Below are 219,901 nucleotides of genomic sequence, written 5' to 3'. Positions count from 1 at the left end.
ATCGGCGATTGGGTGCTGCGCGCCGCTTGCCGTCAATGCAAAGCCTGGCATGACGACGGGCTGCCGTTGCTGATCGTCAGCGTCAACGTTTCCGCACGGCAGTTCCGCGAGCGAAACTGGGCGGCACATGTCGCCGCCGTTCTCGCCGAGGTCGGCCTCGATCCGCGGTTCCTGGAATTGGAACTGACGGAGAGCCTGATCATGCAGGATGTTCCGGGTGCATTGGCGACCATGCACGAGCTTGAGGCAATCGGCGTGCATCTGGCGATCGACGATTTCGGCACAGGATATTCAAGCCTCAGTGCGTTGAAGCGGTTTCCCGTGCGTCGTCTGAAGATCGATCGTTCCTTCGTCGAGGACATCCCCGCCGATGTCGATGACAAGGCCATTACTGCGGCGATCATATCGCTGGCGCAAAATCTCGGCCTCAGGGTGATTGCCGAAGGGGTCGAGACCCAGGCGCAGGTAGACTTCTTGCGCCACAGCGGTTGCGACGAGATCCAGGGCTATTTCTTCAGCCGCCCACTGGCATCGGCGGAGTTTGAGGCATTGCTTCGCCAGCCCGCCATGACGGCCGACGCTCTCTGATCCGCGCCGTTGCACATGCCGTGACGCCATCGGAAACGTGATCCGATGTTTGCTGACACAAGCCTCGTTCCAGCCGTAGATGCCAGCATTCTTAAATTGGGCAGGTCTGCGCGAATCGTTTCGTTAATCAATTTCGTGCAGCACTCCAGTTCGTCGCCGCACTCAAGCCTTTCAGAGTTCGATGTCCTCTTCAGTCATTTTTTCCCGCCGCCAGTTCCTCCGTACATCCGGTATCGCGCTTGCCTCGGCAGGTCTTGCAAGCTGTACGTCCTCGATGAACACCGACCGCTTCCGTCAGGAAACCGCACCGGTGTTCCGCAATCCTGCTCTCGAGGGGCGTTGGGTCGATCCGCGTGCCGAGGGCATTCTGGAAGGCCCGCAGCCGACCGGCCTGCCGCCACAGAGCGCCTATTATGGTGACATCTACGCCGCGGTCGACGATGGCGGCTACCAGATCCCGGCCGTGCCCTACCGCCAGATCGACGCACGTTTCTATCGGCAGGAAGTCAGCGACCCCTTCGGCGAACGCCCGGGCACCATCGTCGTCGATACCGGCGACCGGTTCCTTTATCTCATCCAGCCGGGTGGCAGCGCGCTGCGCTATGGCGTCGGTCTCGGTCGGGAGGGCTTTGCCTGGAACGGTCGCGGCGTCATCCAGTGGAAGGCCAAGTGGCCGCGCTGGACGCCGCCCGATTCGATGATCGCCCGTCAGCCGCAACTGGCGAAATTCTCCGCCAGCAACGGCGGCATGGCGCCGGGCGTCAACAACCCGCTGGGTGCCCGCGCGCTGTACATCTTCCAGAACGGGCAGGACACGCTTTATCGCGTGCATGGCTCGCCTGAATGGCAGTCGATCGGCAAGGCCGTGTCGTCCGGCTGCGTGCGCATGCTCAACCAGGATGTCATGGATCTCTACGATCGCGTGCGCGGCAAGGCGCCGATCCTCGTCGTCTGATCCACGTTTGCGGCGATGGGCTTCAAGTATTCCGGGTGCCCCACTTGCGGCACCCGGGTTTTGTGCCGCACACCCAGACTGGGCCCCACGATCTGCAAGCTTCTCAAGGCTTGAGTTTAGACGTTGCGCCGATCCGCGACGGCGACGATTAGTTTTCGCTCTCGCCGGATGACAGACGCCGCGTCAACTGATGCAGAGTTTCCCTGATTTCACCGGCTTCCTCCAGGCTACAACCCGATACCTTGCCGATATCCGCCAGGATACCGAAGGCCTCCGTCTTGAGGTCTCGGCCCTTGTCCGTCAGGCTGACGATCACCTGCCGTTCGTCGCCAGGATCCCGTTGGCGACCGACATACCCTGCCGCCTCCAGCCGTTTGAGGAGAGGGGACAGTGTTCCCGAATCCAGCCCGATCTCCTCGCCGATCCGCTTGACCGTCATCCCGTCCTGTTGCCAGAGCGCCAGCAGCACGAGATATTGCGGGTAGGTGAGGCCGAAACGATCCAGCAGCGGCTTGTACGCGCGCGTGAAGGCGTGGGCGGCAGAATAGACGGCGAAACAGAGCTGTTTGCCGAGCGTCAGCGCTTCGTCGGGGATCGCTTCGAATTGTGCCGCTTTCGTCGTCATAGCCGTATTGTCGCAAATTTGGTCCGAAAATGCAATTTGCAAAATTAATTTGCGTACAATTTAATTTTGCAATATGTAATTCGCATCGACATCGAAAACGCAAAGGAGACCCTGCCAATGCCCATTCTCTATCGTACCACTGCATCCGCAACCGGTGGCCGCGCCGGCCAGGCCAAGAGCGCCGATGGCGTTCTCGACGTCACGCTGACCGTGCCGAAGGAATTGGGCGGCGACGGAGCCCGCGGCACCAATCCTGAGCAACTCTTTGCTGCCGGCTATTCCGCCTGCTTCCTCGGCGCGCTCAAGTTCGTTGCCGGCAAGGAGAAGGTAAAGCTTCCCGAAGACACCACGGTGACGGGCACTGTCGGCATCGGCCCGCGAGAAGACGGCACCGGCTTCGGCATCGACGCTGCGCTGGAAATTTCTTCGCCGGGCGTCGACAAGGCCGTGCTCGAAGACCTCGTCCAGAAGGCACATATCGTTTGCCCCTACAGCCACGCCACCAAGGGCAATATCGACGTCAAGCTGACGGTCGCCTGAAGCCCTCGTTTCGCTGAGAAAACAACAAAGCCCGGCGGGTTGGTTCCCGCCGGGCTTTGTTGTTTTGAGTGACGTGCAGGGAGCGCGCGCCGTTTCCCGAACATGCCTGCGGCAGTGTCAGGCCTTCTTCAGGAATTCGGTGCGCAGCACCAGGCCCTTGATCTTTTCGACCCGGCACTCGACTTCGTCGGGATTGTCGGTCAGGCGGATGCCCTTGACCACCGTGCCGCGCTTCAGTGTGGTTGACGTGCCCTTGACCTTCAGGTCCTTGATCAGGGTGACGTTGTCGCCGTCGTTGAGGATGGCGCCGTTCGAATCTTTCACGTCCATGGACTGTTCCTTTCAAGATGCGGGCACGCCCTGGTCCGGGCGGATCAGGGCGTGCCAATATGGTAATTCGTGTCGTCTTGGCCGACGATGTTGGCCGTTAGCGCCTGCTGAGGCTGCCGAGGATGCCGCGGACGAGGGCGCGACCGACCTGGGTCGCCACGGTGCGGGCAACCGATTTCATCGCCGCTTCCACCACGGTCTCACGCTGATATCCGGACGAGCGCGGACGTGCCTGCTTTCCGGCAGGTGCCGCCGGCTCGTCGTCGCCGAAGCCCGGAAGCGTCCAGCGGCTGCCGCCGGCATTGGCCTCCACCGGCGCCTGCTCGGCTTGCTGCTGCGCTTCTGCCGCCTTCTTGGCGCGTGCCGTCAGCATTTCGTAGGCCGATTCGCGGTCGAAATCTTCGTCGTACTGGCCGCGAACCGGGCTGACTTCCAAGACCTTCTGTCGCTCTTCCGCCGTCAGCGGGCCAACGCGGGATTGCGGCGGGCGCACCAGGGTGCGTTCCACAATCGACGGCGCGCCCTTGCCTTCGAGCGTGGAGACCAGCGCCTCGCCGGTGCCGAGGTTGGTAATGACCGTGGCGCAGTCGAATTCCGGGTTCGGGCGGAAGGTGTCGGCGGCGGTCTTGACCGCTTTCTGATCGCGTGGCGTGTAGGCGCGCAGCGCATGCTGGACGCGGTTGCCGAGCTGGCCGAGGATCGTTTCCGGCACGTCGAGTGGGTTCTGCGTGACGAAGTAGACGCCGACGCCCTTGGAGCGGATGAGGCGCACGACCTGTTCGACGCGCTCCGTCAGCACTTTCGGCGCATCGTTGAACAAAAGATGTGCCTCGTCGAAGAAGAAGACGAGCTTCGGCTTCTCCGGGTCGCCGACTTCGGGCAACTCCTCGAACAGCTCGGACAGGAGCCAGAGCAGGAAGGTCGCGTAGAGACGCGGGTTCATCATCAGCTTGTCGGCGGCAAGCACCGAGATCGCGCCGCGTCCGTCATTGGTCGTGCGCATGATGTCGGTGATCTTCAGCGCCGGTTCGCCGAAGAAATGTTCGGCGCCCTGCTGTTCCAGGATCAGAAGTTCGCGCTGGATCGAGCCGACCGAGGCCTTGGAGATGAAGCCGTACTGGTTGGAAAGCTGGGTGGCGTTCTCGCCCATGTAGTTGAGCAGCGCCTGCAGGTCTTTGAGGTCGAGCAGCGGCAGGCCGCCCTGGTCGGCAATCTTGAAGGCGATGTTGAGCACGCCTTCCTGCGCGTCCGTTGCGTTCATCAGCCGCGACAGGAGGAGAGGGCCCATTTCCGACATGGTGGTGCGGACGCGGTGGCCCTTTTCCCCATAGAGATCCCAGAAGATCACGGGGAATTCCTGGAATTCGTAGGGATTGGTCGACAGGCCGATCTGTTCGGCGCGCTTGAGGATGAAGTCCTTGGTCTCGCCGATCGCGCCGATGCCCGAGAGGTCGCCCTTGACGTCGGCGCAGAACACCGGAACGCCGGCGTTAGAAAACCCTTCGGCAAGGACCTGCAGGGTGATGGTCTTGCCGGTGCCGGTGGCGCCGGTGATGAGCCCGTGGCGGTTGCCGAATTTCAGCTCGAGATATTCGCCTTTGTTGATCGTATCGTCCGGCTTGCGGCTGGCGCCGATAAAGAGCTTGCCTTCTTCCACCATGTGGGCTTCATCTCCGTTTCATCAATGAAAGCGGGCGGTTCGCGGCTTGTCTGCCGGGCCCGTCATCGAAATGTGGCTCGCTTCTGTTATAGGCGGTGCTGCTCCACCCGGCAACAAGGCGATTGTAACGCTCAACCCTGAAACGGTGCTGTTCAAGCAGGGGTAGATCGGTCGCATTGCCAAGCGGTCGCGGCCGTGAAACGATCGGCCCGAGCCATGGGATCGCACTGCGAGGCGTGCGCGAGGGAGCGTTTGAAAGCCGGTGAATTGCCCGGTATTCCATCCATCGTCGCTTGTTATTCCCAAAGCGATCATTTACCTTGACGTCAACGTCAAAATTCAACGAGGGAGTTATCCATGAATGAACTGGTCACGCGCGTAGCGGAGAATGTCGGCCTCGAGCCTGCGACGGCTGAAAAGGCTGTCGGCATGATCCTCGGCTTTCTGCAGCGCGAAGCGGCTGACGGCCCGGTTGCCCAGATGATCGAATCGATCCCGGGCGCAACCGACCTGATCGCACAGTACAACGGCGAAGGCACGGGCGGTGGCGGTCTGCTCGGCGGCCTGATGTCGGCGATCGGCGGCGGCGGTGTCATGGCGCTCGGCCAGCAGCTGATGAGCCAGGGCCTCGGCATGGGCGAGATCACCTCGCTTGCCAAGGAAACCATTGCATTTGCCAAGGAAAAGGCTGGCGCAGACGTCGTCGACGAAGTCGTCGCCTCGGTCCCGGGTCTCAGCCAGTTCGTCTGATCCCTTTCGGGCGCATCTGAAGAAGCCCACCGGTGCTCGCGCCGGTGGGTTTTTTGTTGCCGTGTTCTATTCTCGATCGACGATCAACCGTCTGCGCCGCGTTCCAGTCGCCGCATCATCGCATCGATCTGGCGTTCCGTTTCCCTCTTATCGGTCAGGTGAAACGGCGCGCCCTTTGCCAGGCTCGGCACCAGAACGTCGAAGGAGAGCGTCTTGATCAGCGCCAGCGAGGCGAGATAGGCGGCCCTGTCGCTGCTGCTCAAAACAGCGCCGATCCATCGTTCGTCTTTCAGGAAGATCGTATCGCCGGTGAAGAGGTAGCGACGCTGGCCGTCGTCCCAGAGGAAGCAGGCCGAGCCTACCGTGTGCCCGGGCGTGGGGATCACTTCGAAGTCCGGGAACGACAATTCGCGATCGGCAAAGCTGCCACCCATGCGGCAATGGGCCAGGATCTGTCGGCGTTCCAGTTCGGGGCCGAACAACGGCGCGCCGAGGTGTTCTGAAGCCCAATCGCATGACGGCATCGCCTGGTGATGGTGGTTGATGTATTGCCGTATTGTCATGCCCGCCGAAACGAGGCTTTCGGCCTCCTCGGCCAATCGCCGCGAGGCGTAGACGATGAGGTTGCCACTATTGCGACGAAGCACGAAGGCGCGACCGGTAAAATCGGGCGCGAAGCTGAGATGCTCCGCTCCGGCGCCATAGAGGGTATCGAACAGATGCTCCATCATGCTTTCTCCTCGGCCTTGGCGCGCAGGGCGCGATCAAGGGTGTTGGCAAGGAGGATGCAGGCGAGCGCGCCGGCGCCGATGAAGGCGGCGCCCGATGTCCAGCCGTAGACTTCGATTGCGGTTCCGACTGCAACGGGGCCGACAAGCTGCCCGAGATTGCTTCCCTGCATCAACAGGCCCATCGCCATAGGCACGAGCGACGGGCGTGGCGACAGCATCGGCACCGTCGAGATCAAGGTCGCGGGGATCAGCCCACCGATCGCCGAAAACAGCACGCACAATGCAAAGGTCAGCGTATCGCCCGATTGCGAGAGAAAGATCCAGAGGCCGGAGGTCCCCATCAGCGTGGCGGCAGCGATGACCAGACGGCTGCGGCCGACGCCACGAGACAGCATAGTGCCGGCGACAAGATTGCCGATGACGTTGGCTAGCGTGATGAGGGCGCTGAGCAGGCCTGCAGTTCCGAGCGAAATGTTCATGCGCGCGACGAGCAGGATCGGCAGGAAGCTGAACAGCGTGAAGGTCATCAGGCTGTAGAGGGCGAACAGGGCAAAGAGCAGTAGCGGCCCACGGCTTGTCAGCGTCGTTGCAATATCTGCCCGCAGACCGCCGGCAGTTGCGCGACCCGTAGCCTGCGACGGGGATACAACCGCGATGACGGTCAGCAGGCTGAGGAGCGCGATGAGACCGTTGTTCCACCAGATCGCCTGCCAGCTGGCAAACAGCGGGCCTGAGAGCATGGCGATCGCCATGCCGGCCGGCATAAAGCAACTCCAGAGCGCAAAGACCAGGTCGCGCCGCGTGGGCGCGACAATGCGCATGAGGATCGCTGGACCGGCGACGACGACGAGCAGGAAGCCAAAGCCCTCGAAGATGCGCGACAGGATGAGCAACGTGAAGTTCGGGCTCGCTGCACCGATCAGGATGCCGATGAGGAGGATGCCCATGCCGACGCAGACCATGCGGCGGTCGCCGATGGCCGCGACCATGGCGCCGACCGGCATGCCGCCGACGACGCCGACGATCGCAAAGACGGACGTGATCCAGCCGAGCGCCGCAAGGTCGAGGCCGAGATCAGCCTGGAGCAGGGGGCCGGCGATCAGCCCTTTGCCGACCTGCATCGCGGCAACCATGCCGGCCGTTACGACGGCAGTGACGGCGATCCAGTCGGTTTTTTCCGGGGTATAAGCGACGACCGCAGACATCATGCGAACTCCGCTACGCGTTCCCTGCCGGCGACCAGTGCCTGCGCCAGTTCGGCGACGTGGCGGCCCTGGAAACGTGCCCCATCGAGTTCGTTGGCGCTTGGCTGCCGGTCGCCGCCATTGCCGTCGTCGGCGAGCGTCGAGGCGCCATAGGGCGAGCCGCCGGTGATCTCGTCCATGCGCATCTGGCCCTTGAAGCTGTAAGGCAAGCCGGCGATCACCATGCCGAGATGCAGCAGCACCGTATGCGTCGCAAGAATGGTTGATTCTTGACCGCCATGCTGGCTGCCGGTCGAGGTGAAGACGCTGCCGATTTTCCCGACCAGGCCATCCTTGGCCCAGACGCCGCCCGCCTGATCGAGAAAGTTCTTCATCTGCGCGGCCATGTTGCCGAAGCGGGTCGGCGTGCCCAGGATGATCGCGTCGTAATCTGGTAATTCCGCAACGCTTGCGACCGGTGCTGCCTGCTCGCGTTTGTAGCCGGATTTGATTGCGACAGCCTCGGGCACGATCTCGGGCACGCGCTTCAACGAAACGCTCGCGCCTGCGGCCCGTGCGCCCTCGGCGACGGCCGCAGCCATCGTCTCGATGTGGCCGTAGGAAGAGTAGTAAAGCACGAGGATCTTTGTCATTTCGGTTTCCCTTGTTCCGCTTGCGGTCGATTTGCTGCCGCCGATGTCAGGGAGGATGGAGGTTTTGGATGATCTGAAAAAGTGATATAAACTTCATCAAACTGATCTATGGAATCGATCATGCTGGATGCGTTGACCCTCGACCAAATGCGGACGTTCGTGGTGGTTGCAGAGAGCGGCAGTTTCCGCTCCGGTGCTACCCGGTTGTCCCGCGTCCAATCTGCCGTCAGCCACGCCATCGCCAATCTCGAGGCCGGGCTCGGGGTCTCCTTGTTCGACCGCTCCGGGCACCGGCCGGTGCTGACGGCGGAAGGTCGGGCGTTGCTTGCCAATGCACGCGATATCCTCTTGCGCGTCGATGCCATGAGGGCCCGGGCGCGTGGCCTCGGCGAGGGCATCGAGCTGGAACTGTCCCTGATCGTCGACACGCTGTTCCCGATCGCGACCGTCGGCACCGCGTTGAAGGAAATGCGGGTCGCCTATCCGTCCGTTGCCATCAGGCTTGCGGTCGCACCGCTCGGTGGCCCGCTCGATGGCCTGATCGATCGGCGCTTCACGCTGGGCATCATGGTCGGCGAGGATTTTCGCGATCCGGCGATCGGCCGGCAGGCGCTGACGGATGTGCATCTGATCGCAGTCGTTGCCGCGCAGCATCCCCTCGGCCTCAGCGCCGTCGACGGCGCGCTCGGCAGCCCCGAACTTGCTGATCATCTGCAGATCGTCCTCTCGGACCCCACGCAGCGCTCCGAGGGGCGCGACTTCGGCGTGCTTTCACCACAGACCTGCCGCGTCAGCAACCAGGACACCAAGCATGCATTGATCCTGGCAGGGCTCGGATGGGGGAGATTGCCGCTCTGGCAGGTGGAGCGGGATCTGGCCGAGGGTCGGCTCGTCCGCTTGCCGACAGCGTCGCTCGGTCGCAACAGCCAGGTCGCGGCCGAGGCCTATCTCGTCCACCGGATCGACGAACCGCTCGGACCGGCCGCGCGTATTTTTGGTGAGGCGCTCGCGCGGCTTTGCGAACGCTGACGGCAGCCCCTATCGCCTGCCGGCGGCGGCGAAGATCAGCGTGGAAACGACCAGCACCAGGCCGACGCCGAGCGGGCCGGCGGCCGGATTGATCAGCGTCATGAGAAAACCGGTCGCGCCCGATCCGGCTGCGCTGCCGGCGGCATAGGCAAGCGCGAAGGCCGCACTTCCAGCCACCAGCATGCTGCCGCGATACTGTTCGCCGAGCATGGTCAAAGCGGCCGTATAGAGCGCGAAGCTGGCAGCGCCGATCAGCGCGAACAGCGCCAGCAACAAAGGTGCGGACGTCACCAGCGGAATGGCGAGATAGCCGGTTGCCGCCACCGCCGCCGCGGTAATCGCCACGCGCCGACGGGGCAATTTGTCGAGCAGCACCCCAACGAAGGGCTGCGCCAGCGCTGTCGGCACGGCAAGCACGGTGACGCTCAGCGCCGCGAAGGCCTGGCTGTGGCCCGTCTTGACGAAATAGACCGGCATCGCCGAGATTGCCGCAATATCGGCAAAGCCGAACATCAGCACCATCAGGATCAGGATCGGTGCATGCCGGAAGAACGCGAAGAGATCGCGTGTCGATGAAGGCTCCGGCCGTGTGCGTGCCCCCATCGTCAGGAGGCCGGTGAGGAAGGCAACCAGCGCGATGTAGATCGCCAGCAGCGCAAAGCCGAGGCCGCCGCTGGTGCCGAGAAGCGGGATCGCCAGCGGCCCGGCGGCAAAGCCGCCGCACATGCCTGCGCCATAGAGACCAGAAACCCGGCCACGCAACCGGTCCGGACAGGCGGTGTTGAGCCAGGCTTCACCCAGCATGAAGACCATGCTGACGAAAAAGCCGAGCGCGAAGCGGGCGACGAACCAGACAGGAAGCGAGGAGGTGGACGCAAGGGTTGCGAGGCACAAGGAGCAGCCGCAGAGGCTGGCGATAATCAGCTTGTCGGCGGAGGCAAGCCGCGTCAGATGGCCGAGCAACAGGGTCGCCGCCGCAAGCCCGGCGGCAAAGCCCATGGCGTTGAGCCCGATCGTGGCGGCAGACACACCGCGGCCTTCGAGCGACAACGAGATCAGCGGATAGGTCAGGCCTTGAGCGACGGAGAAGGCGGTGACGCCCAGCACGACGGCGATGATGGCCGGCCAGTCCGGAGCGAAGTCGCCCACCTCAACGGTTTTCGACGTCATCGGCCCCTCCCACAGACAGTGCGTCTCCTCGGGAGATCGGCATCGATGTCCCAGGGGATCGGTATCGATCCCGTTGGAGATCTGCATAGATCATCCGCCGCCGGTTGGGAACTTAACCGGCGGCGGATCGGCAAACAATTGTCAGGCGGCCTTGTCCCAGATCGGCGACAGGCCTTCCGGGCTGACAATACGGCCATCCGCACGGGCGAGGCCGTGGATCGCCGCCATTTCGCCATCGCCGAGTGCGAAGTCGAAGATGTCGAAGTTTTCCTTCAGCCGCTCGATCGTTGCCGTTTTCGACAGGGTGATCACGTCCTTCTGCTGCACCAGCCAGCGCAAGGTCACCTGTGCCGCGGTCTTGCCGTGGCGCGCGCCGATCTCCTTCAGCAGCGGATCGTTGGGGATCTTGCCGTTGGCCATGGCGTAATAGGCGGTGATCGACATGCCGTGCTTGCGGGCCGTGTCGAGCACTTTTGTCTGGTCGAGATAGGGGTGGTATTCGACCTGGTTGGTGGCGATAGGCGTGTCGCTCAGCTTCACCGCCTCTTCCATCTGGGCGGTGTTGAAGTTGCTGATGCCGATATGGCGGACCTTGCCGGCCTTCTTCACCTCGTTCAGTGCGCCGATGCGCTCCGCCATCGGCACGTCGCTGCCACCCGGCCAATGCAGGAGAAGCAGATCGACGTGATCGGTCTTGAGCTTGGCCAGGCTTTCGTCAACCGAGGCGAGAAAATCGCGATGGGCGTATTTGTCGACCCAGACCTTGGTGGTGAGGAAGATGTCGGCCCGCGCGACGCCCGATTTGTGTATGGCTTCGCCGACCTCGGCCTCGTTGCCGTAGATCTGGGCGGTATCGACGTGGTGGAAGCCGAGCTTCAGCGCTTCCGGCAGCACGCGCAGCACATCGGCACCGGGCATGCGGAAGGTGCCGAAGCCGAGCGCAGGAATGTTGGCGCCGTTGGAATTGACCGAATGCATGGGGGAACTCCTTGTTTTCGAAAGAACGCCCGGCCATCGGCCGGGCGGGAAAGAGGCGAGGTTATAGGTGGGCCAGATGGCCGCCTGGTCAAGCCGGCTGGGCGACGGTTTCTGCCTTGCGGTCCAGTGCACCGCTCAAGAGCGTCAAGAGCAGAGCGCCGACCACCAGGACTGAACCGACCATCGGTGTCATACCGAGACCGAGCGACGAGGCGACGATGACGCCGCCGAGCCAGGCGCCGATGGCAATGCCGAGGTTGAAGGCGGCGATGTTGAGCGCCGAGGCGACATCGACAGCACCCGGGCGGTGCTGCTTGGCAAGCTGCACCACATAGAGCTGCAGGCCGGGCACGGTCGCAAACGACAGGAAGCCGAGGCTTGCAAGCGTCGCAAGCGTCAGGATCTGCGACGTAGCCGTGAAGGTGAAGAGCACGAGCACGATGGCTTGTGCCAGGAACAGCCCGACCAGGGCCTTGACGGGGTCGCGGTTGGCGATCTTGCCGCCGGCGATGTTGCCGATCGCGATCGCGACGCCGTAGAGCACCAGGATCAGGCTGATGACGCCTGCGGAAAAGCCGGTGATTTCCTGCAGGATCGGCGCCAGGAAAGTGAAGGCGACGAAGGTGCCGCCGTAGCCGAGGGCAGTCATGGCAAAGACGATCAGCAACCGCCCGGAGCCGAGAACGCGCACCTGATCGATCAGCCGGGCCGGCGGCGCCTTGGTCAGCGTGTTCGGCAGCAGCGTTGCGATGGCCGCAAGGGCGATGACTCCAAGCCCGGTGACCGCCAAGAAGGTAGCGCGCCAGCCAAAAGTCTGGCCGATCCAGGTGCCGAGCGGCACGCCAGTGACGATTGCGACCGTCAGGCCCATGAACATCATGGCGATGGCCGAGGCGCGACGGTCCTCGGGCACGAGGTCGGCGGCAATGGTCGAACCGACGGAGAAGAAGACACCGTGGGCGAAGGCGGAGATGACGCGGGCAATCAGCAGGGGCTCGTAGCTTGGCGACAACGCGGCTGCGGCATTGCCGACGATGAATAGCGCCATCAGGCCGACGAGTAGCGGCTTGCGCTCGATCCGGCCGGTCAACGCCGTCAGGACAGGCGCGCCGAAGGTGACGCCGAGCGCGTAGACGCTGACGATGAGGCCGGCAAGCGGCAGGGTGATATTGAGATCGTCGGCAACCGTCGGCAACAGGCCGACGATGACGAATTCTGTGGTTCCGATCGCATAGGCCGCGACCGTCAATGCAAAGAGCGCAATGGGCATGACAGGACCTTTTCCCGTCCGGCTGGGAGGGACCGGGCGTTTTGGCGTTGATGTGTTCGAGGGGAATATGAGGGCGGAGAGCTTGCGCGATAATCCGTATAATCGGATAAATGACTGTGAACTGAATTCAAAGGTGACCGATGGACAACCGTGCCGGCGAGATGGAGGTCTTTGTGGCCGTCTGCGAGACGCGCAGCTTTTCTGCTGCTGGCCGCCGGCTGAGGTTATCGCCGTCTGCCGTGAGCAAGCTGGTGACTCGGATCGAGGATCGGCTGGGCACTCGCCTGCTGGTGCGCTCGACCCGCACCCTGCAATTGACGCCGGAGGGTGAAGTCTACCTGCAGCGCGCCCAGCGCATCCTCACCGAGATCGCCGACACCGAACAACTGGTGGCAGCCGGAGGTCGGCTCTCGCCCCGCGGTCTTTTGCGCGTCAACGCCTCGGTCGGCTTTGGCGAGCGTTACATTCTGCCGCTCGCGCCTGAATTTCTCGAACGCTATCCGGACGTCAGCCTTGATCTGACTCTCACGGACAGCCTGATCGACGTGGTGGGCGAACGGGCCGACGTGGCGATCCGGACCGGCCCCTTGCGTGATTCCTCGCTGAAGGCGCGCAAGCTGATGGAGCGCCGGCCTGTGGTGATCGCGTCGCCTGCCTATCTCGCCAAACACGGCGTGCCGCAGACGCCGGCGGACTTGGAAAATCACAATTGCATTCGTTTCAACTTCCGCCGCAGCGTCGACGAGTGGGCCTTTCGCGTCCCCGGTCAGAGCTCTATGGAGCTTCTGTCCGTTTTCGGAAACCTGCAGGTATCGAGCGGTGCGATCGTCCAGCAGCTCTGCCTTGCCGGTGTCGGCATTGGCCGGATCGGCCGCTTCCACGCCGAGCCGGATCTGGTCGCCGGCCGGCTGGTCGCGCTTCTGGAGGAATATCAGCCCGACGAGATAGAGACGGTCTACGCGGTCTATGCCGGCCACGAACATCTGGCCGCCCGCATCCGCGCCTTCATCGACTTCCTGGTCGAACGGATTTGATGCAGGGGCTGCGGTGTGGTCTGGCTTAGTCGCTCTTGACCGCGACGACGAAGAACCGGGGAAAGCGCAGCAGCACCCGGGCGTCACTGAGGGTCGGGTAGGCGTCACGGATCCGGTCGGTATAAGCCGCGGCAAAATCGTCGCGCCGCTCCGGCGGTAGCGCATCGAGATAGGGGCGTAGCCCCGTCCCCTTCACCCATTCGACGATCGCTTCGGCGTTGGCCAGCCGGTGATAGTAGATCGTATGCCAGACCTCGATATGGGCTGCGTGCCGCGACAGGCGCTCGACATAGGCTGACGGCGCCGGCAGCGGATTGCGGCGGATCGTCCGGCCATCGAAGGCGTCGGTGAATTCAGCGCTGCGGGCCGTTTCTTCCATCAGCACATGGGTTGGCTGGTCGATATTGTCGGGCATCTGCACCGCGAGCGTGCCGCCGGGCGCAAGGGAAGCGGTCAGCCTCTCGAGAATGTCGAGATGGTTTGGCAGCCACTGGAACACGGCATTGCCATAAAACAGGGAGGCGCCCTTGGGTGGCACCCAGGTGGCCAGGTCGGCCTTCTCGAAGGTCAGGCCTGGCAGCCGCTTGGCAGCGGCGAGCAGCATGTTCTCGTCGCTGTCGAGACCGGAAACGGAGGCGTCGGGAAACCGCTGCTGGATTAGTTCGGTCGAATTCCCGGGACCGCAGCCAAGGTCGAAGGCGGGGCCCGGCGGCAACTCCGGAACCTGAGCCAGCAGGTCGCGCGCCGGCCGCGTGCGCTCGTCTTCGAATTTCAGATATTGCGACGCCGACCAGGCCATGGAGACAAGTCCTCAGATGCCGAATTGCAGACTTTCCAGCGAAGGCAGGATCAGCGCCGGCCCCTGGTCACGGTATTCGTCGGGCATGTCCGCCCGGTTGATCCAGACCGTTCGGAAGCCGAACTTCGTCGCGCCTGCAATGTCCCAGCGGTTCGACGACTGGAAGGAAACCGCATGCGGATAAAGCCGGTAGCGGGTGGTGACGAGATCGTAAACCGCCGGTGCCGCCTTGTAGGTCTTCACCGTATCGACCGAGAAGACGTCGTCGATGACAATCTCGAGGGCGGCATTACGCACGGCTGCGGCCAGCATGTCGGGAGAACCGTTGGAAAGGATGGCAAGCCGCGCTCCGCGCTCCTTCAGGCCCTTTAAGACGGCAGGAACCTCCGGGTAGCAATCGAGCGTCCAGTAGGCATCGAGCAGTGGCTTCCTCAGCTTGCGATCAGCGGACGGAAACCGGGAAAAGGCGTAGTCGAGCGACTGTTCGGTCAACTGCCAGAAGTCCTGATAGGCGCCCATCAACGAACGCACCCAGGAATATTCGAGCTGCTTGGCGCGCCAGAGTTCAGAAAAGGCCTGCCCGTCCGGGCCGATTTCGGCCGCATGGCGCCGAACCGCTGCATGCACGTCGAAAAGCGTGCCATAGGCATCGAAGACATAGGCCGCGTGGGACATTCTTTCCTCCCGTCCATCGTCTCCGGCTGCGCGGCGGACGGGATCATCGGTCCCATCAAAGCGTGTCCGAAAACAAAGACTTACCGCATTGTGCCGGTGGAGGCACGCTGCGAAATCCGTTCTTTTGCGCGATCATGGCAAAGATTTGTGCATTGCACAACGAGATTGCGCCGTCAGCATCAGCCTTTGCCGGGTTTCCAGACTTTCGCGGGGAAACGCAGGGCCTGTTTCGCAAGCTTGCCCTTGAGCGCGAGCGCCGCGTCGCAAAGCCCGACAACATGCCGGTTCGGCTTCGCCTCCGGACGTAACGCATGCAACGCCGCGGCCGCCTCCTCGGGCGACATGTAACGCGCAAGAATGCCAAGGCTCAGCGCCGTCGCACGGCCGATGCCACGCAGACAGTGGACCAGCAGATGCGCATCCTCGGGCAGGCCGTCGATGAATTTGAAGGTCGCCTCGACCGCCTCCGGCCGCGCGGCATCGGGCGCATCGGGATCGGTGGCGTCGCCGAAATAAAGCTCGAGATGCCTTTCCGGCGGCAACTCGATCATCGACAAAAGCCGGCTCGCCGGCGCCCGCATTGAGATCAGGTGCGTCGGCGCCCAGAGTCCCCGATTGTGCCGGGCTTCCGTCTGCGAACTGATGATTATCCGGACGGGCCATCCGTTCGGATGGGCCGGATTGGTTTTGAGAACAGGGCTGTAGAGTTCTTCCCCGGTGGCAGCTGCCGCTAGCGCCATGACAGGACCTCGTCTTGATTCTTCCTGCGATGATTTTGCCCTGAAACCGTTTGCGACTTAAGGGCAAAATCATATCCGCCACCGAAAGCGAACAACCTTTACATGAGAAGCTGTCAGAACGTGGTAATTACGCTGATGCCGAGATCGGTGGCGCGGTCCATCGACACGAGGGCGGGGATCGCCTCCTCGAGCGAAATCTCGCGGCCGATCAACTGCTGCGGCTTCAGCTTGCCGTCGGCGATCATCGACAGCATGGCGTCGTAGCGCCATGCCTGCATGCCGTGGCTACCATAGATCTCGAGCTCGTGGCCGATCACCTGTGCCATCGGGATTTCGGGCGTCGCATGATCGCCGAGCATCAGGCCGACCTGTACGTGGCGGCCGCGCCGCCGCAGGTTCTTGATGGAGTTGAAGCAGGTGACGGGATGGCCGAGCGCGTCGATCGAGACATGGGCGCCACCGCCGGTGATTTCCTTCACAGCACCTGCAACATCGTCCGTGTTGAGGCCGTTGACCGTGGCAACCGCCCCGAGCTTCTTGGCGAAGGCGAGCTTCTCTTCGGAAATGTCGATCGCGATCGGATGTGCGCCGAGCGCTGCAGCGATCATGATGGCCGAGAGGCCGACCCCGCCGCAGCCGTGAACCGCCACCCACTCGCCGCCCTTGACGCGTGCCTGGTCGGCGACGGCGCGAAACGACGTGGCAAACCGGCAGCCGAGGCTGGCGGCGGTCTTGAAGTCCATGCTCTCAGGCAGATGGACAAGGTTCTGGTCGGCGAAATCGAGCGCTACATATTCGGCAAAGGAACCCCAATGGGTGAAGCCCGGCTGGAACTGCGCCTCGCAGACCTGCTGGTTGCCCGAGCGGCACTCGCCGCAGCGGCCGCAGCCGGAAACGAACGGCACCGTCACCCGGTCGCCGACCCTGTATCGCATGACGCCGCGTCCGGTGGCGGTCACGATGCCGGCGAGTTCATGGCCCGGCACATGCGGCAGGCGAATGTCGGCGTCGTGCCCCATCCAGCCATGCCAGTCGGAGCGGCAGAGCCCTGTCGCCTCGACCTTGACGACAACGCCGTTTTCGCTCGGAGTCGGATCGGCAAGCGTGCGGATCTCGGGCGTCTTCTCGAAGGCGTCGTAGTACATGGCTTTCATCGGGGCAGGCTCCTTGGCTGTCGGCCGGCATTCTGGCATGCGGCTTCCGGTCGTTCCAGAATGGACGCCATGACATTTTTTGATGTACCCATTCACCCCCATGCTGTTTTTTCGAGCTATGGCGGAAGATACGGAAGACAAAACGTGAAGGAGACGCCGCGATGGCCGTCGATACATCCCCCCGCTCAGTAACCTGGACCTATGTCGACGGCGAATGGCTGTCGGGCAATCCGCCGCTGATCGGCCCGACCTCCCACGCCATGTGGCTGGGTTCGACCGTGTTTGACGGCGCCCGCGTCTTCGATGGCATCGCGCCGGACCTCGACCTGCATTGCCAGCGCGTCAACCGCTCGGCAACGGCGCTCGGGCTGAAACCGACCATGAATTCGGAAGAGATCGAGGCGCTCACCTGGGAAGGTGCCAAGAAATTCGACGGCCAGACGGCACTCTACGTCAAACCGATGTACTGGGCCGAGCACGGCGCGGCCGGGGTGGTTGCCATCGATCCGGAGTCTACCCGTTTTGCGCTTTGCCTGTTCGAGGCGCCGATGGGCAATGGTCATGGCGGCTCGTCGCTGACGCTCTCGCCGTTCCGCCGGCCGACGCTCGAATCCATGCCGACCGATGCCAAGGCCGGCTGCCTCTATCCCAACAATGCCCGCATTCTGACAGAGGCCCGCTCGCGCGGCTTCGACAATGCGCTGGTGCGCGACATGCTTGGCAACATCGCCGAGACCGGCTCGTCCAACGTCTTCCTGGTCAAGGATGGTGTGGTGTTCACGCCGGCCGCAAACCGTACCTTCCTTGCCGGCATCACCCGCTTCCGCGTCATGAAGCTGTTGCGCGAGGCCGGGTTCGAGGTCGTCGAGACGACCTTGTCGATGGCTGATTTCGAGGCCGCCGACGAGATTTTCACCTCGGGCAACTATTCCAAGGTCTTGCCGGTGACCCGCCTTGACGACCGCGACCTGCAGGCAGGTCCGGTTGCTGCCAAGGCACGCGATCTCTACATGGATTGGGCGCATTCCAGCCAGGACGGCTGAGGACTGGTCGGCCTCCGCAAAAAGGCTGATCAAGATAGGCGGTCGTCGACGCTCGGCACGGGCCACATTGCCCGTGCCGTGGTCGCGGTTTAGAGGCTGTGCAACATCGTCTGCACGCTTCGGCCTCTCGACTGAAACCGGTTCTGCACGCACCGCCGCCCGAAGGTGTCTGAGCTATTTGTCCGCCGGTGGCGCCACCACCGTGACGGTGTCACCTGCCAGTTCGCCACCGATTTCCACCGTCTTCTTCTGCTTGTCGTAGACGCAGATCTGGGTCACGGCATTTTCAGCGCCCTTCGGCTTGCCGGAGACAAGCGCAAGACCGAAGCTTTCCGAGCCGAACGGATCGACGACGACGACCGGCTTATCGAGCGAGGGGGCGGCCGCGATGCACTTCTCCGAAACGTCGGCCCGGAATTCCTCCCAGGCATCGCCGGAGGATGCGTGGGCGAAGGTTGCGAAAAGTCCGGTTGCGGCGGCAAGTGCGAGGGCGAGGATCGTGCGATGCGGCATGTTCAGTCCTTAATCTCGAAGGGTTGCAGTGCGCGCACGCTGCCCGTCAAACGTGGCGCCAATGTGCTCGGGCTTTGGCCGCTTTCAAAATGATCTTGAAAGTATATTCCGTGGGTTGAGGAAAATTTGGCATTGCATCGGTTGCCTCCGACAAGGCCGGTGCCTATGTTCCCGCTCACAGATTTCTCTGACGAAATCCCATGCCAAGAGGAGATGCCCACATGGCTTTCGAATTGCCGAACCTTCCCTATGACTACGATGCGCTGGCGCCCTACATGTCGCGCGAGACGCTCGAGTACCACCACGACAAGCATCACCTCGCTTACGTGACCAACGGCAACAAGCTTGCCGAGGAAGCCGGTCTCTCCGACCTGTCGCTCGAGGAAGTCGTCAAGAAGTCCTATGGCACCAACCAGCCGCTGTTCAACAATGCCGGCCAGCACTACAATCACATCCACTTCTGGAAGTGGATGAAGAAGGGCGGCGGCGGCACCAGCCTGCCGGGCAAGCTCGACGCGGCCATCAAGTCGGACCTCGGCGGCTACGACAAGTTCCGTGCCGATTTCATCGCTGCCGGCACCGGCCAGTTCGGTTCGGGTTGGGCATGGCTGTCGGTCAAGAACGGCAAGCTCGAAATCTCCAAGACCCCGAACGGCGAAAACCCGCTCGTTCACGGCGCTTCGCCGATCCTCGGCGTCGACGTCTGGGAACACTCCTATTACATCGACTATCGCAACGCCCGTCCGAAGTACCTCGAAGCCTTCGTCGACAGCCTGATCAACTGGGACTACGTGCTGGAAATGTACGAAGCGGTTTCCAAGTAAGCTCTTCCAGAGTTCGATTTCGGGACCCGGCGCTTGCGCCGGGTCTCAGACTGCTGACAAACCCGTCGATTTTTCGGCGGGTTTTGTTTTTGATCTTGTGCTTGCGCTGAGGTTTCCTGGTTGATTGGCCGGATATCCCAGTGAATCACAAACCCCCAGCTCTCGCCAGGGGTTTGTCAGCAGTCTGGGACCCGGCGCTTGCGCCGGGTCTTTTCGTTTGCGGTCGCCTTGTTGAGGGATGGTTCGGCGTCACCAAAGTGTCATCGCATGGCGCTAGGGAGAGGCGCCATGCACGCAGATACACAGCCTCTCCTCCGCTTCGGCGTCATCGCCGACCCGCAATATGCCGCCGTGGAACCGAACCTCGTCCTCGGCCGCTATTATGCCAACAGCCTGACGAAGCTCGCCGAAGCGATCGAGACCTTCAACGCCGAAGACCTCGCCTTCGTGGTGACGCTCGGCGATATCATCGATCGCGACTGGCAGAGCTTCGATGCCATCCTGCCGCTCTATGAAAGGCTTCGCCATGTCAGGCATTTTCTGCTTGGCAATCATGATTTCCGCGTCGAGCCGGAGCGGCTCGTCGAGGTTTTCGCCCGTGTCGGCATGCCCGGTGCATATCAGACATTTGCAGCGACAGGCTGGCGGTTCATCCTGATTGACGGCAACGAGGTCAGCCTCTTCGCCCCACCACCGGGCGACCCGCGTCTTGCAGTCGCCGAGAGGTGGATCGAGACGCTGAAAGCGCTAGGGGCTGATAACGCCCAGCCTTGGAACGCTGCGCTCGGCGATCGGCAGTTCGCCTGGCTGGAAGCGGAATTGCACAAGGCGGAAACTGCCGGCGAAAGGGTCGTTGTGATGGGCCACTATCCGGTCTATCCGCCGAATGCCCATAACATGTGGGACAGTGAGCGTATCGTCGATCTCTTCGGCCGCTACGAAAACGTCGCCGCCTATTTCTGCGGCCACAATCATGACGGCAATTACGGCCTCGTCGACGGCACCCACTTCGTCAACATCAAGGGCATGGTCGAGACACCGGATACGACCGCCTATGCGATCGTCGAGATCCATACGGACAGAATGGAAATTCGCGGCTATGGGCGCGAAACGGATCGAACCCTGGCATTGACGACTGTCACGCCGCGCCTGGCCGCGTCCGCCAACCGCTGATCCAGAGATCCCGCAAACCTTCGCCTTCGCCGGGAAAGAAGTCGTAGGTCGCCTCGCAATGCTCGACGCGATCGGCACGGAAGTTGCGGATCGCCTGGCGCAGCTCGCACCAGGCGACGATATTGGCGGTTTCCGAGTAATAGATCAGCGCGATCGGCCGGATCGTCCGTTCAGTGACGCGGCCGAGTTCGTCGCGATAGTCGACGCCAAGCTTGCGCTCGTCCCGGATCGCCCGGCGCACCAGCGCCAGATCGATGCCGGTGGGCGAGGGGGCCACCGTTCCCCAGGCGTGCAGCGCTTGGTTGCGAAAGGCGAGCCTAAGCGGTTCGGGCACAGCACCTGTGATCTTCTGGTTGACGCGGCCGGCCGCCGCCTTCAGTTCCTCGTCGCCGGTGCGCGCTAGCAGCGCCAGCGCCAGTACGATCGCTTCGGTTTCCTCGATCGAGAACATCAGCGGCGGCAGATCAAAACCGGGGCGCAGGATGTAACCGATACCGCGCCCGCCTTCGATCGGCACGCGCATGGCCTGAAGGGCTGCGATATCGCGGTAGATCGAGCGCGGCGTCACCTCCAGCGTCTCGGCCATTTCGGCCGCTGTCACCGGTTTGCGGGCGAGCCTCAGGATCTGGATGATCTCGAACAGGCGCGAGGCCTTGCGCATCGAAAAAACTCCGCCGCTTCAAAACGCTCCTGACAAGACCCTGTCAGTTGACGCCGCTTATAACACCCGGCAACGGATTGAAAAATAAGCAATCCGCTCAGGCAACGATTGAACGGATATCGGACAACTGACATGAGCTACACGGAAAATCTCTGGCTTTTCTTCACCCTTCTTTTCGGCATCATCATCGTGCCGGGCATGGATATGATCTTCGTTTTGGCGAATTCGCTGACGGGCGGTCGAGCCTCCGGCCTGTCGGCGACGGCAGGCATCATGGCGGGCGGCGTGCTGCACACGCTCTATGCAGCGCTCGGGGTCAGCGTCATCCTGCATCTGGTGCCGCAGCTCTTCAATGTTCTGCTCGTCGGCGGCGGCGCATACATCGCCTGGATCGGGTACTCCCTTATTCGCAGTTCCATCACCATCGGCGGTATCGACGGCACCGGGCGGCTGTCGCGCTGGGCGAGCTTCCGTCAGGGGGCGCTCACCAGCCTGATGAATCCCAAGGCCTATCTGTTCATGCTGGCAGTCTACCCGCAGTTTCTCAAACCCCAATTCGGACCGGTATGGTCGCAGGCCGCCGTCATGGCGTTGATGATCGCCATCACTCAGCTCGCCGTCTATGGCGGCCTGGCGCTCGCCGCCGGTCGCGGCCGCGATTTTCTCGTCGGCAGCCCCGGTGCCACCGTCCTGATCGGCCGCGTCGCCGGCATCATCCTGGTGTTGGTGGCAGCCCTTACCGTCTGGCAGGGGTGGGCCGGAGGGCGATAGGGTTGGAAAGTATAAACATGATTATTATATTCATGTTATAGGAACAGAGCGGGCGAGGCGATTATCAATCGCCCGTCCGTTTCAAATTATGCTGATGTGACAAGGACATCAAGAAAATGTTACTTCCGTCGAATAGCTAAAATGCCATCATGCCGGCGCATTCAACACGAAGGCCGCAGAAGCGGATTCGAATGACCGGGAGATCACGATGAAGATACGCGCTCTTTTGCTTGCCGCCGCCCTCGCTGGGCTTGGCGTTACAGCCGTGACTGCGGCTGACGAACCGCAGGCGGTTCGTCAGGCTCTGATGAAGAAGGTTGGTCAGGCTGCTGGTGCGCTCGGTGGCATTGCCAAGGGCGAAAAGCCTTATGACGCCGAGATCGTCAAGGCATCGCTGACGACCATCTCCGAGACGGTCAAGATGTTCCCGGACCATTTCCCCGCCGGCTCCGAAACCGGTATGGAGACGGAAGCAAGCCCGAAGATCTGGGAAAACATGGATGATTTCAAAGCCAAGGCTGCCAAGCTTGGTTCTGATACCGACGCCGTGCTCGCCCAGCTTCCCGCTGACCAGGCCGGCGTCGGCGCTGCGATGGGCATACTCGGCAAGGACTGCGGCAGCTGTCATGAGATCTATCGGCTGAAGAAGAACTGACAATAGGTCTTCAGAGAGAACTGATGATGATGCGCCGGCTTTCGCCGGCGCATTGACGCTGTTGTCGTGACGTCCGGGACGTCACACCGGTCGCGGTTTGCCGCGCTATATGGAGTGTGAGCGAAGCTCACGGATGAGGGTTTTGCAGTTGAAAAGGCAGCTTGATGGGCCGACGAATTAGAAAGCTTGTCTCGGGCATCGTGTTTCTGGGCCTTGTCGGCGGTGCTGCGTTCTGGTGGTTGACGAAACCTGCACCCTGGCCAGCGGATCATTGGGAAGCTTTGGGCGAACCGGATCTGACCAATGGCGAGCAGATCTTCTGGGCTGGCGGCTGCGTCAGCTGTCATGCGAAACCGGGCAGTGAGGGCGATGCGAGGCTCGTTCTTGCCGGTGGCGCGCCGCTGAAGAGCCCGTTTGGCACTTTTCACGCGCCCAATATCTCGCCAGATGAAACGGCCGGGATTGGCTCATGGACGCTTGCCGAATTCGGCAATGCGATGACGCGCGGTGTCGGGAGAAACGGTGAACACCTTTATCCGTCGTTCCCCTACGCCTCTTATGCGCGGATGACGCCGAAGGACATCAATGATCTCTGGGGCTACATGAAGACGCTGCCCAAGGCGAGCGATGTCGCGCCTGGCCATGAGTTGCCGTTCCCCTACAATATGCGGCTGGCGCTCGGCGGCTGGAAGCTGCTGTTCCTCACCGACACGCCGCGCGTCGCCATCAATGGCGCCGATCTGAAGCTGGCGCGAGGCCAGTATCTGGTCGAAGGGCCGGGCCATTGCGGCGAGTGCCATACACCGCGAAACGCGCTTGGTGGCCTGGAGCCGGCACAGTGGCTGGCGGGCGCGCCGAACCCGGAAGGCGAGGGACGCATTCCCAACATTACGCCGGGTTCGAAGAGCATTGGCGGATGGAGCGCTTCCGACATCGCCTCCTATCTTGAAACCGGCTTCACGCCGGAATTCGATTCCGTCGGCGGCACCATGGTCGAAGTCCAGAAGAACATGGCGAAGCTGACCGCCGCCGATCGTGAGGCGATTGCCGCCTACCTCAAGGCCGTTCCTGCCCTTTGAAGGGCAGGACGACCCGCTTGATTCCAATCGACCGGCACGCTCTAACTCCTCTTCAAAAGAGGAGGAGACTTATCATGCGTACCCATGAGACCTTGCCCTACGACCAGTGGATCGAGCGCAGCCCGCAGGAGATGGCAGCGCGGGCGGCGCAGTTCTACGAGGATGTCAACCGTCGTCGCACCACGCGCTATTTCAGTGAGCGGCCGGTGCCGCGCGCCGTGATCGAGACCTGTCTTCTTGCTACCGGAACCGCTCCGAGCGGTGCGAACCACCAGCCCTGGCATTTCACGGTCATCGAAAGCCCTGACATCAAGGCGAAGGTGCGCGAGGCGGCCGAAGAGGAGGAGCGCGTCTTCTATCAGCAGAAGGCGCCACAGGAATGGCTCGATGCGCTGGCGCCGCTTGGCACCGATGAGGAAAAGCCGTTTTTGGAGACGGCACCCTATCTCATTGCCATCTTCTCGCAGAAGCGCGGCGGTCCCAATCCGGGCGACATGAAGAAGAACTATTACGTCAACGAAAGCGTCGGTATTGCCACCGGCATCCTGATCACCGCTTTGCACCATGCGGGGCTTGCGACCTTGACGCACACGCCGGCGCCGATGAATTTCCTCAATGAAATCTGCGGACGGCCCGACAGCGAAAAGCCGTTCCTGATCCTGGTGGTGGGTTACCCCGCCCCCGACGCGACCGTACCTGTCGCTGGCAAGGTGAAGAAGCCGCTCGAGCAGATTTCGACCTGGCTTTGAGGGCTAACGCATGTCGCGCAAAAGTGCGTAGCGGTTTTGCGATAACGACATGGGCAAAAACTGAGCTTAAAGCGCAAGCGAATCCTAGAGATCGGGACGCGCTTTAATTTACTCAAGCGGCCGTCGTGACGGCCGCATGTTCGCGGCCGTAGAGTGCCGCATAGCCGTCGAGTTCGGGCGAGCCGAGGCCGAGTGCGCGAAAGATCTCGACTGCGAAGGTGACGGGTGCGGTGCCGGCCGCCGTGACGACGCGGTCGCTGCCGCACGCCTGCGGCTGATCGCGATAATGGCCGTGGCCATGATAGCCACGCAGCGATGCAAGGCTGTCCGCACTGTTGCCCGCGTGATCCGTCGCGTCGAGAATTCCGCTCGAAGCCAATGCATCGACGCCGCCGCAGATTGCCGCAACCACCCGTTTCTCCCGATGAAACGACCGGATCGTCGTAGCGAGATCGGGGGCGTCGGCGGTACCCCAGATCGCGCCGCCGCAGATCACCAGGCCGTCGAAGCCTGCCGGGTCAAGTGCATCGATCGACAGATGCGCCGAGACGTCGAGGCCACCCATTGACGTCACCGGCGCGCCGTCCGGGGTGGCGACTTCGATGTCGACACCGAGGTGCGCGCGCGCCGTCGCCATCAACAGCGCGCATTCCCAATCCGCAAAACCTTCGTGAAGCACGATTGCAAGCCGCATCGTCTCGTCCTCAGCCAAGCTTCTGCATATAGCGCATGCCGGTCACCGGACGAGGTACGAAGCGCTCGGACTCGTAGAAATGGTGTGCCTTGAAATTGCCCGTCGCGGCGCTGACCGACAGGTAATCGCAACCGGCCATCTTCGCCTGCTCGCGAGCCTTGGCGACGAGGTGGCGGCCGATGCCGGTACCGCGATTGTCTGAGCGCACGAAGAGATGATGCAGTTCCATGCCGCGCGCGCCTTCCGCTGCCCGGTAGATGGGCACGAGGATGGCGTAGCCGATCAGCCGGTTGCCGGCTTCGGCGACAAGGGCCGTGATCCAGGGAGTGCGGCCGAAGAGGTCACGCTCGAGCTGCTCCGGTGTGATCGGTGCTGCATCGCCGTGATGAGCGGCAAGCTCGGCAATCATTTCGCGCAGTTCGGGAAGGTCGCGCTGCTTGGCGCAACGGATCGTCACCATCGGCGGGCGCGTCGACGGCAGCGGATGGAGAGAGGGGATGGCGGTCTGTAGCATTATCGGCTCCTCATGGTTCTCTTGCCATCAGGTGCCGTGAAAAACAAAAGCCGCCTGATGGCGGCCTTGTTGAATGTGATCAGCAGGCCGCTCCTATGGGAACAGCCAAAAATACGCGCGGCAGATGGGTGCGTTCTTGATCATGTGCGTAGATTGTCCGTTTCCACGCTTTTGTCAACGGGGATTTTTGCAGCTGGCTGGGGATAGGGGAGGGGTCTATGTTTGCAGTCGCCCCTCATCAGCTGTCTCGTGCCGGCGTTCAATGGTCGGTCCCGCACATCGAATGATCGGCCAGCGCACGGATGACATAGCAGTCGCCAATCGTGTGGTCGCCGTTACAGGCGACGATGCGCTCAAGTTCGCTTTCCAGCTTCTGCAGTTGCGCGATTTTTTCGCGCACGGTGACCAGATGTTCCTTGGCGATGCGGTCGGCTTCGCCGCAGGGGCGCTCCGGGTGCTGGCTCAATGCCAGCAGATCGCGGATCGATTCGATCGAAAGCCCCAGATCGCGCGCATGGCGGATGAAGGCGAGACGTTCGAGTTCTCGCTTCTCGTAGCGCCGCTGGTTGCCTTCCGAGCGTTCCGGCGCAGCAATCAGCCCCATCTGCTCGTAATAGCGGATTGTCGGAATTTTCACGCCGGTGCGGCGGGAGAGATCGCCGATCGAATACATGCCCATGCTCCAAACCTATAGCTTCTGGAGCATTAGATAATCACTTTCCGACGACCGTCAATGCGAGAGGCAGGAGGAAGGGCGCGATCGAGCCTTTCCCTTCATCGGCGCCAGCCGGCGGGCGAGGAAGGCAAGGTGGCACAACGACGCCACAATCACCGCCTAGCGATCTGCACAGCAATCGAATCGGCTCAATGGCGATCCGAATGTATATTTTGCAACAGTCAGTTAGGGTGTCGACTTTTATGCGCGGCGCTCGACGGAGGAACACGTGTCGCTGCTCATCAATCGCCGCCAATTGCTTGTCGGTTCCGCGCTCATCTACCCGGCCATCGCCTTCGGCTCACCCGTCATAGCCGCCTCTGCCGCCGGCAACGATGTCGATGCCCGGCTCGCCGAACTCGAAAAGCGCACCGGCGGCCGGCTCGGCGTTTCCGTCCTCGACATGGACACCAACATATCCTTCGGCTGCCGCGAGGATGAGCGTTTCGCCATGTGCTCGAGCTTCAAGACGCTCGCTGCCGGCTTCATTCTCGCCCGTGCGGATCAGGGCGCCGAAAAGCTCGATCGGCGTCTCGTCGTGGCGCAGAAAGACATCATCGCCCATTCGCCGATCACCGAAAAACACGTCGGCGGTGAGGGCATGACCATCGCAGATCTCTGCGCTTCGACGATGACGACGAGCGATAACGCGGCAGCGAACCTGTTGCTTGAAAGCTTCGGGGGGCCGCAGGCACTGACCGCCTGGTTGCGCACGATCGGCGATGACACCACGCGTCTTGATCGCAACGAACCGACGCTGAACGAGGCAAAAATAGGCGACCCGCGCGATACGACCACGCCGGCCGCGATGCTGGAAACGCTGGGCAATCTCGCCTTCGGCCCGGCGCTCACCGAACCGTCTCGCAAGCTTCTGATCGAATGGATGGTTGCCAACACCACCGGCGACCAGCGCATCCGCGCCGGCCTGCCGAAGGGATGGAAGGTGGGTGACAAGACCGGGACGAATTCCACGGGCTCCGCATCCGATATCGCCATCGTCTGGCCAGAGGGCCGGGGGCCGTTGCTGATCGCGGTCTACATCGCTGAGGCGACGGCGCCGCTTGCCGAGTTGAACACCGTCTTTGCCGATGTCGGCCGGATGGCGGCGGAAATGATCTAACCGGCTGTGACAAGCTCACCTTTGCTCGCGGCGTCTTCCGCCGCGCGCCGTTTCTTCAGCCGGATGACCTGATCTTCGGCGCCGATGACGCTCTTGCGGTGGGTGATGGCGATCACCGTCACCTGGCCGCAGACTTCGCGGATATGCGCCATGATATCGCGCTCGGTTGCCTCGTCGAGCGCCGAACTGGCTTCGTCCAGAAACAGGAATTCGGGTTCGTCGTAGAGTGCGCGGGCGATGGCGATGCGCTGGCGCTCGCCGCCCGAAAGCTTGAGTCCGCGTTCGCCGACCGATGTGTCGAAGCCCGCGGGCAAAGCCTCGATGAAATCGAGGATGGCGGCCTTGCGGGCGGCGGCGACAAGGCGGTCATGGTCCAGCGGCCGGCCGAGCGCAATGTTGGTGGCAAGGCTTTCGTTGAGCATCACGATGTCCTGCGGCACCACGCCGACCTTTGCGAACCAGTCGGCGCGCGAAATGTCAGCCAGGTCCTGGCCGTCCACATCGATCCGACCCTTGATGGGATCGATCGATTTCAGAACCAGCTTGAACGCCGTCGACTTGCCCGCACCGGTCGGGCCGACGAGATAGGTGATGCGTCCGCGTTCCGCCTGGAAGCTGAGGCCTTCGACGCCACGGCTCCCGCCATAAGAAAATCCGACGCCGTCGAACGTCAGCCGCCCTTCGCTTGGCGCAAACTTTGCGGATTGGCCCGCGTCAGCCTCATCTTCCGCATGCCACATGGCTGCAAACGGACCGAAACGCGCCTTGGATTCCATCAGCGTGCTGACGGCCCGTCCGATCATCTCGAAGGGCGAGTTCAGTTGAAGCAGCAGCATGTTGAAAAGAACGAGGTCTCCAGTCGAAAGCTCCCCCGTTTCGAGGCGTGGAACAAGAAGAAGGAAAGTGACGCCAAGCTGCAGCCCCAACGCGGCCGCGGACGCCGCGCCGCCGAGCGCTTCGGTGCCGAAGAATTTGCGCCATCCGTCACGCGAGATTGCTTCCTTTTCGACGAAGCGGGCGTTCATCCAGCGCTCGCTGCGGAAATGCCGCAACGTTTCCATCGCGTTGATGGCGTTGCCGGTAAATTTGGCGTTTTCCTGCGAGGCTTTCATTGCAGTTTCGATGTGGCGTGCGGCGATCTTCGAGGTGTAAAAGCGCAGGCAGATGAAGATGCAGCCATAAAACAGTGCCACCAGGATGAGCTCCTCGCTGATCGTCGCACCGAGCATTGCCAGCGTCACGCCAATTTGCAGCGCTCCAGGAACGAAACCACCCAGTAGCGTCGTCGAGATGTTGTTGAGCGCACGTTCGCCGCCAGTACCTGCCTGCTGGATCTGCGCGGGATTGTGCTCGACGAAGAAAGCGCCGGTCTTCGTCAGCAACCGATCGAAAAAGGCGGTCCGGACGATGAAGCCGAGCGCTTGGCCCTGGCTTGCAGCAAGATACATGACGCTGTTCTGCATCGCGGTCGAAAGCGCCATGACCAGAGCATAGAGCAGGAAGCCGCCGATGATGGAGACAGAAGGGTCACTCAGCCTGTCGATTTGTCTGGAAAAGAGATACGGACCGGCGACAAAGCTCAGCGAGGCCAGCACCGTGATCGCGACGAGCAGCAGGATTGAGAGCCACTCTGTCCGCCAGTAGCGAGCAAAAATAACCGCCATCGGTTCGCCCGCAAGGCGCCAATCGTCACGCATATCTCTGTTCTCCTGTGAATCGGCAGGGCGATATATGTCGCGTGCCGGGGGAGCCGATTCAAGGAAAAGTTGAAGATTGTAGGCAGGTTTATTTTAGGCTGCAGGGCTTCCGTCGGCGATATCGGATGCGCTATCATTGCGCTGCTGGTCGATGCCCATCGCTCGCTCGATCGCCTTGCGGATTTCCTCCTCGATCGCTTCGCGTTGCTCTGGATCCATGGCCTTGAGCTCGTCTTCGCTGATGCCGTGCGCTTCAAGGATCTGGGCGCGGATCTGCTCTGCGAAGCTCATCTTTGCACGTTTCAAAAACTCGTCGCCGACAGTGTCGCCGGAGGCCGTTTGTTCGCCGGTTCCGATCGAAGGCTTGGCTTCCTCTTCCCGGGTGGCGCTGATCCAGAAGGCGTTGGACAGCGAGGTCGAAGTGGACGCCGGTGCGATAGTCGGCGACAGCCGCGGTCGCACATCACTGCTGCCATTTTCTTCGAGTGGCGCGACCGGTCCCGATTGGGCGCGGCGCTGCGAGAAGTAGTAGTTCGAGATGCTGTTGTCGATTTTCATGGGAATCCCGCGGAATCTTTTGTCCGCAGGACGCTGCGTCCGGTGGCTTGCGCGGGGCTTGCCGATGCAACCCAATAGCGAGAATTAGGGATGCCTGCTCGCGTTTTAGGGCAGGGTATAGGCGATGACGTAATCCCCTGGCTTGGTGCCGACCGAACCATGGCCGCCGGCGACGATCAGCACATATTGCTTGTCGCCGACCGTGTAGCTCATCGGCGTCGACTGACCGCCCGCTGGAAGACGTGCTTCCCAGAGCTGCTTGCCCGTCGTCAGGTCATAGGCGCGCAGATAGTCGTCCACCGCCGCGCCGAGGAAGGCGACGCCGCCCTTGGTGATCATCGGACCGCCGATGCCGGGAACGCCGACCTTGAAGGGCAGCGGCAAGGGCGTCATGTCCTCGACGGTGCCGTTCTTGTGCTTGTAGGCGATCTTGCCGGTCCTGAGATCGGCACCGGCAACGTAACCCCATGGCGGCGCCTGGCAGGGGATGCCGAGCGGGCCGAGGAACGGCCCCATGAACACGCCATAGGGCGCGCCATCGTTGCGGTTGAGGCCCTGCTCCGATCCTTTTTCATCCTGGCCCTTCGGCGGGATCTGGTCGCGCGGAACGAGGCGCGATGTGAAGGCGAGGTAGGTCGGCATGCCAAACATCACCTGCCGTTCCGGATCGACCGCGACGGAGCCCCAGTTGAACGTGCCGAAATTGCCGGGATAGACGAGCGTGCCTTCCAGCGATGGCGGCGTATAGCGACCCTCGTATTTCAGCGAACGGAACGAGATGCGGCAGGCGAGCTGGTCGAACATCGTCACGCCCCACATGTTTCGCTCCTGCAGCGGCGCCGGCATGAAGGTGAGGCCGGAGACCGGCTGGGTCGGCGCGGTGAAATCTTCCGGGATCGCGCCCTTGGGTGCCACGACTTCCTCGATCGGAATGATCGGCTCGCCGCTCCTGCGATCGAGCACGTAGATGTCGCCCTGTTTCGTCGGTCCGACGAGAGCCGGCACGACCGTGCCGTCCTCCTTGGTGATGTCGAGCAGCGCCGGTTGCGCTGGCACGTCCATGTCCCAGAGATCGTGGTGCACGGTCTGGCGCACCCAGCGCACCGCGCCGGAATTGATGTCGAGCGCGACGATCGAGGAGGAGTATTTCTCCACGTGCTCGCTGCGCCCCATGCCGAGCTGGTCCGGCACCTGGTTGCCCATGGGGATGTAAACAAGGCCGAGACCCTCGTCGTGGCTGGACACCGACCAGCTGTTGGGCGAGTTGGTGCTGTAGGTCTGGCCCTCTGGCAGCGGCGTCGTCACATCAGGATTGCCGCTGTCCCAATTCCAGATGAGGTCGCCGGTGTTGATGTCGAAGGCACGGATGACGCCGGATTGCTCCTGGGTGGAATAGTTGTCGTTGACGGCGCCGCCGATGATCAGTTTGCCGGCGACGGCGACCGGCGGCGAGGTCGAGTAGTAGTAGCCGGCTGGATTGTACTTCATGCCCTTTTCGAGATGCAGCACGCCGTTGTCGGCAAAGCTGGTGCAGACGGCGCCGGTTGCCGCATCGAGCGCGATCAGCCGCGCATCGGAGGTCGGGAGATAGACCCGCTCGGCGCAGACGCTGCCGGCGGTCGCCGCCGGATCCGCCCAATAGGTGACGCCGCGGCAGGTCTGGTGCTGCCGATCCGGGTTCATGCCGGAGTTGCTGTCATACTTCCATTTCTCCTCGCCGGTCGCAGCGTCGAGCGCGATCGCCCAGTTGTGCGGCGTGCAGGCATAAAGGGTGTCCTTCACCTTGATCGGCGTCACCTGATAGGTGGTCTCGCCCACGTCCTCGGGGCGTTTGATGTCTCCTGTCTGATATTGCCAGGCGACCTTGAGGCTGGCGACATTGTCAGGGGTGATCTGGTCAAGCGGCGCATAGCGCTGGCCGAAGGGCGTGCGCCCGTATTGATGCCATTCGCCTGATGGTACGTCGCCGCCGAGCGGCGGGTCGGCGGCGACGACGTCGCTCGGCAGATCGCCGCGAATGTCGTGCGGGTCCTGGGTCATCGAATAGCCCGCAATGCCGATCGAAACGAGAACGGCCAAGGCCAGCGGCCAAACGCCGGCGGCATACCGTTCGCCCGTCGGGCTCTCGAAGCCGAGCGGGCGCCGGATCGCCGGCAGCATCAGCCACAGGCCGAGCAGCACGATAAGGCCGCCCCGGGGCCCGAGCTGCCACCAGTCGAACCCGACCTCCCAGACGGCCCAGGCGAGCGAACCGAGGATGACCAGGGCATAAAGCCAGATAGCGGCGGCCTTGCGCTTGAAGAGAAGAATGGCCGTCAGCAGGAAGCCGATCCCGGCGATGAGATAATAGGGACTGCCGCCAAGCATCAGGAGTTCGATTCCGCCGCCGCCGAGCGCAAGACCGATGAGGGCGAAGACGATGGCCGTCAGAATGAGCATGGTGGGAACTCCCGAATTGAAGAACGGCGCCGTTGCACGGCTTTTTCATTGAGGCGGCCCGGATGAATGGCCACGCGGGAAAAATCGGTTTCGGGGTCGGCGGTCGCGAGGGAGGCCGCGGCCGTCAGATCGGGCTTGGGCCAGTCTCGCGATGGCCCGCCCTCTAGCACCTAACGCGCCGGACTTGCCTTTCAATAGCCGCAATTTCGCAGCGCAAAAATTCAAGGTGGCCACAATGAAGTTGCGCGCCGGAGAGCGTCGCGGCCTGCGGGGACGGGTCGCCCCGGCAGGTACGCGACATGCCAAGGCCAGGCGCGCAAGCACGACGACTGTCAAGGAAGGTGAGTGTGAACCGCCTAGGCGAGCCGAAGGCGCAGCGGTTTGGTGTTTTCCCGGCGCAATATGCCCTTCGCCTCGAGATCGAGCTGGACGGCCTTCAGCCACCAGCCGGCTTTCTCGCCGCCTGGAAAAAGATCGTCGGGCAGCAACGGCAGCAGCTTCTGTTTTGCTTCGGCAACCGTGAGCGGCGTCTGCTCGCGGGATAGAGCGGTCAGCAGCGCATCCTTCATTGCATCATACTTGATCTTGTCGACACGGGTGACGTGTCCGGGCGAAACGATGTTCTGGATCTCGATCTTTTCACGTTCCGTGGCCATCAAGCGCTCCCTTCACATAGTCGATCCGAGGGGTCCGGAACGCCATTGCCGCCCAGGCACCCATCAGTTTCAGCATGAACTTACCGGAATGTCCGGCGTAGCTCGGCAGGCCGTCCGCGATGGTGACGCCCGCCTGGCGATCCCGTGTCATCACCCGCATCTGCACCGGTGGCCGGTCCCGCGGGTCGAGGCGCTGCCGGTAGAGCGTCAGCCAATGACCACCGGTAAACTCGAGAAACATCGGCGTATTGCAGCAGGTGGCGACAACGCGACGGGTTTTCGATGTTGGCGTCAGGCGATGCTCGCGAAGCTGATCGGCGCCAAGCGTGCAGTCTATCCGATCCTTGCGGAAGAGAACGAAATCCGTGGACCCATCGCTATTGAGCGCCGGTCCAGCACCGGGCAACGCCTCGAACAATTCGCCCGCTTTCCGGCAGCTTTCACAGTAACAGGCCGTTGTCACGATCGGCCTGCCGACAGCGCGCATCTGCACCTGCCCGCAATTGCATCGCGCATTCAAGGTCCGGCTTTCGCTCCTGCCCACCCGCAATCTCCGTCTTTGTGTCCAAATCAAACTGTACCGTCCAGTTTGATTTGTCAATGCGGCCGTGCTAATCGGCAGCTTGTGCTATCGCGTGCTTCTGTGAAAGGTCGTGGTTGAGAATGACGAACCCCGTCGAGACGCGAACGACAAGGAAGCGACAGGCCATCCTTGCTGCCGCCACCGAGCTTTTCCTGCAGCGCGGTTTCCTGGCGACGAACATGGACGAGGTGGCAGCGATGGCCGGCGTGTCGAAGCAGACCGTCTATGCCCATTTCGGAACCAAGGAAGCGCTGTTCCTCGATATCGTCACCGGCATGACAGGCGTGGCCGGCGATGAACTGCAGGAGCAGGTCGCTGATCCCGTCGGTGGACGCCCGATCGGGGATTTTCTCACAGATTTCGCCGAGCAGCAGCTGGCGATCGTCATGACGCCGCGGCTGATGCAACTGCGACGCCTGGTGATCGGCGAAGCCGAACGCTTTCCTGAGCTGGGCAAAAGACTGCACGCGAAAGGGCCGCGTCGTTCGATCGACAGACTGACCAAAGCCCTTGCCCACTACCGCGAGAGCGGCGATGTCGAGGCGGAGGACCTGCGTGCCGCCGCGTCCTACTTCAACTGGTTGGTGATGGGCGAGCCCGTCAACGACGCCATGCTGCTCGGCGACCAGGCAATTCCTGATGCCGCTGCGCTTCGATCGCACGCAAAGGAAAGCGTGCGGATATTCCTTGCGGCCTATGGCCGGAAGCCATAGCCAACGACCATGATCAGCAAGCGCTACGCGCTTGTCGAGTTGTCCTCACGTGCCACAAAAGGTCTGCTGCACTTCCTCTCCCGGCTGCGGCGGATCGGCATAGGCTGCAAAACGCGGCTGGTCTTTGTAGGGTTCTGACGTCACGTCGACGAGCGCTTCGAACAGGGAGAAGTCGGCATCCTCCGTCGCTGCAACAATCGCCTGTTCGATCCGGTGATTGCGCGGGATGTAGGCCGGGTTGACGGCCCTCATTGCCACGGTGCGCTCGTTCGCCGTCCCCGGTTCCTGTTCAAGACGCTTTCGCCAATCGGCGAGCCAGGACGTGATGCCGGACGGCTCGGTGAACAGGCCGGCAAGGGCCGTGTCGGCCGTGGGATCAGCGGCGCTGTCGCAGAGTTTTCGGAAGGTGAGGGTGAAATCGGCTTCACCCTGATGCGTCGTCGTCAGCAGTGCTTGGACAAGGTCGAGATCGCCTTCCTCTTCCCCCACAATCCCGATCTTGCGGCGCATGCCGTCGAGCCAATGGCGCTGGAAGATCGCGCCATATTCACCAAGCGCATCGTTGGCAAGGTCGACCGCGGTTGCCGCCGTCGGGTCGAACAGCGGAACCAGCGTCTCGGCGAGCCTGGTCAGGTTCCACTGGCCGATCGCCGGCTGGCTGGCATAGGCGTAGCGCCCGAACTGATCGATCGAGGAAAACACCTTCTTCGGATCATAGACATCCATGAAGGCGCAAGGGCCGAAGTCGATCGTCTCTCCCGAGATCGTCATGTTGTCGGTGTTCATCACGCCGTGGATGAAGCCGACATGCAGCCATCGGGCAATCAGCGCCGCCTGCCGTGCCACCACTGCCTTGAAGAAGGCGAGATAGGGGCGCTCGTCGTTCTTGATCTCCGGGTAGTGGCGCTCGATCGCATAGTCGGCCAGCGCCTGGACTGAAGCCATATCGCCGCGCGCCGCAAAAAACTGGAAGGTACCGACCCGGATATGGCTGGCAGCCACACGGGTAAAGACCGCACCGGGCAGGATCCGCTCGCGATAAACAGGTTGGCCGGTCACGACAGCGGCAAGCGCCCGGGTCGCCGGGATGCCGAGCGCGAACATCGCTTCACTGACGATGTATTCGCGCAGCACCGGGCCGAGCGCCGCCCGGCCGTCGCCGCGGCGCGAGAAAGGGGTCTGTCCCGGTCCCTTCAACTGGATATCGCGTCGTTGCCCGCTCCGGTCAATGACTTCGCCGAGAAGGATCGCGCGGCCGTCGCCCAACTGCGGCACGAAGGTGCCGAACTGATGGCCCGCATAGGCCATCGCAAGCGGCGCAGCGCCGGCAGGCACGCTGTTGCCGGCAAAGATCTGGGCACCGTCGCGCTCAAGGCTGGCGACGTCGAGGCCGAGGTCTTCGGCAAGTGATCGGTTGAGCTTGATCAGACAGGGCTCGGCAACCGGCGTCGGGTCGACGCGGGCGAAGAACTGCGGCGGCAGCAGTGCAAAGCTGTTGTCGAAACGGAAACCGTCGGTTCCTGGAGTCGTCGAAGGCGGCACGTAGTTCATGGTTCTGCGGTCAGCGGCTCCCGCCGGGACGTTCCGGCCACCGCCCTTTCGCGCCAAGTCTACACGAGCTGTCCTCGTTTCGCGAGGGTTGGCCAGCAAGGCGGCGCCCTCCCGCGAGAGGTCATTCGCGGGAGGGCCGGGAGGGCGAGTGCCGTCTTCGTCTCAGGCGCTCAGCGCCGTCGGCGAAAGGCAGGCCTCGCAAATTGCCGCGATATGGCGGTGGTCGGTGCCGCAGCAGCCGCCGAGAACGCGCAGTCGGGGCAAACGGTCAGCCAGCATCCGATAGCGCTGCCCGAGTTCAACAGGATCGCCGGCATCGAGCGTCTCGCTTTCGTCGAGTTCGCTGTGGCTTTTCGTCGAGGCATTGGCACGGATGCCGCCGATCCTGTGGACCCAGGCGCTGCCGGTATCGAGGCTCGCCTCGAAATGATCAGGATGGGCGCAGTTGATCATGTAGTATTGCGGAAACCGGCCGGTCGCCGCGTCGACGATCTCGATCGCATCTTTGAGAGCGCGGCCGTTCGGCAACCGCCCGTCTGTCTCAACCGTGAACGAGATGGCGCACGGCATGCCGTGGCTCTGCGCCGAGCGGGCGATGCCGATCGCCTCGTCGATATTGGTAATCGTGTAGGCTGAGATCATGTCGGCATCGCTGACGGCAAAGGCAGCGACCTGCGCGGCATGATAGTCCTCGGCCTCGTCAGGGCTCATCCGGCCCGCCCTGTAGCCGTCACCGCGCGGCCCGATCGCGCCGCTGAGCACGATCGGTGCCTGCGGCCGCTCGTATTCGGCGCGCAGTTCTGTCAGCAGATAGACGGCATCCTGGTTCAGTTCGGCGAGCGCTCCGGCATCATAGCCAAGCTTGGAGCCCCAGTCGGCACTCGCCCGCCACGTCGCCGTGTCGAGCACGAAGCCGGTGCCGTGGTGCTGCGCGATGTCGAGATAGCGCGTGTAGTAGTTCAGCAGTCGTCGTCGTCCCTCGGACGTCGACAAGAGGACGAAGGAGGCAAAGTGCGGAAGCGCGACGCCTTCGTGAAAAATCAGCGTCGTTTCCATGCCGCCGTCGCTGAGAAAGGTTCCACCCTTCATGAGCGGCAGGCTGCGTCGGTATTTGGCCATGTCGGTCTCCACCCGTTTTGGTCTCGTTGGATCCCGGCGGAGCGCTCCCATTCCCGCAAGGATGGTTAAATTTCTGCCTTTTTATCATCTTCTAAACTAGGCGACTTGCGGTATACTATTGCTAATATACATAAATATCTCAGTAAAATCATTGGGTTGCTGGTAGAGTTTTGCCGCGGCATTGCTCGCTGGTCGTGGGTTCGTTGGCGAAAACTGTACCGACGGTAGGGAAACGGCTAATGCGAAAGGGTGAGGAAACCCGTGCCAAGATCCTCGACGCAGCCGAAATCTCGGTGTTGGCGAAGGGCTTTGGCGCGACCTCGATCGATGAACTGATCGCTGAAACCGGCATCACCAAGAGTGGCTTCTTCTACCATTTTCGCGACAAGAACGAGCTGGCGAAAGCGCTGCTCGAACGCTACGTCGAGAACGACGAGAGGATTTACGACGAGATCTTCAGCCGGGCGCGCGAGCTTGCGGACGATCCGCTTCAGGCGTTTCTGCTCGGCCTCAAGCTGCTGTCGGAGCTTCTCTCCGATCTTCCAAACGGTCACCCAGGCTGCCTGGTCGCGGTGATCTGCAGCCACGAACGGGCCTTCGACCGCGATATCCAGGAGATCAACCGACAGGCGGCCCTGATGTGGCGTCGGCGCTTCGGCGCGATGTTCCGCGACATCATGCAGGTCTACCGGCCACGCGAGCCGCTGGATGTCGACCAGCTCGCCGACATGGTCTCGACGGTGATCGAGGGCGGCATAATCCTGTCAAAAGCGCTGAAGGAGCCGAAGAACCTGCCCGCTCAGCTGTTGGTCTTTCGCACCTTCATCCGGCTGCTGTTCCAGCCGGCAGCTTCCTGAGCATCAAGCCTCGTCAGCTTCCATCGCTTGCGCCAGTTCGGCGAGCTTGCGAACGGTGTTCAGGTTGCGCGCGGTGCCCAGTTTGAGCGCCGGCAGCTTCAGTTTCGAACGCCCGGAGCCATTTGGGTAGTGAACATAGATCTCGTGTCCTGCGACCCGCACCTCCTCGCCATCGGGCGCAACGAGCTTGTCGAGCGCGTCCGCCGGCGCTGCATTCGGCAGAAAGACCACATGCAGGAGGTTGGTCTTGGCATCGGGGAAGGGGGCATTCTCGGCAATTGCGTGCAACTGCCCGGCATTGCGGACCATCACGCCGGGCGCCTTGCCGAGTTTTTCGCCGAGAGCCGCACCCAGCTTTGCCGCCGCTTCCGGCGGCGGCAAGTCGGAACGGAACAGCACGTTTCCGCTCTGGATATAGGTTTTCACGTCACTGAAGCCGAGCGCTTCGCAGATTGCTCTGAGATCGGCCATCGCCAGCATGCCGGCCCCGCCGACATTGATGGCGCGAAGAAGGGCGACGTGAATGGGCATGGTGCTTACCCCTGGTCCACCATCTTGCCGGCGACCTTGATCGCAAAGGCATATTCGAAGGCGATCTCTTCCAGCCGCTGGAAGCGGCCGGAGGCGCCGCCGTGGCCGGCGTCCATGTTGGTCTTCATCAGGATCGGTGCGGTTCCGGTGGTCTTTTCGCGCAGGCGCGCCACCCATTTCGCCGGTTCCCAATAGGTCACGCGCGGATCGGTGAGCCCGCCGAGCGCCAGGATCGCCGGGTAGGGTTTCGCCTCGACATTGTCATAGGGCGAGTAACGGGCGATGATGTCGTAGAACTCGCGGCTGTCGATCGGGTTGCCCCATTCCGGCCATTCCGGCGGCGTCAGCGGCAGCGTGTCGTCGAGCATGGTGTTGAGCACGTCGACGAAGGGGACGGCGGCGATGACGCCGGTGAACTTTTCCGGCGCCATGTTGGCGATCGCGCCCATCAGCATGCCGCCGGCCGATCCGCCTTCAGCGACGATGTTCGCGTAGGAAGTGAACTTCTCCTGATTCAGATAGTCAGCGGCGGCGATGAAGTCCTTGAAGGTGTTGGTCTTCTTGGCCATCTTGCCGTCTTCATACCACGAGAAGCCCCGGTCCTTGCCGCCGCGGATATGGGCGATGGCATAGACGAAGCCACGGTCCGCGAGCGACAGGCAGTTGGTGTTGAATCCGGCCGGGATGGTGATGCCATAGGCGCCGTAGCCATAGAGCAGGCACGGTGCCGTGCCGTCGAGGGGCGTATCCTTGCGATAAAGCAGCGTGACCGGAACCTTGGTTCCATCCCAGGAGGGCGCAAAGACGCGGCGGGTGACGTAGTCGTCGGGATTGTGCCCCGATGGCACTTCCTGGGTCTTGAGCAGCGTGCGCTCGCGCGTCGCCATGTCGTAGTCGAAGAGCTGCGACGGCGTCGTCATCGAGGAATAGGAAAAGCGGATGACGTCGGTGTCGTATTCGGCAGCACCGGAAAGACCGAGCGAATAGGCCTCCTCGGCAAAGGCGATTGCATGCTCCTCGCCGGTCTTGCGGTCGCGGACGACGATTTCCGGCAGGCCTTCGCGGCGCTGCAGCCAGACGAGATGGCGGGCATAGGCCATGTGGCTGAGGATCAACGTGCCCGGCTTGTGGGCCACGAGCTCGCGCCAGTTCTCCTTGCCAGGAGCATTGACCGGCGCCTCCATGATCTTGAAATCCTTGGCGCCGTCGGCATTGGTCAGGATGTAGAAGACGTCACCGCCTTCGGTCATCTCGTATTCCAGGCCGATGACGCGCTCGGCGACCAGTTTCGGCTCGGCCGTCAGGTCCTTGGTCGAAAGCAACCGGTACTCGCTGGTCTCGTGATCGTGGATATCGATGTAGATGACGTCGTCCAGGAGCGAGCCGCCGACCGACATGAAGAAGCCCGGGTCCTTCTCCTCGTAGACCAGCCGGTCGTCTGCCTGCGGTGTGCCGACCACGTGGTGGAAGATCTTCGACGGGCGGTGGTTGTCGTCGAGCACGGTGTAGAAGAAGCTCTTGCCGTCAGGTGCCCAGGCGCCACCGCCGCCGGTGTTCTCGATCACGTCGGCAAGATCCTCGCCGGTTGCGAGATCGCGCACCTTCAGCGTGAAATACTCCGATCCCTTGTCGTCATAACCCCAAAGGCCGCGGCTGTGATCGCTCGAATGGTCGAGGCCGGCAAGACGGAAATAGGACTTGCCTTCCGCTTCCTTGTCGCCGTCGAGCAGCACCTGCCGGATCGTCTCGTCCTTGCTGTCGGCGTCGCGCGGAATGCGGAAGTAGCGCGGCTGCTCGCCGCCGGTCACATAGAGGCTGCCATAGGCAAACGGGCCGTCCTTGACCGGTATCGAGCTGTCGTCTTCCTTGATGCGGCCGCGCATCTCGGCAAACAGCGTCTTCTGCAGCGCCTTGGTGTCGTCCATCGCCGCGTTCATGTAGGCGTTCTCGGCCTCCAGATGCTTGCGGATTTCAGGGTCGAGGATCGAGGGATCCTTGAACATTGCCTGCCAGTTGTCGTCCCGCAGCCAGGCGTAGTCGTCGGTGCGGGTGATGCCGTGGCGCGTATCGGTCACCGGCTTCTTCGCGGCGACGGGAGCTTCGGGCAGGTTCTTGAAAACGGACAAGGCATGTCTCCGGGATTTATGCGGCGGGAGACAATGAGATAGAGAGCCCGGCTGCGACGATCAAGCGGAAAGGTTTTCGCCGCCGGGCGGTGCCTTCTCCCCATCGGTGGGGAGAAGGCAGAGCAGGGCGCCCGGACAGTGGTCGATCCTTCGTCGGGCAGATGCAGACCGGCCGGAAAGGACTAGCCCTTGGCCTTCACTCGCTTGCGGTACTCCTCCACCGGCAGGCCGCCGACGCCCCAGTCTTCGAAGGCGACCTCGTCGATGACGACGAAGGTGGTGGCCGGGTTCTTGTCGAGCACAGTCACGAGCAGGTCGGTGACGCCCTTGATGAGCGCTGCCTTCTGCTCTGGGGTCGCGCCTTCGCGGGTGATCTTGATGTTCACATAGGGCATTGCTGGCTCCTTAGCCTTGTTGTCGAATTTCGTAGTGGAAGACCTTGGCAATGATCTGCCAACGCCCGTCGACGAAGATCAGCGACAGGAAATCGGTGAACGCCTTCTCGCCGATGGCGCATTGTACCTTGGCGAAGGCCGTCACCGGACCCGCAAATTCGATCGAGACGATCCTGTCGGCGCGCGCTTCGCCGCGGCTCGCCGGCGAGGGACGCTTGTCGACGATCAGGAAATACCTGTTCATATCGAGTTCGAGCAGTTCTCCCTCGGTCGCGGTGGCGTAGTGCGCCTTCGGGTGAAAGACCTCGCGCAGGATCGCCGTGTCGCTCAGGTAAAGCCCATCGAAGTAGCGCCCGAGAACATCGATGACGGCGGCAAAGCCCGGGTCGTTGGGGGTGCCGCTCATGCAGCAATCAGCCCTTCCGCCTTCATGGCTGCCAGCACCGCCGGCCGCTGGGCGACCCGCTGCATATAGGCCGCCAGGTGTGGCCATGGGTCAAGCGAGATTCCCGTGACGCTGGTCCAGTTGACGACGGTGAAGAGATAGGGGTCGGCGACGGAGAAGGTTTCACCGAGCACATGAGCGCGGCCATCAGACAACAGCGTTTCGACGTTGCCGAGCCGTTTGCCGACCTGTGCTGCTGCCGCCTGCTTGGCATCGGCGCTCGCCGTTTTGCTGAACAGCGGCGAGAATGCCTTGTGCAGCTCCGTGGCGATGAAATTCAGTTGTTCCTGCAGGCGGGTACGCTCCAGCGTGCCGTTGGCGGGCGCAAGCCCGGCCTTCGGAAAACGGTCGGCGATGTATTGCACGACGGCCGTACCTTCGGTGACGACATCCCCGGTTTCCAGCACCAGCGCCGGCACATAGCCCTTGGGGTTGATCGCCTTGAAATCGGCGCCACTTTCGGTGAGGTGCGTGGCGGTGTCGACCTTGACGATCTCGAAGTCGACGCCGGCTTCGCGCAGGCTGATATGGGGCGAGAGCGAGCAGGCGCCGGGAGCATGGTAAAGCTTCATGACCAAATTCCTTTTGCAATGGTGGTCTCTGTCGAAGACGGGGGAACCTAGACCGAAGCGATAACTTTTGTATATCAGATAACTTTATGTTACCGACGTTTCCGGTTTCCCCACGGTAACTGGAAAATTTTGCCCATGAGCTTGAAAATTCGAAAGAATAGGGCTGCGGCCTTGCCGCCGACCTGCCCGGTCGGGGAGTGCATGGTGATGCTCGGCGGCGCCTGGGCGCCCAATATCATCTGGTACTTGAGCGGCGGTCCGCGGCGGTTCAGCGAACTCAAGATCGATATACCCGGGATCTCGGCCAAGGTGCTGAGCACGCGCCTGAAGGATATGGAGGAGAAGGGGGCAATCGAACGGCGGATCATGCCGACATCGCCGCCTTCGGTCGAGTACAGGCTGAGCGAGCTCGGCCAGGAATTCGTGCCGGCAATCCACGCGATCGTCGAGGTCGGCTACAAGCTCAAGCTTCGCCGTGAAGCAAAGCTCGCAGAGGAAGCCGCCGCGCAGAAAACGGGTCATGCTGTGCCCGCGTGATGGCCGGATGCGCCGATCGTAGCGGTTACCACCGGCCCTTGAGCGACTGCACCGCATGCTCGATGAAGGCGCGAACCTTGGGTGTCTCCGCCTGTCGGTCGACGAAGCAGGCGTAGAAGTCGAAGGGCTCATGGTCGGTGTTGGCAACGCCTTCTGACGGTGCGCCGCCAAACAGCGGTACAAGCAAGCCGCGCGCGATCAAGTCCGTTGCGATGAAGGCACCGAGCCGGGTGATGCCGGCACCGGCGATCGCCATTTCGGCCAGCGTGTCGATGTCGTTGCTAACGATTGTCGCCTTCAGTTCCGGTTCGAAGCGCAGACCGTCCCTCACGAACCCCCAGCGAAAGATCCGACCGTGCCCCGCGTAACGATAGACGAGGCAATGATGATGGATCAGGTCTTCCGGCCTCTCGGGCCGACCGTGGCGCTCGATGTAGGACGGGGACGCACAGATGACCATCGGCACCGAGGCAAGCTTGCGCGCTATCAGCCCAGGCTCCAGCTGCAGGCCGAAGCGCACGCTGATATCGATGCCTTCGCCGATGTGGTCGATTTCGCGATCGGTGACGACGAGTTCGATCGAGACCTCCGGATGCCGCTCGGCGAAGGATGGCACGAGCGGCGCCACCACATGACGGCCGAAGGCGACGGAGGACGCGATCTTCAGTGATCCCCGCGGCTCCGCATTCAGCGACGCGACCGCAACAGCTGCGAGTTCGAGATCATGAACGACGCTGCGCACCCGGTCGAAATAGACCCGGCCACTCTCCGTCAGGCCCAATTGCCGTGTCGTGCGGCTCAGCAATCGCGTGCCGAGCGCCCGCTCGAGCCGGGCGATATTCTGGCTCGCCGAGGCCGGCGTGATGCCGAGCTTGCGCGCCGCCGCGGCGATGCTGCCTTCCTCGACGCTTCGGACGAAACTTTCGACGCCGCGCAATGTATCCATAATGACATCCATCGAATGCGTTCTTTCATTCGATGGTTTTGCCTAATTCTGAACAAGGCTGCAATGGTCTACCTGCGCGCGTTACCGCCCGTATAGTGCCGGCCATACCGCAGGGATGTTCCTTGCGGACAAGTTACGGAGATCTTCGTCATGGAAGATACGATACCCCCGCTGCGGGTCGCGCGCAGCCGCAAGTTGCCGCCCCGCGCGGTGCCGATCGCCTTTGCCTTCTTCATGTCGGCGATCATGGCGTTTCTGATGTGCTGCGTCATCGTCGGCGCCAACACCGGCATAGACGTGGGCTACCCCGCCCGTGTTCTGAGCGCCTATCTGTTGGCGATGCCGGTGGCATTCCTTTGCGTGCTGGCCGTCCGACCCTTTGTCCTGAAACTCGTCGGTGCCGTCTGCCGCATGCCCGGTTGAGTTTTCGGGCCCGTCCCGGGGAGCCGGGACGGCCGTTGCATTCAAGTCCACATCTCAAGTGAACCGCCTGTTCAGCCACAATTCAGCCTTGTGCCAATATGCTGCGATCATGGTTTTGGGAGGGGTTCGTGATGATCGGCTTTCGCAGCGTCCTGATTTCACTGGCGGTGGTGGCCACCGGACTGGCCTCCAAGGTGGAGGTCGCCTCAGCCGGCACTTTCGTTGCCTGGGAGGTTTCCGGTGTCGCCTGGAACGACGTGCTTAATGCGCGCGCCTGGCCGTCCTCGTCGTCGGCGGTTCGCGCAGGCTACCCGAACGGCACTCTGCTGCAGATGACCGGTCGTTGCATGAACGGCGTCGACCTGCAGCGGATCATCAGCTGGTCGGTACAACGGCAGAGCAATGCGGTGCGCGCCACCTGGTGCCAGATCTGGCACGATCCGCAGCAGAACGGCCGGTGGCAGGAGGGCTGGGTCTACGGCAAATTTATCCGCCCTGCGCGTTTCTGACCGTTCTCTCCCAAATGCCTGCGTCAATGATACGCAGCGCGAAGGCCGTCGCATCATAAAAGCGGTCAGCGTGGCAATCGAACGACACCGCGTCGGAGCATGCTGCTGTATAGCATAGGAGTTTCGCCTTACTCCGCAGCATGGACGAATGTTTGATGAACAATACTTACGGCAAGCTTGCCTCTCATGTTTATAATTTAGACAAATATATTGGAAAGTCATTCGGCGACGTCGAGTATTATCTTGAGCGCTTGAAGGGCTGTTCTGGCCCGATATTGGAACCGGCTGTTGGCAACGGTCGGGCGCTGATCCCGCTGCTTGAAGCCGGCCTTGACGTCAGAGGTTTCGACGCTTCGCAAGACATGCTCGGCTACTGTCAGGCCCATTGTGCTGAACGGTCGATGACACCGGCGCTGTCGCAGCAGACCTTCGAGGCCTTTGCCTATGAGGAGCGCTTCGAGGCGATCGTCATCCCTGCCGGGTCGCTGCAACTGATTGCCGACCATGCCACGGCGACCGTGATCCTCAAGCGCTTCCTCGATCATCTCCAACCGGGTGGCCGCCTGATCTTCGACATCTATCCGCACGATCTTTTCGCCCACGTCCAGCCGAGCATCCGCAACTGGCAGACGGAAGCCGGCGATCTGCTGACGCTGACCAGCCAGCAGGTCAAGGCCGACCTCATCGCCCAGACGACGGTCTCGCATCTGCGCTACGAACTCTGGTGCGAAGGCAAGCTGGCGTCGAGCGAACTCGAATTCTTCACGATGCGCTGGTGGGGGATCGAGGAAATGGCGCTCACCTTGCGTGCAGCCGGATATGTCGATCTCGTCATTTCCGGCAACTACGACTGCGGCCGTGCGCCGAAGGATGGCGACGAGGTTGTTACCTTCGAGTGCCGGCGGACACTGTAGAGGCGGCAGCTTTCAGCAGAGGAAAAAGCCACGCCCCCGACATCGAGGGCGTGGCTGTTATTGTTAGCGGCAACGGCTGGTGGCGTTGCGCTGATCGAGCGGTGAACCGTTGACGGTCAGCACGGAACCAGCGGACTGGGTGATCGTTCCCGGCGCCCAACCGGTGCCGAGCAGGCAATCCTTCGGGGTGTTGGTCACCGTGACGTTGCCCTTGATGTCCTCGGCTGGACCCGAGAAGTAGAGACCTGCCTTGCCGGCCTTGTCGACCGTCATGTTGTTGAGCACGATGTTGCTCACCGGGCCGCCCAGGAATTCGTAGTCGCTGCCGTAGATGTAGGCGCCATAGGTACCGGCGTTGGTGACGGAGACGTCTTGCAGCGAAATGCCGGAGACCGGGTTGAAGAAGATGCCGGCATTGCGTGTGCCGTCGATCTTTAGGCCCTTGACGTTGACGTTGGTGGTCGTCGCATCGAGGTTCGGGCTGGAGATCAGCATCAGGCCGTTGATGCCACCGGCCAGACGCATGTCGTTGATCGACACGTTCGACGTGCCCTGCAGCACCACGAGGTCCATGTCGCGGTCCTGCTTGGAGTTGTCGATCGTCACACGGTCGAGCTTGATGTCCTTGCCGGCCACCAGCAGCACGCCTTCGCGACGGGAGTTGCTGATGGCGACGTTGTCGAGCGTGATATCCGTCGTGCCGGTGATCAATTCGTATTCGGTTCGGTTGAGCTTCTTGAACTCGCCGCCGGCGAAGATGCCATAGGTGACCTTGTCGATCGTCGTGTCGCGCAGGGTCACGTTCTTGCTGCCGATCGCGCTGACGGCGGCATAGGGCGCCTTGTTCGGGTTGTAGACCGAGAACTCGCAGGCCGTGTTGTTTTCGCAGATGAACAGGTCATGGATGCGGCTGTTTTGCACGACCGCGCCGTTGACCCGCGCGAAGCGAATGCCGTCGTGGGTGGTGGCGGAGATATCGACATTGTCGATCGTGACGTTCGCCGCATCGGTTGCTGCGATGCCGGCAAGGCCGCCGCGGATCGACAGCGATGCGATGCTGCTGCCGGACGCCATGGTGACGACGTCCTGTGCCGGGTTGTAGCCGGTCAGCGTCGTTGCCGCGCCCTGGTTGACGAAGGATGTGGTGGCGCCGCTTCTGGCGCCGCGCACGGCGATGGAGCCGCCACCGCCGACAAGCGCCTGGCCGGAGCCGAGCGTCAGCGACTGGTTGAGGCCGAGATTGCCGTCGGCAAGGATGAGCGCGTCGGCACCGGCCGAGCCGATCAGGGCGTTGACCGCGGCCGCGTCGCCGTTCGCGGAGGAGATGTTGACGACCTTGCCGGTGTTGCGGCCGTTGACGACGAACTGTGCCGCTTCGACATCGCCGGTGGCACCGGCATGGGTGCGGATTTTGCTCGAACGCTCGACGCGCTGGACCATCGGGTCGAAGGCATCGCCTGCCTTGGTCGTGGCGCCGAACGGGATGCGCAGGCGCGCCATGACAGCACCCTTGAGCTTGTCCTCATTGTCATAGGTGCCGGTGACGCCGAGCGAGACGGTCGAACCCTCGGAAAGACCGGGCAGGTCGGCGAAGGTCAGCTCGGCACGCAGCTTGGCGCCGAACATGTCGCCGAGGTTCTTGCCGCCGTACCAATAAGTGCCGCCGAAAACCTTCAGCTGCACGTCGGATCCTTCATCGAAGACCGGAAGACGTCCGCCGATCTCGGCGTCGAGCCCGCGTCGAGCGCGCTCCTTGCCTTCCTGGAAGACGAGCACATGGTCACGAACATAGGCGGCATTGAAGGCGCTCAGCGTCTTGGCGCCGGACAGCGGCAAATAGAGATTGCTGCGCATCTCGAGGTCGCCGCTGAGCGCTTCGAGACCGAAGGAGACCTGGTTGAACGATTTGCCGTGCTCGCTCTTCAGATAGTCGTAATAACCATAGGCGCCGATGACCCACTGGTCGTTGGCGCGGAAGCGGTAACCCGCGCCGATGGAGCCCTGCCGAACCTTGTCGTTTCCTATCGTCCCGCGTGTATCGATGAAAATAGCATTGCCGGAGTCGAGCACGAAAGGCAGGAAGAATCCGCCGCTGGCAGCCGAGCCGCCGCTGAAGAACCCGCCTTCGATTTCGGCCTGGGGCCGGAAGTCCACGGCAAGGACCGGGGACGAAAGCATAGTGCCGCTTGCGAGAGCAAGCGCTAAAATAGTATTGTTTTTCATGTTATTAACTCCGCATACACCGGGGCGTTTGCGCGCCCTTGGCGATGCGGTTAAATTATACGACTGTTTTACTCAAGTTTATTGATCGGTTATCCCATGTCTTTCCAGCGGCGTGATGACGCAGGCTGCTGCCTCGCGACCAATGCACAATCCTGACGGTAGTCGGAAGATTCGTGATGTCTGCCGCGTCAGGTCATTTGGCAGGGGCGGCGCCGGCGCCCATCTCTTCATTGACTAGTGCCTCGAAGGCACTCTTCTTCTCTGCGACAAAGCGCCGATACCCTTCCGGATCGACCCACGCCTTGACGCCTTCTGTCGCTGCGCGTTTTCGTTTTTCCTCCATGTCGAAATACTCGGTGTGGTGCCCGGCCCAAATGTTGGGTTTCAGCAGCTCCAGTGCGTGGTGGGTGTTGCGGTAGTCGGTCCCTATCCCAGGATAGGATGGGTCCCTGGCGACGCGGTAGCCGGGGTTGAATCCTGCTCCGTCCGGGAAGACGACCGTATAGACCTTGCCGCTGTCGATGAGCTGGGTGACCCAGGTGGTCGAGCCGCGCGTGTGGCCTGGAGTATTGTAGGCGGTCAGCAGCACGTCACCGAGCCGGACCGTGTCGCCGTCCCTTAGGATGCGATCGACCTTGACCGGCGGAAAGCCCATGATCTTCCAGTCGGTGCCATAGTGGAAATCGCTCTTGCCGCCGTCTTCCATCTGCGCGACGTCGGGCTCCATCACCGCGAGTTCGGCGCCGGAAATGGCCTTGATGTAGGCGAATGCACCAGCGTGATCGGAATGCGCATGGCCATTGATGATGATCTTGATGTCTTCCGGCTTGAAACCGAGCTTGCGGATCGATTCGACGATCAGCTGGCCTGTCTCCGGCATCGCCGTGTTGAGCAGAATATGTCCTTCCTGCGTGACAAACAGGAACGAGCTGAGTCCCTTGGTGCCGACGAAATAGAGCGGTCCGACCATCTTGATCGGTTCCGCCGGCTCGTCCCACTTCAGGGCCTTTCGGGCAAGCGTGATGAAAAGCTTGTTGTTCTTGGCTAGATCTTCTTTTGTCGGAAGGGGGCGAGAGACATCCTGGGCAACGGCAAGGCTCGCGGGGCAAGGAAGCGGCATGACCGAAAACAGCAGGCCGGCCAACGCTACAGTCTTACGCATATTCGCCTCCGCATCAGGAAACGCCGTTGGTGCAATTGGTTGGCAGATGATAGCGGCATCGGCCTTCGGCATCCTATCCCATGTTGCTGGCGGTAGGCAGAGAATTCTAAAAGCCCCGCCCGTCGGTCGAACGGACGGGGCTTGGCTTCATCTCGGATGTGTGGCGATCACGAGGCAAGCGCTGCGGCATTGTCCCGTGCGTAGGTTTCGAAGCTGCGCGGCTCGTGGCCAGTCAGCGTCTTGACGTCGCCGGTCGGGACCGCCGTCCAGCCCTCGCGCACCGGATGGAAGATTGCGGCAAGGAAGCGCGCATAGTTTTCGGGCGCGCCGGCACCGGTCAGGATACCGACAAAGGTCTCGTCGTCGACAGGTGTGTACGTGACGGACTTGCCGATGGCGTTGGATAGGATTGCCGCAGCCTCGCCATAGCTCAGGGCCTCGGGCCCGGTCAGGTTGAAGGCACGGCCGTTGAATGCGTCGCTGGTCAGTGCGGCAGCAGCGCTTTCGGCGATGTCACGGGCATCGATAAAGCTCGTCTTGCCCTCGGCCGCCGGGACCGCGATCGTGCCGTGGCGGATGCCCTCGATCCAGTAGCTCTGGAAATTGTCCGAGAACCAGTTGGGCCTGAGGATCACGAACGGTGCGCCGGTCTTTTCGACCAGCAGTTCGACCTGCCGGTAGGGAATGCTGTCGTCGGCATCGACGCCGATAACGGTCATCAGCACGATCTTGATGCCGCGCGCTGTCGCGGCGGAAATGATCGGCGTCAGCAGGCCGACCGGATCGAGGTGGCCGACCGGGGTCAATACGAACATACGGTCGACCCCGTCGAGCGCGCCGCCATAACTCGTGCTGTCGTGATAGTCGAAGGCGACCGCTTCGGCGCCCGCGATCGGCGTTGCCTTGCGCGTCGCGGCCTTGACGCTCTCACCCTTTGCGACCAATGCGTCGATCACCTTGCGGCCGACCGTGCCATTTGCTGCGAGCACCAGAATCTTGCCTGTCATATCCGCCTCCTTGGTATCATCAAGAAACCATGTTAATAATGGAAACTAGATATAAGTGCCGGAAAATGCTGTAAAGGAGGCACTTTCCGGTGACATGGTTTCCTCCTGGAAACCGCCAGTTGGAGCCTGCGCCCGATGGAATACGACGCCTATATCCAGACTTGCCCGACCCGCATGGTGCTGGATCGCCTTGCCGACAAATGGGCGGTGCTGGTGCTCGGCAGGCTTGACGACAAGCCCGTGCGGTTCAATCAGTTGAAACGCGAGATCGACGGCATTTCGCAAAAAGTGCTGTCGCAGGTGCTGAAGAAGCTGGAACGTGATGGGCTTGTCAGCCGCAAGGTCTTCGCGACGGTGCCGGTGACGGTCGAATACGCGATCACCCCGCTCGGGCGAACGCTGAGCGCCACCGTCGACGCGCTGCGCCGATGGGCGGAGGACAACATCGAGACGGTGCTGGCAGCCCAACAGAAATACGACCGCGCCGCCGAATGAGCGACGCGGCGCCCTGATGTTGGCGGTGGCTGTGGACGAGCCGCTCGACGTGGCCTCAGGCTGCGAGCCTGAGACCGATCCCCCAGGGGTCGATGAGGCTGTGGGTGGTGCCGTTTCGGTTGACCGGAATGCCCATCTCGTCGAGTTTGTCAAGGGCTGCGGCGAGCTCTGCCGGATCCTTGTACTGGATCGTGTAGTCGGAGAGGCCGGTCATGTTGGCCTGGCGTTTCGGCGCACCGCGAGAGTTCCAGATGTTGGCGGCGACATGGTGGTGATACTTGCCCGAGCCGAAGAAGCTTGCGCCCGGATAGCGCGCCATCAGCCCAAGGCCCAGCACGTCCCGGAAAAATGCATCGGCCTCGGGAATATCCGATACCTGCAGATGGATGTGGCCGATGCCGGTGCCATCGGCAAGGCCGTTCCAGTCGTCCTTCCGCGCCTCGTCATAAAGCGCCTGCAGGTTGAGCGGCAGCGTATCCATGCCGACCGTACCGTCGGGCTTGAAGGCCCACTCGGCCCGCGGCCGGTCACGATAGACCTCGATGCCGTTGCCTTCCGGATCGGCGAGGTAGATTGCTTCACTGACGAGGTGGTCGGAAGCGCCTTGCAGGCGGACATTGTTGTGGGCGGCATGGGCGAGCCAACGTCCAAGCTCCTGACGGTTCGGCACGAGGAAGGCGGTGTGAAAGAGGCCCGGTGCGTTGCGCGGCGCCTTTGCGGCATTGCCGGCGGTGGTGAGCGTCAATAGCGGGCGGCTTCCGACACCCAACGTCTCGCCGCTGGCACCAGTTTCAAGCGGCGTCAGCCCCATGATGCGTCGATACCACTGCGACACCATCGGCAGGTCCGCGACCACCAGATGCGAATGATCGACATGTGCCGGCATCGCCAATGCGTGATCGGCAGCAATGTCGATAAGCTGTGCGTTCTGGCTGGACGTCATATCTTGCCTCCTTGGGCGCCGAAACTGGAGGTCCTGCCGGGTCCTCAGCTTCGCTGAAACTGCTGGCTTAATATGGGTCGAACTTGGCGTTCACGAAAGACTGTCAGTCACTTGATGTTGTGTTCGATGAGCGTTGACAGTGGCGGTTGTCGCCCTAGCTCAATTGTATTGGGCAATGCGATCGCGGCGCTTTCGATTTGATTTCAATCAATGCCGGAAGAACCGTCTGGGCTCAGTCTCGAAGGCGAGGGATTTGCCCTCGCGTTTCGGCGCCGGCGATCCGGGTAGGCAACGCAAAGGAGTGCAGCATGTACAAGAAGATCATTGTCCCTATTGCCATGGATCAGCTGGAGCATGGTGAGTCCGTGCTCGGAGTCGCCGAAAAGCTGATCGATGAAGGGGGCGAGATTATTCTGCTCAATGTCGTCGAGGATCTGAACGCCTATGCCCAGGGCTACATGATCGTCGATTTCCCGCTGGAGATGGTCGAGGAATCGCGCAAGCACGCGACGAAGACTCTGGAAGCGTTGAAAGCCAAGCACGGGATCAAGGGACGCATCGAAATCCGCACCGGCGGCGCTGCCGGCACGATCAACGCGCTCGCCAAGGAAGAAAACGCCGATCTCGTGATCATCGCCTCGCACCGGCCGGGCCTCATCGATTATTTCATCGGGTCGACGGCCAGCCGGGTCGTCAGCCATTGCCCATGCGCCGTTCTCGTCGACCGGTGAGCCGCCAACAAACAAGAACAGGAGCGTGGCGCGCCTGAAGCGCTACGACTTCAAGGAGCCTTCCAATGGACAAGCTTGCGCTTGACGACTTTCGTGAACGGTTGACCAGCCGCAAACGGGAACTCTATGGCCGGTTGGTGAAGATCGAGCATGATCTCGATGAGCCGATGAACGCCGACGTCCCGGATCGGGTGACCGAACGGGAGAATGACGAGGTGCTGGAGGGCATTGGTCTTGCCGGCCAGGAAGAGATCCGCGGGATCGATGCTGCGCTCGACCGCATCGCGTCCGGCACCTTCGGGACCTGCGTGCGTTGCGGCCTGCCGATATCTTCTGAACGGCTGGATGCGGTGCCGCACACGCCGCTCTGTCAGGAATGCGCGGCCGAGGTTGCGGCCGGTGCAAAATAAGTTGCCGCCCGGTTGATCGATGGGCTGTTGAACGATTGCCCATGCTTTGCGCCCTGGAACGCAGCATGTTGCTCTGGGCCCCGTGTCGTCTTGTCGTCAGCGCGCCGGGACGTTCGTCAGGTCTAGCTTCAATCTCGGCAGGAACCGCCCGGGTATGACCGTCGAGGCGACCATGCCGTCATCGACCGCACCCAGGCGTCGATAGAAATCGGCGGCGCCGGGATCGGCATCGATCGTCATGACCTTCGCTCCTCTGTTCAGGGCGGTTTCCACGCTCCAGCCAAAGAGCCTCCGGCCGATGCCGCCACCCAACGCGTCCGGATCGACAAACAGCTTGTCGAGTTCGGCAATGTCGCCGTGGTACATCACCTGGGCGACGCCCACGATCTTGCCATCGTCAACGGCGACCTGGATATCCGATTGCTGCCAGTCGGCCACCGCTACCGTCAAGGCGGGCCGGCACACCGCCATGAACGCCTCGTCGTAGCCCCAGACCGCCTTGGAGCGAAGGCAAAGCTGCGTCAGGATTTCGGCCTGGTCCGGCTCCGGCGTGCGCAGCACCGTCATCACTATTCCTCCCCTTGGACGTGCGGTTTTCCGTCTCCCTCGCCAATGTGGTTGCGGCCGGTGCTGCGGACAAGGGATGACCGTCTTCGCAAACACATCATGTCGCTGTTGTAATGCGTTGCAAAAGTTGATGCTTTCGTCATCCTCGAGCCCTTTGCCGCAGCGTTTGGCTATGGCAGGATAAGGCATATCAGCAACGCGACCGCCGCCTGACGGCGAAAGAAGGTCGAAAGGTGGGGTACGTGGAGTTCGCCGGCGTCAAGTGGAACTATGATCGATCGGAACTGATCGCCGATGGTATCGTGCATGGCGTTGGTCTTGCCGCGGCCCTCGTCGGTGTCACCGCTCTGATCTTTTATGCGATGCTCTGGAGTTCGACCGGCCAGCTTGCTGCCGCCGCTATCTATGGCGCCGGGCTGCTGGCGACGCTGTCGATATCGTTCCTCTACAATCTCTATCCGGTTTCGCGCACGAAATGGTTTCTGCGCCGCTTCGACCACTCATCCATCTTCGTGCTGATCGCCGCGACCTATACGCCCTTCCTGCAGCGCGGCTGGGACGATCCGTTTCTGTTTGCCATGCTGATCGGCATATGGGCGATTGCCGCGCTCGGCGTGGGGATCAAGTGCCTCTTTCCCGGTCGTTTCGACCGGTTGGCGATCCTGCTTTATCTCGCCATGGGCTGGAGCGGTGTCCTTGCGGTGGGGCCGCTGTTGTCGGCGCTATCGCCGACGACGCTGGTGCTGATCCTCATCGGCGGCATCATCTATTCGGCCGGCGTGATCTTCCATGTCTGGGAGAAGCTGCGTTTCCAGAACGCCATCTGGCATGCCTTCGTCGTTACCGGCGCCGCCGTGCACTATTCGGCGGTCATCAACTGTCTGACAGGCACGGCGATATCCTGATCCAGCTCAGCGAGAGCGTTTTCAGGAAAAGTGAGGCGCGGTTTTCCGGTCAGGAAATGCGTAAAAACGAAGAGATAGAGCGTCTCCGTTTTGGTCGCAAACGGTCTTGAATGGCGTGGCTCAGTTCGGCGCGGCCACGGGTGCTGCCGCCACCGGCGTCTGCTGACAGCCTTCCGAGGGGCGCAAAGCCTCGGCCATCCGCGAGATGACACCATCGAAGCTGGTCAGCCGGCTCTTGCGGTACTGCAGGCGGAAATAGGCGGCACTGCCGTCGCAGAGCGCAATGGCGCGGGTGTAAAATACCTCTTCGCCGCGCACGCCGGAAAAACTTGCCCAGGCAGAGGTCACGCGCGAGTAGGAAATCCGCCACTGATCTTCCCGTTCGCTGGCCATCCGGTCGTTGACGTCGATCTCGAAATCACCGTCGGCAAGCTCGCTGCCGAAAACGGTGAGCGTGGCGCCGTTGTCGTTGGCATGGAAGCTGACGCCGTCGCCATTGTCCGCTTCACCTTGCGGTTCGAAGCCGGGCGGAATGTCGAGGATGTAGCCGAAGCGCGGATTGGCATAGGCATGCCAGTCATTGTCCGCAGCGGCTGGGAAAGCAGCCGAGAACAGAAGAGCGAATGCAGCCAGAATGCGACGCATGCGGACCTCCTCCCGACTTGCTTCGACGGTCTTACTATCAATAGCACATCCGTGCATGGAGCGCTGTTTCTATCGGAACAGCTGCAAGGCTAAAACCGCAACCTTCCGTTTGCGTCAATCCTCGGTAAACGTCATCGCGTGGCCGTTCAGGCAGTAGCGCAAGCCGGTGGGCGGCGGGCCGTCGGGAAAGACGTGTCCGAGATGGGCGTCGCAGTCCGCACAGCGAATTTCGGTGCGCACCATGAAATGCGAACGGTCCTCGATCTCGCGGATCGCCTCATCGTCGATGGCGGCGAAGTAGCTCGGCCAGCCGCAGCCGGAATCGAACTTGCTGTCTGAACGAAACAGCGCACGGCCGCAGCAGACACATTCATAGGTGCCTGCCTTCTTGTTGGCGAGGAAGGGACCGGTGAAGGCGCGCTCGGTGCCGTGTTCGCGGGTGATGCGGTATTGTTCGGGCGACAGCTGTGCGCGCCACTCCGCATCGGTCTTGATCACTTTCGGCACCCTTGCATCTCTCATCGAAGATCTCCCTGTGATTTTCGACGAATATATAGGATCGCTGACGGCGCGCCGCAAATCACGCTCGCGTGCCGGGAGGCGGCTATCGGACTGGGATGTGTCCGACAGTGGAACTGCAGCTCGATCAGGTGGGATGCAGGTGCGTCTCAATGACGGCCGACGGCCGGTGGCATTGCGTCAAAGTCTCGCCGGATCACTGCCGGGCCAGTACCGTGAACGCGTTTGCTCTCGTTGTAGAATGCGATGAACTCCTGCGCGGGCAAGGCTTTGGAGTAAAGCCAGCCCTGGCCGTAGTGCACGCCGCGTTCGAGCAGATAATCCGCCTGCTCCTGTCGTTCGATGCCCTCGGCGACGATGTAGAGGTTCAGCGATTTGGCGATGTCGATGATATGAGGGGTAACGGCGCTTGTGGCCGAGGCGAGCCCGACGGTATCGATAAACGACTTGTCGATCTTCAATGCGTCGAGCGGCAGGTCCTGGAGATATTGCAGGCTGGAATAGCCGGTGCCGAAATCGTCGATCGCGACGGAATGCCCAAGCCGGCGGGCTTCCTCGATCGTTGCCCGGGCGGATTTCACGTCCATGAAGCCGCGTTCGGTGGCCTCGAGCCAGATCTGCTCGGTGAGGATGCCGGAGCTTGCAAGCGCTGCCTGGATGACGGGCAGGACGCGCCCGGATTTGATGTCGTCGGCCGAAAGATTGATGGCGATGTGCAGCGAACGGTCGGCGACGAGAACCGCGCCAAGATCGCCAATGACCCCGTCGACGACCTGATCGGTAATGGCCTGGATCAGGCCGCTTTCCTCCGCGAGCGGAATGAAGGTGTCGGGCCTGACCAGCGAGCCGTCGGGCCTGCGCCAGCGTACAAGCGCTTCCGCGCCGACGCAGATGCCGGTCTTCATTTCGATCAGTGGCTGGTAATGCACGATGAATTCACGGCGTTGCACGGCGATCGAGAGTTCGCCGAGCGGCGAGAGTCGTCGCCGCGACAGCCAGAGGACGAGGCCGACCATCAATGCGGCAACAATTGCGCCGAGTGGTAGCAGCAGCAGCCGTTCGCGGCCGAGATCGTTCAGCAGCAACGCTCGTGACGATGTTGCCACGGCAATCCACCCGGATCCGGTCGCGGTGGCAAAGAGATTGTCCGCATCGCTGCCGGTCTGCGGATGCTCGACCAGCCGCTTGATCAGCGACTCGTCCGGGGCATTCAAGGCGCTGACGAGGGTGCCCGTGTCGTTGGCGATCGCCAGGCGCGTATCCGGGGATGCGAGCACATCGACAAGCCGTGCCGGATCGGTCAGCACGCTGTAGGATCGATACCGGAACCCCAACATCGCCCGGCCGCTGCTGATCGTCGGATGAACCCGAGCCGTCACGCCGATACCGCTGGCTGTGGTGAAGTCGACTTGCCTGCGTCCGATGGTCGTTTTCAGTTTGCCCCAGGAGGAACATTTGAGCGCATCGCCTTCGAAGTAACCGATGTCCTCGACGGATCGCGTGTTGACGACAAGCGTGCGCATCGCCGCGATATGTGCCTGGGAACAGGGTGCAAAGCTGAACTGGTCGGCAGACTTGAGCGCCGAGCTTGCTTCGCCGAACGCCATATCGGCACGCATGATCGCATACTCGGCGAGGCGGGTGAGGCGTGTCTCCTCCCTGCTGGTGGCGACCGACCAGGAGAGATAGAACGCCGCGGCGATCGGCAGAATGGCGCCCAGCGCCGCCAATACGCTGGTCACCGCCACTATGTAAGACCGTTCCAAGCCAGACCTCGTGGGTTCGAGAGAAGCGCTGCGCAATTCCTTGCATCAGTCAATCCGCGACAGCGAACGATGCAGAGCATGATGTGCTCGCCATGGGCGCGTGTTAGGATCGAAGCGCCCTTGGTGCCGTTGCGTCACGACGAAATACCAGATGCAGCGCATGTCTTGCGACCGATACCGCTGGACGTTGCCAACAACACGTTAATCGTGTTCGGCGGCGATGGACCGTACTGTACGGATGTTCATGCACAGTATCGGATGGTTTCACCCCGGCTTGCGATCATGGCTACAAATCTCACAAGAAAACCGGAGATTTTCCGGGCCTTTGCCGGACTTAACAGCGCATAACGTCGATTTTACCCGAATTAGGCTTGAGGCCCGCGTACCCATCTTTTATGTCGGGTATTCGTTTGATCCGACAATCAAATCGCAAAGGAGCGCGCCCGGACGATGGATGTTGCCGCCCTGACATTGCTGGCCTTATCGCTTCCGTTCGTGGGTGCGCTTGTTGCGCCGCTGTTGACCCGCCTGCTCGGACACAACGCTGCCTGGATTCTCGCGCTTTTTCCTGCAGCGATCGTCCTGCACTTCATGCGCTTTTGGCCTGAAGTCTCTCGTGGCGAGGTCGTTACCGGCGGCTATGAATGGATCCCCTCCTTCAATGTCAGCTTCTCCTGGCTGATCGATGGTCTGTCTCTGACCTTCGTCCTGCTGATCGCCGGGATCGGCACGCTGATCGTGCTCTATTCCGGCGGCTACCTGAAGGGACATCCGCAGCAGGGCCGGTTCTTCTCCTTCATCCTGATGTTCATGGGATCGATGCTCGGACTGGTCGTCTCCGACAGCTTCCTGATGCTCTTCGTTTTCTGGGAACTGACCTCTATTACCTCCTTCCTGCTGATCGGCTTCGACCATTCGCGCGAGGCCGCGCGGCGTGCCGCTCTGCAGGCGCTTGTGGTTACCGGGGGAGGCGGGCTGTTGCTGCTCGCGGGCCTGCTGGTCATCTGGAACGTCACCGGCGTCACCCAGCTTTCGCTGCTGATGTCCTTCGGTCCGGAGATGCGCGCGAGCCCCTTCTATCTCGCGGCACTGCTGCTGGTGCTCGGCGGCGCGTTCACCAAGTCCGCCCAGTTTCCCTTCCATTTCTGGCTGCCCAACGCGATGGAGGCGCCGACGCCCGTCTCGGCCTACCTGCATTCCGCGACAATGGTGAAGGCCGGCGTCTACTTGCTGATGCGCCTCAATCCGGTGCTTGGCGGAACCCCCGAGTGGCAGATGTTGCTGCCACTCTTCGGCGGTGCCACACTCATCATCGGCGCGGTGCTCGCCTGCCGCCAGACCGATCTGAAGTTGATGCTCGCCTATACCACCATGGCATCTCTTGGCCTGCTCGTGATGCTGACCGGGCTCGGATTCCCGCATGCGATAGAGGCTGCGGCACTCTATCTGGTGGCGCATTCCCTGTTCAAGGGCGCGCTGTTCATGGTTGCCGGCATTATCGACCATGAAACCGGCACCCGCGACGTCACGAAGCTCGGCGGCTTGCGCTCCGCCATGCCGCTGACATTCGTGATCGCACTTGCAGCGGCCTTTTCGATGGGCGGTCTGCCGCCGTTTTTCGGATTTCTCGCCAAGGAAGAGATCTACTACGCGCTTCCCAGCCTTGATCGGCGTGCCATGGTTTTTGCCGCACTTGCCATCCTCGGCAATGCGCTGATGTTTGCCGTTGCTTTCGCCGTCGCGCTCAAGCCCTTCATCGGCGCAAAGGTCGAAACGCCGAAGTCCGCGCATGAGGCGCCTCTGCTGTTGTGGCTCGGGCCTGCGCTCCTGGCCGCCAAGGGACTGTCGGCTGCCCTGTTGTCCAACCTTACCCACGAGTTGGTGTCGACACCAATGGCGACGGCAATCGCCGGCGAGCCCAGGAAGATCACGATCTCGGCGATCCCCGATATCGGCATGCCGCTGGTATTGTCCTTTGCGACCATCGCTCTGGGCATTGTCTGCTATCTCAACCTAACCCGCCTGCGGGCCTTTATCGCGACCGTCCTTACCGACATCGGCTGGGGGCCGGATCGCGGTTTCGATCAGTTCATGCGTGGGCTTGTACGCTTTTCCGTCGCGCTGACCCGCCGTCTGCAATCCGGTCGCCTCGATGTCTACATGACGGTGACGTTCGTGCTGGTCGCGGCCGTGCTGTTGGGCGCGCCGCTCTATTATGGCGAACTGCCGCGTGCACCGTTCTTTGCCGGCGATGTGCCGCTGCACGAGCTTGCGATCATGGCGATTGCCGTGATCGGGCTCTTCGCCGTGGTGCTCGCTGCCGACCGGCTGACGGCAATCGTTTCGCTGGGTATTCAGGGCTTTGCAGTCGCCGTCATCTTTTTGCTCTACGGTGCGCCGGATCTCGCCTTCACCCAGTTCATGATCGAGACCTTATCGGTTGTGGTGCTGGCGCTGGTGATGACGCGGCTGAGGCTTTCGCCCTCCGACCACCGGCCGCTCGCCCAGACGGTGCCGGATCTTACGATCGCGCTCGCCTGCGGTATCGGTTTCGGGCTGATGCTGCTGAAAGTCACCGGCGTGCCCTTCGACGCCTCGTTGACCGACTTCTTCAATCTCTATTCGAAGACGATCGCGCATGGCGCCAATGTCGTCAACGTCATCATCGTCGACTTCCGCGGCACGGACACGCTCGGCGAGATCGCCGTCGTCATGGTGACCGGTTTGGCCATCCTGTCCTTGGTTCGCCTCAGGGCCGGCTCGCTGCGGCGCATCGCCGATAATGACCCGGATGCGGAGGACCGCGCATGAGATCGGTGATCTTCCGGGCCGTCGCACCGTTCCTGACCAGCCTGATGGTGTTGTTTTCGATCTTCGTGCTGCTACGCGGCCACAACGAGCCGGGCGGCGGCTTCATCGGCGGACTGATCGCCGTGTCGGCATTGGCGATCTACGGCATCGCCTGCGGTGTCGAGACCGTGCGTCGCGCGATCTATTTCCACCCGATGGCCATTGCCGGTGCTGGCCTCTTTGCCGCCACCATCGCGGGCCTGATCTCGATTGCTGCGCGCGTGCCCTTCATGACCGGGCTTTGGATCTATCCCTCCTTGCTCGGCGTGGAAGTGCCGCTATCGACGGTGACGCTGTTTGATTGCGGCGTCTATCTCGTCGTTGTTGGCGCCATCAGCTCGATCGCGCTGTCGCTCGAAGAGCGGGGAGGTGAATGATGGAAGCTTGGTTTGCTCTGCTGGTCGGCACCTTCTTCACCGTTGCCATCTATCTGCTTCTGTCGAAGTCCATCATTCGGGTTCTGCTCGGCGTGGCGATCCTCGGCAATGGCGTCAACCTTTTGATCTTTACCGGTGGCCGGCTGACGCGCGGCGTGCCGCCCGTCATTCAGGAGGGCGCCGATACGCTCGCCGGACCGGCGGCGAATGCACTGCCACAGGCTCTCATCCTGACGGCAATCGTCATTTCGTTCTCCTTCTTCGCTTTCCTGCTGGTTTTGGCCTGGCGCGCCTACGAGGATCTTTCGACCGACAACACCGACGAAATGCGCGTCGCCGAGCCGGAAGAAGAGCCGGCTCCCCCGCTTGGATACTGACTGACCCATGGCCGTTTCGACTTCACCTCCCGCCGATCTTTCCGCTGCCCTCGTTCTCGAGCCGGTTGCGGCTGCCGACTGGCTGGTGATCCTTCCGGTCGCCTGGTGCCTGGCGATCGGCGCGTTGCTGGTCATGCTGCGCCGCCCGATCGGCCTGCATCCATTCATCTCCGTCGCCGGTCTCGCCGGTCTGGTGGTGATCGACGCACTGCTTCTGCAGCATGTGATCGTCAGCGGCCCGGTGACGATGGTGATGGGGCGCTGGCTGCCGCCTTTCGGTATCGCCTTCACCGTCGATCTCACCGGCGCGCTGTTTGCGCTTGCCGCGTCCGTCGTCGCGCTTGCCGGCGGCGTCTACTCGCTCTCCGACATCAATGATAGCGGCCGTCGATACGGTTTCTATCCTTTCCTGATGCTGCTGATGGCCGGCGTCTCCGGTGCGTTTCTGACCGGCGACATCTTCAATCTCTACGTCTGGTTCGAGGTGCTGCTGATTTCGTCCTTCGGCCTGATTGTGCTCGGCTCCGAGCGCGAGCAGATCGATGGCGCGGTCAAGTATGGTTTCCTCAACCTCGTCGCGACGACGCTGTTCCTGGTGACCACCGGCTATCTCTATGCAAGCTTCGGAACGCTCAACATGGCCGATATCGCCCGCAAGGCGGAAGGCCTGCGCGGTACCGCGCCGTTGATGACGCTGACAGCATTGTTCTTGCTGGCCTTCGGGATGAAGGCGGCCGCGTTTCCCGTCAATTTCTGGCTGCCGGCGTCCTATCACACGCCGCGCGTCGTCGTGTCGGCGCTCTTCGCGGGTTTGTTGACCAAGGTCGGCATCTACGCGCTGATCCGCGTGACGGTGATGCTTTTGCCGGTGGAGCGGGAAGAACTCAGCTTCGTCATCGCGGTGGTCGGGGCGTTGACGATGCTCGTCGGCGTGTTCGGCGCGTTGGCGCAGTCGGATTTCCGTCGCATGCTCGGCTATCTCGTGATCTCCGGCATCGGTTCGATCCTTGCGGGCATCGCCGTTGGCGGGCCGGGGGGCATCGGCGGCGCGATCTTTTACGCGCTGCATTCGATGCTTGTCATGACCGCGCTCTACTTCGCCTCGGGCGTCGCAGCGAAGCTTGGCGGCAGTTTCTCGCTGTCGTCGCTTTCAGGTCTTTACCGTCGCCATGCTGGCTTTGCCGCGATCAGCCTGATGCTCGCCTTTGCCGTGTCCGGCCTGCCGCCGTTCTCCGGCTTCTGGCCGAAGGTCATGCTGGTCAAGGCAGCCCTCGACATTGGCGCCTGGTGGCTCGCAGCCGCACTGCTCGTCACCGGCTTCCTGACGACGATCGCGACTGGCCGCTTCTTCCTGCTGGCCTATTGGCGGGATACGGCAGAAGGGCAGGGCGTAGCGACTAAGGCGCAGATCCCGGCCGCCATTCTTCTGCCGCTTGTGGCGTTGACGGTCATGACCTTGGCGATCGGCCTCTATCCCGAGCCGCTGCTTGCAACCATCCAGAATGCCGCCGCCGGCCTTTCCGAGCCGTCAAGCTATCTGAACTCGGTCTTCCCGGGAGCCGCCCGATGATCAAGTTTCTCTGGCTCAATCTGGTCTTCACCGCGATCTGGGCCGCTATCAGCGGCAGCCTCGGCGTGCCGAACCTGTTGCTTGGCTTTGCCGTCGGCGCACTGTCCCTATGGCTGATCCGGCGTGAATTGCAGCCTGTCGCCTATCCGGTCCGGCCGCTGAAGATCCTGCTGTTGACCGCGTTGTTTTTCAAGGAGCTTGCAGTCTCGGCGACCAAGGTAGCGTTCATGGTCGTCCAGCCGAAAATGCGGCTGAAGCCGGGCATCTTCTCCTACCCGCTGACCGTCAAGAGCGACTTCGAGATAGCGCTTCTGGCCAACCTCATCACGCTGACGCCGGGTACACTTTCCGTCGACGTCTCCGAGGATCGCAAGACCCTCTATGTTCACGCCCTTGATTGTGCGGATCCCGGCGGCCTCAGGCGCGATATTGCCAATGGCTTCGAACGCCGGATCAAGGAGGCCTTCGAATGACGCTGCCGGCCCAGATACTTTCGACCGCCACCGGCTTCGCACTTGTGCTTTTGTCCGTGGCGCTTTTGGTGACCGTCTGGCGCATCATCCGTGGCCCGACGCTCCCCGATCGCGTTCTGGGCCTCGATATGCTCGTGGCCATCGCCATCGGTCTGATTGCAATTGTTGCCATCCGCACCGGGTTCAATCTTTACATCGATATCGCCATCGCCCTCGGACTGGTCGGCTTCCTTGCAACCATCGCCTTTGCCCGCTTTGTTCTGGCACGCGGCCTTTCGCCGGAGAAGGGCAGCCTGGAGCAGGCTGCGCCACATACAGGCAAAGGGGGCCGGTCGCTGAAGGCGAATGGCGCCAGGCGCAAACGCAAGGGGGCACGCTGATGGAGGCGACCTTCGAGACGATCATCACGCTTTCGGTTGCCGTCCTGCTTGTCGGCGGCGCCATCTTTTCCTTGCTGGCAGCGATTGGCATTGTGCGCTTCCCGGACCTTTACACCCGCATGCACGCAGCCTCCAAGGCTGGGACGGTCGGGTCGGGCCTGCTGCTTTTGGCCGCGGGACTGCACTCGCTTGATGTGGCAATACTGTTTCGGGCGTTGGCGGGGTTCTTCTTCTTCGTTCTGACGGCCCCTATTTCCGCCCATCTCTTGGCAAAGGCCGCACATCAGTCGGGTTACAGGCTGACGAAGCAGTCGGTCATAGATCAGCTTCCGCAAAAGGAAGAGCCGCGCCGGCATTGAACGGCAACGTTTCTGGTTTTGTATTTCAGAACATTCCGATAGACCGCCGCCGCGTTAGCAATTTCGAAATAAAGTTGCTAGCGGTGGCCAAATTTATGTTTGGAATTTTCACTGATCAGTGTTAATCGAGTAAATGTAAAGTGTCGTTGTGGAAAATACTTAGAGCTGAAATTCCAGCTTGAGTTGTGAATATTGGCTGTTGCTTTGAGAGGTTGGTTGTTCCAACGACTCGGCAATAGGTTTCGTGATCAAAATTCCAACTCTTGATAATGCGGCAAGAATTTGTCCTTGCTGTGCGATTGATGGTCTATCCCAAGGCAGCGAAGGCTTCCCGGCGGCATTTGCATGCATTCCTCCCCCTGAAATATTTCGGGCTTGTGCTGAATTCCGATAGGAGAAAGAAATGACTGAAACAACGCTTGGCGCGAGCCATGAACTTCTGGTTGAACTGACGGCTGAGATCGTTTCCGCTTATGTCAGCAACCATGTCGTTCCGGCCGCCGAGCTCTCGACGCTGATCGCCGACGTCCATTCGGCTCTCAACAACACGGCGGCACCGGCGCCGGTCGTGGTCCCCGTCGAAAAGCCGAAGCCGGCCGTATCGGTCCGCAAATCCGTTCAGGACGACCAGATCACCTGCCTCGAATGTGGCGGTACGTTCAAGTCTCTGAAGCGCCACCTGATGACGCATCACAGCCTGTCGCCGGAAGAGTATCGCGAGAAGTGGGATCTGCCGACCGACTACCCGATGGTTGCTCCCGCCTATGCCGAAGCACGTTCGCGCCTCGCCAAGGAAATGGGCCTCGGTCAGCGCCGCAAGCGTCGCGGTAAATAAGTCGACCGTCGCCCATTACCGTGACCGCGCTCTGCGCCGGTCTGGTTTGAGGGGCCGATTGTAAATTCACACAAAGGCCGGGTTCGCCCGGCCTTTGTGCTTTTTGGTTTGGGAAAATCTGCCTATTCACAATGTTCGGCTCTCAGAGCGATGCGGCGAGAGCTGCGAAACCAATACGCAGAAGATTTCCTTTTCCCCTTCCTCGTAAATGGGTGTATGAATTAATTCCTATTGAAGGGGTTGTTTCTATGTCCTTTGTCAAAGCCGATGTCCCAAGTGAACTTTGGCCCGGCGTGGTCCATCATCTGAAGACGGCCACGTACCCGGCTGGGCCTGTTGCGGCGATGCCGGTCGGGCAGGGCGGTGCACGTGAGATGTCCACGCGGTTGACCTGCCGCCTCGTGCAAAATCTGACGGCTGAGGCCGTGCTGCTAGCAGCAGACAGACTGCCGCTCCTTCGCGATGCAAGGCGCTCGAGGTGCCACGCGCGCCAGATCGCCATGTATGTATGCCACGTGGTCCTGCAGATACCACAAAGCGATATCGCCAAAGCCTTCGAGCGCGACCGCACCACCGTCCGCCACGCCTGCTCCGTAGTCGAGGATCGGCGGGATCTCGCCGATTTCGATGCATTCCTCGAGACGATCGAGTGCATGGTGGCATCTGCGTTTGCTGTGCAAGCAGAACGAGGTGAATAGCTGACGCCGGGCACCCGCCGGTCGTGACCACAGGGCGTGGTGCACTCTGCAGGCCGGTCATGGCGCTGCGCGTCAGGTCCGGTGCGCAGGGAGCATTGTCAGTGAATGTTCGCCAAAATGGCCGCTTTGCCGACGCCTGTGGTCGGCGGCGGCTCCGCGATTGTGCAAGGCTTGGCACATGCCGGAATGGATGGGAACGACCGTGATCTCAAGCGGCGAGGCGCGTCTCGGCTTCATTCTTGATCCGCTGGATCATCGAGCGCAGGCCGTTCGCGCGCTGCGTCGACAGATGCTCGATCAGGCCGATCTTGCTGAAAGTATCGATCGCATCCAGCCTCGCAATCTCCGAGGCATGCTTGCCGGAATAGATCGTTAGCACGATGGCGACCAATCCGCGCACGATGTGAGCATCGGATTCGCCTTCGAAGATCAATACCGGATCTTCCAGATCGCCGGTCGCCTGGGTGGCGAGCCAGACCTGGCTGGCGCAGCCTTGCACCTTGTTCTCGCTGGTGCGCTTGGCTTCCGGCATCTCGGGCAGAGCTTTGCCAAGTTCGATCACATAGCGGTAGCGATCCTCCCATTCGTCGAGGAAGGCGAAGTCATCGATAATCTGGTCAAGCGTGGTCATGGTCCGGTCCGATTGTCGGCACCATCAGGCGGCGCCCGTCGCCGCTCGAGAGCGATGCCTCTACCGCGCGATCCTCGCCAGCCCTGAAGGCATCGCGATCGGCGTGACGTTCATATAGGCGATGGTAGCACAGATGAGAACCGCGAATCGCCACTCGGATGCATCAATGCGCAATTCGCTCGAAGCTGCTGCGCTAGATCGAAACGCTTGTGGGAATTGTGACGGCACCGGCAGTCGCACCGGCTGTGCCTGCCGCGTCGAGAGATGCCATCGAGGTGGCGAGGGCGTTGCTCGCCTTTCTCGCGTCATCCGCATCGTCGCCGGCGCCCTTGGCGCGCAGATCCTGCTCCGCCTTCCTCAGCACTTGCTTGAGCTGCTCGGCGAGCGCCTTGAACTCCGCCATCGTGCTTGCGTCGGAACGGTCCTGCGAGCCGTCGGAGCTGAATTCGCGGTAGGCGCGCTCGGCAAAGGATGAAGGCTCTGACTTGTCGTGGTCGTTGCCTTCTTCGCCGCCGGCATTTGCCGCCTCGGCCGTACTTGCCTGCAGCGCCGCTGTGGCGGCCGTTGTTGCTGCGGATGCAGCACCTGACGCTGCGTCGCCGCCTCCGCCCATCATGCCGGTAGAGCCGCCACCGGCGAATTGCTGCGCGGCCGCACCAAGCTGCTGCGCCAGCTGTTTTGCAAGCCTTGCGAGCGTCTCCGGGTCCGAAGCCCAAAACCGCAGCATTCGCAGCTGCTCTTTCAGCTCGTCCAGCTTCTTCTTGGCCACGGCCTTGCGGCTGGCAGCGGTTTCCTCATCCGCGCGCAAGAGATTGAGAAGAGGAGATCCGTTTTTTTGCTCCAGCGGCGCCGCATCAATGCCGGCAGGCGATCCGGTTGTGGCCGCACGCATCGTGCCCGCATTTGAAAAGAACCCGTATATCTGCATCGGGGCAGTCTCCGCTGAATGTGCGGGGACCTAAACAGCCATGTCTTGTGCGAGCCTGTCTCTGGACCGCCCTTCGGTTGCATCCAGAAAAAGAAAACGCCGCGAGGGGATGGGTTCCTCGCGGCGGCCGCAAGAAGGCGGCAAGTCAGGCAGTGTCAAAGGATGTCTCGGCGGCGGTCGGGTCGACCCGCTGTCACCGGAAGAAATGTTTACTGGGCGTGTGATGCCTTGGGGTCGAGGCGTTTTTCCGGAACCGGGGTGCGCTTGAAAACTGGAGCTGCATCCGCAGCGGTCTGCTCGATGGGAGCCGCGAGTTGGTCGACGACCTCGGCCGCCTGGCCCACGGTTCCGGTCGTCACCTTGGCGTCGGGCTTGATCGCATCGGTTTCGGCGAACTGCGTATCGAGGAACTCATAGGCGATGCGGGCGCCTTCCCGAGCCCGATGGCCGAGAGCGACGAAGGTTTCGGCACCCTTTTCGCAAACCTCGGGCTTCTGGATGCAGATGGCACTGATGTATTGGAAAGCCTCATTGGCGGCAAAGAAAGTATCGCCGAGCTCGACCTTCGGTCCGTGCTCCAGCTTCTCAGCGCTCGACGGATCGAGGAACGGCAGCAGCACCAGTACCATCGAAAACCAGAATGTCGCCTTGATGAGAAACCACATGTTCTGCCCATCCTGTATTCGGCTGCCGTGCCCGCCGGTCTTCTAGCCGGTTTTTCCGCTTTCGGCATCCTGGAGCGCCGCAGTATCCCCTGATACCCGTTCACGCCCGCCGTTGTTTCCATGAGGACCGCCGTCTTTCGTCGTTCGGCCCTTTGTTGGGACGGACATTAGGCAGGGAATCACAAGACCGCTTTTCAAAAACCCGCAGCATTTGTTTCGAATTTTAATGAAACTCCCGATTTCGAGGATTTGCCCGGCATTTGTGCCGCATCTTAGCGTTTGCCGTTAAGGATCGTGGCGACGGTCCGCCGGCAAAGCCTGCAAGCGTGGGCAACGGCACCGGGGCGCCTTGCCCAAATCCTTAACGAGAGGCGGAAAATGCACGGAAATCCGTTGCTTACGCCCCGTTAACCACAAGAAATGAAGGTCACTCGAATTGCCTCAAAACGGGATTTTTCGAGGGTTTGGCGCCGTTCCGGGACAGTCCCGTTTATTCTTTCATTAAGCCGGGGATGCGAGATTCCGACATGTCACGAGGCAGTTCGAATGGCGGCCCGCATGAAGCGGAAAACGGTCACGCTCAGTCTCGCAAGAACAACAAATGTGGCAGGGTAAGGCGTGAGCGTATTGCGTGACATGGTTGGCAGATGGACGTCCCGCGTGGACGAGGCCGCTGCCCTATGGCTGCCCCGCCGCGAGGCCGGCTCCGCCGTCGGCCGCCGAGACCTCAGGCGTCTGCGCACGGTGGCTGCAGTGTCCCTGACCACGCTTCCGGCAGTCCCGCTTGCACTCGCGCTCGCCATGCCCGTTTCCTCCGCATTGCCGCTCGGCACTGCACTGTGGGCGTCTGCCTCGCTGCTGGCGGCTGCGGCTGCCATTGCGCGTGGGCGTGGCAAGCAAGGTGCCGAAGCGCTTGATCTCGATGCGGCGACATACGAGCTTCCTGATCTTTCAGCCGCCTACGACCTTTTCGCCGGTCTCGTCACCGTGCACGACCTGCGTGGCAATGTTCTCTCCGTGCATGGCCGCGACGCCGCCGAGCATTTGACGCTGATGCGCGACCCGGCTGGCCGCGGCTTCATCGAGCAGATCCATGTCTCCGACCGAATCACGTTCCTGAGCGCGATCGACATTCTGCGTCAGGGCGGCGAGCGGGCGACCGTCAACATTCGCATCGAGCGTCGTTCGCAGCCGACGGAAGGCGAACAATTCGTTCATATGTGCTGCGAGCTCGCACCGCTTCTCGATCGCAACGGCGATCTGAAGGCGATCCTTGCACAGTCGCGCGATGTCTCGCAGGAAGCGCGGCTGCGCGCCGAAGCGGCGGCGAGAACGGCGGAAGCGGAATCGGCCAACGATGCCAAGACCCGTTTCCTTGCCGCCGTCAGCCATGAACTGCGCACGCCGCTCAACGCCATCCTCGGCTTCTCCGACGTCTTGACCGGCGAATACTTCGGCCGTCTGGAGAACGACCGCCAGCGCGAATATGTCAGCCTGATCCACCAGTCGGGCGAACACCTTCTGTCCGTCGTCAACACCATGCTCGACATGAGCAAGATCGAGGCGGGCCGCTACGAACTGGTTCCTGAACCCTTCCGCGTGGTCGAAGCGGTCTCCGCCTGCGAAGCAATGCTGTCGCATCAGGCGCAGGAGAAGGGCGTCAAGTTGGCAAGCCGCGTGACCCGCAGCGTCGGCGAGATCAATGCCGACCAGCGTGCCTTCCAGCAGGTTCTGATCAATCTCGTCGGAAACGCCATCAAGTTCACCGATCAGGGCGGCATGGTGACGATCGACGCCGAGCTTGACGGTCCGTCCCTGAAGCTGACCGTCAGCGACACGGGTATCGGTATCGCCGCCGACAAATTGCAGATGTTGGGGCAACCCTTCGTCCAGATCCAGAACGACTACACCCGCCGCTATGAGGGCACCGGCCTCGGTCTGTCGCTGGTCAAGGGGCTTGTGGCGCTTCACGGCGGCGAGATTGCGATCCGTAGCCGTGAACGCGAAGGCACGGTGATTACCGTTACGCTGCCTTGTGACGGCTCCGGCATCGTCGAGGCCAACCGCGAAGAACAGCGCTCGGCCGTGACTGTCGAATTTCCGCCGCGGCTGAGAGATAACGACACGCAGGCGGTTGCCGATGGCGACCGATTCGAAAGGACGGGTTCGAACGAGGAACGGGGATATGGCGCCGCGCAAGCGAAAACAGCCTGAACGCAAGAAGGCGGCGCGTCCCGCGCCAGGCCTTGCCATGCGTGGGTTGGCTCTCGCCGGCCGAGGTGCTGCGCTTGCCGGCCGGCTGGTCGCCCGCCACCCCTTGAGCGCCGGCGGTACAGCTGCCTTTGCCGTTGTGTTTTCGTTCGTTGCCGCCAACGCCATGTGGTATCAGCAAGGCTCACATCCATCACCTCTGCTTCGCACTCGCGTGCCGCTTGTCAGCCCAGAGACGGCAGAGCGCATCGCCGTCGCCAAGGGCGCCGAGATCGAGCCGCGCAATGTCACCACCTTCGTCATCAAGCGCGAGGGCGACAAAGAAGCGGAGAGCGTCGAAGACGTGATTGCAGGCGCCTCATCCGAAGCGCCGCTCGAAAAGCCGACGCCCGAGCGGGTCGCCTCCGTGCCGGACACATCCGCTTCGCCGCTGGTCGCCGACGTCCAGAAGGAACTGAACCGCATCGGCCTTTACGATGGTGTGCCGGATGGGCGCCCGGGCCCGCGCACGTCGGCCGCGATCCTGCGGTTTGAAAAGCAGGTCGGGCGCACCGAGACGGGGACTGCGAGCGCCGAGCTGCTGCGCGCGCTGCGCGCCACGTCCGGTCAGAAGGTGGCCGCGGCGATGCCCGCAAGCCGGCCCTATGCCGATCCGAAGCGCGCCGTGGCCGATGTCGATCCGGTGGCGGCCGCCATCCGTTCGGCCGAGACCGACAAGATGCTCATCCCTCGCGCGGAGATCCCGGTGTCGAGCGAACTGGTTTTGAATATCCAGAAGGGCTTGAGCAATCTCGCCTATGCCGACATCGTCGTTGATGGCGTCGCGGGCGATCAGACGCGCGCAGCGATCCGCCATTTCGAGAAGCATTATCGCCTGCCGCAGACGGGCGAGCCCAATCCAAAAGTGCTGAAGAAGCTCAAGGAGATCGGCGCGCTTTGAGGCGTCTTCTCACGGTTTCGTCTCCGATCCATCATGTTTGACGCGTGACGGCGTAGTGTTGGTATCGACCATCGCGAAGGCCGCAATGCTTTCTTGTCGCCGCCACCGATTTGCATGGCTGGCTCGCCCCGTGTACAGGCATCTCGATGCGCCTCAAGTCCCACATCTTCGTCTCCGCCTTGCTGCGCCGCGCCTTCGCGCTGGGGGGCTATGCCGCCGTCTTGCGCAAAGGGGCAGAAGACGCCGGCGCCATCTTCATCCGCCAGCGTACGCGCATGGGGACCGAGACGCTGTTTGCGCCGGCGCCGCAGAATTTCTTCGAGGACGAGGCCGATATCGGTCGCAAGTTCGAGATCCGGCTGAAGGATCGCGATGGTGATGAGGTTGACGGCGCACTCTCTCGCGAAATCCGGTTCGATCCGGATTGCTGGATCATCGAGATCGAACTGGATGATCGCGCCGATCTGTTCGACGTCGTGCCGGAAGAGGGCGCGCGCCGCTCTTGAAACATCCGTGAGAGCTGCTGAGATCGCCGAGGATTGGCTGGAACGATCAGCACGCGCAATGAAGAAGGAACCGGACAGGACCTTCCTCGATTGGCAACTCACGCATTATCGGAAATACCACGCGCGCTCGGTGCGCTATCAGGAGCTGATGGCGATCCTGCAAGGCGAGGCGGCTTCCAATCAGGCTGGGCGCGAATGGAGCTGGATCGCGGAGGCGATGAAACAAAAGCTCTGAGGTTTACTACGCTGGGGGCTAATGGCGGGGCTATTCGCAAACGGTCGTGGCCACGGCTTACCGGCGGCCGAAGACCCGCTGCGGCTTGGCGCTGCCGACAGCGCCAGCGACCTTTCGAATAGCCGGTTGCCGCGCATGATTGGCATGGTCGTCGGCAAGATAGGCCTGGTGCCGTGCTGTGGGCGCCTCGTCCCGCGCGTCCGACTGGAGCCAGGCGTCAAGCCGCTCTCTGCTTGACTTCGGGTCCATGGTGGCGGTCAAGGCTTCCGCGCGGCTGACCCCGCCGATGCGCTCGGCGAGATGCGGATAGAGCGATTGCAGGACGAAGATGAGGTCGTCGGTCGGCAGCGAAAGGGCAATCAGGCTCGTTGCCAGCTGCTGCCCGGAAACGTCGAGAAGAATACGCTCGACCAGCGGGCCGCCGGCATCGAGCGCCGTCGCCAGCGCGCGCGAGAACAGGATGATCTCACCGCTCCGTGCAAAACGCACCAAGAGAGCGCTGTGCAGCCCGCTGATCGGTACGATGGTCGACGCGACTTCGCGCGCGCCGGCACGCGCAAGCGCCTTGATCTCGGCGCGCAAGCTCTCCTCGCGCGCGGTCCGATCCGCCTGGGCGTCGGCATCCGGCTCGGCCGAAGCTGAGGGCGCCGTGACCGGTCGCTGCTGCACGTCGGGACGGGCGGAAAGGCCGGCGGGGTTGTGGTGTTCGACCAGGGCATCGATGACGGACGGGGACAGGGCGGCGCGCCGGGCGATGGCGCTGGCATGCGCCGGGCTCTGCTGGCGGATGACGCCGATGAGCGTTCGATCCGAAAGCGCTTGCGAGCGGGTCAGGAAAATGGCGGCGATCGAGATCGGCATGCTGCCGATCAAAGCTGCGACCGGCTCTGGAACATGGGGGCATTGCGACAGCGCGGCGGCGGCCTGACGGCGCGCTTCGCTGCTGGAGCCGAGGAACAGGGGTTCGAACAATTCGGAAAACTGCTTCATGTCGGACTTGCGCGGGATCCGCAGGCTTTCGAAACCGCTGACGGTTGCCATCAGGACGACGTCCTTCAAGCGGCCCGTCTGTGGCCTTTCCAACTCACGAAAGCGATCCGTCACGGTAAATCCTTGCACGCAAAACATGATTGCCCTCGCCGGCGACCCGGAACGGCACACGTCACTAAAAATAAAAGAAAAGCGTTAGCGCACTGTTAACTATGGACGTTGGGGCTTTATTCAGGCTTGCGGCGCGCAAGCCCTCGACGGTTTTGTACGGTTTCTGCCGTAAAGCCCTGCTTGCTGTGGGTTCGATCGCCTCCAGCCTTAAAAAATCCACAAGCGGCTTTAAGTGATCGCGGTGACGGTGAAGGGTTCCGGACGCCCGCCGACGCAAGAAGGCTTAGTGAAGAGGGGCCTTCCGATGGGAGACAGCTTACTGTGAAGAAAATAGTGTTGCGCGCGGCGGCCATATGCGCGCTTTTGTTGGCGCCGGCGATCGCCGAGGCGGCAGAGGGATTTGCAACCGCCAACGTCAATATGCGATCCGGACCAAGCACGCGCTACCCTGCCGTGTCGATGATCCCCGCCGGCGAGTCCGTTGAAATCCACGGATGCCTTGCCGATCTGCCCTGGTGCGACGTTTCCTTTTATGGCGGCCGCGGCTGGGTAGCAGGGCGCTATGTGCAGGCGAACTATCGCCGCAACAGGGTCTATGTCGAACCGCAATATTACCGCCCGCTCGGTATCCCGACGGTGGTCTTCCAATTCGATCGCTACTGGGACCGCAACTATCGCGGCCGTGACTTCTATCGCGACCGTGACCGCTGGCGCCGTGGGCCGGATTGGGTCGACGACAACCGTCGCCCGCGGGACTGGGAGCGTCAACGCGACCGTGATCGCCGCGACTGGGAACGCGACCGCGCCCGGCAGGAGCGCGAGTGGACGCGCGACCAGGCGCGCGAACAGCGCGAACGGGATCGAGATCGCCAGAACTGGGAGCGCAACCGCAGGGACGGCGAGCGCTGGGACGACCAGGCAGGCGGCGACAGCCGCCGCGAATGGGAGCGTCGCCGCGATCGCGACGGCACCCGTGTTCGCGAGGATTTCGAGGATGGTTATGGCGGCGCGCGCCCAGAACCGCTCATTCGATGCCAGGCGATGGACCCATCCTGCGTAGAATGATGCGCGAGATGAAGAGCGGCGGGCGATTTTGCCCCAGCTTTCGGACGGGCGGCCCTTGGGTCGCCCGTTTTCGTTTCCGTTCGGGTTTTCACGGCTTGTCGTCGGAACCATTGTTGTCGCGATGCGTTGAAAGCGGGCAAGAGAAGGAGCGTTGCAATGGTAGAAAAGAAACTGCAGGCGGTGGCTGACACGGTCGAAAGTGAAGTGGAAACATCGGCTGCCCGGGTCGAGCTGGAGGCGCAGATTGCGGAGTTGCGCGCTGAGATTAGCCGACTGACCGAAACCGTTTCGGCGATCGGCACTGGTGCCAAGGCAGTGGTGCAAGGTGAAGCGGAATTGATGACGGATCGGGTGCGCGAGCGCGTCCGCGAAGAGCCGATTTCGACGCTTCTGACCGTTGCCGGTGTTTCGTTCCTCTTCGGCCTGTTGTCCAGGCGCTAGCCGTTCCCCGTCCGCCCAAAGCTGTTACCCCGGATACAGTGTTTTGTTTTTCCGGGGGACATACTGCCCTTAGGTTCGGGGTGCAGATGCGGCGTTAACCATCTGTTAACCAGCCTATGGCTCAATCGAAGCGGACCGTCTATGATTGGTCTGTACCACTCGAGCAAGCCGCAACCTCCGGGTGACCGGAAGAAGGAGAAGATGAGAAAAGCGCGCCTGTCCGGGCTAAGCCCGGGAAAATGCGCTGGCCCCGAAAGGGCAGGGTGAAATCTGTACGGTAGTTCATCCGTCTCAAGCCTTTATGGAGACGAGCATGGCAGACGTGATCAGAATTGAGGACCGCAAGGTCCAAATGCCACCACGCAGGCCTCCGGCCATATCGGGCGGAGCAAAAGTGCTTTTGTTTACCGGCATCCGCTACGAGCGCCTCGACGGCCGCGACCCGCAGCCAACCGCGCCTGACGGACGTCGGATCAAAAAGCAGTAGGCTTCTAGCGACCGCCCAGGTGTCGGTCCCATCGGCCGGCCTAAGCACGGCTTTGTTCGTGCCGACAACGCTCCGTCTTTGCGGACGCGATCATCTTCTTCACGACCTCCTCACGAAAAACGGCGGGGCTGAAGGTTGGATCTTCTGACCATCAGGTTACACGGCTCGATGCGTGATCGCCCCGGTTTGCTTGTGGCGATTTAAGCTCTTTGTTTTTGCGCGACATGCGTCAGCGCCGGAAGGGCTCGCACCTTGATTCCGCCAGGAAATTCCGCACTTGGTCTTCAAAGCTGTCGAGCGGCGCCATGGCGCGCAGCACCGCATAGCCATCCTCTTCCTTCATCTCCACCATGATCGATTGCGCCAGGGCTTGCGGCGGTGCCTTGCGCAGTTCCACCAACTGGATCGGCGTCGCGACCACAAGATCCAGCCTGCCGTTGACGGCGGTATGGTCGTTCATGCTGAAGACTTCGTTGGAGCTGCTATCGAAAACGGCGAGCGACCAGAAGGGAACGGAGCCGCTGGCGAGGAAACGCGCCGGTCCATCGGCGATGGAAAAGCTGCAGACCGCCGTGCGCAGGTAAGGGTCGTCATTGCTGAGGCCCGTCGGCCCGGGTGTACTCGTCAAGGAAAAGAAGCTGTCCATCTCGAGCAGGCCGAGCACACGCGTATAGGCGTCGCGACCGGTAAACTGCGGGAGCACCAGCACGATGACGATATGCAGCAGTGCCGCGCCGACGAGGCCGAGGATGGAAGCGAACAGAACACTACGCATCGCCGCATCCCGTTTTCACGATCTTTGGCATCGCGAGATCGATGAGGCCGGAGGAGCCGGCGGTCGGGGTGTCGAGCAGCGTCAGGACGAGCCGGAAGGTCCCCGCATGCCGCAATGCCACCCAGTTGTCCGGCTTGGCGTTCGGCGAGACATGAATGCTGAAAGAACTGTCTTCGGCGCGCAGCACCGTCCATGAATTGATGGCCCAGGGCAGATCCGAGCCGGGGCGCAACGGGACGCCGTCGGCATTCGCAGCATAGAGCGTCCAGAACCGTGCTTGCGGCGTCATCCCCGAGACATCGTAGGAGCAGGCCGACGAAAGCTTGTCTCCCTTGTCATCGACCTGTGCCATGAACATCAGGCCTTCGGCGCCACCGTAGAGCAGTTCGCCGGCCCGGGCGCGGTGCGCCTTGGCATAGGGGTCGGCCTTCTCGGTCTGTGCCTCGGGAAAGGCAACCCACGGACCGATCGATATGGCACCGAAACCGACCGTCGCCTTCAGCGCCCAGACGGCCGACGCGATGCCGCCGCCGAAGGCGATGGCAAGGGCAAGGGCGACGAGGAGGGGAATTCGGAACAATGGCGGCTCTATCGAATATGGTTATGCGTCGCCGCACGGCGCAGCGCTGCCCATGTCTCGCCCATACGAGCGCGCGACGCAACGGCGATCATTGTGCCGATCTGGCAACCAGCATCGATCCGGTCTCTCACATCAAGGTTTCGAGCGCGTTCAGTTGCTGGCGGCATTCGGGAGACCCTCTTGGGGAGATCCACCGTCGGTGGCGCCGAGGACGGCCACCTTGCCGCCATTCTTCTCTGGCGCCTTCAAGGCGGGAGCTTTCTCGAAGGTTTCGCCCACAGAACGCAGCAAGCGCGTGACATCCGCCGAAAGAGAGCGCGGCCGCACAAGTGGAGGCAGGGCATTTTCATCCGGCTTGGCGTTGGCGACCTGTGGTTGCTTGCTCGGGGCAGGCGCGGGATTGGTTATTCCCGGAATCTGGCGGTGGTCGATCCCCTGTTCGGCGTAGTCCATCAGCCTCTTGAAGGTCATGGCCGGCAATGACCCGCCGGTCATGTTGTTGGTGGAGGTATAGTCGTCGTTCCCGAACCAGACCGCGGTCGTATAATCGCCGGTGAAGCCGACGAACCAGGCATCGCGGTAGGCCTGGGTCGTGCCGGTCTTTCCGCCCGTGACTATGCCGTTGTCGAGTGCTGCCTTGCGGGCCGTGCCGATCACCGGGATCTGCGTCAGCATCGAGTTCATCGATGCGTTGGCTTGCTCGGACAGGATGCGTTTGGCCGGCGGTTCGTCGCGGGAAAAATCGTAGAGGATGTCGCCGTCGTAGTTCAGGATCTGGCTGATGCCGTGCCGGCGCGATTGCAGGCCGCCTGCCGGGAACACGGCATAGGCGGTCGCCTGGTCGAGCACGGTTACTTCCGAGGTGCCGAGCGGCATCGTCTTGTCGGCGCGAAGCGGCGTTTCGATGCCCATGGCCTTGGCTGTCTGCACGATCAGGTCGGTGCCGAGCTTGTCTTTCGCGAGACGCACAGGGATCGTGTTGATCGACTTGGCAATCGCCGTCAGGATGGTGATGCGACCGGCATAGCTGCGGCCATAGTTCTGCGGCGACCAGCCGCGCCAGGTGATCGGCGCATCGACAACGATGGTCTCCGGCGTCATGCCTTTTTCCATCGCGGCCGCGTAGGTGTAGACCTTGAAGGACGAGCCTGGCTGGCGCAGCGCCCGTGTGGCACGGTTGAACTGGCTCTCGCCATAGTCGCGGCCGCCGACCATCGCCCGGACTGGGCCGCCGTTTTCGACCATCACAAGCGCGCCCTGCTTCACATGGAAGCTCTCGCCGTATTGGCGGAGGCTGGACTCGACCGAATCCTCGGCCGCGTTCTGCAGCCCCATGTCGATGGTGGTGCGCACGATCAGCGAATGCTGGGCAAACGGCCGGGCGATGCGCTGCACCTCGTCGAAGGCCCAGTCGAGGAAGAAGTCGGGCGCCTTGACCTGGGCGCGATCGATGACCGTTGCCGGGTTGAGACGTGCGGCAATCACCTGTCCCTCGGTCATCAACCCGCCCTGGACGAGGTTCGTCAGAACTTCGTTGGCGCGGCCGCGGGCGGCCGGCAGGTTGACGTGCGGCGCGTAACGCGCCGGCGCCTTGAACAGGCCGGCGAGCATGGCGGATTCCGCCAGGTTGACGTCGGTGATTGCCTTGCCGAAATAGAACTGTGCCGCGGCGGCCGCGCCGAACGTACCGCCGCCCATATAGGCGCGGTCGAGATAGAGCCGCAGGATCTCTTTCTTCGACAGGTTGGATTCGAGCCAGATCGCCAGGAACGCTTCCTTGATCTTGCGCTCGATGGTGCGCTCGTTCGACAGGAACAGGTTCTTGGCGAGCTGCTGGGTCAGGGTCGATCCACCCTGAACGACGCCACCGGCACGCGCGTTCTCGGTCATAGCGCGGGCGAGCCCGAGAAAATCGATGCCGTAATGGTCGAAGAAGCGTCGGTCTTCCGTCGCAAGCACCGCCTTGATCAGATGATCCGGCAGCTCGTCGATCGGGACGGAGTCTTCGTGGATGATGCCGCGATGGCCGATTTCGTTGCCGTAGCGATCGAGGAATGTGACGGCGAAATCGCTTTGCGCGCGCCAGTTGCCCTTGGTTTCTTCGAAAGCCGGAAGCGCCAGAGCCAGCATCAGCACCGAGCCGGCCGTGCCCCAGGTCATGCCTTCGCCGAGCACCTCGAAGACCACTTTCTTCCAGCCGGTGACGCGGAAGCGGCGGAAGAAAATCGTGGTATCTTCCCACCATTGCGAGAGTTTGAACCCGGCATTCCAGACTGTCGAATCGATCCAGGAATCGATCCTCAGAAAGATGTGCCGTTTCTTCGGCCGGTTATCGTCTTTCCTCGGTTCCCGCACGGTCGCAACGTCCTGAAGGCTTTTGGCATCATGCCGGCGCCCCGCGATATTTGCACGGCGCCAAATTTCACTCTACTTGCATATCGCGCCGGTGGCCTTAAAAAACCGGCAATTTTCTGCGAAATTTCTCTCCTGCGCGTTTCCCTTGGCCGTTCAGCGATCCAAGGAAACATGCAGCAACTCAAATCGCTACTGCGCCCCGAGCACGTCTGATAAGACGTGCGGCTCAGTAGCGCGACCGATTTGACGAAAGTGTGATGATGATGGGCGAAATGCCTTTCTGGAAGGCGAAGAGCCTCGACGAGATGAATGACGCGGAGTGGGAAAGCCTCTGCGACGGCTGTGGACTCTGTTGTCTCAACAAGCTCGAAGACTGGGAGACGGCGGAGATCGCCTGGACCTCGATCCGCTGCACGTTGCTCGACGGCGAGAGCTGTCGGTGTAAGGACTATCCCAACCGTCAGGCAACGGTGCCGGATTGCATCCAGCTGACACCGGATGCGGTGCGCGAGATTACCTGGTTGCCGCCGACCTGCGGCTATCGGCTGGTGGCGGAAGGTCGCGACCTCTATTGGTGGCATCCGCTGCTTTCGGGTGATGCCGAGACGGTGCACGCCGCTGGCATTTCCGTGCGCGGCCGCACCGTCGCCGAAGACGGCATCGACATTGAGGATTACGAGGATTACCTCGTGACCTGGCCGCTGGAGGTCGGAGAGAAAAGCTCAGGTTAACAGATGGTTAGTCGTTCTGCTGGAATCGGTTTCGCAAAGCGGCGCCATTGCAGGTGCCGCTGAGAGCGGTTAGAGATTGATGGAATTCCATCGTTCTCAGGCATCCCAATGATCAGCACCGACCGCCTCATTCTCCGCAGACCGCGGCTGGAGGATTTCGAACCCTATCAGCAGATGTGGTTGGACCCCGAGATCCTTCGGCACGTCGCGCCGGGTCCCTTTTCCGGCGAGCAGATGTGGACGCGGTTCTTGCGTCAGGAGGGCGGCTGGCAGTTCTTTGGCTTCGGCTATTTCGTGATCGAAGAGAAAAGCTCCGGTCGTTTCGTCGGGCAGATGGGCTTCCAGGAATTGCGCCGCGAGATTTCGCCTGCCCTGACCGGCACGATGGAAACGGGCTGGACGATCGCGCCCGCGGCGCAGGGACGCGGCTATGCCAGCGAGGCGGCGCAGGCGGCATTCGGCTGGGCCCGGGAACATCACGCCGGGCGTCGCGTCACCGCTATCGTCAGTCCGGCCAATGTGGCGTCCATCCGGATCGTCGAGAAGTTGGGAATGCAGCTGTTCGCGCAGACGGAGTATCACGACAAGCCCGTCAAGCTTTTCGACCATATTCTCTAAGGCGGTATCCGCCCGCTGCTCTGGAAGCTTCTACGCCCGTTGCGTCAATGGCGGCCGTTCTTCTTCACCAGGCTTTTGGGCGCAACGTTGCGCCATGCGGTTTCCATCGACTGGCGAATGAGATCCTCGTCGGCCTCGACAAAGTAGAGCGAGGTCCAGCCCTTGTCGCCCCAGCCGCCGGGTACCGCGGCGCAGACGCCTGGCTCCATCTCCAGCAGCATGCGCTGTTGGTCTGGCGTGAACTTGAAGACCGCTCGACCTGCCTCTGGCAGGGACATGAAAATACGCTTGCCCACACGGAAGTCCCGCGTGCCGAAATGGGCATTTTCTTCCGTTCCCGGCAGGCTTAGCGCCAGTTTTTCAATCTCGTCGGTCAGCATGGAAAAAAGAGTAACACGGTTTTTCCGATTGGCCAAAGGGCGGGAAATCGCCACACGGGCAGACGGGACGGAGCAGTTTTGCAGGGTGCCGTGGCGGCGACATGACGACGCGATCGAGCCTCTGTGGGGCTGCCTGCAGCTGCTTCGGTGCGCATGTTGCATGCCGCCGATCACGGACTGAGCGCGAGAGCGCCTCAAGGCACGGGCTGCACTTGGTGCCCACGACGCTCGACAAAAAAAGCCGCTCGCGGCGTTGACCGAGGGCGGCTTCAAACTTGATCGTCTTGGAATATCGACGAGCGGGGTTCGCCCACCAGCGCGCTTATTCAGCCGGCTGAACGGGCTTCGGTGTCGTCTGGCTGGCAGTGCGCATTTCGCGCCATTCGCTTTCGAAACGGTCCAGCAGCGACTGCGGTACCTTGGACTGCTGCGATGCCTGCTGGTTTTTTACGAGCGTCTGCATCCGATCCTCCCGGGCCTGTTGCAATTTCATGACAAGTTGATGGGTGGACAATTTCACATCGTAAACGCTTTGTAAATCAGTGGCTTAAGTCATTTAAACGATTTAAAAATCTTTAAATCGATTAATTTTCGGCTGATCCACAGTTGCGTTCAGGCGGTTGGCAGCGGCGGGCCATTTCGGCGCCGTGTGAGTCGGCGGGGTGATCCTTCGGCCAACCGATCTTGTCGCGCCACCGCCGTTTTGCGGTCACGACGGTGGCGATCGAGCACACCGCAATGGGAGCGAGTACCTCAGAGCGCATTCCGAAAATCGCGATAGCAATGTGAGATGAGACAAGGTTGTCGGGCCAGAGCGCCCGCAGCCTGCGTTACGGCGTCAGGCAATGCAGAGGCTTAGAGGAGGGAACGGACTCTTCTCCTGACCGCGCTCACTCAACCCCGCAGGGTCCGGACTCAACTTTGGAAGAGGTGCGGCCAAGGGATTCAAAGGACTCGGATATTCGAGCTCACTTAAAGTTCTGTCGCAAGGCGAGCGAAGGAGCCTCCGCCCATCTGGTCCTTGGCCGATTGTCGGATGATAGCAGAAAGGGCTTAACAAATGACTGATCACCAGAGGCTGCGCCTCGGCAATTCTCATGGTGGGGGTTGCGCCCGCTATGGGTAGGCAAGATCTAATATTGCCGCCGAAGCTGGACCTTTTCCAGTATCGCCCGAGATACTTGTGCAATGCCATCGCGCAGGCGCGCTTTGCTGCCGCCGCGCGACGGGCGGACGCGGTATCCCTCCCACCGCGTCCGCCTGCCTTTTTGCGTGCCGAGGGAATGGCTCACCGAACTGGGACCTGATCGATTGCCTTTCGTCGACAGGCGGTGAAAACCATCGATATGGAGAGGCGCGAACATCGACGCGTTCGTCTGGTTGTCGCTTCCGTACGGCGCGGATTAGAGTTTCGCACGGCTGTTGCCAGGCGATGGATTGATCCCTCCCGGGTTTCGCCTTTCAGGGAATCGTTGCAATCTGCGGTCGGTTCATCGTGGATGTCGGCATTCATGGATGGCTGTTCGCCCGGCTGGGTGGCCGACATTCATTTGCCATTCAGCCTCTATCCGTTATTGCTTTTGCCATGATGCTTCCCAAGTCGAAAGTGCGTTCATGTCTTCACCAGTGATCATAGCCGCGCTTGCCGCAGGCCTTGCGGGCTTTGCTCCGCCGGAGGTCGGCATGCCCACGGACCTTGTCGTCCGTGTGGCCGGCGATTGCAGCGCCGCTGCTCAGCAAGTCGTTTCGGAAACCGGCGGGGAGCTGCTTTCGGCGCAACCGACCTCCGATGGCCAATGCGTGATTACGGTGCTTGTGCCGGGCAATGGCGGGCGACCGAAGAAGGTAACCGTAAGGGTGCCGATGTAATTCGCGCGTGACGACGCTGCGAAAGAGGGGAAGTGGGTACGAATGCGCATTCTGATAGTCGAGGACGATGTCAACCTGAACCGGCAGCTCGCCGAAGTACTGAAGGAGGCTGGCTACGTCGTCGATCAGGCCTATGACGGCGAAGAGGGACACTATCTCGGCGAAGCCGAGCCCTATGACGCTGTCATCCTCGATATCGGTCTGCCCGAGATGGACGGCATCACCGTTCTTGAAAAATGGCGCGGCGGCGGCAAGACCATGCCGGTGCTTATCCTGACGGCGCGCGATCGCTGGAGCGACAAGGTGGCCGGCATCGACGCCGGTGCCGACGACTATGTCGCAAAGCCGTTCCACGTCGAGGAAGTGCTTGCCCGCATTCGCGCGCTGATCCGCCGGGCGGCAGGCCACGCAAGCTCGGAAATCGTCTGCGGTCCGGTGCGGCTCGACACCAAGGGGTCGAAGGCAACCGTCGACGGGACGGCGCTGAAGCTGACGTCGCACGAGTTTCGGTTGCTCTCCTATCTCATGCACCACATGGGCCAGGTCGTATCGCGGACCGAGTTGGTCGAACACATGTACGATCAGGACTTCGATCGCGATTCCAACACCATCGAAGTCTTCGTCGGCCGCCTGCGCAAGAAGATCGGCAACGACCTGATCGAGACGGTGCGGGGCCTGGGGTACCGCATGCAAGCGCCCGGCAATGGCAATTAGATCTCTTACGGCCCGCGTATTGGCGGTTTCGACCGTCTGGGCCGTCGTCGCCCTTGTGGTGATCGGGGTCGTCATCTCGGCCCTTTACCGTCAAGGCTCGGAGCGCGGCTTCAAGGACCTGCTGCGCGCCCAGCTTTTCAACGTCGTCAACTCGATTTCGGTCAATGAGAAGACGGTGCTTGCCGGCAGCCCCCAGCTCGGCGATCTGCGCTTTTCGCAGCCGCAGACCGGATGGTACTGGATCGTCGATCCGATCGGCGAGTTCGACACGCCACCTTTGATCTCGACCTCGCTCGGTAACGCCAAGCTGCCGATCGCAAGCGTCGACGAAGTGCCCTTCGATACCGGTTATGTGCGTTTCTACACCACCAAGGATCCCTTCGGGAACGAGGTGGAAGTCGCCGAGACCGAGGTCGTTCTCGACATTCAGGGCCACACCGCCCGTTTCCGCGTCGCCGGCAACCGCGACGTGCTGGAAGCGGACATCAACCGCTTCACCCGCAATCTGACGATCGCGCTCTCCATCTTCGGTCTGGGCGGGCTCGGCATGAACGCGTTGACCATTCTCTTCGGCCTCCGGCCGCTCGACCAGGTTCGCCGCTCGCTGGAGAAGATCCGGGCCGGCGAAAGCGAAAGGCTCGATGGTGCCTTTCCACGCGAGATCCAGCCGCTTGCAAACGAGGTGAATGCGCTGATCGACAGCAACCGGCGCATCGTCGAGCGCGCCCGTATGCAGGTCGGCAACCTCGCGCATTCGCTGAAAACGCCGATCGCCGTTCTCCTCAACGAGGCGCGCGTGCTTGAGGCATCCCACGGCGAACTCGTCCGGACCCAGGTCGATGCGATGCAGATGCAGGTGCAATCCTATCTGAGCCGAGCGCGGATCGCCGCGCAACGCGAATCGGTTCTTGCCCGCACCGAAGCGCAGCCGGCGCTGGAGCGGTTGGTGCGCGTGATGCGCAAGCTCAATCCGGAAAAAGAGGTTCATCTGTCGATCAATCCACCGGGCCTGGTGCTTGCCATGGAACTGCAGGATGTCGAGGAAACCGTCGGCAATCTGCTCGAAAACGCTGCCCGCCACGCCAGGGGCGAGGTGTGGCTCAATGTTCGTCCGGCTCAGAACGAACAGCATGCGAAGGAGACCGGGCGGCAATGGATCGTCCTCGATGTTGACGACGACGGAGCTGGCCTTGATCCCGATCAGATCGCGTTGGCGTTGAAACGCGGCAAGCGGCTGGACGAAAGCAAGCCGGGAACAGGCCTCGGACTGTCGATCGTCAGCGAGATCGTGCGGGAATATCAGGGCACGCTGACGCTGTCGCGTCGGGATGAGGGCGGACTGCGTGCAGAGCTGGTGCTGCCGGCTGCGGTTTAGGTGTCACACTGGCGCGCGAAAGTATCGCGTCGACGGCCCTGGCCGTTGCCTCTGTCAACAGGGAATGCCAAAAGAAAATCAAAGGGAAGTCTTCGCTCGACCTTGATGGTCGGTACAGTTGGAGCCCCGCAGTAGAGAGTACATGTCGCGGATCATGAGGAACCAGGCAGAAATGACACGAACGATTGTCGTCAGCGGCAGGATCGCGGTGATCGCGTCGGCGATGGCTCTTGCCGGTTGCAGCACCACGTCTGGCGGGCAGACCGCGGCTGCGGGGCTCGGCGCGACCGCAACCCGCAGCGTGTCTTCGACGACCTACATCGCCGCCCTGCAGGGGGGGATTATCGGCCGGCTCAGCAATCTCGACATCAGTGCCTCTGATCGCCAGCGTGCGCTTGAGGCCGAGTACCGCGCGCTGGAAGCCGCTCCGGGCGGTCAGCCGGTCAATTGGCAGGGGCGCAGCGTCACCGGCTCGGTCGTTGCTGCCGCACCTTATCAGGTCGGTTCGCAGAACTGCCGCCAGTACAGCCACACCGTAACCGTCAAGGGACAGCCGACAACCGCGCGCGGTGCCGCCTGCCGGAATTCCGACGGGAGTTGGACGCCGCTCAGCTGACCGGATTTCCGGTTGCGGCGAAACGCCTCAAATCTCTGTCATCGCAGGTTTTCGAGTTGGAATGGCATGGGTGCCATAGTATTGAGCATCCATGTTGTTCTGGATCCTCGTCGCCACGCTGACGGCGGCAGTCGCCGTCGTGCTCATCCTCCCGCTGTTGCGGGCGGCCGCGCCCGCATCGTCTCCCCACAGTCACGATATCGAAGTCTATCGTGACCAGCTCGATGAGCTGACGCGCGATCAGGAGAGCGGCTTGATCAACGGCGACGATGCCGAGCTCGCCCGTGCCGAGGTCGCCCGTCGGCTGCTTGCGGCCGGCGAGATCGACCGCGCCGCCGCGCCGGTCGTAGCGACGCGCCGCGGTCTCAATTTCCTGGCGCAAGCCTTCGTGCTGCTCTGTCTTCCCGCGATCGGGCTCTGTCTTTACTTGTTCACCGGCAGCCCGGGTGTTCCGGCGCAGCCTTTGGCCGCGCGCCTTGCCGATCCCGGCGCCGATATCAACATTCTGATTGCTCGTGCCGAAAACCATCTGGCGCAGAACCCGAATGACGGTGCCGGCTGGGAGGTGCTTGCGCCGATCTATATGCGCAACGGTCGCGTCGAAGAGGCGGTCGCCGCCTATGACAACGCCGTCCGCCTGCTCGGGCCGACGCCGGCGCGGTTGGGTGGCTACGCCGAGGCGCTGATCGCGCTTTCGGACGGACTGGTGACCACCGAAGCGCAGTCGGCACTGCGAAAATCCCTCGACATCGACCCGAACGATCCCCGTTCCGAATTCTATCTTGCCCTCGGCCTGAAACAGGAAGGCAAGAAGGACGAGGCGCTTGCGGCTTTCAACCGGCTTATTGCCGGCTCTCCCGCGGATGCGCCTTGGGTGCCGCTGGTCCAGCAGCACGTGGCAGAGCTTTCCGGCGGCGCTGCCGGAAATGTTGCGGGCGCCGCCCCGGGAAATCCGAGCGCGGACGATATCGCGGCCGCACAGGACATGAACGCCGGCGACCGCCAGGAGATGATCCGCGGCATGGTCGAAAGCCTGGCGAGCCGCCTCAAGGAAGATCCTGCCAACCCCGAAGGCTGGGCGCGGTTGATCCGTTCGCATGTTGTGCTTGATCAAAGAGATCAGGCGGCCGCCGCCCTAAAGGAAAGCCAGAAAACCTTCCCGGCGGACGGCGAACAGGGAAAGCAGCTGCTTGCGCTGGCCCGCGAACTCGGGATCAAGACCGACGGAGAGACGCAATGACGCGCAAACAGAAGCGACTGGCGATCATCGGCGGTGGTGTGGGCTTTCTGACGCTTGCTGTCCTCCTGGTGATGTTCGCCTTCAGCCAGGCGATCGCCTATTTCTACGTGCCGAGCGACCTCGCCAAGGCCGACGTGCCGCCGGGAACCCGCATTCGCCTGGGCGGCCTGGTCGAGGCCGGATCGGTCAAGCGCGGCGACGGCAAGACGGTGACGTTTACCGTCACCGATACGCTCGGCCAGGTGCCCGTGACCTATACCGGCATCCTTCCGGACCTGTTCCGCGAGGGGCAGGGTGTGGTGACCGAAGGCACGTTCGTTGCCGACAGCTCCGTCTTCGTTGCGGATTCCGTGCTTGCCAAGCATGATGAGACCTATATGCCGAAGGATGTCGCCGACCGCTTGAAGGCGCAGGGTGTCGAACTCAGCGGGAAGGAAACCGTTCGATGATCATCGAACTTGGACATTATGCGCTGGTTCTGGCGCTCGCGACCGCCTTCGTACAGGCTGCCTTGCCGATACTCGGCGCCAGGCTCAACGATCGCGCCCTGATGGAACTCGCCTCGAGCGCGGCGGTTGCCTGTTTCCTGCTCGTCGCCTTCTCCTTCGCGGTACTGACCTTCGCTTATGTCACATCGGATTTCTCCGTCCGTAACGTTTGGGAAAATTCGCACTCGCTGAAGCCGCTGATCTACAAGATCTCCGGCGTGTGGGGAAACCATGAAGGTTCGATGCTGCTCTGGCTGTTGATCCTGGTGTTCTTTTCGGCACTGGTTGCCACCTTCGGCCGCAATCTTCCGGAAACACTCAAGGCGAACGTGCTTGCCGTCCAGGCCTGGATTGCGGTGGCCTTCACGCTGTTCATCCTGCTCACATCCAACCCCTTTGCCCGCCTGATCCCGGCACCGGGTGAGGGCAAGGACCTGAACCCGATCCTGCAGGATGTCGGCCTCGCCATCCACCCGCCCTTGCTCTATCTGGGCTATGTCGGCTTTTCCGTCTGCTTCTCCTTTGCCATCGCTGCCCTGATCGAGGGGCGCATCGACGCCGCCTGGGCACGGTGGGTGCGCCCCTGGACGCTTGCTGCCTGGACATTCCTCACGGCCGGCATCTCGATGGGCTCCTATTGGGCCTATTACGAGCTCGGCTGGGGCGGCTGGTGGTTCTGGGACCCGGTCGAAAACGCTTCCTTCATGCCGTGGCTTGCCGGCACCGCGCTGCTGCACTCCGCCCTCGTCATGGAGAAACGCGAGGCGCTGAAGATCTGGACCGTGCTGCTCGCGATCATGACCTTCTCGCTGTCGCTTCTCGGCACCTTCCTCGTTCGCTCCGGCGTGCTGACCTCGGTTCACGCCTTTGCCACTGACCCGACGCGCGGCATCTTCATCCTTGCCATCCTGGTCTTCTTTATCGGCGGCGCCTTTTCGCTGTTTGCCTTCCGCGCATCGCGGCTGAAGGCCGGCGGCATCTTTGCCCCGATCTCGAAGGAAGGCGCGCTCGTCTTCAACAATCTCATCCTGACGACGGCGACTGCGACCGTGCTCACCGGCACGCTCTACCCGCTGGTGCTCGAAGCGCTGACCGACGACAAGATTTCGGTCGGACCGCCGTTCTTCAACATGACCTTTGGGCTGTTGATGCTGCCGCTTCTGTTTGCCGTGCCTTTCGGTCCGCTGCTGGCCTGGAAGCGCGGTGACCTCATGGGCGTCGCCCAGCGGCTGTTTGCGGCCGTTGCCGTTGGTCTCGTCGTCGGCTGCATCTACTATTACGCCATGAACGGCGGGCCTATCCTCGCTCTGTTTGGCATTGCTCTCGGTGTTTACCTGATCGTCGGCTCGCTGACGGATCTGGCCTTGCGATCAGGGCTCGGCAAGGTGACGGGCAACGTCGCCTGGCGACGGTTCTCCGGCCTTCCGCGCTCGGCTTTCGGCACGGCACTGGCGCATATCGGTCTTGGCGTCACGCTGATCGGCATCGTCGCGGTCACCGCGTTCGAGACCGAAACTGTCGTCGAGATGAAGCCGGGCATGACGGTGGACGCCGGAGGCTATACCCTGCGCTTCGACGGCATGCGCAATGGCAGCGGTCCGAACTACTCCGAGGAATCCGGCCATTTCACCATCACGAGCGGTGGCGTCGTGGTCGCCGACATCTGGTCGTCGAAGCGGCTCTATCAGGCGAGGCGCATGCCGACCACAGAAGCCGGTATCCGCACCTTTGGCCTCAGCCAGCTCTATGTTTCGCTCGGAGATCAGATCAGCGAAGGCGGCATCGTCGTGCGCATCTGGTGGAAGCCGATGATCCTCTGCATCTGGGGGGGGACGCTGTTCATGATGGCGGGCGGTTTCGTCTCGCTCAGCGATCGCCGCCTGCGCGTCGGTGCACCGACACGCGCCAAGCGGCCGAAGACGATCCCGGTGGGGGCGGCCGAATGAACCGATTGCTGCTCGCATTCTTTTTGTTTCTGGCGTCGCTCGGTCCGGCTTTTGCGGTCAATCCGGATGAGGTCCTGCCCGATCCTGCGCTCGAAGCGCGCGCACGGGCGATCTCGGCGGAACTTCGCTGCATGGTCTGCCAGAACCAGTCGATCGACGATTCCAACGCCGAGCTTGCCAAGGATCTGCGGGTTCTGGTGCGCGAGCGGTTGGCAAATGGCGACAGCGACGACGCCGTGATCGATTACGTCGTTTCGCGCTACGGCGAGTTCGTGCTCCTCAAACCCCGGCTCGAAACCAAGACGATGATCCTGTGGGGCATGCCGATCCTGCTTCTGTTCATCGGCGCGATGACGCTGCTGGTGGCCGCGCTCAAGCGTAGCCGCCAATCGCGCGGCACGCCGCTTTCCGACGACGAGAAGGAAAAGCTGAAGAAGCTGCTTCAGCCCTAGAACCGGCGGGCAACGAGCCGCTTTCGGCGGCCTTTGCCAACATTACCAAAAATTCACCCTCCGGACAGAACTCAGTAAGGTCCCATCCGTTACATCTTTCGTCATCGGCTGTTCCTCCAGTCAGCCAGTAGCGAGATCGCCACCCCCGCGGCGATCTTCGAAATCACGATGTCGAAGCTGCTTCCAGTGGCTTCAAGGAAGAGAAAAGGCAAAACGGATGTTTACGACAAAATTCCTGCGTCCCTCCCTCAAGACTGTCCTGAAGACCTCGACGGTTGCGGGTCTTGCGGCCGTCATGCTGACCTCCGGCCTGCCGGCGACGATCAGCCAATCTTTCGCCGAAGCCGTCAAGGTCGATGCGCCCCAGGTTCCGAGCTTTGCCAATGTCGTCGACGCCGTTTCCCCGGCCGTCGTCTCGGTCCGCGTCCAATCGCGCGCCAACCCCGTTTCCGACGAGGGTAACGGTTTCACCTTCGATTTTGGCGGTCGCGGTCTGGATGAGCTGCCCGACGATCACCCGCTGAAGCGCTTCTTCAAGGAATTCGGTGGCCCGCGCGGCGATGACCGCGCCGAACGCAGCCCCGGCCGTCGTGGCCCGCACGGCGAAGGTCGCCTGCGCCCGACTTCGCAGGGCTCCGGCTTCTTCATCTCTGAAGACGGCTACCTCGTTACCAACAATCATGTCGTTTCCGACGGTTCGGCGTTTACGGTCATCCTTAACGACGGCACCGAGCTTGACGCCAAGCTGATCGGCAAGGACAGCCGCACCGACCTCGCGGTGCTCAAGGTCGATGACAAGCGCAAGTTCACCTATGTCAGCTGGGCTGATGACAACAAGGTTCGCGTCGGCGACTGGGTCGTTGCCGTCGGCAACCCCTTCGGTCTCGGCGGTACTGTGACCTCCGGCATCATTTCGGCCCGTGGCCGCGATATCGGCTCCGGCCCCTACGACGACTACCTGCAGGTGGACGCTGCCGTGAACCGCGGCAACTCCGGGGGCCCGACCTTCAACCTTTCGGGTGAAGTCGTCGGCATTAACACCGCAATCTTCTCGCCGTCGGGCGGCAATGTCGGCATCGCCTTCGCCATCCCGGCATCGGTCGCCAAGGACGTCGTTGCCGACCTGATGAAGGACGGTTCGGTATCGCGTGGTTGGCTCGGCGTTCAGATCCAGCCGGTGAGCAAGGATATTGCCGAATCGCTCGGCCTTTCCGAAGCAAACGGCGCCCTCGTCGTCGAACCGCAGGCCGGATCGCCCGGCGAAAAGGCCGGCATCAAGAAGGGTGACGTCGTCACCGCGCTCAACGGCGACACCATCAAGGATCCGCGTGATCTTGCCCGCAAGGTCGCCGGCATTCGCCCGGGTACCACGGTCGATGTCGTGCTGTGGCGCAACGGCAAGTCCGAAACCGTAAAGCTCGAGATCGGAACGCTGCCGAAGGACGACAAGGAAGCGGCCAAGGATTCCGGTACGCAGTCCGAGGAAGCCCAGCCGTCGAGCGAGCAGGCCTTGGCCGACCTCGGCATGACCGTGGTTCCGTCGGATGACGGTCAGGGCGTGACGATCGCCTCGGTAGACGAGGACTCGGATGCTAGCGATCGTGGCCTGAAGCAGGGCGAGAAGATCGTTTCCGTCAACAATCAGGAAGTGAAGTCGGCGGACGATATCCTCAAGGTGATCACCACCGCCAAGAAGGACGGCCGCAGCAAGGCGCTCTTCCAGATCGAGGCCGACAACGGCAGCCGCTTCGTGGCGCTTCCCATCGATCAGGGCTGATCGCGGCAGCGAATGAACGACCGGGGCGCCGCGATATCCGAGCGATTTCGCGGCGTTCGCCGTTTGGGGCGAAGTGATCGCCATTCCGGTTGTCGGAAAACTCGAAACCGGTTGAGACAGACAGAGGTCCGGGACTATGGTCACGCGTATGAAGATTCTTATCATTGAAGACGATATCGAGGCTGCGGCCTATCTCGCAAAGGCATTCCGGGAAGCCGGCATTGTCTGCGACCATGCGAGCGACGGCGAAAGCGGTCTCTTCATGGCCAGCGAAAACAGCTACGATGTTCTCGTGGTCGACCGTATGTTGCCGCGCCGCGATGGTCTGTCGGTGATCTCGGAGTTGCGTCGCAAGGACGTCCACACCCCGGTGCTCATCCTGTCGGCGCTCGGTCAGGTCGACGATCGGGTGACGGGCCTGCGCGCCGGCGGCGACGACTACCTGCCGAAACCCTACGCCTTCAGCGAGCTACTCGCCCGTGTCGAAGTGCTTGGACGCCGCAAGGGCACGCCCGAGCAGGACATGGTCTACCGGGTCGGCGATCTCGAACTCGACCGCCTGTCGCACTCGGTTCGCCGCCAGGGAAAGGAAATCCCGCTACAGCCGCGCGAGTTCCGGTTGCTTGAATATCTGATGAAGAATGCCGGCCAGGTCGTGACCCGAACGATGCTGCTCGAAAACGTCTGGGACTATCACTTCGATCCACAGACCAATGTCATCGACGTGCATGTTTCGCGGCTGCGCTCGAAGATCGAGAAGGATTTCGACCTGCCGCTGCTGCGAACCGTGCGCGGCGCCGGCTACATGATCAAGGATGACCGGACCGCCAGCGCATGAGCAAACTTGGCGTCCTGCTCCGGACAACGGCCGTTCGGTTGTCCGCGCTCTATCTGATCCTTTTCTCGCTCTGCGCCGCCTTTCTCGTCTTTTACGTCACCGGCATGTCCGAGCGTCTGCTGCAGCAGCAGACGCGCGATGCGGTGACCGCCGAGGTGACGCAGATCGAGCAGGTCTATACCCGGGCCGGGGTCAATGGACTGTTGCGTTCGCTCGAAAGGCGCGCAAGGCAACCGGGCGCCAATCTCTATGTGATCGCCGGTCCGAGCGGCGAAATCCTGGCCGGCAATGTGGCAAGCCTGGAGCCGGGCCTTCTCGATAGGGAAGGCTGGACGGAGAAGCCTTTCGCCTATCAGCGCTATACCGACGAGACCCGCAAGGACAGCCACGTGGCGCTCGCCCACGTGCTGATGCTCGATAACGGCCTTCGCATCCTCGTCGGCCGTGACCTCCAGGAGCCGCAGAAGTTCCGTGCCCTGGTGCGCCAGGCGTTGATGGTGGCGCTCGGCATCATGGGCCTTGGTGCGCTCATTATCTGGTTTGCCATCGGCCGCAATGCGCTGAAGCGCATCGACCGCATGTCGGAGGCGAGCACCAAGATCATGGCGGGCGACCTGTCGCAGCGTCTGCCGAGGAACGGCTCCGGTGACGAATTCGACCGGCTTTCCGAATCCCTGAACGCGATGCTCGGACGCATCGAGAAGCTGAACGAGGGCTTGCGGCAGGTGTCCGACAACATCGCCCACGACCTGAAGACGCCGCTGACACGGCTGCGCAACAAGGCGGAAGCCGCGCTGGCGCGCAAGGGTACAAGCCAGCGCGGCGCGCTGGAGGAAATCATCGGCGAATCGGACCAACTGATCCGTACCTTCAATGCGCTCCTGATGATTTCGCGCGTCGAAGCGGGCTCCGCTGCCGCCGAGATGAGCGAGGTCGACCTGTCGCGGATCGTGTCGGATTGCGTCGAACTCTACGAACCGGTGGCCGAAGACGTGGGCCTGCGGCTTGAGGCTGAGGTGGCGCCGGGCATGGTGATTTCGGGCAATCGCGAGCTCGTCGGCCAAGCGCTCGGCAACTTGCTGGACAACGCGCTCAAATACGCGGAAGGCGCAACCGATCCGTTGATCAAGGTCTCGCTCGGCAGGCGCGAGGGCAAGGTTGTGCTTTCCGTTGCCGATCACGGCCCTGGCGTTCCCGAGGACAAGCGCGAGGATGTGGTCAAGCGCTTCGTCCGACTGGACGAGAGCCGCTCCAAGCCCGGCACGGGCCTCGGATTGTCTCTCGTCGACGCGGTGATGGAGATGCACCATGGCGCCCTGAATCTTGCCGCGACCGATCCTGAGAGAGCCGATAACGGCAAGGGACTGACGGTACACATGGTTTTCCCGGCCTCCGCGACCTGATAGACCGGTTTGCGGAGAACAGGGGGAAACGGCATGCAGGATACGATGGCAGGGCACTGGTGGGGCATAGAGACGGCGCCGATCAAACCGGCAAGCCAGGCCGACGCCAAATCCGCGCTGTCGGTGCTGAAGGATATGGCCAAGGGGCATGAGCAGATCAACCGCCTGCTGGCGTCCGAAACACCGTTCAAGGCCTTTGTCGTCTCTGCCTTTGCCCTGTCGCCGTTCCTGCGCGACACCGGCGGCAGCCAGCCCGGCATACTCGAACAGATCTTGACCGAACCGCTGCTGCAGTTTCTTGCCGAAAGGGTTCGGCGGGCGCGGGAGGCCTGGGTGCCGGCAGAGCCGGGCGTGGCGCTGCCCGATACCGAGGTCATGACGCGACTTCGAAAGGCCAAGCGCGAGCTTGCTTTTGCCGTAGCGCTGGCGGATCTCTCCCGGCATTTCGACGGCCGCGAGACGACGCGCTGGCTAAGCGAATTTGCCGGTGCTGCGGTTTCTGCAACGATCGATCATCTGTTGCTGAGTGGGCATCAGGTCGGCAAGCTTGCGCTCAAGGATGTGACTGCCCCGAGCGAAGGTTCCGGCGTCGTCGTTCTCGGCATGGGCAAGCTCGGCGCCTTCGAGCTCAATTATTCCTCCGATATCGATCTCGTCGTCTTCTACGATCCGCAGTCCGGCATCATCGTCGATCGCGATGACGCCTCAGAGACCTTCGGCCGGTTGCTGCGCCGCCTCATCCGTATCCTGCAAGAGCGCACCGGCGACGGTTATGTCTTTCGCACCGACCTTCGATTGCGCCCGGACCCGGGCTCGACGCCGCTTGCAATCCCTGTCGAGGCGGCGATGCTCTATTACGAGGGCAGGGGGCAGAACTGGGAGCGCGCCGCCTTCATCAAGGCGCGTCCCGTTGCCGGTGACATCTCTGCTGGCGATGCATTTTTGAAGGAACTGACGCCGTTCGTCTTCCGCAAGTATCTCGACTATGCGGCAATCTCCGACATCCATTCGATCAAGCGGCAGATTCACGCCCACAAGGGTCACGGCGAGATTGCGGTCAAGGGGCACAACATCAAGCTCGGTCGCGGCGGCATCCGCGAGATCGAGTTCTTCGTCCAGACGCAGCAACTGATCGCCGGCGGGCGCATGCCCGAGCTGCGGCTGAAGGCGACGGAGCCGATGCTGCATGCACTGGTCAAGGCCGGCTGGATCGACGAGACGACCGCGGACGAACTCGTGGAGGCCTACTGGTTTCTGCGCGACGTCGAACATCGCATCCAGATGGTGCGCGACGAGCAGACCCATGTGCTTCCGGAGACTGAGGCGGAGCTGAAGCGCATCGCCTTCATGCTCGGCTTCGAGGACACGGCCAGCTTTTCCAAGGCGCTGTCGAAGGTTCTGCGCACCGTCGAGCGGCGTTACGCCCAGCTCTTCGAGCAGGAGGCGAAGCTGTCGAGCGAGACGGGCAATCTCGTCTTCACCGGCCAGCGCGACGATCCCGATACGCTCGAGACCCTAAGGAAACTCGGTTTCCAGCGGCCGTCCGACATCTCTCACACGATCCGCACCTGGCATTACGGTCGCTACCGCGCGACGCAATCGGTAGAGGCCCGCGAGCGGCTGACGGAACTGACGCCGCAGCTTCTGCGCGTTTTCGGCGAAAGCCGGCGCGCCGACGAAGCGCTCCTGCGTTTCGATCACTTCATTTCCGGCCTGCCAGCCGGCATCCAGCTGTTTTCGCTGCTCGGCAACAATCCGCGGCTCCTGTCGCTGATCGTCAACATCATGTCGTCGGCGCCGCGGCTTGCCGAGATCATCGCGGCGCGGCCGCATGTGTTCGACGGCATGCTCGATCCGGGCCTCCTGGCGGAGCTACCGACACGGGATTATCTGGCGCCGCGCATCGCCAATTTCGTGGCTGGCGGCCGCCACTATGAAGAGGTGCTCGACCGGCTGCGTATCATCGCCGCCGAACAGCGGTTCCTCATCGGTATCCGCCTGTTGACCGGTTCTATCTCTGGCGCGCAGGCGGGCCGCGCCTTTACCGATCTTGCCGACCTGATCATCGCTGCGGCGGTGGACGCGGTGCTGGCAGAGGTGCGTTCGGTGCACGGCGACTTCCCGGGTGGGCGCATTGTCGTCGTCGGCATGGGCAAGCTCGGCAGCCATGAGCTGACGGCAGGCTCCGACGTCGACCTGATCCTGCTCTACGACTATGACGACGCCGCCGCGGAATCGGACGGCGGCAAGCCGCTCGATCCGACGCGCTATTTCACCCGGTTGACCCAGCGCCTGATCGCCGCGCTCTCGGCGCCGACGGCCGAAGGCGTGCTCTATGAGGTCGACATGCGGCTGCGCCCCTCCGGCAACAAGGGGCCGGTTGCCACCCGCATCAACGCCTTTGCCAAGTATCAGCGCGAAGAAGCCTGGACCTGGGAGCATCTGGCGTTGACGCGGGCGCGCTGCATCTGCGGCGACGACAGCCTGAGGGCGCAAGCCGATGCCATCTTTGCCGAAGTGCTCGGCCAGAAGCGTGACGTCGCCAAGGTCAGCGCCGACGTGATCTCGATGCGCGAGATGATCGACAGCGAGAAGCCGCCAAGCGACATCTGGGATTTCAAGCTGATCCCCGGCGGTCTCGTCGATATCGAGTTCATCGCGCAATATCTGGCGCTGATCGCACCCGCCAAGGGCGTGCCACCGCTTGAAGCCGGTGCCCATACGGCCGATGCCTTGAAGTTGCTTGGCGGCGCGATGATGAACCCAAATGATCTCGACGCGACGATGGAGGCACTCAGCCTCTTTACCGAGCTGTCGCAAATCGTGCGGCTGTGCATCGAGGGAGAGTTCGACCCGAAGGAGGCGCCGGCCGGCCTTGTCGATCTCGTCTGCCGCGCGGGTGACTATCCCGACCTGAAGACGCTGGAGGCCGATATCAGGCGGCTGTCGAAGTCCGTCAGGCGAATTTTTCAGTCGGTGGTTTCGGGATAGGGCTGCGGATCGCTGTCGCGATCGGGCATGCGCAGAGAAATGATGGTGCCGACGTTCTCGGCGGAATGGATCTTCATCGTTCCACCGTGAAGGCGCGTCAACGAGCGGGAGATGGCAAGCCCGAGGCCGGAGCCGCCCTTGCTCTTGGCATACTGGCTTTGCACCTGCTCGAAGGGTTGCCCGATTTTCTGCAGGGCGTCGCGCGGGATGCCGATGCCGGAGTCTGCAATCGTCAGCGTCACCGCACCGGTGACCTTGCGGGCGCGCAACGAAATGCGCCCACCTTCGTTGGTGAACTTGACCGCGTTCGACAGCAGATTGAGCAGCACCTGTTTCATCGCCCGCCGATCGGCAACGACAGTCAGGCCCGAAGCGATATGCTGCACCACATGAATGTTCTTCTGCTGCGCCGGGATCGTGGTGAAGCGGATGGTCTCCTCGATCAGTGGCGCGAGATCGATTGTCTCGCGGCTGATGCGCATGTGCCCGGCTTCGATCTTCGACATGTCGAGGATGTCGTTGATGACGTTCAACAGGTGCTTGCCGCTCTCGTGGATGTCGCGCGAGTATTCGTCGTATTTCTCCGAGCCGAGCGGCCCGAACATCTGGGTCTGCAGGATTTCGGAAAAGCCGAGAATGGCGTTGAGCGGCGTCCTCAGCTCATGGGACATGTTGGCGAGAAATTCCGACTTGGCGCGGTTTGCCGCCTCGGCCCGCTCTTTTTCCGCCTGGTAGTTGGCGTTGGCGATCGACAGTTCGGTCTTCTGCCGTTCCAGCGTCATGCGCGAAGCCGAGAGATCGCCGATGGTCGCCATCAACCGACGCTCGGATTCGCGCAACCGCACCTGGTGGCGCTTCAGAAGCGTGATGTCGGTGCCGACCGAAACGAGACCACCGTCGCGGGTGCGCCGTTCGTTGATCTGCAGCCAGCGTTCGTCGGCAAGCTGCACTTCGGTCGTCTGCGAGTGGTTGCTGCGGTCCGGATCCGCGATGCGGCGCTCCACCACGGGCCGTGCGGCCGCTGCGTGAACGGCTATTCGTTCCGTGCCCGGCACCAGCACGTGATCCGGCAGCTTGTAGGCTTCCTGGTAGTGCGTGTTGCACATGACCAGCCGGTCCTGCTTGTCCCAGAGAACGAAGGCCTCGGACGTGCATTCGATGGCATCGGCCAGGCGTTGGTCGGCTTCCGCATAGCGCTGCGCCAGCCGATGCTGTTCGGTGACGTCCATTGCGATGCCGATGAGATGGGCGCGGCCGGACACGGTTCGAATGATCTCGGCGCGGGCGCGCAGCCACACATAGTGGCCGTCCGCGTGGCGCATGCGGAACACCTGGTCGATCTGGCGCGCATCGCCGCGGGCGATCGTGCGGGCAACGCCGTAGATGCCGCGGTCGTCGGGATGCATCAGCCGTGCGGCATCGCCGAAGGAAAGCACGCTGCTTTCGCCGGGCATGCCCAGCATTTCATACATCGATCGCGACCAGAACAGCCGTCGGTTGGCAAGGTCGAAGTCCCAGAGCCCGCAGCGGCCGCGCGACAGCGCAGTCTCCACCCGTAGGTTCGATTCGACAAAGACCGAGTCGGCGTCGCGGGCCCGTTTGGCCTGGATGTAATAGGCGTAAAGCACGACGAGCAGGATCGCCGAGATGCCGGCAAACAGTGTTACATTGAGCGATACCTCGTCGCGCCACGCCGTTTCCAGTTGCGTCACCGGCGTTGCCGCCAGGATGACGCCGGCCGCTTCCGGCAACTGCGCCAAGGCGACGATATGGTCGATGCCGTCGATCGCCGTCTTCATGACGCTGGAATGTTCGCCGTAATATTGCAGCGTGGCGATATCAGGTGCCACCGAGGCAAGCGTCCGGCCGATCAGTGGCACGCCATCCGGCGTGCTGGCGAAGATCCGGCCATCCTTGCGCACGGTCAAAAGGAACATGCCCGGATCGAGCATTGCGGTGGGCAAGTATTGGGTCAGTCGCTGTTCAGCGTCCCAACGGCGGCCCTCGTCGAACAGCGTCATGCCGTCCGCCTGAAACGCCGCGACAGCCGTTGCAGCGGCTAGCCCGACGGTCTGGCGCGAGCTGTCCTCCATCCGGCTGTGCTCGTCCATGATGCCGGACATGCGCGAAACGGCGACGATAATCAGGAATGCGATGATGAGGATGGGGATGGAACGCTTGAGAATAGGCTCAGCACTCGCCAGACGCTGCGACGTCGGCTCGGCGAAAATTTTCGCCTGCGAGATGAACTCGCTTTCCAGGCCGGCAAAGCCTGGAAACCTGAGTCGCAACCGCCCGTCGGCTGCGCTCGCTGGTCGCGCGTCCGCCATCTTACCCAATGTGTAACCCTCTGATGATTCGCCGCGCCGCTCGCCCGAATCTGACTCAATGAATCACAGGGCGATTCGCCTTGTCCAGAGGAAAGGGTAAAGATTTCTTAACCATTTCTTATCGTTGGAAAATAATAGGCCGGGTCGCGCAAGCGACCCGGCCCCTTGATAACGCCTGATTTTCCCAGGCTTCTCAGGCCTTGAGCATGCGCTCGACGATGTCGCTGACATCGGCTGAAAGCTTGGTCGCGCCTGCCACTTCCTTCAACGCATTGCGGGCGTGACCGGCGCGCACGTCTTCGAGCGAGCGCCAGGAGCGCATCGACGTCAGAATGCGGGCCGCGAGCTGCGGATTGCGCGGATCGATGTCGAGGATCTGCTTGGCAAGGAAGCGGTAGCCTTCCCCGTCGGCGCGGTTGAAGCCCGTCGGGTTGGCGAAGGCGTAGCTGCCGATCAGCGACCGCACGCGGTTCGGATTGTTGCCGTTGAAAAGCGGCTCCGTTATCAGGGTCTTGATGCGATCGAGCGTGCCGGCGCCGGGGATCGTCGCCTGAACCGCAAACCACTTGTCGATAACCAGTGCGTTGTCGGCAAACCGCTTGCGGAACGTCGCCAGCGCTTGCGCCGTCTCGGCTGAGTCCGGGAACCGGTGCGCGAGCAGCGCCAGCGCGTGGCTGAGGTCGGTCATATTGTCGGCAGCTGCGAAGGCTTCGGCCGCCCGCGCCGGATTGTCCTCGCCATGGACGAGATAGGTGAGGGCGGCGTTGCGCAGGGCCCGACGTCCCGCACTTTCCGCTTCGGGGCTGAAGGCAGCCTTCGACGCCATTTCGTCCGCAAGCCGGTGGAAGGTCTCGCGTCCGGCAACGGCGATCGCCTTGAGGACCTGCTGGCGGGCGGCATGGATGGCGTCTGGATCGTTGTCGGCGCCGATCTCGCGGGCGATGTCGGCTTCGCTCGGCAGCGACAGGGCCTGCGACCGGAATGCCGGCTCCAGCCTGTCGTCGGCGGCCGCGGCGATAAGGCCATCGGTGAGGGCTCTTTCGACCGTGACGGATTTGCCAGCACGTACGTCGGCCGTCGCTGATACCAGATTGGCGAGCGCAATAGCGTTGAGGGCCTGCCAGCGGGCGAAGAGATCGCTCTCGTGCCGGGCGATCAGCGCCAGATCGTCGTCGGACTGCTCGATATGCAGGTTGATCGGAGCAGAAAAGCTGCGGTTGAACGACGGAACCGGGCGCGAGGTGACGCCGGAGAACACCACAGTCTGCTTGCGCTCGGTCAGGTGGAGCACGTCGCCGGTGATATCGGCGCCCGACACGCTTGAAAGATCGGCTTCCGCGCCGTTGTCGAGCAGCAGGCCCATGCGCAACGGAATGTGCATCGGCTCTTTGGCGCTTTGCCCCGGCGTCGCCGGAATGGTCTGCTCCAGCGATAGCGTGAAGGTCTGTTTTGCCGCGTCGTATACGCCGGAGGCTGTCACCAGCGGTGTTCCGGCCTGATGGTACCAGAGCGAAAACTGGCCGAGATCGCGGCCACTGACTTCAGCGAAGCACGCGACAAAATCCTCGATCGTCACAGCCTGGCCGTCGTGGCGCTCGAAGTAGAGATCCATGCCCTTCTTGAACAGGTCGCGGCCCAGAAGGGTGGCGATCATCCGGGTGACCTCGGAGCCCTTCTCATAGACCGTGGTCGTGTAGAAGTTGTTGATTTCGCGGTACTTCGTCGGCCGGACCGGATGGGCGAGGGGGCCGGCATCCTCCGGGAACTGTTCCGATTTCAGGTGCCGGACCTCGGCGATGCGCTTGACAGCGCGCGAGCGCATGTCGGCGGAAAACTCGTGGTCGCGGTAAACCGTCAGGCCTTCCTTGAGGCAGAGCTGGAACCAGTCACGGCAGGTGATGCGGTTGCCGGTCCAGTTGTGGAAGTATTCGTGCGCGATGATCGCTTCGATATTGGCGTAGTCTGCGTCCGTCGCCGTTTCCGGGTCGGCCAGCACATATTTGTCGTTGAAGACGTTGAGCCCCTTGTTCTCCATGGCGCCCATGTTGAAGTCGGAGACGGCGACGATCATGAAAATATCCAGATCGTATTCGCGGCCAAAGACTTCTTCGTCCCACTTCATCGAGCGCTTCAGCGCGTCCATGGCGTAGGATGCGCGCGGCTCCTTGCCGTGCTCGACGTAGATCTTCAAAGCGACCTCACGGCCGGACAGGGTGGTGAAGGTGTCTTCCACCACACCCAGATCGCCTGCGACCAGCGCGAAGAGATAGCTCGGCTTCGGATGCGGATCGAACCAGGCGGCGAAATGCCGGCCGTCGCCCATGTCGGCGCCGCCGAGATAGTTGCCGTTGGAGAGCAGCAGCGGAGCGGATTTCTTGTCGGCGATGATGTTGACCGTATAGACGGCAAGAACATCGGGACGGTCGGGGAAGTAGGTGATGCGGCGGAAGCCTTCCGCCTCGCACTGCGTGCAATAGACGCTGTTGGTGCGGTAAAGACCCATCAGCTTGGTGTTGGTCTCGGGCGAGAGCATCGTGGTGATGGTGACTTCGAACGGGGCGGCCTCGGGCAGTCCGCGGATCGTCAGCGTGTCGTCGGTCACGTCGTAGAGCGAGGCTGCAAGCTCTTCCTGGTCGAGCAGCAGGCCGGTCATGACCAGTTCGTCGCCGTCGAGAACCAGCGGCGCCGATGCGTCCACGCCTTCCCGCCGATGCAGGATCAACCGCGCTTCGACCTTGGTTTCCTTCGGGTCAAGCTCGAAGGTCAGATCCACTCTCTCAAGAACGAAGTCGGTCGGCCGGTAGTCTTCCAGATGAATGATCTGGCCAGTATTTGTCCGCATGGTCAGTCCCGCTCGCGCCTTGCTACTGGTGGATTTGTAGAGGGCGCTTGTGATGGTGAAAAGGCCAAAGGGCGAAAAGCCGGATATGCCACACGATTGTGATGCCGGCGACCGCACTTCCGGCAGAAAAGACATGGTGTCCGGTATTCTTCCCGCTCCCTTATCGCTTTGACGTGTATCGAAGTGGCACTAACAAGAAATAAACCGGAAAGGTTTTTTTCGGCGTCGCTAAAGAAATCTTTGCGGCTGACGCCACGGCTACGAATTCATCAAGAAAAAACACAAGTCATCAAGAAGTTTGATCCGACTTTCGCGGCCGGCGCGGCTAGAGTGACATGGTTCTCCGGTGAGTTTCTCACCCAAATCTCCCAAACTGTCGCCGCTGCGGTCCTTGTCCGCTCAGGCTCGAAAAGCGTTTTCCATGGATGCCGAAGTCGAAAACCCGATGAAGGGGATCCTGCTCAAGGTCCTTTCAGTCGTCATTTTCGTTTGCATGTCGACCTTGATCAAGGCGGCGGGAACCGAGATTGCCACCGGTCAGATCACTTTCTACCGGTCCGCCTTCGCCATGGTGCCGATCCTCGGCTATCTCGCTTTTCGCGGAAAATTGCGCGATGCTTTCAAGACAAGGGACCTCGGTGGCCATATCGCGCGCGGCTTCGTGGGCATCCTGGCCATGAGCTTCGGCTTCTATGGTCTGGTGCATTTGCCGCTGCCGGAAGCCATCGCCATCGGTTACGCGATGCCGCTGATCGCGGTCGCCTTTGCCGCGATCTTTCTCGGCGAGACCGTTCGGCTCTATCGCTGGTCCGCTGTCGTGATCGGCCTGGTCGGCGTCATGATCATCACCTGGCCGCGGCTGACGCTGTTTCGCGAAGGTGGTCTCGGTTCGTCCGAGGCGCTCGGGGCGGCGGCGGTCTTGGTTTCGGCGGCCCTCGGTGCCATCGCCATGGTGCTGGTGCGAAAATTGGTGAAGGCTGAACGCACGCATACGATCGTGCTCTACTTCTCGCTGTCGGCCTCGGTCTTTTCGCTGGCCACCCTGCCGTTCGGCTGGCCGAGTATTTCACAGGAGGCTTTTCTGCTGCTGATGGTCGCCGGCTTTTGCGGTGGCGTCGCGCAGATTCTTTTGACCGAAAGCTACCGCCACGCGGACATGTCGACCATCGCGCCGTTCGAATATACTTCGATCGTACTCGGCCTGATCATCGGATATTTTCTGTTCGAAGACATCCCGACACGCACAATGCTGATCGGCACTGCCATCGTTGTCGGCGCCGGTATCTTCATCATCTTTCGCGAACACCGGCTTGGGTTGGAACGCAGGGGCGCGCGCAAGCACGTCACGCCGCAGGGCTGACACTCGTTCCTGATGAGGCTGACATTGCTATTCCGGCTGGCGTTCCCAGGCGGGAACCGTGTCGTCCTCGATCAGGTCGTCCTGCAACGCCTGCTGCGCGGTCGGGCTGGTAACGTCGGGCCCGGGCGTCGGCAAGACAGTCGTTGCCTGGAAGTCCGTCTTGGAAACGAGACCTTCGTGCTGGCTCCGCTGCAGGATACGCCAGGCGGCATAACCGCCATAAAGCACGAAGTAGACGGCAAGCACGACGAACAGCGCGGCCGGCCCGAACCGGTCCATGACGGGGCCGACCATCAGCGGCCCGGAAATGGTGCCGAGACCGTAGGTGATCATCAGGCCCGAAGAGATCTCGACATATTCGTCTGGCTTGGCGAGGTCGTTGGCATGGGCAACGTTCAGGGCATAGATCGGAAACAGCACCGAGCCGACGAAGGCGGCGATGACATAGAGCACCGTCGGGCTGCTGCCGATGGACGCGGACATCACCAGGCAGGAGATCACGCCGACAATGCCGCAACCGACCATGACGATGCGCCGGTCAATGCGGTCCGAAGCGCGGCCGATCGGGATCTGCGAAATTGCACTGCCGGTCAGGAGCGAGGCGAGCAACGTAGCGCCTTCGCCAGTCGACAGGCCGATCTTCTGCGTGAACACGCCGCCGAGGTTGAGCCAGGCGCCCGAAAGCGCGCCGGCGAGAAAACCGCCGACCACGGCCACGGGCGAGCGTCGAAACAGTCCGGGAATGTCGAACCGCGCCTGCGCCGGCGGTGCCGGCATCGGAGAGGAGGAGAGCGCCGTCGGCAGCAGCGCCAATGAGAACAGCACGCCGCAGAGGATGAAGAGCGAGGTGTTGGTCGGGTCTCCAAGCGGCACCATGTATTGCCCGCCGATCGTGCCGACCATCGTGGTGATCAGGTAGAGCGAAAACAGCATGCCGCGGTTCTCGTTGGTCACCCTTTCGTTGAGCCAGCTTTCGATGACGAGGTAGCTGCCGGAAATGGCGAAGCCGGATATGGCACGAAAGACGATCCACAAGCGCCAGTCGACGATGAGCCCGCAGAGCAGGATGGCGATCGAAAGCAGGGTGATCAGCGCGGTGAAGACGCGGACATGGCCGACCCGCAGCACGAACTTTGGCGTGATGATGCAGGAGAGCGTGAAGCCAACGGTGTAGCCGGTCGCGATGACCGAAACCGTCATCGTCGACCAGTTTTCGGCGACGGAGCGAACCGGGATCACGTAGCTCTGGAGGCCGAAGGCCACCATCATCAACAGGGTGGACAGCATCAGGCTGAGGACGGAAGCGAGACTGGCCAGCATCGGCGCTCCTGAAAAACAAATACGCACCGAGTTGACCAACCGAGTGGCTGGCAACGAAGGCGCGATGCGGAGCGAGGGCAGTCTGGCGGAAATGCCGGATAGACCGATCGCTTCGAACTCGAAACGAGTGTGGCTCTATCCAGTTTTCAAGGCGCTGTCGATTGCGACAGCCGATAGCAAAAAGACGGTAACGGTCCGTCCCCGGGCGCTATCAGTTCGGCAGCAGCGGGCTAATTGCCGAGCGATGGGCGCGGCGGGCGTCCTTGGTCGTGCTCAGCGCGGTAAATTCGCGCGAGGCACGAACGGCAGTGCCGATATCGGCGATCGAATCGAACAGGACCTTGAGGCTTGCAATGGGCTTCGTCATGATCGTGTTCCTTGTCTTTAGCGTCGTCTCACTCGCGCGGCACGCCTCGGCGCACCGCGTAGGGATCAACGCTGGATGAAGTCGGCGAAGAGCTGCGACGGACGGGTGGTCCGGGCAAGGCCGATTGCAGTCATCTGCTCGTTGGCTGCCGTGCCGAAACGGTTGAACGGCGTCCGCAGAGCAGCGCCCGTGTGACGGAGCGTCTCAAAGCTGCTGTGGATCGGGCGAAAGCGGGCAGTCATGGTTCTTGTTCCTTATTCCATTCCTCCCGTTCCGATATATTGCGCTGCAGCATGGATTTTGCAATGCATCAGAACGCCGCACAGATATGCGCAAACCGCATGGCTTTCTTCACACTTTGTTCATGAAAAGGGCCGGCGGCCGTCAGCCGTTGATGCGGGCCTTGAAGGCAAGCATATCCTGCCAGGCGAAGCGCTTGTTGATCGGCGCTGTCACCAGATCCTGCGGGTGCAGGGTCGCAAGGGTCTGGACGGTGTGTCCGCCCATTTGCAGGTCGCGCCATTCGCCGCGCAACTGGTGGATGGTGTCGGTGCCGCCGAAGAAGAAACGCGCCGTGAAATTGCCGAGCAGCAACAGGTGCTTGGGTTCGGCAAGCGCAATCTGGCGCTCGATGAAGGGGCGGCAGATATCGGCCTCACGCGCGGTCGGCACGCGGTTGCCCGGCGGGCGCCAAGGCACGACATTGCTGAGCAGAACGCTTTCGCGCGACAATCCAATGCCGGCGAGCATGCGGTTGAGCATGTCGCCGAGCCGACCCGAGAAAGGCTGGCCGTCGCGATCGTCATCCGCATAGGGCATGGGGCCGACGATCATGATGCCGTTTGACGGGTCGCCTTCGGCGAAGACGAGATTGCGGGCGCTGTTTCTGAGATTGCAGCCGACGAAGCCTTCCATGGCGACGCGCAGTTCGGCAAGCGAGCGCGCCGATTCGGCTGCAAACTGTGCCTCCTTGACGGCCTGGGCGTCTGGGATGGCGACAGCCGGGGCGTTGACGGCAGGCGCCGGCGCGCGGGTCTGGGGGCTGGCCTGCTGTCGTGGCGTTGTCGACGCCTCGGTGCGGGCTGCCGGCTGGCTTGCGCTCGCCTGCTGGCGCGAATCGGATCGCGCCGCCTTCATCGCTTCGAACTCGGCGAAGCGATCGACAGGCTCTTCTTCCATCAACCACTCGACGCCCGCATCCGCATGGAAGGCGAGCAGGGCGGCGAGTTGGCCGGGGGAGAGGGTGTCGGCAGAGATCATGGGCGCCAACCTAGCACGTCAGAATTGGCGGTCCAATGGCTTCATGCCGCATTCGCGGTCCAATGGCCGATGTCCTCATGGTCGCCGATCAGCGCCAGGCCGTGGGCGATCGACAGCAGTTCGCCGCCGCTTTCGATCCGGTCCTTTTCGAAGCGCCGCTCGAACAGGTTGCGCACCGCGGGCACGAAGGAGGTGCCACCAGTGAGGAAGACCTTGTCGATGCTTGCAGGCGGCGTTTCCGTCGTCGTCAGGACTTCGTCGAGCGCTTCTTCGATGCGGGCAAGTTCAGGCGCGATCCAGCCTTCGAAGTCGGAGCGGCGCACGGTTCGGCGCGACATCTCGCCGAGCGGTGAGAAGTAGAACTCGGTCTCTTCCTCCTGCGACAGGCGCATCTTGGTGGCAGAGATCGCCTGATAGAGCGGATAACCTTCGTCATGCTCGATCAGGTCTACGAAGGCCTCGAGCTTTTCCGGCTCCATGCTCTGGCGCACCAGCTTCTTCAGATCCGTGAAGTCTTTCAAGGTCTTGAAAATCGAAAGCTGATTCCAGCGGCCGAAATTCGCATAGTAGTTTGACGGCACTTCAAGCAGCTTGTCGAAGCTCTTGAACAGACTCCCCTTTCCGATGAGGGGCGAGATCACGTTGTCAATGATGCGGAAGTCGAAATGATCGCCGGCAATGCCGACGCCCGAGTGACCGATCGGCGTCGCCGTCAGGCGTCCCGCCTTGGTCTCGAAGCGGATCAGCGAATAGTCGGTGGTGCCGCCGCCGAAGTCGGCCACCAGCACCGTGGCATCGCGCTTGAGGTTTTGGGCGAAGTAGAATGCCGCCGCCACCGGCTCGTAGACATAGTGGATCTCGGGAAAGCCGAACTCCGAAAGGGCTGAACTGTAGCGCTCGAGCGCCAATGCCGGATCGGGGCTGGAGCCCGCGAAGCGAACCGGCCTGCCAACGACGATGCGGCTGTATTGGCTCGCCCAGTCGTCGCCGGCATAATCCTTCAGCTTGGTCAGGAATACCCGCATCAGGTCTTCGAAACTATGGCGCTTGGCATAGATCTGCGTGCCCTGGAACAGCGGGCTTGCGGCGAAGGTCTTGATCGACTGCAGGAAGCGACAGTCGCCGGGATTGTCGATGAACGAGCGGATCGCCGCTTGTCCCGCTTCTACCTTCAGGGCGGATGCGCCGAGGTTCGGATCCTTCATGAAGGAAAGCGCCGTACGCATGGCGTCGGTGCTGCCCGCCAGGCTATCGAAGTTCATCGAATGGGTGGTGTCGCCTGCCGAAACCGCGAGGACCGAGTTGGTGGTGCCGAAATCGAAGCCCAGTGCTCTGGCCATGGGAAGTCTCCTGACGTCTGTGTTTCTGGTGTCGTTGCGCCATGCCCTTGTCCAGGGCTCCGCAAGGCGACACGGCTCTGTTCCGCGCGCTGCTTTCAAGGTTCGTGCCGGGGAGGTCGGCGACACCTGGAATGCAGCGAAAGGCATGCCTTTCCGGCGCCGTGGGCGCCTTGCCGAAATGCCGGTTGCGGATGGGATTGCCGGCGTCTTCCGCCGGAAAGTCGAATGCCGGCCTCGTGACACGGCTATTCGGCAAAAGCAAGGCTGGACGGCGGGTGCCCACAAGGACATGGATAAAATTTCATATTTACGTTTACGTGCACGTAATATAGACATTTGTGCTAAACTCATGACCTCATGCGCAAAAGCGGGCATCGTCTGTCGCATCCCGGCTCGACAACCCAAACAGCATTTGCCATGACGGGATGATATGGCCTGGGAACTGAGCTGGCAGAAGACTGGCGAGACTGGAGAGACGGTATGAGCGAGGCGATGGACCTACCCGAGCGCGAGAGCATGGAGTTCGACGTGGTGATCGTCGGCGCGGGGCCGGCTGGCCTTTCGGCTGCGATCCGGTTGAAGCAGATCAATCCGGAGCTCTCGGTCGTGGTGCTCGAGAAGGGTGCCGAAGTCGGTGCGCACATCCTGTCGGGCGCCGTCGTCGATCCCATCGGCATCGACCGGCTGCTGCCAGGCTGGCGCGATGAGGCCGATCATCCGTTCAAGACCGAAGTCAAGGACGACCATTTCCTGCTTCTCGGCCCCGCCGGCTCGATCCGCCTGCCGAACTTCGCCATGCCGCCTTTGATGAACAATCACGGCAACTACATCGTCTCGCTCGGCAACGTCTGTCGGTGGCTTGCCGGCCACGCCGAAGCGCTCGGCGTCGAGATCTATCCGGGCTTTGCCGCGACCGAAGTGCTCTATAACGACGAAGGTGCCGTCATCGGTGTCGCCACCGGCGACATGGGCGTCGAGCGCAATGGCGAGCCGGGCCCGAACTTTGCCCGCGGCATGGCGCTGCTCGGCAAGTACACGCTGATCGGCGAGGGCGTGCGTGGCTCGCTCGCCAAGCAGCTGATCTCGAAGTTCGATCTGTCGAAAGACCGTGATGTCCCGAAATTCGGCATCGGCCTCAAGGAGCTCTGGCAGGTCAAGCCGGAGAACCACAAGCCGGGTCTGGTGCAGCACTCGTTCGGCTGGCCGCTCGGCATGAAGACGGGCGGCGGCTCGTTCCTCTACCATCTCGAAGACAACATGGTCGCCGTCGGTTTCGTCGTGCACCTCAACTACAAGAACCCCTATCTCTTCCCGTTCGAGGAGTTCCAGCGGTTCAAGACCCACCCGGCGATCCGCGGGACGTTCGAGGGCGGCAAGCGGCTGTCCTATGGCGCCCGCGCGATCACCGAGGGCGGCTACCAGTCGGTGCCGAAGCTGTCGTTCCCAGGGGGTGCGCTGATCGGCTGTTCGGCCGGTCTCGTCAACGTGCCACGCATCAAGGGCAGCCACAATGCGGTGCTGTCGGGCATGCTGGCGGCCGACAAGCTGGCGGAAGCGATCGCGTCGGGTCGGGCCAATGACGAGCCGGTCGAGATCGAGAACGAATGGCGCCAGACCGACATCGGCAAGGACCTGAAGCGGGTCAGGAACGTCAAGCCACTGTGGTCGAAGTTCGGCACGGCGCTCGGCGTGGCGCTCGGCGGTCTCGACATGTGGACCAACCAGTTGTTCGGTCTGTCGCTGTTCGGCACGCTGAAGCACGGCAAGAACGACGCGCAGTCGTTGGAGCCGGCAGCACAGCATAAGAAGATCGACTATCCGAAGCCCGACGGTGTTTTGACCTTCGATCGCCTGTCCTCGGTATTCCTGTCGAACACCAACCATGAGGAAGACCAGCCGATCCACCTGCAGGTGAAGAACCCGGAGCTGCAGCGCACCTCGGAACTCGATGTCTTTGCCGGTCCGTCGACGCGCTACTGTCCCGCCGGGGTCTATGAATGGGTGGAGAAGGACGGCAAGCCGGTCTTCGTCATCAACGCGCAGAACTGCGTGCACTGCAAGACCTGCGACATCAAGGACCCGAACCAGAACATCAACTGGGTGCCGCCGCAGGGTGGCGAGGGACCGGTCTATCCCAATATGTAACGGGTCTGGCCGGGCTGCGCGCAACGCGATGGTTCGAGCAACTGTGAATTCGAGGCGCCGCGCACTTGCCCGGCGCCTTTTTCATGTCATGTGCGCGCCGATATCTGGTCGACGAAGTCGGCAATCAGCGGCGCGATCTCGGAGAGGCGCTCCTCAAGGGCGAAATGACCCGTCTCGAACAGATGCAACTCGGCATCAGGCACATCGGCCAGAAAGGCGCGGGCGCCGGCTTCGGTGAAGAACGGATCATTGCGCCCCCAGGTGATGAGGGTTGGCGGGCGTGCGTCGCGCAACCATTGCTGCCATTCCGGATAGTGTGCGAGATTGCTCTTGTAGTCGAAAGCGAGATCGATCTGCGGCTGGCGACGATCCGGCCGGTCGAGAAAATGCTGGTCCATCGTCCAGCCGTCAGGGGCGACCAGCTCCGGATCGGATGTGCCGCCTTCATATTGCGCGCGCGTCATCTCCAGCGTCAGCAATTGCCGGACCTGGTCCGTCGCGCCGTCATCCTCAGGCCTGAGCGCGATGAAATCGCGCGCTGTGTCCGATAGGCCTTCGCGGTACGCATTGCCATTCTGGACGATCAGCCCGGCGATCAATTCAGGGCGCCGGCTTGCCAGCCGAAAGCCGACCGGGGCGCCGAAGTCGAAGGCGTAGAGAGTGAAAGTCTTGAGCGATAGGGCGTCGACAAAACCTTCGATGATGTCGGCCAGATGGTCGAAGCTGTAGACGAAACGGCCACCTTCGTTCGTCGATGTGGGGGCGTCGCTGTGGCCGAAGCCCGGATAATCAGGTGCGATCAGGCGATAACGGTTGCCAAGCACATCCATCAATCGACGATATTGATGCGAGGATGATGGAAACCCGTGCAGCAGGAGCAGTGTCGGAGCGTCCGCATTTCCCGGAACGCTTTCCCGGTAAAAGATCTTGATGCCGTCAACGACCGCAAAGCGGTGACGAATGATGGGGACGCTGATCGCACTCATGTCACACTCCTATATGGAAGATTTATGCATTAGGATTGTCCCGGAAAAACTAATGTGTCAACATAAAAAATATACATTAGCCAAATGGACGTGACATGGAATTGACCGCTTTTGTCGGAGAGCCCCTGGCGCTGGACCTGATCAACACGCGTCCGTTGATCGGGGAAGGGCACGTTGACCTGATCGGCGATGCGGAAGGGCTTGCCGTGTGGGTAGCGCAGGAGGCGGGACGGTTGCCGGATGCCTCGCTCTTCGGTGCTGCCACGCTTGCCGTCGAAGACCTTGTGGCCGTCCACGCGGTCCGCGACCATTTGGCCTCGGCGGTAAGGAGCCTGATGGAGGGCCGGGATGTGCCGACGGGCGATGTCGCCGGCCTCAACGCGGCGATGCGCGCTGCGCCCGTGACGCGGCACCTGGATTGGGGCGATGCGCCGGCGGTTAACAGCGAAAGGGCGGGAACGCCCGGCGTTCAACTGGCGGGCTTCCTGGCGGAGGATGCCGCCCTGTTGCTGGCAGGCCCGGATGCCAGGCTCATCCGCAAATGCGAGGCCGACGACTGCGTCATGCTCTTCGTCGGCAACAATGCGCGGCGGCGCTGGTGCTCGGCCGCCCGCTGCGGCAATCGCGTTCGCGTGTCGCGCTACTACCAGCGCAACAAGTCGCCCTGATCAAAGGTGCGTTTTCTTCCCGATGTGCCGACCTTTTGCACTGGCCCTATACGCCCGCAAGTGCGGGAACATTAGGAAAGGCAATCCTTGACGCAAATGGGAAAGTCCTTGCCGGAAAGACCCTATAGCCTTCAGGGTGTTGTTGTCGCGCCAAGCGCGTCGGCGCACACCTGCAGGCCGTTCGGTCCCTGTTGTTTTTGAGTTGGACCGAACCCTGTTGACACGCGACCGATCGCTGCGGTGAGATCGGTCGTCCGACGGGACGTACCGCCAGAACAAAGGGAACAAAAATGCACAAGCTTCTTGCAACGACTTGCCTGGCCGCCGGCCTTCTTGGCCTTGCCGGCACGGCCTCGGCAGCCGAATGCGGCGACGTGACGATCGCCAACATGAACTGGCAGAGCGCCGAGGTCCTGGCGAGTGTCGACAAGATCATTCTGACGGAAGGCTATGGCTGTAATGCCGAGCTCGTCGTCGGCGACACCGTGCCGACGATCACTTCGATGATCGAGAAGGGCCAGCCCGATATCGCGCCGGAAGGCTGGGTGGATCTGCTGCCGGATGTCGTCAATCGCGGCCTCGAGGAAGGCAAGCTCGTCGGTGCGGCCGTCGCCCTTTCCGATGGTGCTGTCCAGGGCTGGTGGGTGCCGAAATACATCGTCGATGCCAACCCCGACATCAAGACGATCGACGATGTGCTGAAGCACAAGGACCTGTTCCCGGATCCGGAAGACGCCAGCAAGGGCGCCGTCTTCAACGGTCCGCAAGGGTGGGGCGGCACGGTTGTCACGACCCAGCTCTACAAGGCCTATGGCGGCGAGGCGGCCGGCTTCACGCTGGTCGATACCGGCTCGGCTGCAGGCCTCGATGGCTCGATTGCCAAGGCCTACGAGCGCAAGCAGGGGTGGGTCGGTTACTACTGGGCACCGACGGCACTTCTCGGCAAATACGAGATGGTGAAGCTCGGCCATGGCGTCGAGGCGGATGCAGCGGAATGGAAGCGCTGCAACACGGTTGCCGATTGCCCGGACCCGAAGAAGAACGACTGGCCGAAGGACAAGGTCCAGACGCTGGTGACCAAGACCTTTGCCGATCGCGCCGGCCCTGCCATGGACTACTTGAACAAGCGCGCCTGGACCAACGACACCGTCAACAAGCTGATGGCCTGGATGACCGACAACCAGGCAAGCGGCGAGGAAGGTGCAAAACACTTCCTCCAGGAAAACCCAGACATCTGGACCACCTGGGTCTCCCCGGACATTGCCGAGAAGGTCAAGGCAGCGCTTTGATTGCCATCGCCTGATGAAATTGGGCGGCGCACTGTTCCGTGCGCCGCCCTTTGGTTGATGGTTGGTGGACGCAAAACAAAAACAAGGTCGCCGCCGGGGAAGAGCGAAGGGGAATGAAATGGAATGGTTGACCCAGTTTCCGCATATGGATGACGACCGCCTGCGGGCTTTGAAAAAGGCGATCGACGAAGGGTTCCGGACCTTCACGCGCGCCTATGGCGACGGCATCGAAGCGTTCTTCGAGCCGTTGCAGTTCTTTTTGATCCAGTCGGAGCGCTTCATGACGCGCACGCCCTGGCCGATCATCATCCTCTTGATTGCGGTTCTCGCCTGGTTCGCAAGCCGGAACTGGAAGATCGTCGCCGGCTGTATCGGCACGCTGCTGCTCATCGGCTATTTCGACATGTGGGACGATACGATGAAGACGATTTCGATGATCTTCGTCTGTACCGTGCTGTCGATCGCCATCGGCATACCGCTCGGCATCGTCATGTCGCGCTCTGACCGGGTCCAGAATGTCGTCAATCCTATACTCGACGTGATGCAGACCATGCCGAGCTTCGTCTATCTGATCCCGGTGGTGATGCTGCTCGGGATCGGCAAGGTGCCCGGGCTGATCGCCGTGGTGATCTACGCCATCCCGCCGATGATCCGCCTGACCAACCTCGGCATCCGTCTCGTCGACAAGGATGTACTGGAGGCGGCGGATGCCTTCGGCTCGTCTGGCTGGCAGAAACTGAAGAACGTGCAGATGCCCTTGGCGCTACCGACGATCATGGCCGGCATCAACCAGACGATCATGATGGCGCTCGCCATGGTGGTCATCGCCTCGATGATCGGGGTTCAGGGGCTCGGGCAGCCGGTGCTGAAGGCGATTGCCAATCAGTATTTTACGCTCGGCATCTTCAACGGCCTGGCCATCGTCGGCATCGCCATCATCTTCGACCGCGTCAGCCAGGCCTATGGTCACCGGCTGCAGAAGCATCGCGAGATCGTTCACGGCTGAAAATGACGGTACCAACCAACAGAGTGGCCCGGAGGCTTTCGCTTCCGGGCCACTTTACGTTTTGATCCTTCACGCCTTGCGCGGTGAAAGGATGCCGGTCGAGAGCGCCACGCCGACCGCCGTGACAATGGCGGCGACGATTTCGAACGGGCCGATCTCCTCGCCGAGCAGCATTGCCCCGCCGATCATCGCCAGCACCGGGGTCAGCGCGGTGAAGGCGGCGGCCTGGGTTCCGCCGAGGCTGCGAACGGCCACGCCATAGGCGACCATGGCGACGAGGCCCGAGAGCAGGCCCTGGCTGGTGATTTGCAGCGCGATCTCCTTGAGGGGGACGCTCGCAAGCGTGCTACCGAAGATGCCGGCAAGCAGCAGGTGGATCAGGAACGACCAGACGGCGATCAGTGCACTGCCCTCGAACGGGCTGAGGCCGGAGCGCCGGAAGGCGTGGGTGTAGATTGCCCAGAGTGTGGCTGCAGCCGGAAGTAGCGCATAACCGGCCCAGCCGGTGCCGGTGGTGCCGGCAAGGCTGCGGGCAAGCAGGAGGGCGACGCCGGCGACGATCGCGGCAAAACCGGCGATACGCATGCGGTCGGGCCGCTCGCCGAAGACGGTAATGCCGATCAGCGCCGTTGCCAGCGGCATCGAGCCGCCGAGCAGCACGCCGACTGAAGAGGCAGGTGTGGCATGAATGGCAAAGGCTGCGACCTGAAAGAACAGCGCGCCGGAACCGGCAACCATCAGGAGAAGCAAGAGAACCGGCAGCCTGCGCGGCAGAAGCCCGATCTTTAGCCAAACAGGGGCAAGAACCAGCGCCGGAACGCCGTAGCGGATAAGGCCAAGGTCTATCGTGCCGAGCGCGGTGCCGGCGGTGTGTCGTGTCGCAAGAATCCACCCGGCCCAGATCAGCACGGTGATGAAGGCGCCGGCGTAGCCCGTGGCCACGGGCGCGGTGGTGCCGCGATCGAGTGTGAGCGCAACCATCTGATTTTCCTTCCCGAATTGGATGCCCGTAGTGATCGGGGCCGGGAAGAAGATTACTGCCAATGGGCAAGGCATGTCCTTGCGATTTATGCCCGGAATGGCCTATGGTGCGCAATCATGTGCCAAAATGGCCTCATTGGAATGTCAGCTATGCCAAATCTGGATAAATTCGATCTCGCGATTCTCAAGATCCTACAGGAGGATGCGCGAGCAACGAACGTGGAGATTGCCGAACGTGTCAATCTGTCGCCGTCTCCATGCCTGCGGCGCATCCGCAATCTGGAGAAATCTGGGATCCTGCGCGGCTATCGGGCTGATATCGACCGCAAGGAGGTTGGGCTTGGGTTGACCGTTTTCGTGGAGATCAAGGTCGGCCAGCACAGCCGCGAGAATGCCCAGCGTCAGCAGGAAGCACTGCTTGCCATTCCAGAGGTCGTGTCCTGCTTCCTGATTTCAGGAAATGCAGATTTCCTGGCCGAGGTGGTCGTGGAAGACCTATCGGCCTACGAGACTTTGCTGACGGAGACCTTGCTGGCAATGCCCGGCGTGACGGACATTCGCTCCAATTTCGCCATCCGCTCGATCAAGACGGGCGGCCCGCTGAAGCTGCCGGAGTAGGGCTGAAGGCAGGTCGGCACTGGCGGAGCCGGGCTCCCGTCTCCTGCAGGCGGCAGGTTAAGTTTTTGTAAGGGACTGGAAACGGCGCCGATTGCGCTTATCTCATCGCGGTGGCCGCCCTCGTGTCACGGCAATGGAGCCAGTAAGCCTTTCATGAAAATCAAAGCGATCTTCAATCGGGACGGTGGAACCTTCCGAACGACGGACATGACGGCCTATGGCAGCAAGGTTGAGGCGATTTTCCGCGATGCCGGCCACCAGATCGAGATCGCGACGGTCTCGGGTGCCGAGATGCAGGAGGCGCTCGAAAAGACCTGCAGACGCGACGATCTCGACGCGATCGTCGCTGGCGGCGGCGATGGCACGATTTCGGCCGCCGCAGGCGTTGCCTGGAAAACCGGCATGCCGCTCGGCGTCGTCCCGGCCGGGACGATGAACCTTTTTGCCCGCACACTGAAATTGCCGCTCGATATCTGGAAGGCGCCGGAGGTTCTGGCGCAGGGCACGATCATCGATGGCGACATCGGCAGCGCCGACGGCCGCGCCTTCGTGCACCAGTTCTCGATGGGCCTGCATGCTCGCATGGTGCGCTACCGAGAATCGTTCAGTTTCCGGTCGCGGCTGGGCAAGATCACGGCGAGCACACGAGCTGCCCTCGGGGTCATCCTCAATCCGCCGGATTTCGAGATCGAGTTCGACGTGGATGGTCACCATGAAAGTCGTCATGTCTCGGCCGTGTCCGTGTCGAACAACCCGTTCGGGCGCGATACGCTGATGTATGCCGACGACGTGACAGCCGGTCATCTCGGTTTCTACACCGCGCCGCCTCTAAGCCCGCCCGGGGTTGCCAAGCTGGCGCTCGACGTGATGCGCGGCAAGTTCCGCGACAATCCGGTGATTACAGAAATGAGCGGCCATGCGCTGGATCTGCATTTCCCCAAGGTCGACCGGAAGATCAACTGCGTGATCGATGGCGAACTTCTACCGATGGGCCGCGACGTCGCGCTGAGGATCCACCCGGGCGAACTGAAGTTGCTCGTTGGTGCCGACAGGCCCGGTTCGGGACCCCAGGTCAGTCCGTGACCCCGGGTCAATCCGTGACCCCCGGGTCAGTCTTTACCCCGAGACAGCCGAAGCTGTCGTGATTCTCGTCCTTGCCGCACGACGCAGAAGCAATTGATCTGCGCCAACGCCCATCTGCCGCGCATCGCGACCGCTGTCGCGGCACGATGCTGTCGATGGTTCTGTAGGCAAAGCTGGAGAAGCGTTGCCGTTTACTGGAACGACGTCTCGTAGAAGCTTCTGAGCTTGCGGGAATGCAGCTTCTCGGGCGGCATCGAAGCCAGCTTCTGCAGAGCCAGAATACCGATCTTCAGATGCTGGCTGACCTGCGTCCGATAGAAGGCCGTGGCCATTCCCGGAAGCTTGAGCTCGCCGTGCAGCGGTTTGTCGGAAACGCAAAGCAGCGTGCCGTAGGGCACCCGGAAGCGGAAGCCGTTGGCAGCGATTGTCGCCGATTCCATGTCGAGCGCGATGGCGCGCGCCTGCGACAGGCGCTTGACCGGTCCGCGCTGGTCGCGCAGTTCCCAGTTGCGGTTGTCGATGGTGGCGACGGTGCCGGTGCGCATGATCTGTTTGAGATCGTAGTCGCGATAGCCGGTGACTTCGGCAACGGCATCCTGCAGCGCCACCTGAACCTCGGCAAGGGCCGGCAGTGGGATCCAGACCGGTAGGTCGTCGTCCAGCACATGGTCTTCGCGCATATAGGCATGGGCGAGCACGTAGTCGCCGAGGCGCTGGCTGTTTCTGAGGCCGGCGCAATGGCCGAGCATCAACCAGACATGCGGGCGCAGCACGGCGATATGGTCGGTGATCGTCTTTGCGTTGGACGGGCCGACGCCGATATTGACCATGGTGATACCGCCATGGCCCTTTTTCTTCAGGTGGTAGGCGGGCATCTGCGGCAGACGGGCGAGCGTATAATCCGTTTCGGGCTTGTCGGCGCCGGCAGGCGTGATGATGTTGCCGGGCTCGACGAAGGCCGTGTAGCCGTTGCCGCCTTCCGCCATCTGTTGGCGTGCCCAGGCGCAGAACTCGTCGATATAGAACTGGTAGTTGGTGAACAGCACGAAGTTCTGAAAATGCGTCGCACTCGTGGCCGTGTAGTGGCTGAGGCGGGCCAGTGAATAGTCGATGCGCTGGGCTGTAAACGGTGCCAGCGGCGATGGCTCGCCCGGGCCTGGTTCATAGGAGCCGTTGGCGATCTCATCGTCAGTTGTCGTCAGGTCCGGCGCGTCGAACAGGTCGCGCAGCGGAATATCGATGGATTCGCCCGCGGACGCTTCGACATGCGCACCTTCACCGAACGCAAAATGCAGCGGGATAGGCGTCGAAGATTCGGAAACGGTGACGCCGAGGCCGTGATTGCGCATCAGGTGCCCCAGCTGTTCCTTCAGATAGTGCCGGAACAGTTTCGGTCGCGTGATCGTTGTGGTGTAAACGCCCGGCGCGCTGACATATCCGTATGACAGGCGGGAATCGACATGGCCGAAGCTGCTGGTTTCGATGCTGACCTGTGGGTAGCAGGCGCGATAGCGCGTCATCGGAACGCCGTTCTTGCCCAGCCCCTCGAAAGCCTCTGTGAGGAACCGGGTATTGCGATCGTAAAGCGCCTCCAGGCAATCGACCGCGTCCGCAGGATCTTCGAAGAACTGCGGCTCGAACGGGTCGGGTGTGGAGACGGAAAGGACGGAGTGTGAAGAGATTCGCTTGTTCATGTCGCATTATAGGCTGAGGCTTCTGACAAGCAAACGACAAGATGCGGCATGCACAACCGCGCCGATCAGAACAACTTTAGCGCGGTCCGGCGAGAATGATGGCGCTGCCGACGAGGGCGACGGTCATTCCGGTCAGATCCCAGCGATCGGGCCTGATGCCTTCGGCAAGCCACAGCCAGACGAGTGACGCGGCGATATAGACCCCGCCATAGGCGGCATAGGCGCGGCCGGCCGCTTCGCTGTCGATCAGCGTCAGCAGCCAGGCAAACAGTGCCAATGATGCGACGCCCGGGATCAGCCACCAGATCGGCTTGTCGAGTTTCAACCAGGCCCAGAACGCGAAGCATCCGGCGATCTCGGCAAGGGCGGCAAGGGAGTAAACGGCATAGGCTGGCATCGGCGGTGGGTCCTTTCAACCGTGAAAGGATAGGAAGGAGCGCAGCGATGCAAGAGAGGCAGGCAAAGGAAAAGGCGCCGGTGGCGCCTTGGGTCAGCTCATGGATTGACGCTGCAGCGTCACGAAGAGAACGAGACCGGCGCCCTGCTTGCCGATGCCGAGGCCGTTGGCCTTGCTATAGGCGAGCGCCCCTACCGGCGCCATCAGCAGGCTGGCAAGTGCAAGAACACGCAGCGAGAGAAAGGCGGAGGTGGAAAGGGCGGCCAGCATGGCGTTTACTCCGTTAGAGCTTGGCTTGGCAGTATTGCGCCGTGTGCGCGGTGCAATCAGTCAGCGAGCCGAGATAGGTGTTGGTGCGGCGACGTTCGGTGTCTGCACTGACCGCGGCGGCAAGGGTCATCGCGAAAACAACCATCAGAAGGCTGATAATGGTGAGGCGCCGAGCAAGAATGTCCATGGTTCTGTCCGTTGGTCTGGAGGCGGTTCAAATCGATTGAGTGGGTTTTCGCACAACCAAACTGAACTCTTGCTGATATCGCCGTTCATCTGGCGTTCATCTTGCGATTGATGTCGCCGTCATTCTCGCGGGAAGGGCGCACAAAACTCCGCGATCAGGCATGGGCGGTGTTGGGCTGACGGCTGGATGGGCCTGCCATTGCAAAAAAACAAAACCCGCCGAAAATCTCGGCGGGCTTGTAAATGAACTGAAGGTCACCCGAGGGGCGCCCATTTTGAAAGGGTCTCTCCGAGAGCATCCTGCCTTCAGATGGAATCGCTGAAGGCGCGGCGCTTTCTAGAGGCGCGACCAGGTCTGCGTTTTGCAGAGAACCTTGAGCACGCATCCCTTCATTTTTAGCGAGTTGCCGTCGACGGCACCGGAACCGCTATAGGTCTTGTCGGTTTCCGGATCGGTGATTTCCCCGGAATAGTTGCCGCCTGTGCCGGTCAGGTTGCCTATCCGCTTGCCGACGTATTTTCCGGTCTTCAGCGTGACGCAGTAGGCGCCGCCGCAAGGGGCGATTTCGGCTGTCGCGCCGGTTGCGGTCTTCCAGTTGCCGATGATCGGCTCGGCGGCATTGGCCGCTCCGGCAACGCCAACAGCGAGAGCCGCTGTCATGAGCAGGGTGCGTATCATTCATTCCTCCAGATAGAAGTCGCCGGCGCGGTCCGCTTCGCCGGCATCTCTGCAAATATCCTCGTTTGAAAGGCAGTCTCCTCACCGCCGCCGGCAAGATAGCTTACGCGCACGTAAAGGTAAACTGGCTTGAACGCGGCCGTTTATGCTTTTTCTTTGCCGGTTTCCGATGGAGAAAAATCGAGGAAACACAGCATTGGCGTAGTTGTGTCCTTTTTTCGTGGTTACCGTTTGGTTGAAATCGGCGGTTGAATATTTCGTAAATTTTTATGCAAATGCGCCGGATTTCCGGCCTTTCGATGTTTAACAAAAACTCAAGTTTACCAAGTGTTTGAACTTTGTTTGTCTCAAATTAATCATGCATTTTAAGCGCGTATTGAAGGCCGTGCTGCATAGTAAGACCCATAAGACGAGCGGAGAAATTCACCCCGCCGAATGACCGAAGATGACGCTGCAAAAGACGGCGCGGTTCGGAAAGGCCCACAAAGAGGCACGGTCGAACAGGGACCAAAAACAAATGCTGATCTGGAGCATGGTCCGCCTCAAAAGGGTGGGCCGCTTCGGAAAATCAACCAGGCAAAACAGGGACAAAAAAATGGCACGCTTTGATATGCAGGTTGCTTCGAATACCGCGATGGGTGGTGAAAACCAGGCGGACGTCTTTTGCGAAATGGGTCTGGCCTATGCGACCGGCCGCGGTCGTCCGGTCGATCTGGTGGCCGCTCACAAATGGCTGAACATCGCCGCTATCAAGGGCTGCGACCGCGCCGTCGATCTGCGCGCCGACCTGTCTATGACCATGAGCAAGGCCGACCTCGCCGCAGCGCTTCGTGCCGCCCGCGAGTGGATGACGGTTCACTGATCAACAGACGGGGCTCGCGCTCCCGTCCGGCGGCGCCCGCCAGTAAGCAGGCGCCGGGATATGAAGGCCTATTTGCCGCCTGCCAGCTTTGCGAGAACCTGTGGTAGGGCGGCTTCAAACAGATCCATCTCCGCGTCCGGGCCCGTACTGACGCGAATGCAGCGATTGAGCGGGGCGACGCCGGGCATGCGGATGAAGATGCCGTGGTCGCTCATCAGGGCATCGACGATCGCGCGCGCATAGACCGCGTCGCGCCCACAATCGATCGCAACGAAATTCGTTGCCGACACGAGCGGCGACAAGCCGTTGCGTCTAGCGATCTCGGCGATGCGTTCGCGCGAATGCGCAATTCTTGCTGTGACAGTTGCCAGATAATCCCGATCCGCGAGCGCTGCCACTGCCGCCGCAACGCCGATCCTGTTCATCCCGAAATGATTGCGGATCTTGTCGAACGCCTGGGCGGTGCCGGGCGTGGTGATGACGTAACCGACTCGCGAGCCGGCAAGGCCGTAGGCTTTCGAGAAAGTCCGGGTTCTCACGACATTGGGCATGTCGATGAACGCGTCGATCACCGGCAGAGCTTCTGTCGGCGCCGTCTCGCAATAGGCCTCATCCAGAATGAACAGCGTGGTTTCGGGCAGCGCCTTGGCGAATTCGACGATTCGCTCGGCCTCCCACCAGCTTCCCATCGGATTATCGGGATTGGCGAAGTAGACGAGCGGAGCGTTTTCTTTTTTGACGGCGGCAAGCAATCCGTCGAGATCTTCGCTATCGCCGACATAGGGCACTGTCACCAGCCGCCCCCCGTGACCGACGACGTGGTAGTTGAACGTCGGATACGCGCCGAACGAGGTGACGACGGGCATACCCGGCTCGATCACCATCCGCACGATCTGGCCGAGCAATCCGTCGATGCCTTCGCCGATCGCAATGTTGCCGGCAGAGACACCAAGTCGAGTGGCCAGCGCCTGCTTCAGATCATGATTTTCCGGGTCCGCATATTTCCACGTGCCCGTCGCCGCCTCGCGCATCGCTTGGACGACGCTTTCGGCTGGCCCGAAGCCGCTTTCATTGGCACCGATACGGGCCGCGATCGCGCGCCCGCGTTGGCGTTCAATGGCTTCAGGCCCGACGAAGGGGATGGTGGAGGGCAGGGATTGGATGAGCGGCGTGAAGCGAGAGAATGCGGACATGCTTTATATAAGGCCCCGTTCGAACAAAGTTCTCGGAACTTAGCGCATGCATTGGCAATGCGGAATCGCCTTGGTGAGAAAAAGCCGACGCGATCTGTGCGGTTTTGACGACCGGTTGCACCTGCTCCAAGGGGCTTAACGGCGCTTGGGTGTTTTCGCGTTCTGGCCGGTAAAGAATTCCTGCCGGATGATCTCGCGCAGCAGGGTCTGTTCGATCGGCTTGATGAACTGCACCCCGATGCGCTCGCCATTGCGATAGACCTCGGCGCAGCCGATACGAAGCGAAGTGCCGATGATGTGGAGATAATAGTGCTGTGGCAGGCCGATCGTGGTCTGCACGGCAAAGCTGGCGCCGCCGCGGGAGATGTCGATCATCCGACAGGTGCGGACCGACACGCTGCCAAGCCCCGGCTGTACCGTTGTCAGGGTGGCGGCATGGCCGATGGAAAAGCGTTCGTAGCGACGCTCGTAGAACGGCGAGGGCACGCAGGAATACATCGTCTGCTGCATCTGTCATTCTCCGCCTGCGCCGGATCGCGAAATGCGATCATTCGGCCTTCGATCGTGGGCAATTCATTTGCCCACGCTTAATCCTCGCGTGAATGCCGAGGTAAGTCGAGTGCAGTCTCGGCGCAGAAGTTTGCAATCCCCTGAAGGAGATCGATAAAAATCTAACTTCGGTCATTTTCTCTGAGGGGGAAGGTGGTTGCGCTCAAAAACCACCGCTTGAAAATTGCATGCGGATCAGCCGGCTGACGAAGTCGGGAGCGAGGAGCATGTTGAAGCGCACGCCGAGCTCCGCACCGTTGCGATGAACCTGAGAGCAGCCGATCTCTTCCTTGAATCCGTCAATCTCGAGGAAGAAGTGTTTTGGCACCATCAGCGCGGCATTGAAATCGAGCATGGCGCCAGCGATCGAAATGTGACGCAGCAGGCATTGATATTTGGTCTTTGCCTTGAGGTGCTGGCCGATGATCAGAATTCGGCAGGGACGCTCAATGAAGTAATGTTGATACGTGGCTGCCAGCTGCCCTGGCTTCGCTTCCGCGACGTGCATTTTCATCGACATGGCAAGCTCCGAGAACGCATAGCCTTTCCTTGGCTCAGGAGACGCATCGCGCCCGCCCGGAATCACCCGGCGCAAGAGATGCGGCGTCTGAGTTAAGGTTGCCGACTTGCTTCGACCTTGCGGCGCAGGCCGAAAGACGAGGCTCAAAAAATATGGCGATCGGAGACATTGAAAGCCCCTGGCTCATACGTAATAGTTTCATCAGGGCATGACTGTCGGGCGGTGGCATCGTCCCGAAGTGCCGGCAATGGGGTTGTGCGCCTCCCGTCTCTTGCTGCCGAAGAGCCAGGAGATAAGGGAGCGCCGGAGGGACGAGCATGATTACGGGGCAACTCCGGCAGTGGCGGTCATTCGTCATTCTTTTCGTGGCCGTGCTGGCCTTTGCGCCGGCGGATGCCCTGGCCGCAAAACGCGTCGCCCTGTTGATTGGCAACGAGAAGTATGAGGCGACCTCGCAACTCAACAATCCCGCCAATGACGTCGAGCTGATGAAGGTTTCATTCGAGGAGGCCGGTTTCGATTCCGTCACCACGGTCCACGATGTCGGGCGCAAGGATATGGTCAGGGCGCTGCGGGATTTCGAAGACCTGGCAACGGGCGCCGATGTGGCGATTGTCTACTATTCCGGCCACGGCATGGAAATGAACGGCCAGAATTTTCTGCTGCCGACCGACGTAAAATTGCAGACGGACAAGGATATCGAGGACGAGGCGGTCGGTCTCGATCGGGTTCAGCGCTCGCTCGAGGGCGCGACCAAGCTCAAGCTGGTGATCCTAGACGCCTGTCGCAACAACCCGTTCGAGCAGAGCATGACGCGCTCGATCTCGACGCGCGCCGTTTCGCGAGGTCTCGCGCGGGTCGAGCCGGAATCGGCCGACCTGTTGGTCGCCTTTGCTTCCAAGGCCGGCACAGTGGCCCTTGATGGCGAGGGCAAGAACAGCCCCTTTGCCACAGCGCTTGCCAAATACCTCACAGAGCCGGGCGTCGATGTGCGCATCGCGTTGGGCAAGGTGCGCGACGAGGTGGTTTCGGTCACCAACCGCGGCCAGGAGCCCTTTGTCTATGGATCGCTCGGTGGCGCGCAAATCTTCCTGAACATCAAGGAAGTCAACATCAGCATCACCAACAACGGCGAGCAGCTCTCGCCCAACAGCCAATCGGCCGCTGCCGCCGACTGGCAGAATATCCGCGATCTCGCCGACAAGGATCTGATCGCCGCCTTCCTCGCCAAGCATGGATCCGATCCGGTCTACAAGATGTTGGCTGAGAAGAAGCTGAAGCTTCTGACCGAGGCCGAGCAGACGTCGAGCGTAACGCCTGACGAGATTGCCTGGGACGCCCTGAAGCAATCGACCGATGCCGCAGCGCTCACGCGGTTCCTCGAACGTTACCCCGACAGCAAGCACAAGGCGGAGGCGGAGCAGCAGATCGCGGCGCTCGAACCACAAAAAGGGCTCAACATCTCGCAGACCGGCAAGGACACGCAAGCCTCGCGCGACTGCTATCTGCTGGCAGGCGAACCGCAGTCCATGCCCGGTTTCGTCGGTGTGAATTTCCTGAAGCTTGATTCGGCCCGTGCTCTGACCGCCTGTGCACAGGCGGTCAACGAGAACCCCGACGACATGATGCTCGTCAACATGCTGGGACGGGCACAGGACGCTGGACGCGATTATGTCGAAGCACGCCACAACTACCAAAAGGCCGCCGACGGCGGCAATATGTATGCGTTGACCAACCTGGCCTGGTTCTCCGTCTACGGCACCGACGGCGCCGTCGATGTCGATCAGGGCAAGCGGATGTTCGAGCAGGCGGCAAAGGCCGGCAACGCCTATGGTCAGGCATCGCTCGGCTGGCTTTATCGTGAGGGTTACGGCGGTATTGCCCGGGACTACGAGGAAGCGGCGAGATGGTATCAGCTGGCTGCCGACCAGGGGTACGCCAACGCCATGGCGACCGTCGCGTGGTTCTATAGAGAAGGACTTGGCCTGTCGAAGGACCTGGCGCAATCGCTCAACTGGTACAAGAAGGCAGCCGAAGGCGGCGACGTCAACGCGATGTCGTCACTCGGGTGGGCCTATCAGAACGGACTTGGCACCGAGCAGAACTATGTGGAAGCCAAGACCTGGTATGAAAAAGCGGCGAATGTCGGTGATTCCTATTCGATGGCGTTGCTCGGCTGGTTCTATGATGTCGGCACCGGCGTCGCCCAGGACTATGCCCAGGCGCGCACATGGTACGAAATGGCGGCGAATGCCGGCAGTGCCTACGCGATGGGAAATCTGAGCCGCCTTTATGACTATGGGCTCGGCACCAAGGCGGATGCGAAGGAGGCGGTGCGTTGGGCGGCGGCCAGCGTCGAGGGTGGTGACCCGGCCAAGCTTCAGGAATTGAAGTCGCAGCCGAGCAATTTCACACCTGCCTTCCGCAAGGAAATGCAGGCGCTGTTGAAGGACCGCGGCCTTTATAGTGGCCCCGTCGATGGGGACTTTGGAGCGGCGACGCTCGATGCGATCGACAGGCTCTCTCGGAAGTCATGAATTGATCCCCGGCAGCAAGTCCCTGATCCTGATCAGGGCAGCGCTCGCGTTGCCCGCGCTGGTGGGGCGTTGCAGGCGAAGAGGTGTCTCTTCACGGCCGTGACGGGGTCCGTTCTTCGGGTGCCCACATGAAAATTCGCTCATTTCCCAGAAACCGACAAAAAAATCTTGCATTGCCCGCGGTCTGACACTAGTCAGGCGCTAACGGAGAGGTGGCCGAGTGGTCGAAGGCGCTCCCCTGCTAAGGGAGTATACCCGGAAGGGTATCGAGGGTTCGAATCCCTTCTTCTCCGCCATTATTCTTTTGGGTCACAGGCGGTCCCAATTTCCTCCGACTTTTCAGAGCTTTGAAGCAATCCCTGAAGAAGGGGCTTGTTGTTGCTGTGACTCAGTCGTGTGACCCGGAAATGTTTTGGGACACATTCGGCTAAGATTCCAGAAGACGATAAAGGCTGTCGGCCAGATGTCTGCCCTTCCGGGTCAGCCCGTCGAGACCGCATGCATTGAAGCGCACCAGCCAGTCACGCACGACCTGCAGGATCACACTGCCCAATCGGGCAGCATCTGAGCGCGAACCGCAGTCAATAGATCGAGGCAAGCGCCAAGAGCCGACGAGCGTGGCTGGCATCCCTTGTCTGTCGGGCCAAAAGACGCAGCCTCTCCCCATCAAAGTCCGCCCGGAACGAAACCGCTGAACCCTTCGCAAACCTCCTGTTTGCACCATCGATTGAGATTCGTCGGCTTTTGGGTATCCCGTCAGCCGACATCAGCGAGGATTGGTATTACGCGCCAATTCCTTCAGTATCTGCAGTCCGTTAGCTCTGTGGTTCAGCCAAGAGATTTGAACTCAGAGCGTAGTTTTGGGATTCTATGCCGATCACAGGCGGTGTTGAGCGACATAATGCTTTAGTGATGGCGTGTATGGCTTCTGCCGCGATCTTCAGATCTGTGGGCGTTACATAGGGGAGTGTGATGGAGAAGTTGCTGCTGTGTATTTTGGCAGGTTTGGCGCTTGCTGGTTGTTCATCGACTCAACAGGGTGCAGGCATCGGTGCAGCAACTGGTGCAGTCGTTGGTGGTGCTGTGAGAAACGACGTCCGTGGTGCGGCCGTCGGCGCTGCAATCGGCGGCGTGTCAGGGGCGATCATCGGAAATGTGGCTGGCCAGCCGGGCCAATGCCGGTTCCAGGATCGTAATACCGGCCGTGTATATGTTGCGCCCTGCCCACGTTGAACCGGCGTGTCGCGATGACGATCATTCGTGCTCCTCGGCTGCGGAGTACACTTCGAGGATCGTTCAAACCGGTTCTGTGACGCGGGTTCTTTCTGCACGACTTCTTTCGTCCGCTTCCCTGAAAAGTGATTGGTGCGGAATGATGGCCTTCGGGCCGGGAGGCCTAGCCGGGCGTGCCGGATAAGACATTAGGGCGGCAGCCACGGCTGTCGCGCTGGGGTGCACGCCAAATCGGTGTTGAACCACCGTCAACAAAGCGCGCGACCCGAATTTCTAAATTCCAGCGTTCTCTCGGGACGCGTCTTTTGGCTCAACGGAGGCACGATATGGCCACTGCCAATGCCGCATCAAAGACCACGATGCAGAGATTTCTCGACGCTGTCGAGAAGGTGGGCAACATGGTTCCCCACCCTGTGGTCATCTTCCTCATTCTCATAGGCATTGTCATCGTCCTTTCGGCTGTGCTCGGTGCTTTTGGAGCGGCGGTCACCTACGAACGCATCAACCCGGATACGCACGAGATCGAACAGGCATCGACGGCAATCCGCAGCCTGCTGAATGTGGAAGGCATCCGCTTTCTCTACTCGTCGCTCATTCCCAATTTCATGAGCTTCACCGCCGTGGGGCTGATGATTGCGGCCATGATCGGCGCCGGCGTCGCCGAGGAATCCGGTCTGGTCACCGCGCTGATCCGCAAGCTTGTCATTGTCTCGCCGCGGTGGGCGCTGACCTATATTCTGGCCTTCGTCGGCATCCTTGCAAGCATTGCGGCTGACGCCGGTTATCTGGTGCTGATACCGCTTGCCGGCGTTGCCTATCTGGCTGTCGGGCGACATCCGCTTGCCGGCCTCGCGCTCGGCTTCGCCGCCGTGGCCGGCGCCTTCACGGTCAACATGCTGATCAAGCCTCTCGATGCCGTCCTCGTCGAATTCACCAACGATGCGGCCCATCTCGTCGATCCCAATCGGTCGATCGGCCTGGCATCCAACCTTTGGTTCTCAATCGCCTCGGTGGTCTTCCTGACGGTCGTGATCGCTTTCATCACCGATCGCATCATCGCGCCGCGGCTGGGGGAGTATAATCCTGAAGCCGCCGAAGGCGGTGTTCAAAATCAGGGGGCGACGCTCTCCGAGCAGGAATCGCGCGGTCTGCGGTTTGCTCTTTACGGGCTCATCGCCCTCCTTGCGGTGTTCCTCCTTCTGACCATCCCAAGCGGCGCGCCGCTGCGCAATCCCACCACCGACGAACTCATCGGCAATTCACCGTTCATGAACGGCCTGATTGCCCTGATCATGCTGATCTTTCTGGTGACAGGATGGACTTACGGCATCGGTGCCGGAACGATGCGAACCTTGGCGGAGGTGATTGCGGCGATCGAGAAATCGATCAAGAACATGGGCGGAACCATCTTCCTGTTCTTCGTTCTCAGCCAGTTCGTTGCCTATTTCACCTACACCAACATTGGCACGGTCATGGCCTTGAGCCTATCGGGCGCCCTGCAGGCTGCCAATATCGGGCCGCTGCCGCTCCTGATCGGCTTCATCGTCGTCGTCGCGATCATCGACCTGCTGCTGACAGGGGCGATTGCAAAATGGGCAATCTTCGCTCCTGTCTTTGTGCCGCTGTTGATGAAGCTCGGCGTTGAGCCGGAAGCCGTCCTGGCCGCCTATCGCGTCGGCGATTCTCCGATGAACGCCATCACCCCGCTCAACGCCTATTTCGCGCTCGTTGTCGGTTTCGCGCAGAAGTATGACAAATCTGCCGGCGTGGGCACGATCGTCTCGATGATGCTCCCCTATGTCGTGCTGATGTTCGTGCTGTGGACGGCCCTCTTTGCGGTCTGGAAGGCACTTGGCCTGCCGTGGGGCCTGTAAGGGTCCATTCGGCAACTCTGATCGAAACACTATGCAAACAATCGGATGGATATCATGAGCAACCTCTCAATTCCTCTCGACGTCGCCGCAGCGGAAGAACATCTGATGCGATTCCTCTCGGTAGAGGGTGTTACCGGACAGGAAAAGAACATCGGTCTGGCTGTGTGTGACGCCCTGAAGAAAATCGGGGTGCCGGAGTCTGCCATTCGCTTCGATGACGTCAACAAGCGCATTCCGTTGCCGACCGAAACGGGCAATCTGATCGTGGATATTCCGGGAACGCGGCCCGGACCACGGCTGCTCTTTTCCACGCACCTCGACACGGTGCCGCTTTGCGCCGGTGCCAAGCCACGGCGCGAGGGTGACCGCATTGTGTCTGACGGCACCACCGCGCTCGGCGGCGATGCCCGCACCGGCGTTGCCCTTCTTGTGGTTGTTGCTGAGACATTGATCAAGCACAAGCTGCCGCATCCACCGATCACCCTGCTGTTCACCGTGCGTGAAGAGAGCGGGCTCCATGGTGCAAGGGAACTCAACCCCGCTGATCTCAACGGCGCGGTCATGTGCATCAACGTCGATGGCCAATCGGCTTCGGATCTGATCGTGGGTGCGGTCGGGCAGGAGAATTGGGAAGTCGAGATCACGGGCAGGGCGTCGCATGCGGGCGTTGCGCCGGAGAAGGGTATCTCGGCGACGCTGGTCGGAGCAATGGCGCTCGCCGAGGCGAAGCGCAGCGGTTGGTTCGGCAAGGTGGTCAAGCCGGACGGCCGAGGCACGAGCAACATCGGCATCTTCGGCGGCAAGAACGACAAGCCTGCCGGCGACGCCACCAACGTCGTGACCGACTATGCTTTCCTGAAGGGTGAGGCGCGCAGCCCCGAAGCTGCTTTCGCGACGAAAATCGCCAACGGCTATAAGGAAGCCTTCACGAAGGCGCAGAGCGAGGTGACGGACGACAAGGGCGATACGGCCGAGGTGAAATTCAGCCACAAGCCGTCTTACCCGCCGTTCGAACTGGGTAAGGACACGCCGATCGTAAAGCGCGCGACCAAGGCGCTTGGGATCCTCGGCATCGAGCCGGTTTATGTCTTTTCCAATGGCGGCCTGGACGCCAATTGGCTCGACAAGCACGGCGTGCCCACCATCACCATCGGTGCCGGCCAGGCCGAGATTCATACCATCAAGGAGTATGTCAATCTCAAGGAGTACGAGAAAGGCTGCCGGCTGGGCATCCTTATGGCGACCTTGGATGACTAGCTGTTTCGCTGGGCTGTTCGCCTGTGGACGAGGGCGCCCCTGCGGTCGATCCCTGACCTGACAGCCTCACGGCCACGTCAGGTGCGGAGGCGGGTGACTGCTCGAGGCGAACTCCCAGGACGCATTGCGTATGTCGACGTTGCATGGTCAGCGCGGCTGTGTGGTTTGGAAGGCCCGAAGGGCCAAATGAGGAGCGGAGCGATTGAGCCCGATAGCATACACCGCCACCATCATCGCCGTTGCCGTCGTTCTGTTCGTCTGGAACAAGCTGCCGGTTGTCTTCGTGGCGATGCTGACCGCATTGGCGCTGTGGGCTACTGGTGTTCTCACACTGGGTCAGGCGCTTGGCGGATTTGGTGATCCGGCCGTCATCTTTATCGCATCGCTCTTCGTCGTCAGCTCGGGGCTCGAGGTCACCGGTGTGACGGCCTGGGCCGGGCAACTGCTGATCCGCGGCGCCGGCGAAGAAAGCCGCACGCGTCTCCTGCTCCTGACCATGGTGCTCGTCTCGCTTCTCACTGCGCTTATCAGCGTCAACGGTGCCGTCGCAGCGCTTCTGCCTGTGGTGGTCGTCATCGCTGTCCGCCTTCGGCGGAATTCCTCGCAACTGCTCATGCCGCTCGTCTTTGCGGCGCACGCCGGCTCCATGCTCGCGCTGACGGGAACACCGGTAAACGTGCTGGTGTCGGAAGCAGCCATCGATGCGGAGGGGCGTGGTTTCAGCTTCTTCGAGTTCGCCCTTGTGGGCGTTCCGCTTCTGGCTGGGACGATGGCGATCATCGTGCTTTTCGGAAAGCAGCTTCTGCCGGAGCGCAACGGCGCAACCATGCCTGCCGACTTCAGTCAGCATGCGAAGACGCTCGTCGAGCAATATGGCCTGGCGAGCGGAATCTATCAGATGCGGGTGCGCGCTAGCTCGCCCTTCGTGGGTGCATCATCGTCCGGGATTGATCTTTCTGCCTATCCAGGACTGCAGCTCGTTGCCATTCAGGAGGGTGAAACGGCCGGGCCGATCAGGCGGCAGCAGCTGGCAGAGGGGGATCATCTCCTTGTGCGCGGCGAGGCTGAAAGCGCCGCCGTATTCGCCGCCGAGATGCATCTCGCCTTTCGCGACGAGAAGGCGGCGGGTCAAGGCGAGGAAACACTATTCAATCGCAGTTCGGGCCTGGCTGAAGTCGTCATCCCGCCACGCTCGGGGCTCATTGGCGAAACCGTCTTTCCGGGCATGGTTACCGACAGCGGCGACTTGATCGTTCTGGCGGTGCAGCGCGCTGGTGCGCAGATCGCAGCCGGAAGCGCGACCAAGGATGCAGGCGGCATGGTGCTGCAGGCCGGTGACACGATGCTTCTGCAGGGAACCTGGAAGGCGCTCGACGTTCACCTGGATGATCCGGACGTGCTGGTGGTCAATTCGCCGGAGCTCGTCCGCCGTCAAGCTGTTCCGATGGGACCGGGCGCACGCCAGGCGGTCATCATCCTGTTCGCTATGGTTCTGCTTCTCGCCACGGGCCTTGTGCCGCCCGCAGTGGCCGGCCTGCTCGCTGCTGGTGCGATCATCTTGTCGGGGATCATGAGCGTCGAGCAATCCTATCGCGCTGTCGGCTGGACGACTGTGATCCTCGTTGGCGCGATGATGCCGCTGTCCACTGCCATGGTGCAAACAGGAGCAGCAAAACTGATGGCAGAGCATTTGGTCAACCTCGTCGGGGATGCCGGCCCTATCGCACTGCTCGCGGGATTGTTCATCCTGACGGCGATCATGGGACAGCTGATCAGCAACACCGCAACCGCACTGATCGTCATCCCGATCGGCGTGGCGGCAGCGACGGCCATGGGCATTTCCCCGCGTCCGGTGCTCATGAGCACCGCTGTGGCGGCGGCTGGCGCGTTTCTCACTCCCATTGCAACACCGACCAACCTGATGGTGATGGGGCCCGGTGGTTATGCCTTCACCGATTATTGGAAGCTCGGATTGCCTCTGCTGATCTGGTTCTTCGTCGTCTCCGTGTTCATCGTACCGTTGATCTGGCGCTTCTGATCTTCGGGGGCGCAACCTCAGCTGACTGATCTGCCGGCTCGCCCGCTTCAGCCCGTTTGAGTTACCGTAGCTGTTTCAGAGACAAAACATGCCGCAATTGAAGCGCTGCCGCGACCTTTGCGCGTCCAGAATGGCGCGCGGCGCTGCGGCACGACGGGGGTGGTCGCCGCCCGTATTGTTCGGCTGGATATCGGCGAGCGGCGTCGGCCTGAAGCGAGCCGCATCGATCCGCTTGCTCGCGATCAGCCTATTTCGATTTGACCAGCCCTGAGAACCCGGCCACGGCCAGAAGGCTCAAGGCCCAGCCTATGACCGATTGGAAAAAGTAATATCTCAGGGTGAACGTGCCTGTCGGCTTCAACGAGTTCGCTCGCCAGAATTCCTTTTGTCCGATCGACAGCACCGGCAGAAGAACGTCCAGCGAATACATTATCGGATTGAATTCCGGGTAGCTGGCAGCTTCCGGCTGTTTGCGAAAACAGGAGAGCTGGTTCTCTCCGGCGTCAGCACGTCCGGCCAGGACTTGTGCACTTGACGGCATATAGCGGCTTTCGCCCCGCTCGATATCGCACATGGTCCATTCAAGCGACCGCAGGATAACCGGACTGTTCGGTTTCATCGCGCCATTCTCGTAGGCGAAAGCAAACACGCCCGAGCCTATCGCCCAGAAAAGCGTAAGCCAGACCAACGCCAGCAGCGGCTGGCGCCCATAGCTGAGCGTTCCTGCCAGTATGGCGTCTATGGTGGCCAACATGGCGCGCAACACCGGATTTCGGGTGCGTGCCCGGCGCGCGCGCCGTTGCAGGCGTTCCTTGGTGATTAGAACGGCGCGGGCTTCCTCGTCATGGCCCATCTCTCGCAGCACCATCGAAAGCTGCTCGTAAGGCTGCGGCCAGAAATCCGCCTTCCATCGCTCCGGGGTTTGCCGTGACAGCCAGTCGAGCCGACTTGCCGCATCGACAGGGCCGCCGATGAAGGCGCCGTATTGGCAACGGTTGAGCAACAGATCGCCGCGCTGTGGCCAGCTTGCCTGTTCGTCGTCGATCGCTCCCATCGTCGTGGCCGTCAGGTCGAGCGTACCGACGACGGACGCGTTCTGCCGCAGGAAGAACGCGCCAGCGATCGTGGTGCGGTTGAGGCTCAGTGCATAGCCGCCGGGCTGCGAGAGCGACGTCGAAGTGCAATCGACGTCTCCACCGAAGCGGGCGCCCAGCACGCGAACTTCGCCAATGATGGTCGCGCCCCGCAAGGCAAGGTCGCCCCCTGCCACGATCGCGTCGCCATTCAAGGCAATTTCGCCCGGGCGCTCGATGCGAGCCCCCATCGCGTTGACGTCGCCGTCGAGGCGAACCGCCGAAAGGTTGACCCCGCCGCGCACATTCGCGCCGCGCAGGAGAATGCCGCCTCGGGTTTCCAGGCCACCAGCGTCAAGCGCGATTCCGGAAGATGCAGAAATCGACGCGCCGTCCGCTTCGATGTTGCCGCCGATGCGCGCGCCCGGGATCCGGATCTCGCCGGTTATCGTTGCGCTGCGCAGGGAGACGCAGCCGCGTGCTTCGAGCCGTTCGGCCTGCAATCCGGGGAGGGCCGAGCCATCCAGGAACAGGTTGTCGATGATGGCGGAGCGCAGCACCGGGGATGCTTCGAAGTGGCAATCCTTAAGACCGATATCGCGGGGAATTCGGCATCCCTCGAGGTCGAGAATGCCGGTGATCCAGGCTCCGCTCAGCCGCAGCCCCTTCTCGTGCAAACGCAGGCCGTCCTTGCCAAGAATGAGCAGGCGTAGAAGATCCGCGCGCACGATCCGCTCAGGGTCTTCCCGCTCCGGCCGCAAGCCGTCGCCCAGCCTGTCGAAGTCGCCGAGCTGCAGGTGCGCAATGACCTTGGCTTCGGCGGCGCTAAGTGGATGGAAACTGGCAGCGGTCGGGGCGATGGGAACGGCAGATCCATTCTCCGGGGCTTTCTCGTTCATGAGCCTGGCATCCGTGTTGCGCAACCTGTGGAGGCTTGCCGCTCGGTCGGCTCCCGCGAGCCCGCCTGTGGCATTCGCTGCGGTCGGCAGGCAGTCATGACGCGTTTGTTCATGCGATCGTTTCCTCCGCCATGGCGCTTGCCCCTATCCCCTATCCCTATCGGACCCCGGGCGCGGTTTTGCCGTAACGCAGACCGCACCCATGCAGGCGATGCGAGCCGCGGTTGTCCCGAACATGCCCTCCAACGCAGCGGGCTTCGACGAACGAACCATTTGATCGCGCGGCGCGTTGCCGGTTCGCTGCTGGTATTGTGAGTGATTGATTTCTCCGTTTTGAGGGCGGGTCAAGAGGTGTTGGCTGCCGTAGGCGACCTTGGGTGTCGAAAAGCGCAACGATGCTGCGGCGTATCGGACCAGAAGCAAAGTTTCTGGATTCAGTGCCGATCACAGTTCGACCCAGGCGATGCTAAGCTACCGAAATAATGCATCAATGCCCATCCGGACCGTCTCATGCGCGGCATTCGGATTGAGGCCAGCCGGTGGGGGAGCGTGAGTTGAGTTGCCTGCCTTGAGTGCGCGCTACCAATCCTTCATCACCTGCCGAAAGCCTGCGCGATGCAAGAAGACCACGGAACAACGCAGCGACGACCAGTGGGATTTCCGGAGAGCCTGATCGTTCTCTGGGGCTTTCTGTTCGTTGTCTGGCTGGTGATTAATTCCTCGGTGGAGCCGCCGATCGTCGTAACCGGCGCGCTGGCCTCGCTGGTCTTGGCCGCGATATTCGTGCGCCGCGGCGATGTCTGGAGGATTGGGCTGACGCCGAGCAAGGTCTTCCATTTCATCGCTTATACTGGGGTCTTCCTCGTCGAGTTGGTCAAAGCCAACATAGACATGTTGCGCTACGTCTACTCGCCGCGAATTGATATTCGCCCCGGCATCGTCAAGGTCAAGATGCCGCTCAGGTCGCCGATAGGCCGCCTGGCTTTGGCCAATTCGATCGCGCTGACGCCCGGCTCGCTTGTCATGAACCTGCAGGGCGATGCGCTGTTCATTCACTGGCTTGACGTGAAAACCACCGACCCGGATGAGGCGACCCGGATGATCATCGGACCCTTCGAGAAGCACCTGGGAGCGGTTTTTGGCTGAGATCATCCTGCAGATCGCCGTCGTTCTGATTTTCTTCAGCATTGTCTTTGGCGTGGTGCGGCTGGTTGTCGGGCGGACCACGATCGACCGGGTCGTTGCCATCGATATGCTGTCCGTGGTGACGATCTCGCTGATTGCGCTCTACGCCCATATTTCGGGGCGCTTCGTCTACATCGACGTCGCCCTTGTCTATGGGTTGCTGAGCTTCCTCGCGGTCCTCGCTATTGCTCGCTATCTGGAAAAGGGGCCTTGATCATGCTCGAAATGCTGATCCTTTTGGTCTGTGGCAGCATTCTGGTGAGCGGCGTTCTTGCAGTCATGCTCAACAACCTCATGGCTGCGATGGTCAGCGCCGGGCTCGCAAGCCTGTTTGCTGCCGCCTCCTATGTTCTCCTTGCCGCGCCCGATGTCGCCATGGCCGAGGCTGCAATCGGTTCGGGCCTTGCGACCTTGATTTTCCTCTATGCGATCCGCAAGACCAGCGGGGACGTGACGGATGAGTGAACTGATCGGCAGTATCGTGATCCTTGCCGGCGCATTCTTCCTGTTCTCCGCGGGTGTCGGCCTGTTGCGCATGCCCGATGTCTTCACACGCATCCAGGCGGGAACCAAGGCTTCGACCCTGGGCAACATCCTGGTTCTTGCCGGTCTCGGCATTTACCACCCCGGCTGGTCTCTGAAACTGCTGATCATCGCCTATTTCGTTTTGATGACCAATCCGTTGTCGTCGCATGCGCTGTCGCGCGCTGCCCATTCGATCCGCACCCCGATGGCTCGCACAACAGTCGTTGACGCCCTGCGGGACGAGAATGACGCCTCCGCGGCAAAGGGCTCCTCATGAGACGCGTGTTCATCCTGCTCGTTGTCGCGGGTTTTGGCGTCATCTTTGCCGGGCTGGTTGCCGGTTATGGCGAGCGCCAGACATTGTCGGCTCTGGCGACGTTTTACCTGACCGAGGTTCCGGCAGATCTCGGTGCCGCCAATGTCGTAACCGGCATTCTGATCTCGTTTCGGGGCTTCGATACGCTGGGCGAGGTCGCGGTGCTTTTCATGGTGGCGGCGAGCGTCGGCGTCATTCTGGCAAGCGAACCGGGCGACAAGCCGCTCTTGCTGCCCGCAATGGGCGGCAAAGGGCAGGGCCCGAGCGAACTGGTGCGCAACGGTGCCGAGGTCGTGCTTCCGCTCATCTTCCTTTTCGGTATCTACGTGATCATGAACGGACACCTTTCGGCCGGCGGTGGCTTCCAGGGGGGCGCGGTCGTTGCCTCCGGTGTGATGCTCATGATGCTTGCCTATCCCACTGGGCCGCTCCACCATGGTTTTCTCAGCATCACGGAAGCGCTCGCCGGCGTTTTCTATGTCTCCATCGGCATCCTGGGCATGGTCTTGGGCGGTGGCTTTCTCGATAGCCATATTCTGCCGCGCGGCGACTTCGGAACACTGATCAGTGCCGGGGCTATCCCGCTGATATCAATCCTTCTCGGTATCAAGGTCGGCGCGGAATTGAGTGTCATTATCGATCGGTTCCGCAGCTGAAGCTGAGCCGGGGGAGACAAGGGGCCAGCATGGGTGTGCCGATATCACAGATACTTCTCACGACAGGATTTCTCCTCGTGCTGATCGGCTTTTGGGGCATACTGAAGCATCGCAACATCCTGCGCATCATCATCGGCTTTTCGCTGATCGATACCGGCATGCATATTGTTCTGGTGGCGACAGGCTACATCACCGGCGGCACTGCACCGATCATCGATGAGGCGCTCGGCATCAAGGAAGCGGCCACGCGCACCGTCGATCCTATTCCCGCCGCCCTGGTCGTGACCGCCATCGTCATCGGCTTTTCGGTGACGGCGATCATGCTGTCTTTCGCGATCCGGCTTCACGCTACCCGAAAAACCCTGTCGATCGACGCGCTGACGGAGTCGAGATGGTAGACAGCCTGTTCCAGCCGCTGAACATTTTTCTGCTTGGCCTCGGTGGCGGCTTTCTCATTCCCCTCCTGTACAAAATCGCCAAGCCGCTGCCGGCGGTCGGGTTTATCATCGCCCTTTTGGGAATGACGGTCATATCAAGCGTCTGTCTGTGGAGCGTCCATCATGGCGGATCGACCATCGAGGTGCTGACCGCCGGCAGCGTGCCGCCGTTCTCGATCAACTTGCGTTTCGGTCCGTGGGAGGGATTTTTCTCTGTCTGCGTCAACGTCGTCGCAGTGCTTGGCGCCTGGCATCTTTGGGGACGTCTGCGCGCGAGCTATCCGGCCCTGCTGCTGTACCTGATCCTGACCATGGGCATCAACGGCATGGTCATGACCCGCGATCTGTTCAACCAGTTCGTCTTTCTGGAGATCGTATCGATCGGCACCTATGGGCTTCTCGGATTCGAGCGGACGCCGGCAGCGCTTGCGGCGAGCTTCAAATACATCATGGCGACGGTGCTCGCCTCGTCTTTCTTCCTGCTCGGTGCGGGTCTGCTCTACCATGTGACAGGTACGCTCAACATCGACGACATGATTACGAACCGGGCATTGATCACCGGCCCCATCGGGGTAACGGCGCTGCTGTTTGTTCTTTCCTGCCTTGTGCTCGAGCTGAAGCCATTCCCGGCAAACGGTTGGGGGCTCGATGTCTATGAGACCGCGAACAGCGGGATTGCGGCGCTTGTCTCCGTTGGGGTATCGGCCGGAGTGTTCTTCGCGCTTTTCAAGCTGCTGCCGCTTTTTGAAGACCATCTCGGAATGCTCGCTCTCTCTGGCGGGATAACCTTCCTCTTCTCCAATCTTGTCGGATTGAGGCAGACCAGCGTCCAACGGATGCTCGGTTATTCCTCGATCGCGCAAATGGGCCTTCTCACGCTCGCACTTGCGTTGCTGCACCAGCTTGACGCTGAACAGGCGTTGCCGCTGGTCGTCGGTGGGCTTTTCATCAACCATCTCTTTGCCAAGGCCGGCCTTTTCTGGCTCGCCGGGATTGTCGAGCGGCGCGAGGTCGACGGCTGGTCCGATGTGGCAGGCAATCCCGTCCTGCTTTCCATTCTTGCGGTGTTCGTCGTCGCGATTGCCGGCTTGCCGCCATTTCCCGGCTTCTGGGCAAAATGGGAACTCGTGATGCAGGCAGCGGCGGGTGAGCGATACATCTGGATTGCCGTCATCCTGGTCGGGTCGCTGCTCGAGGCAGCCTATATGTTCCGCTGGTTCAAGCATGCAACGCGCCCGCTGCCGGGCGAAACGCAGATCAGTCCGACGCCGGGTCGGCTGGTGCCCGTGCTGGTCTGTGCGGTTTTGCTATTTGCGAGCGGCTATGCTGCGGCGAGCCTGGCCGGTGCGGCGTCGCTGCTGTTGGTCGCACCGCTTGTCGTCGGTGCGGGTCTCTACATGCTCGATTGGCTTCCCGGGCGGGCCAAGTGCGTGCTGATGTTGGCGGCCGTGCTGGTTGTGGGCTTGTGGATCGTTCGTGATATCGACGGTTTGCGCCAGCTGTTTGCCGTACTCCTTCTTGCCGGCGGGCTGGTGATCGCCTTCGCAAGCCTCTATCGCTCCGATCCTCGTGGCGGGTTCTATCCGATGATGGCCATCCTGCTTCTGTCCATCGCCAGTCTGCTGCGCGCCGCCACCAGCCTGGAATTCTTCTTCCACTGGGAATTGATTACGCTTTCCTCCTATTTCCTGATCGCGCAGAGGCGCGATGCCCATCCCTATGTGTTGCAGTTCCTGCTGTTCTCGCTGGTGTCGGCCTTCTGCCTGCTCGCCGGCTTTGGCATTGCCGCCAGCGCCAACGGCACCACCGCGCTTGCGGCATTTGCCACGGCCGGCCCGGATGCGGCTCCGGCCTTCATGCTCCTGGCAATAGGCTTCCTGATCAAGGCCGGTGCCGTCGGCGTTCATGTCTGGCTGCCGGGGGCCTATGCCGAGGCCGATGATGATCTGTCGGCAATGCTTTCTGCCGTCATCAGCAAGGTGGCGGTCTTCGGACTGTTCATGGTCACCTATCTTGCCATTCGCTCGCAAGTCGGGCTCGAGATGGCGCATGTGATGGGCTGGATCGGGCTTCTGACGACCATTGCGGGTGCCGTCATGGCGCTTCAGCAGAGCGACATCAAACGTATGCTCGGTTATTCCAGCATGAGTCAGATCGGCTATATCATCACGGCGATCGCGCTGATGAGCCACCTCGGCTGGGTAACGGCATTCTACCTCGTCGCTAACCATCTGATGGTGAAGGGCATCCTGTTTCTCGCCGCCGCCGGCGTCATCCTGGCAACCGGAACCAGGCTGCTTGATCAGACTGGCGGCCTTGCTGGAAAGATGCCGCTCACTTTTGCAGCCGTTGTCATTGCCCTGATCTCGATGTCCGGCCTGCCGCCGCTCGCCGGCTTCGGCGGCAAATGGTTGTTGTTGAGCGCGATGACGGACAGGGGCTGGTATGGCCTGGCAATCGTTGGCGTTCTGGCGACGTTTATCGGTTTCCTCTACATGTTTCGGTTGGCCTATTCGATCTTCCTCGGACCGCGAAAACCGGCTTATGAGGAGGTGCGGGAGGCGCCGTGGCCGTTGCTCGTCCCGCAGTTCGTCCTGATTTTGTCGATTTTCGTGCTGTCCTTCTTCCCGAAGCTGCTGATGGATCCCGTGTCCGCGGCCATTGACCCCTATTTTGCTTCAACACTGGTTTGGCAGGGCATGTCGCTCGAGACGATCTATGGCTACTGGAACCCTGTTCCCGTCATGGCGTTCAGCGTGGCGGCCGCTGCGGTCCTGCTCGCGCTGTTCCTGTTGATCTACAGAGCCGGTTGGGGGCGCTCCATTCCGGTGAGCACCTCGCATTTCTACGGCTTCTATCGGCTCGTCTTTGCGCCGCTCGTGACACCGGTTGCCAACTTCGTGTGGGACGGGGTCTGCAGTCTAACCATCGGTTTGGCCGGACTGGTCCGCAGGATCTACACCGGCAATGGCCAGACCTATGCGCTTCAGGTGCTCTGCTACGTGATTGTTTTGTATCTGCTCGGCACCCTGCGACTGACGGCGGGCTGATAGGCAACGGGTCGTCATAAGGGCGGAGCCGCAGCGAGCCAATGGCACAAAGTTCGGTTACTGCCCCGCAGCGGCTTGCGCCATCCCGCCGAGAAGGCGGCTGGGAAGAAAGATCACCAGCCTTGCTGCGCCCTCTATGACGGATGCGCCGTCGGCGAGCATGGTCTGTCCCGCCGGAGCCCCTTCCTCCCTGAGCACGTTGCGCATCAAGGCATCGTTGTTTACGACATCCATCAGCGTCTGCGACGTGGCAAAGACGCTGTGCGTGCCGCCGTCGACGTCCGAAACATCGATAACCGCGATCTCCTTGTCCTGCAGCATTTCAATATCGGCGCCGCTGCCGACCCGTGGATGACCGCCTGCCAAGCGCCGCGAAATTCCAAGCGCGCGATCACGCCGTGACACGACGATCGTGAACGGCCGGGGGATGTCGACGATGTCTTCAAGCTGGCTCTGAAACACATCGACGTCGATATCCGGCCCAGCGAGGACCACGCCGCCCAGGCGTTTCAGAGTGCTGGTGCGGCCTCTGAGGGCCAGATCGCGCAAGGCTTCGGTGACGACATAGGCACCCATCGAATGACCGACCAGGATGATCCTCTTGGCATTGGTCTGTGCAGCGATCTCGATTGTTTCGGCAAGTCCGCGCCGACCGACCAGGGCGCTGTCGCGGTCGAACACGTAAAGAGGGATCGCCGCTCCCGATGGCCAGGCGTAGTGGAGCGAAACCGACTTGATGTTGTAGTCGTAGGTGATCTGGGCATTGCGGAAGACGCTGTCGGCGAAGTTGTTGTTGTAACCGTGGACGAAGATGAAGATCTCGCGATTCTCGGGCGCGCGCCGTGCCAGCGCCGCGTTCAACTGTCTGACGAATTCCTGTCGCTGGTCGATCGGCTGGAACGTCCTTGCCGAGAAATGCTGTTTCGGATCCGGGACGCGGCCACTTTTCTCGACGTTTCCGGCAACATGGTTTTGTGGAATTCCGATGTCGAGCTTCGCAAAATTCAGCGTCTTCGACCGCTCGGCGGAAAAGGGCAGCGAAAGATTGCCGGATGGCGCGCGTGTGGTTGCGACGAAGATCGGCACGATTGCCTGAGGCTCTGCACCGGATGAAGCTGCCACCGGAAGACCGAGCACTGCGCGTGGTCCGCCACAGCCGGCGAGGGCCAACAGCATGATCAAGATGACGGACAATCGCATTGATGACACGGCTCGTCTCAACTCCACCGGCAAGCTCTCCAGATCTGTGAACGGCAAGGCGCCTCGCAGACAATTGGTTCGGATCGCTCTCGCGCGGGCTATGCGCATCGGGCGAAGCAGTTCGTAGTTCTAAGCTATCCGCGACGGGTGCGGAAGATGAGTTCCGTGTGCATTCTCCGTGTCCGGTGTTTTGTGTCGTTCGGATGAAAAAATTACAATGTTTCAATCCTGTGCGAGACGAACTCTTCTCCGCAGTCGACCGCGAATATCTGGACGGCATGCCTGTTTGCGGGATTCTATGCTGATCACTTCGCTTCTTGATGCGCACTATAGTTCTGGACGGAGCACTGCGCCTTCGGCCTCTAGGGAGAGGGGTGAGCGGGTCCGGGCGTTTAAGGGAGCATCATGACTTGGGTTCCTACTCACGACTTCCACCTTTCGCATTGATCACCACGACAGACGCATTGATGAATGACGGGCGCGGTTTCTCGCAGCCTCGTTCCTTTGCAAATACGGCCCTGCGGGCCAGATCGTACTTGGCGCCGGTGATCGCCGGCTCCGGCCCTCCGCTGCGATCTCAGTCGTCGATCGGTTTCAACGCTCACCTCGTAAGACATGACGCATCCAGTTCTATAAAACGCCATTATCCAATTGGTTTTATTTTATTTCTTCAATCACCCACGCGTGGCGGCGAACCGTCGCGCCAGTAAAGCATTCGGGGAAATAGCGCATGAAAATACGTCCTGCTGCATCGAGATCTCGCGCTGCGTTCGGAGTGTCTGCCGCGGTGCTGGCTGCCTTTTTCGTGGTCGGCTGCCAAGGCGAGGACGACGTCGGGGAGCGGCCGCCACGACCCGTCAGAACCGTGGCCGTTTCGTTCAATCCCGAAGATACGTACGGATCGCTTGTCGGCGAGATTCGGCCACGCACCGAAACCAGCTTCAGCTTCCGGCAGGGCGGCGAGATCCGGGAGCGCGACGTTGAGGTCGGCGACCTTGTCGATGTCGGGGCCGTTCTCGCGCGCCTTGACGCCGAGGATGCGCAGGACGCGGTGCGCAAGGCCGAAGCGAACCTGTTCTCCGCCGAGGCTCAGTTCCAGAATGCCGAGGCCGACCGGGCACGGCAGCAGCAACTTTACCCGCGCACCACGACCCGGCAGGTCCTGGAGGCCGCCACTGCTCGGGCGAGCATGGCGCAGGCTGGTGTCGACGCCGCGAAAGCTGGCGTGCGGATCGCCCAGACCAATCTCGACAACCGCATACTGAAGGCAAACGCTGCCGGCGTCGTCACCGCGGTCGGAGGCGAAGTGGGACAGGTTGTCGGCGGTGGGCAGATGGTGGTGCGCGTTGCGCAGCTTGGAACACGCGATGCCGTCTTCCAGGTGCCCGAGGCCACGATCCAGTCCACCGGAGGCGACGCACGCGTCAACGTGCAACTGCTGAGCAACCCCAACATCAAGGCAACGGGAACGGTTCGGGAGATCTCGCCGACAGCTGATCCAATTACGCGCAACTTCACGGTGCGCGTTGGGCTTGACACTGCGCCGGATGAATTCCGTTTCGGTAGCGCCGTACGCGGTTCGATGCGGCTTTCCGGCGAGCCGGCGGCCCGGCTGCCGATCTCGGCGCTGTTCAGCGAGGGCAACCAGAGCGCCGTCTGGATCGTCGACGACGCAAGCAACACGACCAAGCTTGTGCCGGTCGAGGTGCATCGTTTCGACACGAAGGATTTCCTCGTGACCAAGGGTCTTTCAAGCGGAGACAACGTCGTCGTTGCCGGGGTGCAGCAGCTTCGTCCCGGCATGCCTGTCCGCTTGCTTGAAGGAAGCGCAGAATGAATGAGGGCTTCAACCTATCGGGCTGGGCGATCCAGCGGCAGAGCCTGATCATCTTTCTCGTGCTTTTGAGCGCTCTTGCGGGCATTCTTGCCTATATCAACCTGGGGCGCGACGAAGACCCGGAGTTCACATTCAAGACGATGATCGTTTCTGCGGCATGGCCGGGCGGGACGATTGAGCAGACCATCGATCAGATTACCGACCGCCTCGAGCGGACGCTTGAAGAAGTACCGAACCTCGACAATCTGCGCAGCATGACGACGGCGGGCCAGTCGGTCATCTACGTCACGCTCGACGATGCGACACCGCCCGATCAGGTTGGCGAATCCTGGTATCAGGCCCGAAAGAAGGTCGGCGACATGGTGTCGACGCTGCCGGCTGGTGTGCGTGGGCCATTCTTCAACGATGACTTCGGCGATACGTTCGGTATCATCTACGGCCTCACCTCGGAGGGCTTTAGTGATCGCGAAGTGCGCGATTGGGCCTATGAGGCACGCAATCGCCTGCTCAAGCTCGAAAATATCGGCAAGGTCCAACTGATCGGCACGCAGGACGAGACGATTTACATCGAGTTCTCGACCGAACGGTTGGCAAGCCTCGGCCTCAGCGCCGCGACGGTGATCGGCACGATCCAAGCGCAGAACGCGGTCCTGCCTGCAGGTCTCATAACTTCCCCGCAGGATCGGACCATCCTTCAGGTGTCCGGCAGCCTCGCCGACGAGACCACCATCCGCCAGTTGAACATCCCGACGACATCCGGTTTCGTCCGGCTGGGCGATATAGCAAGCGTGGTGCGGGGAACGGTGAACCCGCCTCAGCCACGCTTTCGCGTCAAGGGCAAGCCGGCAATCGGCATCGCCATTTCCATGGCGTCGGGTGGAGACATCCTGCAACTCGGCCAAAACATCGATGCAACGATGCGAGGGCTGGAGAACGATCTGCCGATCGGTATCAACCTGACGCATGTGGCGAGCCAGCCAACCGTGGTCAAGACGGCTATACGCGGCTTCACCACGTCGCTGGGCCAGGCGGTCGTCATCGTTCTCGGCGTCAGCTTCCTCGCGCTTGGCGTGCGCGCCGGCATCGCGGTGGCCGTCTCAATTCCGCTTGTCCTCGCATTGACCTTCCTGTTCATGGATATTGCCGGCATCGCCCTGCAGCGCGTCTCGCTCGGCGCGCTGATCATCGCTTTGACGCTGATGATCGATGACACCATGGTGACCGTCGAGACGATGATGGCGAAGCTCGAGCAGGGCTATGAGCGCATTCAGGCAGCCTCCCATGCCTATACGTCGACCGCATTTCCGATGCTTGCGGGCACGCTGGTGACGATCGCCGGCTTTATTCCGGTCGGCTTTGCGAGCAGCTCTTCGGGCGAATATGCACGATCGCTGTTCCTGGTGATCGGCTTCGCGCTCGTCGTCTCCTGGTTGGTGGCCGTGCTTTTGACGCCGATCATCGGCCTTGCCGTACTTAAATCGGGAACCGCAACCGGCCCCAAGCCTGATGGCGCGCTGCTCCGTGGCTTCAAGAACCTCCTGCATACCTGCATGAAGATGCGGCTCGTGGTGGTCCTCGCCACTGTCGCAATGTTTGTGGCGGCGCTGATCGGATCGTCTGCCATGAAGCGGCAGTTCTTCCCGGCGTCCGACAGGCCAGAGCTTATCCTGCAACTGACCCTGCCGCAGAGCGCGTCGCAGGAGGCCACAGCCGACTACGTGTCGAAGGCCGAGGAGATTCTCGCCGCCGACGAGGATGTGGCAGACTGGAGCTTTTACATTGGTTCCGATCCGGTGCGCTTCTTTCTGTCGATGGCGCTGCAGCCTCCCGCGCCATCCCGCGCCCAGGCCGTTGTCATCGCCAAAAGCGTCGGCGCACGCGAGGCGCTGCAGGCGCGCCTGCAGAAGACGCTCGAAGAAAGGATGCCGGACATCCTGGTGCGCCTCTCACCGCTCGAAATGGGTCCTCCGGTCGGTTGGCCCGTTCAGTATCGCGTGATCGGGCCGGACATTCCCGGTGTCCGCCATGTCGCCTGGCAGCTTGCCGATGCGCTCAGCAAAGTGCCTGGTGTGGTCCAGCCCAATCTCGACTGGAATGAACCGATCCGCAAGATTGTCATCAATGTCGACCAGGACCGCGCTCGACTGGTGGGGCTCAATTCCTCTGTGATTGCCCAGACCCTGTTTGCGACGGCATCCGGCCTTCCGATCACGCAGGTGCGGGACTCGATCTACCTCATCAACGTCGTCGCCAGGGCGACGGAGGAGGAGCGCGTTGATATCGGCACAATCCGGTCGTTGCAGATCCCGGTCGGCCCCAATCATACGGTGCCGCTTTCCAGTATCGCCACGATCGACTACCAGACGACACAGCCCATCATCTGGCGTCACGACAGCTCAACCAACATCACCGTCCAGGCAGACACGGCCGCGGGTGTGACGGCTGCCAGTGTCGTTGAGGCCGCGGCAGGCAAGATCGAGGAGTTGCGCCAGGCCAACCCGCGCTACCTGATCGAGGTCGGCGGTGCGGTCGAAGGCGCAGACGATGGGCTCGCCTCGGTCGTCGAGATGCTTCCGGTGATGGGTGTCATCATCCTGATCGTGCTTATGTTCCAGCTGCAGAGCGTACAGCGGCTGCTGCTTGTCATCAGCGTCGTGCCTCTGGGGCTGATCGGCGTGGTGTTGATCATGCTGGTGACGAATACCCCGGTGGGCTTCATCGCCGTTCTCGGGATGATCGCACTCATCGGCATGATCACCAGAAACTCCGTGGTGCTGATCGACCAGATCGACCTTGCGATCGAAGAACGGGGCCGGACGTGGCAGAGCGTCATCGATGTCACTGGGCAGCGTCTGCGGCCGGTCTTCCTGACGGCAGGCTCGACCGTCCTCGGCATGCTGCCGATCATCCGCGATCCGTTCTGGTCACCCCTCGCTTTTACCGTCATCGGCGGTCTGGTGGTGGCTGCGGCGCTGACACTGATCTTCCTGCCGGTGCTCTACGTCTTGTGGTTTCGCATTCCCGCCGAAGCGGAGCCCGGAAAGGCAGAGCCTGCCACGGCCGAGCCGGTTGCGGCCGGGGCGTGACGGTAAGTGGGATGTTGCCCGGCCTTGGCGCGAGTATGGACCCTCCGTCGGCTTTTCCGTTTGTGCCCGGTGCGATGAGCGCCGAGGCGCAGCCGCGAGGGTAGGAGAAAGAGACGCAATGCTAAGCCGCGGGACTTTATGCTAATTCCGTCGATACATTCCCGGTTATGATTTGATTTCAGTGTTTATTTTAAGAGTGTTGTTCAAGGGGAGTAACCATGTCGGACTTGATTGCAGTTGTTTACCCAACCGAAGCGAAAGCCGAGGAAGTGCGCCAGCGCTTGTTCGAATTGCAGAAGGAATACTTGATCAAGGTCGGGGATGCTGTCATCGCCACGAAGACTGAAGGCGGTAAGATCAAGTTGAATCAGATGGTCAACATGACCGCCGCCGGCGCAGCGTCGGGGAGTTTCTGGGGGCTGCTGATCGGTGTTCTGTTTCTCAATCCTCTGGTGGGCGTCGCGGTCGGTGCTGCATCCGGTGCCATCGGCGGCGCCTTGACTGACGTTGGTATCAACGATGCCTTCATGAAGGATCTCGCCGCCAATCTTCAGCCCGGCAATGGGGCGTTGTTCGTGCTGATCAAGGAGATGACAGCGGACAAGGTGCTCAAGGAATTGGCGCCCTATGGCGGCGTCGTGCTCAAGACCTCGCTCGACGAAACGAAGGAACAGGTCCTGCGCGACGCGCTGGAGAAGACAGCCGCGGCCGGCTAGTTTTCATTGTTGAAATATATCGAGCATTCCGCGCGGGATCGGGTCAGGAAACTGGCGCGGTCCCCGGGATGGTGAGATTTCTGTCGAGCCGCGCCTGCCCTCCGGGGAGGCTCGTGCGACGCCAAGCTCCTGGTTCCTTGAAGCTGAACTCGGGAAATTGGGGTAATTTCTAGGGGCGGGTATGGTGGAAGCAGGTGGCAGTCGCACGATCGGTTCGGTAACGACCGGTATCCTGGTGCTTGCTTTGCTTTACTTCGCGCAATCCATCTTTGCGCCGCTCATCTTTTCCTTGCTGACCATTGCGCTGGTCTGGCCGATTCAAGCCGCTTTACAGCGCTGGTTGCCAAAGCTTCTCGCCCTTCTGATTACACTTGTCGCAACCATGATCGTGATCGTCGCCATCGGGTCTTCGGTGGCGTGGGGCTTCGGCAAGCTTGCCCAGTGGCTCTTCGTCAACGCTGACCGCTTCCAGGCGATCTATGTCGACTGGACAACATGGCTGGAAGGGCACGGCGTCGCCGTCGCTGGCCCCTTGGCGGACCGCTTCGATGTCACCTGGCTCGTTCGCTTTGTGCAGGGAATGGCTGGGCGAGTAAACAGCTTCGCCGGTTTTGCCTTGTTGGTCTTCATTTTCATCATGCTCGGCCTGCTCGAGGTCGAAGATTTCAATGCGCGAATACTCCTGCCCGCCGCCCAGCCTTACGGAATGCGCATCCTGGTGGCCAACCGGGTGATTGGCGCAAAGCTGCGCCGCTTCATGATCGTCCGGACGTTTGCCAGCATTCTTACCGGATTGGTGGTCTGGCTCTTTGCGCTCGGCGCGGGACTTGAACTCGCCGCCGCGTGGGGCGCGATCGCATTCGCTCTCAACTACATCCCTTTTCTCGGGCCTTTTGTGGCGACGGCGCTTCCGACACTGTTCGCCATCGCGCAGTTCGACTCGTGGCAGACTGCGGCTGTCATCTTTGCGAGCCTCAACGTCATCCAATTCATCATCGGCAGCTACCTGGAGCCGAGGCTGACGGGAGCTTCGTTGGCAATATCCCCGTTTGCCGTTATTTTCGCGGTGTTTTTCTGGAGTTTCATGTGGGGCGTCGCGGGTGCCTTCATCGGCGTGCCGATGCTGATAGCGTTCATTGTCTATTGCGCGGGCACGCCGTCGGGAAAGTGGATCGCGACATTGCTGTCGAGCAATTCAAAGGTCGCGACGAACAGTGAGCCGTGAAGGCACGCGGATGATCGATTTGGTGCGGATAAAGCCACGCCGTGGCGTGCTAATAAAGCGTCCCTGCATCTGAGGGTTGAGAAGCGCGGTCGAAGAGGCTAGATTACAGGTAGGAGGCGAAACGACTGCCGGAGAGGGCACGGGGAAGATAAGGAGACATCAGTTGAAAGCCGGGCGGTGATATCTGACGCGGGCAAATGAAAATTCGGCTTGGAGACACGTGGAAACAAGCAGTCAGCCCGACAATCCCAGAGCGACAGGCGGCAATAGCTGCTGTGGTATGCTAGGCTGGCAGGCTGCGCTTGACAGTTCGAGTTCCGCTTCTGGTGCGGGTGAAAGTTGGCGGCAGCACTTGATGGGTCGCCGGACGGGGAGGCAAAGACCACTTATTCTTCAGTAATCGACAGCTTTTCGACACTCCGCAGCCGATCGCGCTTTGCCATCGGCCAACTGGAAGGTGACGCGATGACAACTGAAGATGCCATGACGTATGCCCCGTTGCTTGAGAGACGACTTGACGATGAGCGGCACGAGACCTCCGCTCGCGAAACGGTTAGCGCGAAACCGGTGAAGAAGAGGGCGCAGTTTTTACCGTCCTTTGAATTTTCGACTGCTGGCCTACCACGATCGGATCAGTTCGCCGCGTGGCGCAACAGCTTCTCGCCCATGCTTGAATTAGCCGAGATCGACCAAACGACAAGCGACTTCCAGGGGCGACAGAAGCTTTGGGACCTTGGCAGTCTTGTCTTTGCAGAAATCAGCACTGACCGCCTCGCATTTTCCAGTCTGCCCGGACATGTTCGGCGGGATCCCGTTGACCACTGGACAATGACCGTCCTTTTGTCCGGGTCGATCCGGACCGACGCGGCAAGGGGTGCGTTTACGGCGGGGCCGGGCGAAATGCAGATTCATTCGCTTGGTCGCTCCTTTGCCGGTGTGGTGGACAAAAGCGAGATGCTCATGCTTTTTGTGCCGCGTGATCATTCCCTTGAGACGGCGGCCATCCTTGGCTCGGCAGAATTTTCCGCGGTTGGGACCGGCATGGGGCGGTTGCTCTCGGACTATCTTGTCGATGTGGCCAAGCGTCTGCCGATGCTCACCGAGGCCGATCTTCCTGGACTTGTCGCGGCCACGCGCGCGATGATCCTTGCCTGTGTGTCGCCATCCGCTGAGCATATCGAAGCGGCCGAGGGGCCGATCGCCAATGTCCTTCTCGAAAGGGCGCGGCAACTGATACAAGGCCGGTTGCTCGACCCGAAACTCAGTTGCGAGATGGTGCGCAGGGAGCTCGGCATTTCGCGCACGCGGCTCTACAACCTTTTCGAGCCCTTCGGCGGGGTGATGCATTTTATTCAGCACCGTCGGCTGCTCAGCGCCTGTGCGGCGCTGACCGATCCCAACGATCGGCGCCTCATATTCCAGATCGCTGAAGAGCGTGGTTTCAGCGACGGGGCGGAGTTCAGCCGCGCATTCAAGCGAGCCTTCGGCTCCAGCCCGAGCGAGGTGAGAAACAGGGGCGGAGGTGGCATCCCCATTCGGCGGCTCCAAGAGGATTGCCCACCAGCAGAGCGACTGGGTGTGCTTCTGCGCCGGTTGCAGGGATAACCTGAAGCGAAGGTCGCCTAGCTCGGTCTTGCCCGAGGCATTGAATAGGCGCGTGCGGCTGGAATCTCGTGGCGGAACCTGTGGAAGAACTTGGCGATCGGGCCCCGGATCGACACGAAACGTTGAAGCTGCCATGGCGACGTCAATCATTTCCTGATCCGCTCACGTCATCGGCTCAGTGACCGGACTTCCCAGCCCGATTATTCCGCCTCTTGTGGAGGCGGTGTTCGACGCAGACGCGATATCCCGCTTGGCGGCATCCTTCGTATCGAAGCTTTAGCGGAAGCGGCGGTACGATCTGCACGGACCCCGGATAATACCAATCCTCGCTGATCTTGGCTGACGGTATACCCAAAAGCCGACGAATCTCAATCGCTGGTGCAAACAGGAGGTTTGCGAAGGGTTCAGCGGTCTCGTTCCGGGCGGACTTTGATGGGGAGAGGCTGCGTCTTTTGCCCGACAGACAAGGGACGCCAGCCACGCTCGTCGGCTCTTGGCGCTTGCCTCGATCCATGACTGCGGTTCGCGCTCAGATGCCGCCCGATTGGGCAATGTGACCCTGCAGGTCGTGCGTGGCTGGCTGATGCGCTGCAATGCACGCGGTCTCGACGGGTTGATCAACGGCAAAGCTCCCGGCAAGTCGTCGCTGTTGAACGACGATCGGCATGCGGCATTGGCTCAAGCCATCGAACGCGGCCCCACACCCTATTTCGATGGCGTCGTCCACTGGCGTCCATGTCATCTGGCGCAGTGGCTATCGGAGGCGTTCCGCGTCTCGGTGAGCGAGCAGACGTTGGGCCGCGAGGTGCGCTTCTATGGGCTACCGCAAACTCTCAGCCCGCCCGAGGCATCATGCGCAGGGCGCCGAGGCGGTCGACAGATTTAAAAAACGTCCCCGCCGGTGGGCGAGGCGCAGTTCCGAGCCGTCTGCCCCACGCGACCAGCGCACGCGTTCCGCCTCAATCTTCGGCGCGATCTGCCCGAGACCCGGCAAGGCGGCAGCCCGGGTCATGCCTTGGTGTGATACCCACGCCATGAACCAGCGTCTGATCGGGATATCCCGCGATCTTGCCGACAATGCCCATGCTGTCCTCATCATGGACCAGGCGGGCTTGGCATGTGTCGGCAAAGCTCATCGTGGTCGAGCGCTGCTGCCGCGCATGGCAAAAGCGCCAGAGCCAGCCATCGAGAACCATGTCCATCGGCATGCCGGTCTGGGCGCATGAGTTTTGATCAATGAGGATTGGTATCAGTTATCGGCTTTTCGCTTAGACGCATCCCGGACTTCTCGTGTGGCATCTGCTCGATCATCAGCCCGCATGAGTTCATGGTGCCCTATGCGTTCGTCTACGCGAATCTTTTTCCTTCGATGAGCCCGCCTCTTCCGATCGAGAATCGGACCTCGCGAATGGTTGCCAGCGAATCTCGCATTTGATTCTTGTAAATTCGGTCGCGGCGGGAGCCGTCGCCAACCTCGATTCCGAAAAATGGTCGACGCAGCACAGGGTCTATTCCGGCCAAATTGACGCCCGGATCGGCCTTTCCCCTCAATTTCGACCGCATTCTGCCTCTTTCTGAAACAGGCAGTGTTCCTTTCGCACAGGCTAAACCTAAGGGAATAAAGAGCTTTCTTAATCCTTTGTTAATTTCCTCGGACCGCCTGCGGCGATTTTGTGTCGTTTCAGCAACAGGGTTCTGCGAAGGGCGATGCAAAGCACGTGATCTCACCAGTTGGACGTTGCGCCGATGAGCGCGTCTTGTATTTTCAACTCCGGAAGCAAGGGCGGTTGATCGTCCGACTTCTTGAACGTTGGGGATGGGGCAGGGAACGCTGTCCTTCAGCAAAATACCCAGACCCGTTTGAAACTTTTGACTGGAGGTCAGAAATGAACATCAAGAGCCTTCTTCTCGGCTCCGCTGCAGCTCTCGCAGCAGTATCCGGCGCACAGGCAGCCGACGCAATCGTCGCAGCCGAGCCGGAGCCCATGGAATACGTTCGCGTTTGCGACGCTTTCGGCACTGGCTACTTCTACATCCCGGGCACCGAAACCTGCCTGAAGATCAGCGGCTTCGTCCGTTTCCAGACCGACTTTGGTCGTGATGCTGCTGACAACAAGTGGGAAAACCCGGACCAGTCCACGTCTGACTGGGATGCATTCTCGCGCGCTTACATCGCGTTCGACGCCAAGAGCGACACCGAGTACGGCACGCTCACCGGCTTCTTCGCCGCTGAATTCAACGCTGACACCGACAGCGACGACGGCGACAGCCTGATCGACGTTGATGAAGCCTACATCCAGCTCGGCGGCCTCAAGGCCGGCTTCTTCTACAGCTGGTGGGATAAGGGTCTGAACGGCGAAACCGACTCGCTCGGCAACAACACCGAGTTCAACTCGGTCGCCTACCTCTATGACGGTGGCACGTTCCAGGCTGGTATCGCAATCGACGAACTCGAAGCTGCTACCACCAAGGCTAACGGCCTCGGCGTTGAAGGTATCGTTTCGGCTTCGGTCGGCGGCGTATCGTTCGACCTGCTCGGCGGCTTCGACACCGAACTTGAAGAAGGCGCGATCCGCGGCTTGCTCTCGGCTGACCTCGGTCCGGGCACCTTCCAGCTCGCTGGTATCTGGGCTTCCAACCCGAACGCTTACTGGGCTGACTCCGAGTGGACCGTTGCTGCGTCGTACGCCTTCAAGGCAACCGACAAGCTGAAGATCACCCCCGGTGCTCAGTACTGGAGCGATCTGCAGAATGGCAACGACTTCGACAGCGGCCTCGACAAGTGGCGCGCTGGTCTGACCCTCGACTACGCGATCACCGAAGGTCTGGCTTCGCGCGTCTCGGTTCAGTACGAAGACCGCGATCTCGTTGGCGGTGGTTCGGAAGACCAGGTCAAGGGCTTCGTCCGCCTGCAGCGCGACTTCTAATCTGATCTGACCTCGGTCAGTTTAGAGAAGCCCGGCTTTCGAGCCGGGCTTTTTCGTTTTTGTGCAAAGGCCGGGTGGAGCCGTTTCGTTGCGATGAATGTCGCAGGCCCTCTTTAAGCGCCGCGCACATTACAGCGCCGCGCGTCAAGTATGACGCGCAAAGGACGCTGTAACGCTTTACATTTGCTGCATAATTTTCTCCCTCAATCGATCCCGATTTAAGGAACTATGCAGTCGTCTCCAGAAATTCAGCGATATCTTGCTTGAGGTCACCGACATGCAGCAATGGTGCGTGTCCCTGGCCAAATGCGGTAACCGAAATCATTCTCTGATGCCGAAAGTGCATTTCGGCGACTGTTTTGTCGGCCAGCAACCGCGTGTTTTCTCCACGGATGAGCAACAAAGGGTATTGGCCGAGCGCCTGAAAGGGCTCCCAGAGATCGGGCAGGGGAGTGCTGGCGTCGAGCGGCAGCAACTGCTTTGCAATTGCCTGATCGAAGTCGGGGGCCGGATATCCGTTTTCATCGCGGTAAATGGCGTTCGCCATGGCGCGCCAATCGATTTCGCCAAGTGCCGGAAACTCGGTGCCGTGCAAGGCCCGAAGATAAGCCGGCGCATCTTCCCAGGTCTGCGGTCTGCCACCGTTATTGAGGTAGTCGCGGATTGCCAGCAATCCGCCACGTTCGATCACGGGGCCGATATCGTTTAGTATCACGGCGGCAATGAGCGATGGCATCTGTTGCGCAAGCAGATGCAGGATCAATCCGCCGCGTGAGGTGCCGATGAAAACCGCTCTCTCAATTCCGAGTGTATGGCATGCCGTGATCACGTCGTTCGTTTCTACGGGGATGCTGTAGTGGCTCTTGTCCGGATCGCGCTCCGATTGTCCACGGCCGCGGTAGTCGAGGCAGACGACAGTGTGTGAGCCGCTGACCGGGGATGAGAGATGCCGTGCGAGGAAATGGAAGTCTCGACTGTTGCGCGTGAGGCCGGCAAGGCACACGACGGGTAAAGAACCGCCAACATCGAGCGATTTGTGACCATAGATACGTGCGTAGAGCCGCAAGCCGTCGTTCGATGGAAAATAGCGCTCGCTAAAACCGTCCTGCCGCATGGCTCTGACCTTTCCTCTGATCGTCAAAGAGAGAATAGAGCGCTTTCAGGGAAAGTGCGAAGCGCTTTTTCGTCAGAAAATTCGTGAAAACAAAGAGATAGAGCTGTTTCGGTGATCCGTTCGAGCTTGAACAATTTTAGTGACCGGGCTTGGGTCGCCATACCATGATGCTGCGACCTTTGTCAGTGCGGCGGGCGTAAACATGGGGGCGAAAATTGGCGCTCCCGCAGTTCGCCGAGCATAAATTTAGTGCGCAGATATCTTGCTGCAGTGGCTTGAGTGCACGCCGGTCTCGGTCGTTTACCAGCGGCTTCACTGCCGTCTCCTGTCGTTAAGACGGTGAACGCCCCATCCTGAGATCTTCAACGATATCAGCACTTTGGCCGAGCCGCACTTTGTAGACCTGGTAGTTTTCCATGACACGCTGGACGTAATTGCGCGTCTCCTGGAATGGGATGCGCTCGATCCAGTCGACGACCTCGTCGATTGGCTTGCCGCGAGGATCGCCATAGCGGCTGAGCCAGTCCGGGACCCGGCGTGGGCCGGCATTGTAGGCGATGAAGGTGAGAATGTAGGATCCGCCGAAGCTGTTGATCTGTTCACCGAGGTAATGCGCGCCGAGGGTGGCGTTGTATCCGGCATCGCTCGTCAACCGGTCCTTGGAATAGGCAAGACCGTAGCGGCTCGCCACGCCTTTGGCGGTTCCCGGCAGCAGCTGCAGCAGTCCGCGCGCGTTGGCCGTCGAGACGGCCGCGGGATTGAAGGCGCTTTCCTGGCGCGCGATCGCATAGGCGAGCGCCTTGCCCGAGCCGTCGATGTTGGCGGTCGGCGGGATGACGCCGACGGGAAAGGCAAGCGCGGCGACGTCGATGCCGCGGCCGAAGGCCGTCTTGCCGATCTGAAGGGAAAGCTGATGGTTGCGGGTTTTCTCGGCGCGGGCCGAAAGGATGGCCAACTCTCCGGGGCTCGTCAGTTCTTCCGCTAGTGCCCGATAAATGCTGTCGGCGCGCCAGCTGTGGCCCGCGGCTTCGAGCCGCGAGATGGCACGAACCGCCTCGCGGCCTTCGAAACGGGCGCGGTCTTCAGCTGAAGGGGCGGGATAGGTTACGTTGAGTACCTTGCGGCCGAGCCGTGCGGCTGCCAGCTGGCCGTAGAACGTGCCTGGAAACCGGGCGGCATTGGCGAAATAGTCCTTGGCGTTGCCCGGTCCACCGGCTTCCGCCGATCGTCCAAGCCAGTACCAGGCGCGCGATGCGGAAAGCGGTCTGGTGGAAACGTCGAGAATGCGTCGGAAATGCCGCGCGGCGGCAGCCGCGTCCTCCTTGCCACGCAGTGCGTACCAGCCGGCATGAAACTCCGCATCGACGATATCGGTCGCTTCGGTTGCCCTGTGGTTGGCGGCAACCTGATAGGCGCCGCGGAAATCCCCCTTGTCCAGCAGCCCGCGGCTGATAATCCTCTGCTCGGTCCACCACTCTCCGGGATTGATCAGCGCGTCCTGCTCGCTCGGCATCGTCGCCAGCAGCTTGGCGGCCTCCGCATACTTCTCCTGCTTGCGGAGGTTTTCGATGCGAATGAACAGATAGGCCGGGTCCTTGTGCCATGAGGCATCGACCGCTGATATCAGCGCAGGGGCGTTCGCGCTGCCGCGGCTGACGGCGGCCCAGGCGCGATAGAGTGACTGCGCCTTGCCGAGATCGCTGAAGCGTTCGGCCTGCTCGACGCGATTGCGATAGAGCAGCATCGCCATTCGCCGTCTGTGGTCGGCGACCGTCAGCAGGCCGGAAAATTCCGAAAGGATCTGCGTCTCCACATCCTTGTCGAGCCCCTGCTTGAACCAGAGCGCGCGCAAGCGCGTGGCAGCCGCCGCACTTTGCCCCTCGGCCACAAGCGCGCGGGCAAGAATAATCGTGCCTTCCGTGGTTTCAGGCTGTGTCTGGCCGAAGGCAGCAAGAACGTCGGCTGGCCGCGGGTTCTCGCGATAGAGCGCGCGTTCGGAGTTGGCGCGCAGCGATTTGAGGCCGGGCCACCCCTGCAGTTCACGCTGGGCACTGGCGATTTCGAAGGAGGGGATGCCGCGTTGACCCGAGACGGCGATCGCCCAGGTCAGAATGTGACGGTCGAGCGTGCCGTCGGCAATACGGTTTCGCACGGCGATTGCTGTGGCCGGGTCCTTGTTGGAAAGCGCATCCAGCCCGAGTTTCAGCTCAGCGTGGATCGGCGATGCCGTCGCGGGGATCGCGCCGGTGATGTCCTTGCCGGAAACGCGGCCAGCCTTGTCGGAGATCGCGGGTTTGGCGCCTGGTACCGGCACTTTGTTCGCGGACTCGGAAGAATGGGCCGACGAGGCCAGAAGCGCCGCGCCGATCATGGCGGCGACAGGCAGAAGAATCGATCCGCGCATCAAGAGCCCCGTGTTTCCCCGTGTCTCGCATTCATTTGCCGCCGGATTGCCTAACGAAAGGTTACCGGGATTTAACGATCATCGTAATCGCATCTCGGGCGCCTTCGCTCCGGATGGCAAGCGACGAGGATCATGCGGCTTGAGCGTCAAGCCTTTACGCGAAAACCGGCATGAAATGCCGTGTCACGGCGCTTGCCGCAGCCCCCTCACATGATTATGGTGCGGCAGTTTTTTAACCGTCGATTACGGCCAAAGCGTGAGTGTGCTTGCGTCTTTGAGCCGTCAGGAGTTGTGCATGTTCAAGGGTTCCATTCCCGCTCTCGTAACACCGTTCACCGCCGCCGGCGCTGTGGATGCGGAAGGTTTCGTCGCGCATGTGGAATGGCAGATAAAAGAGGGCAGCTCCGGCCTCGTGCCCGTCGGCACGACTGGCGAATCCCCGACCCTTTCGCATTCCGAGCACAAGCAGGTCGTCGAACTCTGCATCAAGGCGGCCGCTGGGCGTGTGCCCGTGATTGCCGGCGCCGGCTCCAACAACACGATCGAAGCCGTCGAGCTTGCGCAACACGCCGAAAAGGCGGGTGCCGACGCGGTGCTTGTCGTCACGCCTTACTACAACAAGCCGACGCAGAAGGGCCTCTTCGCCCACTTTTCGGCGATCGCTGAAAGCGTGAAGCTGCCGATCGTCATCTACAATATCCCCGGCCGCTCCGTCGTCGACATGAGCGTCGAAACGATGGCAGCCCTTGCCAAGGCCTACCCGACGATCGTTGGCGTCAAGGATGCGACCGGCAAGATCGAACGCGTATCCGAGCAGCGTATGGCCTGCGGCAAGGATTTCGTGCAGCTTTCCGGCGAGGACGCCACCGCACTCGGCTTCAATGCCCATGGCGGTGTCGGCTGCATCTCGGTAACGGCAAACGTCGCGCCGCGGCTTTGTGCTGAATTCCAGCAGGCCACGCTTGCCGGCGACTATGCCAAGGCGCTGGAATATCAAGACAAGTTGATGCCGCTGCACAAGGCCATCTTCATGGAGCCTGGCCTTTGCGGCGCCAAGTACGCGCTGAGCCGCCTCGGCCGCATGAGCCGCGCGGTTCGTTCGCCGTTGCTTTCGACACTCGAACCGTCAACGGAAGCCGCAATCGATGCGGCGCTCAGGCATGCAGGATTGATGAACTGATGGCACCCAAGGGAAGCCAGCGCACGGTCAGGAAAATTGTCGCGGAAAACCGAAAGGCCCGCTTCAACTACGAGATCGTCGATACCTACGAGGCCGGCATGGTTCTGACCGGAACCGAGGTCAAGTCGCTGCGCGAAGGCAAGGCAAACATTGCGGAATCCTACGCCACCGACGAGGGCGGGGAGATCTGGCTGATCAATTCCTACCTGCCGGAATACCTGCAGGCAAACCGCTTCAACCACGAGCCCCGCCGTCGGCGCAAACTGCTGTTGTCCAAGCGCGAGGTCAACCGGCTTCAGGGCGCCGTCAACCGCGAAGGCATGTCGCTCATTCCGCTCAAGATCTATTTCAATGATCAGGGCAGGGCCAAGCTCGAGCTGGCGCTCGGCAAGGGCAAGAAGCTGCATGACAAGCGCGAAAGCGCCAAGGAACGCGACTGGAACAGGCAGAAGAGCCGGTTGCTCAAGGATCGTGGCTGAACGCAGCCGCGCTCTCGCCACGGCGCGGACATTTCTTCACTGATTGGCGAGTGGCGCTCAGATCTCTACGGGATCTGCCACTGGCTCGATGTGCTGGCGGGGGGTGCGCTCGGACGGGTCGCGGCCGATTTCCGCGCGCAGCGTGACGAGATCGATGAAGTGATCGGCCTGGCGCCGCAGGTCGTCGGCGATCATTGGCGGCTGGGTTGACATCGTCGACACGACCGAGACCTTTCGACCCCTGCGCTGCAGCGCCTCGACGAGCGTGGTGAAATCGCCATCGCCCGAGAAGATCACCAGATGATCAACGGTTTCCGATTGTTCCATGGCGTCTATCGCGAGTTCGATGTCCATGTTGCCCTTGATCTTGCGGCGGCCGAGCGAGTCGGTGAATTCCTTGGCCGGCTTGGTCACGACCTTGTAGCCGTTGTAGTCCAGCCAGTCGATCAACGGACGGATTGAAGAATATTCCTGGTCCTCGATGAGAGCCGTGTAGTAGTAGGCGCGCAGCAGGTAGCCGCGCTTCTGAAATGCCTTGAGCAGTTTGCGATAGTCGATGTCGAAACCGAGGCTCTTCGAAGCGGCGTAGAGATTGGCGCCGTCGATAAAAAGAGCGATCTTCTCGCGTGGATCAAACATCGTTATTCCTTTTTAGTGCGCATCTCGCTCGGCTAAGCGACCCTTCGGCGAATGCGCGAAAATACGTCGATTACATTAATGATTGCTGATATTGCAAATAATGTAGTTAACCACTTGCATTATTCCAAGCGGCTTCCCGCGAATATAGCTAGTTTTAGCAGTTGCTGCAGTTCGTCCACATCGCAAGTCTGCAGTTTCTACCAGACGTTTCCGGTCTGCATTTGGAAGTGCAACCAGAATATGTATTCGCGAAGTCTAGCCCGTCCGTGTGGCATTTTACCATGCGACACGGGGTGATGTGAGCGCTCTATGCAGGAAAAACTTGAACTCCTGTTGTTTTGATTGTATCCGAGCGGCTAATTCCAGAAATCGGAGCCGATGAGGCCGTCATCCGGCGGCCGTTCCGGTCTCGTGTCGTTAATCCGTGCTGCGGCGATGATCGCCGCGCTTTGAGCCCAAAAGGACAGGCAATGGCCCGCGTCACCGTCGAAGATTGCATTGACAAGGTCGACAACCGTTTCGAACTCGTGCTGCTCGCCAGCCACCGCGCCCGCCTGATCTCGCAGGGCGCAGCGATCACCATCGATCGCGACAATGACAAGAACCCCGTGGTCGCACTGCGCGAAATCGCCGACGAGACCCTCTCGCCCGGCGACCTCAAGGAAGACCTGATCCATTCGCTGCAGAAGCATGTCGAAGTGGACGAGCCCGAGCCCGATCCGGCTTCGCTGGTTCAGGCCGATGCCGACACGACGTTTGCCGCGACGGCGGAAGATGACGATCAGCCGGAAGCAATTACCTTCGACCGCATGTCGGAAGAAGAGTTGCTGGCCGGCATCGAGGGCCTGGTGCCCCCGGAAAAGAGCGACGACTACTGAGATCCGTAACGGAACAAACGTTCCCGCGTGTTATCAAAGCAGTGCGCCACTCGTATGATTGGCGCACTTTTTTTATTGTCTTTTCCCACGGAGCCGCCAGCGAATGATGCGCCAATACGAGCTCGTTGAGCGCGTTCAGAAGTACAAGCCCGACGTCAATGAAGCCCTGTTGAACAAGGCTTACGTCTACGCCATGCAGAAGCACGGGCAGCAGAAGCGGGCAAGCGGCGACCCCTACATTTCCCACCCGCTGGAAGTCGCGGCGATCCTCACGGAAATGCATCTCGACGAATCGACGATCGCGGTCGCACTCCTGCACGACACGATCGAGGACACGAGCGCGACCCGGCAGGAGATCGACGATCTCTTCGGCGAGGATATCGGCGCCTTGGTCGAGGGCCTGACCAAGATCAAGAAACTCGATCTCGTCACCAAGAAAGCCAAGCAGGCCGAAAACCTGCGCAAGCTGTTGCTGGCGATCTCCGACGACGTGCGCGTCCTCCTGGTCAAGCTTGCCGATCGTCTGCACAATATGCGCACACTCGACCATATGACGGCCGAGAAGCGCGCGCGCATCTCCGAGGAGACGATGGACATCTATGCGCCGCTCGCCGGGCGCATGGGCATGCAGGATATGCGCGAGGAACTGGAAAACCTCTCGTTCCGCCATATCAATCCGGAGGCCTTCGAGACCGTCACCCGGCGCCTGGAAGAATTGTCCGAGCGCAACGAGGGCCTGATCAAGAAGATCGAAGACGAACTGACCGAGCTGCTCCAGGCCGAAGGCTTGAAGGGCGCGCAGGTCAAAGGGCGGCAGAAGAAGCCCTATTCGGTCTTCCGCAAGATGCAGTCGAAGTCGCTGTCCTTCGAGCAGCTATCCGACGTCTGGGGCTTTCGTATTGTCGTCGACGATATCCCATCATGCTATCGCGCGCTCGGCATCGTGCACACGCGCTGGCGCGTGGTGCCCGGGCGCTTCAAGGACTACATCTCCACCCCGAAGCAGAACGACTATCAGTCGATCCACACCACCATTGTCGGTCCGTCCCGTCAGCGCATCGAGCTGCAGATCCGCACACGACGGATGAACGACATCGCCGAGTACGGTATTGCTGCGCATTCGCTCTACAAGGACGGCGAGGGCGCGTCGACCGAGACTGCCCTGTCGCCGACATCGAATGCCTATTCCTGGCTCAGGCGCACGATCGAGTCGCTGGCCGAAGGCGATAATCCGGAGGAGTTTCTCGAGCACACCAAGCTAGAGCTTTTCCAGGATCAGGTGTTCTGCTTCACGCCGAAGGGGCAGCTCATTGCGCTGCCGCGCGGCGCGACACCGATCGACTTCGCATACGCGGTCCATACCAACATTGGTGACACCTGCGTCGGCGCCAAGATCAACGGCCGCATCATGCCGCTGGTGACGCGCCTCAACAACGGTGACGAAGTCGAGATCATCCGCTCGGGTATCCAGGTGCCGCCGCCCGCATGGGAAGAGATCGTCGTCACCGGCAAGGCGCGCTCCGCCATCCGGCGCGCGACGCGGGCCGCCATCCGCAAGCAATATGCAGGCCTCGGCTACCGTATTCTCGAGCGAACCTTCGAACGCGCCGGCAAGACGTTTTCGCGCGAGGCCCTGAAACCTGCGCTGCATCGGCTCGGCCATAAAGAGGTCGAGGATGCGATCGCATCCGTCGGTCGCGGCGAACTGTCGTCGCTCGACGTGCTGCGTGCTGTGTTCCCCGACCACCAGGACGAGCGCGTCACGGTCAAGCCCAACGCCGACGACGGCTGGTTCAACATGCGAAGCGCCGCCGGCATGGTCTTCAAGTTGCCTGGCCGATCCAAGGAGGCTGGAGAGCCGGCGCAGGCGGAAGGTCCGGAAGCATTGCCGATCCGTGGGCTTTCGGGCAATGCCGGCGTGCATTTCAGCGCGGCGGGCGCCGTCCCCGGCGACCGGATCGTCGGCATTATGGAGAAGGACAAGGGGATCACCATCTATCCGATCCAGTCGCCGATCCTGCAGAAATTCGATGATGAGCCGGAGCGCTGGATCGACGTGCGCTGGGATCTGGACGAGGCCAACAGCAGCCGTTTCATGGCGCGCATCGCCATCAGCGCCTTGAACGAGCCGGGCACTCTGGCCGAGGTCGCCCAATCGATCGCGACGAGCGATGTCAATATCCGCTCGCTCTCCATGGGGCGCGTGGCAGCGGACTTCAGCGAGTTGCAGTTCGATCTCGAGGTCTGGGATCTCCGGCAGCTGAACCATCTGATCACCCAGCTGAAAGAACTGCCGAGCATTTCGACGGTCAAGCGCCTCTTCGAATGAGGGGGCGTTGGTCGTCGTCATCGCTGTCCCATCAGCTCGGCATGCGCGTCCGTTTTGCGCAGTTGCCTTGAAATCAGGCAGGCAAAGGCTCGAAAAGCGGCAAGGCATGCTTGTTGTGCATGGCTGCCGTCTTTTCATGGCTCTGGTGGAACAGTGACCTCTAAACTATCTTCTGCATCGGGAGGTAAACGAAGAGGTTTGCCATGTTTAATCAGTTGAAGAAGATCACCCGCGCTCTGCGCGTCGCCACTCAGGAAGAGCGCGAGCTTGCCTATCTCAACGGTTCGGTCGATCGCATCGATCTCGAATACCGTCAGCGTCAGATCGATCGCGGCCTGTTCCGCAACGGCTACTAAGCTGTTGCCTGTTCCCGCATGAGGGCGGGAATGGCGAGCCATGCGTCAGACGAATGGCTCATTCGTGATCGCTGCACCACACGCCACCGGGTTGCAAGCAGCAGGCATGACGCCTATCTTGCGGCCTTTCAACAGGCGGACACGCCGTCTTGTGCCGACTGGCGGTGTCAAGATGCGGTCATGACGGCATAATGTTATTCAGACGTAGAAAACCGGTCACGATTTCCGAAAGGCTTCGCGCGCTTTTATGGCCGCGCAAGGGTTTTCGGCGCGGCCCGCGATACATGGCGCTGCGTATTCTGCGCCTGTCGTCGTCACCTCATTCGATCGCGGTCGGAGTTGCCGCAGGTGCGGCGTCGTCATTCACGCCCTTTTTCGGGCTGCATATCATCATTGCGGTCGCGCTTGCTTCGGTGTTCTCCGGCAATTTGCTTGCCGCAGCGATCACGACGGCGCTTGCCAACCCGGTGACGATCCCGATGATCCTGACGGCGTCCTACGAGCTTGGTAGCGTCATCATCGGCCAGCAGGCAGCTGAGGTGGCGACCGGCGCGGATGTCGCGCATATGATCGAGCACCTCGAGTTCTCGGCCCTCTGGGGCCCTGTGTTCAAGCCGATGCTCATCGGATCCGTTCCGCTTGCAGCCGCCGGCGCCCTGATTTTCTATCCCCTGGCCTATCAGGCCGCCCGTCTTTTCCAGTCCCGCCGTCGACGCGCACGCTCGCCTGGCGAAGGGTCCGCACCATGATTATCGGTATCGGCAGCGACCTCATCGACATCAGGCGCATCGAAAGCTCGCTCTCGCGTTTCGGCGAGCGTTTCGTCAATCGCTGCTTCACCGAAGTGGAGATCGCCAAGTCCGAGGGGCGCAAGAACCGCGCCGCCTCCTATGCCAAACGCTTCGCGGCCAAGGAGGCCTGCTCAAAGGCACTCGGTACGGGGATAGCGCACGGCGTCTTCTGGAAAGACATGGGCGTCATCAATTTGCCCGGTGGCAAGCCGACCATGCATTTGAGCGGTGGTGCTGCCGAACGGCTTCAGGCGATGGTACCCAAGGGGCATCGCGCGGCAATCCATCTGACGATTACCGACGATTTCCCGCTGGCGCAGGCCTTCGTGATTATCGAAGCACTCCCCGTTGCCCCGCCAGAAGGAACGGTTTAGAGCATTCCGTTGACAAATCCTGAAGTGCCCGATTGCTGGAGCAGGGTGCCCTTGCGGTATGGACACGAAATCGCGCATCCGCCTTTGAGGCTGGAACCGAAAGCGTAAACGACAGTTGATTGAGCGGTGCGCCGAGCGTGCCGATGACAAAGGAAGACAGCAGCGTGGCAGAAAAGACAGAAGCGAAGCAGAGCGGACTCTGGGAGAATGTGAAGGTCATCATCCAGGCGCTGCTCCTGGCCGTGGTCATTCGCACCGTCTTCTTTCAGCCCTTCACCATTCCGTCCGGCTCAATGATGCCCACCTTGCTTGTCGGCGACTACATCTTCGTGAACAAGTTTGCCTACGGCTACTCGAAGTATTCGCTGCCGTTCTCGCCGGATCTGTTTTCCGGCCGCATCTTTGCAAGCGAGCCCGAGCGCGGCGACATTGTCGTCTTCCGCTTCCCGCCGAACCCGGATATCGACTACATCAAGCGTCTGGTCGGCCTGCCGGGGGATCGCATCCAGGTGCGCAACAGCATTCTCTATGTCAACGACAAGCCCATCGAACGGGTGCCTGACGGCGTCTTCCGCGCCGACGACCAGTACGACACCGGCGGCGACGTGCCTGTCTACCGCGAAACCATGGACAACGGCGTTTCCTATGACACGCTCGATCAGTTCCCGGATTCGCGCGGCGACAACACCCGCGAGTTCATCGTGCCCGAAGGTCATTACTTCATGATGGGCGACAACCGCGACAACTCCGCCGACAGCCGCTTCGACGTCGGCTTCGTGCCTGCCGAAAACCTTGTCGGCCGGGCCAGCCTGATCTTCTTCTCGCTCGGCAACGACACCTCGTTCCGCGAGATCTGGAAGTGGCCGGCAAACCTGCGCTACGATCGTCTGTTCAAGGCGGTCGAATGATGAAGGCGCGGTCGCTAAGCGCGGAGGATCGGGCCAAGCTCGAGGCCGTGATTGGCTATCAGTTCAGCGAGAAGGAACGGCTTGACCGGGCGCTGACCCATTCCAGCGCCCGCAATGCCAGGGGCTCGAACTATCAGCGGCTCGAATTCCTGGGAGATCGGGTGCTGGGGCTTTGCATTTCCGAGCTTCTCTTCCAGACATTTCGGGACGCTAACGAGGGCGAGCTTTCGGTACGGCTGAACCAGCTCGTCAGCGCCGAGAGCTGTGCCCTGGTCGCCGACGACCTGGAGCTGCACCAGTTTATCCGCACCGGTTCTGACGTGAAGAAAATCACCGGCAAGGCGATGATGAATGTGCGCGCCGATGTGGTAGAGTCGCTCATCGCCGCGATCTATCTCGACGGCGGATTGGAGGCGGCGCGCAAATTCGTGCTGCTTCACTGGAAGGAGCGGGCGACCCGCGCCGACGGCGCCCGTCGCGATGCCAAGACCGAATTGCAGGAATGGGCGCATGCCAAGTTTGGTATTGCGCCGACATACCGGACGGATGACCGTTCCGGCCCCGACCACGATCCGCGTTTCACCGTGACTGTTGAGGTCGCCGGCGTTGCGCCTGAGACGGGGACGGATCGATCCAAACGCGGCGCCGAGCAGGTGGCCGCGACGAAATTGTTGGAACGCGAAGGCGTGTGGCGGAAAAACTCCGCCGGAAAATGACGGAAAACATGACGGATATGGAAAAAGATACGGGCGCCGAAAGCGCGCCGACCCACTCGGGTTTCGTGGCGCTGATCGGCGCCACCAATGCCGGCAAGTCGACCCTGGTCAACCGCCTCGTCGGCGCCAAGGTCTCGATCGTCAGCCACAAGGTGCAGACGACCCGGGCGATCGTGCGCGGCATTGCCATCCATGACAACGCGCAGATCGTGTTCATGGACACACCCGGCATCTTCAAGCCGCGGCGCCGGCTCGACCGCGCCATGGTGACGACGGCCTGGGGCGGCGCCAAGGATGCTGACGTGATCATGTTGTTGATCGACAGCGAACGCGGCCTGAAGGGCGATGCCGAAACGATCCTGCAAGGCCTGAAGGAAGTCCACCAGCCGAAGATCCTGGTCCTGAACAAGATCGACCAGGTGCGGCCCGAGGATCTCCTGAAGCTCGCGGCAGCGGCCAACGAGACGATCCAGTTCGAGCGTACCTTCATGATCTCGGCGCTCACCGGTTCGGGTTGCAAGGATCTGATGGATTATCTGGCGGAAAAGCTGCCGGAAGGTCCGTGGTATTACCCGGAAGATCAGATTTCCGACCTGCCGATGCGCCAGCTCGCAGCGGAAATTACCCGCGAAAAGCTGTTCCTGCGCCTGCACCAGGAGCTTCCCTACGCCTCGCATGTCGAAACCGAGAAGTGGGAAGAGCGCAAGGATGGCTCCGTTCGTATCGAACAGGTGATCTACGTCGAACGCGAAAGCCAGAAGAAGATTGCGCTCGGCAAGAACGGCGACGCGATCAAGGCGATCTCCACCGCGTCGCGCAAGGAAATCTCCGAGATCCTCGAGCAGCCGGTGCATCTCTTCCTGTTCGTCAAGGTGCGCGAAAACTGGGGTGACGATCCCGAGCGCTTCCGCGAAATGGGTCTTGAATTCCCGCGCTGATCGGCGCGTTTTACAAGCTGCCTTGACGCCGCCCGCCAGCCCTGCTGGCGGGCGGTTTCATTTGAAACGCCAACCGCGGCTTCGCAGGCATTCACCGGGATATCAGAACGTCCGCTGTCTTTTTGCGAGCATCGGTCCGATCGTCTCCGCACGGTTGGTCCACACGTAACCCGAAAACGTCTCCGGTACCAATTCAAGATCTTCCGCGCTGTCGATGCCCGTGGTGAAGTCGCCGCCCTGGTAGCGGCCGAACAGGATCACCTCGCTCCCGGCTGATTTCAGGCGCTGCGCGAAACGATCCGGCCAGCCCCAGAGCCAGGGAGCATAGTTGCCCGGAACGATGACCAGGGTATTCCGGCAGAGGGGCGGAACGATGCCGGTCCAGCCATAGGCAACATACCGGGCGAGGCAGCCGACCGCCGAGCCTTTGTCGTAGCCGCGCATGCTGGCGACCCGCTTCAAGGTCTCCTGCGTCGGCCTGTCGCCGCCATAGACGCCGAAAACGGCGTCCCGCCATTGCGGGTGTGTTTCGAGCAGGGCGGCGAGTGCTGCACCTTCCTCGGCTCTGCGGCTCTTGAAGTTGACGAGAAACTGGCGATCGGGCAGGGCGGCGAAGACCTCCTCCAGGGTCGGCATCTGGCCGACGGCCTTGCCGCGGAACGGAAAAGTCTTGCCGCCGTCGGCGGTATAGCCGTAGCCGATATCGAGCCTTTTCAGCACCGTTATCGGTGTTTCCTCGGTAACGCCCTTACCCTCCGTCCGGCAGTCGAGCGTCCAGTCGTGGAAGACGGCAAATTGCCGATCGGGGGTCAGATGGATGTCAAGCTCGACGACCGCCGCGCCGGCGCCGAAGGCGGCCTGCATCGAGGCGATGGTGTTTTCGAGGTGGTCGTGCCGCGGTTGTTCGATGATCTCTGCCGTGCAGGTATCGTTCCCCACGCCCGTCTTCGGATAGGTCTGATGGATGCCGCGATGCGCGAGAATTTTGGGAACGCCCTCGGGAGGCGTTGCGAGAAAGGACGTGTTGAGAAGCCAGACGGCTGCAGAAAACAACGCGGCGACGATGACGAGCCTGTTCATCCTGATTCTCCCTCTCACCATCGGAATTGCTCGACAATGTGGCGTCAGCGTGGTGTTGCGCTCTTTGCGTGTGGTCGCGAATTTGCGAACGATCTGTCACCCCACGGTCGAATTGACCGGCTTGCGCACGCGTGAGAGGGAAGGGGCATTCCCGCAGGTTCAGGAGAGAAGCCATGCCGCAGCTCGTCGATGGAAAATGGGTCAAGGGCGACGTTGCCGCGAGCGAGATGAAGGGTGGGGCCTTTCACCGCGAGCTGACCCGTTTCCGTAGCTGGATCACGGCCGATGGCGGACCCGGGCCGAACGGGCAGCCAGGCCTTCCGGCGGAAGCCGGTCGCTACCGCCTGTTCGTTTCCTATCTCTGCCCCTGGGCGTCGCGCACGATCGCCTTTCGCAATCTGAAGGGGTTGGAGGACGTTATCGGTCTGACGGTTTCCAGCCCCATGCTTGGCGACGACGGCTGGGTCTATGATGAGCCTGTCGATGCCGGCGCGCGCGTCGGTCTGATCCGCTACCATCACGAACTCTATACGGCGAGCGACGCCGGCTACACCGGCAAGGTATCGGTTCCCGTCCTGTGGGATATGAAGGAAGGGCGCATCGTCAACAACGAATCCGCCGACATCATCCGCATTCTGAATTCGGCCTTCGACGAACTCACCGGCAACCGCCTCGATTTCTATCCGAATGTGTTGCGCGCGGAGATCGATCGCTGGAACGGCCCGATTTACGAGCGCGTCAACAACGGCGTCTATCGCGCCGGTTTTGCCAAAACACAAAGTGCGTATGACGAGGCGGTCGCGAGCCTGTTCGAGACGCTGGATGAACTCGAGCGCCACCTGACGACCAATCGCTACATTGCGGGCGAATATCTGACCGAGGCCGATATCCGTCTGTTCGTGACACTCATCCGTTTCGACGCGGCCTATCACGGCGTCTTCAAGTGCAACATCCGCCGGATCGAAGACTATCCGGTGCTGTCCAATTATCTCAGAGAAATCTACCAATGGCCGGGGATCGCCGAGACGGTGCGCATCGACCATATCAAGCAAGGTTACTACGGCATCACGCATGTCAATCCGACCCGCATCGTGCCCGCCGGCCCCTTGCTTGATTTCACCCGCACCCATGATCGCCAATCGCTGCCGGGTCGCGGGGTCGTCGGAGCTGATGCGATGTCGGCCGATTTGCTAAGCAAACAAATCTTTGAGGGCGCATAAAGGGCCCATTGCCAATCGATTGAAGCTTACTACGTTAGTTGGAAGTTCTGATGGATTGGAGCCCGATGGCGGCTGGCCTGACGCGTTTCCGGCAACGCGCGCACGAGGAGCGCGGGACGTTTGCCGGATGCCCTGAGGCCACGACCGAGCCGGCTTTCGCCGCTTCCGGACGTACGTCGCGTCATGCCTCATGTTCCGCGTCATGCCGCATCGCCCCTCGGAAGCGCCGATAGAACCCGGCCCCGCCGCCGTGCCTTTGCGCCAGGACAGATGTCTCGGTCTGGCAGGGGATGGGTATGAATGCGGCATTGTTGAACATGCTTCGCCGTCTGGTGCGCAAGGGCAATCTGACGGTGCTCTCTTCTTCCGATGAAGAGGTCATTCTGGGTGACGGCTCGGGAAAGCCGGCAACGGTCCGTATTGTCGATGGAGAGGCTGAAAAGGCGATCGCCGTCGATCCGAGCCTTCGTTTTGGTGAACTCTACATGGACGGACGGGCCGTCATCGAACACGGCGATATTTTCGACGTGCTCTCGATCGCCAAGTTAAACGGGCTTGAGCACGCGGCGACCGTTTCCAACATGTTGGTTGCCCTTCAGCATGTGCTGCGCCAGCAGGTGAAGAGCCGAATGCCGGTCAATCGCAACCGGCACAATGTTGCCCATCACTATGATCTCGACCGCAAGCTCTTCAATCTGTTTCTGGATCAGGACTGGCAGTATTCCTGTGCCTATTTCGAGCCGCCGGGCATCTCGCTCGACGAAGCCCAGCTCGCCAAGAAGCGCCACATCACCGCCAAGCTCTTGCTGGAGCCCGGGCAGAAGGTGCTCGAGATCGGCTCCGGCTGGGGCGGGATGGCCATGTATCTGGCGGAATCCTCCGGTGTTGAGGTGACGGGCATCACGCTCAGCGAAGAGCAGCTGAAAATCTCGCGTGAGCGGGCAGCCAAGCGCGGCCTGTCCGATCGCGTCCGCTTCGAGCTCCAGGATTACAGGACGATGCAGGGGCGGCAGTTCGATCGTATTGTCTCGGTCGGCATGTTCGAACATGTCGGCATCGGCAACTATGGCCGGTTCTTTCGCAAGGTCAGGGAGCTGCTGAAGCCGGACGGTGTCATGCTGCTGCACTCTATCGGGCAGATCTACAAACCCTGGGCAACCAATCCCTGGATCGAGAAATACATTTTTCCCGGAGGCTACATTCCCGCACTTTCTGAAGTCTTTCCGTCAGTGGAAAGCGCACGACTTTTGGTCAAGGACGTCGAGATCCTGCCGATGCACTATGCCTGGACATTGAGGGCGTGGCGGCAGCGCTTCCTAGCGCGGCGCGAAGAGGCGGTAAAATTGTTCGACGAACGTTTTTTCCGGATGTGGGAGTTCTATCTTGCCGCGTCCGAAGCAGCGTTCCTCTATGACAAGCACTTCATCTTCCAGCTGCAGCTGTCGCCGTCGCTCGAAGCTGTGCCTTTCGCACGCGGTTACATCGAGGCGAAGGAACGCGAACTGACGGAATTCGAGAAGACCCGTCCGCCGCTGGAGCCGGTGGATATCTAGGGCATGTCGCCCGAAATGCTCCGCACTTTCGGGAAACGACGGGCGTAAAGCCAAAACCTCTAGCGCGTCGCATGAACCCGCTCTTACCAGGCGTGATCTGATCGCCCATCTCCTGTGGAGTTCCAGTTTTGCCGCGCAGGCCTTCACTTGGCCTTGAAGGCCTGCGCCTTTATGGTCGCCGACTGAAAACAGGAAAGACGGATCCCACCATGGCCAGCCCAGCTAAACCCATCGCCGCCATCATTGCCAGCGAGATCAAGGCGACGATCCCTCAGGTCGTCGCCGCCGTGGAGCTGCTCGACGAGGGCGCGACGGTGCCGTTTATCGCCCGTTACCGCAAGGAAGTGACCGGCGGCCTCGACGACACGCAGCTGCGGACGCTGGCCGAGCGTCTAACCTATCTGCGCGAGCTGGAGGCAAGGCGGGGTTCGATCATCGAATCCATCCGCGGACAGGGCAAGCTGACCGACGAACTCGAAGCCAAGATCGCCGCTGTCGAAACCAAGGCCGAGCTCGAGGACATCTATCTGCCGTATAAGCCGAAGCGGCGCACCAAGGCCGAGATTGCCAGGGAGCGTGGCCTCGGTCCGCTTGCGGAAGTCATTCTCGCCGACCGGACGATTGCACCGGCTGATCGCGCCGAAGCGTATCTGACGGCGGATGTGCCCGATGTGAAGGCGGCCCTCGACGGTGCTCGCGACATCATTGCCGAAGCTATGACCGAGAACGCCGACCTGCTCGGCCGCCTGCGCAACCATATGAAGGGGGTCGCGTTCCTGCGAGCCAAGGTCGTCGATGGCAAGCAGGCCGCAGGCGCCAAGTTCTCGGACTATTTCGACCATTCCGAACGCTGGGCGACGACGCCGGGTCACCGGGCGCTCGCCATGCTGCGCGGCTGGAACGAAGAAGTGCTGTCAGTCGATATCGTCGTCGATCAGGACGATACGTCTCCGGTCAAGCCTGTCGAGCGCATGATTTCGGCCGCCTACACTGTCGGCGCGCAGCTGCCGGGTGACAAGTGGCTGTCGGAAGTGATCGGCTGGACCTGGCGTGTGAAGCTGTCCATGTCGCTCTCGCTCGACCTGATGCGCGAGCTGCGCGAGCGGGCAGAAGAGGAGGCGATCCACGTTTTTGCGCGCAATTTGAAGGACTTGCTGCTGGCGGCTCCTGCGGGCTCGCGCGCCACGATGGGATTGGACCCCGGTATTCGCACCGGCGTCAAGGTCGCCATTGTCGATGGCACCGGCAAGCTTCTGGAGACCACGACCGTTTATCCGTTCCCGCCGAAGAACGACGTTCGCGGCACACAGGCGGAACTCGCATCGCTCATCCGCAAGCACAAGATCGAATTGATCGCGATCGGCAACGGCACCGGCAGCCGTGAAACGGAGAAGCTCGTCGCCGACATGCTCGACCAACTGCCAGCACCGAAGCCGACCAAGGTCATTGTGTCCGAGGCCGGTGCTTCGGTGTATTCTGCCTCTGAGACGGCCGCGCTTGAATTCCCGGGCCTCGACGTTTCGCTGCGCGGCGCTGTGTCCATCGCTCGGCGCCTGCAGGATCCGCTGGCCGAACTGGTCAAGATCGAGCCGAAGTCGATCGGTGTCGGTCAGTACCAACACGACGTCGACCAGTCGAAGCTGAGCCGCTCGCTGGATGCGGTGGTGGAAGACGCGGTGAACGCGGTGGGCGTCGATGTGAACACGGCCTCGGCACCGTTGCTCGCGCGTGTGTCCGGCCTCGGCAAGTCGTCGGCGGAAGCGATCGTCGCCCACCGCGATGCCTCCGGACCGTTTGCCAGCCGCAAGGAATTGCTGAACGTGGCGCGTCTCGGCGCCCGCACCTTTGAGCAATGCGCCGGCTTCCTGCGCATTCCTGATGGCAAGGAGCCGCTCGATGCGTCCTCCGTTCACCCGGAAGCCTATGGCATCGCCAAGAAGATTGTCACTGCCTGCGGGCGGGACGTGCGTTCGCTGATGGGCGACAGTGCGGCGTTGCAGAAGCTCGACCCGCGCGTGTTCGTCGACGACCGTTTTGGTCTACCGACGGTGAAGGACATTCTGGCCGAACTGGAAAAGCCGGGCCGTGACCCGCGCCCGAGCTTCAAGACCGCAACATTTGCCGAGGGTATCGACGACATCAAAGACCTGAAGGTGGGCATGCAGCTCGAAGGTACGGTGACCAATGTTGCCGCCTTCGGCGCCTTCGTCGATATCGGTGTCCACCAGGATGGCCTCGTCCATGTCTCGCAATTGGCCGACCGGTTCGTGAAGGACCCCCATGAAGTCGTCAAGGCCGGCGACGTGGTTCGGGTGCGGGTGACCGAGGTGGATGTGCCGCGCAAGCGCATCGGACTGACGATGCGCAAGGACGGCGGTGCCGATGCGGGTCGGGAGGCGAAGGCGCCTGCGCCCAACAATGGCAATCGCAATGCCCCGTCGCGGCCGCAGAAGCAGCCGCAGCCGTCGCAAGGTGCCTTTGGTGCCGCCCTCATGGAGGCGATGAAGCGCAAGTAGCCCAGCTAGCCCGGAAGTCGTATCGGCTCCGGGCTATCCTCTATAAATTAGGTAATTGTAATATAGTGAGCGCGCGGCCATACTGATCTCGTGGCGGCACTTGTATCGTGTCGCGAGCAAGTGCCGATCATAACCATGCCGGTCCACGGCGGACGAGGTCAGCGGAAACTCCTTTTCCGCCGGGTTTCCCGGCGAAAGGAGGTGCGTCATGGGGCGCAATGTGATCCGTGGCCTCGCTCGAGCCGTCATATTGGCGGCCGCAGTGACGGCACATCCAAATCCGGCAAGTTCGCAAGCTGTCGCGAACTGCGCCCAGCGATCGGAAGTGATCGAATTTCTCCTGCGTCAGTATCAGGAAAAGCCTGCGGGGATCGGATTGATCAACCCGCACGCGGTGATGGAGATTTATGCTGCCGACAGCGGCACCTGGACCCTTGTTGTCACTGACGTCACCGGTCGAAGCTGTGTCATTCTTGCCGGCAAAAGCTGGGAGGCGCTGCCGCCTCAGCCCGTACCGAAGGCGTGAACCTGTTGCCGTCGGTCAGAGGTGGCGGCCGGGCACGGTGCCTGCCGCCATGTCATGCAACGCTTACTGCGGCCGGCCGACGCTGGCATAGGCAAAACCATGTTTTGCCACTTCGTCCGGCCGATAGATATTCCTGAGATCGACCAGAACCGGTTCCTTCATCACGGCCTTCAGCCGGCGGAAATCGAGCGCGCGGAACTCGTTCCATTCGGTCACGATCACCAGCACGTCGGCGTCAGTGGCGGCCTCGTAGGGGTCTTTGGCGAAATCGAGCCCGTCCATCAGCTTCCTGGCATTTTCCATGCCTTCCGGATCGTAGCCGACGACATGGGCACCGGCATCCTGCAGGGTCTGGACCACTGTGATGGCCGGGCTGTCACGCATGTCGTCGGTGTTCGGCTTGAAGGTGAGGCCGAGAACGGCAACCTTGCGCCCGCGCACGTCGCCGCCGGCAGCCGCGATGACCTTGCGACCCATGGCACGCTTGCGGTTGTCGTTGATGGCGACGGTGGTCTCGACCAGGCGCACCGGGCTGTCGAAGTCCTGGGCGGTCTTGACCAGCGCCAGCGTGTCCTTCGGGAAGCAAGAACCGCCATAGCCGGGACCTGCGTGCAGGAACTTGCCGCCGATGCGGCCGTCGAGGCCGATGCCGCGGGCAACGTCCTGCACATTGGCATCGACCTTTTCGCAGAGGTCGGCCATCTCGTTGATGAAGGTGATCTTCATCGCCAGGAACGCATTGCCGGCATACTTGATCAGTTCGGAGGTGCGGCGCGAGGTGAATACCAGCGGGGCCTGGTTGAGGTAGAGCGGACGATAGACTTCGGTCATGACCTCGCGGGCACGCGCGTCATCGTCGGCAAGGCCGATGACGATGCGGTCGGGGCGCTTGAAGTCCTCGATTGCCGCCCCTTCGCGCAGAAACTCCGGATTGGAGACCACGGCGAAATCGGCATCCGGATTGGTTTCGCGGATGATGCGCTCGACCTCGTCGCCGGTGCCGACCGGAACCGTCGACTTGGTCACGATGACGGTGAACCCCTTGAGGTTGACGGCGATTTCGCGCGCTGCGGCGTAGACGTAGGAAAGATCGGCATGGCCGTCACCGCGGCGCGACGGCGTGCCGACGGCGATGAAGATCACGTCGCTGTCGGCAACTGCCGAAACGAGATCGGTCGTGAATGACAGGCGGCCAGACTGGACATTGCTGGCAACGAGATGGTCGAGGCCCGGTTCGAAGATTGGGATCCGCCCCTGCATCAGGGCGTCGATCTTGCTTTCATCCTTGTCGAGACAGACCACGTCATGGCCGAAATCGGCAAAACACACACCCGATACAAGGCCGACATAGCCGGCGCCGATCATCGTGACTTTCATCTGCTCTTCCTTTTGTTGCGAGAGCTTCGCTTATAGGGATAGGGGCTGCAATGGCCGTTGCCGTATGCAGCCTGCAGTCTCAGGCCTGCCTGGCTGTTTCGTCAGCCTTTGGCGCGCGATCGTAATAGTCGTCGTACCAGGCCGCAAAGCGCGCGACGCCCTCTTCCACCGAAATCGACGGCTTGAAGTCGGTGAGCGCTTCGAGGAGATCCGGAGACGCATAGGTACGCGGCACGTCGCCCTGTTGCATCGGCAGCAGGTTGCGAAGCGCCGGGCGGCCGACCGCCTTCTCGATGGTTTCGATGAAGGTCATCAGCTCGACCGGCTGGCCACCGCCGATGTTGACGACACGGAACGGTGCCTGCAGCGACAGCGTGTCCGCAGCCTTTTCGGCTGGCACCCGGTTGTCCTCGGATGGAACGACATGGGAGAGCCGGAGGATGCCTTCGACCAGATCGTCGATATAGGTGAAGTCGCGGCTCATGCGGCCTTCGCCGTAAATGTCGATCGGTCGGTCGTTGTGAATGGCATCGATGAACTTGAACAGCGCCATGTCGGGCCGGCCCCAGGGGCCATAGACCGTGAAGAAACGGAAGGCCGTCGTCGGCACCTTGTAGAGATGGGCATAGCTGTGCGCCATCAGCTCCATCGACTTCTTCGTCGCCGCGTAGATCGTCATCGGCTCGTCGGCTCGGTCGGTTTCGGCAAACGGGATCTTTTCATTGGCGCCGTAGATCGACGAGGTCGAAGCCAGCATCAGGTGCTTGGGACTGATTTCGCGCGCCAGTTCAAGCATGTTCCAGGAGCCGATGAGATTGGAATCCACATAGGCCTTGGGGTTTTCCAGGCTGTAGCGGACGCCCGCCTGGGCCGCCAGATGGATAATGACCTCCGGCTCGGCAAGCTCTGCGGCGTGGTTCAGCGCATCCCGGTCTTCCAGCATGCCGACAACTGCCTTGAAGCCGTTGGAGCGGGCGAGGATCGCATGCCGCTGCTCCTTGAGCGTCACGTCGTAATAGGGCGTCATGCCGTCGAAGCCGACGACGAAATGTCCCTCGTCGATCAGTCGCTTGGCAAGATGGAAGCCGATGAATCCGGCCGTGCCGGTGATGAGGTAGCGCAAGACGATATCCCCAGATTGCGTTGTCGCGCGTTCATACGAAGAAAGCAGGGCGATGGAAAGCCGAAACCGTCATTGCGAGGGGCGGTCGAGCCCGTGCTGCAGGGCCGAGAGGACTGACATCGCGTGGCCGGCATACTGGCTGATCCAGCGATCATGGATGGCCTGGATCGGCATGGCGTTGAGATGGTTCCAGCGCTCGCGACCCTCGCGCTGGACGATCACCAGGTCTGCCTCTTCGAGAACTTTCAGATGCTGCATCACAGTGCAGCGATCCAGGTTTGAAAACTTCAGACAGAGCATGCCGGTCGTCTGCGGCTCGTCCTTGAGGGCGTCGAGGATCTGCCGCCGAAGGCCGTTGCCGAGCGCCTTGAAAACCAGGTCGTCTTTCGATTCGGTTGACATGTTATGTTTTTATAACATATGCTGCGACAGCACAATGGGAGAAGAGGTCATGTCTTTCGAATTTCGTGTGAATGGACGCATCGATCGGCCTGTGGCCGAGGTCTTCGACGCCGTGGTCAATCCGGATCAGATCAGCAGATATTTCGTCACCCTTGGTGGGGTCAGCGGGCCCTTGGTGGCCGGCACGACGGTCACCTGGTGGGGCAATGTGCCGATCGAGGTCGAAGCGGTGGAACCCCACGAGCGCATCGTCTTTCGCTGGGATGCGATGGTGGAGAAGGGGGAGGAGCCTTACCGCACCAGTGTCGAGATGCGCTTCAAACCGCTCGACGACGGCGCCACCATGGTGACGATTGCCGAGACTGGCTGGCGCGAAAATGCCCGCGGCCAGAAGAGCTCCTACATGAACTGCGAGGGTTGGTCGCAGATGTTGGCCTGCATGAAGGCCTGGCTCGAATACGGCATCAACCTGCGCCAGGGCTACTATGTCAGCGAATTGTCCGGGCAGCCGGCGACGGAATCAGGGCTTTAAGGGAGGTCAGACGATGACGATTACGGGTGGTATCAATATCGCGATGAAGGTGCCGTCGCATCAGTATGAGGCGGTCGTGGCCTTCTATCGCGACACGGTCGGTCTCGAGCCTTTCGACGACAAGGCGCCGGCCAAGGGCTTTATCCTCGGTCCCAACCGGTTGTGGATCGACGAGGCGCCGAATTACAGCCAGGCGGAGGTGTGGCTTGAGCTCTTCACCGACGACCATGAGGCAGCCCTCGGCGGGTTTGCCGAAAAGGGCGTGGTGCGTTGCGATGCGGTCGAGGATCTCGGCGAAGGCTTTCGCGGCGGCTGGATCATGAACCCGGCCAATATCGTGCACATGGTGCGTACGCCGGACGCCTGGTAGGCGCCCGGCTCCGGGTTCAGTAGGCGAAGGGTTCGCCGGCGTTTGCCGGCGTCGACATCGGCGCGAGCATTTCGCTCATCGGCGCTTCCGCCTGCAGAACGACGACCCGCGAATCTCTTGGCACACGGTTGTAGAGGTCGATGATATCTGGGTTGAACAGCCGGATGCAGCCGCTCGATACCGCCTTGCCGATCGACCAGGCCTCGGTGGTGCCGTGGATGCGGAACAGGGTGTCGCGGTCGCCTTGGAACAGATAGAGCGCGCGCGGCCCGAGCGGGTTGCGCACGCCCGGTTCCATGCCGCCGGCAAGGGGGCCGTAACGTTCCGGTTCGCGTGCGACCATGCTGGAGGTCGGCGTCCAGCGCGGCCATTCGGCCTTGCGGCCGATGCGGGCTTCGCCTTCGAATTCGAGGCCGGCCTTGCCGACGCCGATGCCGTAGCGCATCGCCATGCCGCCATCCTGAACCAGGTAGAGGAAGCGGTTCTGGGTGTCGATGACGATCGTGCCGGGCGGCTCATGGGTGGCGTAGGCGACCTGCTGGCGCAGATAGCGTGTGTCGACCTTACTGATGTCGATGGCGTCGAGCGGAAACTTTTCGTCCGGCATCGGCCCATACATGGCGACGTAGTAGGGATCGGGTCCCTTCGGCCTCGCCGGTCCGCCGCTGGTCACGCAGCCTGCGAGCGTGGATGTGGCAAGAAGAAGGGCGAAGAGCTGCGCCAAGCGGCCGGCGCTGTTCCGGGACACACACATAATCGGGTCAATATTCCTGCTGATTGCATTTCGGGAAGGAGCGGACGTTGCCGCCGTGCAGTGCCGTTCTAACGTCGAACATGGCCTCGGGTTGGCGCGAGTATGGCGAAATCGAGGCAATCGGTGAGTGTAGCCGAAAGGCGACAGTTCGCGTACGGCCCGAAAGCGCCTCGACCCCGTGCCCTCGCAACCATCATTGCTTGATCCGCTTTCCATCACGGGTGTATGCCTTTTCCATGCAATGGAGCGATCAGGCCATCATTCTCGGGATCCGGCGGCACGGCGAAAGCTCTGCCATCGCCGAAGTCATGACTGCGTCCCGAGGCCGGCATCTCGGCATGGTCCGGTCCGGCCGCTCGCGCGCCATGCAGCCTGTTCTGCAGCCGGGAAACACCGTCGAATTGACCTGGCGGGCGCGGCTCGACGAGCATATGGGCGAGTTCCGCATCGAGCCGCTCGAACTGCGTGCCGCGCGGCTGATGGAGGCGGCGACATCCGTCTATGGCATCCAGGCGCTAGGTGCGCTTCTGCGCCTGCTGCCGGAGCGCGATCCGCATCCGCATCTCTACGAGGCTCTGGCCGTCATCGTCGATCACCTCGAGGATCCCGCTGACGCCGGTGAACTCTTCGTGCGCTTCGAGCTTGCCGTCCTGAACGACCTCGGCTTCGGGCTTGATCTGACCGAGTGCGTGGCGACCGGCACGCGCGAAGACCTGGCCTATGTGTCGCCGAAGTCGGGCAGGGCGGTCTGTCGCGCGTCGGGTGCGCCTTATGCCGACCGCATGCTGGTGCTGCCGGAATTTCTCGCTGTCGAGGCACGAAGTGCTGCTGACTATGACAGCCTTGCCGCTGCCTTCCGGCTGACGGCTTTCTTTCTCAATCGCCATGTCTATGAACCGCGCGGCCTCAAGGTTTCGTCCGCGCGCGACGGTTTCGTCAACGCGGCGCTGAAGGCGTTGAAGCCTTCTTCATCTGCCGCGTGAGTGAGGAGTATTCCATGTTTCAAGAACCTTTCCCCGGCATGCTCGTTTCCGGGATCGGCGTGCTGTCGCTGGACCGCGTCGCGCGCGACGGCGGCCTCAAGGTCATGCAGGACATGTTGAGGGGCGACCTGCCGGCGCCGCCCATGTCGGCCACGCTGAAATTCGGCCTGACCGAGGTCGAAGAGGGGCGGGTGGTTTTCAAGGGGCTGCCGACCGAGGAACATCTGAACCCGCTCGGTACCGTCCACGGAGGCTGGACGGCGACGGTGATGGATTCGGCGCTCGGATGCGCGGTCTTCACGATGATGAAGCCCGGCGAAGCCTACACCACCATAGAGTTCAAGGTGAATCTGGTTCGCCCGCTGCTGCCCGGCATGGGCGAGGTCTTCTGCGAGGGAAAGATCGTCCACCGTGGCCGGACCATCGCCACCTCGGAAGCCTGGCTGCGCGACGCCGGCGGCAAGCTCCTGGCGCACGGCACGGAAACCTGCGCAATCTTCCCGATCGACAATCTGCGCCGATAGCGGCGGATCGCTCCCGTCCTGGCCACGATGTTGCACTGATCGTCGTCGGCGTGCCCGCCTATGAAGGTGCGCGCAGAATTTATACAATTGCGCGAAGAGATCTAAGCTATCAACCGTCTATGCCTTTGGCGGCCGCGCAAAAATCTGTATGGTCGAGGTCGGCTTGCGAACATTGCCGCAAGGGGAAAACATGATTGAACTGATTGCCTTAGTCGCTTTTGCCCTGGCGCTCTCCGCCTTCTTGAACGGTCGTAAGACAAGGGAACGGTTGGACAGCGAAGTCGCAGCGCTCAAGAAGGAAATTGCGCGATTGACCGAGACGGGCGGTGTTGCTGCTCCGATCGGCGATGTCGCGCAGGAGCAGGCGGCGGCTGTCTCGCAACGCGATGGTGAGGCGGCGATCGACGATGACGAAGGCGTCGATGGGCTCTCGGCAAGCGCCCGCGAAGGGGCGAGGATCTTCGGCAATGCCGAAGCCCTGGACCCTGAAAGCGCATCCGGTGAAGCCGTGGCCGCGAGCGTCGAGGCAACCCCCGCCGCCGTTGCGCCACCCCGGCAGATGGAAAGCCTGGAAAGTCGCCTCGGCGCACGTTGGGCCGTCTGGGTCGGCGGCATCGCGCTGGCGCTCGGCGGCGTCTTCATGGTCAAGTATTCGATCGATGCAGGTCTCTTAAGTCCGGCCGTCCGGCTGACGCTGGCAGCCCTCTTCGGTCTGCTTCTGGCCGGTGCCGGCGAGGTCATTCGCCGTCGCGCCGTACCCGTTATCGCCAACGAATTCCAGAACGCCATGATCCCCGGCATCCTGACCGCTGCCGGTGCTGTCACGCTTTTCGGCGTCGCCTACGCGGCCTATGAGATCTATGGCTATATCGGCACGACGACGGCCTTCGTGCTGCTGGCGATGATTTCGCTTGGCACCGTCGGCCTGTCGCTGTTGCATGGGCAGGCACTGGCCGGTCTCGGTCTGCTTGCCTCGCTGATCACGCCGTTGCTGGTATCGAGCGACGAACCGCGCCCCTGGGTTCTCTTCGGCTTCCTGTCGGTCGTCTGGCTGGCGACGCTGCTCGCGTCGCGGCTGCGCCGCTGGATGGTCGTGCCAACGCTCGCCAATGTCGGCATCGGGCTTTGGGGGCTTGCCTATGTCACCGCCGTCTCGCCGTTCGAGGCGATGCCTGTCGCCTTTGCGTTGCTGGTGATGCTCCTCGGTGTGGGCTTCGTTTGGCCGGGTGCAGCGGAAACGGATGCGTCCGATGCGCCGTTGCCTGAAGTGACGAACCGTCCGATTGCGGTTGCAGGTCCCTGGGAGAAGCTGTTCACGCCGGCCTATGCCGCTATCAGCGTATCCGCGGCTATCGCCGCCACCGTGCTGGCGCTCATCTTCATCAGCCCGGCGGTCAGCGCTGTCAGCTATCCCGTGACGGAGTTCTTCGTCGTCATCGCAGCCTTGGCAGCGCTCGGGGCGTGGCGCACAAATGCCGTCTATCCCGCACTTCTGTCTGCCTTCGGCGCAATCGCCGGCATCGGCAGCCTGACGGCATTGAGCGGCGTGCTCGCCTATCTCGACCCGTCGCTCGCGGGCGTTCCGCCCGAGATCGTACTGCCAAGCCGCACCGCGACGCTGACCGCTCTGCTGCTGGCGACGGTGTTCGTGCTGTTCGGTGCCTTCGTGCTTGCCCGCCGCCTGCGCGAGCATCCGCAATTCTCCATTCTCTGGGCCGGTATTACTGCCGCCGTGCCTGTTGCCCTGACGACGATGTCGTTCCTGATGACCGGCAACTACGCCTTCGATCTGCCGCACGGCCTTTTCGCACTTGTCGTCGGTGGCGGCCTGCTGGCGTTTGCCGACTGGCTCTATCGCCGTGACAGCGAAACGGAAGGTCTGGATATCGCGGCGAGCCTTCTGGTTGGAGGCTCCTTCGCGCTCTTCGTCATCGCCCTGCACGCCTGGACAGACGGTCTCGTCACCACCCTCGCGATCGCGCTGCTCGGAACCGCCTATGCCGGCGCGACCCGTGTTCGCAGCTGGCCGATCCTGCCCTGGATGACAGGGGCGGCGGCAATCGTCGTTCTCGGCCGCATCGCCTGGGAGCCGACGATCGTCGGAGCCGAAAACCTTGGCACCACGCCGGTGTTCAACGCGCTGTTGCCGGGCTACGGCATCCCCGCGCTCCTGCTTGTCGCCTCCGCCTATTTCGTCCGGTCCTGGCCGGATGCGCGGATGCGCAACCTGCTGCAGGCGCTTGCGAGCCTCTTCGTGCTGCTGACCCTGGCGATCCTCGTTCGCCATGCCATGAATGGTGGCGTGCTCGATAGCGCCGTGCCGACGCTGGGTGAACAGTCGATCTACACATTACTCGCGATCGGCGCCTCCGGCGTGTTCATGACGCTCGACATGAAGTCGCCCAGCCCCGTCTTCCGCTATGGTGCCATGGCGCTCGGCGTCTTCTCGATGCTCTCGGTTCTCTCGGCCCATCTCTTCGGGCTCAACCCCTATTTCAGCGGCGAGCTTCTCGGGCGCATTCCATTCTTTGATCTGCTGCTGATCGGCTATCTCTTGCCCGGCAGCGGCTATGCCGGCCTTGCCTGGTATGCCCGCGGCAAGCGACCGCTGCCCTATGTCATGGCGCTCGCCGTCAGCGGCGCGATCCTCGCCTTCGCCTGGGCCACGCTTTCGGTCCGCCGCCTCTGGCAGGGCGAAAACGTCGTCGACTGGAAAGGCTTCCTGCAGGGCGAAACCTACACCTATTCGGTCGTCTGGCTGGTGCTCGGCGTGCTGCTTCTGGTGCTCGGCTCGCGCTTCAATGCCAAGAGCATTCGCATCGCCTCGGCCGCGCTTGTCTTCATCGCCGTCTTGAAGGTCTTCCTGATCGACATGTCCAATCTCGAAGGTTTCCTGCGCGCGCTTTCCTTCATCGGGCTCGGCGGCGTCCTGATTGGCATCGGGTCGTTCTACCAGAAGATCCTCTCCGGCGTTGGCGTGACGCGGCAGCCGTCTGCTACACCGCCGCAGCCACAATAGGTTGATACCATGACCCGCAATTCTGCATTGGCGGCGGCATTCGCACCGCACGCCGAACTCGCCGCCGTTCTTCTGCCGCATGCTTTCGCGGCCGACGACGGTTCGCACGACGCATCCCACCTGATCCGGGTCTGGAAGAACGCGGCGCGGATCCATGTGGATGAGGGCGGCGACGAACGCGTGCTTGCTGCTGCCGTGTTGCTGCATGATTGCGTGTCGGTCGAAAAGAACTCACCGCATCGCACGCAGGCCTCGAGGCTTGCCGCGGAAAAAGCCACAGACATTCTGCGCGCTCTCGACTGGTCGGCAGAAGACATCGCGTCGGCCGCCCATGCCATTCTCACCCACAGCTTTTCCGCCAACATCGCGCCCGAGACGATCGAGGCGAAGATCCTGCAGGATGCGGATCGGCTGGACGCGATCGGCATGGTCGGGGCTGCCCGCTGCTTCTACATCGCCGGGCGCATGGGCAGCGGCCTCTACGACCCGCTCGATCCGTTGGCCGAGGATCGCGAACTCGACGACAAGGCCTTTGCCATCGACCATTTCGAGGTCAAGCTGTTCAAGCTCGCCGATGGTTTCCAGACTGCTGCCGGCCGCAGGCTGGCGCTCGAACGCCAGCAGCGGCTGCGCGATGTGCTTGCCATGATGCTGGATGAAATCTAAGTCTTTCAATCCATTGCCGCCGTCCGATGAATCAGATCGCGAACGGCCTGAATCAATTTCTTAAACGGAGCGTTTTCGATGAAGGTGACCGGACTGAACATTCACCCGCTGAAGAGCGGCCGGGCGATCCCGCTTGACACGGTCACCGTCAATCTCGATGGCTTCGAGGGTGATCGGCGTTTCATGCTGGTGGAACCGGATGGGCGTTTCATCACCCAGCGCGAACTGCAGGCGCTGGCCCAGGTCGAGGCGAAGCATATCGACGGGGGCGTGCATCTGACGATGGGTGACAAGGCGCTCTCCGTGCGCTTCGATCCGGACCAGAGGCTTGGTGTGCGTGTCTGGGCCAGCGATGTCGATGCGGCGGTGGCGGACGATGCAGCCAACGAGACGTTGTCGGGCTGGTTCGGCCGACCCGTCAGGCTTGCCCATATGGATGCTTCGGCAGAGCGCTTCGTCGGTGCCGAATGGGCCGGAGCGGCAGCGCCCGTCGGCTTTGCCGATGGTTTTCCTATCCTGATCACCACCACGGGCTCGCTTGCCGATCTCAACAGGACGCTGGTGGAGAAGGGGCAGGAACCTGTCGGCATGGACCGCTTCCGCACCAACATCCTGCTCGATTGCGACGCGGCCTGGGACGAGGATTTCTGGGAGAGCCTGGAGATCGGCGGCATCCGCTTCGATTTCGTCAAACCCTGCGCCCGTTGCATCATGACCACCCAGGACCAGATCACCGGCGAGCGCATCGGTGGCAATCCGATCCAGGGGCTCGCCGAAAAGCGCATGTCGGCCGACCGTCGCGTCGCGGGCGTGCTGTTCGGCTGGAACGTCGTGCCGCGCGGCGAGGGCGTCTTGAAGCTCGGCGACGAGGCCCGGATTGTCGGCCGTCGTCAGGAACGCTGGCCGATGAAGGTGCGCGCTTCCGCCTGAACAGGCGGAAGCCGTTTGCGCTCTTCGCCTCAGAACCAGGGCGTGACGCCGAGCAGCTTGGCGCCGAGGTCCGAGAGGTTGGCGGGCGCCGCATGGTGCTTTTCCCATTCGCGCGGATCGCCGGGAAACGCGTCGCGTTTCGGATGGTCGAGTTCGCGCCAGAGCCGCACGCGTTCTTCGCGCTCGGCCCTATTGTCCCATTCGGCCGGATGCATGGAAATGTACTGCGCCATGCGCACCCTTCCATCGGAATGGTTGGGCCGCACGCCATGGGCAAGCAGGCTGTTGAAGATCATCAGGTCGCCGGCCTCCATTTCGATGTTGACGGTCGAGAGGCCCGCCATGTCGGGGTGCATGGGATCTCTGTCCGCGGCCTGAGTCGTCTCCCAGGCCTCGAAATTCTCAAATAGTTCCGGAACGCACTGAAACCCGCCGACGTCGCCGTCCTGCTTCTTCAGGCTGAGCACGCCCTGGACGCCGATGGGCAGCGGCCGGATCGAGGTGTCGACGTCCCAATGGATGAATCCGTTGGGATTGCCTTTGACCTTCTTCGGCGGGTTGAGGTTGGCGCGGTCGATCGTCACCCAAAGGTCCTCCCGGTCCCAGATATCGACGAAGGCGCCGTAGATGCGCGGCTCCTGGCGATTGTCCCAGAGATACTGGTGATTGTAGATCTCCAGCATGCCGGTGTTGTTGAGCTCCTTCATCTTGTGCTCGCGTCGCTGCGGCGCGTACCAGGTCGTGGGATCGGCTGGGTCTTTCTCGTCGAAGCGCCAGAGCAGATCGACAAGCCGCTCGACATTGGCCGCCGGAACGGCCTGCCGGACGATGACGTAACCCTTGGTGATCCAGTGCTGCCAGTCCACCTCCGAAAGCACGCGCAACGGCAAGCGCTTATTGATGTCCTTGAGTTGAGTTTCCGCGGCGGTGGTGGGGTGGCTGTCTCTGAGCATGAGCTTGGGCTCCTCTGGATCTGCGTATGTCTGTCGATGCAGGAAGATTAGCCGTTTGGTGGTTGGCATGTTGCCTTCCTAAAGCAGGAAATGATATTAATCTGGCGTAGTCAGCGAGCGGGGTGCAATATGAAGGCCGTTCTTCAGAAGATTCTCCGGCCGACAGATGCATCGTCGATCCTGCTCGACCGACGGCTCGACGATCGCATTCCGTTTCAGTGGCATCATCATCCGGAATTCGAATTGACCCTGACGCTGAACTCGCGTGGGCAGCGTTTCGTCGGCGATCACATCGGCACCTATGACGATGGCGATCTCGTGCTTGTGGGGTCGAACCTGCCGCACACCTGGCATTCCGCCTCCAAGGTCGTTGAAGAGGCGCCCCATGTCGCGCTGGTGCTCTGGTTTCATCCCGAATGGGTCGAGCGGATGCAGGACGGCTTCGTCGAGCTCGGCGCCGTGAGGGCAATGTTCGATCGTTCCGCACCCGGCCTGCATTTCTCGGATGGGGCCGCGCGGCGGGTTCGACCGTTGTTCGAGCGGCTGCGAACCCTTGCGCCCGAGGAGCGGTTGCCGGATGTACTCACGCTGCTGACGATCCTTGCGCGCGACGAACGAGCAGCCCCCTTGTCGAACCGGGTCGTCGCACCTTCGGGTCGAGCCGTCGATCGTGGTCGTCTCGATCGCGTGCTCGACCATATCCATCTGAACTATGCCGAAAACCCTTCCATGGACGAGCTTGCGGATATTGCCGCCCTCAGTCTCTCTGGCCTGCACCGCCTGTTCCTGCGCCATCTCGATATGCCGATCTCGGAGTATCTGATGCGGCTCAGGATCGGCGAGGCCTGTGCGCTGCTTTCAGGCACCGAAAAATCCATCGCCCATGCGGCAGAGATGGTCGGCTATCGCTCGATCGCCAATTTCAACCGCCAGTTCAAGACGCAGAAGGGCATGACACCTCGGCAGTTCCGCCAGCGGTTCCAGGGAAACAGATGAGCGGTTTCCGGCGCCATCAATTCCGGTGATCGCGTCGTCAATTTAATTGGCTTTTATCTATTTTAGCGCCCGCGTAGGATCGCGCTTCGTCATCAGGAGAAGATCCATGTCCGCCATATCGGGAGCATCTGCGCCGTCGAGCGTCCGCCAGGAAATGCCCTGGCTGATCATCGTCGCCGGGTCGATCGTTGCGATGCTCACCTTCGGTCCGCGCTCTGCGATGGGTTTCTTCCAGCTGCCGATGCTCGCCGAGACCGGGTGGGACCGCACAACCTTCGGCCTGGCGATGGCATTGCAGAACCTCTGCTGGGGCGTGAGCCAGCCTTTCTTCGGCGCCATCGCCGACAAGTTCGGCACCTGGAGGGTGCTGACCATGTCCGGGCTTCTCTATGCCTCCGGCCTCTTCATCATGGCCCATGCCGATGCGCCGATCTGGCTGCACATCGGCGGCGGCGTGCTGATCGGCATGGCCGTCGGCTCCGGCTCGTTCGGCATCCTGCTCTCCGCCTTTGCCCGCAACGTGACGCCTGAGCAACGCTCGATGGCTTTCGGCATCTGCACGGCGGCCGGGTCTGCCGGCATGTTCCTGTTTGCGCCACTGAGCCAGGGGTTGATCTCGGCCTACGGCTGGTCCGACAGCCTTGTCTATCTCGGCATCCTGATGCTGATCGTGCCCTTCGTCGCCATTCCCCTGCGCGGCAACTCGTCTTCCGGCCGTCAGTCCGAAGCGCAGTACAAGCAGTCGATCGGCGAGGCGCTCAAGGAAGCACTCGGACACAAGAGCTACCTGCTGCTGGTGTCGGGCTTTTTCGTCTGCGGTTACCAGGTGGCGTTCATCACCGCGCATTTTCCCGCCTATATCGGCGACATCGGCATCGACGCCCGCTACGCCGTCATCGCACTGGCGCTGATCGGGTTCTTCAACATCATCGGTTCGCTGTCTGCCGGCTTCATCGGCCAGCGCTATTCCAAGCCTTACTTCCTGGCCTGGATCTACATTGCCCGCTCGGTCGCCGTCACCGCATTCCTGCTGCTACCGCAGTCGCCCACCTCGGTCATCATCTTTGCGATCGTCATGGGCTTGCTCTGGCTTTCGACCGTGCCGCCGACGAATGCGCTGGTCGCCATCATGTTCGGCACGCGCCATCTCGGGCTGCTCGGCGGCATCGTCTTCCTCTCGCACCAGGTCGGTTCGTTCCTGGGCGTGTGGATGGGCGGCTACCTCTACGACCATTTCGGTTCCTACGATCCGGTATGGTGGCTGGGTGTGGCACTCGGCCTGTTCGCGGCCGTGGTTCATTGGCCGATCGAGGAGAAAGCGGTTGCCCGTCCGGCCATGGCCTGAAGAAATCCAGGGACGCAGCGTTGCGAAATGCGACGTTGCGTTCTTGAAATCTGTTACAAAACTTTCTAAATCAACCCATGCGGCTTTGCCGCTTTTGTTTTGGTTCAATTATGCTCAAACTGAGCATAATTGAAGAACCACCCGAAAGAGGGGTGGAGAGGAGACTTCGATGATGCAGCTTGATACCCGCACGCAAGGCGTGGCGAGCCCGGTTTTTGTCAGCGCCGCCCAGCGCTTCGGCATCATCGAAAGACCCGAGCTTGCCTTCACGCCAGCGGTCGCGCGCGAGACGGAGCACCTCTACGAGAAGGTGAAGGACTTCATTCCGGCGATCGAGTGGCCGGTCTATGCGCCATACGTTCATGCCATCAACCGGCTGAAGAAGGAGCGCAACGCCGTCATTCTCGCGCACAATTACCAGACCCCGGATATCTTCCACTGCGTCGCCGATATCGTCGGCGATTCGCTGCAGCTTGCCCGGGACGCCAGCAAGGTCGATGCCGAAATCATCATCCAGTGCGGCGTTCACTTCATGGCCGAGACCTCCAAGCTGTTGAGCCCGGAAAAGACGGTGCTGATCCCGGACGCCAAGGCCGGCTGCTCGCTGTCGGAATCGATCACCGGTGCGGATGTGCGCTTGTTGAAGCAACGCTATCCCGGCGTTCCCGTCGTCACCTATGTCAACACCTCCGCCGACGTGAAGGCCGAGACCGACATCTGCTGCACCTCGTCAAACGTGCTTGCGGTCGTTGAAAGCTTCGCCTCGGACACGGTGCTCTGCATCCCCGACGAATATCTCGCCATGAACGTCGCGCGCCAGACCAACAAGAAAATCCTCACCTGGAAGGGGCATTGCGAAGTGCACGAGCGCTTCACCGCCGCCGAACTGCTGGCCTACAAGGAAGCCAATCCGGGCCTCGAGATCATCGGCCATCCCGAATGCCACCCGGATGTCATCGCCGTCTGCGATTTCGCCGGATCGACATCGGGCATGATCAACTACGTCAAGGATAACAGGCCGTCGAAGGTGCTGCTCGTCACCGAATGCTCGATGGCGTCGAACATTCAGGCCGAGATCGAGGGCGTGGAGTTCATCAAGCCGTGCAATCTCTGTCCGCACATGAAGCGCATCACGCTGCCGAAGATCCTCGACAGCCTGCTGACCATGACGGAAGAGGTTCTGGTCGATCCGGCGATCGCCGATCGGGCGCGCCTGGCAGTCGAGCGCATGGTCAACCTCAAGCAATAACACCTGTCGGGCGAAAGGCCCGGCATACAAGCATGCGCTGGAGGAGAGCCGTATCATGCTGAGAGATCATTTCCGCCCGCAGTCCTTCAACGGGATTGACGACATCGTTATCGTCGGCGGCGGCCTTGCAGGCCTCTTCTGCGCGCTGAAGCTCAGCCCGAGGCCTGTCACCATTCTTGCCGCAGCCCCGATCGGCCACGGCGCCTCGTCGGCCTGGGCGCAAGGGGGCATTGCAGCGGCAATGAGCCCCGGCGATACCTTCGAAAAACACGTCGCCGACACGCTGACGGCGGGGGCCGGCATCGTCGACGAGAAGATGACGCGCATGATGGTGGCCGAAGGCCCGGCGCGGATTCACGATCTGCTTGATTATGGCGTTCCCTTCGACCGCGATCTCGAGGGCAAGCTGATCCTGTCGCGCGAGGCCGCTCATTCGGAGCGCCGTATCGTTCGCGTCAAGGGCGACATGGCCGGTAAGGCGATCATGGAAGCGCTGATCACGGCGGTGCGCAATACGCCATCGATCCGAGTCATCGAAGGCTACGTGGTCGAAGAGCTGGTGCGCGAGGGTCGCTTCATCTCCGGCGTCATTGCCCGGCCGGATGCCGGCCAGTCGAAGAAGCGCGTTTCCTTCCCGGCGCGCGCCGTGGTCCTGTGCTCCGGCGGCATCGGCCACCTCTATGCGGTGACGACCAACCCATGGGAAGCCTGCGGCCAGGGTCTCGGTATGGCGGCCAGGGCAGGGGCGATCATCGCCGATCCGGAATTCGTCCAGTTCCACCCGACGGCCATCAACATTGGCAAGGATCCGGCGCCGCTGGCGACCGAAGCCTTGCGCGGCGACGGCGCACAGCTCATCAATTCGGCCGGGCATCGCTTCATGCTCGACATTCACCCGGATGGCGAACTTGCTCCACGCGACATCGTCTCGCGCGGCGTCTTTGCCGAGGTTCAGGCCGGACGCGGTGCGTTTCTCGATTGCACCAAGGCGGTCGGCAAGCATTTCCCGGATATGTTCCCGACGGTCTATGCCTCCTGCATCGGCGCCGGCATCGATCCGGTGACGCAGCCGATCCCGGTCGTGCCGGCGGTGCATTACCACATGGGCGGCGTGCTGACGGATGCCGAAGGCCGTACCTCGATCGACGGTCTTTGGGCAGCCGGCGAAGTGACGTCGACCGGCGTGCACGGCGCCAACCGGCTCGCCTCCAATTCACTGCTGGAAGCCGTGGTCTTCGCCGCGCGCATCGCCGAAAACATCAAGGGCACCCTGCCGACGCCGCAGTTGACCCAATGGGGCGACAACGCCGGCGAGAACGACGACCCCGTCACGGTGGAAGACAGCCCGCAGCTCACGGTTCTGCGTAGCTTGATGAGTGACTGCGTCGGCGTCGTCAGGACGCGCGAAAGCCTGCTGCGGGCAATCCGCCAGATCTCGGCGCTCGAGCGCGACAATGCACGCATGCGCTTCACCAACATCCTGACCACCGCCAAGCTGATCGCGGTCGGAGCGCTTCGCCGAACCGAGAGCCGCGGCGGTCACTACCGCGCCGACTGCCCTTCGGAGCAGCCGGAATGGCGCCGCCGGACCTACCTGACGCTCGCGGAAGCGAACCGTCTGGCGGCCGAAGTCGCGGAAACCGAATCGGCCTGAGAATGACGGCGTCATACCCCGCGCCTCGAGAATACAGACAGGAATAACGACCAGATGACCGCAGCCCTTCGCCCCGAATTGCCCGCCCTGATGGTCGAAGATCAGGTGCGAGCCGCCTTGCTCGAAGATCTCGGCCGTGCCGGCGACATCACCACCCTGTCGACCATCGGGCCGGAGCTGACGGCAACGGCCGGCATGAACGCGCGGGATCCCGGCGTGGTTGCCGGGCTCGAGCTGGCACGCACGGCGTTCCGGCTCGTCGACCCTTCCATCGTCTTCGAGGCTCTGGTTGCAGACGGCGATCAGGTGACGCCGGGAACCGAGATTGCCCGGATCTCCGGCCGCGCCCGCGGGCTTCTTTCAGCCGAACGCGTCGGCTTGAACTTCCTCATGCATCTCTCCGGCATTGCCACCTACACGGCGAAATTTGCCGACGAGATTGCCCATACGCGCGCAAAGGTCTGCTGCACGCGCAAGACCATTCCCGGCTTGCGTGCTTTGGAGAAATACGCAGTGCGTCTCGGCGGTGGTTCCAACCACCGCTACGGCCTCGACGACGCCGTGCTGATCAAGGACAACCACATTGCCGTCTCCGGCGGCGTCGCCGGCGCCGTACATGCGGCCCGCGCCTATTGCGGTCATCTGGTCAAGATCGAGATCGAGGTCGATGGCCTCGACCAGATGCGCGAGGCGCTGACGGCGACGCCCGACGTCATCCTGCTCGACAATATGGGCCCGGAGCGCCTGCGCGAGGCGGTCGCCATCAATGCCGCCCATTGGCAGCTTGGCGCCGAGACCTATGCGGTCGATCCCAGGCGCACGCGCCTGGAAGCTTCGGGCAATGTCAGGATCGACACGGTCCGCGCCATCGCCGAGACCGGCGTCGACTATATCTCGACCTCCAAGATCACCATGGCGGCACCGACGCTCGACATCGGTCTCGACATCGCGATCAAGCGCTGAATCACGTGATGCGTAGCGGCCGCGACAACGCTTGAAGCGTGCCAGACAACGCCTTGAATCGATTCCGGTTTGGAGAATTGTCCAGTGACCGCCGGCGCAACTGAGGCCGGCGTTATCGCTGCTGGATGAACGGACAGACGACACGTTGGTCGATCGTGATCTCCGTGCCGCAGTCATAGCGGCAGATCTTGAACTGCCCGCGCATGTCCTGGCCGTTGAGATTGCAGATCGTCACCCCGGGTTGGCCGCCGCGAAATCCGGACTGGCCGCCGCCCATCGGGTTGTTCTTGAAATAGTCGGGGATCGCCTTGTTCCCCTGCGGGTTCGGCACGACGGGCTGGTCCGAACGGTTGTTGAAATAATCGGGGACCGCGTTGCTCCCCTGCGGGTTTGGCAGGATGGGCTGATCCGTCAGCAGGCTGGTGAGCAGCGCAAGCGCAAGCAACATTTATTCTTCCTCGGCGGCAGAGCCGGCACTCTATCTAAGTGAAGGAATATAGCGCGCACTGGCCGAAGTGTTAGATGCAGCCCGCATTTAACCCTGTGACAGCGATTTTATCGTCAGCAAAACTGCTCGGCCGCTTCCCCAGTGTTATGCGGAGGATGAGCGACTGCCCACCTTGAGGCCGGGCGCGGGGCGCTCGTCGAGGATCTGACGGCGGAAGCGGAAGAGGGCGGCCGGTCGTCCGCCGGTCGAAGCCAGCGTCATGCCGGTTGGCTCGACCAGTTCCGCGCCTTCGACCAGGCGGCGGAAATTCTGCTTGTGCAGATGGCGGCCGGAAATCGCCTCGACGGTTGCCTGCAGGTCAGTGAGGGTGAACTCCGGCGGCATCAGCTCGAAAATGACCGGCCGGTATTTGATCTTGCCGCGCAGGCGGGCAATGGCGGTGGCGACGATGCGGCGGTGGTCGTGGCGCATGGCCTTCCCGGCCGCAGCGCCGTCCTGCTCCCGGCTCCGGCCGTCGATCACTGCCTCGCGCACGAGACCCGCCTCGTAGAGCAACTCGTAACGCTCAAGCACCCGTTCCTCGTCCCAAGGGAAATCGCCGAGGCCGAAGGCAAGCCGTATGCGCGCGCGCCGCTGCGCGCCTGGCGCCGTGCGCTCGTCGTCGGAAGTGGCAAGCTCCCACCGCGACAGTGCCGGCAAGATCATCTGGTCGAGGATTGGCGGTCGGCCTTGTCGCCAGTCTTCCCACGGCAGGTATCCGTACCAGTCGCGCCAGTGCGCCCCGGCCTCGGCCAGCCGCTCGGTGTTTTCGGTATCGGTTCGCGTCAGCGCGAGATAACCGACCGAGACCATGTGCTTGCCTTCTTCGCCAGGCAATCGTTGCCGCCCGCGGTCGCCGAAGGTGTAGAGCTGTTCGATGTAACCGAGCTTGAGCGCCGTGCGCTTTTCCACCCGGTCGCGCAGACTGGTCTCGAAGGTGCGGTGACGGGCGGGATCGAAGGGGCCGAACGGCAGGCTGTCGAGCGCGTCGCCGTCCGCCTCGTTGATGGCCAGGATGCGCGGGCTGCGATTGACGACGGCGACGATGGCCGCGTTGAGGCCGATTTCGACCGTGACTGCCTGCATCTCAGTCGCCAACATGGGCTCCCTCGGCAACAAGTGGCAGCACGAAGGGAACATTGCCGTCCGTGTCCGCACCGCGGCCGATCGAGCGCACGGCAGCGACAAGCCGTCCGCCGCGTGACAGGACGGCGTCGCCGATTTCGACCAACCGCGTATTCGGCGTGGCATAGGGCGAGACAAGCCGCAGCCGCTCGACCAGCGCCCGGTCATCCTGTTCGGGCTCGACGGCCAGTGCGGCTATGAGGGCGGCGGCCGGCGATCTTGAAACACCCATCCAGCAATGGACGAGCATCGGGCGCGTGCGGTCCCAGTCTTTGGCGAAAGCGACGATCTGCTGGACGTGCTCCTCCTGAGGGGCGATGAGCCCGCCGGTGCCGGCAAAGCTGATATCGTTCATCCCCAGCGTCAGATGCCGCGCCTTGGAGATGACCGCCGGACGGTGGAAATCCTGGCCCTTGGCAACGAGGCTCAGCATTTCGGTGCAACCGTGGCGGACAGCCATCTCGGCGATGCGGGCAAGCGGCGATACGACGATCCGGGGCATCTCAGGCATCCACTTTCGAAGAGGCGCGCTGTGCCTCGAGTGCGGCAAAACGCTCGGTAAACAGACGCTGGGCCTCGATGGCGGGCAAGGGGTCGATCAGTAGGCCGTCGCGGGTGATGCCGCGCGGCTGCCCGAAGAACTTGCGTGCTTCTTCCGTCGAAAAGCCGGCAAGCAGGGTGGCCTCGAAATAGGCCGCGATATGGTCTGCCTTCTTGATCCGCTCCTTGAGCTCCTTCGAGCAATGGGCAGGCAGCCCGAAGCGCAAATGGATGGCGCTCTCCAGCCGGTTCTCGACCAGTTTGTAACCGCCGCCGACCACGGCCTTGAAGGGAGAGATCATGTCGCCGATGACATATTCCGGTGCGTCATGTAGCAAGGCGAACAGGCAGTCGTCGGCATTGCACTTGTAGCTGCGGCGAAAGATGTCCTCGACCATCAGGCTATGCTGGGCGACCGAAAAGGCGTGATCGCCAGCCGTCTGGCCGTTCCAGCGGGCAACGCGGGCAAGACCGTGGGCAATATCACTGATTTCGACGTCGAGGGGCGACGGGTCGAGCAGGTCAAGCCGCCGACCGGAAAGCATGCGCTGCCAGGCGCGCGCCGAAGTCATGCGCTTGCCTCATCGGCTGAGGTTGGGAAGGCAAGTCCGCTCCATTCCGGCAGTGTCAACGTGACAGGGACGTCGTCGGCCAGAAGCTCGACGCCGTTGGCCATCGCTTCGCCAGCCTTGTCGATGCGCACGATCGCCAGGGCAGATTGGCCGCGCACCGTGCCAAGCGTGCCGATCGACTTGCCGTCGGCCGTGATCGCCGTGCCGCTTTCCGGCAGTGCCGATGCGCCGGCAACGATCACCACGCGGCGGCGGGGTGTGCCGCGGTGCTGCATGCGGGAAACCACTTCCTGGCCGACATAGCAGCCCTTGCGGAAGGACAGGGCGCCGTTCTTGTCCATCAGCACATCGTGCGGGAATGCGTCCTGCAGCGCGTAGTCAGGGCCGGAAACGGCAATGCCGGAGGTGATCCGGAGCTTATCGAGGTCGGCAGCGGACGCCGCGTCCGTCTCGGCTTCGCCATAGGAACGGAACACTGTGGCCCCGGCTTTCTCGAAACGGTAATCGCGATAGCCTGAGGCCTCCGGTTCGTCGAAGGCAATGATGGTGGGCGTCGCAGTGTCGAGCGCCAGGGTCACGACCGAACGCAGCTTGTACATGGTCAGCCGCTTCAAAAGCGCCTCGGCCTGGTCGGCAGCGGTTTCGAGCCTGAAGCCGTCGCCATCGCGGGAAACCATGAAGTCGAACAGGATCTTGCCCTGCGGCGTCAAAAGCGCGCCGGGTCTTGCCTCATCGGGGGTGAGGGCGTCGAGATCGGTGGTGATCAACCCCTGAAGAAGATCTTCCGCATCCTTGCCGGAAACGGAGACGATCGCGCGGTCTTCGAGGCGAACTTTGGGCATGGCTCTAATCCTGTTCACTTTGCCGAACAGGTAGGATGTTCAGGGATGAACGGCAAGCGTGTCGCCGGCGCTCTAGTCGCCGGCGATGAAAAATTTCCACTTCCCGTCGGGCATGATGCCGACACGGTAGAAGTTGTAGCTGCCGAATTCTTCCATGTCGGCAAAATCGCCCGCCGTCACCAGCCGGAAGAGATCAACTTTTTCAGGGGCGGTCAGCGATGCCAGTGGTTTTTCGGCGAAATAGGGCCAGACATAGGCTTCCTGCGGCGTCCCCTTGTCGACCTGGACGAAGCCGGTCGAAAGCACGTCGAGCAGGATCGCCAGGATCTCGACGCCGTCCTGGTCGCCCGACAGGCTTTTCAGGATAGCGATCGGGTCTTCGTCGGCGCTAACGCCGGTGACCTGGGTCTGTGTCGGGCCTTTGCCAAGCAGGGGACGCAGCCGCTCGATATCACCGGAGGCCGCGGCTTCGACGATCAGTTCGCGCATGCGCGCCACGGGCGCCGGTATCTTGGAAACGTCGCTCAGCACTTCGACCGGCTCGACCGTCTTTGGTTCTTCGACGGCCTGATCTTCCTTGGTTATCGTCACCGTCTTTTTGATCAGCGGGTCCGGCATCGGGATTTCGAGCGGCAGCTTTTCTTCCTGGTCCGGTTCGTCATCCACAGGTTCGGCTGGCGGAGGGGCGGTGTTCTGGTCGCTCGCGACTGCTTTGGGTTCGTCCTGCAATTCGCTGAGCGCGAATGCGGGCGACATCATAACCGGAACGCTGAGCGCGACACCGGCTAGAAGCAGCGTAACAAGGCGAACCGGAGAGGTCCGGTTGGCATGGTTCCGGCTCATAAGGGCAGTCCTGATGTTTACTGAAGCGAGCGCTGGGGCGAAAATTCACCGGCGAGCATGCGCTCGCGAAGCGAATTGAGCATCGCTTCCGCACCGTCTTCACCATGAAGCCGCACGGTTTCCCGCATGGCTAGAGCGATGGCCGCATCGGCGATGATCTCTGGCTCGATGCCATCAGCCATGCCGTCCGCCCAGGCTTCGTTCTGGTGTTCCAGCGCTGCCTGCATTTTCTCGTGGACGATCATGTCATCGATGTCGGTCAGGCTTGGTTCCATCATTCGTTCCATGCGACTTCCATTGCTGCAAGTGGCTCACTTTAACGTCGTTCGGCTGAACCTCAACTGAACGACTGTGATCCGGTTGTCACTTCTTACCACTCTCTTAACGAAATTAGCAGCCTTTTCCCGAAACGACACGGGGTCGTGAGAAAAGAGGTTAATTTATTGCTAATTTCCAAAGCGGGCGACGATTTCTGACGCAAGTGTTGCTCCTTCGGCACGATATCGCTGTTCGGCGACGATCGCTGGCTGCGTACAGGTGGTGTAGACAGAGGCGAAGGTGCGATATCCCCGGTTGAAGGCGGCAGTCATGCGCTCGCGCCTTTTCTCCTCGTTAACCGTTTCCTTGTCGATCAGCTCCTGCATCGAGCGCCGCCAGACATCCTCGGGCTCTTTTACGCAGAGATTGCGCAGATAGTGAACCGATCCGAGCACCTCGGCGAGGCGAATCAGCCGCTGGTCGTAAGGCGTCGGCTTTTCCTCTGCGACGACAGGTGCGGGCGTTGGCGTCTGCGCCTTGTCCTGCGGTGGTGCTGCCGTTTTCTGCGCGGCAGCGGTAGTGGCCGTGGCGATCAAAAGGGTCATCACGGTCAGGCGGATGATGGTCAGGCCGAATGTCATCATCCCATCAAGTCCGAATCGGCGGCTGTTTCAAGGCGCTTGCGCGTCTTTGCATTTGCCGCGGCCTCAGCCGCCAGTTTTTCCACGCATTCGCGAACGCTGTCGGGAATGGGAAGCGCAAAGATCTCATCCGGCGTGAACCATCCGAGGTCGGCTGCGTCGTCGCTGGCAACGGCAACAGCGGCTGCATCTGCTTGCGCTCTGAAGACGGAGAGGAAGAAATGCCGCCCTTCCGATTCCTTGCCCGGCAGGTCGTAGGTTTCAAACAGCACGGGGTTGCGGGCGTGAATGCCGGTCTCTTCCTGCAATTCGCGCAGGGCCGTCTCTTCCGGCGTTTCCCCCGGTTCGGCACGGCCGCCCGGAAACGCGTACATGTCGGCCGAAGGCGGATTGGCGCGTCGCACCAAAAGGTAATGGCCATCGCGTTCGAGAATGACGGAGGAGGCGAGTTCTGGTGGCTTCGGCATGATGGAATCAATTTCGATCGGTATCGTTGACCCATCCTACGTGAAGTGCCACATCCATGTCATGTGCGGACGTTTTGCGCTGACGGCGACGCCGGAAGAATTGATGGAGCTGTTCGGCCTGCTGGAAAGCGATGACTTTCCGGCGCGTTTCAACATTGCGCCCACACAGCCGATCATCGTTGTCGTGGCAGCCGACGGCGGCGGGCCGGGCAGCAACCTGCCTCAGCGTCGGGCGCTTCTGGTTCGCTGGGGTTTTACGCCCGGTTGGGTCAAGGATCCCAGGGACTTTCCGCTTCTGATCAATGCCCGCGCCGAGACGGCAATCGAAAAGGCATCGTTTCGCGCGGCGATGCGCCACCGTCGCGTGCTGGTCCCGGCGTCCGGTTTCTACGAATGGCACCGCCCCGCCAAGGGCAGCGGCGAGGCTTCGCAGGCCTACTGGATCCGTCCACGCAAAGGCGGCATCGTCGCCTTTGCCGGCCTGATGGAGACATGGTCTTCTGCCGACGGTTCCGAAGTCGACACGGCCGCGGTGCTGACGACGAGCGCCAATCCTGCCATCGCGCTCATTCACGACCGCATGCCTGTGGTCATTCAGCCGGAAGATTTCGCCCGCTGGCTGGACTGCAAGACGCAGGAGCCGCGCGACGTCCTCGACTTGATGACGCCTGCGCCGGAAGATTATTTCGAGGCGATCCCCGTTTCCGACAAGGTCAACAAGGTCGCGAATGCCGGGCCGGATATTCAGGAAGCGGTCGCCCCACAGGCGGTGCCGAAGGTGCCGGCAAAGAGCGACAAGAACGGGGGCAAGCCCGACGACGGGCAAATGTCCCTGTTCTGATGCCCGTCAGTCCTTAAGCCGGCTGCTTCATCAGCTTGGCCGCGGGCTTTGCCTTGATCTGCAGGGCAGCGGCAAGCACGGCTTTCAGCCCGAGCGGGCGATACTGTTGAACCAGATCGGCGGATGTCTTGGCGATATCGGTGGTCTTGGCGGCCTTCACGTGCATGCACTCCTTGATGCTTTCCCTGGACCGGAAACTCGTCGTTCTCGCTTGCGTAAACGACAACGATGCTCCTCCTCGGCTTCTCCGGAGACAGGAATCGTGGCGCAGGGCCAAGCTGCACCGCGAATCTCCTTCCCGCGTGGCGATCCCAGATAAGCCAAATCATGACAAATCCATGACCATGGCAGTGCCTTGATAGTCGGCTGTGCTTCGCTGGTCGCTGACCACTTGACCGACGCCATGCGAAGCGCGATAAGTGAGCCCATGAAAACGGTTACCTGCATTATCTGCCGGAAGATTATTCGCTAGCGCTCCGCTGGCCTGGCCGTTTTCGTCTCCCGAAATCCAAGATGACAAACGCGCGGGCCTCCCGGGCGCCGTATTTCTGACGGTTGCATGCGTATTGGAGATTTGGAATGGGCGGAGCGCCGACACTTAAGCTGTACAACACGCTGACGCGGGAGAAGGTCGATTTCAAGCCGATCGACGCCGACAATGTCCGCATGTATGTCTGCGGCCCGACCGTCTACGACTATGCCCATATCGGCAATGCGCGTCCGGTCATCGTCTTCGATATCCTGTTCCGGCTGCTGCGCCATGTCTACAGCGAGCGGAAGGTCACCTATGTTCGCAACATCACCGACGTCGATGACAAGATCAACGCGCGGGCCCTGCGCGACTATCCCGGACTGCCCCTGAACGAGGCGATCCGGCATGTGACCGAGAAAACCGAGACGCAGTTCCTCGAAGACGCCAAGTCGCTCGGCTGCCTCGACCCGGACGTGCAGCCGCGCGCGACGGACAATATTCCGCAGATGATCGATATCATCGACAAGCTGATCGCCAAGGGCCATGCCTACAAGGCTGGCGGCGAGGTGCTGTTCGATACCAGGTCGATGCCGGATTATGGCCAGCTTTCCAAACGCAATCTCGATGAGCAGCAGGCCGGCGCCCGCGTCGCCGTCGAGGCGCACAAGAAGCACCCGGGCGATTTCGTGCTGTGGAAGCTTTCGGCCGATCACGAACCCGGCTGGGATAGCCCGTGGGGCAGGGGCCGTCCGGGTTGGCACATCGAATGCTCGGCCATGAGTGGGCGTTACCTCGGCGAGGTCTTCGACATCCATGGCGGCGGGCTCGATCTCATCTTCCCGCACCACGAAAACGAGATCGCCCAGTCGCGTTGCGCCCACGGCACCAGCGTGATGGCGAATGTCTGGATGCATAACGGCTTCCTGCAGGTCGAAGGCCGCAAGATGTCGAAGTCCGAAGGCAACTTCGTCACCATCTACGAGCTGCTGCACACCGAAAAGTTCGGCGGCCGCAAGTGGCCGGGCGACGTGCTGCGCCTTGCCATGCTGATGACCCACTACCGCGAGCCGATCGATTTTTCGATCAAGCGGCTGGAGGAGGCCGAGCACCTGCTGTCGAAATGGCCGGTGCCGGGCGACGCCAAGGGCGAGGTCGATCCGACGATCGTCACAGCGCTGTCGGATGACTTGAACACGGTGGCGGCGGTTCAGGCGCTGCATGCGCTGGCGCAGAAGGCGGCCGGCGATCCGGCACTCAGAGGTAGCTTTGCCGCAAGTGCGTCGCTGCTCGGCATCGTGCCGCAGGCTGTCGAACTCGACGAGGCCGTCGTTCACGAAGTCGATGGCCGCGTGCGGGCGCGTCTGGAATTGCTGAAAGCCAAGGATTTCGCCTCTGCCGACAGGATCCGCGACGATCTGCTGGCTCAGGGCATCCAGCTCAAGGATGGCAAGGACCCCGCGACCGGCGAACGCGTGACGACGTGGGATGTGAAGCGATGAAATTCATTTGCCAATCCTTGCTGTCGTCGGCGGCCGATCGATGTCAAGCAAGGAACGGCGCTCGCAGTTTGGTGGCTTGAGGCAAGGGGCATGAAGGGGGAGTTCGGGCAATGATCGATCATACGGGCATTTCGGTTGCGGATTTCGACAAGGCGACGTCGTTCTATGACAGGGCGTTCGCTCCCCTTGGTGCATCGTTTCTGATGATGGTTCCGGCCGAACATACGGGCGGCGTCAAGGTCGGCGGCTACGGCCGCGAGCGTCCGGTCTTCTGGCTGCATGAGGCCGCCGCCGGTCCGGGCCGGCACTATGCCTTTACCGCGCGCAGTCGCAGCGAAGTCGATGCTTTCCATAAAGCGGCTCTCGCCGCGGGCGGCCGCGACAACGGCAAGCCGGGACTGCGGCCGCACTATCACCCGGATTATTATGGCGCCTTCGTGTTCGATCCCGACGGCAACAACATAGAGGCGGTCTGCCATGCCCCGGCCTGAGGAGACGTCGCGATGAGTCTCGACAACCGACCACACTACACCGGCGGCTGCCAGTGCGGTGCCGTGCGCTTCCGCGTCGAGGGCGTTCTTGGCGACGCGTCCGTCTGTCATTGCCGCATGTGCCAGAAGGCGAGCGGGAATTTCTATCTGCCGCTGGTGTCGGTGCGCGGCGCCACCGTCACCTGGACGCGCGGCGAGCGCAAACGCTTCCAGTCCTCGAACGCCGCATACCGCGGCTTCTGTACTGGCTGCGGTACGCCCCTGACCTACGAGGCGCCCGACGGCATGGCGCTGGCGATTGCGGCCTTCGACGAGCCGCAGGGGATCGTACCGACGATCCAGTGGGGCATCGAGGGCAAATTGCCCTATGTCGACCGGGTGCCCGAGCTTCCGGGCGAAGAAACGATGGCCGACGCTGAGGCGGTCTCATTCCTTGCCGACCTCGTCTCCTACCAGCATCCTGATCATGACACCGAAACCTGGCCCCCGGAGGACAAAAGATGACGGAGACTGTTCGAACAGGCGGGTGCCAATGCGGTGCTGTGCGCTTCCGCATCCGCGGCGAGCTCGGCCGTCCGTCGATCTGCCATTGCCGCATGTGCCAGAAGCAATTCGGCTCCTTTTTCTCCGCGCTGGTGACGGCGCCGAAGGACGGCGTCGAGTGGACGCGCGACGCGCCGAGCTATTTCCAGTCGTCGGTCAATATCGATCGCGGCTTCTGCCCGAAATGCGGCACGCCGATGATCTACCGCCATCCTGGCGGCATGGAGATCGCCATCGGCACCTTCGACGATCGCAGTGATCTGGCGCCGCGGATCCAGGTCAACTACGCTTCTCGGCTTCCCTGGGTGGAGTCCATCTTCGACCAGCCGGCGCTGACGGATCCGGATTTCTACAGCCGGCAGGAGAGCATCATCTCCTTCCAGCATCCCGATCACGAGACCGAGCAATGGCACGAGCCGGGAGTGTTCAAATGACGATTTCGCGCATCTTTACCGGCGGCTGCCAGTGCGGAGCGGTCCGCTACCGCGCCGAAGGCGTGCTGGCGGATGCGCATATCTGTCACTGTCGCATGTGCCAGAAGGCGGCCGGCAACTATTTCATGCCGCTTGCCAACATCGCCCGCGACAATTTCGACATCACCCGCGGGCAGCCCTCATGGTTCCGCTCCTCGCATCTGGTGCGCCGCGGCTTCTGCCACGATTGTGGAACGCCGCTCTTCTACGACATGCCGGACGAGGATTTCCTCAACATCGTGCTCGGTTCGCTCGACGATCCGGACGACTTGCCGCCGATTTATCAGTCGGGCGTGGAATCGCGCACGGTGTGGTTCTCGCGGCTGGCGAAGCTTCCCGAACGGCAGAGCGACGACGGCAGCGAACTGTCGGCCACCCGGCATCTGCTCGTGCTCGAAACCAACCGCCAGCATCCCGATTACGATACGGTGCACTGGCCACCGATGAAAGACTGATGATGTCTGCTGAATTGCGTACGCTTTACCCTGAGATCGAACCCTATGCGTCCGGCCACCTCGACGTCGGCGACGGTCATACGGTCTATTGGGAACGGGTGGGCACCCCAGGTGCCAAGCCGGCCGTGTTCCTTCATGGCGGTCCGGGCGGCACGATCTCGCCGAACCATCGCCGGCTGTTCGACCCCGCGCTCTACGACGTGACGCTGTTCGACCAGCGCGGCTGCGGCCAGTCGACGCCGCATGCGGAGATCGAAGCCAATACCACCTGGCACCTCGTCGCCGATATCGAGCGTCTGCGTGAAATGGCTGGCGCGGAAAAATGGCTGGTGTTCGGCGGCTCCTGGGGATCGACGCTGGCGCTCGCCTATGCGGAGAAACACCCCGAGCGCGTCACCGAACTGGTGCTGCGCGGGATCTATACACTCACCAAGGCGGAACTCGACTGGTACTATCAGTTCGGCGTCTCGGAAATGTTTCCGGACAAATGGGAGCGGTTCATTGCGCCGATTCCCGAAAACGAGCGCCATGAGATGATGCAGGCCTATCACCGGCGGCTGACCAGCAACGAAAGGGCGACGCGGCTTGCGGCGGCCAAGAGCTGGAGCATCTGGGAAGGCGAGACGATCACGCTGCTGCCCGAACTGTCGACCAGCGGCCGCTTCGAAAAGGACGAATTTGCCGATGCCTTTGCGCGCATCGAAAACCACTTCTTCGTCAATGCCGGCTGGATGGAAGATGGCCAGTTGCTGCGCGACGCCCATCGTCTGCACGGCATCCCCGGTGTGATCGTCCAGGGCCGCTACGACATGCCGTGCCCGGCCAAATATGCCTGGCAATTGCACAAGGCCTGGCCGGAGGCGGAGTTCCACCTGATCGAGGGGGCGGGGCACGCCTATTCCGAGCCGGGTATCCTCGACCGGCTGATCCGCGCGACGGACACATATGCAGGCAAGACCGAGTAACGACTGAGCATTATTGGAAACGAGCCATGACCAGGGAACGCATCTATCTCTTCGACACGACGCTACGGGACGGGCAGCAGACGCCCGGCATCGACTTTTCCGTCGAGGACAAGATCGCGATTACCACGCTGCTCGACGATTTCGGCATGGACTATGTCGAAGGCGGTTATCCCGGGGCGAACCCGACCGACACCGAGTTCTTCAAGCGCCGTCGCACGAAGAAGGCGTCCTTCGTCGCCTTCGGCATGACCAAGCGCGCCGGCGTTTCCGCCTCGAACGATCCGGGCCTTGCCGCCCTGCTCGAGGCAAAGAGCGACGCGATCTGTCTCGTGGCCAAGAGCTGGGATTACCACGTGGCCGTGGCGCTCGGCTGTTCCAACGCGGAAAATCTCGACAATATCAGCCTGTCGGTCGCAGCCGTCGTCGGTGCTGGCCGCGAGGCGATGGTCGACTGCGAGCATTTCTTCGACGGCTACAAGGCGAACCCCGCCTATGCGCTTGCCTGCGCCAAGGCAGCCTTTGAAGCGGGTGCGCGCTGGATCGTGCTGTGCGATACCAATGGCGGCACGCAGCCGCATGAGGTGCGCGAGATCGTCTCGGCTGTCATCGCCGCAGGCGTTCCCGGCGCCAATCTCGGCATCCACGCCCACAACGACACAGGCCAGGCGATTGCCAACTCACTTGCAGCCGTCGAGGCTGGCGTTCGCCAGATACAGGGAACGCTGAATGGTATCGGCGAACGCTGCGGCAACGCCAATCTGGTGACGCTGATCCCGACCTTGGCACTGAAGGAAATCTATTCGAGCCGGTTCGAAACGGCGATCGATGCCGACCGTCTGCTGGAGCTGACGAAACTTTCGCATGCCTTCGATGAGTTGTTGAACCGCTCGCCCGACATGCAGGCGCCCTATGTCGGCGCCTCGGCCTTTGCCACCAAAGCCGGCATTCACGCCTCGGCACTACTGAAGGATCCGCGCACTTATGAGCATATTGCTCCCGAAAGCGTCGGCAATCTGCGCAAGGTCATGGTGTCGGACCAGGGCGGCAAGGCGAACTTCATCAACGCGCTCAAGCGCCGCGGCATCGTGGTCGGCAAGGACGATCCCAAGCTCGACAAGCTGATTTCGATCGTCAAGGAACGCGAGGCGACCGGCTATGCCTATGAGGGCGCCGATGCGAGCTTTGCGCTTCTGGCAAGCCGCATCCTCGGAACAGTCCCGGATTTCTTCCACGTCGAAAGCTTCCGGGTGATGGTCGAGCGCCGCTTCGACGCCAACGGCCAGCTGAAGACTGTGTCTGAAGCGGTCGTTCGGGTCGTCGTCGATGGCGAGACCATGATGTCGGTCGCCGAAGGCCACGGCCCGGTCAACGCACTTGACCTGGCGCTGCGCAAGGATCTCGGCAAATACCAGTCGGAGATCGAGGACCTGGAGCTTGCGGACTACAAGGTCCGTATCCTCAACGGCGGGACCGAGGCGATCACCCGCGTTTTGATCGAATCGACCGATGGCACGGGCGCGCGCTGGTGGACGGTGGGGGTCTCCGACAACATCATCGACGCTTCGTTCCAGGCGCTGATGGACAGTATCATCTTCAAGCTGCTGAAGAACCGCGACCACGTCGGGCTGATTGCGGCTGAGTAAGATGGCGATCAAGGTGGCATAGAGCGGCGGCGCCCGTTTGGCGCTGCCCGCTCCTGCCCAAAGTATGAGCAAAATTCACCATCCATTCACGGAAATGAATTGGTGCATTGAGGGGCATTGGAGTACGACGCCCTACGGAAGGGTTCGTTAGTCGCTGAGGCTACCCCTTCGATTGCGACCGGAGCGGGCGTCATCGCCACGATAGCCTCCGGCGAATACATCAGGAAAAACATCATGGCCGAGCCGAACGCGAAAGTACCCGCAGAAAACACCGATTCCGCTCAAGGCTTCGCCTTTGCGCTCACGGCCTATCTGCTCTGGGGGTTCCTGCCTTTCTTCATGAAGGCGATCGCCCATATCCCGGCACCGGAAGTGGTGGCCCACCGTATCGTCTGGTCGGTTCCGCTCGCAGGTCTCGTGCTCGTCTGGCTCGGGCGCACGGAAGACGTCAAGGTGGCGCTTCGCTCGCCGAAGATGCTGCGCATGGCGGCTCTGACGGCTGTGCTCATCACCATCAACTGGGGCATTTACGTCTGGGCGATCGGTGCGGGCCGGGCGATCGAGACCGCGCTCGGCTACTACATCAATCCGCTGTTTTCGATTTTCCTCGGTGCTCTGCTTCTGAAGGAAAAGCCGAGCCCGGCACAGATGGTGGCGATCGCGCTGGCTGCAGCTGCCGTTGGCGTATTGGCCTTCGATGCCGGTGGTCTGCCCTGGGTGTCGATCGGGCTCTGCCTGTCCTGGGGCTTCTACGCGTTCTTCCGCAAGACCCTGCCGATCGGGCCGAACCAGGGTTTCTTCCTCGAAGTGCTGCTGCTCAGCATTCCCGCGATCGGCTACATCATCTGGCTCGAAACGACCGGCCAGGGGCATTTCGGCGACACCGGCATGACGGACGTGCTGTGGCTGCTGTCCTGCGGCATCGTCACTGCCATTCCGCTGATGATCTATGCCAACGGCGCCAAGCTGCTGCGGCTATCGACCATCGGCATCATGCAGTACATCGCGCCGACGATGATCTTCCTGATCGCCGTCTTCGTCTTCCACGAACCTTTCGGCACGGCAAAGCTGATCGCCTTCGGCCTGATCTGGGCGGCACTGGTGATTTATTCCGGTGCCATGCTGGCACAGAGCCGCGCGCGTCGTGCCGAACAGGTTAGCCCGGCGGAGTAACAAATCCGACCCAATGAAAAAGGCGCGCCCGGCCGGCGCGCCTTTTTTGATTCTGCGACGAAATGAGCCCGCGCCTAGAGCCGCGAAATGATCTCGGCTTCGCCTTCGCGACCGTTTGCACCGCCAGCGGCCGCGAGAATTGCCGGTACGATGTCCTCGGCCTTGTCGACGACCAGCGGCTGGACGAGGTGGGCGGTGTGCACGAAGCCTTCGTCGCGCATGTGCTGTAAGAGGTCCAGCATCGGCTTCCAGAAATCGTTCATGTTGCCGAAGACCATCGGCTTGCGGTGACGCCCGAGCTGCGCCCAGGTCATGATCTCGACGATCTCCTCAAGCGTGCCGATCCCGCCCGGAAGTGCTACGAAGGCATCGGCCCGCTCGAACATGGTGTGCTTGCGCTCATGCATGTCGGCGGTGACGATCAGCTCGTTGAGCTGGCCGAGCGAATGGCGCGTCGCTTCCTTGTCCATCAGGAATTCGGGGATAATGCCCGTGACCTCGCCGCCGTTGGAAAGCACGCCGCTTGCGACCGCTCCCATGATGCCGCGGGTGCCGCCGCCATAGACCAGCCTGAGCCCGTGGTCGGCGATCGAGCGGCCGAGCGCGCGGCCGGCTTCCATGTAAATCGGGTCGCGTCCGGGCTGTGAGCCGCAGTAGACGCAGATGGATCGAATCGTGCCGGTTTCAGTGTTCATCCGGTCAAAAAACATTGCAGCGCAGCAAGGGTCAAGAAAAATGAGGGGAAAGCTGGGTTCACGGCACTTGCAGAAGGGGCGGCTTCTTGTCTGCTACACTAGGAAACGCTAGCAATTTCAGGGATCGATTGAAGAAATTGGGCGGGTAGCTCGCAGTTGCGCTATAATGATTGCGCAAGCCCCGCGCCTTAGGCCGATGAGAGGGCATGCGCGGAGCTCTGCTCCGCTCCTGTGGAGAGTGGCATGATCAAGAACAAGGCCGGCTGGGTGGCCCTTACTGTCCTTGCGGCAGCAACAGCGTTGATGGTTTTTGTAGTTCAACCGAATTTGCGTGGCGGCAAGGAAGCGTCAGCCGATGGCACGGCAAGTGCTCCGGCCCAAACCGGTGACGCGGCATCGTCGACCGGAGGACCTCAGACCACTCCGGCCGCAAGCACTCAGACTGCCGCGAAGTCCGATGACGCTGCAAAGGTGGCGGAGCCGCAACCGGTCGAAAGCGTTGCTGACGCGAAGCCCCCGACCGAAGACGCGTCCATTCCCGGTTTTGACGTTCTGCGCGTCGAGCCCGACGGGTCTACCGTTGTAGCCGGCCATGCCGCGCCAGGCTCCAAGCTCGAGATTCTCAACGGCACCACCGTCGTCGGAACCGCTGACGTCGGCGTGACCGGCGATTTTGCCGCGGTCTTCGACACGCCGCTTCCGGCCGGCGACTACCAGCTGACCTTGCGCGCCGTCGGAGAAGACGGCGTTGCCAAGAATTCGCAGGAGGTCGCAACGGTTTCCGTACCGAAGGATGCGACCGGCCAACTGCTTGCCATGGTCTCCAAGCCAGGCGAGGCCAGCCGCCTGCTCACGACGCCCGACGCTCTTGGGCCCGACGCTCTTGGGAGTGCCACGCAGACGACCGACACGCCCGCCTCGCGGCCGGCTGCCGCAACATCTGCCGACGTGGCGTCGGCAACGCCGCAGACGACGAACGATACTACGGCCAACACGGCGAAGCCGAGTGGGGCCACGGGGCTGCAGGTGACCGCCGTCGAGATCGAGGGCGCGAAGATGTTCGTCGCCGGTAGTGCGAAGCCCGGCGCTCTGGTTCGCATCTATGCTGACGATAAGCTGCTCGGTGAAATGAAGGCCGACGACAAGGGCCACTTTGTCGTCGACGGCCAGATCGAGCTTTCGGTCGGCAGCCATATCATCCGCGCCGACATGCTGAGCGAGGACGCAAGCAAGGTTGTCATGCGCGCATCCGTACCGTTCGACCGGCCGGCAGGTGCCCAAGTCGCAGCCGTTGCCGGTCCGGTTTCGGCCGCCGCAACGGCCGGCCTCGATGGCTTGCGTGCGGAGGCCGGCAAGGCGCTCGCGCTCTTGAAGGGGCTGTTCGCAAACGGCAAGGTGCCGACGGGCGAGCAACTGGCCGCAGCACGTTCTGCAAGCGAATTTGCCCTGAAGTCGCTGGCCGATTTCAGGCTCACTGACAGTTCCGATCCGGCGCTGAGTGATGAGGTTGCTCGGACGGCGAAGGCTGCAGCCGACGCGCTGGCCGTGCTGAAGGATGCTTCGCAGGATGCCTCGAGCGTGGCAGCGGCGCTTGGCAAGGTCGAGGCATCGGTCGGCGCCATCCTCGCCGAGCGTGGCAGCGTCACACCGGCGGTGACTGCCGTGGCTGAGTCGGCCGTGTCGGGCGTGTCGGGCGAGGTCGCCGAGGCTTCCGGCGCGTCGAAGGTCAAGGGTGCCGGTAGCTCGATCGCCAATGACGTCGCCGCTGCGCAGCCTTCGATGGCTTCCACGGAAAGCCCGGCCCAGCCGGAAACGGTGGAGCAGGCGCCGCTGAAGGAAAGCAAGAGTTCGGTCATCATCCGTCGCGGCGATACACTCTGGCAGATCTCACGGCGGGTTTATGGCGCGGGCGTTCGCTACACCACGATCTACCTCGCCAACCAGGCACAGATCGAAAACCCCGATCGGATCCGTCCGGGTCAGGTCTTCGGCGTTCCTGACCAGGCACTTTCCGACGAAGAGTCGCGGGAAATTCACAAGAAGCATATGAAACACGAACAATAGGCGGATCATCGATACCCATTGCATTGCCGTGGTGTCGATGCAGACCTATCTGTCAACCAAGGCGGCGCCTTCAACGAGGCGCCGCTTTTCATTGGATGGCGACGATGTCGCCCGATGACCTTTTCCAAGGTTAGGGCGCCAAGCCATAATTGCGCGGCGATGATGGCCCGACAATCCGTCAGCGTGAGCGAATAAGTGAAAGCGGATCAAGACGTGGCACCTGCGAACCAGACGAAGACGATTTCCGCCGATACGAGCAACCCGTTTCGGACCATCGTCAACCTGTGGCCCTATATGTGGCCTTCGGATAGAGCCGATCTGAAGCTGCGGGTCGTCTGGGCGACGATCATTCTGGTGATTGCCAAGGTCGTGCTGATCCTTGTTCCCTATTTCTTCAAATGGGCGACGGATGCGCTGAACAACAAGCCGGATGCGCTGGGCTTTCTGCCGCAGTTCCTCGGCGGCGCGGTTATGCTCGTGCTTGCCTATAACCTCGCGCGCCTGCTGCAGGCGGGGCTCAACCAGCTGCGTGACGCGCTGTTTGCCAGCGTCGGCCAGCATGCGGTTCGGCAACTCGCCTACAAGACCTTCGTGCACATGCACCAGCTGTCGTTGCGTTTCCATCTGGAGCGGCGCACCGGCGGCCTGTCGCGGGTGATCGAGCGCGGCACCAAGGGCATCGAAACGATCGTTCGCTTTACCATCCTGAACAGCGTTCCGACACTGATCGAATTCCTGCTGACCGCGGTGATCTTCTGGTGGGGCTACGGTTTCAGCTACCTGCTGGTCACGGGCATCACTGTCTGTCTCTACATCTGGTTCACCGTCAAGGCGAGCGACTGGCGGATCGCCATTCGCCGGTCGATGAACGACAGCGACACCGACGCCAATACCAAGGCGATCGACTCGCTGTTGAACTTCGAGACCGTCAAATATTTCGGCAACGAGGAGATGGAAGCCAAGCGCTTCGACAGATCGATGGAGCGCTATGAGAAGGCGGCGACCCAGGTCTGGACCTCGCTCGGCTGGCTCAACTTCGGCCAGGCGATGATCTTTGGTGCGGGCACCGCCGTCATGATGATCATGTCCGCGCTTGCCGTGCAGCGCGGCGAACAGACCCTCGGCGACTTCGTCTTCATCAACGCCATGCTGATCCAGCTGGCCATTCCGCTCAATTTCATCGGTTTCGTCTATCGCGAGATCCGTCAGGGTTTGACCGACATCGAACACATGTTCGATCTGCTCGACGTGGAAGCCGAAGTGGTCGACCGCCCGGATGCGCGCCAGCTTGCCATTGCCAACGGCGCAATCGCCTTCAACGACGTTCACTTCGCCTATGATCCGAAGCGGCCGATCCTCAAGGGCATCAGCTTTGAGGTTCCGGCCGGCAAGACCGTTGCCGTCGTCGGCCCTTCGGGCGCCGGCAAATCGACGCTGTCGCGACTTCTCTATCGCTTCTACGACGTGCAGCAGGGCACGATCACCGTCGACGGGCAGGATGTGCGCGATGTGACGCAGAAGAGCCTGCGTGCGGTCATCGGCATGGTGCCGCAGGATACGGTGCTGTTCAACGACACCATCGCCTACAATATTCGCTACGGGCGCGTGTCGGCGAGCGAGGAGGAGGTCGTCGCCGCGGCCGAGGCGGCACAGATCGCCACCTTCATCCAGTCGCTTCCCGAAGGCTTCCAGGCGATGGTCGGCGAGCGCGGATTGAAGCTTTCCGGCGGCGAAAAGCAGCGTGTCGCCATCGCCCGTACGATCCTGAAGGCGCCGCCGATCCTCATTCTCGATGAGGCAACCTCGGCGCTCGACACCCGCACCGAACAGGAAATCCAGTCGGCGCTCGATGTCGTATCTCGCAACCGCACGACGCTGGTCATCGCGCACCGGCTTTCGACGGTGATCAATGCCGACGAGATCATCGTCCTGAAGGATGGCGTCATCGCCGAGCGGGGCACCCACGGGGAACTGATCGATCGCAGCGGACTTTATGCTTCCATGTGGAGCCGCCAGCGTGAGGCGACCCAGGCGGAAGAGCAATTGAAGCGTGTGCGCGAGAGTGATGATCTGGGCATCGTCACGCGTGGCGAGCCGGCCTTATGACGGCATGCCTATTGGCTGATCACGACGCGTATTGTCGCTGTCGGGCGGGCGGCGTTGCCGTGGGCGGCATTTCGCGCTAGGTCACGTTCCACAGCAAATCTGGAGTAGAGTTCATGAGCTTGGTCAATACGGTGCGCAATACGCTGGTCCCGGTGCACAAGGAAGGTTATCGTTTCATCGCGATCTTCTTCGTCGTGTCGCTGGTACTGGGCTTGCTGTGGGAGCCGCTGATGTGGATCGGCTTCCTGCTCACCGCCTGGTGCGCCTATTTCTTCCGTGATCCCGAGCGCATGACTCCGATCGACGACGATCTGGTGATCAGCCCGGCCGACGGCCGCGTCTCGTCGATCGCCATGGTGACGCCGCCGGACGAACTGGGTCTCGGTTCGGAGCCGATGCTGCGCATTTCCGTGTTCATGAACGTCTTCAATTGCCACGTGAACCGCGCGCCGATGACCGGCACCATCCGCCGTATCGCCTACCGCGCCGGCAAGTTCGTCAACGCCGAACTCGACAAGGCCAGCCACGAGAACGAACGCAACGGCCTCGTCATCCAGACGAAGCATGGCGATATCGGCGTCGTGCAGATCGCAGGCCTCGTCGCCCGCCGTATCATCTGCTGGAAGTATGAAAACGCCTCGCTCGACGCCGGCGAGCGCTTCGGCCTCATCCGCTTCGGCTCGCGCCTCGACGTCTTCCTGCCTGAGGGTGTAGAACCGCGCGTCAGCCTCGGACAGACGGCGATTGCCGGTGAAACCGTGCTTGCCGAATTCGGCTCGGCCAAGGGCCCGGTCATCAGCCGTCGCGCATAAGGAGCCCCTATGGAAGGTCCTCAACAGGAAAACCCAGCCGAACCGCCGAAAGTGGCAGGCGAGGCCAACGGTTCCACCGACACTGGTCGCGGCCCGCGGCTGCGTGAGATACCGCTGCGGCTGATGATCCCGAACATGATCACGGTCCTGGCGATCTGTGCGGGTCTCTCCGGCATCCGGCTCGCCTTTGAAAACCGCATCGAGCTCGCCGTTGCCATGGTGCTGCTTGCAGCCTTTCTCGACGGCATCGACGGCCGCGTCGCCCGCCTGTTGAAGGCGACGTCGAACTTCGGCGGACAGATGGATTCGCTCGCCGATATCATCAACTTCGGCGTTGCGCCGGCGTTGGTTCTCTACGTCTTCATCCTCGATCAGGCCCGCTCGATCGGCTGGATTGCGGCGTTGGTCTACGCGATCGCCTGCGGCCTGCGGTTGGCGCGTTTCAATGTCATGGCCGAGCGCCAGTCCAAGGCAGCGTGGCAGTCGGAGTATTTCGTCGGCGTGCCTGCGCCGGCCGGCGCCATGCTGGTGCTCTTGCCGGTCTATCTCGGCCTGCTGGGCCTGGCGCCTGAGCGCACCATGGCGCTGATCGCATCGGGCTACACCGTGCTGATTGCCTTCCTGCTGGTCAGCCGTCTGCCGGTCTGGTCGGGCAAGTCGGAAAGCCGCGTGCGCCGCGATCTCGTGCTGCCGGTCATTCTCGTCGTCGTCTTCTATGTCGCGACGCTGATGACCTACACATGGGAGACGATGGCGGTGACGGCGCTCGGCTACCTGATCACGTTGCCGTTCGGCGCGCGCTCGTGGCAGCGCAAGTATGGCGGCGACTGGCCCGCCCATCCCGCCCATGGCGGCGACGGCCTGCCGGGCGACAAGGTCGACTGATCCCAGAGCGCTTAAAGATGAAGCGCTCTAACCGACAGCGCAAAAACAAAGGCCACCGTGGAAACACGGTGGCCTTCTTGATTCCGGGCTTGTGCTGACCGTCACTCCGGCAGGCGGTAGTCGACGATCTTGTTTTCGCGAACGATGTAGAGCTTGCCGGTCTCGGTCTGGTCCGGGCCCACCAGCGGCAGAAGCTTCGCTGCAATCTCGGACGGATGTGGCACGGTTTCAGGGTCTTCGCCGGGCATCGCCTGGGCGCGCATGGCGGTGCGGGTGGCACCCGGGTCGACGCTGAGGATGCGCAGCGGCAGGCGCTGCGTCTCGCCGGCCCAGGTGCGGGCCAGCGCCTCGACGGCAGCCTTGGAGGCGGAGTAGGGCCCCCAGAACGGCTTGCACTTGTGGGCAGCGCTGGAGGAGAGAATGAGCGCGCGTCCGGCATCCGACTTGATCAGCAAAGGCTCGAGCGTGCGGATCAGGCGCCAGGTGGCATTAACGTTGATGGTCATCACCTTGTCAAACACCTTGGCTTCGACATGCCCGATCGGCGAGATGGTACCGAGCACGCCGGCGTTGGCGACCATGATGTCGAGCTTGCCCCAGCGCTCGTTGATCGCGCCGCCGAGCTTGTCGATCGCAGCCATGTCGGCGAGATCGAAAGGAACGAGCGTTGCCGAGCCGCCGGCCGCCTTGATGGCGTCGTCCAGTTCTTCGAGGCCACCGACGGTGCGGGCGCAGGCGACGACATGGGCGCCAGCCTTGGCGAGTTCAAGGGCCGTAAAATAGCCGATACCGCGCGATGCGCCGGTGACGACGGCGACCCGGTCTTTCAAATTGATCGTCATTTTATTGTCTGATTATCCGTTGCTGGCGAGAACCGAGAGTTTGCGGACATTGCTGGCGCCTTCCTGGTCGAGAAGGCGGGTCGGATAGTCCCCGGTGAAATAGTGATCGGTGAACTGCGGCGCCTTGGGATCGCGCTTGACGCCGCCGACAGCCTCGTAAAGGCCGTCTATCGACAGGAATTCGAGCGAATCCGCACCGATGAAGCGGCACATGGAGTCAAGGTCCGCATGCTGGTTGGCGAGCAGCTTGTCGCGGTCCGGCGTGTCGATGCCGTAGAAATCGGGATGGAAGATCATCGGGCTGGCAACGCGCACATGCACTTCGCGTGCGCCGGCATCGCGGATCATCTGCACGATCTTGACCGAGGTGGTGCCGCGCACGATCGAATCGTCGACGAGCACGACGCGCTTTCCCTCGATCATCGCACGGTTGGCCGAGTGCTTCAGCTTGACGCCGAAGGCGCGGATCTGCTGCGTCGGCTCGATGAAGGTCCGGCCGACGTAATGGTTGCGGATGATGCCGAGCTCGAAGGGAATGCCGCTCTGCTGCGCGTAGCCGATCGCAGCGGGCGTGCCGCCATCGGGAACCGGCACGACGACGTCGGCTTCGACGGGCGCTTCCTTGGCCAGGTTCTGGCCCATGTTCTTGCGCGCGACATAGACGTTGCGGCCGCCGACGACCGAATCCGGGCGAGCGAAGTAGACGTATTCGAACAGGCAGAGCCGCTCCGGCTGCGGGGCGACCGGCTTGCGGGCATCGATCGAGATCGTGCCGTCGGGCTGGATCTCGCAGATGATGATCTCGCCATTCTCGACGTCGCGCACGAACTTGGCGCCGATGATATCGAGTGCGCAGGTTTCCGAACAGAAGATCGGCTTGCCGTCGAGTTCGCCCATGACGAGCGGGCGGATGCCGTGCGGGTCACGGGCGGCAATAAGCTTGGTGCGGGTCAGTGCCAGCATCGAGTAGCCGCCTTCGACCTGTGCGATCGCATCGGCGAAGCGGTCGGTGGTCGAGGCGTGCTTCGAGCGGGCGATGAGGTGAAGGACGACTTCGGTATCCGATGTCGACTGACAGATGGCGCCATCCGAGATGATCTGGCGGCGCAGCGTCAGGCCGTTGGTGAAGTTGCCGTTATGGGCGATCGCGATGCCGCCTTCATGCAGCTCGGCAAACAGCGGCTGGACGTTGCGCAGCGCCACTTCGCCAGTTGTCGAGTAGCGCGTGTGGCCGATGGACATGAAGCCCGGGAGCTTGGCGAGGGTCGCGGGGTCGGTGTAGTGATCGCCGACGAGGCCCATGCGCTTTTCGGTGCAGAACTGCTTGCCGTCGAAGGTGACGATACCGGCGGCCTCCTGGCCGCGATGCTGGAGCGCGTGCAGGCCGAGCGCCGTCAGCGCCGCGGCATCCGGATGCCCCAGGATGCCGAACACGCCGCACTCTTCGTGCAGGGTATCGCCATCGATTTCGTCATGGATTTCCTTGGATCTCAGATCGGTCATCACAGTCGCCTTTGCTCCGTGCCGGTGCGCATATCGTGATCAGGCCCGCCGTCTTCAAGCGATATTAGCTGAAAACGGACACAAGCGTTATTCCCAAAAGGACAAAGCCCGCGCAGCGGGCTTTGTCGGCAGTTTTTCCATGTCTCAGCCGTTGGTGGCCGGGGCGTCGTCAACCGGCGCCTGGTCGGGCGAACCCGACGGTGCCTGACCGGGCGTGCCGGCCGGGGTCTCGCCTTCGCCTTCGCCAGTCGTGTCCTTGCCGCGCAGGCGGTCGAGGATGGTGGCGTCGGCTTCTTCCGGCAGAAGTGCGATCAGCTTGTTGCCGAGATTGTCGAGCAGCGGCTTGGACTTCGCCTGCGTCACCCAGCCCGGCTGTTGCTGCGGAGCGACCAGCCAGTTGAAGAACAGCATGGCGACGACCACGAGCAGGATGCCGCGTGCGGCCCCGAAGAGAAAGCCGAGCGTGCGGTCAAGCGCGCCTATGCGGCTGTCGATGATGAAATCGGCAATCCGCATGGTGATGAAGGAAATGATGATGAGCGCAACCAGAAAGATCACCGCCGCCGAGCCGATCAGCGCGACCGTGTCGCTGCTGGTGTACTGCTTGGCATAGGGCAGGAGGTGCGGGTAGAGGAAGTAGGCTGCCGCCGCAGCACCCACCCAGCTGGCAACCGACAGGACTTCGCGCGAGAAGCCTCGGACCATGGCCAGGATTGCAGAAAACAGCGCGACGCCGAGAACGATACCGTCGAGAATTGTAATGGGCATTTTGTCCTTACTCCGAACCCGGTTCGTCCGGGTCTCCTCAAGCCTATCCGCCGTCGGCCCTGCCTGATATCCAGGGCATTATCGTGAGCCTGCTCAGAAACCGCCTCGTGGAGCCGCTTGCAGCACCCGCACCTTCAATCTGCGTCCTCCACCGGCCTCAGGGCGTTTCGCGATCCCGCGATGCGCGCCACCAGATCCGGCAGGCTTTCCAGCTCGCTCCACCGGCCATTGCCGTTTTTCGGCAATTCGGTCGAGGCAGCCGGCAGAACAGCCTGCGAGAACCCGAGTTTCTCGGCTTCCTTGAGGCGTTGAGCGGTATGCGCAACCGGCCGGATGGCGCCCGACAAGCTGACTTCGCCGAAATAGACGCAATCAGCCGGAAGGGCAAGCCCGGCAAGCGACGAAACCAGTGCGGAAGCCACAGCCAGATCGGCGGCAGGCTCGGAAATCCGGTAGCCGCCGGCGATGTTCAGGTAGACGTCGTGCTGGCCGAGCCTGACGCCGCAATGGGCTTCAAGCACGGCAAGGATCATGGAGAGACGCGCCGAGTCCCAACCGACTATGGCGCGACGCGGCGTGCCGAGCGAGGTCGGTGCCACCAGTGCTTGCACTTCGACCAGGATAGGCCGCGTGCCCTCCATGCCGGCAAAGACGGCGGCACCCGGCGATTTCTCGTTGCGCTCGCCGAGGAACAGTTCCGATGGGTTGGCGACCTCGCGCAGCCCCTTGTCCGACATTTCGAAGACGCCGATCTCGTCCGTCGGTCCGAAGCGGTTCTTTACCGTTCTGAGGATGCGGTAGTGGTGGCCGCGATCACCTTCAAAGTAGAGCACGGCATCAACCATGTGCTCGACCACGCGCGGGCCGGCGATCTGGCCTTCCTTGGTGACGTGGCCGACGAGCACGACGGCGGTCCCCGTCTGCTTGGCAAAGCGGATCATCGCCTGCACGCCGGTGCGCACCTGGGTGACCGTGCCGGGGGCCGAATCGACGATGTCGCTCCAGAGCGTCTGGATCGAGTCTATGATGACGAGATCGGGTCGCTTGCCTTCGGAGAGCGTGGCTAGGATATCCTCGACGTTGGTTTCGGCTGCGAGCAGCACGTCGCTGTCGGCGGCACCCAGCCGCTGCGCGCGCAGGCGTACCTGGGCGACGGCCTCTTCACCGGAGACGTAAATGACGCGGTGCTTCTGTCGGGCAAGGGCGGCAGCCGCCTGCATCAGCACCGTCGATTTGCCGATGCCGGGATCGCCGCCGATGAGCAGGGCCGAGCCACGAACGAAGCCGCCGCCGGTGGCGCGGTCAAGTTCGGATATACCGGTCTGGATGCGCGGCGCGTCCTCGATTTCACCGGATAGAGTGGTCAGCGCGACGGGGCGCCCCTTCTTCGGCGCACGCGAAGGGCCGCCGCCGATGCCGGCAGTCGGGTCATCCTCGATGATCGTGTTCCATTCGCCGCAGCCCTCGCACTTGCCGGCCCAGCGGGTATGGATGGTGCCGCAGTTCTGGCAGACGAATTGGGTGCGGGCTTTCGCCATCGGAAACGACTTTCACAGTGCGGAGACTTCAGCGCATCGCCAATGGCGATGCGGCCGGTGAACGGAGAATCACTTTTGCCTTCACATAATGCCGCGAAACGCGGAACAAAAGGTGATTTTCGGCGACGGACTGTAAAGTGAGTGCGAAAGCCGTCTCAGACCACGCCGACATAGTGACGTTCGTAGCGGTGGCCGAGGCTCGTCAGCATCTCATAGCCGATGGTGCCGCCGGAGCGCGCGACATCATCCAGTGCGATATGCCGGCCGAAGAGCTCTATGTAATCGCCGGCGCGCACCGCGTTTTCCGGGAGGTCGGTCACGTCGAAGAGGCTGAGGTCCATCGTCACCCGGCCGACATGCGGCACCTTCTGGCCGTGCAGGAAGCCAAACGCGCCCGAAGGCGTCGCTTGCCTGAGGGTCACGCCACCGCCCGAGACGGATCGGTGATAGCCGTCGGCATAACCGACAGCAACGGTCGCGATGCGGCTGTCGCGGTTGAAGCGGGCGGACGCGCCGTAGCTCGCGTGGCCGCCGGAGGCGATGGTGCGCACCTGGATGATCCGGGCTTCGGCCGTCACCACCGGCTTCATCGGATTGGCGACGTCATTGACCGCTTCGCCGCCATAGACAGCAATGCCCGGGCGCGTCAGGTCGAAGTGATAGTCGCGGCCCAAAAACACGCCGCCGGAGTTGGCAAGGCTCGCATCAACGCCTTCGAATGCGGCGGTGGCTTGGCGGAAGCGTCGGAGCTGGTACTCGTTGAGCGGGTTGCCGGGGTCGTCGGCACAGGCAAGATGGCTCATGATCAGGACGGGGGAAAAGCTCGCAGGGCGCGCCGGGTCGTTGGCAAGAGCAACGGCCTCTTCGACCGACAGCCCCAGCCGGTTCATGCCGGTGTCGATATGCAGCACGCAAGGATGGTCGCCACGCTCAGAAAGGGCAGACATGAAAACGGCTAGTTGCTCCTCCGAATTGATCACCGGCACCAGATCGTTGTCGAAGAACAGCGGCTCGTTACCGGGCCACATGCCGGCCAGAATGTAGATCCGGGCTTCAGGCACGAGCGGCCGCAGGTCGGCGCCTTCCTCCGCATTGGCGACGAAGAAATCGCGGGCGCCGGCGGCGTAAAGCGCAGGTGCGGCCTCATCGATGCCGAGCCCGTAAGCATCGGCCTTCAACACCGCGGCGGCACGTGCCTTGCCCGAGCGGGCATTCATCGAGCGCCAATTGTCTGCCAATGCGTTGAGATCGATTGTGAGCCGGTTGGAGGCGGAGAGAAATTCTGAACTGAGCATGCTGGCACTCTGCGTGAACGATCAAAAAGCAATACAGTCAACCACGCTTGCCCGCAAATGCCGTCCTGTCGCATTGCCGCAGTCGGTTGTGAGGGATGCGTGAAGAGCACTTTTGTGCAAGACGCTTGTCGTTGCGGACGCTAGGATCGCCCCATGCACACGATTTCGCAGGAACAAGCTCTTGATACCATGCCGCTGGAAGGCGCGGAGCGGACCCGATTCTGGCGGGACCCCCGCTTCGATGGCATGGAATGTCTGACCGCGACCTTCATCACGCACGAGTTCGCGCCACACGCGCACGACACATTCAGCATCGGCGCGATCGAAGCCGGATCGCAGATCAGCAAGATCAGGGGTGAACGATCGCAAGCGGGGCCTGGCGATTTCTACCTCATCAATCCCGACGAGATCCACGACGGTCACCCGGGCGGGAGCGGCTACCGCTATCGCATGGTCTATCCGAGCACGGAACTGCTGGTGAATATCCTGGAAGACGTCACCGGGCGGGCGTTCCGGGGAACGCCGTCATTCTCAAGGCGTATGCTGCGCGACCCGGATCTGGCGCAATCCTTCTATCACGCGCACAAGGCGCTTGAGCACGCGACCGGCACCCTCGAAGCCGAGGAACGCATGTTCGGCGTGCTTGCCACGATGTTCGAGCGGCACGGCAGCTCGATCATCGTGCCGGTCGAGACGAAGGAACAGTCTGCGGTCCAGCGGGCGCGCGACTATCTGAGCGAGAACTACGCCGAGGATATCGGCCTCGAGGAGCTGGCCAAGGTCGCAGGACTTAGCCGCGCCCATCTGATCCGGGCTTTTCGGCGGCAGTTTCACATCACGCCGCATGCCTTCCTCACCGACAAGAGGGTGCGAGCAGCAAAGACACTGCTGCGGCACGGCTGGTCGGCGGTCGATACCGCCTATCAATGCGGCTTTGCCGATCAGGCGCATTTTACCAGGCACTTCAAGGCTCGAACCGGTGTGACGCCCGGTGCCTTCCGCACCGGTTGATCACTTTCGTTCAATACGCCCCGCCAAACGACGATTAGGTGTGTTTCGATCATTATCGACCGGGAGACACGGGCATTGAGTGATACGCGATTCCTTACAGACTTTAGGGCCGGAGCCATGGCGATGGCACCGCTCATCGTGGCGGTCATGCCGATCGGGCTGGTGTTCGGCGCGGTTGCCGCCGGCAAGGGGCTTTCGGGGGCGGAGGTGACGTTGATGAGTGCGCTGGTTTTTGCCGGCGGCTCGCAATTCGTTGCCATGGATATCTGGACGCATCCGGCCTCCTGGGCAGCACTGGCCTTTTCCGCCCTGCTGGTCAATGTCCGGCATGTGCTGATGAGCGCGTCGCTCGGCGCCAAGTTGCAAGGGTTCTCAGGCCCGGCGAAATACGCCGCAATGCTTCTGCTTGCCGACGAGATATGGGCGATGGCGGAGATGCGGGCCAAAGAGGGCAGGCTGACGCCGGCCTGGTTCGCGGGGCTGGCCGTTCCCTTCCACATCGTCTGGGTAACGGCGAGCCTTGCCGGCGCGTTGCTGGGCGCTTTCCTCGGCGATCCCAAGGTGACAGGGCTTGATTTCGCATTTCCCGCGGTCTTCATCGTGCTGGTGATGAGTTTCTGGAAGGGGCGCGAGACCGGGGCGGTGCTGGCCGCCAGTGCGGCTGCTGCGGTGCTGACGCATCAGCTCCTTCCCGGCGTCTGGTACATCGCTGCCGGTGCTGCCGCCGGGGTCGCCGTCGCACTTCTCACAGGCCGTCGTCAGGAGGCACGCGCATGACGGTCGATCCACACACGCTTCTGGCCATCATCGCGATGGCAATCGCCACAGTCGCCACCCGCATCGGTGGGCTGGTGCTCATTCGGTTCGTGACGATCGGGGACACGCAGAGGCGCGCACTTGAGGCGATCCCGCCGGCCGTGTTGATGGCGGTGATCGCGCCTACGGCACTGGTCACAGGTCCGGCGGAAACGATCGCCACGGTGGTCACGGCTCTGGTCGCCATGCGCCTGCCTTTGCTTGCCGCCGTCGCGGCCGGTGTCGTGACCGTGGCCATCCTCAGAATGGCGTTGGGGGCGTAGAACGCCCCCAAGACTTTTCTCAGTGTTCTTCGTACTGGGTGAACGACGGATCGGCCAGATCGGTAAAGCGGGTGAATTCCGACTGGAAGGCGAGCTTGACGGTACCGGTCGGTCCGTGACGCTGCTTGGCGATGATCACGTCGGCCGTGCCCTTCACCTGCTCCATCTTCATCTTCCACTCGTCGTACTTCGGATCGAACTCGTCGCGGGGTTCGAGGTTCTTCACGTAGTATTCCTCACGGAACACGAAGAGCACGACGTCGGCGTCCTGCTCGATCGAGCCCGATTCACGAAGGTCGGAGAGCTGGGGGCGCTTGTCTTCGCGGCTTTCCACCTGACGGGAGAGCTGCGACAGCGCGATGATCGGCACGTTCAACTCCTTGCCGAGCGCCTTCAGGCCGGTGGTGATCTGGGTGATTTCCTGCACGCGGTTGTCGCTCGACTTGCCCGAGCCGGTCATGAGCTGGATATAGTCGACCACCAGGCAATCGAGGCCGCGCTGGCGCTTGAGGCGGCGCGCGCGGGCGGAGAGCTGGGCAATCGAGATACCACCGGTCTGGTCGATGAACAGCGGCACTTTCTGCATCATCTGCGAGCAGGCGACGAGCTTTTCGAAGTCGGCTTCGGAAATGTCGCCGCGGCGGATCTTCGAGGAGGAAACTTCGGTCTGCTCGGAAATGATACGGGTTGCCAGCTGTTCCGACGACATTTCGAGTGAGTAGAAGCCGACGACGCCGCCGTTCTTGGCCTTGAACGAACCGTCCGCCTGAACCTCCGGATCGTAGGCGGCGGCAATGTTGTAGGCGATGTTGGTGGCAAGCGAGGTCTTGCCCATGCCCGGACGTCCGGCAAGCACGATCAAGTCCGATCGCTGCAGGCCGCCCATGCGGGCGTCGAGCGACAGGATGCCGGTGGAAATACCCGAGAGGCTGCCGTCGCGTTCGAAGGCCTGGCCGGCCATGTCGATGGCAAGCGCGACCGCGTCGTTGAAGGACTGGAAGCCGCCGTCGTAACGGCCGGTTTCGGCAAGCTCGAACAGCCGCCGCTCCGCATCTTCGATCTGGCCTTGCGGCGGCATGTCGAGCGGTGCGTCGAAGGCGATGTTGACCATGTCTTCGCCGATGGTGATCAGCGAACGGCGCAGCGCCAGGTCATAGATGGCACGACCATAGTCTTCCGCGTTGATGATCGAGACGGCGCCGGCGGCAAGGCGGGCGAGATACTGGGCGACCGTCAGATCGCCGACTTTGTCGTCGGCCTTGAGGAAGGTCTTGATCGTCACCGGGTTGGCGGTCTTGCCCATGCGGATGATGTCGCCGGCGACCTCGTAGATGCGGCGGTGCAGCGGTTCGAACAGGTGGACCGGCTTCAGGAAGTCCGAGACGCGGTAGAACGCATCGTTGTTGACGAGGATCGCGCCGAGCAGCGCCTGTTCGGCTTCAAGGTTGTTCGGCGCCTCGCGGTAGTGCTGGTCCGATTGGTCCTTGCCGATAGGGGCTAGCTTTCGCGCTGCGTCGTTCATGGTCGTTCGTCTCTGCCTTTTCTGGTGTGCACCCGGTTTGCTGTCTGTGTCTTTGCCGGTCAAGTGCAGCAGTGCCACAGTCGCTGGCCATGTGCTGCGACCCGTTGCCTTTGCCCGTTGTTCGACTGATCCACAGGCCAACATCGCGAAAGCAAGAAAAATAAAGCCCGCATGAAAAACGGCGTTGACGCAGCGAATCGCTGCAATCCGCGACGACGCTAATTCTAGCGCCCTTTGCCGCCCCTCTCAAAACGCCATCTTGAAAATTACCGCCGAATGGATTAGATAGGGTTAAAATAGTTAGCATGCTACTAATATGGAAAAGGTACTATGTATCAGCCCATCGTCAATCGCGAACTGTTCGACGCCTTGTCGATGGTCAATCGCAAACTGCGGGCCGTCTTCGATGCCCGGGTGAAGGAGCGTGGTCTGACCCTGTCGCGGGCAAGGGCGCTGTTTGCTCTGGCCAAGAAGGATGGCCTGAACCAGCGGGAACTGGCCGACGAACTGGATATCGAGACCCCGACGATCGTGCGCCTGCTGGATGGCATGGAAAAACAGGGGTTCATCGAGCGCCGGGTCGAGGCGTCGGACCGCAGGGCCAAGCAGATCCACATGACCGAGCATGGTCGCGCCATCGCCGACGAGATCCTGAAGCTCGCCGATGAGATCCGGGCGGAAGTGCTGCAGGGCGTCGAGATTGAAGAGGTCGCCGCGGTCCTGAAGGTCGTGCGCACCATCGCCGACAACGTGCAATCGCTGGCAAAGGAATGATGTCGATGAGTGCCGCCGCAAACGCTGCAGCAAACGACAACAGAACTGCGCTTGTCGACGACGAGGCAGGGGCGCCGGCAGGCGATCCCGCACCGCAGGCGCCGGCCGCCGCCGCAGCGCCTGCACCGCAGCAGATGAGTGTCGCCAGGTCGGCGACCTACGTGGTCTGCTCGGCGCTGTTGTTCCTCACCCAGGGCCTCGGCATGAATCTGGCGCTGGCCAATCTTACCCAGCTTCAGGGCTCGCTTTCCGCAACCTCGATCGAGGCTGCCTGGCTTTCGGCGGCCTACATGGCGCCGAATGTCTCGCTCTCGATCGCGCTCGTTAAGATCCGCGCACAATACGGGCTGCGCCGGTTCGCCGAGATCGGCATCGTTGGCTTCGTCATCGTCTCGCTGATGAACGTTTTCGTTTCCGATCTCCAATCGGCGATCGTCGTTCGCTTCATCAGCGGCATCGCGGCCGCACCGATGTCGACGCTCGGTTTCCTCTACATGCTGGAGGCATTTCCGCCGGCGCGCAAGCTGACGGTCGGGCTCGCCCTGGCGCTGACGTGCACGACCATCTCGGCGCCGATCACCCGGTTGATTTCGCCGACGCTGATCGAATACGGCCAAT

Annotated in this window: 217 protein-coding genes, 1 tRNA gene and 3 pseudogenes (2 of these 221 only partly in view); 126 read left to right on the top strand and 95 right to left on the bottom strand. The window is 61.8% G+C overall.

The window, feature by feature from the left end; all coding sequences use genetic code 11:
• Both BLJAPNOD_RS18510 and BLJAPNOD_RS18505 read left to right on the top strand, forming a co-directional pair.
• Positions 1-588 carry the 3' end of an EAL domain-containing protein gene (locus tag BLJAPNOD_RS18510; RefSeq protein ID WP_115420737.1) on the top strand. It extends 1,746 nt beyond the left edge of the window, so the window shows 588 of its 2,334 coding nt (coding positions 1,747-2,334); the start codon falls outside the window, past its left edge; it ends in the stop codon at positions 586-588.
• A gap of 181 nt (positions 589-769) precedes the next feature.
• Positions 770-1,543: a L,D-transpeptidase family protein gene (locus tag BLJAPNOD_RS18505; RefSeq protein ID WP_115420736.1), complete on the top strand. Its 774-nt coding sequence runs from the start codon at positions 770-772 to the stop codon at positions 1,541-1,543.
• 148 nt (positions 1,544-1,691) lie between these two features.
• Here BLJAPNOD_RS18505 and BLJAPNOD_RS18500 read toward each other — a convergent pair whose 3' ends face one another.
• Positions 1,692-2,168 (bottom strand): MarR family winged helix-turn-helix transcriptional regulator, encoded by a 477-nt coding sequence (locus BLJAPNOD_RS18500; RefSeq protein WP_077504099.1) that lies wholly within the window; start codon positions 2,166-2,168, stop codon positions 1,692-1,694.
• Between the two features lie 117 nt (positions 2,169-2,285).
• On the opposite strand from BLJAPNOD_RS18500, the gene BLJAPNOD_RS18495 reads away from it, so the two are divergent.
• A complete protein-coding gene (locus tag BLJAPNOD_RS18495; protein ID WP_043610962.1) occupies positions 2,286-2,708 on the top strand; it encodes an organic hydroperoxide resistance protein in 423 nt (140 codons plus the stop codon).
• A 117-nt stretch (positions 2,709-2,825) separates the two neighbouring features.
• Here the strand turns inward: BLJAPNOD_RS18495 and BLJAPNOD_RS18490 are convergent, their stop codons facing one another.
• Entirely contained in the window at positions 2,826-3,038 is a 213-nt protein-coding gene (locus tag BLJAPNOD_RS18490) for an alkylphosphonate utilization protein (RefSeq protein ID WP_025426258.1), read from the bottom strand.
• 97 nt (positions 3,039-3,135) lie between these two features.
• Positions 3,136-4,698, bottom strand: coding sequence for a helicase HerA-like C-terminal domain-containing protein (locus tag BLJAPNOD_RS18485; protein ID WP_115420735.1), 1,563 nt, complete (start codon positions 4,696-4,698; stop codon positions 3,136-3,138).
• Between the two features lie 357 nt (positions 4,699-5,055).
• Here BLJAPNOD_RS18485 and BLJAPNOD_RS18480 point away from each other — a divergent pair, with 357 nt between their 5' ends.
• Positions 5,056-5,448 carry a DUF2780 domain-containing protein gene (locus BLJAPNOD_RS18480; RefSeq protein WP_053250731.1) on the top strand — a complete coding sequence of 131 codons (393 nt, stop codon included), beginning with the start codon at positions 5,056-5,058 and terminating at the stop codon, positions 5,446-5,448.
• A gap of 83 nt (positions 5,449-5,531) precedes the next feature.
• On the opposite strand, the gene BLJAPNOD_RS18475 is transcribed toward BLJAPNOD_RS18480, so the two are convergent.
• From BLJAPNOD_RS18475 to wrbA, 3 genes are read right to left on the bottom strand one after another with little or no spacing between them, the layout of a single operon-like run.
• Positions 5,532-6,179, bottom strand: coding sequence for an MBL fold metallo-hydrolase (locus BLJAPNOD_RS18475; RefSeq protein ID WP_115420734.1), 648 nt, complete (start codon positions 6,177-6,179; stop codon positions 5,532-5,534).
• Positions 6,176-7,384, bottom strand: coding sequence for an MFS transporter (locus tag BLJAPNOD_RS18470; RefSeq protein WP_115420733.1), 1,209 nt, complete (start codon positions 7,382-7,384; stop codon positions 6,176-6,178). The genes BLJAPNOD_RS18475 and BLJAPNOD_RS18470 overlap by 4 nt, the downstream gene beginning before the upstream one ends.
• Complete coding sequence (gene wrbA / locus BLJAPNOD_RS18465) at positions 7,384-8,016, bottom strand: NAD(P)H:quinone oxidoreductase (RefSeq protein ID WP_077504096.1); 633 nt, start codon at positions 8,014-8,016, stop codon at positions 7,384-7,386. Before wrbA ends, BLJAPNOD_RS18470 begins: the two co-directional genes overlap by 1 nt.
• Before the next feature lie 120 nt (positions 8,017-8,136).
• On the opposite strand from wrbA, the gene BLJAPNOD_RS18460 reads away from it, so the two are divergent.
• On the top strand, positions 8,137-9,045 hold the full coding sequence (locus BLJAPNOD_RS18460) for a LysR family transcriptional regulator (RefSeq protein ID WP_115421356.1): 909 nt from the start codon (positions 8,137-8,139) through the stop codon (positions 9,043-9,045).
• A gap of 9 nt (positions 9,046-9,054) precedes the next feature.
• Here BLJAPNOD_RS18460 and BLJAPNOD_RS18455 read toward each other — a convergent pair whose 3' ends face one another.
• The 3 genes from BLJAPNOD_RS18455 to BLJAPNOD_RS18445 all read right to left on the bottom strand — a co-directional run bounded on the left by BLJAPNOD_RS18455 (position 9,055) and on the right by BLJAPNOD_RS18445 (position 12,463).
• Positions 9,055-10,215: an MFS transporter gene (locus tag BLJAPNOD_RS18455; protein WP_077504095.1), complete on the bottom strand. Its 1,161-nt coding sequence runs from the start codon at positions 10,213-10,215 to the stop codon at positions 9,055-9,057.
• Between the two features lie 141 nt (positions 10,216-10,356).
• Positions 10,357-11,193 (bottom strand): aldo/keto reductase, encoded by an 837-nt coding sequence (locus BLJAPNOD_RS18450; RefSeq protein WP_115420732.1) that lies wholly within the window; start codon positions 11,191-11,193, stop codon positions 10,357-10,359.
• Positions 11,194-11,281: 88 nt separating this feature from the next.
• Positions 11,282-12,463, bottom strand: a complete 1,182-nt coding sequence (locus tag BLJAPNOD_RS18445; protein WP_115420731.1) for an MFS transporter — start codon at positions 12,461-12,463, stop codon at positions 11,282-11,284.
• Between the two features lie 140 nt (positions 12,464-12,603).
• Between BLJAPNOD_RS18445 and BLJAPNOD_RS18440 the strand changes: the two genes are divergently transcribed.
• Positions 12,604-13,497: a LysR family transcriptional regulator gene (locus BLJAPNOD_RS18440; RefSeq protein ID WP_115420730.1), complete on the top strand. Its 894-nt coding sequence runs from the start codon at positions 12,604-12,606 to the stop codon at positions 13,495-13,497.
• A gap of 25 nt (positions 13,498-13,522) precedes the next feature.
• Here BLJAPNOD_RS18440 and tam read toward each other — a convergent pair whose 3' ends face one another.
• From tam to BLJAPNOD_RS18420, 4 genes are all read right to left on the bottom strand, one after another.
• Positions 13,523-14,296 (bottom strand): trans-aconitate 2-methyltransferase, encoded by a 774-nt coding sequence (gene tam, locus BLJAPNOD_RS18435; RefSeq protein ID WP_115420729.1) that lies wholly within the window; start codon positions 14,294-14,296, stop codon positions 13,523-13,525.
• Positions 14,297-14,308: 12 nt separating this feature from the next.
• Positions 14,309-14,971 (bottom strand): haloacid dehalogenase type II, encoded by a 663-nt coding sequence (locus BLJAPNOD_RS18430; RefSeq protein WP_077504090.1) that lies wholly within the window; start codon positions 14,969-14,971, stop codon positions 14,309-14,311.
• A 179-nt stretch (positions 14,972-15,150) separates the two neighbouring features.
• Positions 15,151-15,711 carry a phosphatase gene (locus tag BLJAPNOD_RS18425; protein WP_115420728.1) on the bottom strand — a complete coding sequence of 187 codons (561 nt, stop codon included), beginning with the start codon at positions 15,709-15,711 and terminating at the stop codon, positions 15,151-15,153.
• A 113-nt stretch (positions 15,712-15,824) separates the two neighbouring features.
• Entirely contained in the window at positions 15,825-16,865 is a 1,041-nt protein-coding gene (locus BLJAPNOD_RS18420) for a zinc-dependent alcohol dehydrogenase family protein (protein WP_115421355.1), read from the bottom strand.
• A gap of 161 nt (positions 16,866-17,026) precedes the next feature.
• Here BLJAPNOD_RS18420 and BLJAPNOD_RS18415 point away from each other — a divergent pair, with 161 nt between their 5' ends.
• Positions 17,027-17,908 carry a branched-chain amino acid aminotransferase gene (locus BLJAPNOD_RS18415; RefSeq protein ID WP_077504088.1) on the top strand — a complete coding sequence of 294 codons (882 nt, stop codon included), beginning with the start codon at positions 17,027-17,029 and terminating at the stop codon, positions 17,906-17,908.
• 174 nt (positions 17,909-18,082) lie between these two features.
• Here BLJAPNOD_RS18415 and BLJAPNOD_RS18410 read toward each other — a convergent pair whose 3' ends face one another.
• Positions 18,083-18,421: a hypothetical protein gene (locus BLJAPNOD_RS18410; RefSeq protein ID WP_244610964.1), complete on the bottom strand. Its 339-nt coding sequence runs from the start codon at positions 18,419-18,421 to the stop codon at positions 18,083-18,085.
• 221 nt (positions 18,422-18,642) lie between these two features.
• Between BLJAPNOD_RS18410 and BLJAPNOD_RS18405 the strand changes: the two genes are divergently transcribed.
• Both BLJAPNOD_RS18405 and BLJAPNOD_RS18400 read left to right on the top strand, forming a co-directional pair.
• On the top strand, positions 18,643-19,245 hold the full coding sequence (locus tag BLJAPNOD_RS18405; RefSeq protein ID WP_115420727.1) for a superoxide dismutase: 603 nt from the start codon (positions 18,643-18,645) through the stop codon (positions 19,243-19,245).
• Positions 19,246-19,533: 288 nt separating this feature from the next.
• On the top strand, positions 19,534-20,418 hold the full coding sequence (locus tag BLJAPNOD_RS18400; protein WP_115420726.1) for a metallophosphoesterase: 885 nt from the start codon (positions 19,534-19,536) through the stop codon (positions 20,416-20,418).
• On the opposite strand, the gene BLJAPNOD_RS18395 is transcribed toward BLJAPNOD_RS18400, so the two are convergent.
• Complete coding sequence (locus BLJAPNOD_RS18395; protein ID WP_115420725.1) at positions 20,384-21,079, bottom strand: YafY family protein; 696 nt, start codon at positions 21,077-21,079, stop codon at positions 20,384-20,386. The genes BLJAPNOD_RS18400 and BLJAPNOD_RS18395 overlap by 35 nt on opposite strands.
• A gap of 132 nt (positions 21,080-21,211) precedes the next feature.
• Between BLJAPNOD_RS18395 and BLJAPNOD_RS18390 the strand changes: the two genes are divergently transcribed.
• From BLJAPNOD_RS18390 to BLJAPNOD_RS18375, 4 genes are all read left to right on the top strand, one after another.
• Positions 21,212-21,850, top strand: coding sequence for a LysE family translocator (locus BLJAPNOD_RS18390; RefSeq protein ID WP_077504084.1), 639 nt, complete (start codon positions 21,212-21,214; stop codon positions 21,848-21,850).
• A 208-nt stretch (positions 21,851-22,058) separates the two neighbouring features.
• Positions 22,059-22,505 (top strand): cytochrome c, encoded by a 447-nt coding sequence (locus BLJAPNOD_RS18385; protein ID WP_115420724.1) that lies wholly within the window; start codon positions 22,059-22,061, stop codon positions 22,503-22,505.
• Between the two features lie 164 nt (positions 22,506-22,669).
• The gene (locus tag BLJAPNOD_RS18380; RefSeq protein ID WP_115420723.1) at positions 22,670-23,584 is read left to right on the top strand and encodes a cytochrome c; all 915 of its coding nucleotides are present in this window, start codon (positions 22,670-22,672) and stop codon (positions 23,582-23,584) included.
• Positions 23,585-23,658: 74 nt separating this feature from the next.
• Positions 23,659-24,333 (top strand): nitroreductase family protein, encoded by a 675-nt coding sequence (locus tag BLJAPNOD_RS18375; protein WP_115420722.1) that lies wholly within the window; start codon positions 23,659-23,661, stop codon positions 24,331-24,333.
• A 112-nt stretch (positions 24,334-24,445) separates the two neighbouring features.
• Here the strand turns inward: BLJAPNOD_RS18375 and BLJAPNOD_RS18370 are convergent, their stop codons facing one another.
• The 3 genes from BLJAPNOD_RS18370 to BLJAPNOD_RS18360 form a co-directional block, all read right to left on the bottom strand.
• Positions 24,446-25,027 (bottom strand): DJ-1/PfpI family protein, encoded by a 582-nt coding sequence (locus tag BLJAPNOD_RS18370; protein WP_115420721.1) that lies wholly within the window; start codon positions 25,025-25,027, stop codon positions 24,446-24,448.
• A gap of 10 nt (positions 25,028-25,037) precedes the next feature.
• On the bottom strand, positions 25,038-25,541 hold the full coding sequence (locus tag BLJAPNOD_RS18365) for a GNAT family N-acetyltransferase (RefSeq protein WP_025426285.1): 504 nt from the start codon (positions 25,539-25,541) through the stop codon (positions 25,038-25,040).
• Positions 25,542-25,800: 259 nt separating this feature from the next.
• On the bottom strand, positions 25,801-26,214 hold the full coding sequence (locus tag BLJAPNOD_RS18360) for a helix-turn-helix domain-containing protein (protein WP_077504078.1): 414 nt from the start codon (positions 26,212-26,214) through the stop codon (positions 25,801-25,803).
• A gap of 271 nt (positions 26,215-26,485) precedes the next feature.
• Between BLJAPNOD_RS18360 and bla (BLJAPNOD_RS18355) the strand changes: the two genes are divergently transcribed.
• Entirely contained in the window at positions 26,486-27,376 is an 891-nt protein-coding gene (gene bla, locus BLJAPNOD_RS18355; RefSeq protein WP_115420720.1) for a class A beta-lactamase, read from the top strand.
• On the opposite strand, the gene BLJAPNOD_RS18350 is transcribed toward bla (BLJAPNOD_RS18355), so the two are convergent.
• From BLJAPNOD_RS18350 to BLJAPNOD_RS18330, 5 genes are all read right to left on the bottom strand, one after another.
• A complete protein-coding gene (locus BLJAPNOD_RS18350) occupies positions 27,373-29,073 on the bottom strand; it encodes an ABC transporter ATP-binding protein (RefSeq protein WP_199565962.1) in 1,701 nt (566 codons plus the stop codon). The genes bla (BLJAPNOD_RS18355) and BLJAPNOD_RS18350 overlap by 4 nt on opposite strands.
• 93 nt (positions 29,074-29,166) lie before the next feature.
• On the bottom strand, positions 29,167-29,631 hold the full coding sequence (locus BLJAPNOD_RS18345; RefSeq protein WP_115420719.1) for a hypothetical protein: 465 nt from the start codon (positions 29,629-29,631) through the stop codon (positions 29,167-29,169).
• 105 nt (positions 29,632-29,736) lie between these two features.
• Complete coding sequence (locus tag BLJAPNOD_RS18340) at positions 29,737-32,070, bottom strand: glucose/quinate/shikimate family membrane-bound PQQ-dependent dehydrogenase (protein WP_115420718.1); 2,334 nt, start codon at positions 32,068-32,070, stop codon at positions 29,737-29,739.
• A gap of 356 nt (positions 32,071-32,426) precedes the next feature.
• The gene (locus BLJAPNOD_RS18335) at positions 32,427-32,726 is read right to left on the bottom strand and encodes a hypothetical protein (protein ID WP_077504073.1); all 300 of its coding nucleotides are present in this window, start codon (positions 32,724-32,726) and stop codon (positions 32,427-32,429) included.
• Positions 32,710-33,144, bottom strand: a complete 435-nt coding sequence (locus BLJAPNOD_RS18330; RefSeq protein WP_244610963.1) for a hypothetical protein — start codon at positions 33,142-33,144, stop codon at positions 32,710-32,712. The genes BLJAPNOD_RS18335 and BLJAPNOD_RS18330 overlap by 17 nt, the downstream gene beginning before the upstream one ends.
• 245 nt (positions 33,145-33,389) lie before the next feature.
• Between BLJAPNOD_RS18330 and BLJAPNOD_RS18325 the strand changes: the two genes are divergently transcribed.
• Complete coding sequence (locus tag BLJAPNOD_RS18325) at positions 33,390-34,022, top strand: TetR/AcrR family transcriptional regulator (protein ID WP_115420717.1); 633 nt, start codon at positions 33,390-33,392, stop codon at positions 34,020-34,022.
• Positions 34,023-34,067: 45 nt separating this feature from the next.
• Here BLJAPNOD_RS18325 and BLJAPNOD_RS18320 read toward each other — a convergent pair whose 3' ends face one another.
• The gene (locus tag BLJAPNOD_RS18320; RefSeq protein WP_115420716.1) at positions 34,068-35,573 is read right to left on the bottom strand and encodes a YdiU family protein; all 1,506 of its coding nucleotides are present in this window, start codon (positions 35,571-35,573) and stop codon (positions 34,068-34,070) included.
• Positions 35,574-35,735: 162 nt separating this feature from the next.
• Positions 35,736-36,692: a homocysteine S-methyltransferase family protein gene (locus BLJAPNOD_RS18315; protein WP_199565960.1), complete on the bottom strand. Its 957-nt coding sequence runs from the start codon at positions 36,690-36,692 to the stop codon at positions 35,736-35,738.
• Between the two features lie 239 nt (positions 36,693-36,931).
• On the opposite strand from BLJAPNOD_RS18315, the gene BLJAPNOD_RS18310 reads away from it, so the two are divergent.
• Positions 36,932-37,549 (top strand): TetR/AcrR family transcriptional regulator, encoded by a 618-nt coding sequence (locus BLJAPNOD_RS18310; RefSeq protein ID WP_077504068.1) that lies wholly within the window; start codon positions 36,932-36,934, stop codon positions 37,547-37,549.
• A 3-nt stretch (positions 37,550-37,552) separates the two neighbouring features.
• Here BLJAPNOD_RS18310 and BLJAPNOD_RS18305 read toward each other — a convergent pair whose 3' ends face one another.
• The 5 genes from BLJAPNOD_RS18305 to gstA all read right to left on the bottom strand — a co-directional run bounded on the left by BLJAPNOD_RS18305 (position 37,553) and on the right by gstA (position 41,618).
• Positions 37,553-38,080 carry a DUF1697 domain-containing protein gene (locus tag BLJAPNOD_RS18305; protein WP_115420714.1) on the bottom strand — a complete coding sequence of 176 codons (528 nt, stop codon included), beginning with the start codon at positions 38,078-38,080 and terminating at the stop codon, positions 37,553-37,555.
• A 5-nt stretch (positions 38,081-38,085) separates the two neighbouring features.
• Positions 38,086-40,206, bottom strand: a complete 2,121-nt coding sequence (locus BLJAPNOD_RS18300; protein WP_115420713.1) for a S9 family peptidase — start codon at positions 40,204-40,206, stop codon at positions 38,086-38,088.
• Positions 40,207-40,388: 182 nt separating this feature from the next.
• Positions 40,389-40,601, bottom strand: a complete 213-nt coding sequence (locus tag BLJAPNOD_RS18295; protein ID WP_115420712.1) for a 4-oxalocrotonate tautomerase family protein — start codon at positions 40,599-40,601, stop codon at positions 40,389-40,391.
• 10 nt (positions 40,602-40,611) lie between these two features.
• Positions 40,612-41,007, bottom strand: coding sequence for a nuclear transport factor 2 family protein (locus BLJAPNOD_RS18290; RefSeq protein WP_115420711.1), 396 nt, complete (start codon positions 41,005-41,007; stop codon positions 40,612-40,614).
• Entirely contained in the window at positions 41,004-41,618 is a 615-nt protein-coding gene (gene gstA, locus BLJAPNOD_RS18285) for a glutathione transferase GstA (RefSeq protein ID WP_115420710.1), read from the bottom strand. The genes BLJAPNOD_RS18290 and gstA overlap by 4 nt, the downstream gene beginning before the upstream one ends.
• Before the next feature lie 135 nt (positions 41,619-41,753).
• Between gstA and BLJAPNOD_RS18280 the strand changes: the two genes are divergently transcribed.
• The gene (locus BLJAPNOD_RS18280) at positions 41,754-42,155 is read left to right on the top strand and encodes a helix-turn-helix domain-containing protein (RefSeq protein ID WP_115420709.1); all 402 of its coding nucleotides are present in this window, start codon (positions 41,754-41,756) and stop codon (positions 42,153-42,155) included.
• Between the two features lie 25 nt (positions 42,156-42,180).
• Here the strand turns inward: BLJAPNOD_RS18280 and BLJAPNOD_RS18275 are convergent, their stop codons facing one another.
• On the bottom strand, positions 42,181-43,101 hold the full coding sequence (locus BLJAPNOD_RS18275; protein WP_077504162.1) for a LysR family transcriptional regulator: 921 nt from the start codon (positions 43,099-43,101) through the stop codon (positions 42,181-42,183).
• A 150-nt stretch (positions 43,102-43,251) separates the two neighbouring features.
• On the opposite strand from BLJAPNOD_RS18275, the gene BLJAPNOD_RS18270 reads away from it, so the two are divergent.
• From BLJAPNOD_RS18270 to BLJAPNOD_RS18260, 3 genes are all read left to right on the top strand, one after another.
• Entirely contained in the window at positions 43,252-43,524 is a 273-nt protein-coding gene (locus BLJAPNOD_RS18270; protein ID WP_115420707.1) for a DUF2798 domain-containing protein, read from the top strand.
• A 131-nt stretch (positions 43,525-43,655) separates the two neighbouring features.
• Positions 43,656-44,033 (top strand): SH3 domain-containing protein, encoded by a 378-nt coding sequence (locus tag BLJAPNOD_RS18265; RefSeq protein ID WP_115420706.1) that lies wholly within the window; start codon positions 43,656-43,658, stop codon positions 44,031-44,033.
• A 155-nt stretch (positions 44,034-44,188) separates the two neighbouring features.
• The gene (locus BLJAPNOD_RS18260; RefSeq protein WP_115421351.1) at positions 44,189-44,947 is read left to right on the top strand and encodes a class I SAM-dependent methyltransferase; all 759 of its coding nucleotides are present in this window, start codon (positions 44,189-44,191) and stop codon (positions 44,945-44,947) included.
• Between the two features lie 63 nt (positions 44,948-45,010).
• On the opposite strand, the gene BLJAPNOD_RS18255 is transcribed toward BLJAPNOD_RS18260, so the two are convergent.
• From BLJAPNOD_RS18255 to BLJAPNOD_RS18245, 3 genes are all read right to left on the bottom strand, one after another.
• On the bottom strand, positions 45,011-47,170 hold the full coding sequence (locus BLJAPNOD_RS18255) for a right-handed parallel beta-helix repeat-containing protein (RefSeq protein ID WP_115420705.1): 2,160 nt from the start codon (positions 47,168-47,170) through the stop codon (positions 45,011-45,013).
• Between the two features lie 193 nt (positions 47,171-47,363).
• A complete protein-coding gene (gene bla, locus BLJAPNOD_RS18250) occupies positions 47,364-48,332 on the bottom strand; it encodes a subclass B3 metallo-beta-lactamase (RefSeq protein ID WP_115421350.1) in 969 nt (322 codons plus the stop codon).
• Positions 48,333-48,499: 167 nt separating this feature from the next.
• Entirely contained in the window at positions 48,500-49,339 is an 840-nt protein-coding gene (locus tag BLJAPNOD_RS18245; RefSeq protein WP_115420704.1) for an SDR family oxidoreductase, read from the bottom strand.
• A gap of 135 nt (positions 49,340-49,474) precedes the next feature.
• Here BLJAPNOD_RS18245 and BLJAPNOD_RS18240 point away from each other — a divergent pair, with 135 nt between their 5' ends.
• The gene (locus BLJAPNOD_RS18240; RefSeq protein WP_077504058.1) at positions 49,475-49,834 is read left to right on the top strand and encodes a helix-turn-helix domain-containing protein; all 360 of its coding nucleotides are present in this window, start codon (positions 49,475-49,477) and stop codon (positions 49,832-49,834) included.
• A gap of 55 nt (positions 49,835-49,889) precedes the next feature.
• On the opposite strand, the gene BLJAPNOD_RS18235 is transcribed toward BLJAPNOD_RS18240, so the two are convergent.
• Positions 49,890-50,777, bottom strand: coding sequence for a VOC family protein (locus tag BLJAPNOD_RS18235; protein ID WP_115420703.1), 888 nt, complete (start codon positions 50,775-50,777; stop codon positions 49,890-49,892).
• Positions 50,778-51,085: 308 nt separating this feature from the next.
• Here BLJAPNOD_RS18235 and BLJAPNOD_RS18230 point away from each other — a divergent pair, with 308 nt between their 5' ends.
• Complete coding sequence (locus tag BLJAPNOD_RS18230; protein WP_077504056.1) at positions 51,086-51,508, top strand: universal stress protein; 423 nt, start codon at positions 51,086-51,088, stop codon at positions 51,506-51,508.
• A gap of 65 nt (positions 51,509-51,573) precedes the next feature.
• Positions 51,574-51,918 (top strand): TraR/DksA C4-type zinc finger protein, encoded by a 345-nt coding sequence (locus tag BLJAPNOD_RS18225; protein ID WP_077504055.1) that lies wholly within the window; start codon positions 51,574-51,576, stop codon positions 51,916-51,918.
• A gap of 96 nt (positions 51,919-52,014) precedes the next feature.
• On the opposite strand, the gene BLJAPNOD_RS18220 is transcribed toward BLJAPNOD_RS18225, so the two are convergent.
• Positions 52,015-52,485: a GNAT family N-acetyltransferase gene (locus BLJAPNOD_RS18220; protein WP_158556137.1), complete on the bottom strand. Its 471-nt coding sequence runs from the start codon at positions 52,483-52,485 to the stop codon at positions 52,015-52,017.
• A gap of 242 nt (positions 52,486-52,727) precedes the next feature.
• On the opposite strand from BLJAPNOD_RS18220, the gene BLJAPNOD_RS18215 reads away from it, so the two are divergent.
• Positions 52,728-53,390: a hemolysin III family protein gene (locus BLJAPNOD_RS18215; RefSeq protein ID WP_115420701.1), complete on the top strand. Its 663-nt coding sequence runs from the start codon at positions 52,728-52,730 to the stop codon at positions 53,388-53,390.
• Between the two features lie 120 nt (positions 53,391-53,510).
• On the opposite strand, the gene BLJAPNOD_RS18210 is transcribed toward BLJAPNOD_RS18215, so the two are convergent.
• The 3 genes from BLJAPNOD_RS18210 to BLJAPNOD_RS18200 form a co-directional block, all read right to left on the bottom strand.
• Complete coding sequence (locus tag BLJAPNOD_RS18210) at positions 53,511-54,035, bottom strand: hypothetical protein (RefSeq protein WP_077504052.1); 525 nt, start codon at positions 54,033-54,035, stop codon at positions 53,511-53,513.
• Positions 54,036-54,149: 114 nt separating this feature from the next.
• Positions 54,150-54,557 (bottom strand): peptide-methionine (R)-S-oxide reductase MsrB, encoded by a 408-nt coding sequence (gene msrB, locus BLJAPNOD_RS18205; protein WP_077504051.1) that lies wholly within the window; start codon positions 54,555-54,557, stop codon positions 54,150-54,152.
• 146 nt (positions 54,558-54,703) lie between these two features.
• A complete protein-coding gene (locus BLJAPNOD_RS18200; RefSeq protein WP_115420700.1) occupies positions 54,704-56,320 on the bottom strand; it encodes an EAL domain-containing protein in 1,617 nt (538 codons plus the stop codon).
• 450 nt (positions 56,321-56,770) lie between these two features.
• On the opposite strand from BLJAPNOD_RS18200, the gene BLJAPNOD_RS18195 reads away from it, so the two are divergent.
• Genes BLJAPNOD_RS18195 through mnhG (BLJAPNOD_RS18165) form a run of 7 tightly spaced genes read left to right on the top strand, consistent with a single transcriptional unit; the run spans position 56,771 to position 62,706 of the window.
• Positions 56,771-59,131 carry a putative monovalent cation/H+ antiporter subunit A gene (locus BLJAPNOD_RS18195; RefSeq protein ID WP_115420699.1) on the top strand — a complete coding sequence of 787 codons (2,361 nt, stop codon included), beginning with the start codon at positions 56,771-56,773 and terminating at the stop codon, positions 59,129-59,131.
• Complete coding sequence (locus tag BLJAPNOD_RS18190; RefSeq protein ID WP_077504048.1) at positions 59,128-59,547, top strand: Na(+)/H(+) antiporter subunit B; 420 nt, start codon at positions 59,128-59,130, stop codon at positions 59,545-59,547. Before BLJAPNOD_RS18195 ends, BLJAPNOD_RS18190 begins: the two co-directional genes overlap by 4 nt.
• Positions 59,547-59,924 (top strand): Na+/H+ antiporter subunit C, encoded by a 378-nt coding sequence (locus BLJAPNOD_RS18185; protein ID WP_077504047.1) that lies wholly within the window; start codon positions 59,547-59,549, stop codon positions 59,922-59,924. The genes BLJAPNOD_RS18190 and BLJAPNOD_RS18185 overlap by 1 nt, the downstream gene beginning before the upstream one ends.
• Positions 59,925-59,931: 7 nt before the next feature.
• Positions 59,932-61,494: a Na+/H+ antiporter subunit D gene (locus BLJAPNOD_RS18180; RefSeq protein ID WP_115420698.1), complete on the top strand. Its 1,563-nt coding sequence runs from the start codon at positions 59,932-59,934 to the stop codon at positions 61,492-61,494.
• The gene (locus BLJAPNOD_RS18175; protein WP_115421349.1) at positions 61,494-61,967 is read left to right on the top strand and encodes a Na+/H+ antiporter subunit E; all 474 of its coding nucleotides are present in this window, start codon (positions 61,494-61,496) and stop codon (positions 61,965-61,967) included. Before BLJAPNOD_RS18180 ends, BLJAPNOD_RS18175 begins: the two co-directional genes overlap by 1 nt.
• Positions 61,964-62,347: a cation:proton antiporter gene (locus tag BLJAPNOD_RS18170; protein ID WP_115420697.1), complete on the top strand. Its 384-nt coding sequence runs from the start codon at positions 61,964-61,966 to the stop codon at positions 62,345-62,347. The genes BLJAPNOD_RS18175 and BLJAPNOD_RS18170 overlap by 4 nt, the downstream gene beginning before the upstream one ends.
• Positions 62,347-62,706 (top strand): monovalent cation/H(+) antiporter subunit G, encoded by a 360-nt coding sequence (gene mnhG / locus BLJAPNOD_RS18165; protein WP_077504044.1) that lies wholly within the window; start codon positions 62,347-62,349, stop codon positions 62,704-62,706. Before BLJAPNOD_RS18170 ends, mnhG (BLJAPNOD_RS18165) begins: the two co-directional genes overlap by 1 nt.
• A gap of 159 nt (positions 62,707-62,865) precedes the next feature.
• Here mnhG (BLJAPNOD_RS18165) and BLJAPNOD_RS35190 read toward each other — a convergent pair whose 3' ends face one another.
• Positions 62,866-63,057 carry a hypothetical protein gene (locus BLJAPNOD_RS35190; RefSeq protein WP_147294557.1) on the bottom strand — a complete coding sequence of 64 codons (192 nt, stop codon included), beginning with the start codon at positions 63,055-63,057 and terminating at the stop codon, positions 62,866-62,868.
• Positions 63,058-63,109: 52 nt separating this feature from the next.
• Here BLJAPNOD_RS35190 and BLJAPNOD_RS18160 point away from each other — a divergent pair, with 52 nt between their 5' ends.
• Positions 63,110-63,541, top strand: a complete 432-nt coding sequence (locus tag BLJAPNOD_RS18160) for a MucR family transcriptional regulator (RefSeq protein ID WP_065782210.1) — start codon at positions 63,110-63,112, stop codon at positions 63,539-63,541.
• 212 nt (positions 63,542-63,753) lie between these two features.
• Positions 63,754-64,239, top strand: coding sequence for a helix-turn-helix domain-containing protein (locus BLJAPNOD_RS18155; protein WP_343215808.1), 486 nt, complete (start codon positions 63,754-63,756; stop codon positions 64,237-64,239).
• 208 nt (positions 64,240-64,447) lie between these two features.
• On the opposite strand, the gene BLJAPNOD_RS18150 is transcribed toward BLJAPNOD_RS18155, so the two are convergent.
• The 3 genes from BLJAPNOD_RS18150 to BLJAPNOD_RS18140 all read right to left on the bottom strand — a co-directional run bounded on the left by BLJAPNOD_RS18150 (position 64,448) and on the right by BLJAPNOD_RS18140 (position 66,463).
• The gene (locus tag BLJAPNOD_RS18150) at positions 64,448-64,870 is read right to left on the bottom strand and encodes a SufE family protein (protein ID WP_077504043.1); all 423 of its coding nucleotides are present in this window, start codon (positions 64,868-64,870) and stop codon (positions 64,448-64,450) included.
• Positions 64,871-65,063: 193 nt separating this feature from the next.
• On the bottom strand, positions 65,064-65,762 hold the full coding sequence (locus BLJAPNOD_RS18145; RefSeq protein ID WP_139354014.1) for a hypothetical protein: 699 nt from the start codon (positions 65,760-65,762) through the stop codon (positions 65,064-65,066).
• Positions 65,763-66,007: 245 nt separating this feature from the next.
• Positions 66,008-66,463 (bottom strand): DUF5330 domain-containing protein, encoded by a 456-nt coding sequence (locus tag BLJAPNOD_RS18140; RefSeq protein WP_115420696.1) that lies wholly within the window; start codon positions 66,461-66,463, stop codon positions 66,008-66,010.
• A 636-nt stretch (positions 66,464-67,099) separates the two neighbouring features.
• On the opposite strand from BLJAPNOD_RS18140, the gene BLJAPNOD_RS18135 reads away from it, so the two are divergent.
• The 4 genes from BLJAPNOD_RS18135 to BLJAPNOD_RS35410 all read left to right on the top strand — a co-directional run bounded on the left by BLJAPNOD_RS18135 (position 67,100) and on the right by BLJAPNOD_RS35410 (position 70,355).
• Positions 67,100-68,677, top strand: coding sequence for a HAMP domain-containing sensor histidine kinase (locus tag BLJAPNOD_RS18135; RefSeq protein WP_115420695.1), 1,578 nt, complete (start codon positions 67,100-67,102; stop codon positions 68,675-68,677).
• Positions 68,649-69,614 (top strand): peptidoglycan-binding protein, encoded by a 966-nt coding sequence (locus BLJAPNOD_RS18130; protein WP_115420694.1) that lies wholly within the window; start codon positions 68,649-68,651, stop codon positions 69,612-69,614. Before BLJAPNOD_RS18135 ends, BLJAPNOD_RS18130 begins: the two co-directional genes overlap by 29 nt.
• A 146-nt stretch (positions 69,615-69,760) precedes the next feature.
• On the top strand, positions 69,761-70,120 hold the full coding sequence (locus BLJAPNOD_RS18125) for a DUF1491 family protein (protein ID WP_077504038.1): 360 nt from the start codon (positions 69,761-69,763) through the stop codon (positions 70,118-70,120).
• Between the two features lie 58 nt (positions 70,121-70,178).
• Positions 70,179-70,355, top strand: a complete 177-nt coding sequence (locus BLJAPNOD_RS35410) for a hypothetical protein (RefSeq protein ID WP_158556136.1) — start codon at positions 70,179-70,181, stop codon at positions 70,353-70,355.
• A gap of 57 nt (positions 70,356-70,412) precedes the next feature.
• Here the strand turns inward: BLJAPNOD_RS35410 and BLJAPNOD_RS18120 are convergent, their stop codons facing one another.
• Positions 70,413-71,483, bottom strand: coding sequence for a DUF2336 domain-containing protein (locus tag BLJAPNOD_RS18120; RefSeq protein WP_115420693.1), 1,071 nt, complete (start codon positions 71,481-71,483; stop codon positions 70,413-70,415).
• Between the two features lie 294 nt (positions 71,484-71,777).
• Here BLJAPNOD_RS18120 and BLJAPNOD_RS18115 point away from each other — a divergent pair, with 294 nt between their 5' ends.
• The 3 genes from BLJAPNOD_RS18115 to BLJAPNOD_RS18105 all read left to right on the top strand — a co-directional run bounded on the left by BLJAPNOD_RS18115 (position 71,778) and on the right by BLJAPNOD_RS18105 (position 73,449).
• Complete coding sequence (locus tag BLJAPNOD_RS18115) at positions 71,778-72,521, top strand: SH3 domain-containing protein (RefSeq protein ID WP_077504036.1); 744 nt, start codon at positions 71,778-71,780, stop codon at positions 72,519-72,521.
• A gap of 156 nt (positions 72,522-72,677) precedes the next feature.
• Entirely contained in the window at positions 72,678-72,962 is a 285-nt protein-coding gene (locus BLJAPNOD_RS18110) for a hypothetical protein (protein WP_115420692.1), read from the top strand.
• A gap of 313 nt (positions 72,963-73,275) precedes the next feature.
• A complete protein-coding gene (locus BLJAPNOD_RS18105) occupies positions 73,276-73,449 on the top strand; it encodes a hypothetical protein (RefSeq protein ID WP_171986895.1) in 174 nt (57 codons plus the stop codon).
• 229 nt (positions 73,450-73,678) lie between these two features.
• Here the strand turns inward: BLJAPNOD_RS18105 and BLJAPNOD_RS18100 are convergent, their stop codons facing one another.
• The 3 genes from BLJAPNOD_RS18100 to BLJAPNOD_RS18090 form a co-directional block, all read right to left on the bottom strand.
• Entirely contained in the window at positions 73,679-74,224 is a 546-nt protein-coding gene (locus BLJAPNOD_RS18100; RefSeq protein ID WP_077504033.1) for a DUF1254 domain-containing protein, read from the bottom strand.
• Positions 74,217-74,804: a DUF1214 domain-containing protein gene (locus tag BLJAPNOD_RS18095; protein WP_077504032.1), complete on the bottom strand. Its 588-nt coding sequence runs from the start codon at positions 74,802-74,804 to the stop codon at positions 74,217-74,219. The genes BLJAPNOD_RS18100 and BLJAPNOD_RS18095 overlap by 8 nt, the downstream gene beginning before the upstream one ends.
• Positions 74,805-74,954: 150 nt before the next feature.
• On the bottom strand, positions 74,955-77,159 hold the full coding sequence (locus tag BLJAPNOD_RS18090; RefSeq protein ID WP_077504031.1) for a transglycosylase domain-containing protein: 2,205 nt from the start codon (positions 77,157-77,159) through the stop codon (positions 74,955-74,957).
• 263 nt (positions 77,160-77,422) lie between these two features.
• On the opposite strand from BLJAPNOD_RS18090, the gene BLJAPNOD_RS18085 reads away from it, so the two are divergent.
• Together BLJAPNOD_RS18085 and BLJAPNOD_RS18080 are read left to right on the top strand one after the other, a co-directional pair.
• Entirely contained in the window at positions 77,423-77,890 is a 468-nt protein-coding gene (locus BLJAPNOD_RS18085; protein ID WP_077504157.1) for a YcgN family cysteine cluster protein, read from the top strand.
• A 108-nt stretch (positions 77,891-77,998) separates the two neighbouring features.
• Positions 77,999-78,508: a GNAT family N-acetyltransferase gene (locus tag BLJAPNOD_RS18080; RefSeq protein ID WP_115420689.1), complete on the top strand. Its 510-nt coding sequence runs from the start codon at positions 77,999-78,001 to the stop codon at positions 78,506-78,508.
• Between the two features lie 44 nt (positions 78,509-78,552).
• Here the strand turns inward: BLJAPNOD_RS18080 and BLJAPNOD_RS18075 are convergent, their stop codons facing one another.
• Together BLJAPNOD_RS18075 and BLJAPNOD_RS35640 are read right to left on the bottom strand one after the other, a co-directional pair.
• The gene (locus tag BLJAPNOD_RS18075; protein WP_077504029.1) at positions 78,553-78,888 is read right to left on the bottom strand and encodes an MmcQ/YjbR family DNA-binding protein; all 336 of its coding nucleotides are present in this window, start codon (positions 78,886-78,888) and stop codon (positions 78,553-78,555) included.
• Positions 78,889-79,210: 322 nt separating this feature from the next.
• Positions 79,211-79,351 (bottom strand): hypothetical protein, encoded by a 141-nt coding sequence (locus tag BLJAPNOD_RS35640; protein WP_199565959.1) that lies wholly within the window; start codon positions 79,349-79,351, stop codon positions 79,211-79,213.
• Between the two features lie 1,151 nt (positions 79,352-80,502).
• Here BLJAPNOD_RS35640 and BLJAPNOD_RS18070 point away from each other — a divergent pair.
• The 12 genes from BLJAPNOD_RS18070 to BLJAPNOD_RS18015 all read left to right on the top strand — a co-directional run bounded on the left by BLJAPNOD_RS18070 (position 80,503) and on the right by BLJAPNOD_RS18015 (position 94,597).
• On the top strand, positions 80,503-80,757 hold the full coding sequence (locus BLJAPNOD_RS18070; protein WP_077504028.1) for a hypothetical protein: 255 nt from the start codon (positions 80,503-80,505) through the stop codon (positions 80,755-80,757).
• Positions 80,758-80,799: 42 nt separating this feature from the next.
• The gene (feuP, locus tag BLJAPNOD_RS18065) at positions 80,800-81,471 is read left to right on the top strand and encodes a two-component system response regulator FeuP (protein WP_077504027.1); all 672 of its coding nucleotides are present in this window, start codon (positions 80,800-80,802) and stop codon (positions 81,469-81,471) included.
• Positions 81,461-82,846 (top strand): HAMP domain-containing sensor histidine kinase, encoded by a 1,386-nt coding sequence (locus BLJAPNOD_RS18060; protein WP_115420688.1) that lies wholly within the window; start codon positions 81,461-81,463, stop codon positions 82,844-82,846. The genes feuP and BLJAPNOD_RS18060 overlap by 11 nt, the downstream gene beginning before the upstream one ends.
• A 172-nt stretch (positions 82,847-83,018) precedes the next feature.
• A complete protein-coding gene (locus BLJAPNOD_RS18055) occupies positions 83,019-83,462 on the top strand; it encodes a hypothetical protein (protein WP_077504156.1) in 444 nt (147 codons plus the stop codon).
• Positions 83,463-83,553: 91 nt separating this feature from the next.
• Positions 83,554-84,702: a c-type cytochrome biogenesis protein CcmI gene (gene ccmI, locus BLJAPNOD_RS18050; RefSeq protein ID WP_115420687.1), complete on the top strand. Its 1,149-nt coding sequence runs from the start codon at positions 83,554-83,556 to the stop codon at positions 84,700-84,702.
• On the top strand, positions 84,699-85,151 hold the full coding sequence (gene ccmE / locus BLJAPNOD_RS18045; protein WP_077504024.1) for a cytochrome c maturation protein CcmE: 453 nt from the start codon (positions 84,699-84,701) through the stop codon (positions 85,149-85,151). Before ccmI ends, ccmE begins: the two co-directional genes overlap by 4 nt.
• A complete protein-coding gene (locus tag BLJAPNOD_RS18040) occupies positions 85,148-87,136 on the top strand; it encodes a heme lyase CcmF/NrfE family subunit (protein WP_115420686.1) in 1,989 nt (662 codons plus the stop codon). The genes ccmE and BLJAPNOD_RS18040 overlap by 4 nt, the downstream gene beginning before the upstream one ends.
• Complete coding sequence (locus BLJAPNOD_RS18035; RefSeq protein ID WP_077504022.1) at positions 87,133-87,588, top strand: cytochrome c-type biogenesis protein; 456 nt, start codon at positions 87,133-87,135, stop codon at positions 87,586-87,588. Before BLJAPNOD_RS18040 ends, BLJAPNOD_RS18035 begins: the two co-directional genes overlap by 4 nt.
• 217 nt (positions 87,589-87,805) lie before the next feature.
• On the top strand, positions 87,806-89,365 hold the full coding sequence (locus BLJAPNOD_RS18030; protein ID WP_115420685.1) for a Do family serine endopeptidase: 1,560 nt from the start codon (positions 87,806-87,808) through the stop codon (positions 89,363-89,365).
• 136 nt (positions 89,366-89,501) lie between these two features.
• The gene (locus tag BLJAPNOD_RS18025; RefSeq protein ID WP_077504020.1) at positions 89,502-90,203 is read left to right on the top strand and encodes a response regulator transcription factor; all 702 of its coding nucleotides are present in this window, start codon (positions 89,502-89,504) and stop codon (positions 90,201-90,203) included.
• Positions 90,200-91,606 carry a HAMP domain-containing sensor histidine kinase gene (locus BLJAPNOD_RS18020; RefSeq protein WP_115420684.1) on the top strand — a complete coding sequence of 469 codons (1,407 nt, stop codon included), beginning with the start codon at positions 90,200-90,202 and terminating at the stop codon, positions 91,604-91,606. The genes BLJAPNOD_RS18025 and BLJAPNOD_RS18020 overlap by 4 nt, the downstream gene beginning before the upstream one ends.
• Before the next feature lie 33 nt (positions 91,607-91,639).
• Positions 91,640-94,597: a bifunctional [glutamine synthetase] adenylyltransferase/[glutamine synthetase]-adenylyl-L-tyrosine phosphorylase gene (locus BLJAPNOD_RS18015; RefSeq protein WP_115420683.1), complete on the top strand. Its 2,958-nt coding sequence runs from the start codon at positions 91,640-91,642 to the stop codon at positions 94,595-94,597.
• Here the strand turns inward: BLJAPNOD_RS18015 and BLJAPNOD_RS18010 are convergent.
• Together BLJAPNOD_RS18010 and pepN are read right to left on the bottom strand one after the other, a co-directional pair.
• Positions 94,576-96,936, bottom strand: a complete 2,361-nt coding sequence (locus BLJAPNOD_RS18010; protein ID WP_199565957.1) for an ATP-binding protein — start codon at positions 96,934-96,936, stop codon at positions 94,576-94,578. The two genes, BLJAPNOD_RS18015 and BLJAPNOD_RS18010, sit on opposite strands and share 22 nt — an antisense overlap.
• A 184-nt stretch (positions 96,937-97,120) precedes the next feature.
• A complete protein-coding gene (gene pepN, locus BLJAPNOD_RS18005; protein WP_115421346.1) occupies positions 97,121-99,769 on the bottom strand; it encodes an aminopeptidase N in 2,649 nt (882 codons plus the stop codon).
• A gap of 421 nt (positions 99,770-100,190) precedes the next feature.
• On the opposite strand from pepN, the gene BLJAPNOD_RS18000 reads away from it, so the two are divergent.
• Positions 100,191-101,129, top strand: coding sequence for a DMT family transporter (locus BLJAPNOD_RS18000; protein WP_077504016.1), 939 nt, complete (start codon positions 100,191-100,193; stop codon positions 101,127-101,129).
• Between the two features lie 27 nt (positions 101,130-101,156).
• On the opposite strand, the gene BLJAPNOD_RS17995 is transcribed toward BLJAPNOD_RS18000, so the two are convergent.
• From BLJAPNOD_RS17995 to BLJAPNOD_RS17975, 5 genes are all read right to left on the bottom strand, one after another.
• On the bottom strand, positions 101,157-102,449 hold the full coding sequence (locus tag BLJAPNOD_RS17995; protein ID WP_115420681.1) for an MFS transporter: 1,293 nt from the start codon (positions 102,447-102,449) through the stop codon (positions 101,157-101,159).
• Between the two features lie 211 nt (positions 102,450-102,660).
• Positions 102,661-102,816, bottom strand: a complete 156-nt coding sequence (locus BLJAPNOD_RS17990; RefSeq protein ID WP_115420680.1) for a hypothetical protein — start codon at positions 102,814-102,816, stop codon at positions 102,661-102,663.
• Positions 102,817-102,881: 65 nt separating this feature from the next.
• On the bottom strand, positions 102,882-103,058 hold the full coding sequence (locus tag BLJAPNOD_RS17985; RefSeq protein WP_112807130.1) for a hypothetical protein: 177 nt from the start codon (positions 103,056-103,058) through the stop codon (positions 102,882-102,884).
• A gap of 142 nt (positions 103,059-103,200) precedes the next feature.
• Positions 103,201-104,076 (bottom strand): uracil-DNA glycosylase, encoded by an 876-nt coding sequence (locus BLJAPNOD_RS17980; protein WP_115420679.1) that lies wholly within the window; start codon positions 104,074-104,076, stop codon positions 103,201-103,203.
• Between the two features lie 41 nt (positions 104,077-104,117).
• Complete coding sequence (locus tag BLJAPNOD_RS17975; protein ID WP_115420678.1) at positions 104,118-105,416, bottom strand: Hsp70 family protein; 1,299 nt, start codon at positions 105,414-105,416, stop codon at positions 104,118-104,120.
• A gap of 480 nt (positions 105,417-105,896) precedes the next feature.
• Between BLJAPNOD_RS17975 and BLJAPNOD_RS17970 the strand changes: the two genes are divergently transcribed.
• Complete coding sequence (locus tag BLJAPNOD_RS17970; RefSeq protein ID WP_115420677.1) at positions 105,897-107,561, top strand: electron transfer flavoprotein-ubiquinone oxidoreductase; 1,665 nt, start codon at positions 105,897-105,899, stop codon at positions 107,559-107,561.
• Positions 107,562-107,647: 86 nt separating this feature from the next.
• Here BLJAPNOD_RS17970 and BLJAPNOD_RS17965 read toward each other — a convergent pair whose 3' ends face one another.
• A complete protein-coding gene (locus BLJAPNOD_RS17965; protein ID WP_115420676.1) occupies positions 107,648-108,547 on the bottom strand; it encodes an alpha/beta hydrolase in 900 nt (299 codons plus the stop codon).
• Positions 108,548-108,642: 95 nt separating this feature from the next.
• Between BLJAPNOD_RS17965 and BLJAPNOD_RS17960 the strand changes: the two genes are divergently transcribed.
• From BLJAPNOD_RS17960 to BLJAPNOD_RS17950, 3 genes are all read left to right on the top strand, one after another.
• The gene (locus BLJAPNOD_RS17960) at positions 108,643-109,215 is read left to right on the top strand and encodes an ABATE domain-containing protein (RefSeq protein ID WP_115420675.1); all 573 of its coding nucleotides are present in this window, start codon (positions 108,643-108,645) and stop codon (positions 109,213-109,215) included.
• Between the two features lie 290 nt (positions 109,216-109,505).
• On the top strand, positions 109,506-110,504 hold the full coding sequence (locus BLJAPNOD_RS17955; RefSeq protein ID WP_077504009.1) for an ABC transporter substrate-binding protein: 999 nt from the start codon (positions 109,506-109,508) through the stop codon (positions 110,502-110,504).
• 118 nt (positions 110,505-110,622) lie between these two features.
• Positions 110,623-111,510, top strand: a complete 888-nt coding sequence (locus BLJAPNOD_RS17950; protein WP_025426359.1) for a proline/glycine betaine ABC transporter permease — start codon at positions 110,623-110,625, stop codon at positions 111,508-111,510.
• Between the two features lie 69 nt (positions 111,511-111,579).
• Here BLJAPNOD_RS17950 and BLJAPNOD_RS17945 read toward each other — a convergent pair whose 3' ends face one another.
• A complete protein-coding gene (locus BLJAPNOD_RS17945; protein ID WP_077504008.1) occupies positions 111,580-112,491 on the bottom strand; it encodes a DMT family transporter in 912 nt (303 codons plus the stop codon).
• Between the two features lie 150 nt (positions 112,492-112,641).
• On the opposite strand from BLJAPNOD_RS17945, the gene BLJAPNOD_RS17940 reads away from it, so the two are divergent.
• Entirely contained in the window at positions 112,642-113,109 is a 468-nt protein-coding gene (locus tag BLJAPNOD_RS17940) for an Lrp/AsnC family transcriptional regulator (protein ID WP_053246850.1), read from the top strand.
• A gap of 153 nt (positions 113,110-113,262) precedes the next feature.
• Complete coding sequence (locus BLJAPNOD_RS17935; RefSeq protein ID WP_077504007.1) at positions 113,263-114,192, top strand: diacylglycerol kinase family protein; 930 nt, start codon at positions 113,263-113,265, stop codon at positions 114,190-114,192.
• A 191-nt stretch (positions 114,193-114,383) separates the two neighbouring features.
• On the opposite strand, the gene BLJAPNOD_RS17930 is transcribed toward BLJAPNOD_RS17935, so the two are convergent.
• From BLJAPNOD_RS17930 to BLJAPNOD_RS17910, 5 genes are all read right to left on the bottom strand, one after another.
• Positions 114,384-115,886, bottom strand: a complete 1,503-nt coding sequence (locus BLJAPNOD_RS17930) for an AMP nucleosidase (RefSeq protein WP_077504006.1) — start codon at positions 115,884-115,886, stop codon at positions 114,384-114,386.
• 76 nt (positions 115,887-115,962) lie between these two features.
• Positions 115,963-116,283 carry a YnfA family protein gene (locus BLJAPNOD_RS17925; protein ID WP_077504005.1) on the bottom strand — a complete coding sequence of 107 codons (321 nt, stop codon included), beginning with the start codon at positions 116,281-116,283 and terminating at the stop codon, positions 115,963-115,965.
• Positions 116,284-116,376: 93 nt separating this feature from the next.
• Entirely contained in the window at positions 116,377-116,553 is a 177-nt protein-coding gene (locus BLJAPNOD_RS17920) for a hypothetical protein (RefSeq protein WP_162174731.1), read from the bottom strand.
• 13 nt (positions 116,554-116,566) lie between these two features.
• Positions 116,567-116,740 (bottom strand): hypothetical protein, encoded by a 174-nt coding sequence (locus BLJAPNOD_RS17915; protein ID WP_115420674.1) that lies wholly within the window; start codon positions 116,738-116,740, stop codon positions 116,567-116,569.
• A gap of 336 nt (positions 116,741-117,076) precedes the next feature.
• A complete protein-coding gene (locus BLJAPNOD_RS17910) occupies positions 117,077-117,418 on the bottom strand; it encodes a DUF2147 domain-containing protein (RefSeq protein ID WP_115420673.1) in 342 nt (113 codons plus the stop codon).
• A gap of 595 nt (positions 117,419-118,013) precedes the next feature.
• On the opposite strand from BLJAPNOD_RS17910, the gene BLJAPNOD_RS17905 reads away from it, so the two are divergent.
• Positions 118,014-118,280: a sel1 repeat family protein gene (locus BLJAPNOD_RS17905; protein ID WP_065787316.1), complete on the top strand. Its 267-nt coding sequence runs from the start codon at positions 118,014-118,016 to the stop codon at positions 118,278-118,280.
• A gap of 68 nt (positions 118,281-118,348) precedes the next feature.
• Here BLJAPNOD_RS17905 and BLJAPNOD_RS17900 read toward each other — a convergent pair whose 3' ends face one another.
• The 3 genes from BLJAPNOD_RS17900 to BLJAPNOD_RS17890 form a co-directional block, all read right to left on the bottom strand.
• A complete protein-coding gene (locus BLJAPNOD_RS17900) occupies positions 118,349-119,473 on the bottom strand; it encodes a pyridoxal phosphate-dependent aminotransferase (RefSeq protein ID WP_115420672.1) in 1,125 nt (374 codons plus the stop codon).
• Positions 119,474-119,608: 135 nt separating this feature from the next.
• Positions 119,609-119,983, bottom strand: a complete 375-nt coding sequence (locus tag BLJAPNOD_RS17895; RefSeq protein ID WP_077504002.1) for a PilZ domain-containing protein — start codon at positions 119,981-119,983, stop codon at positions 119,609-119,611.
• Positions 119,984-120,185: 202 nt separating this feature from the next.
• Positions 120,186-120,542 carry a hypothetical protein gene (locus BLJAPNOD_RS17890; protein ID WP_053247606.1) on the bottom strand — a complete coding sequence of 119 codons (357 nt, stop codon included), beginning with the start codon at positions 120,540-120,542 and terminating at the stop codon, positions 120,186-120,188.
• A 317-nt stretch (positions 120,543-120,859) separates the two neighbouring features.
• On the opposite strand from BLJAPNOD_RS17890, the gene BLJAPNOD_RS17885 reads away from it, so the two are divergent.
• The gene (locus BLJAPNOD_RS17885; protein ID WP_115420671.1) at positions 120,860-123,079 is read left to right on the top strand and encodes a caspase family protein; all 2,220 of its coding nucleotides are present in this window, start codon (positions 120,860-120,862) and stop codon (positions 123,077-123,079) included.
• Between the two features lie 206 nt (positions 123,080-123,285).
• A tRNA-Ser gene (locus BLJAPNOD_RS17880) sits at positions 123,286-123,375 on the top strand.
• A gap of 188 nt (positions 123,376-123,563) precedes the next feature.
• Here BLJAPNOD_RS17880 and BLJAPNOD_RS36010 read toward each other — a convergent pair.
• Positions 123,564-123,735, bottom strand: a pseudogene (locus tag BLJAPNOD_RS36010) (IS630 family transposase); the annotation flags it as partial.
• A gap of 316 nt (positions 123,736-124,051) precedes the next feature.
• Here BLJAPNOD_RS36010 and BLJAPNOD_RS17875 point away from each other — a divergent pair.
• The 4 genes from BLJAPNOD_RS17875 to BLJAPNOD_RS17860 all read left to right on the top strand — a co-directional run bounded on the left by BLJAPNOD_RS17875 (position 124,052) and on the right by BLJAPNOD_RS17860 (position 129,481).
• Positions 124,052-124,312, top strand: coding sequence for a YMGG-like glycine zipper-containing protein (locus BLJAPNOD_RS17875; RefSeq protein WP_115420670.1), 261 nt, complete (start codon positions 124,052-124,054; stop codon positions 124,310-124,312).
• A gap of 326 nt (positions 124,313-124,638) precedes the next feature.
• Entirely contained in the window at positions 124,639-126,186 is a 1,548-nt protein-coding gene (locus BLJAPNOD_RS17870; protein ID WP_077503998.1) for an AbgT family transporter, read from the top strand.
• 45 nt (positions 126,187-126,231) lie between these two features.
• Positions 126,232-127,443: a M20/M25/M40 family metallo-hydrolase gene (locus BLJAPNOD_RS17865; protein ID WP_077503997.1), complete on the top strand. Its 1,212-nt coding sequence runs from the start codon at positions 126,232-126,234 to the stop codon at positions 127,441-127,443.
• A 202-nt stretch (positions 127,444-127,645) separates the two neighbouring features.
• Positions 127,646-129,481: an SLC13 family permease gene (locus BLJAPNOD_RS17860; protein ID WP_115420669.1), complete on the top strand. Its 1,836-nt coding sequence runs from the start codon at positions 127,646-127,648 to the stop codon at positions 129,479-129,481.
• A gap of 247 nt (positions 129,482-129,728) precedes the next feature.
• Here the strand turns inward: BLJAPNOD_RS17860 and BLJAPNOD_RS17855 are convergent, their stop codons facing one another.
• Positions 129,729-131,453, bottom strand: coding sequence for a hypothetical protein (locus BLJAPNOD_RS17855; protein WP_077503995.1), 1,725 nt, complete (start codon positions 131,451-131,453; stop codon positions 129,729-129,731).
• Between the two features lie 615 nt (positions 131,454-132,068).
• Here BLJAPNOD_RS17855 and BLJAPNOD_RS17850 point away from each other — a divergent pair.
• Genes BLJAPNOD_RS17850 through BLJAPNOD_RS17820 form a run of 7 tightly spaced genes read left to right on the top strand, consistent with a single transcriptional unit; the run spans position 132,069 to position 137,622 of the window.
• The gene (locus BLJAPNOD_RS17850) at positions 132,069-132,599 is read left to right on the top strand and encodes a Na+/H+ antiporter subunit E (RefSeq protein ID WP_115420668.1); all 531 of its coding nucleotides are present in this window, start codon (positions 132,069-132,071) and stop codon (positions 132,597-132,599) included.
• Positions 132,592-132,852, top strand: coding sequence for a monovalent cation/H+ antiporter complex subunit F (locus BLJAPNOD_RS17845; protein WP_077503993.1), 261 nt, complete (start codon positions 132,592-132,594; stop codon positions 132,850-132,852). The genes BLJAPNOD_RS17850 and BLJAPNOD_RS17845 overlap by 8 nt, the downstream gene beginning before the upstream one ends.
• A gap of 2 nt (positions 132,853-132,854) precedes the next feature.
• Positions 132,855-133,103, top strand: a complete 249-nt coding sequence (locus tag BLJAPNOD_RS17840) for a hydrogenase subunit MbhD domain-containing protein (RefSeq protein ID WP_077504154.1) — start codon at positions 132,855-132,857, stop codon at positions 133,101-133,103.
• Positions 133,096-133,440 carry a monovalent cation/H(+) antiporter subunit G gene (gene mnhG / locus BLJAPNOD_RS17835; protein WP_077503992.1) on the top strand — a complete coding sequence of 115 codons (345 nt, stop codon included), beginning with the start codon at positions 133,096-133,098 and terminating at the stop codon, positions 133,438-133,440. The genes BLJAPNOD_RS17840 and mnhG (BLJAPNOD_RS17835) overlap by 8 nt, the downstream gene beginning before the upstream one ends.
• Positions 133,437-134,135 carry a hydrogen gas-evolving membrane-bound hydrogenase subunit E gene (mbhE, locus tag BLJAPNOD_RS17830; protein ID WP_115420667.1) on the top strand — a complete coding sequence of 233 codons (699 nt, stop codon included), beginning with the start codon at positions 133,437-133,439 and terminating at the stop codon, positions 134,133-134,135. The genes mnhG (BLJAPNOD_RS17835) and mbhE overlap by 4 nt, the downstream gene beginning before the upstream one ends.
• A gap of 29 nt (positions 134,136-134,164) precedes the next feature.
• Entirely contained in the window at positions 134,165-134,533 is a 369-nt protein-coding gene (locus BLJAPNOD_RS17825; RefSeq protein ID WP_115420666.1) for a cation:proton antiporter subunit C, read from the top strand.
• Positions 134,527-137,622, top strand: a complete 3,096-nt coding sequence (locus tag BLJAPNOD_RS17820; RefSeq protein WP_115420665.1) for a proton-conducting transporter membrane subunit — start codon at positions 134,527-134,529, stop codon at positions 137,620-137,622. The genes BLJAPNOD_RS17825 and BLJAPNOD_RS17820 overlap by 7 nt, the downstream gene beginning before the upstream one ends.
• A 57-nt stretch (positions 137,623-137,679) precedes the next feature.
• Here the strand turns inward: BLJAPNOD_RS17820 and BLJAPNOD_RS17815 are convergent, their stop codons facing one another.
• Positions 137,680-138,822: an alpha/beta fold hydrolase gene (locus BLJAPNOD_RS17815; RefSeq protein ID WP_077503988.1), complete on the bottom strand. Its 1,143-nt coding sequence runs from the start codon at positions 138,820-138,822 to the stop codon at positions 137,680-137,682.
• A 730-nt stretch (positions 138,823-139,552) separates the two neighbouring features.
• On the opposite strand from BLJAPNOD_RS17815, the gene BLJAPNOD_RS17810 reads away from it, so the two are divergent.
• The 7 genes and pseudogenes from BLJAPNOD_RS17810 to BLJAPNOD_RS17775 all read left to right on the top strand — a co-directional run bounded on the left by BLJAPNOD_RS17810 (position 139,553) and on the right by BLJAPNOD_RS17775 (position 150,218).
• Positions 139,553-140,659: an efflux RND transporter periplasmic adaptor subunit gene (locus BLJAPNOD_RS17810; RefSeq protein ID WP_077503987.1), complete on the top strand. Its 1,107-nt coding sequence runs from the start codon at positions 139,553-139,555 to the stop codon at positions 140,657-140,659.
• Entirely contained in the window at positions 140,656-143,745 is a 3,090-nt protein-coding gene (locus BLJAPNOD_RS17805; protein WP_115420664.1) for an efflux RND transporter permease subunit, read from the top strand. The genes BLJAPNOD_RS17810 and BLJAPNOD_RS17805 overlap by 4 nt, the downstream gene beginning before the upstream one ends.
• Before the next feature lie 218 nt (positions 143,746-143,963).
• Positions 143,964-144,461 (top strand): DUF1269 domain-containing protein, encoded by a 498-nt coding sequence (locus BLJAPNOD_RS17800; RefSeq protein ID WP_077503985.1) that lies wholly within the window; start codon positions 143,964-143,966, stop codon positions 144,459-144,461.
• A gap of 181 nt (positions 144,462-144,642) precedes the next feature.
• Positions 144,643-145,686, top strand: a complete 1,044-nt coding sequence (locus tag BLJAPNOD_RS17795) for an AI-2E family transporter (protein ID WP_115420663.1) — start codon at positions 144,643-144,645, stop codon at positions 145,684-145,686.
• Positions 145,687-146,025: 339 nt separating this feature from the next.
• Complete coding sequence (locus BLJAPNOD_RS17790; RefSeq protein WP_244610959.1) at positions 146,026-147,291, top strand: helix-turn-helix domain-containing protein; 1,266 nt, start codon at positions 146,026-146,028, stop codon at positions 147,289-147,291.
• Between the two features lie 371 nt (positions 147,292-147,662).
• A pseudogene (locus BLJAPNOD_RS17785) lies at positions 147,663-148,524 on the top strand (winged helix-turn-helix domain-containing protein).
• A 653-nt stretch (positions 148,525-149,177) separates the two neighbouring features.
• Complete coding sequence (locus BLJAPNOD_RS17775) at positions 149,178-150,218, top strand: porin (protein ID WP_115420661.1); 1,041 nt, start codon at positions 149,178-149,180, stop codon at positions 150,216-150,218.
• A gap of 226 nt (positions 150,219-150,444) precedes the next feature.
• Here BLJAPNOD_RS17775 and BLJAPNOD_RS17770 read toward each other — a convergent pair whose 3' ends face one another.
• Positions 150,445-151,332, bottom strand: coding sequence for an alpha/beta hydrolase (locus BLJAPNOD_RS17770; protein ID WP_115420660.1), 888 nt, complete (start codon positions 151,330-151,332; stop codon positions 150,445-150,447).
• Between the two features lie 331 nt (positions 151,333-151,663).
• On the bottom strand, positions 151,664-153,736 hold the full coding sequence (locus tag BLJAPNOD_RS17765; protein ID WP_115420659.1) for a lytic transglycosylase domain-containing protein: 2,073 nt from the start codon (positions 153,734-153,736) through the stop codon (positions 151,664-151,666).
• A gap of 295 nt (positions 153,737-154,031) precedes the next feature.
• Here BLJAPNOD_RS17765 and dapA point away from each other — a divergent pair, with 295 nt between their 5' ends.
• On the top strand, positions 154,032-154,916 hold the full coding sequence (gene dapA, locus BLJAPNOD_RS17760; RefSeq protein ID WP_115420658.1) for a 4-hydroxy-tetrahydrodipicolinate synthase: 885 nt from the start codon (positions 154,032-154,034) through the stop codon (positions 154,914-154,916).
• Positions 154,916-155,395: an SsrA-binding protein SmpB gene (gene smpB / locus BLJAPNOD_RS17755; RefSeq protein WP_077503978.1), complete on the top strand. Its 480-nt coding sequence runs from the start codon at positions 154,916-154,918 to the stop codon at positions 155,393-155,395. Before dapA ends, smpB begins: the two co-directional genes overlap by 1 nt.
• Positions 155,396-155,452: 57 nt before the next feature.
• On the opposite strand, the gene BLJAPNOD_RS17750 is transcribed toward smpB, so the two are convergent.
• The gene (locus BLJAPNOD_RS17750; protein WP_115420657.1) at positions 155,453-156,034 is read right to left on the bottom strand and encodes an NYN domain-containing protein; all 582 of its coding nucleotides are present in this window, start codon (positions 156,032-156,034) and stop codon (positions 155,453-155,455) included.
• 470 nt (positions 156,035-156,504) lie between these two features.
• Here BLJAPNOD_RS17750 and rpoZ point away from each other — a divergent pair, with 470 nt between their 5' ends.
• From rpoZ to era, 8 genes and pseudogenes are all read left to right on the top strand, one after another.
• On the top strand, positions 156,505-156,912 hold the full coding sequence (gene rpoZ / locus BLJAPNOD_RS17745) for a DNA-directed RNA polymerase subunit omega (RefSeq protein ID WP_077503976.1): 408 nt from the start codon (positions 156,505-156,507) through the stop codon (positions 156,910-156,912).
• 103 nt (positions 156,913-157,015) lie between these two features.
• Positions 157,016-159,241: a bifunctional (p)ppGpp synthetase/guanosine-3',5'-bis(diphosphate) 3'-pyrophosphohydrolase gene (locus tag BLJAPNOD_RS17740; RefSeq protein ID WP_115420656.1), complete on the top strand. Its 2,226-nt coding sequence runs from the start codon at positions 157,016-157,018 to the stop codon at positions 159,239-159,241.
• A gap of 203 nt (positions 159,242-159,444) precedes the next feature.
• The gene (locus BLJAPNOD_RS17735; protein WP_065787305.1) at positions 159,445-159,597 is read left to right on the top strand and encodes a DUF3563 family protein; all 153 of its coding nucleotides are present in this window, start codon (positions 159,445-159,447) and stop codon (positions 159,595-159,597) included.
• Between the two features lie 106 nt (positions 159,598-159,703).
• Positions 159,704-160,346 (top strand): annotated as a pseudogene (locus BLJAPNOD_RS17730) (DUF2062 domain-containing protein).
• Positions 160,343-160,762 carry a holo-ACP synthase gene (acpS, locus tag BLJAPNOD_RS17725; protein WP_077503973.1) on the top strand — a complete coding sequence of 140 codons (420 nt, stop codon included), beginning with the start codon at positions 160,343-160,345 and terminating at the stop codon, positions 160,760-160,762. The pseudogene BLJAPNOD_RS17730 and the gene acpS overlap by 4 nt, the downstream one beginning before the upstream one ends.
• A 164-nt stretch (positions 160,763-160,926) precedes the next feature.
• Complete coding sequence (gene lepB / locus BLJAPNOD_RS17720) at positions 160,927-161,670, top strand: signal peptidase I (protein ID WP_077504152.1); 744 nt, start codon at positions 160,927-160,929, stop codon at positions 161,668-161,670.
• Complete coding sequence (gene rnc, locus BLJAPNOD_RS17715) at positions 161,670-162,386, top strand: ribonuclease III (protein ID WP_115421344.1); 717 nt, start codon at positions 161,670-161,672, stop codon at positions 162,384-162,386. The genes lepB and rnc overlap by 1 nt, the downstream gene beginning before the upstream one ends.
• On the top strand, positions 162,383-163,324 hold the full coding sequence (gene era / locus BLJAPNOD_RS17710) for a GTPase Era (protein WP_171986893.1): 942 nt from the start codon (positions 162,383-162,385) through the stop codon (positions 163,322-163,324). Before rnc ends, era begins: the two co-directional genes overlap by 4 nt.
• 102 nt (positions 163,325-163,426) lie before the next feature.
• Here era and BLJAPNOD_RS17705 read toward each other — a convergent pair whose 3' ends face one another.
• Positions 163,427-164,404, bottom strand: coding sequence for a glycerophosphodiester phosphodiesterase family protein (locus BLJAPNOD_RS17705; RefSeq protein ID WP_115420654.1), 978 nt, complete (start codon positions 164,402-164,404; stop codon positions 163,427-163,429).
• A gap of 173 nt (positions 164,405-164,577) precedes the next feature.
• Between BLJAPNOD_RS17705 and BLJAPNOD_RS17700 the strand changes: the two genes are divergently transcribed.
• From BLJAPNOD_RS17700 to BLJAPNOD_RS17685, 4 genes are all read left to right on the top strand, one after another.
• Positions 164,578-165,624: a glutathione S-transferase family protein gene (locus BLJAPNOD_RS17700; RefSeq protein WP_115420653.1), complete on the top strand. Its 1,047-nt coding sequence runs from the start codon at positions 164,578-164,580 to the stop codon at positions 165,622-165,624.
• A gap of 296 nt (positions 165,625-165,920) precedes the next feature.
• Complete coding sequence (locus BLJAPNOD_RS17695; RefSeq protein ID WP_115420652.1) at positions 165,921-167,177, top strand: cyclopropane-fatty-acyl-phospholipid synthase family protein; 1,257 nt, start codon at positions 165,921-165,923, stop codon at positions 167,175-167,177.
• Between the two features lie 209 nt (positions 167,178-167,386).
• Positions 167,387-169,693: a Tex family protein gene (locus tag BLJAPNOD_RS17690; RefSeq protein ID WP_115420651.1), complete on the top strand. Its 2,307-nt coding sequence runs from the start codon at positions 167,387-167,389 to the stop codon at positions 169,691-169,693.
• Positions 169,694-169,901: 208 nt separating this feature from the next.
• Complete coding sequence (locus tag BLJAPNOD_RS17685) at positions 169,902-170,219, top strand: hypothetical protein (protein ID WP_077503967.1); 318 nt, start codon at positions 169,902-169,904, stop codon at positions 170,217-170,219.
• Positions 170,220-170,282: 63 nt separating this feature from the next.
• On the opposite strand, the gene rkpK is transcribed toward BLJAPNOD_RS17685, so the two are convergent.
• The 3 genes from rkpK to BLJAPNOD_RS17670 all read right to left on the bottom strand — a co-directional run bounded on the left by rkpK (position 170,283) and on the right by BLJAPNOD_RS17670 (position 173,121).
• Positions 170,283-171,596: a UDP-glucose 6-dehydrogenase gene (gene rkpK, locus BLJAPNOD_RS17680; protein ID WP_115420650.1), complete on the bottom strand. Its 1,314-nt coding sequence runs from the start codon at positions 171,594-171,596 to the stop codon at positions 170,283-170,285.
• Positions 171,597-171,675: 79 nt separating this feature from the next.
• A complete protein-coding gene (locus tag BLJAPNOD_RS17675; protein WP_077503965.1) occupies positions 171,676-172,719 on the bottom strand; it encodes an NAD-dependent epimerase in 1,044 nt (347 codons plus the stop codon).
• Between the two features lie 69 nt (positions 172,720-172,788).
• Positions 172,789-173,121 carry a helix-turn-helix transcriptional regulator gene (locus BLJAPNOD_RS17670; protein ID WP_077503964.1) on the bottom strand — a complete coding sequence of 111 codons (333 nt, stop codon included), beginning with the start codon at positions 173,119-173,121 and terminating at the stop codon, positions 172,789-172,791.
• 49 nt (positions 173,122-173,170) lie between these two features.
• Between BLJAPNOD_RS17670 and BLJAPNOD_RS17665 the strand changes: the two genes are divergently transcribed.
• Complete coding sequence (locus BLJAPNOD_RS17665) at positions 173,171-173,653, top strand: SRPBCC domain-containing protein (RefSeq protein WP_077503963.1); 483 nt, start codon at positions 173,171-173,173, stop codon at positions 173,651-173,653.
• Between the two features lie 13 nt (positions 173,654-173,666).
• Positions 173,667-174,023: a hypothetical protein gene (locus BLJAPNOD_RS17660; protein WP_077503962.1), complete on the top strand. Its 357-nt coding sequence runs from the start codon at positions 173,667-173,669 to the stop codon at positions 174,021-174,023.
• Between the two features lie 16 nt (positions 174,024-174,039).
• On the opposite strand, the gene BLJAPNOD_RS17655 is transcribed toward BLJAPNOD_RS17660, so the two are convergent.
• Positions 174,040-174,777, bottom strand: coding sequence for a L,D-transpeptidase (locus tag BLJAPNOD_RS17655; protein WP_199565956.1), 738 nt, complete (start codon positions 174,775-174,777; stop codon positions 174,040-174,042).
• Positions 174,778-175,013: 236 nt separating this feature from the next.
• Between BLJAPNOD_RS17655 and recO the strand changes: the two genes are divergently transcribed.
• The 5 genes from recO to BLJAPNOD_RS17630 all read left to right on the top strand — a co-directional run bounded on the left by recO (position 175,014) and on the right by BLJAPNOD_RS17630 (position 180,899).
• Positions 175,014-175,760 (top strand): DNA repair protein RecO, encoded by a 747-nt coding sequence (recO, locus tag BLJAPNOD_RS17650; RefSeq protein WP_115421342.1) that lies wholly within the window; start codon positions 175,014-175,016, stop codon positions 175,758-175,760.
• Positions 175,761-175,774: 14 nt separating this feature from the next.
• Entirely contained in the window at positions 175,775-176,284 is a 510-nt protein-coding gene (locus tag BLJAPNOD_RS17645; protein WP_115420649.1) for a PaaI family thioesterase, read from the top strand.
• Positions 176,285-176,474: 190 nt separating this feature from the next.
• Positions 176,475-179,303, top strand: a complete 2,829-nt coding sequence (locus tag BLJAPNOD_RS17640; RefSeq protein WP_115421341.1) for a DUF2339 domain-containing protein — start codon at positions 176,475-176,477, stop codon at positions 179,301-179,303.
• A 9-nt stretch (positions 179,304-179,312) separates the two neighbouring features.
• Complete coding sequence (locus tag BLJAPNOD_RS17635) at positions 179,313-179,969, top strand: HD domain-containing protein (protein WP_077503957.1); 657 nt, start codon at positions 179,313-179,315, stop codon at positions 179,967-179,969.
• 78 nt (positions 179,970-180,047) lie between these two features.
• On the top strand, positions 180,048-180,899 hold the full coding sequence (locus tag BLJAPNOD_RS17630) for an MOSC domain-containing protein (RefSeq protein WP_115420648.1): 852 nt from the start codon (positions 180,048-180,050) through the stop codon (positions 180,897-180,899).
• A gap of 29 nt (positions 180,900-180,928) precedes the next feature.
• Here BLJAPNOD_RS17630 and BLJAPNOD_RS17625 read toward each other — a convergent pair whose 3' ends face one another.
• Positions 180,929-181,852, bottom strand: coding sequence for a phytanoyl-CoA dioxygenase family protein (locus BLJAPNOD_RS17625; protein ID WP_115421340.1), 924 nt, complete (start codon positions 181,850-181,852; stop codon positions 180,929-180,931).
• A 129-nt stretch (positions 181,853-181,981) separates the two neighbouring features.
• On the opposite strand from BLJAPNOD_RS17625, the gene BLJAPNOD_RS17620 reads away from it, so the two are divergent.
• The 5 genes from BLJAPNOD_RS17620 to nadC all read left to right on the top strand — a co-directional run bounded on the left by BLJAPNOD_RS17620 (position 181,982) and on the right by nadC (position 188,059).
• On the top strand, positions 181,982-182,848 hold the full coding sequence (locus tag BLJAPNOD_RS17620) for an AraC family transcriptional regulator (protein ID WP_115420647.1): 867 nt from the start codon (positions 181,982-181,984) through the stop codon (positions 182,846-182,848).
• Positions 182,849-182,954: 106 nt separating this feature from the next.
• Positions 182,955-184,193, top strand: a complete 1,239-nt coding sequence (locus tag BLJAPNOD_RS17615) for an MFS transporter (RefSeq protein ID WP_115420646.1) — start codon at positions 182,955-182,957, stop codon at positions 184,191-184,193.
• 169 nt (positions 184,194-184,362) lie between these two features.
• Positions 184,363-185,442 (top strand): quinolinate synthase NadA, encoded by a 1,080-nt coding sequence (gene nadA, locus BLJAPNOD_RS17610; protein ID WP_115420645.1) that lies wholly within the window; start codon positions 184,363-184,365, stop codon positions 185,440-185,442.
• A gap of 55 nt (positions 185,443-185,497) precedes the next feature.
• Entirely contained in the window at positions 185,498-187,096 is a 1,599-nt protein-coding gene (locus tag BLJAPNOD_RS17605; RefSeq protein WP_115420644.1) for an L-aspartate oxidase, read from the top strand.
• Between the two features lie 54 nt (positions 187,097-187,150).
• Entirely contained in the window at positions 187,151-188,059 is a 909-nt protein-coding gene (nadC, locus tag BLJAPNOD_RS17600) for a carboxylating nicotinate-nucleotide diphosphorylase (RefSeq protein ID WP_115420643.1), read from the top strand.
• A gap of 112 nt (positions 188,060-188,171) precedes the next feature.
• On the opposite strand, the gene BLJAPNOD_RS17595 is transcribed toward nadC, so the two are convergent.
• The 9 genes from BLJAPNOD_RS17595 to BLJAPNOD_RS17555 all read right to left on the bottom strand — a co-directional run bounded on the left by BLJAPNOD_RS17595 (position 188,172) and on the right by BLJAPNOD_RS17555 (position 193,837).
• The gene (locus BLJAPNOD_RS17595) at positions 188,172-188,507 is read right to left on the bottom strand and encodes a hypothetical protein (protein ID WP_077503951.1); all 336 of its coding nucleotides are present in this window, start codon (positions 188,505-188,507) and stop codon (positions 188,172-188,174) included.
• Between the two features lie 144 nt (positions 188,508-188,651).
• On the bottom strand, positions 188,652-189,647 hold the full coding sequence (locus tag BLJAPNOD_RS17590; RefSeq protein ID WP_199565955.1) for an NAD regulator: 996 nt from the start codon (positions 189,645-189,647) through the stop codon (positions 188,652-188,654).
• Positions 189,634-190,173 carry a tyrosine phosphatase family protein gene (locus BLJAPNOD_RS17585; RefSeq protein ID WP_115421339.1) on the bottom strand — a complete coding sequence of 180 codons (540 nt, stop codon included), beginning with the start codon at positions 190,171-190,173 and terminating at the stop codon, positions 189,634-189,636. Before BLJAPNOD_RS17585 ends, BLJAPNOD_RS17590 begins: the two co-directional genes overlap by 14 nt.
• A 1-nt stretch (position 190,174) precedes the next feature.
• Positions 190,175-190,783, bottom strand: coding sequence for an HD family hydrolase (locus BLJAPNOD_RS17580; protein ID WP_115420641.1), 609 nt, complete (start codon positions 190,781-190,783; stop codon positions 190,175-190,177).
• Positions 190,780-191,625 carry a folate-binding protein YgfZ gene (locus tag BLJAPNOD_RS17575; RefSeq protein ID WP_115420640.1) on the bottom strand — a complete coding sequence of 282 codons (846 nt, stop codon included), beginning with the start codon at positions 191,623-191,625 and terminating at the stop codon, positions 190,780-190,782. Before BLJAPNOD_RS17575 ends, BLJAPNOD_RS17580 begins: the two co-directional genes overlap by 4 nt.
• Positions 191,626-191,697: 72 nt before the next feature.
• Positions 191,698-192,468 carry a hypothetical protein gene (locus tag BLJAPNOD_RS17570; RefSeq protein ID WP_115420639.1) on the bottom strand — a complete coding sequence of 257 codons (771 nt, stop codon included), beginning with the start codon at positions 192,466-192,468 and terminating at the stop codon, positions 191,698-191,700.
• Positions 192,469-192,485: 17 nt separating this feature from the next.
• Positions 192,486-192,755, bottom strand: coding sequence for a hypothetical protein (locus tag BLJAPNOD_RS17565; protein WP_115420638.1), 270 nt, complete (start codon positions 192,753-192,755; stop codon positions 192,486-192,488).
• Between the two features lie 159 nt (positions 192,756-192,914).
• The gene (locus BLJAPNOD_RS17560) at positions 192,915-193,367 is read right to left on the bottom strand and encodes a TIGR02301 family protein (protein ID WP_115421338.1); all 453 of its coding nucleotides are present in this window, start codon (positions 193,365-193,367) and stop codon (positions 192,915-192,917) included.
• Positions 193,367-193,837: an NUDIX domain-containing protein gene (locus BLJAPNOD_RS17555; RefSeq protein ID WP_115420637.1), complete on the bottom strand. Its 471-nt coding sequence runs from the start codon at positions 193,835-193,837 to the stop codon at positions 193,367-193,369. Before BLJAPNOD_RS17555 ends, BLJAPNOD_RS17560 begins: the two co-directional genes overlap by 1 nt.
• Positions 193,838-193,895: 58 nt before the next feature.
• Between BLJAPNOD_RS17555 and BLJAPNOD_RS17550 the strand changes: the two genes are divergently transcribed.
• Positions 193,896-194,675 carry an SOS response-associated peptidase gene (locus tag BLJAPNOD_RS17550; protein ID WP_115421337.1) on the top strand — a complete coding sequence of 260 codons (780 nt, stop codon included), beginning with the start codon at positions 193,896-193,898 and terminating at the stop codon, positions 194,673-194,675.
• A 13-nt stretch (positions 194,676-194,688) separates the two neighbouring features.
• Here BLJAPNOD_RS17550 and BLJAPNOD_RS35405 read toward each other — a convergent pair whose 3' ends face one another.
• On the bottom strand, positions 194,689-194,835 hold the full coding sequence (locus BLJAPNOD_RS35405; RefSeq protein WP_158556135.1) for a hypothetical protein: 147 nt from the start codon (positions 194,833-194,835) through the stop codon (positions 194,689-194,691).
• A gap of 419 nt (positions 194,836-195,254) precedes the next feature.
• Between BLJAPNOD_RS35405 and cysS the strand changes: the two genes are divergently transcribed.
• The 8 genes from cysS to rarD all read left to right on the top strand — a co-directional run bounded on the left by cysS (position 195,255) and on the right by rarD (position 202,389).
• Positions 195,255-196,646: a cysteine--tRNA ligase gene (gene cysS, locus BLJAPNOD_RS17545; RefSeq protein ID WP_115420636.1), complete on the top strand. Its 1,392-nt coding sequence runs from the start codon at positions 195,255-195,257 to the stop codon at positions 196,644-196,646.
• A gap of 110 nt (positions 196,647-196,756) precedes the next feature.
• Positions 196,757-197,137, top strand: coding sequence for a VOC family protein (locus BLJAPNOD_RS17540; RefSeq protein ID WP_115420635.1), 381 nt, complete (start codon positions 196,757-196,759; stop codon positions 197,135-197,137).
• A 12-nt stretch (positions 197,138-197,149) separates the two neighbouring features.
• Positions 197,150-197,641, top strand: a complete 492-nt coding sequence (locus BLJAPNOD_RS17535) for a GFA family protein (protein WP_115420634.1) — start codon at positions 197,150-197,152, stop codon at positions 197,639-197,641.
• Positions 197,638-198,114, top strand: coding sequence for a GFA family protein (locus BLJAPNOD_RS17530; RefSeq protein WP_115420633.1), 477 nt, complete (start codon positions 197,638-197,640; stop codon positions 198,112-198,114). Before BLJAPNOD_RS17535 ends, BLJAPNOD_RS17530 begins: the two co-directional genes overlap by 4 nt.
• Positions 198,111-198,608 carry a GFA family protein gene (locus tag BLJAPNOD_RS17525; protein ID WP_115420632.1) on the top strand — a complete coding sequence of 166 codons (498 nt, stop codon included), beginning with the start codon at positions 198,111-198,113 and terminating at the stop codon, positions 198,606-198,608. The genes BLJAPNOD_RS17530 and BLJAPNOD_RS17525 overlap by 4 nt, the downstream gene beginning before the upstream one ends.
• A 2-nt stretch (positions 198,609-198,610) precedes the next feature.
• Positions 198,611-199,573 (top strand): prolyl aminopeptidase, encoded by a 963-nt coding sequence (gene pip, locus BLJAPNOD_RS17520; RefSeq protein WP_115421336.1) that lies wholly within the window; start codon positions 198,611-198,613, stop codon positions 199,571-199,573.
• A gap of 26 nt (positions 199,574-199,599) precedes the next feature.
• Complete coding sequence (gene cimA, locus BLJAPNOD_RS17515; protein ID WP_115420631.1) at positions 199,600-201,216, top strand: citramalate synthase; 1,617 nt, start codon at positions 199,600-199,602, stop codon at positions 201,214-201,216.
• 234 nt (positions 201,217-201,450) lie between these two features.
• A complete protein-coding gene (gene rarD, locus BLJAPNOD_RS17510; protein ID WP_077503939.1) occupies positions 201,451-202,389 on the top strand; it encodes an EamA family transporter RarD in 939 nt (312 codons plus the stop codon).
• 74 nt (positions 202,390-202,463) lie between these two features.
• Here rarD and BLJAPNOD_RS17505 read toward each other — a convergent pair whose 3' ends face one another.
• Entirely contained in the window at positions 202,464-203,084 is a 621-nt protein-coding gene (locus BLJAPNOD_RS17505) for a TIGR00730 family Rossman fold protein (protein WP_077503938.1), read from the bottom strand.
• Positions 203,085-203,327: 243 nt separating this feature from the next.
• Between BLJAPNOD_RS17505 and BLJAPNOD_RS17500 the strand changes: the two genes are divergently transcribed.
• The 4 genes from BLJAPNOD_RS17500 (at position 203,328) to pssA (ending at position 208,951) form a co-directional block, all read left to right on the top strand.
• Complete coding sequence (locus BLJAPNOD_RS17500; protein ID WP_115420630.1) at positions 203,328-205,148, top strand: LysM peptidoglycan-binding domain-containing protein; 1,821 nt, start codon at positions 203,328-203,330, stop codon at positions 205,146-205,148.
• 213 nt (positions 205,149-205,361) lie between these two features.
• Positions 205,362-207,254 carry an ABC transporter ATP-binding protein/permease gene (locus BLJAPNOD_RS17495; protein WP_115420629.1) on the top strand — a complete coding sequence of 631 codons (1,893 nt, stop codon included), beginning with the start codon at positions 205,362-205,364 and terminating at the stop codon, positions 207,252-207,254.
• A 113-nt stretch (positions 207,255-207,367) separates the two neighbouring features.
• A complete protein-coding gene (locus BLJAPNOD_RS17490) occupies positions 207,368-208,066 on the top strand; it encodes a phosphatidylserine decarboxylase (RefSeq protein WP_077503935.1) in 699 nt (232 codons plus the stop codon).
• Between the two features lie 9 nt (positions 208,067-208,075).
• Positions 208,076-208,951 (top strand): CDP-diacylglycerol--serine O-phosphatidyltransferase, encoded by an 876-nt coding sequence (gene pssA / locus BLJAPNOD_RS17485; RefSeq protein ID WP_115420628.1) that lies wholly within the window; start codon positions 208,076-208,078, stop codon positions 208,949-208,951.
• Positions 208,952-209,052: 101 nt separating this feature from the next.
• Here the strand turns inward: pssA and BLJAPNOD_RS17480 are convergent, their stop codons facing one another.
• From BLJAPNOD_RS17480 to alr, 5 genes are all read right to left on the bottom strand, one after another.
• Complete coding sequence (locus BLJAPNOD_RS17480; protein ID WP_115420627.1) at positions 209,053-209,793, bottom strand: SDR family NAD(P)-dependent oxidoreductase; 741 nt, start codon at positions 209,791-209,793, stop codon at positions 209,053-209,055.
• Positions 209,794-209,805: 12 nt separating this feature from the next.
• Complete coding sequence (purF, locus tag BLJAPNOD_RS17475; RefSeq protein ID WP_077498715.1) at positions 209,806-211,296, bottom strand: amidophosphoribosyltransferase; 1,491 nt, start codon at positions 211,294-211,296, stop codon at positions 209,806-209,808.
• Positions 211,297-211,440: 144 nt separating this feature from the next.
• Entirely contained in the window at positions 211,441-212,064 is a 624-nt protein-coding gene (locus tag BLJAPNOD_RS17470) for a CvpA family protein (protein ID WP_077498713.1), read from the bottom strand.
• Positions 212,065-212,198: 134 nt separating this feature from the next.
• On the bottom strand, positions 212,199-213,602 hold the full coding sequence (gene radA, locus BLJAPNOD_RS17465; RefSeq protein WP_077498711.1) for a DNA repair protein RadA: 1,404 nt from the start codon (positions 213,600-213,602) through the stop codon (positions 212,199-212,201).
• 155 nt (positions 213,603-213,757) lie between these two features.
• Positions 213,758-214,897 (bottom strand): alanine racemase, encoded by a 1,140-nt coding sequence (gene alr / locus BLJAPNOD_RS17460; protein WP_115420626.1) that lies wholly within the window; start codon positions 214,895-214,897, stop codon positions 213,758-213,760.
• Between the two features lie 153 nt (positions 214,898-215,050).
• On the opposite strand from alr, the gene BLJAPNOD_RS17455 reads away from it, so the two are divergent.
• From BLJAPNOD_RS17455 to BLJAPNOD_RS17445, 3 genes are all read left to right on the top strand, one after another.
• Positions 215,051-215,908: an AraC family transcriptional regulator gene (locus BLJAPNOD_RS17455; RefSeq protein ID WP_115420625.1), complete on the top strand. Its 858-nt coding sequence runs from the start codon at positions 215,051-215,053 to the stop codon at positions 215,906-215,908.
• Positions 215,909-216,031: 123 nt separating this feature from the next.
• Complete coding sequence (locus BLJAPNOD_RS17450) at positions 216,032-216,685, top strand: AzlC family ABC transporter permease (RefSeq protein ID WP_115420624.1); 654 nt, start codon at positions 216,032-216,034, stop codon at positions 216,683-216,685.
• A complete protein-coding gene (locus BLJAPNOD_RS17445; RefSeq protein WP_115420623.1) occupies positions 216,682-216,987 on the top strand; it encodes an AzlD domain-containing protein in 306 nt (101 codons plus the stop codon). Before BLJAPNOD_RS17450 ends, BLJAPNOD_RS17445 begins: the two co-directional genes overlap by 4 nt.
• Positions 216,988-217,006: 19 nt before the next feature.
• On the opposite strand, the gene BLJAPNOD_RS17440 is transcribed toward BLJAPNOD_RS17445, so the two are convergent.
• A complete protein-coding gene (locus tag BLJAPNOD_RS17440) occupies positions 217,007-218,509 on the bottom strand; it encodes a replicative DNA helicase (RefSeq protein ID WP_115420622.1) in 1,503 nt (500 codons plus the stop codon).
• A 330-nt stretch (positions 218,510-218,839) separates the two neighbouring features.
• Between BLJAPNOD_RS17440 and BLJAPNOD_RS17435 the strand changes: the two genes are divergently transcribed.
• Entirely contained in the window at positions 218,840-219,283 is a 444-nt protein-coding gene (locus BLJAPNOD_RS17435; protein ID WP_077498699.1) for a MarR family transcriptional regulator, read from the top strand.
• Between the two features lie 134 nt (positions 219,284-219,417).
• A protein-coding gene (locus tag BLJAPNOD_RS17430) for an MFS transporter (protein WP_115421335.1) crosses the window boundary here: on the top strand, positions 219,418-219,901 show its 5' end (the start). Its footprint extends 1,085 nt past the window's final position; only the first 484 of its 1,569 coding nucleotides appear in the window; the start codon lies at positions 219,418-219,420; its stop codon lies off the right edge, out of view.

This window comes from Ensifer sp. M14 (genome assembly GCF_003355565.1).
Lineage (GTDB): Bacteria > Pseudomonadota > Alphaproteobacteria > Rhizobiales > Rhizobiaceae > Ensifer.
The sequence above is the reverse complement of the archived record's forward strand: the minus strand, read 5'-3'. Positions and strand labels throughout refer to the sequence as shown.

What these genes read in the sequence shown, in the direction of transcription:
- pepN (WP_115421346.1), bottom strand. Translation starts at nt 99,769, where the DNA reads ATGCGGACAAATACTGGCCAGATCATTCATCTGGAAGACTACCGGCCG.
- BLJAPNOD_RS17930 (WP_077504006.1), bottom strand. Translation starts at nt 115,886, where the DNA reads ATGAACAAGCGAATCTCTTCACACTCCGTCCTTTCCGTCTCCACACCC.
- BLJAPNOD_RS17625 (WP_115421340.1), bottom strand. Translation starts at nt 181,852, where the DNA reads ATGCTCAGAGACAGCCACCCCACCACCGCCGCGGAAACTCAACTCAAG.
- BLJAPNOD_RS17885 (WP_115420671.1), top strand. Translation starts at nt 120,860, where the DNA reads ATGATTACGGGGCAACTCCGGCAGTGGCGGTCATTCGTCATTCTTTTC.
- BLJAPNOD_RS17805 (WP_115420664.1), top strand. Translation starts at nt 140,656, where the DNA reads ATGAATGAGGGCTTCAACCTATCGGGCTGGGCGATCCAGCGGCAGAGC.
- BLJAPNOD_RS18410 (WP_244610964.1), bottom strand. Translation starts at nt 18,421, where the DNA reads ATGCCGCATCGCACGATCCTCGCCCTCGCACTTGCCGCCGCAACCGGA.
- BLJAPNOD_RS18365 (WP_025426285.1), bottom strand. Translation starts at nt 25,541, where the DNA reads ATGCTACAGACCGCCATCCCCTCTCTCCATCCGCTGCCGTCGACGCGC.
- BLJAPNOD_RS18130 (WP_115420694.1), top strand. Translation starts at nt 68,649, where the DNA reads ATGGCGCCGCGCAAGCGAAAACAGCCTGAACGCAAGAAGGCGGCGCGT.
- BLJAPNOD_RS17900 (WP_115420672.1), bottom strand. Translation starts at nt 119,473, where the DNA reads ATGTCCGCATTCTCTCGCTTCACGCCGCTCATCCAATCCCTGCCCTCC.
- BLJAPNOD_RS18375 (WP_115420722.1), top strand. Translation starts at nt 23,659, where the DNA reads ATGCGTACCCATGAGACCTTGCCCTACGACCAGTGGATCGAGCGCAGC.
- BLJAPNOD_RS17580 (WP_115420641.1), bottom strand. Translation starts at nt 190,783, where the DNA reads ATGACTTCGGCGCGCGCCTGGCAGCGCATGCTTTCCGGTCGGCGGCTT.
- BLJAPNOD_RS35190 (WP_147294557.1), bottom strand. Translation starts at nt 63,057, where the DNA reads ATGCATGCAAATGCCGCCGGGAAGCCTTCGCTGCCTTGGGATAGACCA.
- BLJAPNOD_RS17700 (WP_115420653.1), top strand. Translation starts at nt 164,578, where the DNA reads ATGCCGCAGCTCGTCGATGGAAAATGGGTCAAGGGCGACGTTGCCGCG.
- BLJAPNOD_RS17585 (WP_115421339.1), bottom strand. Translation starts at nt 190,173, where the DNA reads ATGCCCCGGATCGTCGTATCGCCGCTTGCCCGCATCGCCGAGATGGCT.
- ccmE (WP_077504024.1), top strand. Translation starts at nt 84,699, where the DNA reads ATGACGCGCAAACAGAAGCGACTGGCGATCATCGGCGGTGGTGTGGGC.
- BLJAPNOD_RS17905 (WP_065787316.1), top strand. Translation starts at nt 118,014, where the DNA reads ATGGCACGCTTTGATATGCAGGTTGCTTCGAATACCGCGATGGGTGGT.
- recO (WP_115421342.1), top strand. Translation starts at nt 175,014, where the DNA reads ATGCAATGGAGCGATCAGGCCATCATTCTCGGGATCCGGCGGCACGGC.
- radA (WP_077498711.1), bottom strand. Translation starts at nt 213,602, where the DNA reads ATGGCGAAAGCCCGCACCCAATTCGTCTGCCAGAACTGCGGCACCATC.
- BLJAPNOD_RS18160 (WP_065782210.1), top strand. Translation starts at nt 63,110, where the DNA reads ATGACTGAAACAACGCTTGGCGCGAGCCATGAACTTCTGGTTGAACTG.
- BLJAPNOD_RS17605 (WP_115420644.1), top strand. Translation starts at nt 185,498, where the DNA reads ATGCTGAGAGATCATTTCCGCCCGCAGTCCTTCAACGGGATTGACGAC.
- BLJAPNOD_RS17815 (WP_077503988.1), bottom strand. Translation starts at nt 138,822, where the DNA reads ATGCGATTGTCCGTCATCTTGATCATGCTGTTGGCCCTCGCCGGCTGT.
- BLJAPNOD_RS18085 (WP_077504157.1), top strand. Translation starts at nt 77,423, where the DNA reads ATGGGCGAAATGCCTTTCTGGAAGGCGAAGAGCCTCGACGAGATGAAT.
- BLJAPNOD_RS17995 (WP_115420681.1), bottom strand. Translation starts at nt 102,449, where the DNA reads ATGCTGGCCAGTCTCGCTTCCGTCCTCAGCCTGATGCTGTCCACCCTG.
- BLJAPNOD_RS18325 (WP_115420717.1), top strand. Translation starts at nt 33,390, where the DNA reads ATGACGAACCCCGTCGAGACGCGAACGACAAGGAAGCGACAGGCCATC.
- BLJAPNOD_RS18275 (WP_077504162.1), bottom strand. Translation starts at nt 43,101, where the DNA reads ATGGATACATTGCGCGGCGTCGAAAGTTTCGTCCGAAGCGTCGAGGAA.
- rnc (WP_115421344.1), top strand. Translation starts at nt 161,670, where the DNA reads ATGAAGGCGCGGTCGCTAAGCGCGGAGGATCGGGCCAAGCTCGAGGCC.
- BLJAPNOD_RS18070 (WP_077504028.1), top strand. Translation starts at nt 80,503, where the DNA reads ATGTCTTCACCAGTGATCATAGCCGCGCTTGCCGCAGGCCTTGCGGGC.
- BLJAPNOD_RS17940 (WP_053246850.1), top strand. Translation starts at nt 112,642, where the DNA reads ATGCCAAATCTGGATAAATTCGATCTCGCGATTCTCAAGATCCTACAG.
- BLJAPNOD_RS18455 (WP_077504095.1), bottom strand. Translation starts at nt 10,215, where the DNA reads ATGACGTCGAAAACCGTTGAGGTGGGCGACTTCGCTCCGGACTGGCCG.
- BLJAPNOD_RS35640 (WP_199565959.1), bottom strand. Translation starts at nt 79,351, where the DNA reads ATGCAGACGCTCGTAAAAAACCAGCAGGCATCGCAGCAGTCCAAGGTA.
- BLJAPNOD_RS17645 (WP_115420649.1), top strand. Translation starts at nt 175,775, where the DNA reads ATGTTTCAAGAACCTTTCCCCGGCATGCTCGTTTCCGGGATCGGCGTG.
- BLJAPNOD_RS18390 (WP_077504084.1), top strand. Translation starts at nt 21,212, where the DNA reads ATGAGCTACACGGAAAATCTCTGGCTTTTCTTCACCCTTCTTTTCGGC.
- BLJAPNOD_RS17990 (WP_115420680.1), bottom strand. Translation starts at nt 102,816, where the DNA reads ATGACGAAGCCCATTGCAAGCCTCAAGGTCCTGTTCGATTCGATCGCC.
- BLJAPNOD_RS17910 (WP_115420673.1), bottom strand. Translation starts at nt 117,418, where the DNA reads ATGATACGCACCCTGCTCATGACAGCGGCTCTCGCTGTTGGCGTTGCC.
- BLJAPNOD_RS18280 (WP_115420709.1), top strand. Translation starts at nt 41,754, where the DNA reads ATGAGCTTGAAAATTCGAAAGAATAGGGCTGCGGCCTTGCCGCCGACC.
- BLJAPNOD_RS17795 (WP_115420663.1), top strand. Translation starts at nt 144,643, where the DNA reads ATGGTGGAAGCAGGTGGCAGTCGCACGATCGGTTCGGTAACGACCGGT.
- BLJAPNOD_RS17865 (WP_077503997.1), top strand. Translation starts at nt 126,232, where the DNA reads ATGGATATCATGAGCAACCTCTCAATTCCTCTCGACGTCGCCGCAGCG.
- BLJAPNOD_RS18370 (WP_115420721.1), bottom strand. Translation starts at nt 25,027, where the DNA reads ATGCGGCTTGCAATCGTGCTTCACGAAGGTTTTGCGGATTGGGAATGC.
- BLJAPNOD_RS18015 (WP_115420683.1), top strand. Translation starts at nt 91,640, where the DNA reads ATGCAGGATACGATGGCAGGGCACTGGTGGGGCATAGAGACGGCGCCG.
- BLJAPNOD_RS18480 (WP_053250731.1), top strand. Translation starts at nt 5,056, where the DNA reads ATGAATGAACTGGTCACGCGCGTAGCGGAGAATGTCGGCCTCGAGCCT.
- BLJAPNOD_RS18255 (WP_115420705.1), bottom strand. Translation starts at nt 47,170, where the DNA reads ATGAAAAACAATACTATTTTAGCGCTTGCTCTCGCAAGCGGCACTATG.
- BLJAPNOD_RS17800 (WP_077503985.1), top strand. Translation starts at nt 143,964, where the DNA reads ATGTCGGACTTGATTGCAGTTGTTTACCCAACCGAAGCGAAAGCCGAG.
- BLJAPNOD_RS18170 (WP_115420697.1), top strand. Translation starts at nt 61,964, where the DNA reads ATGACGCTGCCGGCCCAGATACTTTCGACCGCCACCGGCTTCGCACTT.
- BLJAPNOD_RS18225 (WP_077504055.1), top strand. Translation starts at nt 51,574, where the DNA reads ATGGACAAGCTTGCGCTTGACGACTTTCGTGAACGGTTGACCAGCCGC.
- BLJAPNOD_RS18025 (WP_077504020.1), top strand. Translation starts at nt 89,502, where the DNA reads ATGGTCACGCGTATGAAGATTCTTATCATTGAAGACGATATCGAGGCT.
- BLJAPNOD_RS17670 (WP_077503964.1), bottom strand. Translation starts at nt 173,121, where the DNA reads ATGTCAACCGAATCGAAAGACGACCTGGTTTTCAAGGCGCTCGGCAAC.
- BLJAPNOD_RS18140 (WP_115420696.1), bottom strand. Translation starts at nt 66,463, where the DNA reads ATGTGGTTTCTCATCAAGGCGACATTCTGGTTTTCGATGGTACTGGTG.
- BLJAPNOD_RS17590 (WP_199565955.1), bottom strand. Translation starts at nt 189,647, where the DNA reads ATGTTGGCGACTGAGATGCAGGCAGTCACGGTCGAAATCGGCCTCAAC.
- pip (WP_115421336.1), top strand. Translation starts at nt 198,611, where the DNA reads ATGTCTGCTGAATTGCGTACGCTTTACCCTGAGATCGAACCCTATGCG.
- BLJAPNOD_RS18260 (WP_115421351.1), top strand. Translation starts at nt 44,189, where the DNA reads ATGAACAATACTTACGGCAAGCTTGCCTCTCATGTTTATAATTTAGAC.
- BLJAPNOD_RS18460 (WP_115421356.1), top strand. Translation starts at nt 8,137, where the DNA reads ATGCTGGATGCGTTGACCCTCGACCAAATGCGGACGTTCGTGGTGGTT.
- BLJAPNOD_RS17655 (WP_199565956.1), bottom strand. Translation starts at nt 174,777, where the DNA reads ATGTGTGTGTCCCGGAACAGCGCCGGCCGCTTGGCGCAGCTCTTCGCC.
- BLJAPNOD_RS18360 (WP_077504078.1), bottom strand. Translation starts at nt 26,214, where the DNA reads ATGTATTCGATCGGCGATCTCTCCCGCCGCACCGGCGTGAAAATTCCG.
- BLJAPNOD_RS18120 (WP_115420693.1), bottom strand. Translation starts at nt 71,483, where the DNA reads ATGTTTTGCGTGCAAGGATTTACCGTGACGGATCGCTTTCGTGAGTTG.
- BLJAPNOD_RS17810 (WP_077503987.1), top strand. Translation starts at nt 139,553, where the DNA reads ATGAAAATACGTCCTGCTGCATCGAGATCTCGCGCTGCGTTCGGAGTG.
- BLJAPNOD_RS18195 (WP_115420699.1), top strand. Translation starts at nt 56,771, where the DNA reads ATGGATGTTGCCGCCCTGACATTGCTGGCCTTATCGCTTCCGTTCGTG.
- gstA (WP_115420710.1), bottom strand. Translation starts at nt 41,618, where the DNA reads ATGAAGCTTTACCATGCTCCCGGCGCCTGCTCGCTCTCGCCCCATATC.
- BLJAPNOD_RS17635 (WP_077503957.1), top strand. Translation starts at nt 179,313, where the DNA reads ATGACCCGCAATTCTGCATTGGCGGCGGCATTCGCACCGCACGCCGAA.
- BLJAPNOD_RS17980 (WP_115420679.1), bottom strand. Translation starts at nt 104,076, where the DNA reads ATGATCTCTGCCGACACCCTCTCCCCCGGCCAACTCGCCGCCCTGCTC.
- BLJAPNOD_RS17935 (WP_077504007.1), top strand. Translation starts at nt 113,263, where the DNA reads ATGAAAATCAAAGCGATCTTCAATCGGGACGGTGGAACCTTCCGAACG.
- BLJAPNOD_RS17960 (WP_115420675.1), top strand. Translation starts at nt 108,643, where the DNA reads ATGGAATTGACCGCTTTTGTCGGAGAGCCCCTGGCGCTGGACCTGATC.
- rpoZ (WP_077503976.1), top strand. Translation starts at nt 156,505, where the DNA reads ATGGCCCGCGTCACCGTCGAAGATTGCATTGACAAGGTCGACAACCGT.
- BLJAPNOD_RS18000 (WP_077504016.1), top strand. Translation starts at nt 100,191, where the DNA reads ATGGATGCCGAAGTCGAAAACCCGATGAAGGGGATCCTGCTCAAGGTC.
- BLJAPNOD_RS18335 (WP_077504073.1), bottom strand. Translation starts at nt 32,726, where the DNA reads ATGGCCACGGAACGTGAAAAGATCGAGATCCAGAACATCGTTTCGCCC.
- BLJAPNOD_RS18425 (WP_115420728.1), bottom strand. Translation starts at nt 15,711, where the DNA reads ATGGCGCTAGCGGCAGCTGCCACCGGGGAAGAACTCTACAGCCCTGTT.
- BLJAPNOD_RS18320 (WP_115420716.1), bottom strand. Translation starts at nt 35,573, where the DNA reads ATGAACTACGTGCCGCCTTCGACGACTCCAGGAACCGACGGTTTCCGT.
- BLJAPNOD_RS18180 (WP_115420698.1), top strand. Translation starts at nt 59,932, where the DNA reads ATGGCCGTTTCGACTTCACCTCCCGCCGATCTTTCCGCTGCCCTCGTT.
- alr (WP_115420626.1), bottom strand. Translation starts at nt 214,897, where the DNA reads ATGCTCAGTTCAGAATTTCTCTCCGCCTCCAACCGGCTCACAATCGAT.
- BLJAPNOD_RS18150 (WP_077504043.1), bottom strand. Translation starts at nt 64,870, where the DNA reads ATGACCACGCTTGACCAGATTATCGATGACTTCGCCTTCCTCGACGAA.
- BLJAPNOD_RS18380 (WP_115420723.1), top strand. Translation starts at nt 22,670, where the DNA reads ATGGGCCGACGAATTAGAAAGCTTGTCTCGGGCATCGTGTTTCTGGGC.
- wrbA (WP_077504096.1), bottom strand. Translation starts at nt 8,016, where the DNA reads ATGACAAAGATCCTCGTGCTTTACTACTCTTCCTACGGCCACATCGAG.
- mnhG (WP_077503992.1), top strand. Translation starts at nt 133,096, where the DNA reads ATGAGTGAACTGATCGGCAGTATCGTGATCCTTGCCGGCGCATTCTTC.
- BLJAPNOD_RS18265 (WP_115420706.1), top strand. Translation starts at nt 43,656, where the DNA reads ATGATCGGCTTTCGCAGCGTCCTGATTTCACTGGCGGTGGTGGCCACC.
- BLJAPNOD_RS17915 (WP_115420674.1), bottom strand. Translation starts at nt 116,740, where the DNA reads ATGGACATTCTTGCTCGGCGCCTCACCATTATCAGCCTTCTGATGGTT.
- BLJAPNOD_RS17895 (WP_077504002.1), bottom strand. Translation starts at nt 119,983, where the DNA reads ATGCAGCAGACGATGTATTCCTGCGTGCCCTCGCCGTTCTACGAGCGT.
- BLJAPNOD_RS18420 (WP_115421355.1), bottom strand. Translation starts at nt 16,865, where the DNA reads ATGAAAGCCATGTACTACGACGCCTTCGAGAAGACGCCCGAGATCCGC.
- BLJAPNOD_RS17535 (WP_115420634.1), top strand. Translation starts at nt 197,150, where the DNA reads ATGAGTCTCGACAACCGACCACACTACACCGGCGGCTGCCAGTGCGGT.
- BLJAPNOD_RS17665 (WP_077503963.1), top strand. Translation starts at nt 173,171, where the DNA reads ATGTCTTTCGAATTTCGTGTGAATGGACGCATCGATCGGCCTGTGGCC.
- BLJAPNOD_RS17820 (WP_115420665.1), top strand. Translation starts at nt 134,527, where the DNA reads ATGGTAGACAGCCTGTTCCAGCCGCTGAACATTTTTCTGCTTGGCCTC.
- BLJAPNOD_RS18190 (WP_077504048.1), top strand. Translation starts at nt 59,128, where the DNA reads ATGAGATCGGTGATCTTCCGGGCCGTCGCACCGTTCCTGACCAGCCTG.
- BLJAPNOD_RS17575 (WP_115420640.1), bottom strand. Translation starts at nt 191,625, where the DNA reads ATGCCCAAAGTTCGCCTCGAAGACCGCGCGATCGTCTCCGTTTCCGGC.
- BLJAPNOD_RS18315 (WP_199565960.1), bottom strand. Translation starts at nt 36,692, where the DNA reads ATGGCCAAATACCGACGCAGCCTGCCGCTCATGAAGGGTGGAACCTTT.
- BLJAPNOD_RS17660 (WP_077503962.1), top strand. Translation starts at nt 173,667, where the DNA reads ATGACGATTACGGGTGGTATCAATATCGCGATGAAGGTGCCGTCGCAT.
- BLJAPNOD_RS17950 (WP_025426359.1), top strand. Translation starts at nt 110,623, where the DNA reads ATGGAATGGTTGACCCAGTTTCCGCATATGGATGACGACCGCCTGCGG.
- BLJAPNOD_RS18125 (WP_077504038.1), top strand. Translation starts at nt 69,761, where the DNA reads ATGCGCCTCAAGTCCCACATCTTCGTCTCCGCCTTGCTGCGCCGCGCC.
- BLJAPNOD_RS17550 (WP_115421337.1), top strand. Translation starts at nt 193,896, where the DNA reads ATGTGCGGACGTTTTGCGCTGACGGCGACGCCGGAAGAATTGATGGAG.
- BLJAPNOD_RS18145 (WP_139354014.1), bottom strand. Translation starts at nt 65,762, where the DNA reads ATGCGTGCGGCCACAACCGGATCGCCTGCCGGCATTGATGCGGCGCCG.
- BLJAPNOD_RS17505 (WP_077503938.1), bottom strand. Translation starts at nt 203,084, where the DNA reads ATGAACACTGAAACCGGCACGATTCGATCCATCTGCGTCTACTGCGGC.
- BLJAPNOD_RS17640 (WP_115421341.1), top strand. Translation starts at nt 176,475, where the DNA reads ATGATTGAACTGATTGCCTTAGTCGCTTTTGCCCTGGCGCTCTCCGCC.
- BLJAPNOD_RS18310 (WP_077504068.1), top strand. Translation starts at nt 36,932, where the DNA reads ATGCGAAAGGGTGAGGAAACCCGTGCCAAGATCCTCGACGCAGCCGAA.
- BLJAPNOD_RS17970 (WP_115420677.1), top strand. Translation starts at nt 105,897, where the DNA reads ATGAGCGAGGCGATGGACCTACCCGAGCGCGAGAGCATGGAGTTCGAC.
- BLJAPNOD_RS17490 (WP_077503935.1), top strand. Translation starts at nt 207,368, where the DNA reads ATGAGCTTGGTCAATACGGTGCGCAATACGCTGGTCCCGGTGCACAAG.
- BLJAPNOD_RS18505 (WP_115420736.1), top strand. Translation starts at nt 770, where the DNA reads ATGTCCTCTTCAGTCATTTTTTCCCGCCGCCAGTTCCTCCGTACATCC.
- BLJAPNOD_RS18450 (WP_115420732.1), bottom strand. Translation starts at nt 11,193, where the DNA reads ATGCATTCGGTCAATTCCAACGGCGCCAACATTCCTGCGCTCGGCTTC.
- BLJAPNOD_RS17565 (WP_115420638.1), bottom strand. Translation starts at nt 192,755, where the DNA reads ATGGAACGAATGATGGAACCAAGCCTGACCGACATCGATGACATGATC.
- acpS (WP_077503973.1), top strand. Translation starts at nt 160,343, where the DNA reads ATGATTATCGGTATCGGCAGCGACCTCATCGACATCAGGCGCATCGAA.
- BLJAPNOD_RS18110 (WP_115420692.1), top strand. Translation starts at nt 72,678, where the DNA reads ATGGTAGAAAAGAAACTGCAGGCGGTGGCTGACACGGTCGAAAGTGAA.
- BLJAPNOD_RS18490 (WP_025426258.1), bottom strand. Translation starts at nt 3,038, where the DNA reads ATGGACGTGAAAGATTCGAACGGCGCCATCCTCAACGACGGCGACAAC.
- BLJAPNOD_RS17875 (WP_115420670.1), top strand. Translation starts at nt 124,052, where the DNA reads ATGGAGAAGTTGCTGCTGTGTATTTTGGCAGGTTTGGCGCTTGCTGGT.
- BLJAPNOD_RS17450 (WP_115420624.1), top strand. Translation starts at nt 216,032, where the DNA reads ATGGCACCGCTCATCGTGGCGGTCATGCCGATCGGGCTGGTGTTCGGC.
- BLJAPNOD_RS18470 (WP_115420733.1), bottom strand. Translation starts at nt 7,384, where the DNA reads ATGTCTGCGGTCGTCGCTTATACCCCGGAAAAAACCGACTGGATCGCC.
- BLJAPNOD_RS17975 (WP_115420678.1), bottom strand. Translation starts at nt 105,416, where the DNA reads ATGGCCAGAGCACTGGGCTTCGATTTCGGCACCACCAACTCGGTCCTC.
- BLJAPNOD_RS18105 (WP_171986895.1), top strand. Translation starts at nt 73,276, where the DNA reads ATGGCAGACGTGATCAGAATTGAGGACCGCAAGGTCCAAATGCCACCA.
- BLJAPNOD_RS17560 (WP_115421338.1), bottom strand. Translation starts at nt 193,367, where the DNA reads ATGACATTCGGCCTGACCATCATCCGCCTGACCGTGATGACCCTTTTG.
- cysS (WP_115420636.1), top strand. Translation starts at nt 195,255, where the DNA reads ATGGGCGGAGCGCCGACACTTAAGCTGTACAACACGCTGACGCGGGAG.
- mbhE (WP_115420667.1), top strand. Translation starts at nt 133,437, where the DNA reads ATGAGACGCGTGTTCATCCTGCTCGTTGTCGCGGGTTTTGGCGTCATC.
- BLJAPNOD_RS18415 (WP_077504088.1), top strand. Translation starts at nt 17,027, where the DNA reads ATGGCCGTCGATACATCCCCCCGCTCAGTAACCTGGACCTATGTCGAC.
- BLJAPNOD_RS17480 (WP_115420627.1), bottom strand. Translation starts at nt 209,793, where the DNA reads ATGACGATCAATTTGAAAGACCGGGTCGCCGTCGTCACCGGCGCATCG.
- BLJAPNOD_RS18060 (WP_115420688.1), top strand. Translation starts at nt 81,461, where the DNA reads ATGGCAATTAGATCTCTTACGGCCCGCGTATTGGCGGTTTCGACCGTC.
- BLJAPNOD_RS17955 (WP_077504009.1), top strand. Translation starts at nt 109,506, where the DNA reads ATGCACAAGCTTCTTGCAACGACTTGCCTGGCCGCCGGCCTTCTTGGC.
- BLJAPNOD_RS18245 (WP_115420704.1), bottom strand. Translation starts at nt 49,339, where the DNA reads ATGACAGGCAAGATTCTGGTGCTCGCAGCAAATGGCACGGTCGGCCGC.
- BLJAPNOD_RS17685 (WP_077503967.1), top strand. Translation starts at nt 169,902, where the DNA reads ATGGGGCGCAATGTGATCCGTGGCCTCGCTCGAGCCGTCATATTGGCG.
- BLJAPNOD_RS18220 (WP_158556137.1), bottom strand. Translation starts at nt 52,485, where the DNA reads ATGACGGTGCTGCGCACGCCGGAGCCGGACCAGGCCGAAATCCTGACG.
- BLJAPNOD_RS17870 (WP_077503998.1), top strand. Translation starts at nt 124,639, where the DNA reads ATGGCCACTGCCAATGCCGCATCAAAGACCACGATGCAGAGATTTCTC.
- BLJAPNOD_RS17620 (WP_115420647.1), top strand. Translation starts at nt 181,982, where the DNA reads ATGAAGGCCGTTCTTCAGAAGATTCTCCGGCCGACAGATGCATCGTCG.
- BLJAPNOD_RS18100 (WP_077504033.1), bottom strand. Translation starts at nt 74,224, where the DNA reads ATGCGTAGTGTTCTGTTCGCTTCCATCCTCGGCCTCGTCGGCGCGGCA.
- BLJAPNOD_RS18035 (WP_077504022.1), top strand. Translation starts at nt 87,133, where the DNA reads ATGAACCGATTGCTGCTCGCATTCTTTTTGTTTCTGGCGTCGCTCGGT.
- BLJAPNOD_RS18430 (WP_077504090.1), bottom strand. Translation starts at nt 14,971, where the DNA reads ATGTCCCACGCGGCCTATGTCTTCGATGCCTATGGCACGCTTTTCGAC.
- msrB (WP_077504051.1), bottom strand. Translation starts at nt 54,557, where the DNA reads ATGAGAGATGCAAGGGTGCCGAAAGTGATCAAGACCGATGCGGAGTGG.
- BLJAPNOD_RS17690 (WP_115420651.1), top strand. Translation starts at nt 167,387, where the DNA reads ATGGCCAGCCCAGCTAAACCCATCGCCGCCATCATTGCCAGCGAGATC.
- feuP (WP_077504027.1), top strand. Translation starts at nt 80,800, where the DNA reads ATGCGCATTCTGATAGTCGAGGACGATGTCAACCTGAACCGGCAGCTC.
- BLJAPNOD_RS17850 (WP_115420668.1), top strand. Translation starts at nt 132,069, where the DNA reads ATGCAAGAAGACCACGGAACAACGCAGCGACGACCAGTGGGATTTCCG.
- BLJAPNOD_RS17455 (WP_115420625.1), top strand. Translation starts at nt 215,051, where the DNA reads ATGCACACGATTTCGCAGGAACAAGCTCTTGATACCATGCCGCTGGAA.
- BLJAPNOD_RS17435 (WP_077498699.1), top strand. Translation starts at nt 218,840, where the DNA reads ATGTATCAGCCCATCGTCAATCGCGAACTGTTCGACGCCTTGTCGATG.
- BLJAPNOD_RS17740 (WP_115420656.1), top strand. Translation starts at nt 157,016, where the DNA reads ATGATGCGCCAATACGAGCTCGTTGAGCGCGTTCAGAAGTACAAGCCC.
- BLJAPNOD_RS18405 (WP_115420727.1), top strand. Translation starts at nt 18,643, where the DNA reads ATGGCTTTCGAATTGCCGAACCTTCCCTATGACTACGATGCGCTGGCG.
- BLJAPNOD_RS18395 (WP_115420725.1), bottom strand. Translation starts at nt 21,079, where the DNA reads ATGCGCAAGGCCTCGCGCCTGTTCGAGATCATCCAGATCCTGAGGCTC.
- BLJAPNOD_RS35410 (WP_158556136.1), top strand. Translation starts at nt 70,179, where the DNA reads ATGAAGAAGGAACCGGACAGGACCTTCCTCGATTGGCAACTCACGCAT.
- BLJAPNOD_RS18345 (WP_115420719.1), bottom strand. Translation starts at nt 29,631, where the DNA reads ATGAAAATCGACAACAGCATCTCGAACTACTACTTCTCGCAGCGCCGC.
- BLJAPNOD_RS18185 (WP_077504047.1), top strand. Translation starts at nt 59,547, where the DNA reads ATGGAAGCTTGGTTTGCTCTGCTGGTCGGCACCTTCTTCACCGTTGCC.
- BLJAPNOD_RS17945 (WP_077504008.1), bottom strand. Translation starts at nt 112,491, where the DNA reads ATGGTTGCGCTCACACTCGATCGCGGCACCACCGCGCCCGTGGCCACG.
- BLJAPNOD_RS17770 (WP_115420660.1), bottom strand. Translation starts at nt 151,332, where the DNA reads ATGCGGCAGGACGGTTTTAGCGAGCGCTATTTTCCATCGAACGACGGC.
- nadA (WP_115420645.1), top strand. Translation starts at nt 184,363, where the DNA reads ATGATGCAGCTTGATACCCGCACGCAAGGCGTGGCGAGCCCGGTTTTT.
- BLJAPNOD_RS17840 (WP_077504154.1), top strand. Translation starts at nt 132,855, where the DNA reads ATGCTCGAAATGCTGATCCTTTTGGTCTGTGGCAGCATTCTGGTGAGC.
- BLJAPNOD_RS17470 (WP_077498713.1), bottom strand. Translation starts at nt 212,064, where the DNA reads ATGCCCATTACAATTCTCGACGGTATCGTTCTCGGCGTCGCGCTGTTT.
- BLJAPNOD_RS17920 (WP_162174731.1), bottom strand. Translation starts at nt 116,553, where the DNA reads ATGCTGGCCGCCCTTTCCACCTCCGCCTTTCTCTCGCTGCGTGTTCTT.
- BLJAPNOD_RS18295 (WP_115420712.1), bottom strand. Translation starts at nt 40,601, where the DNA reads ATGCCCTATGTGAACATCAAGATCACCCGCGAAGGCGCGACCCCAGAG.
- BLJAPNOD_RS18135 (WP_115420695.1), top strand. Translation starts at nt 67,100, where the DNA reads ATGGTTGGCAGATGGACGTCCCGCGTGGACGAGGCCGCTGCCCTATGG.
- BLJAPNOD_RS17615 (WP_115420646.1), top strand. Translation starts at nt 182,955, where the DNA reads ATGTCCGCCATATCGGGAGCATCTGCGCCGTCGAGCGTCCGCCAGGAA.
- BLJAPNOD_RS18210 (WP_077504052.1), bottom strand. Translation starts at nt 54,035, where the DNA reads ATGCGTCGCATTCTGGCTGCATTCGCTCTTCTGTTCTCGGCTGCTTTC.
- purF (WP_077498715.1), bottom strand. Translation starts at nt 211,296, where the DNA reads ATGACCGATCTGAGATCCAAGGAAATCCATGACGAAATCGATGGCGAT.
- BLJAPNOD_RS17595 (WP_077503951.1), bottom strand. Translation starts at nt 188,507, where the DNA reads ATGTTGCTTGCGCTTGCGCTGCTCACCAGCCTGCTGACGGATCAGCCC.
- BLJAPNOD_RS17525 (WP_115420632.1), top strand. Translation starts at nt 198,111, where the DNA reads ATGACGATTTCGCGCATCTTTACCGGCGGCTGCCAGTGCGGAGCGGTC.
- BLJAPNOD_RS17925 (WP_077504005.1), bottom strand. Translation starts at nt 116,283, where the DNA reads ATGCCAGCCTATGCCGTTTACTCCCTTGCCGCCCTTGCCGAGATCGCC.
- BLJAPNOD_RS18040 (WP_115420686.1), top strand. Translation starts at nt 85,148, where the DNA reads ATGATCATCGAACTTGGACATTATGCGCTGGTTCTGGCGCTCGCGACC.
- BLJAPNOD_RS17890 (WP_053247606.1), bottom strand. Translation starts at nt 120,542, where the DNA reads ATGTCGATGAAAATGCACGTCGCGGAAGCGAAGCCAGGGCAGCTGGCA.
- BLJAPNOD_RS18235 (WP_115420703.1), bottom strand. Translation starts at nt 50,777, where the DNA reads ATGACGTCCAGCCAGAACGCACAGCTTATCGACATTGCTGCCGATCAC.
- BLJAPNOD_RS18500 (WP_077504099.1), bottom strand. Translation starts at nt 2,168, where the DNA reads ATGACGACGAAAGCGGCACAATTCGAAGCGATCCCCGACGAAGCGCTG.
- BLJAPNOD_RS17775 (WP_115420661.1), top strand. Translation starts at nt 149,178, where the DNA reads ATGAACATCAAGAGCCTTCTTCTCGGCTCCGCTGCAGCTCTCGCAGCA.
- BLJAPNOD_RS18075 (WP_077504029.1), bottom strand. Translation starts at nt 78,888, where the DNA reads ATGCTGACCGACGAGATTGAAAAACTGGCGCTAAGCCTGCCGGGAACG.
- bla (WP_115421350.1), bottom strand. Translation starts at nt 48,332, where the DNA reads ATGCGTAAGACTGTAGCGTTGGCCGGCCTGCTGTTTTCGGTCATGCCG.
- BLJAPNOD_RS18400 (WP_115420726.1), top strand. Translation starts at nt 19,534, where the DNA reads ATGCACGCAGATACACAGCCTCTCCTCCGCTTCGGCGTCATCGCCGAC.
- ccmI (WP_115420687.1), top strand. Translation starts at nt 83,554, where the DNA reads ATGTTGTTCTGGATCCTCGTCGCCACGCTGACGGCGGCAGTCGCCGTC.
- BLJAPNOD_RS18030 (WP_115420685.1), top strand. Translation starts at nt 87,806, where the DNA reads ATGTTTACGACAAAATTCCTGCGTCCCTCCCTCAAGACTGTCCTGAAG.
- BLJAPNOD_RS17530 (WP_115420633.1), top strand. Translation starts at nt 197,638, where the DNA reads ATGACGGAGACTGTTCGAACAGGCGGGTGCCAATGCGGTGCTGTGCGC.
- BLJAPNOD_RS17985 (WP_112807130.1), bottom strand. Translation starts at nt 103,058, where the DNA reads ATGACTGCCCGCTTTCGCCCGATCCACAGCAGCTTTGAGACGCTCCGT.
- BLJAPNOD_RS18475 (WP_115420734.1), bottom strand. Translation starts at nt 6,179, where the DNA reads ATGATGGAGCATCTGTTCGATACCCTCTATGGCGCCGGAGCGGAGCAT.
- BLJAPNOD_RS18270 (WP_115420707.1), top strand. Translation starts at nt 43,252, where the DNA reads ATGGAAGATACGATACCCCCGCTGCGGGTCGCGCGCAGCCGCAAGTTG.
- BLJAPNOD_RS18055 (WP_077504156.1), top strand. Translation starts at nt 83,019, where the DNA reads ATGACACGAACGATTGTCGTCAGCGGCAGGATCGCGGTGATCGCGTCG.
- BLJAPNOD_RS18290 (WP_115420711.1), bottom strand. Translation starts at nt 41,007, where the DNA reads ATGAGCGGCACCCCCAACGACCCGGGCTTTGCCGCCGTCATCGATGTT.
- BLJAPNOD_RS17445 (WP_115420623.1), top strand. Translation starts at nt 216,682, where the DNA reads ATGACGGTCGATCCACACACGCTTCTGGCCATCATCGCGATGGCAATC.
- tam (WP_115420729.1), bottom strand. Translation starts at nt 14,296, where the DNA reads ATGGCCTGGTCGGCGTCGCAATATCTGAAATTCGAAGACGAGCGCACG.
- BLJAPNOD_RS17630 (WP_115420648.1), top strand. Translation starts at nt 180,048, where the DNA reads ATGAAGGTGACCGGACTGAACATTCACCCGCTGAAGAGCGGCCGGGCG.
- BLJAPNOD_RS18350 (WP_199565962.1), bottom strand. Translation starts at nt 29,073, where the DNA reads ATGCGTGACGATTGGCGCCTTGCGGGCGAACCGATGGCGGTTATTTTT.
- BLJAPNOD_RS18495 (WP_043610962.1), top strand. Translation starts at nt 2,286, where the DNA reads ATGCCCATTCTCTATCGTACCACTGCATCCGCAACCGGTGGCCGCGCC.
- nadC (WP_115420643.1), top strand. Translation starts at nt 187,151, where the DNA reads ATGACCGCAGCCCTTCGCCCCGAATTGCCCGCCCTGATGGTCGAAGAT.
- BLJAPNOD_RS17440 (WP_115420622.1), bottom strand. Translation starts at nt 218,509, where the DNA reads ATGAACGACGCAGCGCGAAAGCTAGCCCCTATCGGCAAGGACCAATCG.
- BLJAPNOD_RS17765 (WP_115420659.1), bottom strand. Translation starts at nt 153,736, where the DNA reads ATGCGCGGATCGATTCTTCTGCCTGTCGCCGCCATGATCGGCGCGGCG.
- mnhG (WP_077504044.1), top strand. Translation starts at nt 62,347, where the DNA reads ATGGAGGCGACCTTCGAGACGATCATCACGCTTTCGGTTGCCGTCCTG.
- BLJAPNOD_RS18020 (WP_115420684.1), top strand. Translation starts at nt 90,200, where the DNA reads ATGAGCAAACTTGGCGTCCTGCTCCGGACAACGGCCGTTCGGTTGTCC.
- cimA (WP_115420631.1), top strand. Translation starts at nt 199,600, where the DNA reads ATGACCAGGGAACGCATCTATCTCTTCGACACGACGCTACGGGACGGG.
- BLJAPNOD_RS17500 (WP_115420630.1), top strand. Translation starts at nt 203,328, where the DNA reads ATGATCAAGAACAAGGCCGGCTGGGTGGCCCTTACTGTCCTTGCGGCA.
- pssA (WP_115420628.1), top strand. Translation starts at nt 208,076, where the DNA reads ATGGAAGGTCCTCAACAGGAAAACCCAGCCGAACCGCCGAAAGTGGCA.
- BLJAPNOD_RS17965 (WP_115420676.1), bottom strand. Translation starts at nt 108,547, where the DNA reads ATGAGTGCGATCAGCGTCCCCATCATTCGTCACCGCTTTGCGGTCGTT.
- BLJAPNOD_RS17750 (WP_115420657.1), bottom strand. Translation starts at nt 156,034, where the DNA reads ATGTTTGATCCACGCGAGAAGATCGCTCTTTTTATCGACGGCGCCAAT.
- smpB (WP_077503978.1), top strand. Translation starts at nt 154,916, where the DNA reads ATGGCACCCAAGGGAAGCCAGCGCACGGTCAGGAAAATTGTCGCGGAA.
- BLJAPNOD_RS17540 (WP_115420635.1), top strand. Translation starts at nt 196,757, where the DNA reads ATGATCGATCATACGGGCATTTCGGTTGCGGATTTCGACAAGGCGACG.
- BLJAPNOD_RS17855 (WP_077503995.1), bottom strand. Translation starts at nt 131,453, where the DNA reads ATGAACGAGAAAGCCCCGGAGAATGGATCTGCCGTTCCCATCGCCCCG.
- BLJAPNOD_RS18080 (WP_115420689.1), top strand. Translation starts at nt 77,999, where the DNA reads ATGATCAGCACCGACCGCCTCATTCTCCGCAGACCGCGGCTGGAGGAT.
- BLJAPNOD_RS17735 (WP_065787305.1), top strand. Translation starts at nt 159,445, where the DNA reads ATGTTTAATCAGTTGAAGAAGATCACCCGCGCTCTGCGCGTCGCCACT.
- BLJAPNOD_RS18230 (WP_077504056.1), top strand. Translation starts at nt 51,086, where the DNA reads ATGTACAAGAAGATCATTGTCCCTATTGCCATGGATCAGCTGGAGCAT.
- BLJAPNOD_RS17570 (WP_115420639.1), bottom strand. Translation starts at nt 192,468, where the DNA reads ATGAGCCGGAACCATGCCAACCGGACCTCTCCGGTTCGCCTTGTTACG.
- BLJAPNOD_RS18240 (WP_077504058.1), top strand. Translation starts at nt 49,475, where the DNA reads ATGGAATACGACGCCTATATCCAGACTTGCCCGACCCGCATGGTGCTG.
- BLJAPNOD_RS18340 (WP_115420718.1), bottom strand. Translation starts at nt 32,070, where the DNA reads ATGCTCATTCTGACGGCCATCGTCTTCGCCCTCATCGGTCTTGCGCTC.
- BLJAPNOD_RS17695 (WP_115420652.1), top strand. Translation starts at nt 165,921, where the DNA reads ATGAATGCGGCATTGTTGAACATGCTTCGCCGTCTGGTGCGCAAGGGC.
- BLJAPNOD_RS18485 (WP_115420735.1), bottom strand. Translation starts at nt 4,698, where the DNA reads ATGGTGGAAGAAGGCAAGCTCTTTATCGGCGCCAGCCGCAAGCCGGAC.
- era (WP_171986893.1), top strand. Translation starts at nt 162,383, where the DNA reads ATGACGGAAAACATGACGGATATGGAAAAAGATACGGGCGCCGAAAGC.
- BLJAPNOD_RS18305 (WP_115420714.1), bottom strand. Translation starts at nt 38,080, where the DNA reads ATGCCCATTCACGTCGCCCTTCTTCGCGCCATCAATGTCGGCGGGGCC.
- BLJAPNOD_RS18385 (WP_115420724.1), top strand. Translation starts at nt 22,059, where the DNA reads ATGAAGATACGCGCTCTTTTGCTTGCCGCCGCCCTCGCTGGGCTTGGC.
- rkpK (WP_115420650.1), bottom strand. Translation starts at nt 171,596, where the DNA reads ATGAAAGTCACGATGATCGGCGCCGGCTATGTCGGCCTTGTATCGGGT.
- BLJAPNOD_RS18440 (WP_115420730.1), top strand. Translation starts at nt 12,604, where the DNA reads ATGGACAACCGTGCCGGCGAGATGGAGGTCTTTGTGGCCGTCTGCGAG.
- BLJAPNOD_RS18445 (WP_115420731.1), bottom strand. Translation starts at nt 12,463, where the DNA reads ATGCCCATTGCGCTCTTTGCATTGACGGTCGCGGCCTATGCGATCGGA.
- rarD (WP_077503939.1), top strand. Translation starts at nt 201,451, where the DNA reads ATGGCCGAGCCGAACGCGAAAGTACCCGCAGAAAACACCGATTCCGCT.
- BLJAPNOD_RS17705 (WP_115420654.1), bottom strand. Translation starts at nt 164,404, where the DNA reads ATGAACAGGCTCGTCATCGTCGCCGCGTTGTTTTCTGCAGCCGTCTGG.
- BLJAPNOD_RS17825 (WP_115420666.1), top strand. Translation starts at nt 134,165, where the DNA reads ATGGGTGTGCCGATATCACAGATACTTCTCACGACAGGATTTCTCCTC.
- dapA (WP_115420658.1), top strand. Translation starts at nt 154,032, where the DNA reads ATGTTCAAGGGTTCCATTCCCGCTCTCGTAACACCGTTCACCGCCGCC.